Annotated in this window: 220 protein-coding genes, 1 tRNA gene and 1 pseudogene (2 of these 222 only partly in view); 103 read left to right on the top strand and 119 right to left on the bottom strand. The window is 64.6% G+C overall.

Annotated elements, in window-relative coordinates; all coding sequences use genetic code 11:
• Nucleotides 1-777: the 3' portion of an MFS transporter gene (locus PCE31106_RS02905; protein ID WP_150562317.1), read on the top strand. Its footprint begins 567 nt before the window's first position; 777 of the gene's 1,344 nt are visible here — the last part of the coding sequence; the start codon falls outside the window, past its left edge; its stop codon occupies nt 775-777.
• Between the two features lie 270 nt (nt 778-1,047).
• A complete protein-coding gene (locus PCE31106_RS02900; RefSeq protein WP_150562316.1) occupies nt 1,048-1,989 on the top strand; it encodes a 2-hydroxyacid dehydrogenase in 942 nt (313 codons plus the stop codon).
• A gap of 13 nt (nt 1,990-2,002) precedes the next feature.
• Here the strand turns inward: PCE31106_RS02900 and PCE31106_RS02895 are convergent, their stop codons facing one another.
• Nucleotides 2,003-2,254 (bottom strand): MJ0042-type zinc finger domain-containing protein, encoded by a 252-nt coding sequence (locus PCE31106_RS02895; protein WP_017232582.1) that lies wholly within the window; start codon nt 2,252-2,254, stop codon nt 2,003-2,005.
• 282 nt (nt 2,255-2,536) lie between these two features.
• Between PCE31106_RS02895 and PCE31106_RS02890 the strand changes: the two genes are divergently transcribed.
• Nucleotides 2,537-2,842, top strand: a complete 306-nt coding sequence (locus PCE31106_RS02890; protein WP_150562315.1) for a type II toxin-antitoxin system RelB/DinJ family antitoxin — start codon at nt 2,537-2,539, stop codon at nt 2,840-2,842.
• Here PCE31106_RS02890 and PCE31106_RS02885 read toward each other — a convergent pair.
• Nucleotides 2,839-3,810 (bottom strand): AraC family transcriptional regulator, encoded by a 972-nt coding sequence (locus PCE31106_RS02885; RefSeq protein ID WP_254440906.1) that lies wholly within the window; start codon nt 3,808-3,810, stop codon nt 2,839-2,841. The genes PCE31106_RS02890 and PCE31106_RS02885 overlap by 4 nt on opposite strands.
• Before the next feature lie 246 nt (nt 3,811-4,056).
• Between PCE31106_RS02885 and PCE31106_RS02880 the strand changes: the two genes are divergently transcribed.
• From PCE31106_RS02880 to PCE31106_RS02865, 4 genes are all read left to right on the top strand, one after another.
• Complete coding sequence (locus PCE31106_RS02880; RefSeq protein WP_150562314.1) at nt 4,057-5,106, top strand: aldo/keto reductase; 1,050 nt, start codon at nt 4,057-4,059, stop codon at nt 5,104-5,106.
• A 224-nt stretch (nt 5,107-5,330) separates the two neighbouring features.
• Nucleotides 5,331-6,005, top strand: a complete 675-nt coding sequence (gene yfcF, locus PCE31106_RS02875) for a glutathione transferase (protein WP_150562313.1) — start codon at nt 5,331-5,333, stop codon at nt 6,003-6,005.
• Between the two features lie 324 nt (nt 6,006-6,329).
• Entirely contained in the window at nt 6,330-7,427 is a 1,098-nt protein-coding gene (locus tag PCE31106_RS02870) for a branched-chain amino acid aminotransferase (RefSeq protein WP_017232587.1), read from the top strand.
• A gap of 134 nt (nt 7,428-7,561) precedes the next feature.
• Nucleotides 7,562-8,221, top strand: coding sequence for a YitT family protein (locus PCE31106_RS02865; RefSeq protein ID WP_254440889.1), 660 nt, complete (start codon nt 7,562-7,564; stop codon nt 8,219-8,221).
• A 6-nt stretch (nt 8,222-8,227) separates the two neighbouring features.
• Here the strand turns inward: PCE31106_RS02865 and PCE31106_RS02860 are convergent, their stop codons facing one another.
• Nucleotides 8,228-9,136 carry a LysR family transcriptional regulator gene (locus PCE31106_RS02860; protein WP_150562312.1) on the bottom strand — a complete coding sequence of 303 codons (909 nt, stop codon included), beginning with the start codon at nt 9,134-9,136 and terminating at the stop codon, nt 8,228-8,230.
• 166 nt (nt 9,137-9,302) lie between these two features.
• Between PCE31106_RS02860 and PCE31106_RS02855 the strand changes: the two genes are divergently transcribed.
• The 3 genes from PCE31106_RS02855 to PCE31106_RS02845 all read left to right on the top strand — a co-directional run bounded on the left by PCE31106_RS02855 (nt 9,303) and on the right by PCE31106_RS02845 (nt 13,309).
• Nucleotides 9,303-10,328, top strand: coding sequence for a DUF1338 domain-containing protein (locus tag PCE31106_RS02855; protein WP_150562311.1), 1,026 nt, complete (start codon nt 9,303-9,305; stop codon nt 10,326-10,328).
• Nucleotides 10,329-10,444: 116 nt separating this feature from the next.
• A complete protein-coding gene (amaB, locus tag PCE31106_RS02850; protein ID WP_150562310.1) occupies nt 10,445-11,944 on the top strand; it encodes an L-piperidine-6-carboxylate dehydrogenase in 1,500 nt (499 codons plus the stop codon).
• 162 nt (nt 11,945-12,106) lie between these two features.
• On the top strand, nt 12,107-13,309 hold the full coding sequence (locus tag PCE31106_RS02845; protein WP_150562309.1) for an aminotransferase-like domain-containing protein: 1,203 nt from the start codon (nt 12,107-12,109) through the stop codon (nt 13,307-13,309).
• Here PCE31106_RS02845 and PCE31106_RS02840 read toward each other — a convergent pair whose 3' ends face one another.
• The 3 genes from PCE31106_RS02840 to PCE31106_RS02830 are packed head-to-tail and all read right to left on the bottom strand — an operon-like array spanning nt 13,310 to nt 17,078.
• Nucleotides 13,310-14,476, bottom strand: a complete 1,167-nt coding sequence (locus tag PCE31106_RS02840; RefSeq protein WP_150562308.1) for a M20 aminoacylase family protein — start codon at nt 14,474-14,476, stop codon at nt 13,310-13,312.
• A 37-nt stretch (nt 14,477-14,513) separates the two neighbouring features.
• Nucleotides 14,514-15,746: a diaminopropionate ammonia-lyase gene (locus tag PCE31106_RS02835; protein ID WP_150562307.1), complete on the bottom strand. Its 1,233-nt coding sequence runs from the start codon at nt 15,744-15,746 to the stop codon at nt 14,514-14,516.
• Nucleotides 15,747-15,797: 51 nt separating this feature from the next.
• A complete protein-coding gene (locus PCE31106_RS02830; RefSeq protein WP_150562306.1) occupies nt 15,798-17,078 on the bottom strand; it encodes a Zn-dependent hydrolase in 1,281 nt (426 codons plus the stop codon).
• 180 nt (nt 17,079-17,258) lie between these two features.
• Between PCE31106_RS02830 and PCE31106_RS02825 the strand changes: the two genes are divergently transcribed.
• Entirely contained in the window at nt 17,259-17,732 is a 474-nt protein-coding gene (locus tag PCE31106_RS02825) for an Lrp/AsnC family transcriptional regulator (RefSeq protein WP_150562305.1), read from the top strand.
• Between the two features lie 78 nt (nt 17,733-17,810).
• Here PCE31106_RS02825 and PCE31106_RS02820 read toward each other — a convergent pair whose 3' ends face one another.
• Both PCE31106_RS02820 and PCE31106_RS02815 read right to left on the bottom strand, forming a co-directional pair.
• Nucleotides 17,811-18,395 carry a fasciclin domain-containing protein gene (locus PCE31106_RS02820; protein ID WP_150551731.1) on the bottom strand — a complete coding sequence of 195 codons (585 nt, stop codon included), beginning with the start codon at nt 18,393-18,395 and terminating at the stop codon, nt 17,811-17,813.
• Nucleotides 18,396-18,441: 46 nt separating this feature from the next.
• The gene (locus PCE31106_RS02815) at nt 18,442-19,335 is read right to left on the bottom strand and encodes an alpha/beta hydrolase (RefSeq protein WP_150562304.1); all 894 of its coding nucleotides are present in this window, start codon (nt 19,333-19,335) and stop codon (nt 18,442-18,444) included.
• Between the two features lie 197 nt (nt 19,336-19,532).
• Here PCE31106_RS02815 and PCE31106_RS02810 point away from each other — a divergent pair, with 197 nt between their 5' ends.
• Genes PCE31106_RS02810 through PCE31106_RS02800 form a run of 3 tightly spaced genes read left to right on the top strand, consistent with a single transcriptional unit; the run spans nt 19,533 to nt 21,349 of the window.
• Nucleotides 19,533-20,219 (top strand): lipocalin family protein, encoded by a 687-nt coding sequence (locus tag PCE31106_RS02810; protein ID WP_254440888.1) that lies wholly within the window; start codon nt 19,533-19,535, stop codon nt 20,217-20,219.
• On the top strand, nt 20,216-20,746 hold the full coding sequence (locus PCE31106_RS02805; RefSeq protein WP_150562303.1) for a chalcone isomerase family protein: 531 nt from the start codon (nt 20,216-20,218) through the stop codon (nt 20,744-20,746). Before PCE31106_RS02810 ends, PCE31106_RS02805 begins: the two co-directional genes overlap by 4 nt.
• Nucleotides 20,747-20,752: 6 nt before the next feature.
• Nucleotides 20,753-21,349 carry a DUF2878 domain-containing protein gene (locus tag PCE31106_RS02800; protein ID WP_083902212.1) on the top strand — a complete coding sequence of 199 codons (597 nt, stop codon included), beginning with the start codon at nt 20,753-20,755 and terminating at the stop codon, nt 21,347-21,349.
• A 20-nt stretch (nt 21,350-21,369) separates the two neighbouring features.
• On the opposite strand, the gene PCE31106_RS02795 is transcribed toward PCE31106_RS02800, so the two are convergent.
• The 6 genes from PCE31106_RS02795 to PCE31106_RS02770 form a co-directional block, all read right to left on the bottom strand.
• Nucleotides 21,370-22,761, bottom strand: coding sequence for an MFS transporter (locus PCE31106_RS02795; RefSeq protein ID WP_017232602.1), 1,392 nt, complete (start codon nt 22,759-22,761; stop codon nt 21,370-21,372).
• 109 nt (nt 22,762-22,870) lie between these two features.
• Nucleotides 22,871-24,439, bottom strand: a complete 1,569-nt coding sequence (locus PCE31106_RS02790; RefSeq protein ID WP_017232603.1) for a bifunctional 3-(3-hydroxy-phenyl)propionate/3-hydroxycinnamic acid hydroxylase — start codon at nt 24,437-24,439, stop codon at nt 22,871-22,873.
• Nucleotides 24,436-25,308: a fumarylacetoacetate hydrolase family protein gene (locus tag PCE31106_RS02785; RefSeq protein ID WP_017232604.1), complete on the bottom strand. Its 873-nt coding sequence runs from the start codon at nt 25,306-25,308 to the stop codon at nt 24,436-24,438. The genes PCE31106_RS02790 and PCE31106_RS02785 overlap by 4 nt, the downstream gene beginning before the upstream one ends.
• Before the next feature lie 42 nt (nt 25,309-25,350).
• Nucleotides 25,351-26,247, bottom strand: a complete 897-nt coding sequence (locus tag PCE31106_RS02780; RefSeq protein WP_150562302.1) for a VOC family protein — start codon at nt 26,245-26,247, stop codon at nt 25,351-25,353.
• The gene (locus PCE31106_RS02775) at nt 26,244-27,296 is read right to left on the bottom strand and encodes an amidohydrolase family protein (protein WP_017232606.1); all 1,053 of its coding nucleotides are present in this window, start codon (nt 27,294-27,296) and stop codon (nt 26,244-26,246) included. Before PCE31106_RS02775 ends, PCE31106_RS02780 begins: the two co-directional genes overlap by 4 nt.
• Complete coding sequence (locus PCE31106_RS02770) at nt 27,289-27,717, bottom strand: GlcG/HbpS family heme-binding protein (RefSeq protein ID WP_017232607.1); 429 nt, start codon at nt 27,715-27,717, stop codon at nt 27,289-27,291. The genes PCE31106_RS02775 and PCE31106_RS02770 overlap by 8 nt, the downstream gene beginning before the upstream one ends.
• Nucleotides 27,718-27,932: 215 nt before the next feature.
• Here PCE31106_RS02770 and PCE31106_RS02765 point away from each other — a divergent pair, with 215 nt between their 5' ends.
• Both PCE31106_RS02765 and PCE31106_RS02760 read left to right on the top strand, forming a co-directional pair.
• On the top strand, nt 27,933-28,655 hold the full coding sequence (locus PCE31106_RS02765) for a GntR family transcriptional regulator (RefSeq protein ID WP_039829971.1): 723 nt from the start codon (nt 27,933-27,935) through the stop codon (nt 28,653-28,655).
• A gap of 305 nt (nt 28,656-28,960) precedes the next feature.
• Complete coding sequence (locus PCE31106_RS02760; protein ID WP_017232609.1) at nt 28,961-30,049, top strand: porin; 1,089 nt, start codon at nt 28,961-28,963, stop codon at nt 30,047-30,049.
• Between the two features lie 108 nt (nt 30,050-30,157).
• Here PCE31106_RS02760 and PCE31106_RS02755 read toward each other — a convergent pair whose 3' ends face one another.
• The 5 genes from PCE31106_RS02755 to PCE31106_RS02735 form a co-directional block, all read right to left on the bottom strand.
• Nucleotides 30,158-31,513 (bottom strand): 2-hydroxycarboxylate transporter family protein, encoded by a 1,356-nt coding sequence (locus tag PCE31106_RS02755; protein WP_150562301.1) that lies wholly within the window; start codon nt 31,511-31,513, stop codon nt 30,158-30,160.
• A gap of 31 nt (nt 31,514-31,544) precedes the next feature.
• A complete protein-coding gene (locus tag PCE31106_RS02750) occupies nt 31,545-32,909 on the bottom strand; it encodes a short-chain fatty acid transporter (protein WP_150562300.1) in 1,365 nt (454 codons plus the stop codon).
• Nucleotides 32,910-33,012: 103 nt separating this feature from the next.
• A complete protein-coding gene (locus PCE31106_RS02745; RefSeq protein WP_150562299.1) occupies nt 33,013-33,846 on the bottom strand; it encodes an amidohydrolase family protein in 834 nt (277 codons plus the stop codon).
• A gap of 68 nt (nt 33,847-33,914) precedes the next feature.
• A complete protein-coding gene (locus PCE31106_RS02740) occupies nt 33,915-35,108 on the bottom strand; it encodes a CaiB/BaiF CoA transferase family protein (RefSeq protein ID WP_150562298.1) in 1,194 nt (397 codons plus the stop codon).
• Nucleotides 35,109-35,186: 78 nt separating this feature from the next.
• Nucleotides 35,187-36,086, bottom strand: coding sequence for an HpcH/HpaI aldolase/citrate lyase family protein (locus tag PCE31106_RS02735; RefSeq protein WP_150562297.1), 900 nt, complete (start codon nt 36,084-36,086; stop codon nt 35,187-35,189).
• Nucleotides 36,087-36,197: 111 nt separating this feature from the next.
• On the opposite strand from PCE31106_RS02735, the gene PCE31106_RS02730 reads away from it, so the two are divergent.
• Complete coding sequence (locus PCE31106_RS02730; RefSeq protein ID WP_150562296.1) at nt 36,198-37,097, top strand: LysR substrate-binding domain-containing protein; 900 nt, start codon at nt 36,198-36,200, stop codon at nt 37,095-37,097.
• 46 nt (nt 37,098-37,143) lie between these two features.
• Here PCE31106_RS02730 and PCE31106_RS02725 read toward each other — a convergent pair whose 3' ends face one another.
• From PCE31106_RS02725 to PCE31106_RS02715, 3 genes are all read right to left on the bottom strand, one after another.
• The gene (locus PCE31106_RS02725) at nt 37,144-38,004 is read right to left on the bottom strand and encodes a sulfurtransferase (protein WP_150562295.1); all 861 of its coding nucleotides are present in this window, start codon (nt 38,002-38,004) and stop codon (nt 37,144-37,146) included.
• Nucleotides 38,005-38,369: 365 nt separating this feature from the next.
• Complete coding sequence (locus PCE31106_RS02720) at nt 38,370-38,894, bottom strand: single-stranded DNA-binding protein (protein WP_150562294.1); 525 nt, start codon at nt 38,892-38,894, stop codon at nt 38,370-38,372.
• 30 nt (nt 38,895-38,924) lie between these two features.
• Nucleotides 38,925-40,088, bottom strand: coding sequence for an MFS transporter (locus PCE31106_RS02715; RefSeq protein WP_150562293.1), 1,164 nt, complete (start codon nt 40,086-40,088; stop codon nt 38,925-38,927).
• Between the two features lie 465 nt (nt 40,089-40,553).
• On the opposite strand from PCE31106_RS02715, the gene uvrA reads away from it, so the two are divergent.
• The 6 genes from uvrA (at nt 40,554) to PCE31106_RS02685 (ending at nt 47,937) form a co-directional block, all read left to right on the top strand.
• Nucleotides 40,554-43,418, top strand: coding sequence for an excinuclease ABC subunit UvrA (uvrA, locus tag PCE31106_RS02710; RefSeq protein ID WP_150562292.1), 2,865 nt, complete (start codon nt 40,554-40,556; stop codon nt 43,416-43,418).
• Nucleotides 43,419-43,521: 103 nt separating this feature from the next.
• Nucleotides 43,522-44,550, top strand: coding sequence for an AI-2E family transporter (locus tag PCE31106_RS02705; protein ID WP_150562291.1), 1,029 nt, complete (start codon nt 43,522-43,524; stop codon nt 44,548-44,550).
• A gap of 111 nt (nt 44,551-44,661) precedes the next feature.
• Nucleotides 44,662-45,336, top strand: coding sequence for a helix-turn-helix transcriptional regulator (locus PCE31106_RS02700; RefSeq protein WP_254440887.1), 675 nt, complete (start codon nt 44,662-44,664; stop codon nt 45,334-45,336).
• Complete coding sequence (locus PCE31106_RS02695; protein WP_017232622.1) at nt 45,333-46,313, top strand: threo-3-hydroxy-L-aspartate ammonia-lyase; 981 nt, start codon at nt 45,333-45,335, stop codon at nt 46,311-46,313. The genes PCE31106_RS02700 and PCE31106_RS02695 overlap by 4 nt, the downstream gene beginning before the upstream one ends.
• Nucleotides 46,310-46,708, top strand: coding sequence for a RidA family protein (locus tag PCE31106_RS02690; protein ID WP_150562290.1), 399 nt, complete (start codon nt 46,310-46,312; stop codon nt 46,706-46,708). The genes PCE31106_RS02695 and PCE31106_RS02690 overlap by 4 nt, the downstream gene beginning before the upstream one ends.
• Nucleotides 46,709-46,938: 230 nt before the next feature.
• On the top strand, nt 46,939-47,937 hold the full coding sequence (locus PCE31106_RS02685) for a hypothetical protein (protein ID WP_150562289.1): 999 nt from the start codon (nt 46,939-46,941) through the stop codon (nt 47,935-47,937).
• Here PCE31106_RS02685 and PCE31106_RS02680 read toward each other — a convergent pair.
• The 5 genes from PCE31106_RS02680 to PCE31106_RS02660 all read right to left on the bottom strand — a co-directional run bounded on the left by PCE31106_RS02680 (nt 47,931) and on the right by PCE31106_RS02660 (nt 54,226).
• Nucleotides 47,931-48,479 carry a phosphonate degradation HD-domain oxygenase gene (locus PCE31106_RS02680; protein WP_017232625.1) on the bottom strand — a complete coding sequence of 183 codons (549 nt, stop codon included), beginning with the start codon at nt 48,477-48,479 and terminating at the stop codon, nt 47,931-47,933. The two genes, PCE31106_RS02685 and PCE31106_RS02680, sit on opposite strands and share 7 nt — an antisense overlap.
• Nucleotides 48,439-50,256 (bottom strand): Na/Pi cotransporter family protein, encoded by a 1,818-nt coding sequence (locus tag PCE31106_RS02675; protein ID WP_083902213.1) that lies wholly within the window; start codon nt 50,254-50,256, stop codon nt 48,439-48,441. Before PCE31106_RS02675 ends, PCE31106_RS02680 begins: the two co-directional genes overlap by 41 nt.
• 338 nt (nt 50,257-50,594) lie before the next feature.
• Complete coding sequence (phnY, locus tag PCE31106_RS02670) at nt 50,595-52,049, bottom strand: phosphonoacetaldehyde dehydrogenase (RefSeq protein ID WP_017232627.1); 1,455 nt, start codon at nt 52,047-52,049, stop codon at nt 50,595-50,597.
• 100 nt (nt 52,050-52,149) lie between these two features.
• Nucleotides 52,150-53,403 carry a phosphonoacetate hydrolase gene (gene phnA / locus PCE31106_RS02665; protein WP_150562288.1) on the bottom strand — a complete coding sequence of 418 codons (1,254 nt, stop codon included), beginning with the start codon at nt 53,401-53,403 and terminating at the stop codon, nt 52,150-52,152.
• Nucleotides 53,404-53,509: 106 nt separating this feature from the next.
• Nucleotides 53,510-54,226 (bottom strand): phosphonate utilization associated transcriptional regulator, encoded by a 717-nt coding sequence (locus PCE31106_RS02660; protein WP_150562287.1) that lies wholly within the window; start codon nt 54,224-54,226, stop codon nt 53,510-53,512.
• A 392-nt stretch (nt 54,227-54,618) separates the two neighbouring features.
• Here PCE31106_RS02660 and PCE31106_RS02655 point away from each other — a divergent pair, with 392 nt between their 5' ends.
• The 3 genes from PCE31106_RS02655 to PCE31106_RS02645 all read left to right on the top strand — a co-directional run bounded on the left by PCE31106_RS02655 (nt 54,619) and on the right by PCE31106_RS02645 (nt 58,109).
• Nucleotides 54,619-55,752 carry a 2-aminoethylphosphonate--pyruvate transaminase gene (locus PCE31106_RS02655; protein ID WP_150562286.1) on the top strand — a complete coding sequence of 378 codons (1,134 nt, stop codon included), beginning with the start codon at nt 54,619-54,621 and terminating at the stop codon, nt 55,750-55,752.
• Between the two features lie 172 nt (nt 55,753-55,924).
• A complete protein-coding gene (locus tag PCE31106_RS02650) occupies nt 55,925-56,371 on the top strand; it encodes a DUF488 domain-containing protein (RefSeq protein WP_150562285.1) in 447 nt (148 codons plus the stop codon).
• Nucleotides 56,372-56,738: 367 nt separating this feature from the next.
• Entirely contained in the window at nt 56,739-58,109 is a 1,371-nt protein-coding gene (locus PCE31106_RS02645) for an MFS transporter (RefSeq protein WP_017232632.1), read from the top strand.
• A gap of 8 nt (nt 58,110-58,117) precedes the next feature.
• On the opposite strand, the gene purU is transcribed toward PCE31106_RS02645, so the two are convergent.
• From purU to PCE31106_RS02595, 10 genes are all read right to left on the bottom strand, one after another.
• Nucleotides 58,118-58,990 carry a formyltetrahydrofolate deformylase gene (purU, locus tag PCE31106_RS02640; protein ID WP_130024785.1) on the bottom strand — a complete coding sequence of 291 codons (873 nt, stop codon included), beginning with the start codon at nt 58,988-58,990 and terminating at the stop codon, nt 58,118-58,120.
• A gap of 79 nt (nt 58,991-59,069) precedes the next feature.
• A complete protein-coding gene (locus PCE31106_RS02635; RefSeq protein ID WP_150562284.1) occupies nt 59,070-59,921 on the bottom strand; it encodes an NUDIX hydrolase in 852 nt (283 codons plus the stop codon).
• Between the two features lie 146 nt (nt 59,922-60,067).
• A complete protein-coding gene (locus tag PCE31106_RS02630) occupies nt 60,068-62,557 on the bottom strand; it encodes a GcvT family protein (protein ID WP_150562283.1) in 2,490 nt (829 codons plus the stop codon).
• Between the two features lie 167 nt (nt 62,558-62,724).
• Complete coding sequence (gene phnE / locus PCE31106_RS02625; RefSeq protein ID WP_017232636.1) at nt 62,725-63,531, bottom strand: phosphonate ABC transporter, permease protein PhnE; 807 nt, start codon at nt 63,529-63,531, stop codon at nt 62,725-62,727.
• Between the two features lie 173 nt (nt 63,532-63,704).
• A complete protein-coding gene (gene phnD, locus PCE31106_RS02620; RefSeq protein WP_017232637.1) occupies nt 63,705-64,673 on the bottom strand; it encodes a phosphonate ABC transporter substrate-binding protein in 969 nt (322 codons plus the stop codon).
• 16 nt (nt 64,674-64,689) lie between these two features.
• Nucleotides 64,690-65,610 (bottom strand): phosphonate ABC transporter ATP-binding protein, encoded by a 921-nt coding sequence (gene phnC / locus PCE31106_RS02615; RefSeq protein ID WP_150562282.1) that lies wholly within the window; start codon nt 65,608-65,610, stop codon nt 64,690-64,692.
• 322 nt (nt 65,611-65,932) lie between these two features.
• Nucleotides 65,933-66,688, bottom strand: a complete 756-nt coding sequence (locus PCE31106_RS02610; protein ID WP_017232639.1) for a DeoR/GlpR family DNA-binding transcription regulator — start codon at nt 66,686-66,688, stop codon at nt 65,933-65,935.
• An 83-nt stretch (nt 66,689-66,771) separates the two neighbouring features.
• Nucleotides 66,772-67,386: a LysE family translocator gene (locus PCE31106_RS02605; RefSeq protein ID WP_150562281.1), complete on the bottom strand. Its 615-nt coding sequence runs from the start codon at nt 67,384-67,386 to the stop codon at nt 66,772-66,774.
• A 75-nt stretch (nt 67,387-67,461) separates the two neighbouring features.
• Entirely contained in the window at nt 67,462-68,013 is a 552-nt protein-coding gene (locus PCE31106_RS02600) for an adenine phosphoribosyltransferase (RefSeq protein ID WP_150562280.1), read from the bottom strand.
• Nucleotides 68,014-68,166: 153 nt separating this feature from the next.
• Nucleotides 68,167-70,149 (bottom strand): monovalent cation:proton antiporter family protein, encoded by a 1,983-nt coding sequence (locus PCE31106_RS02595; RefSeq protein ID WP_150562279.1) that lies wholly within the window; start codon nt 70,147-70,149, stop codon nt 68,167-68,169.
• A 205-nt stretch (nt 70,150-70,354) separates the two neighbouring features.
• Between PCE31106_RS02595 and PCE31106_RS02590 the strand changes: the two genes are divergently transcribed.
• The 11 genes from PCE31106_RS02590 to rapZ all read left to right on the top strand — a co-directional run bounded on the left by PCE31106_RS02590 (nt 70,355) and on the right by rapZ (nt 79,492).
• A complete protein-coding gene (locus PCE31106_RS02590) occupies nt 70,355-71,335 on the top strand; it encodes a KpsF/GutQ family sugar-phosphate isomerase (protein ID WP_017232643.1) in 981 nt (326 codons plus the stop codon).
• Nucleotides 71,336-71,442: 107 nt separating this feature from the next.
• Entirely contained in the window at nt 71,443-71,928 is a 486-nt protein-coding gene (locus tag PCE31106_RS02585) for a KdsC family phosphatase (protein WP_051060087.1), read from the top strand.
• Between the two features lie 23 nt (nt 71,929-71,951).
• The gene (lptC, locus tag PCE31106_RS02580) at nt 71,952-72,611 is read left to right on the top strand and encodes an LPS export ABC transporter periplasmic protein LptC (protein WP_017232645.1); all 660 of its coding nucleotides are present in this window, start codon (nt 71,952-71,954) and stop codon (nt 72,609-72,611) included.
• Nucleotides 72,608-73,306, top strand: coding sequence for a lipopolysaccharide transport periplasmic protein LptA (gene lptA, locus PCE31106_RS02575; RefSeq protein WP_150562278.1), 699 nt, complete (start codon nt 72,608-72,610; stop codon nt 73,304-73,306). The genes lptC and lptA overlap by 4 nt, the downstream gene beginning before the upstream one ends.
• A 25-nt stretch (nt 73,307-73,331) precedes the next feature.
• Nucleotides 73,332-74,102: an LPS export ABC transporter ATP-binding protein gene (gene lptB, locus PCE31106_RS02570; RefSeq protein WP_026131715.1), complete on the top strand. Its 771-nt coding sequence runs from the start codon at nt 73,332-73,334 to the stop codon at nt 74,100-74,102.
• Nucleotides 74,103-74,196: 94 nt separating this feature from the next.
• Nucleotides 74,197-75,684 (top strand): RNA polymerase factor sigma-54, encoded by a 1,488-nt coding sequence (locus PCE31106_RS02565; protein ID WP_150562277.1) that lies wholly within the window; start codon nt 74,197-74,199, stop codon nt 75,682-75,684.
• Nucleotides 75,685-75,826: 142 nt separating this feature from the next.
• Nucleotides 75,827-76,180: a ribosome hibernation-promoting factor, HPF/YfiA family gene (gene hpf / locus PCE31106_RS02560; protein ID WP_017232648.1), complete on the top strand. Its 354-nt coding sequence runs from the start codon at nt 75,827-75,829 to the stop codon at nt 76,178-76,180.
• A gap of 229 nt (nt 76,181-76,409) precedes the next feature.
• On the top strand, nt 76,410-76,865 hold the full coding sequence (gene ptsN, locus PCE31106_RS02555) for a PTS IIA-like nitrogen regulatory protein PtsN (protein WP_026131716.1): 456 nt from the start codon (nt 76,410-76,412) through the stop codon (nt 76,863-76,865).
• A gap of 97 nt (nt 76,866-76,962) precedes the next feature.
• Nucleotides 76,963-77,928: an HPr(Ser) kinase/phosphatase gene (gene hprK / locus PCE31106_RS02550; protein ID WP_017232650.1), complete on the top strand. Its 966-nt coding sequence runs from the start codon at nt 76,963-76,965 to the stop codon at nt 77,926-77,928.
• 146 nt (nt 77,929-78,074) lie between these two features.
• On the top strand, nt 78,075-78,386 hold the full coding sequence (locus PCE31106_RS02545; protein ID WP_150562276.1) for a PsiF family protein: 312 nt from the start codon (nt 78,075-78,077) through the stop codon (nt 78,384-78,386).
• Between the two features lie 230 nt (nt 78,387-78,616).
• Complete coding sequence (rapZ, locus tag PCE31106_RS02540) at nt 78,617-79,492, top strand: RNase adapter RapZ (protein WP_017232652.1); 876 nt, start codon at nt 78,617-78,619, stop codon at nt 79,490-79,492.
• Nucleotides 79,493-79,507: 15 nt separating this feature from the next.
• Here rapZ and mutY read toward each other — a convergent pair whose 3' ends face one another.
• Entirely contained in the window at nt 79,508-80,665 is a 1,158-nt protein-coding gene (gene mutY, locus PCE31106_RS02535) for an A/G-specific adenine glycosylase (RefSeq protein WP_150562275.1), read from the bottom strand.
• An 81-nt stretch (nt 80,666-80,746) separates the two neighbouring features.
• Nucleotides 80,747-81,577: a bifunctional DNA-formamidopyrimidine glycosylase/DNA-(apurinic or apyrimidinic site) lyase gene (mutM, locus tag PCE31106_RS02530; RefSeq protein ID WP_017232654.1), complete on the bottom strand. Its 831-nt coding sequence runs from the start codon at nt 81,575-81,577 to the stop codon at nt 80,747-80,749.
• A 79-nt stretch (nt 81,578-81,656) separates the two neighbouring features.
• Between mutM and PCE31106_RS02525 the strand changes: the two genes are divergently transcribed.
• Entirely contained in the window at nt 81,657-83,582 is a 1,926-nt protein-coding gene (locus tag PCE31106_RS02525) for a tetratricopeptide repeat protein (protein WP_150562274.1), read from the top strand.
• A gap of 5 nt (nt 83,583-83,587) precedes the next feature.
• Nucleotides 83,588-84,208, top strand: coding sequence for an outer membrane lipoprotein LolB (locus PCE31106_RS02520; RefSeq protein ID WP_150562273.1), 621 nt, complete (start codon nt 83,588-83,590; stop codon nt 84,206-84,208).
• A 92-nt stretch (nt 84,209-84,300) separates the two neighbouring features.
• Here PCE31106_RS02520 and PCE31106_RS24225 read toward each other — a convergent pair whose 3' ends face one another.
• Nucleotides 84,301-84,618, bottom strand: a complete 318-nt coding sequence (locus PCE31106_RS24225) for a hypothetical protein (protein WP_254440914.1) — start codon at nt 84,616-84,618, stop codon at nt 84,301-84,303.
• Between PCE31106_RS24225 and ispE the strand changes: the two genes are divergently transcribed.
• The 5 genes from ispE to pth all read left to right on the top strand — a co-directional run bounded on the left by ispE (nt 84,511) and on the right by pth (nt 87,942).
• Nucleotides 84,511-85,320 (top strand): 4-(cytidine 5'-diphospho)-2-C-methyl-D-erythritol kinase, encoded by an 810-nt coding sequence (gene ispE, locus PCE31106_RS02515; RefSeq protein ID WP_254440904.1) that lies wholly within the window; start codon nt 84,511-84,513, stop codon nt 85,318-85,320. The two genes, PCE31106_RS24225 and ispE, sit on opposite strands and share 108 nt — an antisense overlap.
• A 53-nt stretch (nt 85,321-85,373) precedes the next feature.
• Nucleotides 85,374-85,450: transfer RNA gene (locus PCE31106_RS02510), tRNA-Gln, on the top strand.
• Between the two features lie 49 nt (nt 85,451-85,499).
• Complete coding sequence (locus PCE31106_RS02505) at nt 85,500-86,447, top strand: ribose-phosphate pyrophosphokinase (protein ID WP_026131718.1); 948 nt, start codon at nt 85,500-85,502, stop codon at nt 86,445-86,447.
• A 154-nt stretch (nt 86,448-86,601) separates the two neighbouring features.
• Nucleotides 86,602-87,222, top strand: coding sequence for a 50S ribosomal protein L25/general stress protein Ctc (locus tag PCE31106_RS02500; protein ID WP_017232659.1), 621 nt, complete (start codon nt 86,602-86,604; stop codon nt 87,220-87,222).
• A 123-nt stretch (nt 87,223-87,345) separates the two neighbouring features.
• Nucleotides 87,346-87,942, top strand: coding sequence for an aminoacyl-tRNA hydrolase (gene pth, locus PCE31106_RS02490; RefSeq protein WP_130024767.1), 597 nt, complete (start codon nt 87,346-87,348; stop codon nt 87,940-87,942).
• 47 nt (nt 87,943-87,989) lie between these two features.
• On the opposite strand, the gene PCE31106_RS02485 is transcribed toward pth, so the two are convergent.
• The 3 genes from PCE31106_RS02485 to rsmD all read right to left on the bottom strand — a co-directional run bounded on the left by PCE31106_RS02485 (nt 87,990) and on the right by rsmD (nt 89,455).
• Nucleotides 87,990-88,247 carry a YfhL family 4Fe-4S dicluster ferredoxin gene (locus tag PCE31106_RS02485; RefSeq protein ID WP_017232661.1) on the bottom strand — a complete coding sequence of 86 codons (258 nt, stop codon included), beginning with the start codon at nt 88,245-88,247 and terminating at the stop codon, nt 87,990-87,992.
• Nucleotides 88,248-88,311: 64 nt separating this feature from the next.
• On the bottom strand, nt 88,312-88,806 hold the full coding sequence (gene coaD / locus PCE31106_RS02480) for a pantetheine-phosphate adenylyltransferase (protein ID WP_017232662.1): 495 nt from the start codon (nt 88,804-88,806) through the stop codon (nt 88,312-88,314).
• A gap of 55 nt (nt 88,807-88,861) precedes the next feature.
• Nucleotides 88,862-89,455, bottom strand: coding sequence for a 16S rRNA (guanine(966)-N(2))-methyltransferase RsmD (rsmD, locus tag PCE31106_RS02475; protein WP_017232663.1), 594 nt, complete (start codon nt 89,453-89,455; stop codon nt 88,862-88,864).
• Nucleotides 89,456-89,727: 272 nt separating this feature from the next.
• Between rsmD and nodI the strand changes: the two genes are divergently transcribed.
• Both nodI and PCE31106_RS02465 read left to right on the top strand, forming a co-directional pair.
• Nucleotides 89,728-90,645: a nodulation factor ABC transporter ATP-binding protein NodI gene (nodI, locus tag PCE31106_RS02470; RefSeq protein WP_150562525.1), complete on the top strand. Its 918-nt coding sequence runs from the start codon at nt 89,728-89,730 to the stop codon at nt 90,643-90,645.
• Between the two features lie 13 nt (nt 90,646-90,658).
• Complete coding sequence (locus tag PCE31106_RS02465) at nt 90,659-91,549, top strand: ABC transporter permease (RefSeq protein ID WP_437343788.1); 891 nt, start codon at nt 90,659-90,661, stop codon at nt 91,547-91,549.
• A 123-nt stretch (nt 91,550-91,672) separates the two neighbouring features.
• Here PCE31106_RS02465 and PCE31106_RS02460 read toward each other — a convergent pair whose 3' ends face one another.
• Both PCE31106_RS02460 and PCE31106_RS02455 read right to left on the bottom strand, forming a co-directional pair.
• On the bottom strand, nt 91,673-93,130 hold the full coding sequence (locus tag PCE31106_RS02460) for a M16 family metallopeptidase (protein ID WP_150562269.1): 1,458 nt from the start codon (nt 93,128-93,130) through the stop codon (nt 91,673-91,675).
• 12 nt (nt 93,131-93,142) lie between these two features.
• Nucleotides 93,143-94,561, bottom strand: coding sequence for a M16 family metallopeptidase (locus PCE31106_RS02455; protein ID WP_150562268.1), 1,419 nt, complete (start codon nt 94,559-94,561; stop codon nt 93,143-93,145).
• A gap of 171 nt (nt 94,562-94,732) precedes the next feature.
• Here PCE31106_RS02455 and ftsY point away from each other — a divergent pair, with 171 nt between their 5' ends.
• Complete coding sequence (gene ftsY, locus PCE31106_RS02450; protein ID WP_150562267.1) at nt 94,733-96,148, top strand: signal recognition particle-docking protein FtsY; 1,416 nt, start codon at nt 94,733-94,735, stop codon at nt 96,146-96,148.
• A 117-nt stretch (nt 96,149-96,265) separates the two neighbouring features.
• On the opposite strand, the gene PCE31106_RS02445 is transcribed toward ftsY, so the two are convergent.
• Nucleotides 96,266-96,892 (bottom strand): LysE/ArgO family amino acid transporter, encoded by a 627-nt coding sequence (locus tag PCE31106_RS02445; RefSeq protein ID WP_150562266.1) that lies wholly within the window; start codon nt 96,890-96,892, stop codon nt 96,266-96,268.
• Nucleotides 96,893-96,900: 8 nt separating this feature from the next.
• On the bottom strand, nt 96,901-97,548 hold the full coding sequence (maiA, locus tag PCE31106_RS02440) for a maleylacetoacetate isomerase (protein WP_150562265.1): 648 nt from the start codon (nt 97,546-97,548) through the stop codon (nt 96,901-96,903).
• Nucleotides 97,549-97,746: 198 nt separating this feature from the next.
• Here maiA and ybiB point away from each other — a divergent pair, with 198 nt between their 5' ends.
• The gene (gene ybiB / locus PCE31106_RS02435) at nt 97,747-98,703 is read left to right on the top strand and encodes a DNA-binding protein YbiB (protein WP_150562264.1); all 957 of its coding nucleotides are present in this window, start codon (nt 97,747-97,749) and stop codon (nt 98,701-98,703) included.
• 199 nt (nt 98,704-98,902) lie between these two features.
• Here the strand turns inward: ybiB and PCE31106_RS02430 are convergent, their stop codons facing one another.
• The gene (locus PCE31106_RS02430; protein WP_017232672.1) at nt 98,903-99,286 is read right to left on the bottom strand and encodes a nuclear transport factor 2 family protein; all 384 of its coding nucleotides are present in this window, start codon (nt 99,284-99,286) and stop codon (nt 98,903-98,905) included.
• 220 nt (nt 99,287-99,506) lie between these two features.
• On the opposite strand from PCE31106_RS02430, the gene rpoH reads away from it, so the two are divergent.
• The 5 genes from rpoH to cydX all read left to right on the top strand — a co-directional run bounded on the left by rpoH (nt 99,507) and on the right by cydX (nt 104,046).
• Nucleotides 99,507-100,445, top strand: a complete 939-nt coding sequence (gene rpoH, locus PCE31106_RS02425) for an RNA polymerase sigma factor RpoH (protein ID WP_026131720.1) — start codon at nt 99,507-99,509, stop codon at nt 100,443-100,445.
• Between the two features lie 384 nt (nt 100,446-100,829).
• Entirely contained in the window at nt 100,830-101,150 is a 321-nt protein-coding gene (cydP, locus tag PCE31106_RS02420; protein WP_017232674.1) for a cytochrome oxidase putative small subunit CydP, read from the top strand.
• Nucleotides 101,140-102,744, top strand: coding sequence for a cytochrome ubiquinol oxidase subunit I (locus tag PCE31106_RS02415; RefSeq protein ID WP_017232675.1), 1,605 nt, complete (start codon nt 101,140-101,142; stop codon nt 102,742-102,744). The genes cydP and PCE31106_RS02415 overlap by 11 nt, the downstream gene beginning before the upstream one ends.
• A gap of 27 nt (nt 102,745-102,771) precedes the next feature.
• Complete coding sequence (gene cydB, locus PCE31106_RS02410) at nt 102,772-103,908, top strand: cytochrome d ubiquinol oxidase subunit II (RefSeq protein WP_026131722.1); 1,137 nt, start codon at nt 102,772-102,774, stop codon at nt 103,906-103,908.
• A 15-nt stretch (nt 103,909-103,923) separates the two neighbouring features.
• Entirely contained in the window at nt 103,924-104,046 is a 123-nt protein-coding gene (gene cydX / locus PCE31106_RS02405) for a cytochrome bd-I oxidase subunit CydX (protein ID WP_017232677.1), read from the top strand.
• An 86-nt stretch (nt 104,047-104,132) separates the two neighbouring features.
• Here cydX and PCE31106_RS02400 read toward each other — a convergent pair whose 3' ends face one another.
• From PCE31106_RS02400 to PCE31106_RS02380, 5 genes are all read right to left on the bottom strand, one after another.
• Entirely contained in the window at nt 104,133-104,735 is a 603-nt protein-coding gene (locus PCE31106_RS02400) for an SCO family protein (protein WP_150562263.1), read from the bottom strand.
• A gap of 144 nt (nt 104,736-104,879) precedes the next feature.
• Nucleotides 104,880-105,785 (bottom strand): heme o synthase, encoded by a 906-nt coding sequence (cyoE, locus tag PCE31106_RS02395; protein ID WP_017232679.1) that lies wholly within the window; start codon nt 105,783-105,785, stop codon nt 104,880-104,882.
• 18 nt (nt 105,786-105,803) lie between these two features.
• A complete protein-coding gene (locus PCE31106_RS02390) occupies nt 105,804-106,991 on the bottom strand; it encodes a COX15/CtaA family protein (RefSeq protein WP_150562262.1) in 1,188 nt (395 codons plus the stop codon).
• A gap of 76 nt (nt 106,992-107,067) precedes the next feature.
• On the bottom strand, nt 107,068-107,700 hold the full coding sequence (locus PCE31106_RS02385) for an SCO family protein (RefSeq protein WP_174974929.1): 633 nt from the start codon (nt 107,698-107,700) through the stop codon (nt 107,068-107,070).
• Between the two features lie 7 nt (nt 107,701-107,707).
• Nucleotides 107,708-108,436, bottom strand: coding sequence for an SURF1 family protein (locus PCE31106_RS02380; protein ID WP_017232682.1), 729 nt, complete (start codon nt 108,434-108,436; stop codon nt 107,708-107,710).
• Between the two features lie 137 nt (nt 108,437-108,573).
• On the opposite strand from PCE31106_RS02380, the gene PCE31106_RS02375 reads away from it, so the two are divergent.
• A complete protein-coding gene (locus PCE31106_RS02375; RefSeq protein WP_026131724.1) occupies nt 108,574-108,777 on the top strand; it encodes a twin transmembrane helix small protein in 204 nt (67 codons plus the stop codon).
• A gap of 321 nt (nt 108,778-109,098) precedes the next feature.
• Here PCE31106_RS02375 and PCE31106_RS02370 read toward each other — a convergent pair whose 3' ends face one another.
• From PCE31106_RS02370 to PCE31106_RS02345, 7 genes and pseudogenes are all read right to left on the bottom strand, one after another.
• Entirely contained in the window at nt 109,099-109,959 is an 861-nt protein-coding gene (locus PCE31106_RS02370; protein WP_150562260.1) for a cytochrome c oxidase subunit 3, read from the bottom strand.
• A 39-nt stretch (nt 109,960-109,998) separates the two neighbouring features.
• Nucleotides 109,999-110,220 (bottom strand): DUF2970 domain-containing protein, encoded by a 222-nt coding sequence (locus tag PCE31106_RS02365; RefSeq protein ID WP_017232685.1) that lies wholly within the window; start codon nt 110,218-110,220, stop codon nt 109,999-110,001.
• A complete protein-coding gene (locus PCE31106_RS02360) occupies nt 110,213-110,830 on the bottom strand; it encodes a cytochrome c oxidase assembly protein (RefSeq protein WP_017232686.1) in 618 nt (205 codons plus the stop codon). Before PCE31106_RS02360 ends, PCE31106_RS02365 begins: the two co-directional genes overlap by 8 nt.
• Nucleotides 110,831-110,960: 130 nt before the next feature.
• Entirely contained in the window at nt 110,961-111,080 is a 120-nt protein-coding gene (locus PCE31106_RS24140; RefSeq protein WP_017232687.1) for a cytochrome oxidase small assembly protein, read from the bottom strand.
• A gap of 2 nt (nt 111,081-111,082) precedes the next feature.
• On the bottom strand, nt 111,083-112,675 hold the full coding sequence (ctaD, locus tag PCE31106_RS02355) for a cytochrome c oxidase subunit I (protein ID WP_150562259.1): 1,593 nt from the start codon (nt 112,673-112,675) through the stop codon (nt 111,083-111,085).
• A gap of 47 nt (nt 112,676-112,722) precedes the next feature.
• Nucleotides 112,723-113,940: pseudogene (gene coxB, locus PCE31106_RS02350) on the bottom strand (cytochrome c oxidase subunit II); the annotation flags it as partial.
• Between the two features lie 40 nt (nt 113,941-113,980).
• Nucleotides 113,981-114,454, bottom strand: a complete 474-nt coding sequence (locus tag PCE31106_RS02345; protein WP_017232690.1) for a DUF2244 domain-containing protein — start codon at nt 114,452-114,454, stop codon at nt 113,981-113,983.
• A gap of 579 nt (nt 114,455-115,033) precedes the next feature.
• On the opposite strand from PCE31106_RS02345, the gene PCE31106_RS02340 reads away from it, so the two are divergent.
• A complete protein-coding gene (locus PCE31106_RS02340) occupies nt 115,034-115,861 on the top strand; it encodes a helix-turn-helix transcriptional regulator (RefSeq protein ID WP_017232691.1) in 828 nt (275 codons plus the stop codon).
• On the opposite strand, the gene PCE31106_RS02335 is transcribed toward PCE31106_RS02340, so the two are convergent.
• From PCE31106_RS02335 to PCE31106_RS02295, 9 genes are all read right to left on the bottom strand, one after another.
• Nucleotides 115,809-116,477 (bottom strand): flavin reductase family protein, encoded by a 669-nt coding sequence (locus PCE31106_RS02335; protein WP_083902217.1) that lies wholly within the window; start codon nt 116,475-116,477, stop codon nt 115,809-115,811. The two genes, PCE31106_RS02340 and PCE31106_RS02335, sit on opposite strands and share 53 nt — an antisense overlap.
• Before the next feature lie 27 nt (nt 116,478-116,504).
• A complete protein-coding gene (locus PCE31106_RS02330; RefSeq protein WP_174974927.1) occupies nt 116,505-117,461 on the bottom strand; it encodes an FAD-dependent oxidoreductase in 957 nt (318 codons plus the stop codon).
• Nucleotides 117,458-118,570: a threonine synthase gene (locus PCE31106_RS02325; protein WP_150562256.1), complete on the bottom strand. Its 1,113-nt coding sequence runs from the start codon at nt 118,568-118,570 to the stop codon at nt 117,458-117,460. Before PCE31106_RS02325 ends, PCE31106_RS02330 begins: the two co-directional genes overlap by 4 nt.
• Before the next feature lie 146 nt (nt 118,571-118,716).
• Entirely contained in the window at nt 118,717-119,763 is a 1,047-nt protein-coding gene (locus PCE31106_RS02320) for an ornithine carbamoyltransferase (protein ID WP_150562255.1), read from the bottom strand.
• Nucleotides 119,764-119,884: 121 nt separating this feature from the next.
• On the bottom strand, nt 119,885-120,850 hold the full coding sequence (locus PCE31106_RS02315; protein ID WP_150562254.1) for a diiron oxygenase: 966 nt from the start codon (nt 120,848-120,850) through the stop codon (nt 119,885-119,887).
• Complete coding sequence (locus tag PCE31106_RS02310; protein WP_150562253.1) at nt 120,843-122,312, bottom strand: adenylosuccinate synthetase; 1,470 nt, start codon at nt 122,310-122,312, stop codon at nt 120,843-120,845. Before PCE31106_RS02310 ends, PCE31106_RS02315 begins: the two co-directional genes overlap by 8 nt.
• Nucleotides 122,309-123,364, bottom strand: a complete 1,056-nt coding sequence (sbnB, locus tag PCE31106_RS02305; protein WP_150562252.1) for a 2,3-diaminopropionate biosynthesis protein SbnB — start codon at nt 123,362-123,364, stop codon at nt 122,309-122,311. The genes PCE31106_RS02310 and sbnB overlap by 4 nt, the downstream gene beginning before the upstream one ends.
• Entirely contained in the window at nt 123,361-124,446 is a 1,086-nt protein-coding gene (sbnA, locus tag PCE31106_RS02300) for a 2,3-diaminopropionate biosynthesis protein SbnA (RefSeq protein ID WP_254440886.1), read from the bottom strand. The genes sbnB and sbnA overlap by 4 nt, the downstream gene beginning before the upstream one ends.
• 209 nt (nt 124,447-124,655) lie before the next feature.
• A complete protein-coding gene (locus PCE31106_RS02295; protein WP_150562251.1) occupies nt 124,656-125,576 on the bottom strand; it encodes a methyltransferase domain-containing protein in 921 nt (306 codons plus the stop codon).
• Nucleotides 125,577-125,679: 103 nt separating this feature from the next.
• Here PCE31106_RS02295 and PCE31106_RS02290 point away from each other — a divergent pair, with 103 nt between their 5' ends.
• Both PCE31106_RS02290 and trmL read left to right on the top strand, forming a co-directional pair.
• Nucleotides 125,680-126,528, top strand: coding sequence for a ComF family protein (locus tag PCE31106_RS02290; protein ID WP_174974925.1), 849 nt, complete (start codon nt 125,680-125,682; stop codon nt 126,526-126,528).
• A 16-nt stretch (nt 126,529-126,544) separates the two neighbouring features.
• Nucleotides 126,545-127,015: a tRNA (uridine(34)/cytosine(34)/5-carboxymethylaminomethyluridine(34)-2'-O)-methyltransferase TrmL gene (trmL, locus tag PCE31106_RS02285; protein ID WP_150562249.1), complete on the top strand. Its 471-nt coding sequence runs from the start codon at nt 126,545-126,547 to the stop codon at nt 127,013-127,015.
• Here the strand turns inward: trmL and PCE31106_RS02280 are convergent.
• From PCE31106_RS02280 to PCE31106_RS02260, 5 genes are all read right to left on the bottom strand, one after another.
• The gene (locus PCE31106_RS02280; protein WP_150551805.1) at nt 126,997-127,527 is read right to left on the bottom strand and encodes an O-acetyl-ADP-ribose deacetylase; all 531 of its coding nucleotides are present in this window, start codon (nt 127,525-127,527) and stop codon (nt 126,997-126,999) included. The genes trmL and PCE31106_RS02280 overlap by 19 nt on opposite strands.
• Nucleotides 127,528-127,682: 155 nt before the next feature.
• Complete coding sequence (locus PCE31106_RS02275; protein WP_017232704.1) at nt 127,683-128,702, bottom strand: NAD(P)H-dependent glycerol-3-phosphate dehydrogenase; 1,020 nt, start codon at nt 128,700-128,702, stop codon at nt 127,683-127,685.
• Between the two features lie 63 nt (nt 128,703-128,765).
• The gene (gene secB / locus PCE31106_RS02270; RefSeq protein ID WP_017232705.1) at nt 128,766-129,272 is read right to left on the bottom strand and encodes a protein-export chaperone SecB; all 507 of its coding nucleotides are present in this window, start codon (nt 129,270-129,272) and stop codon (nt 128,766-128,768) included.
• 65 nt (nt 129,273-129,337) lie between these two features.
• Nucleotides 129,338-129,598: a glutaredoxin 3 gene (gene grxC, locus PCE31106_RS02265; RefSeq protein ID WP_150562248.1), complete on the bottom strand. Its 261-nt coding sequence runs from the start codon at nt 129,596-129,598 to the stop codon at nt 129,338-129,340.
• A gap of 17 nt (nt 129,599-129,615) precedes the next feature.
• On the bottom strand, nt 129,616-130,023 hold the full coding sequence (locus tag PCE31106_RS02260) for a rhodanese-like domain-containing protein (RefSeq protein WP_017232707.1): 408 nt from the start codon (nt 130,021-130,023) through the stop codon (nt 129,616-129,618).
• Nucleotides 130,024-130,257: 234 nt separating this feature from the next.
• On the opposite strand from PCE31106_RS02260, the gene gpmA reads away from it, so the two are divergent.
• The 3 genes from gpmA (at nt 130,258) to PCE31106_RS02245 (ending at nt 133,780) form a co-directional block, all read left to right on the top strand.
• Nucleotides 130,258-131,004: a 2,3-diphosphoglycerate-dependent phosphoglycerate mutase gene (gpmA, locus tag PCE31106_RS02255; protein WP_130024740.1), complete on the top strand. Its 747-nt coding sequence runs from the start codon at nt 130,258-130,260 to the stop codon at nt 131,002-131,004.
• Between the two features lie 429 nt (nt 131,005-131,433).
• Nucleotides 131,434-132,957 carry a S41 family peptidase gene (locus PCE31106_RS02250; RefSeq protein ID WP_017232709.1) on the top strand — a complete coding sequence of 508 codons (1,524 nt, stop codon included), beginning with the start codon at nt 131,434-131,436 and terminating at the stop codon, nt 132,955-132,957.
• A gap of 70 nt (nt 132,958-133,027) precedes the next feature.
• Nucleotides 133,028-133,780, top strand: a complete 753-nt coding sequence (locus tag PCE31106_RS02245) for a HesA/MoeB/ThiF family protein (RefSeq protein ID WP_150562247.1) — start codon at nt 133,028-133,030, stop codon at nt 133,778-133,780.
• Between the two features lie 154 nt (nt 133,781-133,934).
• Here PCE31106_RS02245 and ptsP read toward each other — a convergent pair whose 3' ends face one another.
• The 9 genes from ptsP to PCE31106_RS02200 all read right to left on the bottom strand — a co-directional run bounded on the left by ptsP (nt 133,935) and on the right by PCE31106_RS02200 (nt 143,776).
• The gene (gene ptsP / locus PCE31106_RS02240) at nt 133,935-135,671 is read right to left on the bottom strand and encodes a phosphoenolpyruvate--protein phosphotransferase (protein WP_150562246.1); all 1,737 of its coding nucleotides are present in this window, start codon (nt 135,669-135,671) and stop codon (nt 133,935-133,937) included.
• 144 nt (nt 135,672-135,815) lie between these two features.
• Nucleotides 135,816-136,085: an HPr family phosphocarrier protein gene (locus tag PCE31106_RS02235; protein WP_017232712.1), complete on the bottom strand. Its 270-nt coding sequence runs from the start codon at nt 136,083-136,085 to the stop codon at nt 135,816-135,818.
• Nucleotides 136,086-136,088: 3 nt separating this feature from the next.
• Nucleotides 136,089-136,502 carry a PTS sugar transporter subunit IIA gene (locus tag PCE31106_RS02230; protein ID WP_017232713.1) on the bottom strand — a complete coding sequence of 138 codons (414 nt, stop codon included), beginning with the start codon at nt 136,500-136,502 and terminating at the stop codon, nt 136,089-136,091.
• A gap of 169 nt (nt 136,503-136,671) precedes the next feature.
• The gene (gshB, locus tag PCE31106_RS02225) at nt 136,672-137,610 is read right to left on the bottom strand and encodes a glutathione synthase (RefSeq protein WP_017232714.1); all 939 of its coding nucleotides are present in this window, start codon (nt 137,608-137,610) and stop codon (nt 136,672-136,674) included.
• A gap of 60 nt (nt 137,611-137,670) precedes the next feature.
• A complete protein-coding gene (locus PCE31106_RS02220) occupies nt 137,671-138,963 on the bottom strand; it encodes a helix-turn-helix transcriptional regulator (RefSeq protein WP_150562245.1) in 1,293 nt (430 codons plus the stop codon).
• Nucleotides 138,964-139,399: 436 nt separating this feature from the next.
• A complete protein-coding gene (gshA, locus tag PCE31106_RS02215; protein WP_017232716.1) occupies nt 139,400-140,689 on the bottom strand; it encodes a glutamate--cysteine ligase in 1,290 nt (429 codons plus the stop codon).
• 357 nt (nt 140,690-141,046) lie between these two features.
• Nucleotides 141,047-142,516, bottom strand: a complete 1,470-nt coding sequence (amt, locus tag PCE31106_RS02210; protein WP_246181717.1) for an ammonium transporter — start codon at nt 142,514-142,516, stop codon at nt 141,047-141,049.
• An 86-nt stretch (nt 142,517-142,602) separates the two neighbouring features.
• Nucleotides 142,603-142,941 carry a P-II family nitrogen regulator gene (locus PCE31106_RS02205; protein WP_010804740.1) on the bottom strand — a complete coding sequence of 113 codons (339 nt, stop codon included), beginning with the start codon at nt 142,939-142,941 and terminating at the stop codon, nt 142,603-142,605.
• A 13-nt stretch (nt 142,942-142,954) separates the two neighbouring features.
• On the bottom strand, nt 142,955-143,776 hold the full coding sequence (locus PCE31106_RS02200; protein ID WP_150562243.1) for a TorF family putative porin: 822 nt from the start codon (nt 143,774-143,776) through the stop codon (nt 142,955-142,957).
• A gap of 393 nt (nt 143,777-144,169) precedes the next feature.
• On the opposite strand from PCE31106_RS02200, the gene PCE31106_RS02195 reads away from it, so the two are divergent.
• The gene (locus PCE31106_RS02195) at nt 144,170-144,418 is read left to right on the top strand and encodes an accessory factor UbiK family protein (RefSeq protein WP_017235617.1); all 249 of its coding nucleotides are present in this window, start codon (nt 144,170-144,172) and stop codon (nt 144,416-144,418) included.
• A gap of 292 nt (nt 144,419-144,710) precedes the next feature.
• Nucleotides 144,711-146,249 (top strand): YifB family Mg chelatase-like AAA ATPase, encoded by a 1,539-nt coding sequence (locus PCE31106_RS02190; protein ID WP_150562242.1) that lies wholly within the window; start codon nt 144,711-144,713, stop codon nt 146,247-146,249.
• Nucleotides 146,250-146,271: 22 nt separating this feature from the next.
• Here the strand turns inward: PCE31106_RS02190 and PCE31106_RS02185 are convergent, their stop codons facing one another.
• Complete coding sequence (locus tag PCE31106_RS02185) at nt 146,272-146,811, bottom strand: hypothetical protein (RefSeq protein ID WP_150562241.1); 540 nt, start codon at nt 146,809-146,811, stop codon at nt 146,272-146,274.
• Nucleotides 146,812-146,910: 99 nt separating this feature from the next.
• On the opposite strand from PCE31106_RS02185, the gene PCE31106_RS24220 reads away from it, so the two are divergent.
• Together PCE31106_RS24220 and PCE31106_RS02175 are read left to right on the top strand one after the other, a co-directional pair.
• Nucleotides 146,911-147,657: a thioredoxin domain-containing protein gene (locus tag PCE31106_RS24220; RefSeq protein WP_254440885.1), complete on the top strand. Its 747-nt coding sequence runs from the start codon at nt 146,911-146,913 to the stop codon at nt 147,655-147,657.
• Nucleotides 147,658-147,811: 154 nt separating this feature from the next.
• Nucleotides 147,812-148,306, top strand: a complete 495-nt coding sequence (locus PCE31106_RS02175) for a TlpA disulfide reductase family protein (protein WP_437343781.1) — start codon at nt 147,812-147,814, stop codon at nt 148,304-148,306.
• 117 nt (nt 148,307-148,423) lie between these two features.
• Here the strand turns inward: PCE31106_RS02175 and PCE31106_RS02170 are convergent, their stop codons facing one another.
• The 11 genes from PCE31106_RS02170 to PCE31106_RS02120 all read right to left on the bottom strand — a co-directional run bounded on the left by PCE31106_RS02170 (nt 148,424) and on the right by PCE31106_RS02120 (nt 160,471).
• The gene (locus PCE31106_RS02170) at nt 148,424-149,779 is read right to left on the bottom strand and encodes a sigma-54-dependent transcriptional regulator (RefSeq protein ID WP_017235611.1); all 1,356 of its coding nucleotides are present in this window, start codon (nt 149,777-149,779) and stop codon (nt 148,424-148,426) included.
• Complete coding sequence (locus PCE31106_RS02165; protein WP_150562239.1) at nt 149,776-151,761, bottom strand: sensor histidine kinase; 1,986 nt, start codon at nt 151,759-151,761, stop codon at nt 149,776-149,778. The genes PCE31106_RS02170 and PCE31106_RS02165 overlap by 4 nt, the downstream gene beginning before the upstream one ends.
• Before the next feature lie 242 nt (nt 151,762-152,003).
• A complete protein-coding gene (locus tag PCE31106_RS02160) occupies nt 152,004-153,290 on the bottom strand; it encodes a dicarboxylate/amino acid:cation symporter (protein ID WP_150562238.1) in 1,287 nt (428 codons plus the stop codon).
• A 44-nt stretch (nt 153,291-153,334) separates the two neighbouring features.
• Nucleotides 153,335-154,129, bottom strand: a complete 795-nt coding sequence (locus tag PCE31106_RS02155) for an ABC transporter ATP-binding protein (protein ID WP_150550897.1) — start codon at nt 154,127-154,129, stop codon at nt 153,335-153,337.
• A gap of 10 nt (nt 154,130-154,139) precedes the next feature.
• The gene (locus PCE31106_RS02150) at nt 154,140-154,976 is read right to left on the bottom strand and encodes an ABC transporter permease (RefSeq protein ID WP_017235607.1); all 837 of its coding nucleotides are present in this window, start codon (nt 154,974-154,976) and stop codon (nt 154,140-154,142) included.
• Between the two features lie 14 nt (nt 154,977-154,990).
• Complete coding sequence (locus PCE31106_RS02145) at nt 154,991-155,959, bottom strand: ABC transporter substrate-binding protein (protein ID WP_017235606.1); 969 nt, start codon at nt 155,957-155,959, stop codon at nt 154,991-154,993.
• Between the two features lie 289 nt (nt 155,960-156,248).
• Nucleotides 156,249-157,028 carry an IclR family transcriptional regulator gene (locus PCE31106_RS02140; RefSeq protein WP_017235605.1) on the bottom strand — a complete coding sequence of 260 codons (780 nt, stop codon included), beginning with the start codon at nt 157,026-157,028 and terminating at the stop codon, nt 156,249-156,251.
• Nucleotides 157,028-157,912, bottom strand: coding sequence for an N-formylglutamate amidohydrolase (locus PCE31106_RS02135; RefSeq protein WP_017235604.1), 885 nt, complete (start codon nt 157,910-157,912; stop codon nt 157,028-157,030). Before PCE31106_RS02135 ends, PCE31106_RS02140 begins: the two co-directional genes overlap by 1 nt.
• Before the next feature lie 369 nt (nt 157,913-158,281).
• A complete protein-coding gene (lipA, locus tag PCE31106_RS02130; protein WP_240756149.1) occupies nt 158,282-159,292 on the bottom strand; it encodes a lipoyl synthase in 1,011 nt (336 codons plus the stop codon).
• Nucleotides 159,293-159,316: 24 nt separating this feature from the next.
• Nucleotides 159,317-160,024 (bottom strand): lipoyl(octanoyl) transferase LipB, encoded by a 708-nt coding sequence (lipB, locus tag PCE31106_RS02125; RefSeq protein ID WP_150562237.1) that lies wholly within the window; start codon nt 160,022-160,024, stop codon nt 159,317-159,319.
• A 114-nt stretch (nt 160,025-160,138) separates the two neighbouring features.
• Nucleotides 160,139-160,471 (bottom strand): DUF2917 domain-containing protein, encoded by a 333-nt coding sequence (locus tag PCE31106_RS02120; RefSeq protein WP_150562236.1) that lies wholly within the window; start codon nt 160,469-160,471, stop codon nt 160,139-160,141.
• A 100-nt stretch (nt 160,472-160,571) separates the two neighbouring features.
• On the opposite strand from PCE31106_RS02120, the gene PCE31106_RS02115 reads away from it, so the two are divergent.
• Entirely contained in the window at nt 160,572-161,612 is a 1,041-nt protein-coding gene (locus PCE31106_RS02115; protein ID WP_150562235.1) for a transcriptional regulator GcvA, read from the top strand.
• 68 nt (nt 161,613-161,680) lie between these two features.
• Here the strand turns inward: PCE31106_RS02115 and PCE31106_RS02110 are convergent, their stop codons facing one another.
• From PCE31106_RS02110 to PCE31106_RS02060, 11 genes are all read right to left on the bottom strand, one after another.
• Nucleotides 161,681-161,953, bottom strand: coding sequence for a DUF493 family protein (locus PCE31106_RS02110; protein ID WP_017235599.1), 273 nt, complete (start codon nt 161,951-161,953; stop codon nt 161,681-161,683).
• Nucleotides 161,950-162,798 (bottom strand): D-amino acid aminotransferase, encoded by an 849-nt coding sequence (locus tag PCE31106_RS02105; protein WP_150562234.1) that lies wholly within the window; start codon nt 162,796-162,798, stop codon nt 161,950-161,952. The genes PCE31106_RS02110 and PCE31106_RS02105 overlap by 4 nt, the downstream gene beginning before the upstream one ends.
• Nucleotides 162,799-162,800: 2 nt before the next feature.
• Nucleotides 162,801-163,988, bottom strand: a complete 1,188-nt coding sequence (locus PCE31106_RS02100; RefSeq protein ID WP_150562233.1) for a D-alanyl-D-alanine carboxypeptidase family protein — start codon at nt 163,986-163,988, stop codon at nt 162,801-162,803.
• Between the two features lie 252 nt (nt 163,989-164,240).
• Nucleotides 164,241-164,870, bottom strand: a complete 630-nt coding sequence (locus tag PCE31106_RS02095; RefSeq protein ID WP_150562232.1) for an alpha/beta hydrolase — start codon at nt 164,868-164,870, stop codon at nt 164,241-164,243.
• Between the two features lie 69 nt (nt 164,871-164,939).
• Nucleotides 164,940-165,269, bottom strand: coding sequence for a (2Fe-2S) ferredoxin domain-containing protein (locus PCE31106_RS02090; protein ID WP_017235595.1), 330 nt, complete (start codon nt 165,267-165,269; stop codon nt 164,940-164,942).
• 166 nt (nt 165,270-165,435) lie between these two features.
• Nucleotides 165,436-166,977: an MFS transporter gene (locus tag PCE31106_RS02085; RefSeq protein ID WP_150562231.1), complete on the bottom strand. Its 1,542-nt coding sequence runs from the start codon at nt 166,975-166,977 to the stop codon at nt 165,436-165,438.
• Between the two features lie 197 nt (nt 166,978-167,174).
• On the bottom strand, nt 167,175-168,347 hold the full coding sequence (locus PCE31106_RS02080; RefSeq protein ID WP_017235593.1) for a VanZ family protein: 1,173 nt from the start codon (nt 168,345-168,347) through the stop codon (nt 167,175-167,177).
• A 13-nt stretch (nt 168,348-168,360) separates the two neighbouring features.
• Nucleotides 168,361-169,203: an ABC-type transport auxiliary lipoprotein family protein gene (locus PCE31106_RS24215; RefSeq protein ID WP_254440884.1), complete on the bottom strand. Its 843-nt coding sequence runs from the start codon at nt 169,201-169,203 to the stop codon at nt 168,361-168,363.
• 32 nt (nt 169,204-169,235) lie between these two features.
• The gene (locus tag PCE31106_RS02070; RefSeq protein WP_026131916.1) at nt 169,236-170,195 is read right to left on the bottom strand and encodes an MlaD family protein; all 960 of its coding nucleotides are present in this window, start codon (nt 170,193-170,195) and stop codon (nt 169,236-169,238) included.
• The gene (locus tag PCE31106_RS02065) at nt 170,185-171,141 is read right to left on the bottom strand and encodes an ABC transporter ATP-binding protein (protein WP_254440883.1); all 957 of its coding nucleotides are present in this window, start codon (nt 171,139-171,141) and stop codon (nt 170,185-170,187) included. Before PCE31106_RS02065 ends, PCE31106_RS02070 begins: the two co-directional genes overlap by 11 nt.
• A complete protein-coding gene (locus PCE31106_RS02060) occupies nt 171,141-172,262 on the bottom strand; it encodes an MlaE family ABC transporter permease (protein ID WP_150562228.1) in 1,122 nt (373 codons plus the stop codon). The genes PCE31106_RS02065 and PCE31106_RS02060 overlap by 1 nt, the downstream gene beginning before the upstream one ends.
• A 205-nt stretch (nt 172,263-172,467) precedes the next feature.
• Here PCE31106_RS02060 and PCE31106_RS02055 point away from each other — a divergent pair, with 205 nt between their 5' ends.
• Genes PCE31106_RS02055 through PCE31106_RS02045 form a run of 3 tightly spaced genes read left to right on the top strand, consistent with a single transcriptional unit; the run spans nt 172,468 to nt 175,491 of the window.
• Nucleotides 172,468-173,466 carry a biotin--[acetyl-CoA-carboxylase] ligase gene (locus PCE31106_RS02055; RefSeq protein WP_083902290.1) on the top strand — a complete coding sequence of 333 codons (999 nt, stop codon included), beginning with the start codon at nt 172,468-172,470 and terminating at the stop codon, nt 173,464-173,466.
• Nucleotides 173,463-174,584: a type III pantothenate kinase gene (locus PCE31106_RS02050; protein WP_150562227.1), complete on the top strand. Its 1,122-nt coding sequence runs from the start codon at nt 173,463-173,465 to the stop codon at nt 174,582-174,584. The genes PCE31106_RS02055 and PCE31106_RS02050 overlap by 4 nt, the downstream gene beginning before the upstream one ends.
• The gene (locus PCE31106_RS02045; RefSeq protein ID WP_150562226.1) at nt 174,556-175,491 is read left to right on the top strand and encodes an SPOR domain-containing protein; all 936 of its coding nucleotides are present in this window, start codon (nt 174,556-174,558) and stop codon (nt 175,489-175,491) included. Before PCE31106_RS02050 ends, PCE31106_RS02045 begins: the two co-directional genes overlap by 29 nt.
• A gap of 21 nt (nt 175,492-175,512) precedes the next feature.
• Here the strand turns inward: PCE31106_RS02045 and PCE31106_RS02040 are convergent, their stop codons facing one another.
• The 3 genes from PCE31106_RS02040 to PCE31106_RS02030 all read right to left on the bottom strand — a co-directional run bounded on the left by PCE31106_RS02040 (nt 175,513) and on the right by PCE31106_RS02030 (nt 177,993).
• Nucleotides 175,513-176,520 carry an asparaginase gene (locus PCE31106_RS02040; protein ID WP_017233761.1) on the bottom strand — a complete coding sequence of 336 codons (1,008 nt, stop codon included), beginning with the start codon at nt 176,518-176,520 and terminating at the stop codon, nt 175,513-175,515.
• Nucleotides 176,517-177,020, bottom strand: coding sequence for a D-glycero-beta-D-manno-heptose 1-phosphate adenylyltransferase (rfaE2, locus tag PCE31106_RS02035; protein ID WP_017233762.1), 504 nt, complete (start codon nt 177,018-177,020; stop codon nt 176,517-176,519). Before rfaE2 ends, PCE31106_RS02040 begins: the two co-directional genes overlap by 4 nt.
• Nucleotides 177,021-177,126: 106 nt before the next feature.
• Nucleotides 177,127-177,993 carry a ferritin family protein gene (locus PCE31106_RS02030; protein ID WP_026131919.1) on the bottom strand — a complete coding sequence of 289 codons (867 nt, stop codon included), beginning with the start codon at nt 177,991-177,993 and terminating at the stop codon, nt 177,127-177,129.
• Between the two features lie 723 nt (nt 177,994-178,716).
• Here PCE31106_RS02030 and PCE31106_RS02025 point away from each other — a divergent pair.
• The 3 genes from PCE31106_RS02025 (at nt 178,717) to PCE31106_RS02015 (ending at nt 180,618) form a co-directional block, all read left to right on the top strand.
• Complete coding sequence (locus PCE31106_RS02025; protein ID WP_150562225.1) at nt 178,717-179,277, top strand: chalcone isomerase family protein; 561 nt, start codon at nt 178,717-178,719, stop codon at nt 179,275-179,277.
• 202 nt (nt 179,278-179,479) lie between these two features.
• A complete protein-coding gene (locus PCE31106_RS02020; protein WP_017233765.1) occupies nt 179,480-179,917 on the top strand; it encodes a nuclear transport factor 2 family protein in 438 nt (145 codons plus the stop codon).
• Nucleotides 179,918-180,030: 113 nt separating this feature from the next.
• The gene (locus PCE31106_RS02015) at nt 180,031-180,618 is read left to right on the top strand and encodes a LysE family translocator (protein ID WP_150562224.1); all 588 of its coding nucleotides are present in this window, start codon (nt 180,031-180,033) and stop codon (nt 180,616-180,618) included.
• 27 nt (nt 180,619-180,645) lie between these two features.
• Here the strand turns inward: PCE31106_RS02015 and PCE31106_RS02010 are convergent, their stop codons facing one another.
• The 6 genes from PCE31106_RS02010 to PCE31106_RS01985 all read right to left on the bottom strand — a co-directional run bounded on the left by PCE31106_RS02010 (nt 180,646) and on the right by PCE31106_RS01985 (nt 187,374).
• Nucleotides 180,646-181,488 carry an AraC family transcriptional regulator gene (locus PCE31106_RS02010; protein WP_150562223.1) on the bottom strand — a complete coding sequence of 281 codons (843 nt, stop codon included), beginning with the start codon at nt 181,486-181,488 and terminating at the stop codon, nt 180,646-180,648.
• A gap of 27 nt (nt 181,489-181,515) precedes the next feature.
• Nucleotides 181,516-182,805 (bottom strand): patatin-like phospholipase family protein, encoded by a 1,290-nt coding sequence (locus PCE31106_RS02005; protein ID WP_017233768.1) that lies wholly within the window; start codon nt 182,803-182,805, stop codon nt 181,516-181,518.
• Nucleotides 182,806-182,909: 104 nt separating this feature from the next.
• Nucleotides 182,910-183,830 (bottom strand): PhaM family polyhydroxyalkanoate granule multifunctional regulatory protein, encoded by a 921-nt coding sequence (locus PCE31106_RS02000; protein WP_150562222.1) that lies wholly within the window; start codon nt 183,828-183,830, stop codon nt 182,910-182,912.
• Between the two features lie 144 nt (nt 183,831-183,974).
• A complete protein-coding gene (locus PCE31106_RS01995; RefSeq protein WP_150562221.1) occupies nt 183,975-184,796 on the bottom strand; it encodes an enoyl-CoA hydratase/isomerase family protein in 822 nt (273 codons plus the stop codon).
• Nucleotides 184,797-184,959: 163 nt separating this feature from the next.
• Entirely contained in the window at nt 184,960-186,111 is a 1,152-nt protein-coding gene (locus tag PCE31106_RS01990) for an ABC transporter substrate-binding protein (protein WP_150562220.1), read from the bottom strand.
• 276 nt (nt 186,112-186,387) lie between these two features.
• A complete protein-coding gene (locus PCE31106_RS01985; protein ID WP_017233772.1) occupies nt 186,388-187,374 on the bottom strand; it encodes a fumarylacetoacetate hydrolase family protein in 987 nt (328 codons plus the stop codon).
• A gap of 249 nt (nt 187,375-187,623) precedes the next feature.
• Here PCE31106_RS01985 and PCE31106_RS01980 point away from each other — a divergent pair, with 249 nt between their 5' ends.
• The 3 genes from PCE31106_RS01980 (at nt 187,624) to PCE31106_RS01970 (ending at nt 190,224) form a co-directional block, all read left to right on the top strand.
• Nucleotides 187,624-188,781 (top strand): DUF3108 domain-containing protein, encoded by a 1,158-nt coding sequence (locus PCE31106_RS01980; protein ID WP_150562219.1) that lies wholly within the window; start codon nt 187,624-187,626, stop codon nt 188,779-188,781.
• Between the two features lie 218 nt (nt 188,782-188,999).
• On the top strand, nt 189,000-189,794 hold the full coding sequence (gene pcaD / locus PCE31106_RS01975) for a 3-oxoadipate enol-lactonase (RefSeq protein ID WP_174974923.1): 795 nt from the start codon (nt 189,000-189,002) through the stop codon (nt 189,792-189,794).
• Between the two features lie 172 nt (nt 189,795-189,966).
• On the top strand, nt 189,967-190,224 hold the full coding sequence (locus tag PCE31106_RS01970) for a BTH_I0359 family protein (protein WP_017232000.1): 258 nt from the start codon (nt 189,967-189,969) through the stop codon (nt 190,222-190,224).
• A 134-nt stretch (nt 190,225-190,358) separates the two neighbouring features.
• Here the strand turns inward: PCE31106_RS01970 and PCE31106_RS01965 are convergent, their stop codons facing one another.
• Nucleotides 190,359-190,751 carry a rhodanese-like domain-containing protein gene (locus tag PCE31106_RS01965; RefSeq protein WP_150562217.1) on the bottom strand — a complete coding sequence of 131 codons (393 nt, stop codon included), beginning with the start codon at nt 190,749-190,751 and terminating at the stop codon, nt 190,359-190,361.
• A gap of 146 nt (nt 190,752-190,897) precedes the next feature.
• Between PCE31106_RS01965 and PCE31106_RS01960 the strand changes: the two genes are divergently transcribed.
• From PCE31106_RS01960 to PCE31106_RS01950, 3 genes are all read left to right on the top strand, one after another.
• Entirely contained in the window at nt 190,898-192,040 is a 1,143-nt protein-coding gene (locus PCE31106_RS01960; protein ID WP_017231998.1) for a homocysteine S-methyltransferase family protein, read from the top strand.
• Between the two features lie 116 nt (nt 192,041-192,156).
• Nucleotides 192,157-194,916, top strand: a complete 2,760-nt coding sequence (metH, locus tag PCE31106_RS01955) for a methionine synthase (RefSeq protein ID WP_017231997.1) — start codon at nt 192,157-192,159, stop codon at nt 194,914-194,916.
• Nucleotides 194,917-195,099: 183 nt separating this feature from the next.
• Complete coding sequence (locus PCE31106_RS01950) at nt 195,100-195,810, top strand: MgtC/SapB family protein (protein WP_150562519.1); 711 nt, start codon at nt 195,100-195,102, stop codon at nt 195,808-195,810.
• Between the two features lie 214 nt (nt 195,811-196,024).
• Here PCE31106_RS01950 and PCE31106_RS01945 read toward each other — a convergent pair whose 3' ends face one another.
• Nucleotides 196,025-196,351 carry a DUF1840 domain-containing protein gene (locus tag PCE31106_RS01945; protein ID WP_017231995.1) on the bottom strand — a complete coding sequence of 109 codons (327 nt, stop codon included), beginning with the start codon at nt 196,349-196,351 and terminating at the stop codon, nt 196,025-196,027.
• A 227-nt stretch (nt 196,352-196,578) separates the two neighbouring features.
• Between PCE31106_RS01945 and argS the strand changes: the two genes are divergently transcribed.
• The 6 genes from argS (at nt 196,579) to PCE31106_RS01915 (ending at nt 203,030) form a co-directional block, all read left to right on the top strand.
• On the top strand, nt 196,579-198,300 hold the full coding sequence (argS, locus tag PCE31106_RS01940; RefSeq protein ID WP_437343787.1) for an arginine--tRNA ligase: 1,722 nt from the start codon (nt 196,579-196,581) through the stop codon (nt 198,298-198,300).
• Nucleotides 198,301-198,366: 66 nt separating this feature from the next.
• Entirely contained in the window at nt 198,367-199,038 is a 672-nt protein-coding gene (locus tag PCE31106_RS01935) for an SPOR domain-containing protein (RefSeq protein ID WP_150550932.1), read from the top strand.
• Between the two features lie 249 nt (nt 199,039-199,287).
• Nucleotides 199,288-199,971 carry a thiol:disulfide interchange protein DsbA/DsbL gene (locus PCE31106_RS01930; protein ID WP_150562215.1) on the top strand — a complete coding sequence of 228 codons (684 nt, stop codon included), beginning with the start codon at nt 199,288-199,290 and terminating at the stop codon, nt 199,969-199,971.
• A 46-nt stretch (nt 199,972-200,017) separates the two neighbouring features.
• Nucleotides 200,018-200,872 carry an SDR family oxidoreductase gene (locus tag PCE31106_RS01925; RefSeq protein ID WP_150562214.1) on the top strand — a complete coding sequence of 285 codons (855 nt, stop codon included), beginning with the start codon at nt 200,018-200,020 and terminating at the stop codon, nt 200,870-200,872.
• Nucleotides 200,873-200,971: 99 nt separating this feature from the next.
• Nucleotides 200,972-201,484 carry a hypothetical protein gene (locus PCE31106_RS23930; protein ID WP_174974919.1) on the top strand — a complete coding sequence of 171 codons (513 nt, stop codon included), beginning with the start codon at nt 200,972-200,974 and terminating at the stop codon, nt 201,482-201,484.
• Between the two features lie 226 nt (nt 201,485-201,710).
• Entirely contained in the window at nt 201,711-203,030 is a 1,320-nt protein-coding gene (locus PCE31106_RS01915) for an MFS transporter (protein WP_150562212.1), read from the top strand.
• A 180-nt stretch (nt 203,031-203,210) separates the two neighbouring features.
• Here the strand turns inward: PCE31106_RS01915 and PCE31106_RS01910 are convergent, their stop codons facing one another.
• Nucleotides 203,211-204,293, bottom strand: coding sequence for an MBL fold metallo-hydrolase (locus tag PCE31106_RS01910; protein ID WP_017231725.1), 1,083 nt, complete (start codon nt 204,291-204,293; stop codon nt 203,211-203,213).
• 128 nt (nt 204,294-204,421) lie between these two features.
• On the opposite strand from PCE31106_RS01910, the gene PCE31106_RS01905 reads away from it, so the two are divergent.
• From PCE31106_RS01905 to PCE31106_RS01810, 20 genes are all read left to right on the top strand, one after another.
• Nucleotides 204,422-204,859: a MerR family transcriptional regulator gene (locus PCE31106_RS01905; protein WP_150562211.1), complete on the top strand. Its 438-nt coding sequence runs from the start codon at nt 204,422-204,424 to the stop codon at nt 204,857-204,859.
• Between the two features lie 242 nt (nt 204,860-205,101).
• A complete protein-coding gene (locus tag PCE31106_RS01900) occupies nt 205,102-205,587 on the top strand; it encodes a PaaI family thioesterase (RefSeq protein ID WP_150562210.1) in 486 nt (161 codons plus the stop codon).
• A 98-nt stretch (nt 205,588-205,685) separates the two neighbouring features.
• Nucleotides 205,686-206,867 (top strand): isovaleryl-CoA dehydrogenase, encoded by a 1,182-nt coding sequence (locus tag PCE31106_RS01895; protein WP_150562209.1) that lies wholly within the window; start codon nt 205,686-205,688, stop codon nt 206,865-206,867.
• Nucleotides 206,868-206,951: 84 nt separating this feature from the next.
• Nucleotides 206,952-208,757 (top strand): bifunctional isocitrate dehydrogenase kinase/phosphatase, encoded by a 1,806-nt coding sequence (gene aceK, locus PCE31106_RS01890; protein WP_150562208.1) that lies wholly within the window; start codon nt 206,952-206,954, stop codon nt 208,755-208,757.
• A 48-nt stretch (nt 208,758-208,805) separates the two neighbouring features.
• A complete protein-coding gene (gene can / locus PCE31106_RS01885; RefSeq protein ID WP_017231720.1) occupies nt 208,806-209,486 on the top strand; it encodes a carbonate dehydratase in 681 nt (226 codons plus the stop codon).
• 144 nt (nt 209,487-209,630) lie between these two features.
• The gene (locus PCE31106_RS01880; protein ID WP_150562207.1) at nt 209,631-210,815 is read left to right on the top strand and encodes an acetyl-CoA C-acetyltransferase; all 1,185 of its coding nucleotides are present in this window, start codon (nt 209,631-209,633) and stop codon (nt 210,813-210,815) included.
• A 40-nt stretch (nt 210,816-210,855) separates the two neighbouring features.
• Entirely contained in the window at nt 210,856-211,533 is a 678-nt protein-coding gene (locus PCE31106_RS01875; RefSeq protein WP_150562206.1) for an SDR family oxidoreductase, read from the top strand.
• A gap of 127 nt (nt 211,534-211,660) precedes the next feature.
• Nucleotides 211,661-212,266 carry a 2-hydroxychromene-2-carboxylate isomerase gene (locus PCE31106_RS01870; protein ID WP_130024683.1) on the top strand — a complete coding sequence of 202 codons (606 nt, stop codon included), beginning with the start codon at nt 211,661-211,663 and terminating at the stop codon, nt 212,264-212,266.
• 19 nt (nt 212,267-212,285) lie between these two features.
• Nucleotides 212,286-212,708 (top strand): YchJ family protein, encoded by a 423-nt coding sequence (locus PCE31106_RS01865; protein ID WP_150562205.1) that lies wholly within the window; start codon nt 212,286-212,288, stop codon nt 212,706-212,708.
• Nucleotides 212,709-212,775: 67 nt separating this feature from the next.
• Nucleotides 212,776-214,383: a carboxyl transferase domain-containing protein gene (locus tag PCE31106_RS01860; protein WP_017231715.1), complete on the top strand. Its 1,608-nt coding sequence runs from the start codon at nt 212,776-212,778 to the stop codon at nt 214,381-214,383.
• 34 nt (nt 214,384-214,417) lie between these two features.
• Complete coding sequence (locus PCE31106_RS01855; RefSeq protein ID WP_150562204.1) at nt 214,418-215,209, top strand: enoyl-CoA hydratase/isomerase family protein; 792 nt, start codon at nt 214,418-214,420, stop codon at nt 215,207-215,209.
• A gap of 313 nt (nt 215,210-215,522) precedes the next feature.
• A complete protein-coding gene (gene bioA, locus PCE31106_RS01850) occupies nt 215,523-216,899 on the top strand; it encodes an adenosylmethionine--8-amino-7-oxononanoate transaminase (protein ID WP_017231713.1) in 1,377 nt (458 codons plus the stop codon).
• Nucleotides 216,896-218,104: an 8-amino-7-oxononanoate synthase gene (gene bioF, locus PCE31106_RS01845; protein WP_150562203.1), complete on the top strand. Its 1,209-nt coding sequence runs from the start codon at nt 216,896-216,898 to the stop codon at nt 218,102-218,104. Before bioA ends, bioF begins: the two co-directional genes overlap by 4 nt.
• Nucleotides 218,097-218,867: a dethiobiotin synthase gene (gene bioD, locus PCE31106_RS01840; RefSeq protein ID WP_174974917.1), complete on the top strand. Its 771-nt coding sequence runs from the start codon at nt 218,097-218,099 to the stop codon at nt 218,865-218,867. The genes bioF and bioD overlap by 8 nt, the downstream gene beginning before the upstream one ends.
• Before the next feature lie 59 nt (nt 218,868-218,926).
• The gene (gene bioB / locus PCE31106_RS01835) at nt 218,927-219,985 is read left to right on the top strand and encodes a biotin synthase BioB (RefSeq protein WP_150562202.1); all 1,059 of its coding nucleotides are present in this window, start codon (nt 218,927-218,929) and stop codon (nt 219,983-219,985) included.
• A gap of 204 nt (nt 219,986-220,189) precedes the next feature.
• On the top strand, nt 220,190-222,211 hold the full coding sequence (locus PCE31106_RS01830; RefSeq protein WP_150562201.1) for an acetyl/propionyl/methylcrotonyl-CoA carboxylase subunit alpha: 2,022 nt from the start codon (nt 220,190-220,192) through the stop codon (nt 222,209-222,211).
• A gap of 278 nt (nt 222,212-222,489) precedes the next feature.
• Nucleotides 222,490-223,686, top strand: coding sequence for a porin (locus PCE31106_RS01825; RefSeq protein WP_150562200.1), 1,197 nt, complete (start codon nt 222,490-222,492; stop codon nt 223,684-223,686).
• 974 nt (nt 223,687-224,660) lie between these two features.
• Nucleotides 224,661-224,906, top strand: a complete 246-nt coding sequence (locus tag PCE31106_RS01820) for a hypothetical protein (RefSeq protein ID WP_150562199.1) — start codon at nt 224,661-224,663, stop codon at nt 224,904-224,906.
• Between the two features lie 262 nt (nt 224,907-225,168).
• On the top strand, nt 225,169-225,981 hold the full coding sequence (locus tag PCE31106_RS24210) for a helix-turn-helix domain-containing protein (RefSeq protein ID WP_254440882.1): 813 nt from the start codon (nt 225,169-225,171) through the stop codon (nt 225,979-225,981).
• 578 nt (nt 225,982-226,559) lie between these two features.
• Nucleotides 226,560-226,937 (top strand): helix-turn-helix domain-containing protein, encoded by a 378-nt coding sequence (locus PCE31106_RS01810; protein ID WP_150562198.1) that lies wholly within the window; start codon nt 226,560-226,562, stop codon nt 226,935-226,937.
• 97 nt (nt 226,938-227,034) lie between these two features.
• Here the strand turns inward: PCE31106_RS01810 and PCE31106_RS01805 are convergent, their stop codons facing one another.
• Nucleotides 227,035-227,179, bottom strand: partial view of an alpha/beta fold hydrolase gene (locus PCE31106_RS01805; RefSeq protein WP_017233236.1) — the end only. Its footprint extends 692 nt past the window's final position; the window shows 145 of its 837 coding nt (coding positions 693-837); the start codon falls outside the window, past its right edge; the stop codon is at nt 227,035-227,037.

The following is a 227,179-nucleotide window of genomic DNA, read 5'->3' as shown; positions in this document are numbered from 1 at the left end:
CTCGGCGTGGTCCTGATGCGCGCGCTGCCCGAATCGGTGCGCTATCTCGTGATGGCGGGCAAGTCGCCGGAGCGCATCGCGGCATCGCTACAACGCATTGCGCCGAATGAGGACCTGCGTGGTGCGACGTTCAACGTCGCGACGAAGCCGTCGACCACGTCGCCGGTGAAGCATCTGTTCAAACCCGAATTGCTGCGGGGCACGCTGCTTTTCTGGATCACGTTCTTCATGAGCCTGCTCGTGATCTATCTGCTCTCGAGCTGGTTGCCCACGCTGCTTCGCACCAACGGCCTGACGCTGCGCGACGCCGCCATCGTCACCTCGATGTTCCAGGTCGGCGGCACGCTCGGCGCCATCGTGCTCGGCGGGTTGATGGACCGCTTCAACCCACACTACGTGCTTGCTGCGGCTTACGTGCTTGCGGGCGTGTGTGTCGCCGCTGTCGGTCCTGTCGCCAGTTCTCCCGTGCTCGCCTCGGTGGCCGTGTTCTGGGCCGGGTTCTGCGTGTCGGGCGGTCAGGTCGGCGCGAACGCGCTGTCCGCTGGCTTCTATCCCACGGATTGCCGCGCCACGGGCGTGAGCTGGGCCAATGGCGTCGGGAGACTGGGGTCGGTGGTCGGCTCGGTTGGCGGGGCGTCGATGCTCGCCATGGGCTGGTCGATGCCGGCCCTTTTCGCCGCCATCGGCGTGCCCGCCGTGCTCGCCGGTCTGACGATGCTCACGCTGGGTCGCCTGCGTCACCATCAGGCCAAGCACCCGGTGCAAGCCACGGCCTAAGCGTTTCGGCCCACGCAACAAGGCATATGTAACGCACACTGCCGCGGGTCTCGGGCTTGAGCGGGCGCCATTCGCATTGTGCGATGGCGCCCGCGTGCGTTTCGGGCCGGGAAATCCCGACAGCAAGGAGGTCGCGTGGCGTGTTGCATCGCGCAAATCGTTGCGGATAGGCATACAGTGTCGACTGGCGGCGAATTCGAGGTGTCCATTCGGCACCCGCGTCATTGCGACGCTGCGCCGCGAGCCCCCATTCCCCTGTGGAGATTGAAGGTGTCGTTGCCCTCATTGCTGGTCCTGATCCCGATGCACCCCGAGCAGTTGTCCGCACTGCAAACCCATTTCGATGTGGCTTACCACCCGAGCTATCACCCCGCGCCGCAAGGCTGGGGGCCCGACGGCGAGCAGGCGCGCTTCGTGCTGACTCACGGCGCGCGTGGTCTGAGCGCCGCCGAGCTGTCGCATCTGCCGAACGTGGCGTTGGTCAGCGCGCTGGGCGCCGGCTACGAGAATCTGGATATCGCCGCGCTGCGGTCGCGCAATGTCGTAGCCGTAAACGGCGCCGGTGCCAACGCGCCGACCGTGGCGGATCAGGGCTTCGCCCTGCTGCTGGCTGCCGTGCGTCGCATTCCCGAGTACGACGCAGCCTGCCGCCGCGGCGTGTGGCGCGACGCGCTGCCGATGCAGCCGAGCGTGTCGGGCAAGAAGCTGGGAATCGTGGGGCTGGGGGCGGTCGGCCGTCAGTTCGCCAAACGCGGTGAGGGCTTCGATATGCAGATCGGTTACCGGAATCGGAACCGTCGCGACGATGCGCCCGCGCACTATCAATATTTCGACAGCGTGCTGGCGCTGGCCGAATGGGCGGACTATCTCGTCGTAACCGCTCCGGGCGGCGCGCAGTCCCATCACCTCGTGAATGCCGAGGTGTTGCGCGCGCTGGGCAAGCACGGCTTCCTCGTCAACCTGGGGCGTGGCAGCGTCGTTGACACGGCCGCTCTGGCGGACGCATTGCGCGACGGCGTCATCGCCGGTGCCGGGCTGGACGTCTACGAAGGCGAGCCGTCACCGCCTGCGGCACTGATCGATTTGCAGAATGTGGTGCTCAGTCCGCACGTCGCTGGCCGCTCGCCCGAAGCGGAAGCCGCCACGCTCGCCCTGTTTCTCGAAAATACGCGTCGCTTCCAGGCGGGGGAGCCGGTGTTGACGCCGCTGTGAGTGGCGAATGGCGTCAGTGATTGTCGAGCCCGTCGATGCTTCGCACGGGCGACGGCGAGAGCGTGACGCCGTCGTTGACCGGCTCGAACTCGATGCTGCTGTTGGCGCTGCCCGTGGTGAAGGCGGTCTCGCACGTCGGACACTTCACTTCGGCATCCGAATGGAGATAGTCGTACATCGCCTGGACGGTCGGCTCGCTCGCCGCGACGGGGAAGCGGGCTTTACAGGTGGGACAAACGACGAAACCGGTGTGGATCGACAGCATGACGGGCCTCCTTCAGGCAAGTCGGCAACGTCACCGATTTTACAACCAGCCGGGTCGTCGTGCGACGCGGGTCGCGGGGATTGGCGACGGCATCGATCCCGGTTTGCGTGGAGGATTCGTCCGATTTGACGCGCGCCGACGCGGTAGGCGCAGCGCCGTGAAACGGCGGCCCGCTTGACGATACGCCCCCTGGGCTGAGGGCGAAAGTGTGCCGCAGGGCGGTGCACCCGTCATTCAATTGAATTACAATGAATGCCATTCCAATCGCCAACGAGTCCGACCATGGCCACCAGCGCCCTTGTACAAGCCCGCATCGATCCCGAACTGAAGGAACGCGCCACTGCCGTACTCGACAAGATGGGGTTGACCGTTTCCGATGTAGTTCGGATTTTACTCACGCGCATTGCCAACGAAGGTGCGCTACCTTTTGGTTTCGTCACGGATCCCGACGCTCACGATGCATGGTTCAAGCGAAAGGTGTTGGAAGCGCTGGAAGACACACGTCCAGCCATTCCCGACGAAGACGTCGAATCCCATTTCGCCGCACGCCGTGCCGCCGCACGCAAACGCAGTTCCCCAAAAGGTTAGTTTCGCGGCGCCCCGGCCTCGCCCTCCTGCAACCAACGGCGTTTGTCGCGCAGCGGCGCTTCGCCAAACACGCGCGCATATTCACGGCTGAACTGCGATGCACTTTCATACCCCACCGTCTGCGCTGCCGCCGCCACGGTGACGTCCGCCGCAAAGATCAATCGCCGCGCCTCCTGCAAGCGCAACTGTTTCTGGTACTGCACCGGACTCATGGCCGTCACCAGCTTGAAGTGGTGATGCAGCGACGACACGCTCATGTGCACCTCCTGCGCCAATGCCTCCACGCGCAACGGTTGTGCGTAATGCTCACGCAACCATCGCACCGCGCGTGCAATGCGGTTCATCTGGCTGTCCTGCAACGCCATCTGCCGCAGCAACACCCCCTGACCGTTCATCAGCAATCGATAGACGATCTCGCGCTTGATCATCGGCGCCAGGATCGGAATGTCGCGCGGCGTGTCCAGCAAGCGCAACAATCGCAACACCGCGTCGAGCAACGCCGCGTCCAGCCGATTGACGTACATGCCACGCCCACTCGCTGAAGGCGCCGGCGGCGGCAAATGCTCGTCGCCGATGAGCGACGTGACATCCTCGGCCACCAGGTCGAGGCGCATCCCCAGATACGGCGATTGCTCGCTCGCCCCCGACACCTGCGCCACCACCGGCAAATGCACCGACGACACCAGGTAGTGCATCGGGTCATACGCGTAATCCTCGTCGCCGATCCGCAAGCGCTTCTCGCCCTGGGCGATGACGGCGAACGCCGGTTGCTGAAGCGCCGGCTTCGGGCCGCCCGGATGCAGGATCCGATGCACGAACAGGCCTTCCACCGCCGTCGGTGTCGTGCCCTCCAGGCCGTGCGTCGCGCGCTCCAGCCGATGCACCAGTTCGGTACGCGCGGCGCGCGACGGATCCCCCTCGAACCCGCGCGGCGAGGCCTCGCGCGGCTCAGTCTTGACCAAATGCATGACCATGCCTTCACTCCAGAGGCGGCCGATCCCCACGTCACGGCCGCAATGCTGCACAGCATACCCTCGTCACATTCGCTTGCCCGATCCTCCGGCCGGGGATTCACACGATCAGGCAGGAAATGTGCAGGAACGGGTACTGCTCGCCCGATGCGCCTCGACGCATAATTTCTCCCATCCCGTGCAAGCCGTCGCCCCTCCCAGACGGCCGCCTGCGACGGGCAGCCACTTCAACGGAGCAATGCAATGCGACAAAGAAAACTCGGCAATACCGGCCTCTTCGTCTCGGAACTGTGCCTCGGCACGATGACCTTCGGCGGACAGGGCGAACTGTGGAGCAAGATCGGCCATTTGCAGCAACATGATGTCGACTCACTCGTGGGCCGCGCGCTCGATGCCGGCATCAACTTCATCGACACCGCCGATGTCTATTCGGAAGGGCAATCGGAAATCCTCACCGGCCAGGCCCTGCGCAACCTCAAGGTACCGCGCGATAATGTCGTGGTCGCCACCAAGGTCTTCGGTGCCACGGGCGCACAAGGGGCCAATTCTCGTGGCCTTTCGCGCTATCACATCATGGACGGCATCAAGGCCAGTCTCAAACGCCTGCAACTTGATCACATCGACCTGTACCAGGTGCACGGCTTCGATCCGGCCACGCCCATCGACGAGACCCTCGGCGCGCTCGACACACTGGTGCGCCAAGGGCACGTCCGCTATATCGGCGTCTCGAACTGGGCGGCCTGGCAGATCACCAAGGCGCTGGGCATTTCGGCGCGGCTGAACCTCGCGAGCTTCGCGTCGCTGCAGGCGTACTACACGGTCGCCGGACGCGATCTCGAACGTGAAATCGTGCCGATGCTGCGCAGCGAAAACGTGGGCCTGATGGTTTGGAGTCCGCTTGCCGGCGGCCTGCTCTCGGGCAAGTACACGCGCGACGGCCAGACCGAAGCGGGCAGTCGCCGCCAAACCTTCGACTTCCCGCCGGTCAACGTGGAGCGTGCCTACGACGTCATTGACGTCATGCGTGGCATCGCCGCCGAGAAGGGCGTGTCGGTCGCGCAGATCGCGCTCGCCTGGCTGCTCGCTCAGCCGGTCGTCTCAACGGTCATCATCGGCGCCAAGCGGACCGATCAGCTCGACGACAACATTGCGGCAACGCGTGTCACGCTGAGCGCGCGCGAACTGTCGGCTATCGATGGGGCCAGCGCACTGCCAAGCGAGTATCCCGGCTGGATGCTCTCGCGCCAGGGCGATCCGCGCCGCGCCCAGCTCGCCGAAGCCGGTCTGCTGTAAACGTCGGGAAGCAGTCAATGCGCGCAGAACTGTAGTGAGCGAGACACAGTGCACCGCGCGAGCGGTGCACTGTGCTCACGGCACGGGGGAAAATTCTCGCGACCTGGTGGCGGCAAGGTGTGAACATAGATCGCGCCTTATTGGCGATTTTTGCGGTAGCTTATTGTCTCGTGCGTTGGACAATCCAGGCCATCGCCCGCACATCCCTTTCACAGGAGTCCATCTTGTCAGCTGCTGCCCCCGCCTCGCTCACGCTCTATGTCGACGCTCGATTCACAAGCCCCTACGCACTGTCGGTCTTCGTCACGCTACGTGAGAAAGGTCTGCCGTTTGATCTGCAAACCGTGGATCTCGTGCAGGGCGCGCATTATGAGACCCGCTTTGCGAACCTATCGCTCACGCGTCGCGTGCCCACGCTCGTGCACGGCGATTTCACGCTGTCCGAATCGTCGGCCATCACCGAATACATCGAGACCATTTTCCCCGAGGTGCCCGTGTATCCGTCAGATGTATGCGAGCGGGCTCGCGCGCGTCAGGTGCAGGCGTGGCTGCGCAGCGATCTGGGCGCCTTGCGAGAAGAGCGTTCGACCGAAGTGATCTTCTACCGTCCAGTGGACGAACCCCTCTCCGACGCAGGTCACGCGGCCGCGAGCAAGCTGATCGCCATTGCCCAGGACCTGCTGGCCGATGGCCGCATGTCGCTGTTCGACAAGGCGGGCATCGCAGACGTCGATCTCGCATTGATGATCAACCGTCTCGTGTACAACGACGACGTGGTGCCTGCGGCACTGGTCGAGTATGCCCGCCGCCAATTTGCGCGACCGGCCGTGCAGGAGTGGCTGGCGATGACGCGCCCGCCGCGTCCGGGCGACAGCATCGACGGCAGGGCCGCGGCCTGACGGGGCCGTCGCCCTGGACGAATAACCCAGTCGCTCCCTCCTGATAAACGAAAACGCCCGTTTGACACGTTGCTGTCCTTCGTGGAGACGAACGGCGGCAGCCGTCATTTCGCGGGAATATCGACAAATCTCGCACTTTTCTTCTAATAATCGGCCAATTTCCGATTTTTATCGGCGTCATCGCCCTCTGAATGATGTTGTGACGGCGCGGGTGGTGAATTCAGTCGACAGGCAGGGGGCTAAAGGAGGAAAATATGGCGACCTTGCCGTTTACGTTAACGGCACTGACGACTGAAGCCCCCTCTGCCGAGACATTCAAGAAACATGAGCGCCGATAATCAATTGCGTTTTGTCGTGGAGCCGCACGCCAACCCCACCCCTGCCGACCAGATCGCCGCCAAGCTGGCGAACCCGGTGTTTGGCCGCGTATTCACGGATCACATGGTCACGATTCGCTGGACCGAGGGCACGGGCTGGCATGACGCGAAGGTAGAGGCCCGCCGTCCGTTCGAGATCGATCCGGCCTGCGCCGTGCTGCACTACGCGCAGGAAATCTTCGAAGGAATGAAGGCCTATCGCAGCGAAGACGGCAAGATCTCGCTGTTCCGCCCGCAAGCCAATGCCAAGCGTTTCCGTGAATCGGCCCAGCGCATGTCGATGGCCGAGTTGCCGGAAGCCGTGTTCCTCGAAGCCGTGGAAAAGCTGGTCGACATCGATCGCGCATGGATCCCGGGCACGGAAGGCAGCAGCCTCTATATCCGCCCGTTCATGTTCGCCTCGGAGAGCTTCCTCGGCGTGCGCGCCGCGCATGAATACATTTTCTGCGTGATCGCCTGCCCGGTCGGCCCCTACTTCAAGCCCGGCAAGTCGGCCGTGACCGTGTGGGTGTCCGACCAATACACGCGTGCCGCCCCGGGCGGCACGGGCGCCGCCAAGTGCGGCGGCAACTACGCGGCGAGCCTGATCGCGCAGACCGAAGCCAGCGGCAAGGGCTGCGATCAGGTCGTGTTCCTCGATGCCGCGCAACATCGCTGGATCGAAGAGCTGGGCGGCATGAACGTCTTCTTCGTCATGGACGACGGCTCGCTCCAGACCCCGCCGCTCGCCGGCACGATTCTGCCGGGCATCACGCGCGCGTCGATCATCGAAATGGCCAAGCGCGACGGCCTGACGGTCAACGAAACGCCGTACGAGTTTGCCCAGTGGCAAGCCGACGCAGCCAGCGGTCGTGTGAAGGAAACGTTCGCGTGCGGCACGGCGGCGGTGGTCACGGCCATCGGTCAGGTGCGTCACGCCAAGGGCGAGTTCAATATTGGCGACGGCGGCGAAGGCCCGGTCACCAAGCGTATTCGCGATCAGCTCACGGGCATTCAACGCGGCAAGGTCGCCGATCCGTTCGGCTGGGTGCACCACGTCGCCTGATCGACGGACGTTGTCCACATAACAAGTTGTGAAGTTGCGCATCGCCCGAGACAGCGATGCGGGAAATCATCGGCGGCGTGCCACGACACCAGGAGAGTCGGGCGCGCCGTCTTGTTGTATTTGACTTGCAGATCATGGAACAGAATCCAGGCGCCATGGCGGGCAGCCCCCGCAGCGCCCTCGCGGCAGCCGACACAATCGGCGTTCCGCACTCCGTGCTCGAAGACATCTATGCGATGGTCATCGGCATGGCATTCGTGGTGGTCGGGCTCGTGCTGCTCAAGGCAGCCGGGTTGGTCACCGGCGGCGTGGCCGGCATTGCACTGCTCGCGTCCTACGTCTTTCCCCTCCCGGTGGGCACCATCTTCACGCTGGTGAACATTCCGTTCTTCCTTTTTGCGTACGTCACGATGGGCCCGCGCTTCGCGCTCAAGTCCACCGTCGCGAGCGTCGGCATCACCTTTGCCCTCGCGGCCATGCCACAGACCTTCGACGTCGCCTTCGTCAATCCGCTGTTCGCCGCATTCGTCGGCGGCACGCTGTGCGGCATGGGGATTCTGGCGCTCGCGCGTCACGGGGCCGGCGTGGGCGGCACAGGCATCGTCACGCTGTGGCTGCAACGCGAGCGCGGCATCAACGCGGGCATTACCCAGGCGTGCATCGACACGACGATTCTGCTCGCCTCGCTCACCACGATCCCCGCGGGACGCGTTGCCTGGTCGGCACTGTCGGCGCTCGCCATGAGCGCCATGGTGGTCGCCTGGCACCGGCCAGGCCGTTACACCGGACGCTGAACCGCGTCAGACGGGCGCGTCCGGGCGATAGGCACTGGCCTGTGTCAACAGCCACTCCCGGAACACGCTGAGTGGTTGCCCATGCGTGAGTTCCGTCGGATAGACGAGGTAGTAGGCCGACTCGGCCACGCTCTTCACGTCGACCGGAATCGTCAGGCCAAAGTTGGCCAATTGTCCCTCGACGAAGAATTTCGGCACCAGCGCGACGCCGAGCCCGGCGGCCGCGCCCGCGATGAGCATCGTGTGCAGCTCATAGCGCACCCCCTGGAGCGCCCGATGGTCCTCGATGCGTTGCTCCGCAAACCATTGGGTCCAGGCACTGGGGCGTGTCGTCGAGTGCAGCAGCGGATACTCGAGCAGATCGGCAGCCGTGCGAACCGGCCCTTTGAGCAACGACGGTCGGCACACCGGCACAACTTCCTCACCGAACAGATAATCCGACGAGGTGCCCGGCCAGGTTGGCTGCCCGAAATGGATGGCCGCTTCGAAGTGCGTCTCGTCGAACGTGAACAGGTCGGTGTGCACCCCCATGTTCACCCGAACCTCCGGGTGGCGGGCGTCAAAATCCTTCATTCTCGGAATCAACCACTCGGACGCGAACGTCGGCAGCACCGCCAGTTCCAAATACCCGCCCCCGCTGCCGTGCGCCATGATCGAGAGCGTGTCTCGATCAAGTTGTTCCAACGTGCGGCGCACTTGCATGCCGTACAGGCGTCCGGCGCGGGTGAGCACCACGCGCTGCTTGGCGCGAACGAACAGACGCACCCCCAGTTGCGCCTCCAGCGTGGCGATCTGACGTGACACGGCACTTTCCGTCAGAAACAGCTCGCGCGCCGCGTGCGTAAAGCTTTCGTGTCGGGCCGCGGCCTCGAATGCCAGCAGCGCCGCCGTGCCGGGGGTCTTGAATTTGCGCATATTGATTCCAAAAACGCATCAAGTGGCAATTTTATCTCGCTTTACGAGTGAGGCATCCATTCCAATAATGCTGTCAATGCAAGATGGCATGGGGTGAGGCGTTCCCTGCCATGCCCTGACACCCTGCGATGCCGCCTGAGACGGCGTTCCCCCTTGAGATAATCCGATGCGCAATGCCAATGTGCAGTCCCTGCTGGTTTCCCTGATCGGGCAAGCGCGTACCGACGCGCTCTTCGCGACACTCAATTCGCCGTCGATCCTGGCGGATGCCGAGCCGGGATGCGTGACGAGAGCCGAACTCGCGCAGGCCATGAACATGGCCCTGTTCGAAGGGCTGCTGGCGCGTTCGCCGAATGGACGCACCTACACTGAAGAAGCGATTGCGGGCGGTGGCAGCGTCTACTTCGATCACGGCGCGCTGCGCACCGTACGCTGGGCCGGTAACGGCGCGCTGCCGCCGGGCGAAGCGGCCTTCACGCGCATTTTGCGCCCGCTGGGCTTCCGTCTGAACGGTCGCTATCCGCTCGACCGTCTCGGCATGACCGGCCGCGCCTATGCGCACGCCGACGCCCCCGAAGAGATTTCGCAGTTCTTCGTGAGCGAGCTGCATCCCGAGCGTTTCTCCGAGACGTTCCAGCAAGCCGTGTCGCGTGTGGTCGGCACGTCGAAGGATCCGCTCACGCCTGCGGCCGCCGGTCAGCTTTGGGAACTGGAGCGCGACGGCACCCTGCCGCTCGAAAGCGCACAAGCGCTGCTGCCGGTGATCGTTGGCGCGTTTGCCCGTCAGCACGATGTTCCGAGCGAAGCCGATTACGAACTGCTGTTGGCGGAATCCGCCGAAATGGCCTGGATCGCGACCGAAGGCAATGCGTTCAATCATGCGACCGACCGTGTCGACGACGTGTTCGCGTTGTCCGACGCCGAGAAGGCCAAGGGCCGCCCGATGAAGCCCGACGTCGAGCGGTCGCGCTCGGGTCGCGTGTTCCAGACGGCCTATCGTGCCGACACCGTGCGTCGCGAGTTCCGCGGCAAGGACGGCGAAATCGTGACGCGCGACGTGCCGGGGTCGTTCTACGAATTCATCACGCGGCATCGCGAGTACGACACCGAGAAGCGTTGCTGGAAGATCGACCTGCGCTTCGACGCGGGCAATGCGCAGGGTATTTTCAAGATGACGGCCAACGCCAAGTAATGGAGGGCTCGAGGTGTCGGGCGCACAATATGTCCGTGCCTCGATGCTGCGCCTCAATCTGCCGACACCGGTGAACAGCACCGTCGGCCAACACTGAATTCCATAGGGGTATCCACGTGAACGCAACTTCCATCCTCAACGAACTGGGCATTGCCAAACTGGCCGAAGCGGGCGACATCGCTGTGCATTCACCCATCGACGGCACATTGATCGGTCGCGTGGCCAGCGCCTCGGTCGCCGACGCCCAAGCCACCCTCGCCCGCGCGCAGACCGCGTTCACCGCATGGCGCAACGTGCCCGCACCGCGTCGCGGCGAACTGGTGCGTCTGCTCGGCGAAAAGCTGCGCGAGCGCAAGCAGGCGCTGGGCGCGCTCGTCACGCTCGAAGCCGGCAAGATCCTGCAAGAAGGGTTGGGCGAAGTGCAGGAAATGATCGACATCTGCGATTTCGCCGTCGGCCTGTCGCGTCAGTTGTACGGCCTGACCATCGCGTCGGAGCGTCCGGGCCACCGCATGGCCGAGACGTGGCACCCGATGGGCGTGTGCACGGTCATCTCCGCCTTCAATTTCCCGGTGGCCGTGTGGGCCTGGAACGCGGCGCTCGCGCTCGTGTGCGGGAACGCCGTGGTGTGGAAGCCCTCTGAGAAGACGCCGCTGACCGCACTGGCCGTCAACCGTTTGATGGAAGAAGTCATCGCCGAATTCGGCGACGCGCCGGAAGGCCTGACCGCGCTCATCGTCGGCGGTCGCGACGTGGGCGAGGCACTCGTCGCCGATCCGCGCTCGGCCATCGTGAGTGCGACGGGCAGCACGGAAATGGGCCGCAAGGTCGGCGTGGAAGTCGCGCGCCGCTTTGGCCGCTCGATCCTGGAACTCGGTGGCAACAACGCGGGCATCGTGACCGGCAGCGCCGACATGGAACTCGCCCCGCGCGGCATCCTGTTCTCGGCGGTGGGCACGGCCGGTCAGCGTTGCACTACGCTGCGCCGCCTGTTCGTGCACGAGAGCGTGTACGACAAGACCGTCGAGCGTCTGAAGACGCTGTACGGCAAGGTTGCCATCGGCAACCCACTGGAGCGCGGCACGCTCATGGGCCCGCTGATCGACGAAGGTGCCTTCAAGCGCATGCAAGACGCCCTGGACAAGGCACGCGCGCAAGGTGGCAAGGTCACGGGCGGCGAGCGTTACGCGGTCGCGGGCGCGGAGAACGCGTTCTATGTGAAGCCGGCCATCGTCGAGATGCCGTCGCAGACGGAAATCGTGCTCACCGAAACGTTCGCACCGATCCTGTATGTGCTCAAGTACAGCGACTTCTCGCAAGCGATCGACGCCAACAACGCCGCCTCGCACGGCCTGTCGTCGTGCGTGTTCACGACCGATCTGCGCGAAGCCGAGCGCTTCACGTCGTCGGCGGGTAGCGACTGCGGCATTGCCAACGTCAACATCGGCCCGAGCGGCGCGGAGATCGGCGGCGCCTTCGGCGGCGAGAAGGAAACGGGCGGCGGACGCGAGTCGGGTTCGGACGCGTGGAAGGGCTATATGCGCCGTGCCACCAACACCGTCAACTACTCGTCCGCTCTGCCGCTCGCGCAAGGCATCGACTTCTCGATCGAGTGAAGTCTCGATAACCCGCCCCGACGTCGCCCATGCCCATGCGCGACGTCACGCAACGGGTTACGCATCTGGCCAACGCCGGACGTGCCCTGCCCCCTCGGCAGGTACGCCCGGCGCCCCTCCCCGATAGCCGAATTCCGTCACGCTTTGTTTAGCGAGGCCCCCATGTACGCCTTCACTTCTGTGTTCGCCAACCCGGCCGGTTCGCCGATTCGCGAATTGTTCAAATACTTGTCCGAGCCGGGCATGATTTCGTTCGCGGGCGGCTATCCCGCAAGCGACCTGTTCGATGTGGACGGTCTCGCCGCAGCGCAGGCCCGCGCCTTCGCGCAACCGACGCGCTGCCTGCAGTACGGGCCGACCGACGGCCTGGCCGAACTCAAGACGCAGCTTCTCGCGCTGATGGCCTCGCGCGGCGCGTCCTGCGCCGCCGATGAGCTGCTGGTGACGACCGGCTCGCAACAAGGGCTGGACCTGCTGCTGCGCGTGATGATCGCGCCGGGCGATGTCGTGGTGACCGAGCAGCCCGCGTATCCGGCGACGCTGCAGGCATTGCGACTGCAGCAAGCGACGATCGTGACGGTGCCCGTCGACGCACACGGTCTCGACGTCGCGCACCTGAGCACGCTGCTGCACGAGGGCAAGATCGCCGTGCCGAAGCTGCTGTACACCGTGCCGACCTTCGCCAATCCGACCGGCGCAACGCTCTCGCGCGAGCGTCGTATCGCGCTGCTGAAGCTGGCGGTCGAGTACCGGTTCATCATCGTCGAGGACGATCCGTACGGCGACTTGCGATTCGCGGGCGACGCGGTGCCGACCTTGCTCGGCCTGACGGCGGAAGTGCCGGGATCGCGCGACTGGGTGGTGCACTTCTCGAGCCTGTCGAAGATCGTCGCCCCGGGGTTGCGCGTGGGTTGGACGGTCGCGCCGCCGGAGATTGCGCGCCGATGCGTCGTCGCGAAGCAGACGGTCGATCTATGCAGCGTGCCGTGGACGCAAGCGGTCGCGGCGGAATATCTGGCAGACGGCGCGTTGGCACGCCATCTGCCGAGGATCACGGAAGCCTATCGCCGCAAATGCGACGCGATGTGCGACGCGTTGCGCGCGACGCTGGGCGATGCCATCGCGTTCCACGCGCCGCAGGGCGGCATGTTCGTGTGGGCGCGTCTCGCCGCAGTGAAGACGAGCGATCTGCTGCCGCACGCGATCGCCGAGAAGGTGTTGTTCGTGCCGGGAACGGCGTTCTTCGCAGAACAGGCCGACGAGGCTTCGCTGCGGTTGTCGTTCGCGGCGCCGGCCGTATCAGCGATCGAGGAAGGCGTGGCACGACTCGCGCGTGCAATGCACGCGACCGGCGCCACGCGATGATCAACGCGGCAGGCTGTCGCGCACAATCTGCGCGAAGTAGCGCGCGCCAAGCGGCAGAATCGCGTCGTTGAAGTCGTAGCAGGCATTGTGCAGCGGGATGGCGCCTGGCGCATCGCCGCTGCCGTTGCCGATGAACGCGAAGTTGCCCGGCACGTGCTGGAGGAACACCCCGAAGTCCTCCGAAGCCATCATCGGCGCAACGTCCGCGTCGACGCGGGTTTCGCCCACCACCGCCTGCGCCGCGCGAACGGCGAGCGCCGTATTGTCAGCCCAGTTCATCGTCGGCGCGAACTCGTGCGTGTACTCGAACTCGCCATGCGCGCCGTGCATCGCACAAACGCCCAGACTGATCTCACGCATGCGTGTCTCGAGCAGTAGCTGCACGTCCGGCGAATAGCTTCGCGTGTCGCCTTTGATGACGACATTCGTCGGAATGGCGTTGCGAATGCCGTCCGTAATGAATTCCGTGCAAGACACCACCGCCGACCGCCCCGGATCGACACTGCGCGACACCACGGTCTGAAGCCCCACGACGATCTGCGCGCCGATCACGAGCGGATCGATGCCCATGTGCGGGCGCGCCGCGTGGGTTCCCTTGCCGCGAATGCGGATGACGAAGTTGTCTTCGCTCGCCATGATGCCGCCGACGCGCGTGGCGAAGTGACCTGCCGCGATGCCCGGCATGTTGTGAACTCCGTAAATCGCATCGATCGGGAAGCGGTCCAGCAACCCATCCGCAATCATCGCCTTCGCGCCGCGGCCATGCTCCTCGGCGGGCTGGAAGATGAAGCGCACCGTGCCGTTGAAATCGCGCGACGCCGCCAGCAGCTTCGCCGCGCCGAGCACCATCGACATATGACCGTCGTGCCCGCAGGCGTGCATCTTGCCCGGCACTTGCGACGCGTGGTCACGCCCCACCGCCTGCTCGGCGATCTGCAGGGCGTCCATGTCGGCCCGAATGCCGATCGCGCCGCGCCCGTCGCCCACCCGCAGATTCGCGACAATCCCCGTACCGCCGATGCCGCGATGCACCTCCAGCTCGAGACTCGCCAGAATCGTCGCCACCGTTTGCGACGTGGCGACTTCCTCGAAACCGGTCTCCGGTTGACGGTGGAACGCGTGTCGCCACCCCGTCAGCGCCTTGGCAAAATAGAGGTCCTGCGTCATGACTGACTCCTGTGAATGCTGTTGATCGGAGACGACATCAGCGTGCCAGCCACGCCTGCTGGCGCCGCGTCACCGACGTCGCCGGTTCGCCCACAAGGTCCGCATAAACGCGCGGCGCTGTCGCGCCTTCCGTGTTGATCAGCAGCACGCGTGAGTTCGCGTTCAGACCGATGGCCGTTGCCAGCGCAGGCGTAGCGGCCGCCTGCATCAAACCCGCCAGACCTGCTACCCCCGACTCTCCCGCGACAAAGGGCACGTCGTTGTCGCTGCCGCGCGCCAGGCGCCGCATGGCTTCGACGGCCTCGGCATCGGTGACGGTCATGAACGCATCGACCGACGATTGCAGGAATCGCCACGCGAGCGGCGACGTCTCGCCGCAGGCCAGCCCGGCCATTACGGAATCGACCGACCCCGACGCCGAGGCTGCCTTGCCCGCAATGGCGCTCTGATGGAGGCAATCGGCCTGCATCGGCTCCACGACAACGAATGTTGGACGCCACACGCCCCAGCGCTCCCAAAGATAGCTCACGATACCCGCCGCCAGTCCACCCACGCCCCCTTGCAGGAAGACATGCGTGAGCGGGCAGGCGGCGTCCGTGCGAGCGTCTACGCTGCAGAGCGCTTCATCGACTTCGGCCGCCACCGTCCCGTAGCCCTGCATGACGTCGCGTGGAATGGCCTCGTAACCCTCGTACGACGTGTCCGAAACCACATGCCAGCCGTGACGCGCGGCAAGCGCCGCCGCCGCGTCCACCGACGCATCGTAATTGCCCTCGCCGCGCACGATCTCGGCACCGTACGCGGCGATCGCCTGTTCGCGCTCCTCGCTCACCTGCGCGTGCAGCACGATGACGCAGCGGCAGCCAATGCTCTGCGCTGCCGCTGCGAGCGCGCGACCGTGGTTGCCGTCCGTCGCGCTGATGACCGTGACACCGGCCAGCGCGTCGCGATGCTCACCTCGCAGAAGCGTTCGCGCGGTGAAGCCGAGTGTTTCGCATTCGCGCAACAGAAGGCGCACGAGCGCGATCGGCGCGCCCAGGGCCTTGAAACTGCCCAGCGCCGAGCGCAGCGCTTCGTCTTTCACGAGCACGCTGCAAACGCCCAGCGATGCGGCCAGATCGGGCAGCGCGCGCAGCGGTGTGCTCCCGCGCGTCAGCCCATCCCAATGGGCCAGCCACTCGCGGCTCTCTTGCGCACGAGCGATGCTCATGATGTCCTGGAGGTCGGCCGGGTATGGCGCGCGAGCGGCGTGCGGATTGACGTACAGCATGGGGGGCTCCGGTATTGCGGTATTTCGGGATGTCGGGATGTCCGAACGGTTCTATCGATGTACGCCGAGGCGCCTTGCAACGACATCGAGCAGCACTTTCGCGCCGTTCACCAATTGCTCGTCGTCGGTGTGCTCGCGCGGGTTGTGGCTGATGCCGCCCCGGCTCGGCACGAAGATCATCGCCGCCGGCGCGATGCGCGCGATCATCTGTGCGTCGTGGCCCGCGCCCGACGTCATGCGCTTGGACGACAGGCCCAGCCCGCTGGCGCTCGCTTCAATGACGTCGGCCAACTCGGCGTCGAAGACAACCGGCGAGAAGCGCGCCAGGCGCTCGGCCGAAATGCGCACGCCTTCGTCTTGTGCGAGCTTCGTCAGGAATGCCGAAAAATGCGCTTCGCTCGCTGCCAGACGTTGTTCGTTCGGGTCGCGCATATCGACCGTGAATACCGCCTTGCGGGGAATCACGTTGATGACGCCCGGCTCGAACCGCAGCGTGCCAACGGTCGCGAGCGTCGTGCCGGCGTCGACGGCGATGCGCCGCAGCTCGGTGACCGCGGCGGCCGCGGCATAGCCGGCATCGTGGCGCAGACGCGTCGGCGTGGTGCCGGCATGATTGGCGTTGCCCTGCACGGTGATCTGCTGCCACGAAATGCCCTGTAGATTCTCGACGACGCCGATCTGCCGCCCTTCCGCCTCGAGAATCGGGCCTTGTTCGATGTGCAGCTCAAGATACTCGTGGGGCACGAGGGTGCCCGGCATCATCTCGCCCGCGTATCCGATACGCACGAGTTCATCGCCCAGACGCGCGCCATCGGTGCCGATGGCATCGAGCGCCTCGGCCAGCGGCAAACCCCCCGCGTGAACCAGCGAGCCCATCATGTCCGGATGAAAACGCGCGCCTTCCTCGTTGGTGAATGCCGCGACCGTGATCGGACGCGACGGCACGACGCCCGCTTCGCGAAATGCCCGCACGATCGCCAGGCCACCGAGCACGCCATAGCATCCGTCGAGCGCGCCCGCGTTGACGACGGTGTCGATGTGCGACCCCATCATGAGCGGGCGCAGCACCTCACCCGCCTCTCCCGCCGCGTCCTTCGTGGCCGACGCCAGCGTGCCGAAGATATTGCCGATGCGATCGATCCGCACGTCGAGATCGAGTTCGCGCATCCACGCGACGACCTGATCTCGCCCGGCTTTCTCGGCATCGGTGAGCGCGACGCGAGTGCGGCCGCCCGCCACGGGATCGGCACCGATCTCGCCCAGCTCATGCAACTGTTGCAACAGCACGGCGCCGTTCAGGCGAAGGACGGTGGGGGCGTTCGTAGCGGACATAGGGGAATGCGGTCGTTTCGTTGGAGATGTCGATGGGACAGCCGCTCGCGCAAGCGCTTTCAGCGATGGGTTTTGCGCGTCACCGCTGGCGGAGTATCATCGATCTGCCTGAATAATATTCCGGGGCGCGTGTACGATTAACCCGTTTTTAGCCGAAAAATCGAATTTTTATTGCGTCACATGACCCTGGACAGTTACGACATCGCCCTGCTCGCCGCGATCCAGCAAGACGCGACGACGCCTCAGCATGCGCTTGGCGCGCAAATCAATCTGTCATCGGCCGCGGTGAATCGGCGGCTCAGAAAGCTGGCCGACGAGGGCGTGACACGCAAGACCGTCTCGCTGGTGGATCCGGCCAGCGTGGGCTACACGCTGACGATCATTACCGAGGTCGAAGTCGAGAACGAGCGGCTCGACCTGCTCGATGCGATGAGGCGCAGCTTTCTCGCCTGCCCGCAAGTGCAGCAATGCTATTACGTGGCGGGCGAATGCGACTTCGTGGTGATCATGGTCGTGCAGAACATGGCGCAGTACACCGAACTCACCCGCGCCCTGTTCTTCGAGAGCAACAATGTCAAACGCTTCAAAACGCTCGTGTCGATGAGCAACGTCAAGGTCGGGTTGGAAGTGCCGCTGGACGCGCTCGGCAGTTGAACGCAACGACACCCGGTCATTCTCCTGGGCACCACGCCCTGACGAACGACCGGGGAAACATCACAGGGCATCAGGACATCAGGGCATCAGTACTTTGTCCACGACGTGAATCACCCCATTCGATTGCATGACGTTGCTGATGGCGATGTTAGCCACACCGCCCTTGTCATCCGTCACCATCAGGTGTCCGCCCATCTGCGTCACGGTCAGTGAATCGCCTTCGACCGTTTTCAACATCGCCTTGCCGCCTGCGTCTTTGACGGCCTTCATCAGATCCTGCGCGGAGAGTCGGCCCGGCACCACGTGATACGTGAGCACCTTGTCGAGGGTTGCCTTGTTCTCGGGCTTGAGCAGCGTATCGACAGTCCCCGCCGGCAGTGCCGCGAACGCTTCGTTGGTCGGCGCGAAGACCGTGAAGGGCCCGGGGCCGGAGAGGGTGTCGACCAATCCGCCGGCCTTCACCGCGGCGACGAGTGTCGTATGGTCTTTTGAGTTCACCGCGTTTTCGATGATGTTCTTCGAGGGGTACATCGCCGCCCCGCCGACCATGACCGTCTTCTCACCGCTGTCCATCGGCGCCGCGCAAGCGCTGAGCGCCGATCCGAAAACACAGCAGGTTGCCACAAGCACCGGCAGAAATCCGGTCGAGTAACGAGTCTTCATTTTCTCACCCCATTGATGGCGCTTCGCAAATCGGAAGCCCTCTTACTTACGAACAAGCCGGGTGAGCGGATGCACGCTCCGGAAATGAATTCACGAAGGTGGCAATGTCGTCCAGCACTGGCGCATACCCTCGCAGCGGTGCGCTAAGCGTTCCCAGAAGCATCGCGTGTCCGAGGTCGTAGTGCCGCACTTGCACCGCATCGTTCATCCCATGCAAGCGCTGGGCAAACCGCGTCGTATTGCCCGGATCGACGACCGTGTCCGCGTCGCCCACGGCCAACCACATGGGCGGTTCCCTACCCGTCACGAAATGAATCGGCTGACTGGCGAGTCGCACCGGCTCGGGAAATATACGGCGAAGCACATCGCTCTTGAGCGGCAGGAAATCGTAGGGGCCGGCCAGACCGATGACGCCCGCGATATCGCACTCGCGCATGCCATTGGCGTGCAGGTAGCGGGCATCGGTTGCCAGTAACGCGACCATTTGCGCGCCCGCCGAATGACCCATGAGAAACAGGCGGTCGGGGTCGCCGCCATACGCTCGCGCACGCTCGCTCGCCCAGCGCACCGCGATCGCGGCGTCGTCCATGAAGCCCGGGAAGGTCACCTCGGGATAGGTTCGATAGTCGGGCACGACCACCAGGAAGCCGCGCGAGGCGAGCGCCTCGCCCACAAAGCGGTAGTCTTCACGTTGGCCGTTCTGCCAACTCCCGCCGTAGAAGAACACGACCACCGGCATGCCGCTCGCCCCCGCGTCGGGGTGTGTTGGCACATAGACGTCGAGTCGCTGTCGCTCCGACGTGCCATAAGCGACGTTCGTGACGTCACGATACGTGGTCCGCGGCGTGAGCGCATTCACTAGCCCGACGGGACTGCACGCACACAGTGCGACGCTGGTAAGCACCACGGCCAGCATGCCGCCGAGCGAGACATTCGTCATGTTCCCTTCCTGTCGAATAGAGGCCGGGGAAGGCCAATGCCCCCCCCGGGCTTGCCTTCGTCAGTACGGGAATGGCGATCGCCCGGATGCACGTCCGAGCGGAAATCGGCGGATTTTTTTGTTTCCGCTGCATCCAAGGGATCGCGACGTCCGTATACCCGTGACACGCGTCTTGAACCCGCTACGGAGCTTGCATCATGCCTGCCGCCGCCATTGCATTCGTCGGACTGAATCTCGCGCTGTATGCCGCGTGGCTTTCTCGATGGCGCAGCCACGAAGGCGTCAAACGAACGCGCCACGTTGCGGTGGCCGTGTTCGCCGGTGCGAGCGTGCTGCTGGCGGGTTGTACGGGCGCGCCGCCCAACCCCAACCCTCGCGCGGACGTTCCGCTTCACACGGTGCCGGTCGACCTGCCGCGATACATGGGCAAGTGGTATGTGATCGCCAACATCCCCTATTTCGCCGAACGCGACTTCGTCGGCAGCCGCGCCGAGTGGAAGTTGCGCGACGACGGCAAGATCGACGATCACTTCTATGGCCGCAAGGATGGGTTCGACCAACCCGAGCGTCATTACCAGTTCCTCGATAGTGTGGTCCCGGGCAGCGGTGGCGGGGAGTGGCGTGTTCGCCTGTTCTGGCCCATCTATGTCTCGCAGCTTACTGTGTATGTCGATCCGGATTATCGGTACACGCTGCTGGCCTATCCCGACAAATCGTTGGGCTGGATCTTTTCGCGCGAGCCGACGATGGACGACGCGACCTACCGCGCACTGCTGTCTCGCTTCGACGCCATGGGTTACGACACCACGCGCTTCCGGCGCGTCCCCCAGTTTCCCGAGCAACTCGGTCAGCCGGGCTTCGCCACCCCGGGGAAAAGCGAATGAAAGCGAGTCGTCTGACAAGCGTGATCGTGTGTTTGGTCGGCACGCTGGCAACGTCACCCGCCTGGTCGGGATGTCGCGATGCATTGACAACAGCCCACCGCGTTGGCGCAGGTGAGTTTTGCGTGCTGGGCTTCTGTCTCTACAAGGCCGAGCTTTGGTCGCCGCACACGCCCGTCTCGGACGACACGCCCTTCGCACTCGTCCTCAAGTACGAACGCAGCGTCAGCGGGGAGCGCATGGTCTCGACCGGCATCGACGAGATGCAGCGACTGGCCCCGCGTCCGATCGCGAACGACACGCTCAATGCGTGGCGCGAGGACATGCAGCGTGCGTTCGGCGACGTGTCACGCGGAGACGAGCTATGTGGCGTCTATCTGCCTGGGCGTGGCGCACGGTTCTATACGAACGGGACACTGAAGGCCGACGTTCCCGACATGGCGTTCGCGCGGGCATTCTTCGGCATCTGGCTCGACCCGAACACGCGGGCGCCTTCGCTTCGCAGACACCTGTTGGGCGAAAGCCCATGACCGGCCGTGGTATCGCGACGGTGTAACCCACCGCACCCGGGAGGTTGCCTCGGCCTGGTCTACGTCGTACTCGGCCAGGTTGGGTGGTTCACGTGCGTGCTCAGCGCCGCCAAGGGAGACGGATGGATAGGCGTCGCGCTCGTGGCCGCCATGGCGGCGGGTCATCTGTGTCTGGACCGGCGACCGCTTCGCGAAGCGGGGTTTCTCGTCGTCGTCACAGTGCTGGGTTTCGGATGGGAGTCCTGCGTTTATCGCACCGGCTGGATCGCCTACCCGAACGGCGTGCTTGTCCCCGGATTCGCGCCGTATTGGATGGCCGGGCTATGGGCCCTCTTCGCGTTGCAGATCAATCCCGTCTTCGCGTCGCTGCGCCGTCGCCGGCTTCTGTGCGCCATGCTTGGCGCGGTGGGCGGTCCACTGTCGTTTCGCGCGGGCGCGGCTTTGGGGGCCGTGCAGTTCATCGACATCTGGCGAGCGCTCGCCTTGATTGGCGCGGGATGGGCGGTCATGCTGCCCGGACTGATCACGCTGGGGGAGGCGATCGGTTCGGGGCCGATCGCCTCCCGTAAGGCTACCGACGCCATGCAACATGACGATCGGTAGTCACCCGGCAGTCATACCCCTCAACGTTGCCCGGCCGGCACGCTGGCCGCGCCACTGACCTCATTGCTGCGCGCTTCCGGCGCCGGCACCAGCCCGACCGATGCGATCTCCTGGCGTCCCAGCGAGATGATCGCGGCGGCGAGCGCCAATGCCACGGCGAAGATACCGAACGTGTAGCTCGGCGACGGGTTGAACGTTGCGACGATGCCAATGATCATCGGTCCCATGATGCCGCCCACGCGGTTCAGCCCCACGGCCACACCCATCCCCGTGCCACGCACTTCCGTGCGATAGCACATCACCTGATAGTTGTTGAGCACGGCCTGCGCACCGAAGATGAAGAAACCCAGCGCCGCGACGAACGGCGGTGCCCACAGATTGCCCAGCGCAATGCCGACCGAGATCATCGAGATCGATGCCAACGTGTAGCCAATGATCATCGCCTTGATGCGGCTGCGCAGCTTGTCCGCCAGCCATCCCATGCCGATTCCGCCAAACACCGACGCCAGCATCACCAGCGTGCCGTAGGCGAACGCCGATGACACACCGCCGCCGCTCGCGACGACCAGCGTCGGCAGCCAGCCCGTCAGACCGTGGATGCAGAACAGACTGAGGAAGCCAACGATCCAGTGAACGATCGTGTTGCGGCGATACATCGGCGAGAGCAGTGCCGCGATCGAGCCAATCGTCTCGGGCTTGTGCATCGGCGCAAACGTCGCCGTGCGATACACCGCCTCACGCTCAGGACGCAGCTTGGCGAGCAGTACGCGCACTTCCGACTCCCGTCCGCGCAGCATCAGATATTGAATCGATTCAGGCAACCACAGTGTCGCGGCAATCACCACCAACAGCGATGCGGCACCGATGTAGTACAGCGACTCCCAACCGAAGTGCGCCGTCATCGAGAGCCCGGCGATGCCTGCGAAGATCCCGCCTGCGGAGAAGCCCAGTTGGAACACCCACGTCGCAAACGTGTTCGCGTTCTTCGCCGGCGCCCACTCGTTGATGCAGGTCAGCGCCAGTGGCGTCACCATGCCCAGCGCCGTGCCCATGATGAGGCGGAAGATCGCAAACCCCAGCGGCCCATGCACGACGGTGGCGAGCAGGCCGCTCGAGATCGTCAGCATCCACAGCGCCAGCAGCATGACGCGGCGGCGTCCGAACCGGTCCGACAGCAGGCCTTGCAGCACCGAGCCGATCGACAGGCCGATGATGCCACTCGAGAGCATGAAGCCGATCATGCCGGGCGAAGGCTGCCAGGTCTTGCGCACCAGCGGGATGACGTAAGCGGCATTGAACAGATCGTAGCCATCGAAGAACATGATGGCGGTGAGCAGCACGGCAAACTTGAAATGAAACCCGCCGAATTTCGCCTGCGCGATTTCTTCGCGCGCGGTAATGGTTGTCGTCACGATTGTCTCCAGACCGTGTCAGTCGCGGCCGCGCCGGTCTGGTGCCGGCGTGTTCCGCATATTTAATGGCGGCTTGCCACACCCGCGCCAGCGGGCGTGGCACCGGCCGTCAACTCAGCGCGCCGATCAGCGCGTCGAGTTGTGATGCAAGCGCACTCGCGTGTCCCGCGACACCCCAAACGTAGTGGTCCGGTCGCACGATTGCCGCGTGGCAATCGTGCTTCTCGAACCATCTCGCGAGGACACCTTCCTTCTCCTGCACTGCCACACTGCCGGCCGGCAACGATGCTGCCGAGCCAAGCACCACGACCCTTGCGCCGATATCGCGTGCCGCGGCGACCCAACCGCTGTCCAGCAACGCAACATCGTCGACCACCACGCGCCAGCCGCCCCCGACCACGTCGTCGAGCAACGCGGAGGCGTTCGCGTCCGTCGCAACGAGCGGTTGCGGGAACAGCGTGCCGTTCACGGCGTTACCGTCAGCGGCAAGCAATCCGGACTGCAACGGCGGCACGATTTCCTGACGCGTAACGGTCTTCACCACACCGCCGCACTCGGCCAGCAGTCGTGCGTCGCGCGCGGCGGCCGCCGCTTCGTCACGCTCGCAGATCACGCGACCGATCTCCTTGATGCGGGTGGTCAGTGTCGTCACGTGCTGCTTGCGTTCGACCTGATACGTGTCGAGCAGCGCGTCCGACGCCGTGCCGCGAAGCACCCGTTCGAGCTTCCAGACCAGGTTGACGATGTCGCGCACGCCCTGACACATCCCCTGACCGATGAACGGCGGTTGCTGATGCGCGGCATCACCCGCGATGAACACGCGGCCACGGCGCCATTCGCTCGCCACCAGCGCGTGGAAGCGATAGCTCGCCGCGCGCCACAAGGTGCCATCTTCCGGCGTGAGCCAGCGCGAGAGCAGTTGCCACACGCTTTCGTCTTCGCGCATTTGCGCGGGATCTTCCCCGGGCGAGAGCATGATTTCCCAGCGGCGATGCCGTCCGGGACCCACGATGTACGTGCACGGGCGCTTCGGCTCGCAATACTGGATCGCCACCTTCGGCAACTTGGCCAGACCGCTGTCGTTGACCATCACGTCGACCACGACCCACGGTTCGTCGAACACGAGGTCTTCGAGCGCGATGCCCAGCGTGGTGCGCACGAAGCTCGACGCCCCGTCAGCGGCAATCAGATACTTGGCCGTGACGGTGCGCGTCTGGCCGGCGTCGTCGCGCAGGCGTGCGGTGACCGCCTCCCCCGTGTCTTCGAATCCGATCAGCTCGGTGCCCAGCGCGAGGCTCACGCAGTCGTAGCTCGCGGCCTGATCGCGCAGCGCTTGCTCGACCGGCGGCTGCGTGAAGGTCATCGTCGGCGTATAGCCCATCGGATAGGGCTTCTCGACGGTGGCGATGCGCTTGATCAACTGCCCTTGCGTGCCGTAGTACTCCGACGGCGGAAACACATCGACGAACGGGGCGATGCGCTCGGCTAGCCCGAGATCCTGGAAGATGCGCATGATCTCGTGATCGAGCGCGATCGCACGCGGCTTGTCGTAGACCTCGCGCGCCTTGTCGACGCACAGTGTGCGCACACCGAGCTTGCCGAGCAGGTTTGCGGCGACGGCCCCCGATGGGCCGAAGCCGGAGATGAGAACGTCGTAGGACTCGTTCATGACGCTCATTTCGCCTCGACTTCGTCCTGCACGAGGTTGGACAGCACGCCCACACGCTCGATGTCCACTTCCACGCGATCGCCGGCCTTCATCCACACGGGCGGCGTGCGGGCGAACCCGACACCGGCCGGCGTGCCCATGGCGATCACGTCGCCCGGTTCCAGCGTCATGCATTCAGACAGCAGTTCGATGGTTTCGGCCACGCCCCAGATCATGTCGGAGGTGTTGGTCTTCTGCATCACCTGGCCATTCAGGCGCAGTTCCATCTTCAGCTCGGTGGCGCCGGCCGGCAGGTCCTCCGGCGTGACGATCCACGGGCCGAACGCGCCGGTACCGTCGAAGTTCTTGCCGATGGTCCACTGCGACGTGCGCTTCTGAAAGTCGCGCACCGAGGCGTCGTTGAAGCAGGCGTAGCCGAAGACGTGCTCGAGCGCGTCGCTGCGCTTGATATGTCGACCGCCTTTACCGATCACCACGGCCAGCTCGGCTTCGTAGTCGAACTTCTCCGACACGTACGGACGAATCACGGGATCGTCATGGGCGATCAGCGAGGTCGCGCCGCGGAAGAAGATCAGCGGGTACACCGGCTTCAGGTTGCCGCCTTCCTTGGCGTGATCATAGAAGTTGTGGCCGAGACAGACGATCTTGCCCGGACGCGGTAACGCCGGGGCGAGCTTGACATCCGATAGGCGCACGCGCTGACCGGCATGATTGGCTACCGCACGCTTGGCGGCGCCGAGCACATCGACATCCTGCTCCAGCGCGACGCGCAGATCGGACGGCACGCCGGGTTCGGCCGCTGCCAGGTCGATGACGTCATCGCCGTCGACCACCCCCAGGCGCGTGCCTGCTTCATGCTTGTATGTGACGAATTTCACCGAAAGACTCCGTGGACTTGATTGAAGATTGACGCGACGGCTTCAGCCGTGGCGAAAGCGAATGGTTTTCTGGGCTTCCTTGAGGCGCGGCGACGGCGACTTGCCGACACCCCACTGATCGATGCGTCCGGGCGGCCACTTCCAGTCATCCGGCCCGCCGGTGCGGTAGGTGTCGTCGACCTGTTGCACTTCGGCCGTGTATTCGATGACGAAGTCGAACGGCCCGAGGAAATACGCGAACACGTTGTTGCCCGGACCGTGACGCCCGACGCCCCACTCGATCGGATAACCGGCATCGTTCATGCGGCCGCCACCGCGCATCACCGAATCGAGGTCCGGCATCACGAAGGCGATGTGGTTCAGGCTGGTCTCGGTGGCATCGGCCAGCGCGATGCTGTGGTGATCGGTGCCACACCGCAAAAAGGCCATGATGCGGGTGCGATCCGAAAGCTTGAAACCCAGCGCGTCTTCGAAGAAGGTCTGCGCGACGGCCACGTTCTCGCTGTTCATCACGACGTGCGTGATCTTGATCGGCGCGTCGGCGCGCTCTGCCGTGTCGGTCCAGCGCATGTCGCCAAAAATGAAGCGCAGCACGCGGCCTTGCGGGTCCTGTACGACCAACTGTGTGCCGCCACCGGGTTCGGTCACCGGTGCCGGGCCGTCGATCACCGTTCCGCCGTTGGCCGGAATCGTCTCGGCCAGCATCGACAGCGCGTCGAGCGAAGGCACGTTGAAATCGACGCTGCGTACGTCGGCGCGGTCGCTGCGATGCAGCGCGAGAATGTGATGCGCCGCGCCCGTACCGCGCAGATAGACCGCGTCATCGGTGCGCGCCACGACGCTCAGATGCCAGGTCTCGGTATAGAAGGTTTCCGCGAGCGCGAGATCCGGCACGCCGATGGCAATGCCGCGCAGTGCGCTGACGAGGGACGACGTCATGAGTGACTCCTTGCAGACATGCCGAGAAAGCGTTCGGCATTGAGATGAATCAGGGATTCGCGCAGCGTCGCATCGGCGAACGCGCGCTCGATGCTGGCGACCGGCGTGGTCTCTCGAAACGCGAACGGATAGTCGGTGCCGAGCATCAGTTGTGTGTGGCCGAAGGTCCTGACCAGGTGCGCGAGTGTGTCGTCGTCGAACACCAGGGCGTCGTAGTACAGGCGTCGCGCTTGGGCGCTCGGCGATTCGAGTAGCGTGTCGTCGAGCGGCTTGAACACCTTGTGCGCGCGTTCGAGTCGTGGCAACAGCGACGCAAGCGTACCGCCGCCGTGACTGAACGCGATGCGCAGCGTCGGGCGACGCACGATCAGATTTGTCGTGAGTACCGACGCGGCGGCCAAGCCAACGTCGGTGGGGTAGCCGAGGGCTTGCAACAGAGGCTTCGGCCCGACCAGTCGCGCCTCGCCGGCCGGGCGCAGTGCATGCACGAAGATCGCCGCGCCGAGCGCTTCGGCCGCTTCGAAAAAGGGATCGAAGCATGCTGCGCCGATCGGCACACCGTTGATATTGCTGCCGAGTTCCACGCCCGCGAAGGCGCCCGAGGCCATCATTCGGGTCAGTTCGGCAATGGCGAGATCCATGTCCTGCAACGGCACCGCCCCGAGACCGACGAAGCGCGTCGGCGCGGACGCGACCATCTTGGCGATCTCGTCGTTGACGTAGCGATTCAGATGCGCGGCCTCCTGCGCCGGCAGCCAGTAGCCGAGCAACTCTGGCATGGGCGAGAGCGCTTGCACGCCGACCCGCTGCTCGGTCATGTCGTCGAGCCGCTTGCCGGCATCCCAGCAGCGGTCCGAGACCGTGCGATAGAGACCGCCGTCGATCATCACGTGCCGATGGCACTCGTGCGCCGGCGCCATCGACGGCCAGCCGGCCGGCGTGACGCCCAGCGACTTCGGAAACTCGGCGGGAATCACATGGCAGTGCACGTCGATACCGGGCAGCGCAGCACAGCCGCAACCGTGGCCGTGTACGACAGGCTCACTCATGACGCAGCCCCGCGGCCATCACGCCGGCGATGCAGATCGCTTCGTCCTCGTCGCCTGTGCCGCCCGATGCACCCACGGCGCCGATGACGCGGCCGTCGGCATCGCGAATCGGAACGGCGCCGGTCTGGGGAATGAACTTGCCGCCGTGCGTAACCGCGAGTGCATTGAAGAAGGCGGGATTGTCCTTGGCACGGGCGAGCAGCGCGCGGCTGCTGGCGCCCATGCTCACACAGGCCCACGCCTTGCCGGTTGCGATGTCCACTCGCGACATCGACGCGCCGTCTTCGCGCTGCACGGCCTTGATGTGGCCAGCATCGTCGAGCACGACGACCGCCATCGCCTTGTACTGATGTTGGTGGCTCGCAGCGAGTGCCGCCGCGATGATTTCGTTGGCCTGCGCCAACGTCAGGGGGGATGCCATACGACTGATCTCCGAACGCGTCCAGGCGTTGCGATCTCGATCAAGCGATCGCACCGGACCTTTGTTGCGAGCAATTATATATACAAAAACACTGATTTGTTATTTTCGTACACAAATAATCGTAAACACCTAGGTTTCCGACGTTGGCATTGGACTGACCCGTTTCAGATATACTTGCACGTAACTTCCCGCTCCCATCTGATCGAGGTAACGTTTTGTCCCGCATATCCGCGCTGTCCTCTGCCAGCCAGACCGCTAGCCAGGCCGGGTCGAACGTCACGCTGGCGACCAATCTGTACGACCGGATGCGGGCCGATCTTCTGGCCGGCAAGCTCGAGCCAGGTCGCAAGTTGCAGATCGAATTCCTCTGCGATCAATATCAGGCAGGCCAGACGCCGGTACGCGAAGCGCTCAACCGGTTGACCTCCGATGGCCTGGTGGAGCGGCGGGATCAGCGGGGATTTGCCGTCACCGGCATCAGCGCCGCCGACCTTCGCGAGATCACCAGGACGCGCGTCTGGCTCGAAGAAGTCGCCCTGCGCGAGGCGTTTGCGGCCGACCAACCGGAGTGGGAAGAGGCGCTGGTGCTGGCCTATCACCGCCTCTCCAAGGTGCCGCGCTCGCTCAGCGAAACTCAATACCTCGAAAATCCCGAGTGGGAGCGGCTGCATCGGGCTTTCCATCGCACGCTCATCAGCGGCTGCCAGTCACGCTGGCTGCTCAACTTCTGCGAGCAACTCTCGGATCAGTTGTACCGCTATCGCCAGTTGTCGGTGAAGCGTATCTACCCGAACCGCCACGAGCGCGAAGAGCACAAAGCGATGCTCGACGCCGTCATCGAGCGCGATGCGCCGCGTGCGATCCAACTCATGCGCAAGCACTACGAAACCACGGCCGACATCATCCTCGCCGACGCCAATCTCTTCCCGGTGGAATAAGCCGTCTCGTTCGGCCGGCCCGATCGCTTGGGCTGGCAACGCTGCCCCCTCCCTTCCCTCGCCTTCACGTTCCGCTGTGCTGGTGCCTGCCGCGCCTGCGCAGGCGTGGGGGTATTGCGCTGCGTCTCCCTCTCATCTCGGCCTGTCGTCGTGCTACGTGTTGCAGACACACATCACGAAGTCTCCCGGTTTACCCGAGTTTCGACATTAAAATTTGATTTGCTTAAAAATATATACAAAAATTGCCATCAGCCATTTTTGTGCAAATGAATGGTCTATGACGACAGAGGAATGGAGACATGGCAATGATTCGACGTTTTGGCGCCGCTGCGGCGCTTTCGCTGTGCGCGAGCGTGGGCGCGCATGCGCAATCCGTGACGCTGTACGGCATCATCGACACGGGCGTGCAATATGCGCACACAGGCGGCACCAGCGTGTCGCGGGTGGAATCGAGTTCGGTGGCGCCGTCGCGATGGGGGATGATTGGCACCGAAGACCTGGGGGGCGGCCTGGCTGCGGTGTTCAAGCTTGAAGACGGATTCAACGTGAACAACGGCACGATTGCCGGCAATGGTGCGCTGTTCAATCGCGAGGCGTGGGTCGGATTGCGCAGTAATCAGTGGGGGCAGGTGCAGGTCGGCAACAACTACACGCCGCTGTTCACGACCTATGTGACGTATTCGCAGGGCGACCTCAACACACTCGGCTGGGGCAATGCGACGAACAACTTCGTCTTCGTGCCGGTGGCCCGCACCGCCAATTCGATTCGCTACGTGTCACCGGCCTTCGCGGGCCTGACCGTACGCGCGTTGTATGCGCGCGGCGCCAATGGCGCGACGGGACAGCCGCGTACGCTGGGCGATACGGCGTCGGTGGGATTCAACTTCAAGGCGGGGCAATTCTCGGCCGATGCGGATTACCTGCAGCAGCGCTTCAGCACGACGTCGGCTGTCACCACGGCGTCGCCGACGGGTACCGGACGCTACTACCTGTTTGGCGCGTCGTACGACTTCGGCTTCGTCAAGCCGGCGTTCCTGTATCAGATCCACCGCAACACCGATAGCGTAACGACGGCGAGCAACGCGACCTACGCGAACCCGGACAACGACTTCTATGAAGTCAATGCGCTGGTGCCGAACCTGGCGAGAGGCACGCTGTTGCTGAGCTTCGGTCAATACCGCCTGCGCGGCAATTCGTCGGGCAATGCGCTGTCGTATGGCGTGCGCTACGACTACTTCCTCTCGAAGCGCACCGGCTTGTACGCGGGGGCCAGCTACGTAAAGAACAACGCCAACGCGGCCTTCACGATCAGCAATGCGGGCGGCGCAGGCATTCCCGTGACCGCCGGCAACAATATCGTGAGCTTCATCGCCGGTATCGTGCATCGCTTCTGATGCCCGCAACGACGTGACACGGGATCTGACGCGGTATCCGAAGAGGCTCGGTACCGCGTCAGGTTCGCTTGAGACGTCACGCGACATGTGTCAACGGCGCCGCCGCAATCAGTGGAATTGCGCCAACGCCGCCAGACCGACGATGACCGTGACAGCGCCCCCGATGCGCGTGGCGATTTGCGCGAACGGCATCAGCGACATCCGGTCGGCTGCGGTCAGGATCGCGACGTCACCCGTGCCGCCCAGGCCGCTGTGCGTCGCGTTCACGATGGCCGCTTCGATCGGGTACATACCGACCAGGCGGCCGACAAAGAAGCCGGTCACGGTCAGCGTCAACACTGTCGCGACGGCCGTCACGATATTGATCCAGTGGAAGGCGCCGACGATCTCGCCCCACGGCGTCATCGCCACGCTGATCGCGAACATCAGCGGATAGGTCACCGCCGTCGAGAAGAAACGGTACATGAACCTCGCGCCACCGTTGACCTGCGGCGAGACAATCTGGAACAACTGCGCGGCGATCACCAGCACCAACATGATCACGGGTGCGGGCCAACCGAACAGCTTATTTGTCAGCACACCGACCAGATACAGCGCAATCGCGGTGCCACCTGCAGCCGCCACCGAACTGACGTCGGCGTCCGGCTTGGTCGACGCCTGCAACGGCGGTTGCGCTTCACCGACGAGATCCTCATTACCCACCGTCAGCCGGCCGTTACCGGTCCAGGCCGGCCTGCGGCTGCCTAGATAGCTCAGGAACCCCGCCGAGCAGATCGCGACAATATTGCCGAGCATCACGGCCGAGAGCAATTGCGCGAAGATCGGCCCTTGCTCGACGCCGAGAATCTGCGCATACCCGGCCGACAACGGCAGCGCGCCTTCGCCGACGCCGCCTGCCATGATTGGCATCACGATGAAGAATAGCGCCTGACGCGCCGGCAAGCCCAACGCCGTGCCGACCGCAACGCCCACCACGCCGGCGGCGATCGAGCCGATGGCCACCGGGATGAAGATGCGTACGAAGCCCTTGATAAGCGCCTGACGATCCATCGACAGCACGCTGCCGACGATGATCGCCGCGATGAAGAGATACAGGAAGTTCGATTGCTTGGTGAACAGCTTGACGGCCGACGTCACCGGTGTTGGCATCCACCCGTAGAACACCAGCATCGACGGCACGAAGGCCGCGAAGATCGAGGTGCCGCCGATATGCTTGGCGAACGGAATCCGCTTGGCCAGTTCAGCGCACGTATAACCGCCGACGGCGACCAACGCGATGCCCGTGGGCAGATCGGCCGCCAGCTTTCCGGCGTGCGCCATCGCCGCGAGTACCGCGACCAGCACGATATAGACCGGCAACGGCAGCGCGCCGATGGACGTGTCGAAGACGGCCCACCAGCGCTGCTTGAGCGATTTGGGCTGTGCTGCACTCGCCTGGCCTTGACCCGCTGCGGTGGTTTCCATGGGGGAGTCTCCGTTCATATTGTTATGTGGTTTACACCAGGAACAGCATGGCGGCGCCGTAAATCACGAGGCCGACGAGGAAGGTCACGACCGTAAATCCGAGCACGCGTTGCACGCCGATGCCGGCCATCGCCACGACGGGGGCGGCCCAGAACGGTTGCATCATGTTGGAGACCTGCTCGCCCATCGCGACCGCCATGGTCGTGGCCGGCACCGAGGCATGCAGCGCCACGGCGGCCGGCACCACGAACGGGCCTTGCACGGCCCAGTGACCGCCCCCGCTCGGGATGAAGAACGTCACGATCAACGAGCAGATGTAGCTCCAGAACGGCAGCGTGTGCGCGTTCGAGATCGCGATGAAGAAATGCGAGATCACATCCGGCAGGCCGGTCGCGTCCATCATGCCCATGATGCCGCCGTACAGCGGATACTGCAGCATCATCGAGCCGGTCTGCTTGGCGGCGTTCTTGACCGCGTCGGCGTAGGCCAGCGGGTAGCCGTGCAGCACGATGCCGGCGATGAACATCACGAAGATCACCGCATTGACGCCCGAGAATGCCACGTGTTCATAGCGCGTGTAGACGAGCAGCGCCACGCCGAGCACGCCGATGAAGGCGCTGCCGATCCACGAGTGTTCGAGCCACTTGGCGAAGCTCAACGGGCCTTGCGGCTTCTGGCGCACGGGCGGGTCCGGATGCAGTGTCGTGTCGAGCACGACCGCGTTCTCGTCGCTGGGTTTGAGCCAGGCCAGCACGAACGGCATCACGATCATCATCGCAACGGTCGGCACAAGGTTGAATCGGGTGAAGACGGTGTCGCCGAACGGCAGCACCGTGCCGGTGACCTTCTGCACCACATTCATGGCGCTGCCGGCGGTCGATTGCGCAAGGGCAATCGAGCTGGAAATGCCACTGGCCCACACCACCCAACCGGAGAAACCGGCCGCGACGATCCACGCGAAGTCGACCTTCATGCGCTTGGCGACTTCGCGGGCGAGCAGCGCGCTCACGACCAGTCCCAGGCCCCAGTTGAAGAACGATGCGATCGCCACCAGCAGGAACGTCAGTGCAGCGGCCTGCACGGGCGTGCGCGCGATCGAGATCAGTCCCTTGAACACGCGCTGCACGGGCGGCGCGTGTGCGAACGCATGACCGGTCACCAGCACCAGTGTGATCTGGAAAGCGAACGTCAGAATGCCGAAGAAGCCCTTGTACCAGCCGGTGACGAGACGGTCCACACTCGCGTGCGGGCCGAAGATCAGCGCGAGCGCGCCGACCACGGCCGTAATCAGGATGGCCAGGACAAACGGATCGGGAATGATCCGTTCAAACAGCTGGATGGTTGCCTCGGTGAAACCGACTTTCTTCGCCGGTGCGTGGGTGACGCTCGTTTTCATCTTTGTCTCCGTTTGCGCGAATGGTGTCGCGCGGGCTGGGCATGCTTGTCATCGCTGCATGTCTTGTTCTGTTGTTGCTGGGTTCCGGGAACGGCTTCTGCCGTTAGCGGGTGAAGCCGTAAAGCTGCGCCGGGTTGTCGACGAGGATGCGCTTGCGTGCCGCTTCGTCGGGCACCCATTCGGTTAGCAGTCGTAGCAGGTCGACATCGTCGGGCGTGTGCGTTTCAGTGACGTGCGGCCAATCGCCCCCCCACACGACGCGGTCGGGCAAGGTCCTGGCCCAGTGGCGTGCGACCGGGGCGACATCGGCATAACGCGCATCGAGGCCGTCGCGTGAATCGAGATACGGGCCCGAGAGCTTGACCCAGACGCGCCCCGTGGCGGCAGCCAGTTGCTCAACCACCTTGCGCGCGGGATGCGCCAAACCGGCCGGCTGCGGCAGGCGCGCCATATGGTCGAACACCATCGGGCACGGCAGACGGCCGAGCATCGCGCGGTGCTCGACGATCTGGTCGGCCGTCCAGTGCAGTTGCACGTGCCAGCCGTAGGCGTGAATGCGTTGCGCGAGGGGCTCGACCATCTCGAAGCCGACGACGGCGTTGGCCGGCGTGTAGAGCGTGAAACGGATGCCGCGGATGCCACCGTCGTGAAGCCGGCGGAGTTCGGCGTCGGAAATGTCGGGACGGATCACACCGACGCCGCGCGTGCGCTCGCGGCCGAGCTGCGCGATGGCGTCGAGCGTCACCGCGTTGTCGACGCCATGCGGGCGGGGCGTGACGACGACGGTGCGCGTGGTGCCGAGCTGTGCCTGCACGGCCGCGTAACGTTCGATATCGACGTGCGTGAAGATGTGCATGTGCGCGTCGCACGCATTGGCCGGCGGCGCCGCAGCATCGCTGCCGCGTTCGCGTTGCGGTGAAGCGTCGGTGAGTGCCATCGTCGTGTCTCCGTCTGGCGATTGTGTTTTTTTCGTACCTTGCCGCGCAGTGTCGTCTCGTCGCGTGCTCAGAGCAGCGCGTGGGTACTGCGCAGCGCCGCGATTTCCTCCGCGCTCCAGCCTTCGCCGAGCAGCACTTCGTCCGAATGCTGGCCGAAGGCGGGCGCGGCCATCGGTACCGGGCCCGGCGTATCGCCGAAGCGGATCGGTTGCTTGAAGCCGCGATATTGCCCGACGTTCGGATTCTCGAACGTGGCGATCATGTCTTCTGCGAGCACTTGCGGGTTGTCGAACATGTCTTCGACGTTGCGCGCGGCGGCGCACGGCACTTCCTCGCCGAACAGCGCTTCCCATTCGAGTGCCGAGTGCTGCGCAAGCGCGCTGCGCAGCCGTTGCACGATCTCGTCGCGGCGCTCGGCGCGCTTGCGCACGGTGTCGTAACGCTCGTCGGCAGCCAGTTCGGGCAGGCCGATCTTCTCGCACAGCGCACGCCAGAAATGCGGCGTGTTGGCGGAAATGTAGAGATAGCCATCGCGCGTCGGGTGGATGCCCGTAATGCCGCCGGAGCGCATGTCGCGGCCGATCTCGCGAGGCTCGCCGTCCGCCCAGATCAAGCGAGCCGATTGCATGGTCAGCGCGCTGCGCAACAACGATACGCCGACGTATTGCCCTTGGCCGCTACGCTCGCGCGCGAATAGCGCCGACGAAACGCCATTGGCGACCAGCGACGCGGCAAAGTAATCGACCACGGACCCGTACAGAATCTCGGGCGGGCCGCCGGCCTTGCCCTGCATCGCGCACATGCCCGACATGGTTTGCAGAACCTGGTCGTAGCCTGCCTTGTCCTTGTCCGGGCCAGTCTCGCCGTAACCGGTGACGTTGCAGTAGATCAGGCGGGGATTGATGTCGCGCAGTTGGTCGTAGGCGATGCCGAGTCGCGCGGGCACGCTCGGCCGGAAGTTGTGCACCAGCACGTCGGCACGCTCGACCAGACGCTTGAGCACGGCCAGCGCCGCCGGTTGCTTGAGATCGAGCGCGATGCCGCGCTTGCCGCGATTCACGCCAAGGAACGCACGGCTTTCGGCTTCGAGCGTCGACGGGTACTTGCGCAGATTGTCGCCGGTGGGCGGTTCGATCTTGATGACCTCGGCCCCCTGATCGGCAAGCAGCGCGCAGCCGTACGGACCGGCGATATACGCGCTCAGATCGAGCACGCGGATGCCCGACAGCGGGCCGGCCGGGTTGGCGGTGGAATCGTTCATCGTGCAGGTCTCACAAAATTCGGTCGAGCGGCGAGGTGCCCGGTTGGTGCGCGGTCAGTGGCGGTCAGTGGCGGAAGCTCAGACCGGCGCGTCGAGCGCAATCAACTGGTCGGCGCTCAGCAGCGCCATGCGGCGCGCGTCGTCGACAACGGCTTGCGCCCGCGCGGCGAACGGCGGATCGATCATCTTGCCGTCGACCACGTATGCACCGACGCTGTCGCGATTGGCCACGCGCGTAGCGATCACGACGCGCACCGCGTGGGCGATATCGTCGTCCGACGGGCGGAACACGTCGTTGCAGATCGCGATCTGGCTCGGGTGGATGCAGGTCTTGCCAAGGAAGCCCATCGCGCGGGCCAGCTCAGCCTCGGCACGAAAGCCCACTTCATCCTTGATATTCCCAAAGGCCGAGTCGTAGGCGTAGACGCCAGCGACACCGGCGGCCATCCGAACAGCGTACATCGCCTGCTCGATGGCGCGCGGCTCACGACGGGCGATGCCCAGCGGCTCGAACAGGTCGCCAAGGCCGAGTTGCAAGCCGGCGACGCGCGGATGCGCGCACGCCAGTTCAGCAGCGTTGAGCACGGCGGCCGGCGATTCGATATTGAGCAGCAGGCGGATCGGCGTGGTCACGCCGTTCTCGCGCTCGGCGGCTTCCAGCGCCGCAACGGCGGCGAGCACGTCGGCCTTCGTTTCTGGTTTGGGCAGGTTGATCAGGTCTAGGCCGGGCTGGGCCACGGCGCGAACGTCATGCGCGAAGTGCGGCGTGTCGAGCGCGTTGACGCGCACGATCAGCACCTTGCCGCATTGCCGGGTCGCCTCGTCGCGCAGCATCGCGCGCAGCGCATCGCGTGCGTCGCCCTTGCGCTCGGGCGCAACGGCATCTTCCAGATCGAACGAGAGGGCATCGGCCTGACCGGCCAACGCCTTGGCAAAAAGCGCCGGGCGGGATGCCGGAACGAACAACTTGCTGCGCACGATGTCTCCTGATTTTTCGTTTTGATAAAACGCTTGATCTGGAGTCTAGTCGCCCGACTTTTTTAGATAAACTATTCATATCTATCTTCAAACAGTAGAAATTCTTTCGATATGGATATCGAGTTCTTCAAGACGCTGCTGCATGTCGTCGATGGCGGGTCGATGGCGGAGGCGGCGCGGCGGGTGGGCGTGACGCCGGCGGCGGTGGCGCAGCAAATGCAGGCCATCGAGCGCGAATTGGGCACGGCGGTGTTTACGCGGGCGGGGCGCACGGTAATTCCTACCGAGGCCGGCCATCGGGTGATCGAGCGGGCGCGCAATCTGGTACGCGATTACGGCGAGCTGAAGGATTTCGCGTTGCAGGGCGAGCTTGTCGGCGAGTTGCGTATCGGCACGATCACGACGGCCTTACTGACCGTCATGCCGGACGTGCTCGCGCACTTCTCGAAACGCTTTCCCCAGGCCAAACTGTTGATCCGCGGCGGCCAGACGCCGGAGCTGTTCGAAACGCTCAAGGCCGGGGATATCGATGTGGCTGTATGCCTGCTGCCCCCGTTCGATCTGTCCAAGACCTTCGAGTGGCGGCTATTGCGCGAGGAACCGATCGTGGTGCTCGCACCGAGAGCACTGGCCGGGCGCGATCCCGACGACCTGCTGCGCACCGAGCCATTCATTCGCTACGACCGCACGTTAGGTGGCGGACGGAATGCCGAGGAATATTTGCGCTCGCGACGGATCGTGCCGCGCGAGCTTTTCGAGCTCAATTCGATCCTGACGATCGCGATGATGGTCGACCGGGGGCTGGGTGTGGCACTCGTGCCAGACATCGAATCGCCGCTGCTGGCATCGCTCGACATCGTCAAGCTGACGCCCCCCGGCCCTGTCGCGCCGCGGCGTTTCGGCCTGCTGTGGCGTCGCGCGTCACCGAAATCGCGCTTGATTCAGGGCTTGCTCGAGACAGCGCAGATGACGATGCGCAGCTTGCGCGGGGCGGGGGGTGCCGACGTGTAAATTGCGCCCGCACCGGCCGATGAGGCTGCGGCGCGTAGGGCATGGATCAGTACGGCAAGCCCTCATCAATGGGCAGCGAAGGATCTCGTGACCATTCATTCCACGAGCCGAGGTAAAGGCGCACGTCCCTGATGCCGGCCTCCTCCAGTGCTACAAATGTGTTGGAGGCGCGCGCCCCTTTGAAGCAAAACACAACAACAGGCGTATCGCGACGAATCCCCACGGTCGCACACTCGGCGAGAATTTCGGCGGGCGATTTGAACATCTGCCCAGTGGGGGTCGGCTTCATCATTCGATACCACTCTAGCCACACCGAGCCGGGAATTCGGCCCTTTCGGGGGCAAAAGTCCTTGCCATAAGGTGACGAGCTTTCGGCAATCCATTCATCGACGTCGCGCACATCGAGCTTCACGATACGCGGGTCTGCAACGGCGTCCTTCATCCCCGCCAGGTCGACGAGGATGCTGCTTCCGCCCGTATCTGGGGGAAACGCGACGGGAGTCGGCGAAGGGACTTCCGTTGTGCTTGGCAGCCCGGCGGCACGCCATGCACTGTAGCCGCCGTGAAGTACCTTGATTTTGTCGCGGGGATAGCCAAGATAGCGAAGCAGTACATAGCCCCGACAGGATTGGCCAAATCCAGTCGTCATCGACTGTTCGTAGATGACAGCCGTCTCCTTCCCAGACAATCCAGCCTTCGCGAATGCCTCGGTGAATGTTTCGCGCAAGACGGCAAGACCTTCTGGCGTTGAGGTAGCCAGATAGGTAAATATCTCATGGATATTCACCGCGCCTGGCAGATGCGCTTCGGCAAAACTTGCCGCGTCTCGTGTGTCGATGAGCACTACCGGCCCCGACTGAATCAACTGTGTCAATTCATCGGGTGAAACAAGAACTCTCTCGTGCATGGCAATCCCCCATCCAGCTTGACCTGACGGTGGCCCGAAAAGAGGACCACATCCCGATGCAGTGCATCGTGGCAAGCTCGGCGCCCACTTGTCGAAATAAATCTAGGTGACGACGGACGAACCACTTTGATGCTTATCAAAGGAAAACGCGAGAGGGAATCCCAAACGGGGCGGTCGTACCACCCGCCCCGGCGCCGAAGATGAAAACCGCGCCTGTGGCACGTGCTTTGGCTATCCGATATAGCCGATTCCGCAGAGTCATGACTGCAGCGCGAAAGTGCGCAACACACAAAAACAAATGGCCCGCACCAAGGGAGGTTGCGGGCCAGCGACTTACACTTTCCAGACTTGCTCAAGTGCAGGTCTTAGAACGGAATATCGTCATCCATGTCGTCAAAACCGCCGCCCGACTGCTTGGCCGGTGCTTGCTGACGGGCACCGCCGCCACCACCACCGCCACCACCGCGCGAATAGCCGCCACCGCCGCCTTCGTCGCCACCACCGCCGCCGCGCGAGTAGCCGCCACCGCCGCCGCCGCCACCACCTTCACCGCCGCTGCGGCCACCCAGCATCTGCATCTGGTCTGCCACGATTTCCGTGCTGTAACGCTCGGTGCCGTCCTGCGCCTGGTACTTGCGCGTGCGGATACGACCTTCGATATACACCGCCGAGCCCTTCTTCAGGTACTCGTTGACGATCTCGGCGAGACGGCCGAAGAACGACACCCGGTGCCATTCCGTCAGCTCCTTGAACTCGCCAGACTGCTTATCCTTGTAACGGTCGGTCGTCGCCAGACGAATGTTCGCGACCGCATCGCCGCTCGGCATGTAGCGGACTTCGGGATCGGCGCCAAGGTTGCCGACCAGGATCACTTTGTTGACTGATGCCATAAATCTTTCTCCGGTATTGCTGATATCCGATCAGGATTGATGAGGCGCTGGCGTCCTCATCGGTGCGGCGATTATAAGCCACACGACAGCCCCGACTGAGCAAGTGATGAAGATTGCGTTCTGACCGTAGTGGGTCATCAGAAAACCCCCTATCGCCCCGCCGCAAAACAACCCGAGGGCCTGCGTCGTGTTGTACACGCCCACCGCCGCGCCCTTGCGCTGCCCCGGCGCCAGCTTCGACACCAGCGACGGCTGCGATGCCTCCAACACGTTGAAACCCAGGAAGTACACGAACAGCAGGCAAGCAATCACCCCCACCGTCGGCGGCAATCCGCCCAGCGCCGCCTGCGCCACCGCCACCAGCGCAATCGCCGAGAGCAGCACTACCTTCATCTTGCCGCGCTTCTCGGCCGCAATGATCGCCGGCACCATCGCCACGAACGACAACCCCATCACCGGCAGATACACCTCCCAGTGCTGCGCCACCGGCAACCCCGCCGCCACCAGCATGCGCGGCATCGCCACGAACAGCGCCGTCTGCGTCGCATGCAGCACGAACACGCCGAAATTCAGACGCAACAACTCCGGGTTGTGCAGCACTTCCGAGAACGGCGCCGGGCCCACCTTGGGATGCGCGGGCGGCGTCGGCACGACCCACACCACCACGAAGATCGCCAGTACCGCCAGAATGCCGATGGCCGAGAACAGGCCACTCATGCCCAGCCAGTGATACAGGAACGGTGCACACACGATGGCCACCGCGAACGACAGGCCAATGCTGCCGCCGATCATCGCCATCGCCTTGGTGCGGTTGGCTTCGCTCGTCAGATCGGCCACGCACGCCATGACCGCCGAGGAAATCGCTCCAGCCCCCTGGATCGCCCGGCCGACGATAATCCATGCCAGATCATGCGCCAGCGCCGCCACGAGCGAGCCGATCGCGAACACGATCAGGCCGAACACGATGACAGGCTTGCGCCCCAGCCGGTCGGAAGCCCACCCGTACGGAATATAGAACAGGGACTGCGTCAGACCATAGATGCCGATGGCCAGTCCGACGAGAAAAGTGTTGTTGCCGCCAGGAATCGTCTGCGCGAACACAGAGAACACCGGCATGATCAGAAACAGACCGAGCATGCGCAGTGCAAAAATCCCCGCGAGCGAAGCACTCGCGCGCACTTCCAGCGGGGTCATGCGGCCACCTCGGCCGCGCGTTGTGGCAGGGGAAGCGGAAGTCACGGAATCGGTAGACATTACGTCCTGAGAGATGGAAATAGCGCGCGCAACATCGTGCAGCCTCGGAATCGTCTGATGATTGCTGCCCGGAGGCATGTCGATGGGCTTGGACGACGGTCCGGCGCCAGCCCCCTGGAAAGCGGGCGATTCGCCCCCACCTATGGCCCATGCCGGTATATCGCCCGAGACTACCCGTCAGCCGGTTCAGCCCCAGCAATCAAACTTAGGTATATTAGCAGGTTTAGCCGCCCTTATTTTCCCCCAGCGGCCCGCCCGACCGCTCCCGCCGCCCGCTGCGTCGACGCCCGGCCAACGCCGTGCCGATATCGCGCGACGTCCCGGGAAACTCGGACTCTTGGGGGCCGGAAACCGCCCCGCGACATTTCGCCGCGCGGACTCCTCGGCGACGACCCGGAACCGTGAATGGAAACCATCCGTATTCGTGGGGCTCGTACCCACAACCTCAAGAACGTCAATCTCGACTTGCCGCGTCACCAGCTCGTGGTGATCACCGGCCTGTCCGGTTCCGGTAAGTCGTCGCTGGCCTTCGATACGCTCTACGCGGAAGGTCAGCGTCGCTATGTCGAGAGCCTGTCGGCCTACGCCCGCCAGTTCCTGCAACTGATGGAAAAGCCCGATGTCGACCTGATCGAAGGCCTCTCGCCCGCGATCTCCATCGAACAGAAGGCCACGTCGCACAACCCGCGCTCGACGGTGGGCACGGTCACGGAAATCCACGACTACCTGCGTCTGCTCTACGCGCGCGTGGGCACGCCCTATTGTCCCGACCACGGCTTGCCGCTCGAATCGCAAAGCGTCTCGCAAATGGTCGACGCCGCGCTCGCGCTGCCGGAAGACACCAAGCTCATGATCCTCGCGCCCGTCGTGGTCGATCGCAAGGGCGAGCATGTCGACCTGTTCGAGACGATGCAGGCCCAGGGCTTCGTGCGCTTTCGCATCCGCTCGGGCGGCGGCGCGGCCAACGAAGGCACGGCGCGCGTCTACGACATCGAATCCCTGCCCAAGCTCAAAAAGACGGAAAAGCACTCGATCGACGTGGTCATCGACCGCGTGAAGGTACGCGCCGATCTGAAACAGCGTCTGGCGGAATCGTTCGAAACGGCACTGCGGCTGGCCGACGGCCGGGCCGTGGCGCTGGAAATGGACACCGACAAGGAACACGTTTTCAGCTCGAAGTTCGCATGCCCGGTGTGCTCGTATTCGCTTCAGGAACTCGAGCCGCGCCTGTTCTCGTTCAACAATCCCATGGGGGCATGCCCGAGCTGCGACGGTCTTGGCCACATGACGTTCTTCGATCCGAAGCGCGTCGTCGGCTTCCCGGCGCTCTCGCTCGCCTCGGGCGCGATCAAGGGCTGGGATCGCCGCAACCAGTTCTATTTCCAGATGCTGCAGAGCCTCGCGGCGTTCTACGACTTCGATGTCGACACGCCCTTCGAGGAGCTGCCGGAAGCCACCCAGAAGATCGTACTCTTCGGCTCCGGCGAGCAGACCATTCCCTTCACCTATGTGAATGAGAAGGGCCGCACATCGGTGCGCGAGCATGCCTTCGAAGGCATCATCCCGAATCTGGAACGACGCTATCGCGAAACCGATTCCGTCGCCGTGCGTGAAGAGCTGGCCAAGTACCAGAACAACCAGGCCTGCCCCGATTGCGAAGGCAGCCGCCTGCGTCGCGAAGCTCGTTTCGTCAAGGTCGGCGAAGGCCAGCAGGCGCGCGCGATCTACGAGATCGGCAACCTGCCGCTGCGCGAAACGCTGGGCCACTTCCACGAGCTGGTCCTGCACGGTGCGAAGCGCGAGATCGCCGACAAGATCGTCAAGGAAATCGTGGCCCGCCTCACGTTCCTGAACAACGTGGGCCTCGACTACCTTTCGCTCGAACGCAGCGCCGATACGCTCTCGGGCGGCGAAGCGCAGCGCATCCGCCTGGCGTCGCAAATCGGCTCGGGCCTCACCGGCGTGATGTACGTGCTCGACGAGCCGTCCATCGGCTTGCATCAGCGCGATAACGACCGCCTGATCGGCACGCTCAAGCATCTGCGCGATCTTGGCAACTCGGTCATCGTGGTCGAACACGACGAGGACATGATTCTCGCAAGCGATTATGTCGTCGACATGGGGCTGGGCGCGGGCATCCACGGCGGCAGGGTGATCGCACAAGGCCGCCCCGAGCAGATCGAAAACGCGCCGGAGTCGCTCACGGGGCAGTACCTGTCCGGCGCGCGGCGTATCGAAGTGCCTGCGCAGCGACGCGCGCCGAGCGACGATCGACTGCGAATTCTGGACGCATCGGGCAACAACCTCAAAAACGTCTCGCTGGATCTGCCGGTCGGGTTGCTGACCTGCGTGACCGGCGTGTCCGGTTCGGGCAAGTCGACGCTGATCAACGACACCCTGTATCACGCCGTCGCACGGCATCTCTACGGGTCGTCGGCCGAGCCGGCGCCGTATGACCAGATCGAAGGGCTGGAGCACTTCGACAAGGTCATCAACGTCGACCAATCGCCCATCGGACGCACGCCGCGCTCGAACCCGGCCACCTACACGGGGCTGTTCACCCCGATCCGCGAACTCTTCGCCGGCGTGCCCGCGGCCAAGGAGCGTGGCTACGATCCGGGCCGTTTCTCGTTCAACGTCAAGGGCGGACGCTGCGAAGCCTGTCAGGGTGATGGCGTCATCAAGGTCGAGATGCACTTCCTGCCCGATGTGTATGTGCCCTGCGATGTCTGCCACGGCAAACGCTACAACCGCGAAACGCTCGAAATGCAGTACAAGGGCCGTAATATCTCGGAGGTGCTCGACATGACGGTCGAGCAGGCGCACGAGTTCTTCAAGCCGGTGCCGGTGGTCGCGCGCAAGCTCAGGACATTGCTGGACGTGGGCCTGGGCTACATTCGCCTCGGCCAGTCGGCCACCACGCTCTCGGGCGGTGAGGCGCAGCGCGTGAAGCTCTCGCTCGAACTCTCGAAGCGCGACACGGGCCGAACGCTTTACATCCTTGACGAACCGACGACCGGGCTGCACTTTCACGATATCGAGCTGCTGCTCACGGTGATCCACCGGCTGCGCGATCAAGGCAATACCGTGGTCATCATCGAGCACAATCTCGACGTGATCAAAACGGCGGATTGGGTGATCGATCTCGGGCCGGAAGGCGGCGCGGGCGGTGGCCAGATCATTGCGCAAGGCACGCCCGAGCAAGTGGCGGCGAACAAGGCCAGCTTCACCGGCAAGTACCTCGCCCCATTGCTGACGCGCGCAAAGTAAGCGCATCGCCCGTTCGGGCTGTCTTACGTCACGACACGCGCGAGCGCCTTGCGAGGGTCGCCCGCGTCGTCGCCGCAGAGTCTTATTACAAGGACGTCATTGCATGGAACCGCGCTCTGGCTGGCATCCGGATCGGGATGCCTGGATCGAACTGGCGAGCTACGCGGCCGCCGCCCTCGCCCTTTGGCTGATTCTGAGCATCCACCTGCTCTCGGTGGTGCTCGCGGGGACGGTCGTCTATCAGCTCGTGCATGTGCTCGGGCCGCGCCTGCAACTGCGCATCTCCAGCGAGCGCGCCCGGCTGGTTGCCGTCGCCCTCCTGTCGGCGGTGATCGTCGCGCTGATGACCGCGATCATCTTCGGCATCATCACGTTCTTCCGCAGCGACGCCGGCCATCTGGAACACCTCAACGGCCGGATGATGGACGTGGTCGAGCAGGCGCGTGCGCAGTTGCCCGCCTGGATCACGGCACGCCTGCCGGCCGACAGCGACGACATCCACCAGTCGATCACTGGCTATCTGAAGGACCACACGCAGGAGATGTCGCTCGTCGGCAAGGAAGCGCTCAACGCGATGGTGCACATCATCGTGGGGCTCGTGCTCGGCGCACTCGTGGCCCTCTCGTCGATCCGGCCCGTGCACAGCATGCGCCCGCTCTCGGCCGCGCTCTCACGGCGCGTCACGCTGTTTGGCGACGCGTTTCGCCGCATCGTGTTCGCCCAGGTCAAAATCTCGGCAATCAACACGCTCTTCACCGCGATCTTCCTGCTCGGTGTGCTGCCGCTGTTCGACGTTCACTTGCCGCTGCGCAAGACGATGATCGTGGTGACGTTCGCCGTGGGCCTGCTGCCGGTCGTCGGCAATCTGATCTCGAACACGTTCATCGTGGTGCTGGGCCTGTCGGTCTCGTTGTACGTGGCCATCGCCGCCCTGACCTTCCTGATCGTGATTCACAAACTCGAGTACTTCCTGAACGCCCGCATCGTCGGCACACAAATCCAGTCGCGCTCCTGGGAGCTTCTGCTCGCCATGCTCGTCATGGAAGCCGCGTTCGGGCTGCCCGGACTGGTCGCCGCGCCGATCTATTACGGCTATCTCAAGAGCGAACTGGCGGAAAAGCAACTCGTCTGAGTAACGCCCGGCGCCCTGGCGCCCGCTGCCACCGTCGAATCATCGACAGGCACCGGGCGTTTTTCCGGACGCCATTTGACATTTCGTCACTGAATGACATAATGTCAAATCATGAAATCTGCCAAATCGCCTGCCCCCCGCATGCTCGACGAGAACGCCTTGCTGCTTCGTGAAGGTCGCAAGATTGTCGAGGCGCTCGGTCAGACCTTCGCGCCGCTTGTCGAAGTGGTGTTGCACGACCTGACCGATCCAGACCATGCCATCGTGGCGATCGCCAACAATTTGTCGGGGCGCGAACCCGGCGATGCCGTCACGGAGATGGGCCTCGCGCGCATCGCCGACCCGGCATTTCCCGAGGTCATCGCGAACTACGCGAATCGGTTTCCCGATGGGCGTCCGGCCAAGAGCACGTCCATCGGGCTGAAAAACGGTCGCGGCGAGTATGTCGCCGCCATTTGCCTGAACATGGACATCTCGATGCTCGCGGCGGCGGCGGCCAGCGTGCAGCAACTGGTGAGCGTGCCCAACCATGCGCCGACGCCCGTGCGCGAAACGCTCTCGACGCGCCGTCTCGACGACATCGTTCCACTGATCACCGACTTCGCCGCGCAGCGCAACACCACGCCGCAGGGCCTGACGCTCGCGCAGCGCCGCGAAGCCATCCGCCTCGTCGAGGCCCGCGGTCTGCTCGACCTGCGCCACGCGCACGCCGAAGTGGCACGCGCGCTGGGCGTCGCCCGCTCGACCGTCTACACCTATCTCTGCGACACGAAAGGCACATCATGACAACTTCTTCGCTGGCGATTACCTATGGCGACATCGCTGCCGCCCACGACCGGATTCGGGAGGCAGCGCATCGTACGCCCGTGCTGACCTCGCGTACCGCCGACGCCATGACCGGCGCCCGCCTGTTCTTCAAGGCGGAGAATTTCCAGCGTATGGGCGCGTTCAAGTTCCGCGGGGCCTACAACGCGATCTCGCAGTTCACGGCCGAGCAGAAGCGCGGCGGCGTGCTGGCCTTCTCGTCGGGCAATCACGCGCAGGCGATTGCGCTCTCCGCGCGCGAGCTTGGCGTGCCGGCCGTCATCCTGATGCCCCAGGACGCCCCGCAGATGAAGATTGACGCGACGCGCGGTTACGGGGCTGAAGTGATGCTGTTCGACCGTTACCAGGAGGATCGCGAAGCGCTTGCGAAGCGTCTCGCGCAGGAACGCGGCATGACGCTGATTCCGCCGTACGACCATCCGCACGTGATGGCCGGCCAGGGCACGGCAACCAAGGAATTGATCGAGGACGCGGGTGAGCTGGACACCCTCGTCGTTTGCCTAGGCGGTGGCGGGTTGCTCTCGGGCAGTGCCGTCGCGGCGCGCGCATTGAATCCCGACATCGAGATCTACGGGGTGGAACCGGCGGCCGGCAACGACGGCCAGCAGAGTTTTCGCACGGGCAAGATCGTGCACATCGAAACACCGCGCACGATTGCCGACGGCGCGCAGACCCAGCATCTCGGCGAATACACGTTCCCGGTGATTCGCGCGCTCGTCGACGACATCGTGACCGTGACCGACGAGGAACTCGTACAGACGATGCAGTTCTTCGCAAGCCGCATGAAATTCGTGGTCGAGCCGACCGGCTGCCTCGCCGCGGCGGCGGTGCTGCAAGGCAAACTGGATATCCGCGGCAAGCGCGTGGGCATCATCCTGTCGGGCGGTAACGTCGATATGGCGCGCTTCGCCAAACTCACGCTGGGAGAAACGGTATGAGCACCCAGGCCGATGGCATCGACGCCGTGAACGTGGCGGCGCTGCAGCCGCCGCGCGGTCACTATTCGCATGGTGTCCGCGCGGGCGGGTTCGTCTTCGTGTCGGGGCAGTTGCCGATCACGCCGGAAGGCGAGCGCCTCGCCGGCGCGCCGTTCGCCGTACAGGCGAAGCAGGCCTTGGATAACGTCGCGACGATTCTTGCCGCGTGCGGCACGCGCATCGACCGCTTGGTGCAGGTGCGCGTGTACATCACGAACGTCGACGATTGGGGGCCGTTCAATGAGGTCTACGCTGCCTGGGCCGGCGAGGCGAAGCCCGCCCGCGCGGTCGTGCCGGTGCCCGCACTCAGTCATGGCGTGGCGGTGGAGATCGAGGCCACGGCGTTGGCAGGCTGATTCGGCGGCACCCACGCGGTGACGGCATCGAGGTGGACGCGCGGCGGCGCCGCTGCCGACTGGCAGGAACGCGCGTCGTCAGGCTCGGCATTGCGCACTTTGCCCACCGGAGATGGTGCGTCCGTTTTCCAAAGCTTGGCAACGGTTTGCGAAATATCCCAGGATTTTTGCGCGTACAGATTCGTCCGACGGATACACTTTGGGCCACGAACGCCGACGACCACCACGCCATGACAACTCCTGATTCTTCGCCTCCGCCGCAGGCGGCCACCCCCGACGCAACGCCCCCGCAATCACAGCAACGCATCGACGACGAGCCGATGCGGCTCATTACCAGCTTCAACGACGTTTTCGTCGTCGTCGCGTCGGCGCTGCTCATGTTCGGCACGGCGTGGCTGACACGCACGCTGCCGCCATGGCTCACGGCGCTGGTCTGCGCGGCGCTCTTCTGGGGGCTGTCGGAGGTGTTCGTGCGGCGCCGTCGCATGGCACTCCCCGCCCTCTTCTATTGCTTCGGTTTCATCGCATCGTTTGCCAGTGTCGGCCTCATCGGCATACAAGCCGCTGCGCCGGGATTTGGCTCGGGCGAACCCATCCCGCCCGAGGCGGAAGGACTCGCGCTGGGCGCCCATGTCCTGCTGTCGCTGTTCGCAAGCTATGCCGGCATCGCCGTCGGCACGGGGTTGTACTGGCGACGCTTTCGGGTGCCGGTCACCCTCGCCATGGGCATCGGCGGGGTGGTTTTCCTGACCTGGCTCTTCGTCGTGATTCTTGGCGAGAACCTCATCGACGCCCTGCGCGCCGTGACCATCGTCGGCGGTCTCGCGATCTTCGTCTGGGCATTGCGATGGGACGCCCGCGACCCCAAGCGCACGACCTTTCGCTCGGACGTCGCGTTCTGGCTGCATCTGCTCGCCGCCTGCATGGTCACGCATCCAATCTTCTGGGCGCTCATGCCGGATCACGCCGTCGGCGCCATCGCATTCTTCGTCTTGCTCACGGGAATTTCGCTCGCGATCGACCGTCGCGCCCTGATGATGTCGTCGCTGTTGTATGTGATTACGGCAATGCTCAACCTTCTCGTGACCTCGGAGAACACGCATGCGTTGGCGGTTGTCGCCGTCGTGGTCGGCGGCGCCCTGTTGCTCCTGTCCGCCTTCTGGCACCCGTCGCGCGCGGCGGTCCTGAGGCTGCTGCCCGCAGGCTGGCGCGCACGCCTGCCTCATTGAAGCGTTACCCGCGCCAGCAATTTCATATAGTGATCGAGCGATGGCGTCGGCATGCCGGCGACCTTCGCGCGGTCGTCCCAGCGACGTAGCCGCAGCGCCGCCTCGGCATGCTCGCGAGCCAGGAACGTCTTCGCCTCGTCATCGCTGAACACCCCGCCCTGCAACGCCAGACTGCGCACCGAATCGACCGAGAGTTTGCTGAAGTAATCGGGATCGACCGCGCACAGACAGCGCTTGGCATCCACGTGCAGACGAATGGGATCGAGCACCGCGTTGCTGAACAGCGGGCGCAGGAAAGGCAGGGCGAAGTACTGATGCAGATCGTCGATGCCGCGCTCAGAGGGCGTTTCGCCCTGAAGGTTGAGCAGATGACCGAGATCGTGCAGGAAACTGGCGGCCACCAGCGCCTCGTCGGCGCCTTCGCTCTCGGCCAATGCCGCGCTTTGCAGCGCATGCTCCAATTGCGTGACCGGCTCGCCGCTGTAAGCAAGCGAACCGAAGTTATCGAACAGGGTGCGGATGTCCGGCAGGCTCAGGGCCATCGTGTGAACTCTCGTTGTCGTCGCGAACACCGGCGGCGGCAGCCGTCGCGACATCGGCCAGTACCGCCAGCGTCGACGCCTTCGATTCCTTGGGCGTCTTCGAATCCCTTGTATCCTTCGCGTCCTTGCCGTCCTTCGGCTTGTCCCGCATGCGGCTCTTGCGCAGCGCACCGGCATCGTCGAGCACCGGATACGCCGTCGAGCAGAACAGCGAGTTCAAACGCTTCATGTCGCTGATGATGTCCAGGTGCAGTGAACTCGTCTCGATGCTCTGCACCGACTGGCCCGCCAGACGGTTCAAGTGCGTGTACGAATAGGCGCGCTCCAGATCGCGGAAGCTCTCCTTCTCGGCCATGAGCCGCTGCGCACTCCGGAGGTCGGTGTTCAGGAACACCGAGAGCCCCAGTTGCAGGTTCGTCACCAGTCGCGCGTGCATGTCGCAGATTTCCTGCAACCCCGCTTCCGAGAACGACAGCTTGTGCGAGATCTTTTTCTCCTCGACCTCCGTCACCATGCGCTCGATGATGTCGCCCGCGTGCTCCAGATTGATCGTGAGCGAAATGATGTCCGTCCAGCGGCGACTGTCCTGCTCGCTCAGGTTCTCGCGCGACACGCGCGTCAGGTACATCTTCACCGCGGTATAGAGATGGTCGACGTCGTCGTCGAGCCGGCGTGTCTCTCTCGCGCGCGCCACGTCGTTGCTGCGAATGACTTCGAGCAACCCATTGAGCATCTGCTCGACGATGTCGCCCATGCGCAACGTCTCGCGTGTCGCGTTGGACAGCGCCACCGACGGCATCTCCAGCGCGCTCTCATCCAGGTGGCGAGGACGCATCACGCCGTCCACCTCCGGCCGTTCCGAGAGCAGACGCACACACAGGCGCGCCATCGGCTCGGTGAAGGCGAGGAACACCACGCATCGCACCAGGTTGTAGAGCACGTGGAAATTGACGACGGCTTGCGCGGGGGCATCCGAGAGCCAGCTCACCAGCGCCGGCGCATAGTCGACGAACGGCAGCACGATCAGGCAGCCGATCAGCTTGAACACAAGGCTGCCAAAGACCACGCGACGGCCCGCCGCATTCTGCCCGGCCGACGTGAGCATCGCGAGCATGCCGCTGCCCAGATTCGCGCCGATCACGAGGCACAAGGCCACCTTGAGCGAAATCACGCCCGACGACGCCAGCGTCGCCGTCAACAGCACCGCCGCCAGACTCGAATACGACACCATCGCGAAGAGCGCACCGATCAGCGTGTCGAGCATCACATCGCCGGTCAGCGACCCGAACAGCACCTTGACGCCCGCCGCTTCGGTCATCGGCGTGGTCGCGTTCACGATCAATTGCAATGCCAGCACGATCAACCCGAGCCCGATGGCCACGCGGCCGATCTGGCCAGCGCGCGTCTGCTTGCGCGACAGAAAGAAGACCACGCCGAAGAAGATCAGCAACGGTGAGAGCCAATGCAGATCGAACGTCAGGATTCGCGCCATCAGCGCCGTACCGACGTCCGCCCCCAACATGATCGACAGCGCGGGCGCGAGCGCGATCAGGCCCTGCGCACCGAACGACGAGACGATAAGCGCCGTCGCGTTGCTGCTCTGCACGAGTCCCGTGACGAGCAAGCCTGCCGCAAACGCGAGGAATCGATTCGAAATGCTGTGCGACAGAATGCGCCGCAGATCGGCGCCGTAGACGCGCAAGACCCCGGTACGCACGATGTGCGTCCCCCAGATCAGCATTGCAACGCCGGAGAGCAGGTTAAGGAGTGTCAGCATGCCAGTGTTCCGTGATCATTGTGTCGACGGGACCGGCAGCGCCCTGCGCCGCCAACATGACGCGCACACTGGTTTGCCAAACCGGCATCCCGCGTCAGTCCAACACTGGCGTCGGGATGCGTATGAAGTTCACGCGTCATGCGTATCCCCAATCGGAACACCGTACACCAAAATGACCAGCGCAACAATCGTGTCATCAATTTGTCACAATTTTCGCCCTGATTCCGCCAAGCCTTGTTGCGCAAGGGGAACAGCCTGAGCCGAAGCGCCGCGAAACGCGGCTTTTCGCCCCATTTGACGGTGTCGGCGGGCGCCCCTTGCGCGGTCGATCACCTGCCTCAGACACCCCACGGCAACGTGAACGTTTTGGTGTTGGTGAAGCTCTTCATCGCCTCCTGCACGCCTTCCTTGTAGCCGAGCCCGGAATCCTTGATGCCGCCAAACGGCGTCAACTCGATGCGATAGCCCGGCACTTCCCAGATATTGACCGTCCCCACCTGCAGTTCGTTGGTGAAGCGCGTCACATAATCGAGGCGGTTCGTGCACACGCCGGACGACAGACCGAATGCCGTGCCGTTGGAGATGGCGATGGCTTCGTCGATACTGCCGAACGTCAGGATCGGCGACACCGGCCCAAAGGTCTCTTCGCGCACGACCGTCATTTTCGGATCGACGCGATCGATGACAGTCGGCGAGTACAGCGCGCCCTCGCGCCGGTTGCCCACGAGCAAGCGTGCACCCTGCGACACCGCTTCGTTCACGCGTGCCTCGAACAGGCGGGCGGCCGCTTCGTCGATGACCGTGCCCATGTCGTTGGCGCCGTCGGCCGGGTCGCCGTACTTCCACGCGCGGGTCTTTTCCACCACGAGATCGGTGAACTGCGCCGCGATGTCGCGATGGACGAGCATCCGCTTGACGGCCGTGCAGCGCTGGCCTGAATTCTTGTACGACCCCTGCACCGCCAGATCGGACGCACGATCCAGATCGGCATCCTCCATCACGATCAACGGATCGTTGCCGCCGAGTTCGAGCACGATGCGACGATAGCCCGCCTTCGACGCAATGTACTTGCCGATCGACACGCCCCCGGTGAACGTGATCATGTCGATGTTCTCGTTCGTGATCAGCTCGTCGGCAATCTCCATCGGATCACCGGTCACGACTTGCAGCATCTCCGGCGGCAGACCCGCTTCATAAAGCGTGTCGGCCAGGTAGTAGGCCGAGAGCGGCACCTTTTCCGATGGCTTGAGCACCATGCGGTTGTTGGTCGCAATCGACGGCGCGACCTTGTGCGCCACCTGGTTCATGGGGTGGTTGAACGGCGTGATGGCCGAGATGGCCCCGAGCAGCGGCTCTCGCTGCGTCACAACGCGGCGCTTCTTGCCATGCGGCGTGAGATCGCACGAGAACGCCTGTCCGTCGTCCTTGAGCGCTTCGCCGGCGGCGAACCCGAGCACATCGGCCACGCGGCCGATTTCGTAGACGGCGTCTTTCTTGCACAACCCCGATTCCATCGTGATGATCGCCGCCGCCTCGACCGTGCGCTCACGCAGCAACGCCGCGGCCTTATCGAGAATGTTGGCGCGCTCGAAGCGTGTGAGCGTCGAGCGATACTGCTTCGCAATCGAGAACGCGCGGCGCACGTCGTCGAGCGAGGCTTTCGGCACCGTGCCCACCAGATCGCCCGAGTAGGGATTGAAGATTTCGATGATCCGATCGCGGGTCACCTTCTCGCCGCCGATGCGAAGCGCTTCGGCGCGGAACTGGGGATGCAGCTTGTGCGGCGCATTCATGGGGTTCTCCACAGCGTGTCCAACGGGTCGGGGCCCAGCGACGCAACCGTTCTGGGTTGCGTGCCGCGGGCTCACAGGGCAAAGGCGTTGCGGTACCGCATCAGACGTGATTGAGTGCCACGTCGAGAATGTCGAAGTTGCGCAACCGCGCCTTGCCCGGAATGCCGCCGGTCTTGCGGTTGAACAGCAACGGCACCGTCTGCTCCGAGATCCCGCCATGGGAGCGCAGCGGCACCGTGAGTCCGGTCAGATCGTGACGGCTGGCACTTGTGCCCAACACGACCGACTGGTCGCTCACAACGACCAGGTCGCCCACGCGGTCGGGCGGCAGTTCGAAGCGAGCGCATGCCTCGGCGTTGCTCAGCACGACCTCGATACCGGGCATCGCGGCGATGCGCCGACGCATGGCGTCGCGATCCACATCCTGCGGCAGATAGATCGTGGCAAACGAGCCGAGCGCGCCGTGATGCACCACGTAGGGATCGGTAATCGGCAGAATCACCCGCGCGCCGCCGGCTTCCACGCCCTTGCCGAGCCAGTCGTCGAGCAGATCCTGCAAATAGATGACATTGGGCCGGCCAGTCGCCGGATCGTGCTTGGCGTTCATGCCGTGGTCGGCCGTCAGTCCGATGACGGCGCCAAGCGCGTCCATGCGATGCAGATAGCCGTCCATCATCGCGTAGAAATCGTTCGCGCCCTGCGTGCCCGGCGCCCATTTGTGCTGAACGTAGTCGGTCGTCGAGAGATACATCAGGTCGATGTGACGCGTCTCCAGCAGGCGCACCCCGGCGGCGAACACGAACTCGGAAAGTGCCGCGCTGTAGACGTCCGGTACCGGCATGCCGACGAGTCCCAGCACGTCGTCGATACCGTTCTCGGCGAGCGTGACGCGGTCCGCCTTTTCCGACGAGAAGCAGATGCCCGTCATGCGATGGCCGAGCAGCTTGCGCAGCTTGTCCTTCGCGGTCACGACCGCCACGCTCGCCCCCGCATCGGCGGCGGCGGCAAGCACCGTGCCCGCGCGCAGGTAGGCAGGATCGTTCATCATGACTTCCGCGCCGCGACCGCCATCGGCCGACGGGTCGAAGAAGTAATTGCCGCAGATGCCATGCACGGCGGGGGGTACGCCGGTCACAATCGACAGGTTGTTCGGGTTGGTGAACGACGGCACGACGCAGTCGCCCTGGAATACCGCACCGTCCGCCAGCAGGTGCTTCAGGTACGGGGCGACACCGGCAGCAGCGGCGGCTTCGAGATACTCGAACTGGCAGCCATCGACGCAGACGATGACGGTCGGCTGTTGCGGCAACCGGTATTGGCGGCCGTTCACTTCGATCTGTACGGACGGGTTCACGTCGGGTCTCCTCAAGCGCAATTCGGTAAATGGCCGACGGTGTCGCCCTCGCGGCGGCACGCACCCGGCGGCCTGATGTTTAGCAATACAAACCGTTCACGGTCCTTCAGCCGGCCTTCGCCTGCGCGGCGGCACCGGGTGCCCGCGCAAGGGCCTCGCGAATGCGCGCGCGGCCTCGCGACAGATGCTCGCGCGTGACTTGCGCGGCATGCTCGGGGTCGCGCGACGCAATCGCGCTCACGATGTCGCGATGCTCACGCGCCGACTGCGGCGGCGCAGACGTATCGCCGGTCAGCGCTTCGTGACGGAACAGGCTCAGCTCCCTGACCAGGCGCCGGTAGGTTTCAATTAACTTGCGATTGCCGACCATCTCGACGAGCGCGTCGTGAAACGCCAGGTTCAGCCGGTAATACGCCTCGCTGTCGCCCGCCTCTACCGCAATGTGCATAGCCTCCACGGACTCGCGCAGACGGATGAGCTGCGCCGAGGTGATCGACTCGGCCAGCGTGCGCGCCACGAATTCGTCGAGCACGCCGCGCAGCGTGTAGATCTCCTCGGCCTCCTCCAGCGAGATAACGCGCACAAACACGCCCCGATTCTTCTCGGTGCGCAGCAGCCCCGCTTCTTCGAGCGCGCGAAACGCTTCGCGCACCGGACCGCGCGACACGCCCAGACGGCCGGCCACTTCGATCTCGTTGAGCTTGGTGCCGGGCGTAAGGGCGCCCGCCATGATGAGACGCTCGATTTCGTGCTGGACAAGCGTGGTCAGCGACTGGCTCTGTAACAACTCGATCGCCGAGGGCGACGTGGGATTTGGGTTCATACCGGTCTTCCTTCTCTCCGAACGCTGGCGTCATCCTGCGACGCGATCCCGCAACGGCACAAATCGCTTCCGCGCCGATCATTGGCAATTTGTGGCGTTACGCGACTATTTGTGTTGCTGGCTATTCAAGCACAACGATTTGTAGATTGTCAACAAATCGCACTCGCCATTTCCCGGAGATTGCGCAGAACCGTTGAACAATGTTGCGCACAGCGACGACAAAACCCTATCCCAATCAACGATTTCCATACTATTTGAGGTATTTGACGAACAGATGACAATATCTCGAGGGTTTCAATAAAACGACATAATTTGCCAATAATATGCAACACATCGCCTCGCCGAGGTGTTTACCGAACGCAGCTTGTTTTCCCGCATGATAGGAGGCGGTCATGATTCTTGGTCAGGAACCGATTCTGCTCACCCCCGGCCCGCTCACCACGTCGCCGGCGACGCGGCAGGCCATGTTGCGCGACTGGGGCTCGTGGGACGCGCAGTTCAACCGCGTCACCGCGTCGCTGTGCCGCGATCTCGTGGACATCGTGCAGGGCGGCGACACGCATGTCTGCGTCCCGCTCCAAGGCTCGGGCACGTTCTCGGTCGAAGCGGCCATCGGCACGCTCACGCCGCGCGACGCACGCATTCTCGTGCCGGACAACGGCGCGTACTGCCAGCGCCTGCTCAAGATCTGTCGCTATCTCGAGCGCGACGCCGTCGCCCTGCCCATTCCCGACGATCAGGCGGCCAGTGCCATCGCGATCGATGAAGCGCTCACGCTCGATCCGTCGATCACGCACGTTGCTCAGGTTCATCTGGAAACTGGCGCGGGGGTCCTCAATCCGCTCGCGGATATTGCACACGTCTGCCAGAGGCACGGTAAGGGGCTGATCGTCGATGCCATGAGTTCGTTCGGCGCGCTGGACATCGACGTGCGATCGATGCCGTTCGACGCGCTGGTCGCCGCGAGCGGCAAATGCCTGGAAGGGGTGCCGGGCATGGGCTTCGTGATCGCCAGGCGGTCAGTGCTCGAAGCGAGCGGCGGCAACAGCCATTCGCTGGCGATGGACCTGCACGACCAGTACGCATACATGCAGAAGACCACGCAATGGCGCTTCACCCCGCCGACGCACGTGGTCGCGGCCCTGCGCTCGGCCGTCGATCAGTTTCTCGCCGAGGGCGGCCAACCGGCTCGCGGCGAGCGCTACCGCAAGAACTGCCGGACATTGGTCGAGGGGATGGCGTCGCTGGGCTTCCGGCCGTTCCTCGCGCCGGAGATTCAGGCGCCCGTGATCGTGACGTTCCACGCGCCCGACGACAGCAAGTACGATTTCCAGACGTTCTATGCGGCGGTGCGCGAGCGGGGTTACATCCTCTACCCCGGCAAGCTCACGCAGATCGACACGTTTCGCGTGGGCTGCATTGGCGCCGTGGACGATAACGAAATGCGCAACGTCGTCACGGCGATCGGGCAGTCGCTGGCGTCGCTCGGCATTCGGCAAGTCGCGCCCCTCACGCGCGCAGCGTGATGGGGTGGCCGCCGACGCCGACGCATGCAGGGCGCGGCGTTCTCGACGGCCCTCACGTTCGGGGACGCAACTCGGCGTCGCCGAACGAGCACGGCACTCGCCGGCCTCGGGCGCCTCGGGTAAGCTTTCGGGTGTCGCGCGCTTGCGCTCCCACGCTCCGAGGTCGCCGCCTATGCCGTCGTCGAAGACATCTGACGCCGCCCCGCCGGTCAAAGCCAACCCCGCTCGCAAGCGCGGCGCCAAACTTCCCGAGATTCGCTTCAAGCGGGTATACGACGCCCCCGAAGCTACCGACGGCCAACGCGTGCTCGCCGATCGCCTCTGGCCCCGCGGTCTCGCCAAGGCCAAGGCGCAAATCGACTTCTGGGCCAAGGACGCCACCCCGAGCACGCCGCTGCGCCAGTGGTTTCACCAGCATCCCGAGCAGTTCGACGAATTCCGCCAACGCTATCTGGATGAACTCACCGCGCTCGACGCCGAGCGAAACGCCACGCTCGCGGACCTGCGCACGCGATTGACCGAAGGCCCCGTCACGTTGCTCACCGCAGCCCATCGACTGGAAGAGGAGGATGCGCACACGCACCTCGACGTGCTGCGCGACTTCCTGACATCGCGATAGGCTCGAACGCCTGCGAGAGCATCGACGCCGGTGTCGTTGCCGGCGTCGCTGCAACCGCCAGCATGCAACGATCAACCGCGTGTTTCGATGGATGGAACAACGTATTGTGGTGCAACACCGCATTCCACCCTCCAAAACGATGTTGCCCGGCGCGGGCTCCGTGAAAACCCGCATGACGCCTCGCGCTGCACGCGACCGGCACGGACCGCGGAGAAGTTTGCTATAACCCTCACTGCGCCGCCATCGAGCCTGCCATGACCGGCGCACCGCCGTGTTATCGATTGCCCCCCGCTGACGCACCGCCGCTCGTGTGTCGAGTCGTTCTTCGTTTGCTTACCCGGTTGCCGCGACGGCAACGTCATGCCTCATGCTTGTTCCACTGATCGTTGCCTGCGCGCTGTTCATGGAGAACATGGATTCCACCGTGTTGTCCACCTCGTTGCCGTTGATTGCGCAAGATCTCGGCGAGAGCCCGATCACGCTCAAGCTCGCGCTCACGACCTACCTCATCAGCCTCGCGGTCTTCATTCCGATCAGCGGATGGATTGCCGATCGTTTTGGCACGCGCAACGTCTTTCGCACCGCCATCGGCGTGTTCGTGCTTGGCTCGATCTGCTGCGGCATCTCGAGCACGCTGCCGGAACTGGTGATCGCGCGTTTCATCCAGGGCATGGGCGGTGCGATGATGGTACCGGTGGGACGCCTCGCCTTGCTCAAGTCCGTGGAAAAGCGCGACATGGTGCGCGCACTCAATTACCTCACGATCCCCGCGCTGGTCGGCCCGGTGCTCGGCCCGCCGCTTGGCGGCTTCATCACCACGTACTGGCATTGGCGCTGGATCTTCTACATCAACATCCCCATCGGCGTGCTCGGCTTCGTTCTTGCAACGAAGTACATTCCCGATCTTTATGAGGACGACGTGCCGCCGCTCGACATCCGGGGCTTCGTGCTGTCGGGCCTCGGACTCTCGATCCTGATGCTGGGGTTGTCCACCATCGGCCGCCATCTGATCCCCGTATCGCTCGCGCTGGGACTCGTCGCCATCGGTGCGGCGTTGCTCGTGGCCTACCTGCGTCATGCGAAGGGGCTCGCACATCCGCTACTGCGGCTCGACCTCTTTCGCATCCCCACGTTCCGCGCCGGTGTCGCGGGCGGCACGCTGTTTCGCATTGGCGTCGGCGCCACGCCATTCCTGCTGCCGCTGATGCTGCAACTGGGTTTCGGGATGACGCCGATGGAATCGGGCGCGCTCACGTTCATCTCGGCCGCGGGCGCGATGTTCATGAAGACGCTCTCGCTGCGCATTCTGCAACGCTGGGGGTTTCGCCGCGTGCTGATGACCAACGCGCTGATCGCGTCGGCGACGCTCGGCGGCTACGGGTTGTTCACCGCGCAGACGTCGCATCTGGTGATTCTCGGCACGCTGCTGTTTGGCGGATGCTTCCGCTCGTTGCAGTTCACGAGCCTGAACGCCATTTCATACGCGGACGTGCCGGCGCCGCGCATGAGTCAGGCAACCAGCCTGGCCAGCGTCGCCCAACAGGTGTCGCTCACGCTGGGCATCACCATCGGCGCCGCCGTGTTGCAGACGTCGTCGTGGCTGCACGGGCGCGATCATGTGATCGACGTCGACTTCCCGTGGGCGTTCCTGGTGGTCGGGCTGATTGCCGTGAGTTCGACAATTTCGATTGCGCGGCTTGCGCGCGATGCCGGCAGTGAGCTGGCGCGGCGCACATAGCGCGTCGCTTAGCGGAAGATCACCGTCTTGTGGCCGTTGAGCAGAATGCGATGCTCGGCGTGATAACGCACGGCGCGCGCCAGCGCCACACATTCCACGTCGCGCCCGATGGCGGTCAGTTGCTCCGGGTCCATCGTGTGGTCCACGCGCTCGACTTCCTGCTCGATGATCGGACCCTCGTCGAGATCGGACGTCACGTAGTGCGCCGTCGCCCCGATCAGCTTCACGCCACGGTCGAACGCCTGATAGTACGGCTTCGCGCCCTTGAAGCTCGGCAGGAATGAATGGTGAATGTTGATCGCGCGGCCTGCGAGCTTCTCGCACAGATCGCTGGACAACACCTGCATGTAGCGCGCGAGGACCACCAGATCGATGTCGTTGTCCTGCACCAGCTCATACACCTTCGCTTCCTGCGCCGCCTTCGATTCGGGCGTTGCGTTCATGAGCGGCAGGTAATGGAACGGAATGTTGTAGCTCGCGGCCAGTTGGTAGAAATCCTTGTGGTTCGAGACGATGGCCGGGATTTCGATGTTGAGCTGGCCCGTCTTGTAGCGGAACAACAGATCGTTCAGGCAGTGACCGATCTTCGAGACCATGAGCATCACGCGCGGCTTGATCGCGGCGTCGACCAACTCCCATTGCATCTCATACTGCACGGCGAGCGGGGCAAAGTCGCGCTGCAACGCGGCCAGATCGCTCTGGCCCGGCAGTTGCTGGAAATGCACGCGCATGAAGAAGCCGCCGGTGAAGCGATCGTTGAACTGGGCCGAGTCGAGAATGTTGCCGCCGCGCTCGACCAGGAAACCGGCCACCGCGTGGACGATGCCAGGACGGTCCGGGCAGGACAACTTCAGAATGTAGCTATTTTCGATCGGTGCCATGATTGCTCCTGGGCAAAGGCTTGCAATGTCGTTGCAGTGTTGAAATCGGTATCGATGGACGTGCGTCCGATGGCCTCGATCATTCGTCCGCCGGTTTGAACAACGCCTCGATTCCGGCGCAGTCCTTGGTGCGAATGGCGCCCTCGCGCAGCAGGAAGTCGAGACTGGCGAGGCTCGCGTCGACGGTCATCTTGCCGTCGGCGATCACCTCGCGCACGTCGCCGGCCGAGCACAGCCAGTGCGCGCTCGCCTCGCCGTCCTGATTCTCGGGCACGAAGCCGCGCGGCAGCGCGAGATCGTAGACGAAAATCTGCTCGGACTGCACGCCCTCCGGAATTTCCGCGAGGATATGCAGCGTGCGGCCAGGCCGCGCGTCGTTCGCCAGATGGGCCGGAATGCCGGCCTCTTCCCAGCACTCCTTGACGAGCGTGTCGCCCACGCCAATCCCATTGCCGATGCCCCCGGCGGCCGTATTGTCGAGACAACCGGGATCGGTCGCCTTGAGCACACTGCGCCGCGCAATCCAGAGCTTCGGTGCTTCGCCCACGAAGCGGGCCGGCACGTAGCCGTTCACATGCACGGCGAACGTGCGCGTGCCGAAAAAGCGCGAGGCCGCGCGTTCGATCCACGCGAGCGGCGCGTCATAGAGCCGTTGCCGGATGGCATAGCGCTCATTGCGCCAACCCGTGATGAGTCCCTCGGCCGCCAGCGCCTCGATCACCGGCGCCAGCGCCGCCGTGCGCGCTTCGCAGGTATCGTGGCGCGGATGAATCCGCACCGCGAGTGAACTGATCTCGAACACGTCGGGCCAACGGCACAGCGACTCGGCGTCGCGACGGCGAACCCACCCATAACGCTGCGAACCGATCACGAGCGGCAGATGCGCGGTGTCGTCGAAGCGGCGCGCCGCCGCAATACAAGCAAAAGGCATACGTCAGAGACCGGACGCGCCCCCGTCGGAGACGCGCGAAATCGAGGCAAAAGCGGCATTTTACAGAAGCGGCGGCGAGTCCGCCCGCCTCCGGTGTCGCGGCGGCCTGCATCGTCGTCGCGGCCCAGCGCGACAGGCCCGCCCGTTCAAGCGCTCACGCGCTCGCCCTTCGGGTCGTACAGCGCGCGCAGTTGCACTCGAGCGTCGAGCCGATCGCCCGCGAGATCGACCTGATAGCGGCCCGATTCCACGTATTCGGCGGACACGACGCCGTTGGGATTCGTCAGATAGGCGAGCCCGACGGGCGCATCGATCGTGTGCCCATACGCGGCCGACGACAGGAAGCCAACCGGCTCGCCGTTGCGAAGCAGCGCCTCACCGCCCCAGAGCATCCTGTCGCTCGCCCCGTCGAGCACAACGCTCACAAGCCTGCGGCGGACCCCCGTCGATTTGGCCAGCTCGACCGCCTTGCGGCCGACAAACGGGAGACCGCCGGCCAGCTTGCAGGCGAACGTCAGCCCCGCTTGCACCGGGTTCGTGTCAGGCGTCAGTTCTCGTCCCCAGGCACGATAGCCCTTCTCGATACGCAGCGAGTCGACGGCGTAGTAGCCCGCATCCTTCAACCCGAAGGCGGCGCCCGCCGCGTGCAGCGTTTCATAGACGCCCACCGCGAACTCGACGGGCACGTACAGCTCCCAACCGAGTTCGCCGACGTAGGTCAGGCGCGTGGCACGCACCGTGGCATAGCCGAGATCGATTTCCTGGCTCGTGCCGAACGCAAACGCCTCGTTGGAAAAATCCGCTCGCGACACCCGCTGCAACAGCGAGCGGGAATTCGGTCCCATGAGCGCCAGTACCGCGTATTGCCCGCTGACGTCGACGACCGTACAGCGCGGATCGTCGGGCTGCTGGGCAATGCGCCGTTCGAGGTAGTCCATGTCACGGGTCGTCTGCGCCGAACCGGTAACCATCAGGTATTGATCGGGCGCGAGTCGCGTGAGTGTGACGTCCGATTCGTAACCGCCGCGCTCGTTGAGCATCCCCGTGTAGACGGTACGCCCGGGCGGCACGGCCACGTCGTTGGTACACAACGCTTGCAGCACGCGCTCGGCATCGCGGCCCTTGATGAGCAGTTTCGCGAAAGAACTCATGTCGAACAGCGCGACGGCCTCACGGCACGCGCGATGCTCCGCGGCACTCCACGCGTGCCAGTTCTGCTGACCGAAGCGGTAATCGATCGTCGCCTGCTCCGGCGACGGCGCGAAAAAGTTCGGCCGCTCCCAGCCCATCTTGCTGCCGAAGCAGGCGCCTTTGGCGAGCAACGTCGCGTACAGTGGCGAGCGACGGAACGGCCGCGCCGTGTCCAGTTCGCGATTTGGCCACGGCATGGCGTAGTGCAGGCCGAGCGTTTCCTTCACGCGATCATGCAGCCAGGTATCGTTGCCGTTGAATCGAGCAAAGCGGCGGATGTCGACGGGCCAGAGGTCCATCGTCGGCTCGCCCGCGACGATCCACTCGGCCAGCGCCATGCCGGCCCCGCCGGCCGACGCAATGCCCATCGAATTGAAGCCCGCGCCAACGTAGAAATTGCGCAGCTCGGGCGCTTCGCCGAGCATGAAGTTGTTGTCCGGCGTGAACGACTCGGGGCCGTTGTAGAACTGCCGGATCTGCGCCGTCTCGAGCGCGGGCACACGCATCAATGCGTTCTCCATGAGGATCTCGAACTGGTCCCAGTCGTCGGGCAGCAGTTGAAATTCGAAATTCTCGGGAATGCCGTTCATGCCCCACGGCTTGGCGTTCGGCTCGAAGCCGCCCATCACCAGACCGCCGACTTCCTCCTTGAAGTAGATGTAGCCGTCCGGGTCGCGCATGACCGGCAGATCGGGATGCACGCCCGCGATCCGTTCCGTCACGATGTAGTAATGCTCGGCCGAATGCAGCGGCACGCTCACATCGCACAGACGACCCACGGCCTTGGCCCATTGCCCCGCGCAGTTCACGACGATCTCCGCGGCAATGCGTCCGCTTTCGCCGTCTTTATTGCACCAGGACACCCCCGTCGCCGTGCGAATCCCGCCAGGCGACGCCGTGTGAATCGCCGTGATGCGCGTGTTCTCCGCGATGCGCACGCCACGGCTGCGCGCGCCGCGCGCGAGCGCCTGCGTGAGATCGGTCGGGTTGGCCTTGCCGTCGCCCGGCAGCCACACCCCGCCGACGAGATCGTCAGTGCGCATCGCCGGCCAGAGGTCGCCGGCCTCGCGCGGCGAGACGACGTCGCACTGCACGCCATAGGCACGCGCCACCGCCGCCGTGCGCTTGAGTTGCGTCATGCGCGCCTGAGTGCGGGCCACCGATAACGACCCGCATGCCTTCCAGCCCGTGGCGAGCCCCGTCTCCGCTTCCAGTTCGCTGTAGAGCTTCGTCGAATAGCGGATGAGCTTCGTCATGCTCTCCTGCGAGCGCAACTGGCCGACCAGCCCCGCCGCGTGCCACGTCGTGCCGCACGACAACTGTCCCTGCTCCAGCAGGACGACGTCCGTCCATCCCAGTTTGGCGAGGTGATAGGCGACCGAACAGCCGACGATGCCGCCACCGACGATGACGACGCGAGCTTGAGTGGGCAAGGCTGAGGGCATGGGGAGGCTCCGGTTTGGCTGCGCGCCGGGAACGGCGTCACGGCCCGGGCGATCGACATTGGCCGCTGTGCGGGACTCGGCGCCGGCGCGAAGCGGCTGCCGTCAGGGAAAAGCAAAGGGCACCCAAGTGCCCTTTGCGGATTGACGCGATGGACGCGGCGGGACGATCAGATCACATGCTTGCGCACACGGGCCGAAAACACGTCGATGCATGTGACGACCACGATCATGATGAGCATCACGGCACAGGTCTGCGCGTACTCGAAGCTGCGGATCACTTCGTAGAGCACCACGCCGATGCCGCCCGCGCCCACCATGCCGACCACCGACGCCGAACGCACATTCGACTCGAAGCGGTACAACGTGTACGAGATCCACAGCGGCATGACCTGCGGCAGCACGCCGTAAAGAATTTCATCGATCGCGCGCGCCCCGGTGGCCCGCACGCCCTCGACCGGGCGCGGATCGATCGCTTCGACCGCTTCGGCGAACAGCTTCGAGAGCGTGCCCGTCGTATGCACCCACAGCGCCAACACCCCGGCGAACGGGCCAAGCCCTACCGCCACGATGAAGAGCATCGCGAAGACCATCTCATTGATCGCGCGGCAGGCGTCCATCACGCGACGCACCGGCTGGTACACCCACGCCGGCACCATGTTCGACGCCGAGAGCAACCCCATCGGAATCGAGCACACCACGGCGAGCACCGTGCCCCAGACAGCGATATGAATGGTCACGAGCATCTCGTGGACATACACGCGCCAGTCGTGAAAATCGGGCGGGAAGAAATCGTGCGCGAATTGGCTCATGTTGCCGGAATCGCGAATCAGATCGAGCGGACGCATATCGGCGCCGCCCCACGACCACACCAGGATCAGGAAGAATGCGCCCCAGCCGATCAACGTCAGCCATGAGCGCTTGGGCGGCTCGCCCGGCAGGCGGCCATTTGCAGTGAGGGATACGCTGGTGTTCATGTCGTGTACCACAAGGCAAGCCGGTGCAGCATCGACCGGAAAATCATCGGACCACAGAGGTCATCAGAGGTCACGGCAGGCCAGATGACCTGGCCCGCCGTCACCGATCACAGAGCAACGCCCGTGCGCCGCCCTGTGACATTGTGTCGTTCCACGCCCAGGCAATCAGGCGCTTACTTCGTTTTGCTCATTTCCTGATCGAGCGCGGCGAGCTTGCTGTCGATGTCGGTCAATTGCGATTGCTTCTTGGCGGCATCGAGGTTGGCATCCGACTGGATCTGTTGCTTCTGCTTGAACAGCTCGAGCTGGCGGATCGGCAGCAGTTGCGCGTTGCTCGACGCACGGAAGCCGCCGTAGTTGTAGATGTTCTTCAGCACTTCCTTCTCATGTGCGTCCTTGCCGTACGCCAGGAAGAAGTCGCGAATCTTCTTCTTCGTCGCGTCCGGCAGGTCCTTGCGCCACACCAGCGGATCCGACGGGATCAGCGGCGACTTCCAGATCACCTGCACCTGCTTGGCCTTCTCCGGCTGCGTTGCCTCGAGCTTGTCAATTTCTTCGGTGTTGTTGGTGGCCACGTCGACCTGGTTGTTGAGCACGGCCATCAGGTTCGCGCCGTGATTCGAGCTGCGCGCGGTTTTGAAGTACGTGCGCGGATCGATGTTGTGCTTCGCGAACACGTAGTAGCCCGGCACCAGCGTGCCCGACGTCGAGGTCGGATCGCCCAGGCCGAAGTTGATCTTCTTGCCGTTCTTGATCACGTCGTCGAGCGTCTTGTACGGGCTCGCCTTGTTCGCGATCAGCAGCGAGTAGTAGCCTTCGGTGCCGTCGGCGTACATGATCTTCGCGAAGACTTCACCTTGCGAGCGGTCCACGGCTTCCATCGCGGCCTTGTTGCCCAGCCAGGCGAGCTGCACCTTGTTGAAGCGCATGCCTTCGATCACGCCGGCGTAGTCGGTGGCGAAGAACGGCGTCACCTTGATGCCGGTTTGCTTCTCCATGTCGTCGATCAGCGGCTGCCAACGCTGGCGCAGTGCCGCGCTCGAGTCGGTCGAGATGATGCCGAAATTGATTTCCTGCGCGTGCACTGCCGCCACCGAGGCAAGCATGGCCGCGCCGGCCAGCAGGGTTTTCCAAAGTTTCATGAGAGCAAGCTCCTGGTCAGGTCAGACTGAGGGACATCGAGGTGAGGAATGGGGCTTGCGCATTGGCCGGCGCGGGGCCGGCTGCGCGCGGAGAGGCGTCGGCAGCGTCGCTGTCGTCGGCGCCTTCCACATGGTCAACGTGATCGACCGGGTCAACGCGGTCGTTAAGCAGTTCGCTTGCCTGCACGCCATAAAGACGGCGCAGCAGGTCGGGCGTGAGCGCCGCGGACGGGCCGTCATACACCACGCGTCCCTGATGCAGGGCGACGGTTCGCACGCAGTAACGCATGGCGACATCCACCTGATGCAGCGAGACAACGACCGTCAGTTTGTGATCGCGGTTCATGCGGGCCAGCATGTCCATCACCTTGCGGGCCGACTCCGGATCGAGCGAAGCAATCGGTTCGTCCGCAAGAATGATCTTCGCGCCCTGCACCAGCGTGCGCGCCAACGCCGCGCGCTGCTGCTGACCGCCCGAGAGCGTGCTTGCGCGCTGGAACGCCAGATCGGCGATGCCGACCTCCGCGAGCGCCGCCATCGCCGCCTGACGCTCGGCCGGCGTGAAGCGGAACAGCAGGCTGCGCCACAGCGGCACGCGCGCGAGCAGACCCGTCAGCACGTTGGTCATCACCGGCATGCGGCCCACCAGGTTGAACTGCTGGAAGACGAACCCGATGTCGCGACGAATCTGGCGCACTTCGCGCACGATGCGGCCGTCGCGCTGAATCGGACGACCGAGTATGTCGATACCGCCCGGTTGCAGATCGGCCGCCACGAAACCCGCCATGTGACGCATCAGCGTCGACTTGCCCGAGCCCGACGCCCCGATCAGGGCGACCATTTCGCCCGGCATCACGGTAAGCGCCACCTCGTCGAGCGCACGGCGGCCGCCCCCGAAAGTCTTGGTCAGTCGCTCGATTCGAATTGCTTCGTCCACGGGTCACCTGTCAATCGACTCGCCGGTCGGATCCGATGCATTCCCGCTAACCGCGCCCCAGGCTGGGAGCACGTCGCCCGCATCGCTCGACTAGCTGTTTTGTGGCAATTTGTGCCAAAAGTGACAGCAGTCTAAGAAGTGCCGATGACAAGACAGTGACAATCGATGAGCTTTTCGATGGGCGTTGAAAATCCTTATTGGGTCAAGGAGTTAACAACGTTTTCGGCGCCACGGCACGCAGGGATGCGCGCGCACCGACGTCACGCCGAACGGGGCGCGACGTCATCGGCCTCGGGGTCGAGCGCCGATGTTGTCTACACATTTACGCGATGAGGAGTTCCGGGCCGCGAGCGCGCAGTTGGGCCAGCATGCTCTTGTGCGGCGCGGCGTCGCTGATGAGGTAGCGGGCCGCCTCGAAATGGCGGATACGCACGGGCGTCACGCGCCCGAACTTGGTATGGTCCGCCACCACGGCCGAGATGTTCGCACACAGCAGCATGCGCGCGCGAAGCTCGGCGGCCGCGCGGTTGAAGTCGGTAATGCCACCGTCCTCAGTCACGCCGCCCACGCCGATGAATGCGAAGTCGGCATGGTATTGCGATATCTGGTTGATGGCATCCCAGCCCTGCACGGCATCTTCGTTGTCCTGCAGCTCGCCGCCGAGCAGTGTCACCTGATTGTCGTGATGACGGCCCAGCAATCGCGCGATCTGCCAGTCGTTCGTGTAGATGCGCAACCGGTGCTTTGCAAGCAGCGCCTGCGCCACCGCCCGTGTGGTCGTACCGTAGTCGATGATCACCGACGCCCCATCGGGTACGAGTTCCGCCGCGCGCATGCCGATGGCCCGCTTGCCCACGGCGTTGACGTTCTCGCGCAGCGTCCAGTCGGGTTCGCTGCGATCGGCGGCCAGCGCGCCGCCGTGCGTCATGAGCAGCAGCCCGCGCGCGGCGAGCGTGTTGAGGTCGCGGCGCACCGTCTCGCGCGACACCCCCAGCTCACGCACGAGATCGCTGATCGCGAGGGCCCCGGTCTTGGCAAGTTGTTCAAGCACGTACTGTTGGCGTTGTTCGGCAAGCATGATCTGGCAATGTCGGTGGGACTACGAATTCCTGGAAGGCATCGGCGCGGCCGCTGCCACTCATGCGAGGGCGCGCGTGCGTCCTATGCCTGTAGCGCAACGCGCAAGCCCAGGCCGATGAAGATGGCGCCGGCGACACGGTCGAGCCAGCGCCCTGCCCCGGGGCGTCGCTTGAGCCACGTGCCCAGCACGCCAGCGAACCATCCGTACGCGCTGAACACGACAATCGTCTGCGCCATGAACACCAGGCCGAGCAACAGCATCTGCGCGCCCGGATGGGCCGTGTCGGCACTCACGAACTGAGGCAGGAACACCAGGAAAAACAACGTGACCTTGGGGTTGAGCATATTCGCCAGCACGCTTTGACGAAAGACGGCCCCGAGCGGTTGCGGCGCGGCCTCGTTGGCCAGCGCCAGCGCGCCGCGCGCGCGTATCGCCTTGATGCCGATCCAGATCAGATAGGCGGCCCCCGCGAGCTTGATCCCCTCGAAGGCCCACGGCGACGAACGCAGCACGGCGGCCAGGCCGATGGCCGCGACGCTCGTGTGGAAGAGACATCCCGACGTGAAACCGGCGGCCGCAGCCAGCCCCGCCCGACGGCCCTGCGCAATGCCGCGCGCGATGACCTGCATGTTGTCCGGCCCCGGCGCAAGCGTGATCGCCACCGAGGTCAGCAAGAACAGCCAGAGATTGGGCATCGGCATGTCCGAAGTGGGGTAATGGGGATGATGAGGGGTGGGAACGCGGCAAAGCGTCCGCTCAGGCAACCGGGTTCAATGGCCTTCGAACGAGCACAGCAGGAACAGTGGCAATCCGGCCTCGCGAATCAGGCGCGAGCCCCCCAGTTCCGGCAGGTCGACGATGGCCGCCCCTTCGATGACCGTTGCCCCCAGGCGCTCCAGCAGCTTCTTGCCGGCGAGCATCGTGCCGCCCGTGGCGACCAGGTCGTCGATGAGCAGCACGCGGTCGCCGGGGCCGCAGGCATCGGCATGGATTTCGACCGTCGCACTGCCGTATTCCAGTTCGTACTCCTCCGCGACCGTCTGATACGGCAGCTTGCCCTTCTTGCGAATGGGGATGAAGCCGATGTTCAACTCGTAGGCCAGGATCGAACCGAGAATGAAGCCGCGCGCGTCGAGACCCGCGATGTAATCGGGACGCTGCGTCATGTAGCGGTGCACGAACACATCGATGAGCACCCGCAAGGTGCGCGGGTTCTTGAGCAACGGGGTGATGTCGCGAAACTGCACGCCCGGCGCGGGCCAGTCCGGCACGGTGCGAATCTGGCTCTTGATATAGGCGGCAGGGGACTCGTCGATCTGCACGGGGATCCTTCTTGGAATACTGAGGGGGAAACACGCCACATTATGCCAAAAATCGCCCGACGCCCCGCGAGGGCGCGGGCAGCGCCGCCCGGCGCATGGTGCGCGCCCCGGCAGCACGCCCTCTTCCCGGCCGGGTCGTCCATTCGTGGCCGTCTATTCGTGGCCGAGCAGACGCGCCTCCGCGGCGACCAGCTTGTCGGGCAATCCGCGCAGCACCACGATGTCCTCGGCCATCAGACGCGTCTCCGACACCGGCTCGACCCCGCGAATGCCATGCCGACGGATGGCCGTGACCGTCACGCCGAGCTTGTCGAGCCGGAGTTCGCCGAGCGTGCGCCCGACCGCGTCCGAGTGAAGCGTGAGCGGCACCGATTGCAGTCTGACCTGCTCGCGCTCGCCGCCCTCGTCCTCGTCGTCGAGGCCGTGAAAGTAACCCCGCAGCAGGCTGTAACGCTCGTTACGCGCCTGCGCCACCCGGCGCAGCACGCGGCGCATCGGCACGCCCAGGAGCACCAGCGCATGCGATGCCAGCATCAGGCTGCCCTCCACGATCTCGGGCACGACTTCGGTCGCGCCCGCCGCGATCAGTTCGTCCATGTGGGTGTCGTCGACCGTGCGCACGACCACCGGCAATGTCGGCTCCAGCGCCTGCACCTGCGAGAGCACCTTCAACGCGGCCGGGGTGCTGTCGTAGGTCACCACGATGCCGGCGGCGCGGTGAATCCCGGCCGCGACCAGCGCCTCGCGCCGGGCGGCGTCGCCGAAGACGACCGTCTCGCCGGAGCTGGCCGCCTCCATCACTCGATCGGGGTCGAGATCGAGTGCCACATAGCCGATGCCCTCCTGTTCGAGCATGCGCGCCAGATTCTGGCCGCACCGGCCGTAGCCGCAGATGATGACGTGGCCCGACGTCTTGATGCTCTGCGTGGCGATCTTGGTCATCTGCAACGACTGCATCATCCACTCATTGGCGACGAAGCGCAGCGCGATGCGGTCGGCGTTGATGATGAGAAACGGCGCACACAGCATCGAGAGCAGCATGCCCGCGAGCACGGCTTGCGAAAGCGACGGGTCGAGCAGGTGCCGGTCGATCACCAGATTGAGCAGCACGAAACCGAATTCGCCCGCCTGCGCCAGGCCCAGGCCGGTGCGGATCGCCGTGCCGGGCGGGCTGCCGAACAGGCGCGCAAGCCCCGCGATCAATGTGAATTTGACGACCAGCGGGCCAACGAAGAACAGCAGCACGAGCAGCGGCTGCTGCGCCACGATGGACGGATCGAGCAGCATGCCGGTCGTGATGAAGAACAGCCCCAGCAGCACGTCGCGAAATGGCTTGATGTCGTCTTCCACCTGATGGCGGAACGGCGTCTCGGCGATGAGCATGCCGGCAATGAACGCGCCAAGCGCCATCGACAGGCCAAGGTTCTCGGTGACGTAGGCCAATCCGAGCGTGAGCAGCAACAGATTGAGCATGAACAGCTCTTGCGAGCGCCTCGCTGCCACGATGTGGAACCAGCGTCCGACCAGTTTCTGGCCAATCCAGAGCAGCAGCGCGAGCGCCCCGGTGATCTTGAGCGCGGCCAGCGACAGTGCCAGGACCAGCGCCTTCGGGTTGCCGCCCAGTGCCGAGATCACGATCAGCAATGGCACGACTGCCAGATCCTGGAACAGCAGCACCCCCATGATGTTGCGGCCGTGCTCCGTCTCGAGTTCCAGGCGCTCCGCCAGCATCTTGGTGACGATGGCCGTCGAGGACATGGCCAACGCGCCGCCCAGCGCCACCGATGCCTGCCACGAGAACGACCAGAACAGGTTGACGAGCGCCCCCAGTCCCACCGCCACGAGCAGCGTTCCCATGACCTGGGATACGCCCAGCCCGAGCACGATCCGGCGCATCGTCCTGAGCTTCGGTAGCGAAAATTCGATGCCGATGGAGAACATCAGGAAGACAACGCCGAACTCCGCGAGGTATTGCACGCGCTGGGTGTCGGCGGCCAGCCCGACCGCGTGCGGGCCGATCACGATGCCCACGCTCAGGTAGCCGAGCATCGGCGGCAGATGAAGCATGCGGAACAACACCACCCCGACACAGGCGGCAAACAGCAGGACAAGAGTGAGTTCGAGCGGTGATGCCATCGGCTAAGGTGGGTTTCCTGAGTGAATCTGAATGCTGGCGGTCTGACCGAACGCGGTACTTGCTATGCAAGTGCCGTGCCAGATAGCGTTGGCGCAGTGGTCTCCGACGAGGCACCGGGCCGCTTCCTGGGTGGTCTCGAACGGTGCAGGTCCAAGCCTGGCGCGGCTGTCCTCGGCGCCGCGTGCGTTTTGATATACTCCGCGCATGATAGCGAAAATCAATCCAGGCCGGGCACTCGAGGTCGCCCGGGAGGTGTTGCGCACCGAAGCCGACGCCATCGAACGCGTCTCCGCGCACCTCGACGACAGCTTCTTCGAAGCGATCTCTCTGCTGCTCGCCTGCCGCGGGCGCGTGGTCGTCACCGGAATGGGCAAATCGGGCCACATCGGCCGCAAACTGGCCGCCACGTTCGCCAGCACCGGCACACCCGCCTTCTTCGTTCACCCCGCCGAAGCCAGCCACGGGGACCTGGGCATGATCACGACCGACGATGTCGTTGTCGCCCTGTCCAACTCCGGCGAGACGGGGGAACTGGTCAGCATTCTCCCGATGATAAAGCGCATCGGCGCGAAGCTCATCGCCATGACCGGCAACGCTGCCTCCAGCCTGGGGCGCCTGTCCGACGTGCACCTCGACGCGCACGTCGACAGAGAAGCCTGCCCGCTGGGCCTCGCACCGACCGCCAGCACCACGGCCGCTCTCGCCCTGGGCGATGCGCTTGCCGTCACGCTGCTCGACGCGCGCGGTTTCGGCGCCGAGGACTTCGCCCGATCGCATCCCGGCGGCGCGCTCGGTCGACGTCTGCTGACGTTCGTGCGCGATGTCATGCGCACCGGCGAGCGCGTTCCGCGCGTGCGCGCCGATGCCAGCCTGTCCGATGCCCTGCTGGAAATGACCGCCAAGGGTCTGGGCATGACGGCCATTGTCGATGCCGACGATCGCGTTGTGGGCATCTTCACGGACGGCGACCTGCGCCGCCTGTTCAAGCGTACGCTCGATTTCACCACGCTCACGCTGGCCGACGTCATGAAGGCCGGCCCGCGCAGCATCGGCCCCGATCAACTCGCCGCCGAAGCCGCCGAACTGATGGAACGTTTCGGCATCACGCAATTGCTCGTGACCGAGAACGACCGCCTCGTCGGTGCGCTCAACGTGCACGACCTGTTCGCCGCCAAGGTCGTGTGAGCCGCTTGCCCATGAATCAGCCCAGCATCGCCCAACCCACTCGTTCCGCCCCGCTTGATGCGACCGACGTGACCGACGCCGCTGCGCGCGCCGCTCGCCTGCGTGTCATGGTGTTCGACGTCGACGGTGTCCTCACCGACGGCGGCCTGCGCTACGGACCGGCCGGGGAAGTCATCAAGACCTTCGATTCGCTCGACGGCCACGGCCTGAAGCTGCTCGCAGAGGTCGGCATCGTCACGGCCATCATCACCGGACGCCAGTCCGAGATCGTCGCCAAACGCGCGGCCGATCTTCGTGTCGCGCACGTCTATCAAGGCGTGCAGGACAAACGCGCCGCATTCGAAGACCTGTGCGCCAAGGTGTCAGTGACGAGCGAGGTTTGCGGCCATATCGGCGACGACTGGCCCGATCTGCCGATCCTCAGCCGCGTGGGCTTCGCCGCCTGCCCGGCCAATGCCCATGCCGAAGTCAGGGCACGCTGCCACTGGGTTGCCGCCACGCGCGGCGGCGAAGGCGCCGTGCGCGAGCTGTGTGACTTCATCCTGCGTGCCCAGGGACGTTACGACGCCCTGCTCGCCGACGCGCTCGCCTGACGCGTCGAGGAAGCCGATCATCCATGGCCACTCAACGCCTCTCACCCGCTTCGCTGGTCGCCATCGTCGTGCTGGCCGGCCTGGCCGCCGGCACTTACTGGCTCGTGCAACGCACGCTGCCGTCTGACGCCGACCGCGCGCCGTATGTAAAGCAGCACATTCCGGATTACTTCGCCGACGACATGGTGATCTCCACCCTGTCGGCGACCGGCCTCACGCAATACCGCGTCAATGCCGTGCACATGACGCATTACGAGGACGACCAGACCACGGCCATGACCATGCCCGCCGTCCGCGCGTTCACGCCGAATCAACCGGAAGTGACCGCCACGAGCAAACGCGGCACGCTCAATGCCGACATGTCCGTCGTCGATCTGTACGACGACGCGGTCGTGGTACGTCAGGCCGGACCGCGCGATCCGCAAATGCGGGCGCTGTCCCAGCACTTCCAGGTGCTCGTCAACGACGACATCGTGCGCACGGAATTGCCAGTCCAGCTGTTCCGCGGTGCTTCCGTGATGTACGGCGATGGCATGATTTTCAATAACATCTCGCGCGCCGTACAATTGCTCGGCAATGTTCACGGCACGATCCAGCCGGCGGAACTGGGCGGCAATCGCCCGGCACCGGCCGCCGCGCCGAGCGCGCCACTCCAGACCAAACCGGGCCCCAAGACCCCATGACCGATCGCCGCCAACCGCGCCCCGTCTCCCTGTCGCTGCGTCGCCTGCGCGCACTGGCCGCCGCCTTCGCCATGCTCGGCGCCCTCGCGTCGCCGCTCGCCCATGCCGAACGCGCCGACCGCGACAAGCCGCTCAACATCGAGTCGGATCACATGAGCTACGACGACCTCAAGCAGGTCAACATCTTCACCGGCAACGTGACGATGACCAAGGGGACGATTCTCCTCAAGGCCGATCGCGTCGAAGTGACTCAGGATCCAGAGGGCTATCAGTACGCCACGGCCTATTACAAGCCGGGCGGCCCGCTCGCCTACATGCGCCAGAAGCGCGACGGCCTGGACGAATACATCGACGGCTGGGGCCAAACGATCTATTACAACGGCAAGACCGAAGTCGCCACGCTGACCACACAAGCCACGCTCAAGCGCCTGGCCGGCGGCACGAGGGTGCTCGACGAAATTCACGGTAGCGTGATCACGTACGACACGTACAACGAGGTCTATACCGCCAACAGCGGTGCCGATCAGGTCAACGCCAACAATCCGAACGGCCGCGTGCGCGCCACGCTCGCCCCGCGCAATGCCACTGGCGCGAACCAGCCAGGCGCCGGCGGCGCGAGCAAGCCGGCGGCCGCGCCCAAGGGCGATCTGCCGCCGCTGTCTCCCTCCAAAAGCATCGGGAATCCGCGTGAGTAATTCTGCCAATAGCAACGCCTCGACGATCCATCCGGGCGACGGTCAATCGGGCAAGCCGAGCGCGCTCGTGGTGCGCTCGCTCAAGAAACAATACGGTGCCCGTACTGTTGTCAAGGACGTCTCGCTCGATGTGAAGAGCGGCGAAGTCGTGGGACTGCTCGGCCCGAACGGCGCGGGCAAGACGACATCGTTCTACATGATCGTGGGCCTCGTGCCCGCCGACGACGGCGAAATCCAGCTCGACGGCAACGTGATCAGCGAGCTGCCGATTCACGAGCGCGCCCGCATGGGCGTCTCGTACCTGCCGCAGGAAGCGTCGGTGTTCCGCAAGCTCACGGTCGAAGACAACATCCGGGCGGTGCTCGAATTGCAGCTCGATGCGCACGGCAAGCCGCTCAAGCGCGACGAGATCGACCGACGCATCGAAGCGCTGCTCGACGAGTTGCAGGTGAGCCATTTGCGCGAAAATCCGGCGATGTCGCTCTCGGGCGGCGAACGCCGCCGCGTGGAAATCGCCCGCGCCCTGGCCACGCAACCGCGCTTCATTTTGCTTGACGAACCGTTCGCGGGCGTCGATCCGATCGCCGTGCTGGAAATCCAGCGAATCGTGCGTTTTCTGAAAGATCGTGGCATCGGTGTCCTGATTACCGACCACAACGTTCGCGAGACGCTCGGCATCTGCGATCACGCCTACATCATCAGCGAAGGCTCGGTGCTCGCCGCCGGCACGCCCGACCAGATCGTGGCCGACGAAAGCGTGCGGCGCGTATATCTGGGCGAAAACTTCCGGATGTAAAGCAAATTTTTCGCATGTAAACCCTGCCTCCGATAGGGGGCCGGGCCGGTTTCGCTGGCGTGACAAAGCCTCTACAATGAAGGCGAGAAATGCTATGAAACCGACCCTTCAACTCCGCACCTCCCAGCACCTGACCCTCACGCCTCAGTTGCAGCAATCCATCCGATTGTTGCAACTGTCGACGCTCGAACTTCAGCAGGAAGTCGAGCACGCCCTCACCCAGAACCCGATGCTCGAGCGCGAGGACGATTGGCTCGCCGGCACGGTCCGTGTGGGCACGGACGGATCGCTGCGCAATGAGCGGGGCTCGTCGAGCAGCAGCACCAACGACACGCCGGAATCGGCCAGCGGCCAGGACGACGCCCGCGAACTCGACGGCGAGACCCGCTTCGACGACAACGCGCGCGCCGGTGGCAACGACTGGAGCCTGAACGACTTTGCCCGCTCGGGCAGTGCGTCGGACGACGACGACAATGAGCGGCCGCAACTGCACGTCGATCATCCCAATCTTCGCGAACACCTGCTCGCCCAGTTGCGCCTGACGAAAGCCAGCCCGCGCGATCGCCTGCTGGTGGAATTCCTGATCGAATCGCTCGACGAAGACGGCTATCTCGGCACCCTGCTCGACGAAATGCAGGCGGAAATGTCCGAGGAACTTGGGCTCGAGACCGAAGAGATCAACGCCGCGCTCGCGCTGCTGCAGAGCTTCGACCCGGCAGGCGTGGGCGCCCGAACCCCGTCAGAATGCCTTCGCCTGCAACTCCAGCGGCTGCCGGCAAGCAGCGTGCGAACTCTGTCGCTGCGCATCGTTTCCGATCATCTGGAGCTGCTCGCCGCGCGCGACTACACACGGTTGCGTCGTCTGCTGGGCGTGAGCGAGGACAGCCTGCGCGCGGCGCATCAACTGATTCGCTCGCTCGACCCGTTCCCGGGCGCCGCCTACGGCTCGCCCCAGGCGGATTACGTCATCCCCGACGTGCTCGTGCGCAAGCAAGGCGGCGGCTGGATCGCCGAACTCAATCCCGAGGTCATGCCGCGCCTGCGCATCAATGAAATGTATGCGCGCATCCTTCGCAACAACCGCAATGCGCCGGGAACCGGCAACCTGCAGCAGCAACTTCAGGAAGCGCGCTGGCTCATCAAGAACATCCAACAGCGGTTCGACACGATCCTGCGCGTGTCGCAGGCGATCGTCGAGCGTCAGAAGAACTTCTTCACGCATGGCGAAATCGGCATGCGGCCCTTGGTTTTACGCGAAATTGCTGATACGCTGGGTTTACATGAATCCACGATTTCACGCGTGACAACCAGTAAGTACATGCTCACTCCATTCGGAACCTTCGAGCTTAAGTACTTCTTTGGTTCACACGTGGCCACGGAAGCCGGGGGCGCCGCCTCATCGACCGCCATCCGCGCACTCATCAAGCAACTCATAGGAGCAGAAGATCCGCAGACCCCCCTTTCCGACAGCCGTATCGCGGAGCTGCTGGCAGAGCAAGGGTTCGTGGTAGCGCGACGCACCGTCGCGAAATACCGCGAAGCCATGCGCATTCCCGCAGTGAACTTGCGCAAATCTTTGTAGGACGGTCCTGGTGTGCCATCTTGGCTCGCTGGGGCATCACGCCGCAGTGCGACATTGCGTCACGCCAATGGCTCGCACTCCCGCTAGCCAGCGTTGCTTGTGACGCGGCCTGCACTTCGGCATTTCAGCAAGGAGAGCAGCTATGAATCTGAAGATCAGTGGACATCATCTCGAACTCACGCCGTCGCTGCGCGAATTCGTGGTCAACAAGCTTGAACGCGTGTTGCGCCATTTCGACCAGCTCATCGGTGCCGAGGTGATCCTATCTGTCGACAAGACCAAGGAGAAGACCGGACGCCAGATCGCCAGCGTCACCGTGTATCTCAAGGGCAAGGAGATTTTCGTCGAGAAGTGTGACGAGAATATGTACGCCGCCATCGACAAGCTGATCGACATGCTCGACCGCAAGGTTATGCAATACAAGGACAAGGTTCAGGATCATGGCCGCGAGGCCCTCAAGCACCAGGAACCTCCCGAGGCGGAACCGCTGCAATGAGTCTGTCCGGGCAAGGTAGCCGCATTGACCGACACTGACGGCGATTCGCGAGGAAGCCCACGCGCACATCGACGTCTGTCGTAAGTCTCTGGCATCACCCACCGCGGGGCCGTTGAACGGCCCCTTTTGCATGCTCCCTCGCATCGCCGGGAGCGCGTCGACGGGTGGTCTATAATGCGAGGTCAACCGGGGGGCTGGAGGGCGACCATGCGTTCGCCCGCATTACAAGATGAACCGTTTAGTCAAACTCTTACCTGCGTCCAACATATTGCTTGGACTGTCTGTCACCAGCAAGAAGCGCGTCTTCGAGCAAGCCGGGCTTCTCTTCGAGAACAATGCCGGCCTGTCGCGCGCGCTTGTCACCGACAATCTGTTCGCCCGCGAGCGTCTCGGCTCGACCGGACTGGGAGAAGGTGTGGCCATTCCGCACGGGCGCATCAAGGGCCTCAAGCATCCGATGGCAGCCTTCGTGCGCCTGGACGATCCGATTCCCTTCGAGGCCCCCGACGCGCAACCCGTGTCCCTGCTGTTCTTCCTGTTGGTACCGGAGCAGGCAACGCAGCAGCATCTCGAGATATTGTCCGAAATTGCACAGTTACTCTCGGATCGCACGATGCGCGAGACCTTGACCTCCGCGCCGAGTGCCGACGATATCCATACCGCGCTCGCGAACTGGCAACCCTGAGCCGGCGCTGGTGCGGCTATCCCGGTGTTTCGGGGTATCGCGCCGCGACGCAGGACGAACTCCGTAGCACCCAACCCCAACCGAACGAGGCGACGCGGTGGAACTGACCGGCATCAACGCGCAAAGCATTTTCGACGACAACGCCGCCACGCTGCGTTTGTCGTGGCTGACCGGGCACGAGGGGTGGGAACGTGGCTTCACGCCCGAGAGCGTGTCGACGGCCACCTCCAGCGCCGACCTCGTGGGTCACCTGAACCTCATTCACCCGAACCGGATCCAGGTCCTTGGCGAGGCCGAGCTGCGCTACTACCAGCGCCTCACGGACGAAAACCGCAAGCGCCACATGGGCGAAGTCATCGCGCTCGAGCCGCCGTTCCTCGTGGTGGCCGACGGCCTCGAAGCCCCGCCCGATCTCGTACTGCGCTGTACCCGCTCCTCCACGCCACTGTTCACCACGCCGATGTCGACGGCGGCGGTCATCGACAGTCTGCGCATGTACATTTCGCGTGTGTTCGCCCCGCGATGCACGATGCACGGCGTATTTCTCGACATTCTGGGCATGGGGGTGCTGCTCACCGGCGATTCCGGCCTCGGCAAGAGTGAGCTCGGCCTGGAACTGATCAGCCGCGGTCACGGACTGGTGGCAGACGATGCGGTCGATTTCGTGCGCCTCGGGCCGGATTTCGTCGAAGGCCGTTGCCCGCCGCTGCTGCAAAACCTGCTGGAAGTGCGCGGCCTGGGTTTGCTCGACATCAAGACGATCTTCGGTGAGACGGCCGTGCGCCGGAAAATGAAGCTCAAGTTGATCGTTCAGTTGGTGCGCCGCCCCGATGGCGAATTCCAGCGGCTGCCGCTCGAAGCGCAAACCGTGGATGTGCTGGGCCTGCCCATCAACAAGGTGATTCTGCAAGTGGCGGCCGGGCGAAACCTCGCCGTGCTGGTCGAAGCCGCCGTGCGCAACACGATCCTGCAACTGCGTGGCATCGACACCCTCAAGGATTTCATGGAGCGCCAGCGTCAAGCCATGCAAGATCCGGACGGCATGCAGAATCGGCTGCTCTGAGCGATCTCGTGCCGGACGAATGCCCCGGGTTTACCGCAATTTCTGCGTCTTTCTGTCAACGCCGCGCGATTGCGGCGCGTTTTCTTTCATGTTGTAATCGCCACGCGGTCCAATCCCGTGCGTGTCGACCTTATGGAGAGACGATCATGAAAAAAGCATTCGCTGCATTGCTTCTGGTATCCCCGCTGCTCGCATCGCCCGTGTTTGCCCAGACGGCCGCCCCCGCACCTGCGCCCAAGGCTGCCAATGCCCAACAAAGCAAGATGGGCGTCTGCAATGCGCAAGCTGGCAGCAAGAAAGGCGACGATCGCAAGGCGTTCATGAAGGAATGCCTGTCGAACAAGCCCGCCGCCAAGCCGACCCAGCAGGAAAAGATGAAGACCTGCAATGCCCAGGCTGGCGACAAGAAGGGCGACGATCGCAAGGCGTTCATGAAGTCGTGCCTGTCGAACAAGTAAGCGCACCGGGGGCTTTCCCGCACCGACCTTCTGACGAATAGACGGAGGGGCGGATAAGCGGCGAGACCGCCCACAGGCTGACACAACGGCGCCCCTCGCGGGCGCCGTTGTCGTTTCTCGCGCGCCCTTCTCGCGAATGGAGCAAAAACGCATGGAACGTTCTTCTTTTTGGCCGCTCGACACCCATACGACACAATCGCTTACCATGATCGCTGTATCCGGGGAATCTCATGAAGATCGTACTGATTACCGGCGTTTCGGGTTCCGGCAAATCGCTCGCCCTGAACGTCCTCGAAGATGCGGGTTACTACTGCGTCGACAATCTACCGTCGCGCTTTCTCCCTGAACTCGCCGAGTATCTCGAAACGCAGAACTACACACGTCTCGCCGTTGCCATCGACGCGCGCAGCGGCGGCTCGCTTGCCGATCTGCCGCCGATCATTGGCGGCCTGCGCCGCTTCGGTCACGACGTGCGAGCCCTGTTCCTCAACGCCACCACGCAAACGCTGGTTCAGCGCTTCTCGGAGACACGCCGCCGTCACCCGCTCTCCGTGACGAGCGACGATACCGTCTCGGCCAATGGTTCGCTGGTCGAAGCGATCGAGACCGAGCGCGAAATGCTCAACAGCGTGGCCGAACTCGGTCACCAGATCGACACCAGCAATTTGCGCGCGAGCGCGTTGCGCCGTTGGATCCGCGAGTTCGTCCAGCACGATCACACCGGACTCACACTGATGTTCGAGTCCTTCGGATTCAAGCATGGCGTGCCGCTCGACGCCGATCTCGTCTTTGACGTGCGCTCGCTGCCCAATCCGTATTACGACACGCAGCTGCGTCCGCTGACCGGTCGCGATCAACCGGTGATCGACTTCCTGTCGGCCATCCCCGAAGTCGACGAGATGACCAACGATATCGGCGCCTATCTGCAGAAGTGGCTGCCGAGCTATATGCGCGACAACCGCAGTTACCTGACGGTGGCGATCGGCTGCACCGGCGGTCAACACCGCTCCGTGTTCATCGCCGAAACGCTGGGCAAGCGCTTTCGCTCCGAAGCCAGCGTGCTGGTACGCCATCGCGAACTCGCCCCGCTCGAGTCGACGACCTGAACCGGAACAGCCCGCTCAGGTCGGCAACGACAGTTGGCCGTCGCTCGGCGAACCGATCGACAAGGCATCGGCAATCTTGCGGATCGGCGAGGGTAGGCCGGCGGCGGCAACGCCTGCGGCGTCCAGCCACGCGTGACGTGAGCCGTTTGGCGGCACCGCGGCGCTCGCGCCCAGCGTCACCCGCCACGGCCGCAAGTGCAGCCGGAAATGTGTGAAAACGTGCGTGAGACCGTGCAGCGGTTCGAGCGACTGCACCTTCCCGTCACCCGCACCGAGCGCGGCGGCATGCGCGCTCAGACGCTCGCGCAGCAACGCATCGTCGCCGTCGCGCGCGTCGGTCGGCGGGGTCAGTTCCGGCAGGCTCCATAAACCGCCCCAGATACCGCTGTCCGGCCGTCGCTCGAACAACACGCGCTCGCCCGCGCAAATCACCAGCACATCGACATAACGCTCCGGCTGCGCCTTTTTGGGCTTGGACGTGGGCAACGTGCGCTCGCGTCCGGTCGCATGCGCGACGCAATCGCCGTCGAACGGGCACTCGCCGCAACGCGGCTTGCCGCGAGCGCACAGCGTCGCCCCGAGATCCATCATCCCCTGTGTATAGGCGGGCAAGTCGCGTTGCGGCAGCAGGGACTCAGCCAGCGTCCACATCGCCCGCTCGATCTTCGGCGTGCCCGGAAATCCCTCGATGCCGAACACCCGCGCGAGGACTCGTTTGACGTTGCCGTCGAGAATCGCGGCGTGCGCATCGTAGGCAAACGCGGCAATCGCCGCGGCCGTCGAACGGCCGATGCCCGGCAGCGAGGCGAGCATCTCGGGGTCGGACGGGAAACGACCGCCGTGCTCGGCCACCACGACCTGCGCGCAACGGTGCAGATTGCGCGCCCGCGAGTAGTAGCCCAGGCCGCTCCAGAGCGCCATCACGTCGTCCTGCGCGGCGCTCGCCAATGCCGCGACGTCGGGGAAGCGCTCGAGAAAACGCGTGTAGTAGGGGATCACCGTCGCGACCTGGGTCTGCTGCAACATGATCTCGGAGAGCCAGATGCGATAGGCGTCGCGCGTGTTCTGCCATGGCAGGTCGTGACGGCCGTGCTCGGCCTGCCAGGCAATCAGACGCTCGGCGAAATGGCTCGCCGGCGGGCCGGCGGTGGAGTCGTTGAGGGAGTCGGTCATATCATTTTGGGGGGCGTCGTGTACGGCAGCCGTCGCGGCCAAACCGCCGACCCGCTGCGCGATCTGCGATTGCCGCTTGCGTTATTTTTGACAATGCGGGCAGAAGAACGTGGAGCGCTGCCCTTGCACGATCTGCCGGATCGGGGTGCCACACACGCGACAGGGTTGCCCGGCACGATCGTAGACGAAATATTCCTGCTGGAAATAGCCGCGATTGCCGTCGCTGCCGACGAAGTCGCGCAACGTGCTGCCGCCCTTCTCGATCGCCGCGGCAAGCACGTCCTTGATGGCTTGGGCGAGCTTCTCGGCCCGGGGCCGCGAGAGTTTGCCCGCCGCCATGCGCGGCGCGATGCCCGCGCGGAAGAGGCTCTCCGACGCATAGATGTTGCCCACACCGACCACGATGCTGCCCGCGAGCAATGCCTGCTTGATGGCGACGGTCCTGCCGCGCGTACCTGCGTAAAGCCATCGGCCGTCGAAAGCGTCCGTCAGCGGCTCGACACCGAGACCGGCCAGCAGGGGATGTGCCAGCACATCGCCCGCCGAGCGCGGATGGAACAACACCGCGCCGAAACGACGCGGATCGCGATAGCGCAGCGCGCATCGCTCGAAAACGAGATCGATATGGTCGTGCACCCCGGCCGCCGGCAGCGCCTGCGGCTCGGGCAGGACACGCAAAGTGCCGGTCATGCCCAGATGCACCAGCAGCCAGCCGGGCGCGTATTCCAGCAACAGGTACTTGCCGCGACGGGTCACGCCGACGAGCGTTTCGCCGCGCAGGAGCGTGTCGAGTCCGTCGGGCACCGGCCAGCGCAATGAGGCGTTGCGCACGTCGATGCGGGCAACGCGTGTGCCCGCCACGTGCGGCGCAATCCCGCGACGGGTGACTTCGACTTCTGGGAGTTCAGGCATGCCTGCGAACGTTTGCTGAGGATTTAGACTCTATTGTATCGGGCGCGCTACAATCGCTCGAAACCTGTCGTGGATCCCTATGCCGAACACCCGATTCCAGTCCATCCCCGCCGCGACCAGCACGGCGCTCACCGTGGCACCCGTGGTTTTGCGCCTGCGCGGCGCCCTGGCACGCGGGGCGTGGGCCGGCGCAACGGCGCTTGGCGTAACCTGCGCCAGCGCCATCATGGCATTCCTGCCTTCGTCGAACGCGTTTGCACAGTCCCGGCCGACGGCGCAAGCCGCGCCAGCGAGCGCGCCGGCAGGCGCGAGCGACGCCAGCGCAGACGTCGGCAGCGAAGCCGGGGCGTCCGCGGCGTCAGATGCGAGCGTCCCGCGCGAAAAGCTTCCGAACGTCGCGCTCTCCAGCGAGATCGTCTTCGAGGTGATGGCCGCCGAGTTGAGCCTGCAACAAGGCAGCCTGGCGCCCGCCTTCAACACCTATGTCGCACTGGCCAATCGCACGAAGGACCCGCGCATGGCCCGCCGCGCGGTCGAGATCGCGCTCGGCGCCCGCCAGCTCGGAGACGCGCTCATTGCCGCCCGACTCTGGCACGAACTCGATCCGACCTGGCGTCCTGCATCGCAGTTGCTCGCGAGCCTCGAGGTCGGCACCGGCCATCTGTCCGACGCCGAACCGCTGCTCGTCGACGAACTGAACAAGGTGCCGGAAGCACGCCGCGGCCAGGCCATTCTCGAACTGCAGCAGATGATTGCGCGCAGTCCGGAGCGCGCCACGGGGATCGCGTCGCTCAAGCGGATGCTGGCGAACGACATGCAACGCCCCGAGGCGCAACTGGCCATCGCCCGCTCGCAACTCGATGCCGGCGACACCGCCGGCGCACGCGCGTCGCTGGAAAAGGCCCTCAGTCTCAAGCCCGATTACGAGGCCGCCGCACTGCTTTACGGTCAGATGGGGCCGGAAGAGCGCAGCAGCGCCATTGCCGGATTGAAGACGTTCCTCGATCGCAATCCGAACGCCAAGGAAGCGCGCTTCGCCTACGCCAAGCTCCTGCTGGCCGACAACCAGCTCGACGCGGCACAGAAGCAGTTCGAAACGCTGGAAAAGCGTTACCCGCACGAACTCTCGACGCTCATGGCGCTCGCGCTGCTCAACCTGCACGCCAAACATCCTGAGCAGGCCGAACAATATCTGCAGAAGTACGCGTCGGAAGCCGAACAGCAGAACACCGACGGCGCGCAAGCCTATGTCTATCTCGCGCAGATCGCCCAGGACCGCAAGGATTACCCGGCCGCCGACAAGTGGCTTTCGAAGATTCGCGAAGACAGCAACGCGTATCTGCCCGCGCAGATCGGGCGCGCGCAGCTGCTCGCCGATCAGGGCAAGGTCGACGAAGGCCGTGCGCTGCTGCACAGCATCAGCATCAAGACGAGCGATCCGCGTGAGCAACTCGCGCTCAAGCGCGCCGAGTCGGATCTGCTCGTCAAGGCAAAACGCTACGACGAGGCGGAAAAGCTGCTCGCGGTCGAGGTAAAGAACCATCCCGACGATCCGGACCTGCTGTATCAGTACGGCATGGTGGCCGAGTTGAACAAACACTACGACGTCATGGAAAAGACGATGCGTCGTGTGATGGCGTCACAGCCGGAAAACGCACAAGCCTACAACGCGCTCGGCTACTCGCTGACCGTGCGAAATACCCGTCTGCCGGAAGCGCTCAAACTACTGCAAAAGGCGTCGGCGCTCGCGCCGGACGATCCGTACATTCTGGACAGCCTGGGCTGGGTGAAGTATCGCCTCGGCGACAAACCGCAGGCGCTCGAACTGCTGCGCCGCGCGTATGGCATTCAGGCGCAGGCCGAGATCGGCGCTCACTTGGGCGAGGTGCTGTGGGAATCGGGCCAGCAGGACGAGGCACGCAAGACCTGGCGTGAAGCCCTCAAGCTCGACGGCGACGACGACACGCTGCGCGCGACGATGAAACGCTACAATGTGACGCCGTAATGCATATGAGGTCGCCGTTTTCGCTCGTGGCGTCGCGTTCGGCTCGCGCCACGACCCTGGTGCTGGCCTGTGCGCTCGCCGGGCTCGTCGCCGGCTGTGCGAGCCTCGCGCCGCCCACCGCAGTGACGTCGGCGGCGGGCGCCAGCGTCGAACACTACCGTGGCCGCTTCTCCGTGCGTTACGAGCAGAATGGCGAGACGCGCAACACCTACGGCAATTTCGACTGGCAGCAGAATGGCGACAACGCGATCGTCCAGTTGCTCGACCCGCTCGGACAAACCCAGGCGATCGTGCGCGAGAATCCGCGTCGTGCGTCGCTCGAATTACCCGGCAAGGCACCGTTGAGTGGCCCGCGCCTCGAAGATGTCATGCACGACGCCCTGGGCTTCGCGCTGCCGGTGGGCGGCCTGCGCTACTGGTTGCAGATGCAGGGCGCTCCGGGATCGCAGGCGAGCATCGAGCGCGATCCCCAGACACAACGGCCGACGCATTTGAAGCAGGACGGGTGGACGATCGACTATCAGGCCTTTTTCGACGGCGCGCCGCCACTACGCGTCAAGCGCATCGACCTGTCTCGCGATCTCGACGGGTCGCCGCTCGCTGTGCGGCTCGTGATCGACGAGTAAGGTCGAGCGACGCCGATTGGGCCGGGTACCGCCATCGCTTCGGCGACATCGGCGGCATCGACGGCCACTTGGGCGCGCTTGTTGCGACGGTGCTATGCTTGGCGCCGCCCGGTCCAGCGCACGTCGAGTGCCACGCGCGCCTTGAGCAAAGGGATCGAATTGCGCGGGGAAGTCCCCGTCTCCAGACACCGACGTTGCGACATTGCGGCGTCGACGCTCGTTAGCCATCGTTTTGCATCGCCATGTACGAAATCCTGCGTGACTGCCCGGCTCCGGCCAAGCTGAACCTGTTCCTGCACATCGTGGGACGCCGGCCGAACGGCTATCACGAGCTGCAGACTGTCTTCCAGCTGATCGACTGGGCCGATACGCTGCATTTCGCGCGTCGCGACGATGGACGGATCGTTCACACGAACCCGCTGCCGGGGGTGCCCGCTGAGACGGATCTGACGGTGCGCGCCGCCCGCCTTCTGCAGCACCATTGCGGCGTGCGCTTCGGGGTGGAGATTGCCATCGAGAAGCGGCTGCCGGCCGGTGGCGGCATCGGCGGCGGCAGCTCCGACGCCGCGACGACGCTGCTCGCACTCAATCGCATGTGGCAACTCGATCTGCCGCGCGCGGAACTTCAGGCGCTCGCCCTGCAACTCGGGGCCGACGTGCCGTTTTTCGTCTTCGGCCGCAATGCGTTCGCCGAAGGGCTGGGCGAGGAATTGCACGCCGTGGATTTGCCGCACCGGTACTTCCTCGTGGTCAACCCGCGCGTCCACGTCGCGACCGACAAAATATTTCGCGATCCACTGTTGACAAGGGATTCGAAGATCGTCACAATGGCGTTCTTTCTCGAACACACCAGCAAAAACGTGTTAGGAACGGATGAAATTTTCCGTAACGACATGCAAGCGGCAGTGATTCGAGAATACGCGGAAGTCGCTGCGGTGATTGACTGGTTCAGCACCTTCACCACCGCACGTATGACGGGATCCGGCGCCAGTGTGTTTGCAGCATTCGACACGAAGGCAGAGGCGGAAGCGGCATACCAGCGATTGCCAGAGCGCTGGCTGGGTCAAGTGACCGCCAGTCTGGCCGAACACCCGCTGTTCGCCTTCGCGTGAAGGGTTTTACTTTGTTGCGTTTCCTACGACGCGGCAAGGGCAACGGTTAGTGTAGGGGAGTCGCCAAGTTGGTTAAGGCACCGGATTTTGATTCCGGCATACGAGGGTTCGAGTCCTTCCTCCCCTGCCAATTTCTCTGTCGTGCAGTCTCAGCATCCCAACGTTCCGCAGGTAGCCAGATGAGTAGTGATAACCTAATGGTATTCACCGGGAACGCCAATCCCGCCCTGGCCCAAGCGGTCGTCGACACTCTCGGCATTCCCCTCGGCAAGGCCATGGCGAGCCGGTTCTCGGACGGTGAGATCCAGGTCGAAATCCAGGAAAACGTGCGCGGCAAGGACGTCTTCGTCCTCCAGTCGACGTGCGCGCCGACCAACGACAACCTGATGGAACTGATGATCATGGTCGATGCGCTCAAGCGCGCGTCTGCCGGCCGGATCACCGCTGCCATCCCGTATTTCGGCTATGCCCGTCAAGATCGCCGCCCCCGTTCGGCGCGTGTGGCGATCTCGGCGAAGGTCGTCGCCAACATGCTGCAAATCGCGGGCGTCGAGCGCATCATCACGATGGACCTGCACGCGGACCAGATTCAGGGTTTCTTCGATATCCCGGTCGACAACATCTACGCCTCGCCGCTGCTGCTGGCCGATGTGCGCGCGCAGAACCACGAAAACCTGCTGGTGGTCTCGCCGGACGTTGGCGGTGTGGTGCGTGCGCGTGCGCTCGCCAAGCAACTGCATTGCGATCTGGCGATCATCGACAAGCGTCGTCCGAAGGCCAACGTCGCCGAAGTGATGAACATCATCGGTGAAGTCGAAGGCCGCACCTGCGTCATCATGGACGATATGGTCGACACGGCCGGCACGCTGTGCAAAGCCGCGCAGGTGCTGAAGGAACGTGGCGCACAGAAGGTCTATGCGTACTGCACGCACCCGGTGCTTTCCGGCGGTGCGGCGGCGCGCATCAACGCGTCGGAACTCGACGAAGTGGTCGTGACGGACACGATCGCGCTGCGCGACGACTCGAAGGGTGGCAAGATCCGCCAGTTGAGCTGCGCCAATTTGCTCGCCGAGACGTTCTCGCGTATCCGTCGTGGCGACTCGGTCATGTCGCTGTTCGCGGAATAAGCGTTCGGTAAATTTTTGCGACGGCGCCTGTGTGGCGCCGTTGTTGTGTCGGCGGGGAGCGTCTCCCCGCCTTTGTCATTCCTGAAGCCGATGTTTTTTGCACGGCATTTGGGAAGCTATCGCTGCCTGGTCGCGGGCAGTCCAAGGAGTTGTTATGAAAGTCGTCGCTTTTGAGCGTAATCTGCAAGGTACGGGTGCGAGCCGCCGCCTGCGCAATGCCGGTAAGACCACGGGCATCGTGTACGGTGGAAACGTTGATCCGAAGATGATCGAACTCGATCACAATGCGCTGTGGCATGCCCTGCGCAAGGAAGCGTTCCACTCGTCGATTCTCGAGCTGGAAGTTGCCGGCCAGACCGAACAAGTGCTGCTGCGCGATGTGCAGTACCACCCGTTCAAGCAATTGGTTCTGCACGTGGATTTCCAACGTGTCGATCCGAACAAGTCGATTCACGTGAAGGTGCCCCTGCACTTCCTGGGTGCTGAGAACGCCCCGGCCGTGAAGCTGGCGTCGAACGTGATCAGCCACACCGTGAACGAACTCGACGTGAACTGCCTGCCGGGCAAGCTGCCGGAATTCCTGGAAGTCGACCTGTCGACCCTGGAAGCGGGCAAGACGGTGCACGCCAAGGACGTCAAGCTGCCCGCCGGCGTGACGCTCACGCTGCACGTCGAGCAAGAAAACCCGGTGGTCGCGCAAGCCGTCCAACCGGCAGGTGCTGCTGCTGACGAAGCGGCTGCTCCGGCTGCCGAAGGTGCAGCGCCGGCCGCCTAAGGCCCGCGCGTTAGCCTTCAGCGGCGACGCTGGACGCAAGACCCGCCGCGACGTCATGTCCGGCGGGTTTTTTTATGGCGGTGCGCATGCCGATTCGGCGCGCGCCAAGATCGTGATACCGAAATGATCAAGCTGATCGTAGGGCTCGGCAATCCGGGCGCCGAATACACAGCAACGCGTCACAACGCCGGCTTCTGGTTCGTCGACGCGTTGGCGCAGCAATGCGGTGCGTCGCTCACGAACCAGAAGAACTTCCACGGCTTTGCAGCGCGCACACGCATCGCCGGCCAGGAAGTCTGGTTGCTCGAGCCGCAGACCTTCATGAACCGCTCGGGGCAGTCGGTTGTGGCGCTCGCACGCTTCTACAAGATCCTGCCGGATGAAATCCTCGTCGTGCACGACGAACTCGATCTGCTGCCCGGCACGGTGAAACTCAAGCGTGGTGGGGGCAGCGGTGGTCACAACGGACTGAAGGACATCGCCGCGCATCTGACGACGCCCGAGTTCTGGCGTCTGCGTCTGGGCATCGGCCATCCGCGCACGCTTCAGCCGACGGGCAGCCAACAGCAGGTCGTGGACTTCGTGCTCAAGCCGCCGCGCAAGGAAGAGCAGGCGCAGATCGACGACGCGATGTCGCGCTCGCTCGACATCGTCGATCAGGTCGTCAAAGGCGAGATGGAAAAGGCAATGATGCGCCTGCACGCCGCACCGGGGAAGTAAGCGGCCCTGCCGCGCGCAGTGCGCGGCTGGCTTGGCCGGCACGCCGCTCAGGCCGTCTTGGCCGCTTGCAGATGGGTGTACTTCTCGAGCAATTGCTCGGGCGTCTCGACGTGTTCGGGGTTGATGGGAATGCACTCCACCGGACACACCTGCACGCACTGCGGTTCATCGAAGTGCCCCACACACTCGGTGCACTTGTTCGGATCGATCTCGTAAATCTCGACCCCCATCGAAATCGCGTCGTTCGGGCACTCCGGCTCGCACACGTCGCAATTGATGCATTCATCGGTAATCATCAAGGCCATACGGCACCTCCAGCCGTATCGCAACGCCGGTCAGCCGCAAGGGCCGGGCCGGCGTACGCGATACTCATCCGTTCGTCGGCAGGCTGCCGACTTTCGTCATCAGCCATTTTTCGACGGAAGGAAACACGAACTTGCTGACGTCGCCGCCCAGTTGCGCGATCTCGCGCACGATCGTGCCCGAGATGAACTGGTACTGGTCAGACGGCGTCATGAACATCGTTTCCACATCGGGCAACAGATAGCGGTTCATCCCGGCCATCTGGAACTCGTACTCGAAGTCGGACACGGCGCGCAGGCCGCGCACGATCACACGGGCCTGGTGCTTGCGCACGAAGTCCTTGAGCAGCCCGGAAAACCCTTCCACGCTGACGTTCGGATAGTGACCCAGCACTTCGCGCGCGATGTCGATGCGCTCTTCCAGTGAGAAGAACGGCTTCTTGTTTCGGCTATCCGCCACGCCGACGACGAGCTTGTCGAAAATCCCTGCCGCACGGCGGACCAGATCTTCATGTCCTCGGGTCAACGGGTCGAACGTCCCCGGATAAATCGCCACTACCATGCCAACGTCTCCTCGCGGCTGGGGACCTGTGCTGCGTACTTGTTCATTGTGGTCTCTAGGTTTTCGGTATCGATTCAAGCAAATGATAATGCACGGCCCCGGCTTTCGCCCGTCGCAGGCATGCGAGGTCGAGCACCGCCAGTGCGTCGTCCTCCAGCGCGATGTCCGATTCGGCGTAGATCACCCCGCCAGGGGCGAGCAGACGGGCCGCAGGCGCCAGCAGGTCGTTCATCCAGCCGCTCGCAAACGGCGGATCGAGAAACACCACGTCGAAAGCCCCGGGCGGGAGTGTGGTTATCAGGCGGCGGGCATCGGCCTGCACGATCTCGATCTGATCGGCCCCGAGTTTGTCCTGATTGGCACGCAGTTGCCGAACGGCCCGCGCGGCGTGCTCAACCATCAGCACGCGGGCGGCACCCCGCGAGGCGGCCTCGAATCCCAGCGCGCCGCTGCCCGCGAACGCGTCGAGGCACCGCATGCCGCCCAGATCCTGACCCAGCCAATTGAACAGGGTTTCCCGCACACGGTCAGGCGTGGGCCGCAGGCCTTCGCCCGACGGCACCGGCAGCGGCGTACGCTTCCACTGGCCGCCAATGATGCGCACCTGCTGCGGCGCGCCGCGTGCCACGTTTCCCGAACCGGACTTCATCGTGTTCCCCGCAGGACAGCCTTGCCGGAGACACCGTCACCCGTGCAAAAATGAGTTCGCGCGCGCGGCTGCGCACGCCAGGAATCCAAAATCATGACAATTCACGCTACATTGTTGAGGCGAAACATACCACATCGCCCGCAAGACCTGCCCCATCAAGGCATACGATGGCAGACGATGCGTCGATCCCGAGCGGCGAGCGTCTGCCTCGACGCCAGTGGCACAACGACGACGCGCCCGGCAGGGCATCACAGGAAACCACCCGATTCGCCATGACCGACGCCGCCATCGAGGTAATTGAGCTGTGCAAGGCCTATGACGGCCGTCCCGTGGTCGACCATCTTTCGCTGCGCGTCGCGCCGGGCGAGTGCTTCGGCTTGCTCGGGCCCAACGGGGCCGGCAAGACCACCACGTTGCGCATGCTGCTGGGCCTGGTCACGCCCGACAGCGGTGAAATCCGTCTCGGTGGCCTGTCCGTGCCGCGACAGGCGCCACAGGCGCGACGCCGCGTCGGTGTCGTGCCGCAATTCGACAACCTCGACCCCGACTTCACCGTGCGCGAGAACCTCGCGGTCTTCGGACGCTATTTCGGACTCTCCTCTGCCGAGCTTCGGGAACGCGTGCCCGCCCTGCTCGCGTTCGCGCGACTCGAGTCGAAGGCAGATGCCCGCGTCGGCCAACTCTCAGGCGGCATGAAACGACGTCTCACACTCGCCCGGGCGCTCATCAACAATCCCGATGTGCTTGTACTCGACGAGCCCACGACGGGCCTCGATCCGCAAGCTCGCCACCTGATCTGGGAACGGCTCAAGTCGCTGATGAACGAGGGCAAAACGATTCTGCTCACGACGCACTTCATGGAAGAAGCCGAGCGCCTGTGCCATCGTCTGTGCGTGATCGACGCCGGCCGCAAGATCGCCGAGGGCACGCCGCCCGAACTTGTTGCGCGCGAAATCGGCTGCGATGTCGTGGAGGTGTTCGGCGACGTGCCGCAAGCCCTGCTCGCGCGCCTGACGCCACTGGCCGACCGCATCGAGACAAGTGGCGAGACCCACTTCTGCTATGTGCGCGACGCGGTGCCGGTCGTTGCAGCGCTGCAAGAACAGCCCGGCGTTCGATATCTGCATCGGCGAGCCAATCTGGAAGACGTCTTTCTCAAACTCACCGGCCGGGAGATGCGCGATGACTGAGCGTGACCATCCCATGCTCGACACACCCGAAACACGCGACACCGGCGATACGGGTGATACCGGCGACAGCGCGGCAGTCTCGACGGCGGGCGCGCACCGCGCTGGCCCACCCCACGAACGCCCCCCGGAGACGCCTCGCTACCTGCCCGGCATCTCGCCGTGGATGGGCGTCTGGCGGCGCAACTTCCTTGTCTGGCGCAAGCTCGCCATCGCGTCGCTGTTCGGCAATCTGGCTGACCCGATGATCTACCTCTTCGGGCTGGGGTTCGGCCTCGGCATGATGGTCGGCGAGGTCGACGGCACCTCATACATTGCGTTTCTCGCCGCCGGGACCGTTGGCTCAAGCGTGATGTTCTCCGCCAGCTTCGAATCGATGTACTCGGGCTTCTCGCGCATGCATGTGCAGCGCACGTGGGAAGCGCTCATGCACACGCCGCTTACGCTGGGCGACGTAGTGCTCGGCGAAGTGGTGTGGGCTGCGAGCAAGGCCGTGCTCTCAGGTGTCGCGATCCTGCTGGTGGCCAGCGCACTCGGCTACGCGCGCATCGACAGCATGCCTGTCGTACTGCCGGCGATCCTGCTGGCGGGGCTCGCGTTCGCCAGTCTGGCGATGGTGATGACGGCGCTCGCGCCGAGCTATGACTTCTTCATGTTTTACCAGACGCTGGTCATGACACCGATGCTGCTGCTCTCGGGGGTGTTCTTCCCCTTGGCGCAACTGCCGGCGGCAGCCCGTCACGTCACTGAATGGCTGCCCCTGGCCCACGCGGTGGCGCTGATCCGCCCCGCCATGCTCGGACGCCCCATCGACCTGCCATGGCTGCATGCAAGCGCGCTCGCCATCTATGCGGTCGTCGGGTTCGCCGCGGCACTCGTACTGCTGCGCAGGCGCATTCTTCGGTAACGCCACGCCGTACCTTTCGGCCCGCTCACGCAAGCCAACGAAAAACGGCACCGAAAGCTGTCGGTGCCGTCTGTCGTATGTCGTATGTCAATACGTCGCGTCAATCCCACGACGATGCGACGATTATTTCGTTTGCGTGCGTACCGAAGATTTGCCGCTGGGCGCCGCCGCGCCTGCGCTTGCGCCGCCGAAGACGTCGCTCGGCCCCACGACGACCGTGACGAGCCGGTCCGGCGCCACGTGACGCGCGAAGGCGCTCTTTACCTGCGCGGCGGTCACGGCTTCAACGTTGCGGGTCCACGTATCGAGGTAGTCCAGCGGCAGGTGATAGAAGCCGATAGCGGCCACGTTCGCCAGCAGCTTTCGATTACTGTCGAGTCGCAGCGGGAAGCCGTTGGTCAGGTTGTCCCTGGCGGCCTGCATCTCCGCGTCGGTCGGCCCGTCCTGGACGAACTTGGCGAGCGTTTCACGCACGACCTTGAGCGCCTCCGGTGCCTGCTCGCGGCGCGTCTGCAAACTGATCTCGAACGGCCCCTCCTGCAACTGCGGCATGAAGCCACTCGACACGCCGTACGTCAGTCCGCGTTTTTCGCGCACCTCCGCCGTCAAGCGCGACACGAAGCCCCCGCCGCCCAGGACATAGTTACCCACGAGCAACGGGAAGTAGTCGGGATCACTGCGCGCCACCGACGCCTGCCCCGTCACAATGTGCGCCTGCTCGGCCGGGTGCGGCAGATCGATCTGCACGGCACGGCCCAACGACGCGACCGGCGGCATCGCCGGCGGCGTCACGCCCACGGGCATGGCGTCGGTCAGCGTGGCGACGAGCGCCTCCGCCTGCGCTCGATCGATGTCGCCGACTATCGTCACGACCGCCCGCTTCGGGCTGTACATGTCGCGGTAGAAACGCACCAGATCGTCGCGCTTCACGGCGTTCACACTCGCCACCGTCGGGCTGACACCATACGGATGGCTGCCGTAGATCGCGCGGCGAAATGCCTTCTCGGCAATCGCCTCGGGCTTCGTATCGGATTCCGCAATCGCCGCCGACAGACGCGCCGCTTCCCGCTTGAGCACCGCATCGGGGAACGTAGGATGTTGCAGAAACTGCGCCATCGCGCCGACCGCCGCATCGCGTTCGGTCGCTGACGACAGCGTGCGCAGGGTGACGGTCGCGGCATCGCGTCCGGCACTTGTCGCTTCCATCGCGCCCACGTCGGCAAAGCGATCGGCAATCTGCGCCTCGGTCAGCGCGGGGCGCCCGGCTGCGGCGGACGCGCCCGCGTCGAGCAAGCCCGCCGTGAGCATCGCCAGACCGGACTTCCCCGGCGGATCGTAGCGACTGCCGGCATCGAAATCGATGTTCAGGTCGATCATCGGGATCGAACGACTCTCGACGAACATCACCTTGGCGCCCGACGGCGCCACCCAGCTTTGAATCGGCAGCGCCGCGCGAGCACTCAGCGGCGTGACGGCAATAATCGCGCCCGCGGCGCCCGCGGCAACGGCAGCAACGCTCGCGGTAAAGCCCGTGCGCGCAGGCACAGAGAACGCACGCAACAGTGCGGAAATTTTCATCATCGTGTGGCCCTCTCAGCGCATGTTCTTCAAGTCTTCCGCCCCTTGGGCGCGGCGCTTTCGTGTCGCTTCGTCGATGGGCTGGGGAACCAGCGTCGCCACAGTCAGGGACGCATCGCCGAAGTACTTGCCGGCCACCGCCTGCACCTGTGCCGGCGTGACCGCCTTCACCTTGTCGAGCATGCGATCGATCTGCCGCCACGAGATACCCGACATTTCGTTCAGACCGATCTCCATCGCCTGGCCGAACACCGAGTCGCGTTTGTAGATTTGCGAGGCAACGACCTGCGCCTTCACGCGCCCAAGTTCCGCCGCGGTCACACCATGCGCCGCAATATCGGCCACCTGCGCGCGAAGCGCCTTCTCGAGCTGCTCAGGCGTCTTGTCCTTCGCGGGGGTGCCGTCGAGAAGGAAGAATTGCGGGCCACGGCCCACGCCATCGTAGTTGGCACCAACATCGTTCGCGATGCGTTGCTCGCGCACGAGACGGCTCGTCAGACGCGCATTGCCATAGCCGTCGAGCACGGCGGCGAGCACCTGCAACGCATAGACGTCGTCGTCCTTTTCGACGTCGGTCAGACGGGGCGCGCGCCACGCGAGCATCACGTGTGGATTCTCGGCCGGTGCTTTCACGAACACCCGGCGCACGCCGAGTTGTGCCGGCTCGTTCTGAGGACGCCGATCGGGCAACGCATGCGGCTTGAGCGGGCCGTAATAGGTCTCGGCGAGTTGCTTGACCTGCGCGGGATCGACATCGCCGCTCACGACCACCACCGCATTGTTCGGCGCGTACCAGCGCGCATACCAGTCGCGTGCATCCTGGACGGTCATGTGCTGAAGGTCGTCCATCCAGCCGACGATTGGGCGACGATAGGGATTGGCAACGAGCGCCGAGGCCATCAGTTGCTCGTAGAGCAACGCGCGCGGCTGATCGTCCGTGCGCAGCCGGCGCTCCTCCATGACCACCTGGATCTCTTTGGCGAACTCGTCGCCGGAGAGCGTGAGGTTGGCCATGCGGTCGGCCTCGAGACGCATCATCTCCGGCAGACGCGACTTCTCCGTCTGCTCGAAGTAGCCGGTGTAGTCCTTGCTGGTGAACGCATTTTCGCGGCCACCCAGCGCCGCCACCTGACGCGAAAACTGGCCCGGCCCGACAGCCTTGGTGCCCTTGAACATCATGTGTTCGAGCACGTGGGCCACACCCGTCGTGCCGTTGAATTCGTCGAGCGAGCCCGCGCGATACCAAACCACATGGGCCACCGTCGGTGCCCGGTGGTCTTCGCGCACGATCAGCCGCAGCCCGTTCGATAACGTGAATTCCGACGTGTTATCCGCCGTTTTGCTGCCGGCGGTGTCGGCCGCCTGGCTCAGGCATGCCACACTGGCCAGGATGAGTCCGGCCAAGGTATGTCGCCAGCGCATGGTTCCCGTCATGGATCCCCTTTCGCCCGTCACGGACGTTGATTCGCGTCTGATAAAATACGTCGCATTTCCCGCGTCGGAAATCACGACCCGCCCATTGTAGGGCGTTTTGTGCGGCGCGAATGGCAAGACAAATCACAGACGCACGCCGACCGCGTGCGCCCACGTCGAGTTCTTCACCCCATGTTCAGTTTCTTCAAGCGCTTCAAGTCGGGCGGTAACAAAGCCGCCGAGACGAGTCCCGCATCGACCGAATCCCTCGCGTCCGACGCGCTGGCGCCATCGCCGGAAATCCCGGAAACGCCCGCTTCGCCAAGCTTGCCGGTCGAAGACGCTGCGGCGAAGGCCGACATCGCACCGGCCGTCGTGCCCGCTAGCGTGCCGGCCGAAGCCGCGCAGGCACCCACCGCACCCATCGACGCCCCGCCCCCGCCCGTCACCCCGGTCCAAAATGCGGTGCCGTCCGAGCCGGCGCAGGCGAATGTCCCATCGCTCATCACGCCGGCGCAGTCCACACCCACGATTGCGCCGCAAATCGCGCCCGAACAGGCGGAACTGGCGGAACCCGTCGAGCCGATTGAGCCCATTGCGCCGATATCGTCGATCGAGCCGGCCGCACCGCCTCCGGCCGTCGTTGTCAAGGATGCCCACGGCGACGCCATCGGCGAGATCGTCGCGGCGCCTGCCCAAGCCCCGGCCGCCAAGCGCTCCTGGCTCACGCGCCTGAAGGCGGGACTGTCGAAGACGAGCGCCGGTCTCACGGGCATCTTCATCGGCGTGAAAGTCGACGAGAACCTGTTCGAGGAACTGGAAGACGCGCTGCTAATGAGCGACGCCGGCGTGGAAGCCACGGCTTTCCTGATCGGCGCCCTGCGCAAGAAGGTCAAGACTGACCGGCTGACCGAAGGCGAGCAGGTCAAGCGCGCGCTGCACGATCTGCTGGTCGAATTGCTGCAGCCGTTGGAACAGAGCCTGGTTCTCGGTCGCGAGTCGCCGATGGTCGTGATGATCGCGGGCGTGAACGGCGCAGGCAAGACGACAAGCATCGGCAAGCTCGCCAAACACTTCCAGCACTACGGCCAGTCCGTGCTGCTCGCCGCCGGCGACACCTTCCGCGCGGCGGCACGAGAACAACTGGCGATCTGGGGCGAGCGCAACAACGTCGCGGTCGTCTCACAGGAGAACGGCGACCCGGCCGCCGTCGTGTTCGACGCTGTGACTGCCGCACGCGCGCGCAAGATCGACATCGTGATGGCCGACACCGCCGGCCGACTGCCCACACAGTTGCATCTGATGGAAGAGTTGAAGAAGATCAGGCGCGTGTTGGGCAAAGCTGCCGAGGGCGCACCGCACGAGGTGCTGCTCGTGATCGACGCCAACACGGGACAAAACGCGCTCACGCAGGTCAAGGCGTTCGACGACGCGCTGCAACTCACCGGCCTCATCGTGACAAAGCTCGACGGCACGGCCAAGGGCGGCATTCTCGCCGCCATTGCGCGTCAGCGTCCGGTGCCGGTGTACTTCATCGGCGTGGGCGAAAAGGTCGAGGATCTGCAGCCGTTCTCGGCGCGCGAATTCGCCGACGCCTTGCTCGGCTAACTCAGCCAACTCAGTCAAGCGCATCCGCCGGCCACACTGCCAACGGCCCGCCCGCATCACGCGGCGGGCCGTTACCTTTTCCGGCGGCGCAAGACAGCGCCGCCCGATAACAACGCATTACCACTGCTGCGCGACGAGTCCTGCGCAGAGCCCCCACATCATCATGCCGACGATCCCATCGAGGATCTGCCATGCCCGCGCGCGCGCAAACAGCGGCGCAAGCAACCGGGCGCCATAGCCAAGCGCGGTGAACCAGAAAACGGAGGCGGTCATCGCGCCCACGGCAAACCACGCATTCCCGGGCGGCACCTCGCGCGCGCCGATGCCGCCCAGCAGAATCACCGTGTCGAGATAAACGTGCGGATTGAGTAACGAGAGCATCAACACGAGCACGAACGCTCGCTGCCAGGTCATGTCCTGCGTAGCCGCGCGGCTGCCGTCGGCCTGCAAGGCGCCCGCACCGCGCAACGCGGCACGCCACGCGCGCAGACCGTACCAGAACAGAAACGCGGCGCCGCCCCACGTCACGGCCGTCAGGAAGCGCGGATAGGCGGCGATCAAACCGCCCATGCCCGCGACCCCCGCCGCGATCAAGACCATGTCGCAAATTGCGCAGACAGCCACGACCACGCCGACATGGCGTCGAAGAATGCCCTGACGCAGCACGAACGCATTCTGCGCGCCAATGGCCATGATGAGGCTGGCGCCCAGCGCCATGCCCCGCCAGAACGCGGGATCGACCATCGTGCGGCTTACTCGGCGTCGGGTTGCGCTTCTGGCGTGGCCCGGCGGAAGGCGTCAAGTGTCAGGCAGTGCGCGTTGACGGCGGCAATTCGCGGGAAGCGCGTCATGTCTACCTTGAATCGGTTCGCGTTGTAGACCTGCGGCACGAGGCAGCAATCCGCGAGCGTCGGGGTGTCGCCAAAGGTGAACCTGCCTTGCGGCGACTGCGCCGCCAGGCGGGCTTCCAGCGCCGTGAAACCCTCCACGACCCAGTGGACATACCACGCATCCTTCTGCGCGTCGGTCACCCCCAGGTCGTGCTTGAGGTAACGCAGCACGCGCAGGTTGTCGATCGGGTGGATGTCCGCGGCGATGTCGAGCGCCAGTGCCCGCACCTGAGCGCGCGCCACCGGGTCGGCCGGCAGGAGCGCAGGCGTCGGATGCACGTCTTCGAGATACTCGATGATGGCCAGCGATTGATGAAGGTTCACACCCTCGTCGACGAACGTCGGCACCAATCCGTTGACGTTGAGCGCAAGGTACGCCGGTTTGCGCTGCTCGCCGCCTTCGCGCACCAGATGCACCGGCACGGTCTCGTAATCGAGGCCCTTCAAATTCAGGGCGATCCGCACGCGATACGCGGCGGAACTGCGGAAATAGCTATACAGCGTGGACATGGCTGACCTCGGAGGCGAAATTGGGGAAGGCGCGGCGCCGGCATCAAGCCTCAGGGGCCGCGTCTGAACACGAAATGGTACTTCAAGCGCTGGCCGCGATGACACTTGATTGCGTATGATGGATGGATATCCGGCGGCAGGATCACAGCGGCTCGCCCGTCCCCTGCACCGCCCCCGCGACCCCAACGCCGACGTGCCATGACCTCTGCCGCTCCTTTCGCCTGTGCACCGCTGCTCAAAATCATCGCTCGCGGGGCGAAAGGCGCACGGGCGCTCAACGCCGACGAGACGCGTACCCTGTTCGACGCCATCCTCGCCGGCCGCGTGGCCCCGGCGGAGCTGGGCGGGGTTCTGATCGCCTATCGCATCAAGGGGGAAACGCCGGTCGAACTGCGCGCGATGCTCGACGCCGCACACGCGACATTTACGCCGCTCACCGCCCCCACCGACGCCCCGCCACCGGTGCTGCTGCCCAGTTACAACGGCGCGCGCAAGCAACCGAACCTCACGCCGCTGCTTGCCTTGCTGCTCGCCCGCGAGGGGATTCCGGTACTCGTGCACGGTCAGCATCACAGCGGCGCGAATCGCGTGGGCTCCCAGGCGATCTTTACCGCACTGGGTCATGCCGCCTGTCAATCGGCGACCGAGGCCGAGGCGGCACTGCGAACGCGTCGTGTCGCCTATCTGCCGATCGCGGCGCTTTCCCCGGCGCTGGAGCGACTGCTGGAGATGCGTTCGGCGCTGGGTGTTCGCAACTCCGGCCACACCGTGGTGAAGTTGTTGCAGCCGTTTGCCGGCCCCGCGTTGCGGCTCGTGAATTACACGCACCCGGAATATCGCGAAACGCTCAGTGAGATGTTTGCCGACACGGCCAACAGTCCGGCGCCGGGCGTGCTGCTCGCGCGTGGCACGGAAGGCGAACCGGTCGCGGATGCCCGCCGTCAGGCCGCCATCGACGGCTTTTCGGATGGGGCTTACCAACTTTGGCAGGAAGCGGAAGACGGTGCGACGGGCACGCCGCCGATGCTCCCGGCGGCCGACGCACCGGCAACCGCGCAGTGGATTGAAGCGGTGCTGGCCGGCGCCGTTGCCGTGCCCGCGCCGATCGCCCGGCAAGTCGAGGTGATTCGTCAGGCACTGGGGCGCATCCAATAGAAAGCCGTCGCACGCGCGCCAGCGACGCTCGAGCGCAACGGCGAGCCACCCCCTGGACTTCGACGCCCGCACCCGAGCACAATCAATAATTTTCGGAACAATTCATTCCGAAATTAATCAAATATGCTGTTTTGGGGCACATATCCAGCGAGTGCCAGGGGAACGCGGGGCCTAATCGGCCTGACGAAATACTGGCGATTCAGTCGGTCGACGCCATACGAGTCGCCTGCCACGAAATGAGGTGCCATTCGTTGGCCTCAAGCACGTGCACCGCCGTATAAGCCATTTGCGACTCGAGCGAGCCGGTGGCGGTTTCCAGTTCGACCTTCAGCTTGCCCGTGACGACCACGGTGTCGCCGAACTGGCGCAGTTCCTGTGCGCGGATATCGATGTCGAGGTAACGACGGCGGCCCGAGGTGAGCGCGTCGAGAAATTCGCGTTTGCTTTCGCGTTTGCCATTCGAATGAACGTAGTGGAGACCGTCGGCCAAGAGGGCGTCGAGTTGTTCGACATCCCCTTCGACCATCGCGTCAAAGCGCGCCGACTCGCGTTCGCGTACCGCGTCAATTTGCTTCTCCGCCATGTCGACCTCCCGTCGTCTTCGCCCCAAACGCGCGCGGCTTGGGTTGCAATTTACACCATCCGCGTGACGTTTGCGCCAGTGACTTTCCCCGTTTGATGGGGGGTGCTGGAAAACCCCGACATTGCGGAAACTTCCCGCCCGGTAAGGGTTCTAACGTCTTTAGCACTCATTCGAAGAGAGTGCTAAAATGCTTTCCAGAGGCTAACCAGGAGTCTGCCACTTGAGTACTGCCGCCACTTTGCATCCGACGACGCCGGCCACCGGCACGGCGCCGACTTCGCGAGCCCTTGCGTTTGCCCCGTCTGCATTGATGCTGCCGGGCAGTCTGGGCAATATCGAAAGCTATATTCAAGCCGTTCATCGTATTCCGCTGCTTACCGCCGAGGAAGAGCAGTCGCTTGCCAAGCGTCTGCGCGAGAACGACGACCTCGAAGCCGCCCGTCAGCTCGTGCTCTCGCACCTGCGTCTGGTGGTGTCGATCGCGCGTAACTACCTCGGCTACGGTCTGCCGCACGCCGACCTGATCCAGGAAGGCAACATCGGCCTGATGAAAGCCGTCAAGCGCTTCGATCCGACCCAAGGGGTGCGACTCGTGTCGTACGCCATGCATTGGATCAAGGCCGAGATTCACGAGTATGTGCTGCGCAATTGGCGCACGGTCAAGGTTGCGACGACCAAGGCCCAGCGCAAGCTGTTCTTCAATCTGCGCAGCCAGAAGCAAGGCTTGCAGGCGTTCACGCCGGACGAGATCGATCAGGTCGCCCGCGATCTGAACGTCAAGCGCGAAGACGTCGTCGAGATGGAAACGCGCATGTCGGGCGGCGATATCGCCCTCGAAGGGCATAGCGACGACAGCGACAGCGCAAGCTTCGCCCCCATCGCGTATCTGGCCGACTCGCACCAGGAGCCGACCGCCGTGATCGCCGCACGCGAGCGCGACCGTCTGCAAAGCGATGGCCTGCAAACGGCCCTCGGCCGTCTCGACGCACGCAGCCGCCGCATCATCGAAGCGCGCTGGCTGTCGGTGGCCGACGACGGCAGCGGCGGCGCCACGCTGCACGAGCTGGCAGACGAATTCGGCGTGTCTGCCGAGCGCATCCGTCAGATCGAAGTTGCCGCAATGAAGAAGATGAAGGGCGCGCTGCAAGCCTCTGCGTAACACCTCGATCGGATTGTCGACGGCAATGCGACACGTTGCCACACGACATCGCCGGCACCGAAACCCCGTGAGATCCACGGGGTTTTTTTATTGGACTTCGAAAGTTCGCGCTTCATTTGCGTCGAATTTGATGCATCGCAATGTCGTCGGCGAGCGCGGTCGATAGAATCAATCTGTCTGTACGTGGCCGTGCTACGTGCGAAGGACGGCCCGGGGGCCGTTCGCTGCGCCGGACCCGTGTTTCGAATCCGCATCGAACTGGCGTCGTCGGCGTGTCATCCGCCCCCGCGCCGCGGTTTGACATTTTCAAGCGATGAGGCAAAATGCGGCGAAAGTCGACGCGGTTTCCGACACAACGACTTTCGACGCCAGGAGCCGTCACGGATGGACACCCACTCTCCTAGCAGTCTGAAGCCTCCCGCCACGGCCGCGCCCGTCGCGGCGTCGCGTCCTGCCATCGCCGCCCTGCGTGCCTGGGCGATGCAGCGCTGGCGCAACCGCCCGTCCCGCTTCATGTTCGAAATCCTGATCGTCCTCGCGATCAAGGTAGCACTCCTTTTCATCCTGAAGCACGCGTTCTTCGACGCCCCGATGGCCAAGCACATGCAATTGCCGCCGGATGTCGTGGCGCGCGCCCTGATCGGGCCGCAAGCCGTCGAAGCGCCATCCCCCACCCCAAGTCAAGGTGTCCGCCATGATCAGTAGCGAAGTCGTTGACCTCTCGCGCCTGCAGTTCGCCATAACGGCGTTGTATCACTTCCTGTTTGTCCCGCTCACCCTGGGCCTGTCGTGGCTGCTTGTCATCATGGAATCGGTCTACGTGATGACCGGCAAGCCGATCTACAAGGACATGACCCAGTTCTGGGGCAAGCTCTTTCTGATCAACTTCGCGATGGGCGTGACCACCGGCCTCACGCTCGAATTCCAGTTCGGCACCAACTGGGCGTACTACTCGCACTATGTGGGCGACATCTTCGGCGTGCCACTTGCGATTGAAGGCCTGATGGCGTTCTTCCTCGAAGCCACGTTCGTCGGCCTGTTCTTCTTCGGCTGGAACAAGCTCTCGCGCATCGGCCACCTAGCCACCACGTTCGCGGTGGCACTGGGCTCGAACCTCTCGGCGTTGTGGATTCTCGTGGCCAACGGCTGGATGAACAATCCGGTCGGCGCGCACTTCAACTACGAGACCATGCGCATGGAGTTGACCAGCATCTGGGACGTGATCTTCAACCCCGTGGCCCAGGTGAAGTTCGTGCACACGCTCTCGGCCGGCTACGTCACCGCCGCCATGTTCGTGCTCGGCATCTCGGCCTGGTACCTGCTCAAGCGCCGTGACGTGCCGTTCGCGCTGCGCTCCTTCGCCGTCGCGGCCGGCTTTGGTCTGGCCTCGACGCTGTCGGTCATCGTGCTGGGCGACGAATCGGGCTACACCACGGGCGAAGTGCAGAAGGTCAAGCTCGCCGCCATCGAAGCGGAATGGGAGACGGCCAAGCCGCCTGCATCGTTCACGCTGTTCGGCTTCCCGAACCAGAAGGAAGCGCGCACGGACTATGCGGTGAAGATTCCCTGGGCGATGGGCCTGATCGCCACGCGCTCGATCGACACGCCGGTGATCGGCCTCACGCAATTGCGCGACGAACACGAGGAGAACATCCGGCGCGGCATGCTCGCCTTCGCGGCCCTCGAGAAGCTGCGCGGCGGCGACACGTCGCCGGCCATGCACGCCGAGTTCGACAAATACAAGGACGATCTCGGCTACGGTCTGCTGCTCAAGAAATACACGCCGAACGTCGTCGACGCCACGCCTGAGCAGATCCGCCTGGCCGCCAACGATACGATTCCGGCCGTCGCGCCCGTGTTCTGGTCGTTCCGCGTCATGGTCGCGCTGGGCTTCCTGTTCCTGTTCACGTTCCTCTGGGCGTTCTGGCTGTGCGCACGTCGTCGTCTGCTCAAGCCTCGCTCGGCGTGGTTCCTGCGCTGGACGGTGTGGGCGATTCCGCTGCCGTGGATCGCCATCGAATTCGGGTGGATCGTCGCCGAGATGGGGCGTCAGCCGTGGACCATCGCCGGCGTGCTGCCGACCCACCTTTCGGTCTCGTCGCTCTCGGCAACCGACCTGTACCTGAGCCTCGCGGGCTTCATCATCTTCTACACCGCGTTGCTCATCGTCGAAATGTTCCTGATGGTGAAGTACGTCAAGCTCGGCCCGTCGTCGCTGCACACCGGCCGCTATCACTTCGAGACCGAAGGGACCGACGGCGCGGCCATGGTTGGCAAGCGTCCGACGGCTTCGGTCTGATCGTCAGGGAGACACCACATCATGATGATCGATTACACCGTACTCAAGCTGGTCTGGTGGGTGCTCATCGGCGTACTGCTGATCGGCTTCGCCTTCTTCGACGGGTTCGACATGGGCACGGCCACGCTGCTGCCCTTCCTGGGCAAGACCGACGCGGAGCGCCGCGTCATCATCAATACGGTCGCGCCCACCTGGGAAGGCAACCAGGTCTGGTTCGTGACGGCGGGCGGCGCCATGTTCGCCGCCTGGCCGCTCGTCTACGCGGCGGCGTTCTCGGGCTTGTACTGGGCGCTGCTGCTCGTGCTCTTCGCGTTGTTTCTGCGCCCGGTCGGCTTCGACTACCGCAACAAGCTGCCGAGCGCACGCTGGCGCAATTCGTGGGACTGGGCGCTGTTCGCCGGCAGCGTGGTGCCGTCGCTGGTGTTCGGCGTGGCCTTCGGTAACTTGCTGCTCGGCCTGCCGTTCTCGTTCGACGACACCATGCGCTCCACGTACACCGGCTCGTTCTGGGCGCTGCTCAATCCGTTCGCGCTGCTGTGCGGCCTCGTGAGCCTGCTGATGCTGCTCACGCACGGCGCGGCCCATCTGCGCATGAAGGCCGATCCGATCGTGGCCGAACGTGCCGGACGCATCATGCGCCTCACCGCGCTGGGCACGCTGCTGCTGTTCCTCGTGGCGGGCGTGCTCGTCGCCACGCATGTCGACGGTTTCGCCATCACGAAGATGGCCGCGACCGACTCGCCGGCCAACCCGCTCCTGAAGCAGGTCACGACGGGGCCCGGCCTTTGGCTCTCGAACTATCAGACGTACCCGTGGATGATGGCGGCACCGATCGTTGCCTGTTTGTGCGCCCTGCTCGCGGCCCTGCTGGCGACCAGCCGGGCCTACGCGTGGACGTTCGTCGTCACTGGCCTGATGATGGCTGGCATCATCCTCACCGCGGGCTTCTCGATGTTCCCGTTCGTGATGCCCTCGGCTACTGTGCCCGGCAACAGCCTGACGGTCTGGGACGCCACCTCGAGTCAGCTCACGCTGCAAATCATGCTCATTGCCGTCGTCGTCTTCCTGCCCATCGTCCTGCTCTACACCGGCTGGGTGTATCGCGTGATTCGTGGACGCGTGACGATCGAGACGGTCAACGACAACCCGCACACGATGTATTGATCAAGGAGTCGCGACATGTGGTACTTCTCTTGGATTCTCGGCCTCGGCCTCGCGCTCGCGTTCGGCATCATCAATGTGATGTGGTTCGAAGCGCATGACGACCTCGAACGCCGCAGTCAGGAAGGCAATGGCCCCTGAGCGCTCCCGCTCGGGGCCGGGTCGGCAGAAGTGAAAATCGCGCCCCGAGGGGCGCGATTTTTTTGTACGCCACGCGCGATGCCGACTCAGCTCAGCAACGTGTGCAGATCCTTGGCCATCGCATCGACCGATTCGTCGGGACGCATGAACAGGCGCAACTGACCGCTCGGGTCGAAGACATAGATGCCCGCGGTATGGTCGATGGTGTAGTTGGTCGGCGTGGAGCCTTCCACCTTGTTCACCACGACGCGGAACGACTGGGTAACGGCCTTGAGCGCCGCATCGTCGGCCGGACGAAGCCCCACGAACGTCGGGTTGAACGCAGGCGCATACTGCCCCATCAGTTCCGGCGTATCGCGCTGCGGATCGACGGTCACGAACACGACCTGCACGCGTTGCGCGTCCGGACCGAGCTTCTGCATGACCTGATTGAGCTGCGCCATCGTTGTCGGGCAAACGTCTGGGCAATGCGTGTAGCCGAAGAACATCACCACCGCCTTGCCCTTGTAGTCGGCGAGCGTACGCGTCTTGCCCTGCGGATCCTGCAGCGAGAAGTTTTGTGCAAACGCCTTGTTGCCGGTGATATCGAGACTCTGGAACGTCGGGCCGTCGTTGCCGCAGGCGGCGAGCAGCACGGTGAGTCCCATCAGCAACAGCGCGCGACGCAACCAGATGACAGCCAGATTCATGAACGAATGCCCCAAAAACGGATGAAAAAATGCGTCGCGCAAAGACAACAGGCGCGCCGGCCAGGAATACCGTAACGCGCCTGTCATCGTGACTCAAACGACTGTGGACCACGAACCCGTGACTGCAACGCCAACGGCAAGGGCTTAGCCGAGCAGGAAGATCTGAACGTAATGATCCACCAGCAGTGCGGCAAACAGCAGCGACAGGTAGATGATCGAGTAGCGGAACATCGATCGCGAGAGCGCATCGGAATAGTGGCGCCACAGTTTGATCGCGTAGCCGAGGAAGATGCCCGAGAGCACGACCGCCGAAATCAGGTACACGTAACCGCTCATGCGATGTGCGAACGGCAGCAGGGACACCGCGAACAGCACCACACTGTAGAGCAGGATTTGCAGACGCGTGTATTTCTCGCCGTGCGTGATCGGCAGCATGGGCAGCCCCGAATTCACATAATCCTGACGGCGATAGAGCGCGAGCGCCCAGAAATGCGGCGGCGTCCAGACGAAGATAATGAGCACCAGTATCCAGGCATCCGCCGGCACGGCACCGGTGGCCGCGGCCCAGCCGAGCGCCGGCGGCATGGCCCCCGACGCGCCGCCGATCACGATGTTCTGGGGCGTGGACGGCTTGAGGATGATGGTATAGATCAGCGCATAGCCGACGAACGTGGCCAATGTGAGCCACATCGTCAGCGCATTGGTAAACGTATAGAGCACCGCCATGCCGGCTGCGCCGAGGATCGTCGAGAAGACGATGATCTGCCACGGCGCGATCTCGCCACGAGCGGACGGCCGCCACGCCGTGCGGCGCATCAGCGCGTCGACGCGTTGCTCGATCAGGCAATTCACGGCGAAGGCGGATCCAGCCAGCAGCCAGATACCGAGGGTGCCGCCGATCAGCACCTGCAGCGGCACCATGCCCCGCGTGGACAGGAACATGCCGATCACGGCGCAGAACACGGCGAGCTGCGTCACACGGGGCTTGGTCAATGCCCAGTATTGTGCGATACGGCTCGCTGGCGGATGGGGAAGGGTCGTGCTTTTCATACACTCAGAGGCAATGCGCTACGCCGAGCCAGTCGGGGCGCCGGCGAGTGGAGCGGCAGCCGGCTGCGCTGCTGGGAGGGGCTTCTGGCGGGCCGGAAGGTCATCAGCCTGATCGCTCAGGCGGGCCGCCATTAACGCCGTTTTGGCGGCGCGGATGCGGAAGTTTAACATAACGAGCAATAGCAGCAGGATCGCCGCCCCGCCGTTGTGGGCGATGGCGTTGAGCAGCGGCCATTGGAAAACGATGTTCGACAAGCCAGTTGCGAATTGCGCGAACACCAGGATCAACACCAGGACCGATGGCTTTCTGAGCGCGGCAAAACGTCGCAACCGGCTCGCCAGCCAGGCCAGATACGCCACCACCACCACCGCGAACGTCCGGTGCACCCAATGGATCGCGACCAGCGCGTCCATGGGAATCACCTCACCACCGGCCGTTTTCCCCAGCGCGCGCCAGAGCCTGAAGCCGTTATGGAAGTCCATCGGCGGCACCCACTGGCCCTGACACGTCGGGAAATCGGTACAGGCAAGCACTGCGTAGTTGGTGCTCACCCACCCACCGAGCGCGATCTGGAACACCAGCAACACCAGTCCGAAGAGTGCGGCCCAGCGCCAGCGCAGCGCGTCGGGGTCGGCCGCCACGCTGGCGAGCGGCATCTGGCGCGATGCCAACCAAACGAGCGACGCCAATAAAGTGAGCGCCAACATCAAATGTGTCGAGACGATCACTGGCTGAAGCTTCATCGTGACGGTCCAGGCGCCGAACGCTCCCTGCACGCAAACGAGCACAAACAGCCAGGTGGCGAGCCAGGGCGACTGCTTCAGTTCGCGTCGCTTCACCCAGGCCGTCACCATCAGCGCAATGATGAGCACGCCCACGGCCATGGCAAAGTAGCGGTGAACCATCTCGATCCACGCCTTGACGAACGTCACCGGGCCGCTCGGCAGCAGCAACTGCGCGGCATGAATGTCCGCATGGGCGGCGAACGGCGACGACGTGCCGTAGCAGCCCGGCCAGTCAGGACACCCGAGCCCCGAATCCGTGAGCCGCGTGAAGCCGCCGAACATGATCAGGTCGAGCGTGAGGAAGGTCGTCACCCAGGCCAGTTTGCGGTATTTGTTCGCGTCGCGGCGCAGCAGCACCCAGCCCAGCGGCAGCACCGCGATACACAGGCCGATAAAGCCCAGTTCCAGAAGGTAAAGCATCGGTTTTACGTCAGGTCTTCGTCATGTCCGGTGCGCCATTGCACACGGTCTCGTTGCAGTTGTCGGGGCTCGCCCCTCAACCCGTTCCCGACCACTTGAGCAGGCGCGACAGATCGCGCTTGATCTTGCTCGGGTCGGCGTGCTTCGGGAACGCCATCATCAGGTTGCCCAGCGGATCGACCAGATAGATGTGGTCGCTCACCTGGGTGCCGTCCTGCGTTGGCAGCCAGGCGGCCAGTGCGGCAGGATCGACGCGCAGACGGCGCGTGTCCGGATACGCGCTGTCGATTTTCTGCGGCACGGAGGAGGCATCCGTCACCAGCCAGAGCGTTTCCACGCGCGTGCGCTCATTGCCCTGCAACACGCGAATCTGCCGCATGTAGAAGAGCTTGCTCACGCAATTCTCGTCGCAAGCGGCCGTGTCCGCGCTGATCATCAGCCACTTGCCTTTGAGCGACGACAGCGGCAGCGTCTGCCCCGTCTCGTCGTCGCGCGCCACCAGCGCGGGCAGCGGACGCTGCGGCTCGATCAGCTTGCCGTAGGCCGACGTGCCGCCCTGCGGCTTGAAGACGTAATACATCAGGTACGCGGCCACCGCCGGCGCCGCACACACGACGAACAGCATCACCAACATACGCCGCGCTCGGCGTCGCTGCGCCGGGTCGATGGCGGGGCCGTCGGCGTGCCCGGGATTCACCTCTGTACTCATGTTCGCCTCATGCCCGCTTGAAGTGGTTGTCGGGGGACGCCGCCAGCCGGCGTCCTCGCCGATACGCCAGACGCAAGCCCAGCAGCGCGAGCACCAGCGACATGCCGGCCCACTGCGCCATATACCCGTAGTTGCGATCCGCCCCGCTGGCCGGCGCAGGCCAGTCGCGCAACAGATGATCGCCCGTGTCGTTCGTTTGCATGATGACGAACGGCTGTAGCGGCAGCGCCGATTCGCGCGCGTAATCCGCCACGTCGAGGTTCTGGCGAATCGTCATCCCCGGCGCAGAACCGCCTTTGCCCAACTCGAACGCCCGCGACGGGTCCGGCTGCGCCAGGCCCTCGATGGTGACGTCACCGGCTGGGGTCGCGTACGGCATGATCGACGTGCGATCGCGCAAATCGCGGGGCAACCATCCCCGATTGACGAGCACCACGTGATCCGGTGCGATCTGCAGCGCCATCACCACATAGAAACCGGGCAGTTCGTTGCGGGGACGATTGTCCAGGTACACCACGCGGTTCTGCAGGAAGCGTCCCGTGACGCGCACGCGCCGGTTCGCCACGTCACCGAGCGTGTAAGCCTGTGCACCCAGCACGAGTACCGGCGCGTGTTCGGCCTGCTCGATCTGCGCCTGACGCGCCAGACGCATCTGGGCACGATCGTATTGCCACACACCAAGCGCCGCCGTCAGCATCACGGCCAACAGCACCAGCACCGCCGGCACCGGGCGCATACCGCGCAAAAGGGTTTTCAACACATCCATTCCTTGTCTGGCATCGCGACGCAGGCGGGCGATCAACACACCGCATTGCAGCGTGCCAGCGCGTGTTCGTTGCCCGATAATGTCGCATCATTGTGATCGGACACATCATGCGTATTATCGTTGCCATCGCCTTCGTCCTGATTCTCGGCAGTCTGGCGTCCGCATTGTTTTTCATGATGCGGGACAAGGGCGGATCGAATCGCACCGTGCATTCGCTCATGGTGCGCGTCGGCCTGTCGGTGACGCTGTTCCTGCTCATCCTGTTCGCCAACTGGATGGGGTGGATTCACAGCACGGGCATACGATACTGAGTCCCGCGCCGCTTCTCTGCGGCAAAACGCCGCACCCCATGCCCACCCTACGGGTTCGATCCACGTCATGCGACGGGCCATCGCGCGGCGTCATGGCTTGCCGGCCGGCGGCGGTCGTGCGACATAAAGCCGCATCGCGTCCGCATCCGCCTCTCGCCTCGCCCATCCCCGCCATTCCGTCCGGCCGGCCATCGAGCCGTGAAAGCGCGTGCCGGGCGCGGCCTCGCCTCGCTGCCCTCGCCTCAGCCCCCGCCATCACTGCAAAAGGAAACGCCGCCGGAATCCGGCGGCGTTCCCCCGATGCACAGACGGCTGTCGGCGTCAGAGCCAGTAGACCACCACGTACAGTCCCAGCCACACCACGTCGACGAAGTGCCAGTACCACGCGGCGCCCTCGAAGCCGAAGTGATGCTCCGGTGTGAAGTGCCCCTTCATCATGCGCACCATCATGACGGTCAGCATGATCGCGCCCAACATCACGTGAAAGCCGTGGAAGCCGGTGAGCAGGAAGAACGTCGAGCCATACACGCCCGAGGTCAGCTTCAGGTTCAGCTCGGTGTAGGCATGGTGATACTCGTACGCCTGGAAGCCCAGGAACGTGAAGCCCAACGCGACGGTGGCGAACAGCCAGAAAATCGCGCGGGCGCGATGGTTGGCGCGCAGCGCGTGGTGCGAGATCGTCAGCGTGACGCCCGAGGTCAAGAGCAGTGCCGTATTGAGCGTGGGGATCGGCCACGGGCCCATCGTCTCGAAGGCGTCCACCACGCCGGCCGGGCCGGCGTTCGGCCACACGGCGCTGAAGTCGGGCCAGAGCAGCTTGTTGTCGAGATCGCCGAGCCACGGCATCGCCAGGGTGCGGGCGTAGAACAGTGCGCCGAAAAACGCCGCGAAGAACATCACCTCGGAGAAGATGAACCAGCTCATGCCCCAGCGGTAGGACGCGTCGATGCGCTTGCCGTACAGGCCGCCCTCGGACTCGGCAATCGAGTCGCCGAACCAGCTACGCAGCACCCACAGTACCCACAGCAGGCCGACCAGCGCCGTCCACGGGGCCCACGGTTGTCCATTGACCCACGCGGCCGCCGAGCCGAGCACCACCAGCAGGCCGACACTGCAGCTCACAGGATGGCGCGACGGGGCCGGCACGTAGTAGTAAGGCGCCGTTTGGTGTTGACCACTCATTCTTATCTCTCCAGGCTTGGTTCTCTTTGTCGATGCCACTCACGTCGCGAGCCGAATGGCGAGCTTCGCCAGCAATACCAGCGCCACGACGAACAGGATGCCTCCGATCAGCCCCGCGACGATCAGATGCACAGGGTTGAGCTGCGCCATGTCGCGGTCATGATCACGCCCCTTGCGCACGCCGAAAAACGACCAGAACACGGCTTTGATGGTCTGGACGAATGACAGCTTGCGCTGGGTCGCCTCCTTCAAGTCATCCATTGCTGCCCTTGCCTCCCCCCGTCGGTCCTGCGTTCAACTCGCCAGCCTGGGCACCGGTTGCGGTATCCGCGCGCGGACTGACGTCGTTCTTGCCGAGATCGAAAAAAGTATAGGACAGCGTAATCGTATTCACATCCTTGGGCAGCTTCGTGTCCACCACGAAGACCACCGGGTATTCCTTGGCCTCTCCGGCCTTGAGTGTCTGCTGCGTAAAGCAGAAGCACTCGATCTTCTTGAAGTAGCTCGCGGCCAGCGCCGGCGCATAGCTGGGAATCGCCTGTGCACGCACCTCATGCGACTGCTGATTCGCCACTTCGTACTCGATGGTCGCGATCTGCCCCGGATGCACCGTCAGACTGCTCTTCGCCGGCTTGAAGCGCAACGGGCCCTGGGCATTGGCGTCGAACTCGACGGTGATCGTGCGGCTTTCGTCGACCTGCGAATTGCGAGCGGTGATCTCGGTCGCGCGATCGCCCAACTGGTTGATACCCACCAGATTGCAGAACGCCCGGTAGAACGGCACCATGGCGTAACCGAAGCCAAACATCACCACGACCATCAGCAGAAGCTTGCTGAAGGTGCGCACATTGATTCGTCGCAAACCGCTCATATTCGCCTTGCCGGTTCCCCGCTTGACGGCCGTCAGTCCTCCGATGCCGTCGGTTGCCGTGTGCTGCCGTGTGCCGTCGTGAACCGGCTTCTCGTACCGAGCGTCCCGTCGGTGCGACGGGACGTCCGGATCAGATGCCGCCCACCAGCTTAACCTTGATCATCACCCCGAAGAAGAACACCAGCACGACGGAGCCCAGGATCAGCCCCGTGCGCAGGTTCTTCGCGCGTTGCTCGCGAGTCGCAGCCATGATCAATGCACCTTCGGCGGCGTCTCGAACGTATGGAACGGCGCCGGGCTCGGCACCGTCCACTCGAGGCCCTCCGCACCATCCCACGGCTTCGCTTCGGCCGCCGGGCCGCTGCGCCACGTCGGCAGCGCCACGAAGAACAGGAAGTACACCTGCATCAGGCCGAAGGCGAACGCGCCGATCGTCGCCACCTGGTTGAAATCCGTGAATTGCGCCGGATAGTCCGCATAGCGACGCGGCATGCCGGCCAGCCCCAGGAAGTGCATCGGGAAGAACGTCACGTTGAACGAGATGAGCGTGCCCCAGAAGTGGAATTTGCCACGCCACTCGTTGTACATGTGGCCAGTCCACTTCGGCACCCAGTAATAGAACCCTGAGAAGAGCGCAAAGAGCGAACCGGCCACCAGCACGTAGTGGAAGTGCGCCACCACGTAGTAAGTACCGTGCATCTGGATGTCGAGCGGCGCCATGGCGAGCATGAGGCCGGTGAAGCCGCCCATCGTGAACACGAAGAGGAAGCCGATGGCGAAGAGCATCGGCGTCTCGAACGTGAGCGAGCCCTTCCACATCGTGGCAACCCAGTTGAACACCTTCACGCCCGTCGGCACCGAGATCAGCATCGTGGCGTACATGAAGAAGAGCTGGCCCGTGACCGGCATGCCCGTCACGAACATGTGGTGCGCCCACACCATGAACGACAGGATCGCGATCGACGCCGTGGCGTACACCATCGAGCTATAGCCGAACAGCCGCTTGCGCGAGAACGCCGGAATCACCTGCGAGACGATCCCGAACGCCGGCAGAATCATGATGTACACCTCCGGGTGTCCGAAGAACCAGAAGATGTGCTGATACATGACCGGATCGCCGCCGCCCGCCGCGTTGAAGAACGACGTGCCGAAGTGACGGTCCGTGAGCAGCATCGTGATCGCGCCGGCGAGCACCGGCATCACGGCGATGAGCAGATAGGCGGTAATCAGCCACGTCCACACGAACATCGGCATCTTCATCAGCGTCATGCCCGGCGCGCGCATGTTGAGGATGGTCACGATGATGTTGATCGCGCCCATGATCGACGACGCGCCGAGAATGTGCGCACCGAAGATCGCCAGATCCTGGCCCGGCCCCATCTGCACCGACAGCGGCGCGTACATCGTCCAGCCGGCTGCCGTGGCGCCGCCCGGTACGAGGAACGACGAGAGCAGCAGCAGGCCGCCGACCGGCAGCAGCCAGAAGCTGAAGTTGTTCATGCGCGCGAAGGCCATGTCCGACGCGCCGATCTGCAGCGGGATCATCCAGTTCGCAAACCCCACGAACGCCGGCATGATCGCGCCGAAAATCATCACCAGCCCGTGCATGGTGGTGAGCTGGTTGAAGAACTCCGGACGAATGAACTGCAGGCCCGGTTCGAACAACTCCGTACGGATCATCAACGCCATCACGCCGCCCGAGAGCAGCATGACAAACGAGAAGATCATGTACATCGTGCCGATGTCCTTGTGATTCGTCGCGAACAGCCAGCGACGCCACCCATGCGGATGGTCGTGCGCGTGATCGTCGTGACCCGCCACGTGATCGTGAGCGATGGAACTCATACCCAATCTCCTTCCTCGAACTGGTCGAACGGCACTTAACTGTTCTTCGCTGCGCCAGCGTCGGCAGCCCCTGCGGCCTTGGCCGACTTGTTGCCACGCGCTTCGCGCACCTGTGCCGGCTGAATCACGTCGCCGGTCTTGTTACCCCACGAGTTGCGCTCGAATGTGATCACCGACGCAAGCTCCACATCGTTCAGATGCGACCAGTTAGGCATCGCATTCTTGCCATGCAGCACGATGCTGATGTGATCGGCCACCGGTCCGTTCGCGATCTTCGAGCCGTCGAGCGCCGGGAAGGCGCCGCCGCCCTTGCCGTTCGGCTGGTGGCACACCGCGCAATTCGACGCGTAGACCTTCTGGCCACGCTCCATCAACTCCTGCACGGTGTAGGTCTTGTTCGGATCGTCGGCCGACGCGGCCATCAGCTTCTTCTGCGACTCGACCCACGTGTTGTAGTCCGCTTCCGAGACGACCTTCACCACGACCGGCATGAATGCGTGTTCCTTGCCGCACAGCTCGGTGCAGAAGCCGCGATACTCGCCGACCTTTTCAGCCTTGAACCATGTGTCGCGCACGAAGCCCGGAATCGCGTCCTGCTTGATGCCGAAGGCCGGTACGTAGAACGAATGAATGACGTCGTTGGCCGTGGTGATCAGACGCACCTTCTTGTTGACCGGCACGACCATCGGGTTGTCGACTTCCTGCAGATACGTGTTGCTCTTCGGCGACTCCCCGTCGATCTGGCTGCGCGGCGTGGTGAGCGTGGAGAGGAACTTGATGCCCTCGCCGTCGCCCTTGAGGTAGTCATAACCCCATTTCCACTGATAGCCGGTGACCTTGATCGTGAGATCGGCGTTGGTGGTGTCCTTCATGGCGACCACGGTCTTCGTGGCGGGCAGCGCCATCAGAATCACGATGATGAACGGCACAACGGTCCAGATGACTTCGACCGTGGTGCTTTCATGGAAATTCGCGGCTTGATGGCCCTTGGATTTGCGGTGCTTGAAGATCGAGTAGAACATCACGCCGAACACGCCGAGGAAGATCACCAGGCAGATGATCAACATCATGGTGTGCAGGCTGTGAAGCTCTTGCGCGAGTTTCGTGACCGGCGGCTGGAAGTTGAGTTCGTTGACGGCCGGCCCCCCGGGCATGTCCGTGACCGCCGCCAGGGCCGGAACGCAGGCGAGCAGCGAGGCGCCCGCAAGGAAGGCCGCCAAGGCGTGTTTCGTTTTTTTCATAGCTTCCTTACCCAAAATTACCATCCAAACCTCCCTGGCGGTCGCCCGAGATTGTCTCCATCTCTCAGGCCTGTTGGGCAAGACAACGGCGCAGCTCGCGCGCAAACGTTTCGCGGCGATGCGGCGCAAGGTAGGCACCGACAGTGACCGAGCGGCTACCCGAGCGCAAGACAATGCGCAAACGCGGCGGCTTCTCGATGTCGATGCGCACCCAGCGGGGATTGAACTCGTACTGCGTCAACCTCTGTGCTGAACGTTGCTCGACCACAAGGCTCACGGGCGACAACCGAATGACCTCGTAATCTGTGGCATGCCGGGCATGAATGACAAACGCAACGCCCACCACGAGCAAGTCCAGGCCTGTGAACGGCAAGACCAACCACCCACCGCGCCACGCCGCAATCAAGGCAACACCCAGCGACACGGCGGCCAACGACAGGTAGAACAGGACAAACTGGCGCGGCGATATCGCGCAGTTGCGCTTGTGCTTCCATTCCTTCGTCACCGAATCGGCATCGGAAGAAGAGGCTGCGAGCATCGCCGTCACCCGTGGGGCATTTTGGGTCTTTCATGTCCGACGGCCGGGAACTTGCTGCGTCCGGGCCGCGACAAACTGCCGCATTATAGAACGCGCCTTCTCCAAGCGACAACATTGATACCGAGTATTTGGCGCACCATAGCATTCTCCTGAACTCATTGATGCAAAAGGGAAATCCGTTTATTCCCCTAGTCTGAAATCGCGACGGCGAAGCGACTACGGGATACTCCCTATGCGTCATCGGTTTGACACATTGCAGCAACGCGACGACTCGTTGCGGTGTCCTGACTACCCGAAGCGCCCCTCGCCAACGACCGTCACCCCACTAGTCCAGCACCGCGTCACGCCAATCGCGCAACGCGGAGCACTCCGGCCGCCTTCGCTGCGATGCGGGATTCGTCCGATATCCGTCAACCGTCGATACGGCACCATGGGGCGCGTGCGACGTTATGTCGCGCCCTGAGGCGGCGCGCCGCGGCGGCTGCACGGCCGATGCGCGCCGGCCCCTTGGCGACCCTCGATGCGCGCGACGATACAACGCGTGCTAAAACCGAAACCTGTTCCCCACCTCGCCATGCCATGCGTGCCACGCGTTGCGTCACTCCCCGCTCGTTTGCCGACGGTCTGAGCGCCTTGCGCTCCGCCACCGACTTCGATGCCTTGTGCGCCCTGCTGCAAACGTTGTGCGGCTCGCTCAGCCACCGTTATTTCAGCTATCGCGGACATTTCCCTCTGCCAGGCGGGAAACGGGCAACGCCTCGACTCGGCAACTTGCCGCAGGCGTGGCAAGCGCACTACGACGCTCAGCGCTACGCGAACGTCGATCCGGTGCTGGCGCGCGCCAGCCGGCAACTCACCCCCGTCGAATGGACGCCAACGCTCTATACATCGCCCGATGCCCGGCGGCTGCTTCGCGAACAGCGCGCCGCGGGCATGCGCTACGGCGTGACGTATCCGGTATTCACCCCGTCGGGCGCGTCGGGCATGTTAAGCCTCTCATCGACCCGCCCGCCTCCCTGCTATGGGCGGGCACTCGGCGCGCCTGCCTGGAAGCCGCATGCCGGCGCGTTGTTGGCGATGCATGTGCATGAAGCCGTGTGGCGCATCGTGCAACGCGACGCCGTGCATCACGGCGCCCCTGTGCTGACACCGCGCGAGCGCGAGTGTCTGCGGTGGGTGGCGCGCGGCAAGACGTCGTGGGAAATCGGGCGCATTCTCACGCTCTCCGAGCATGGTGTGGTGTTTCATCTGCGCAGCGTCATGCGCAAGTTCGACGTCTCGAGCCGCCATCGGGCCGCGAAGCTGGCGAGCGATTACGGCCTGCTGGACGACTTCGCCGGCAGCGTGTCGCCCGTCATTGGCTCCGCGCCGCAAGATCGGCGAGCGTCTTGTATCGCGTCAACGTGAAGGTGTCGCTCGCGGCATTCACGAACGATCCGCCGCCCAATCGCCCCACGGGACGGAGCGTCTGCAAATCCACGTGATGCGTGACAGGGTCGAGCAACGCGTCGTCGACATGGACCGCGACGACGGTGCCGAGCACGACCCATCCCCCGCCCGGCGCGGCGCTGATCTCGATAATGTCGCGGACCTGGCATTCGTACGCGACCGCAGCCTCCTGAACCCGCGGCGGCCGCACGCGCGACGAGGCAACCGGGGTCATGCCGGTGAGCGCGAACTCAGACTCGCCGGGCGGCAACGGCGCCGCCGAGAGATTCACGGCCTCGATACACGACAGGCTCGCCACGTTCACGACGAACTCCGGCACCGACTCGACGTTGAGCAACGTGTCCTTCTTTCGCTTCGGTGCCGGCGGCACCACCGGGCAGAACAGTACCGTCATCGGCACACAGCACACGCCCATGAAGTACGCATAGGGCGCCAGATTCGGCCGGTCTTGCGCATCGACGGTACTGACCCATGCGATCGGCCGCGGCAGAATCGTACTCATCATGAAGTTGTAGCGACTTGCCTCGTCGAGCGTCGCCGGATCCAGTTCCATGTCGTCTCCCAGGGTTGTCATCCCTCGCCTGCTATCCGAAGGCGGGGGCTAGTTGTGTGATGCCACGCCCGTGAGCCGAAGCACCTCATTGGCGCATCCCCACGACAACGTGAAGCCCCCGCCCCCATGGCCGTAGTTGTGAAGCAGACGCGGGTGGTCCGCGTCGCACGCCACCCGTGTCACCCGTCGCATCGGCCGAAATCCGAGGCGGACTTCAACGACACGCAGCGCGGCGACGCCCTCACACAGCCCGGTGCATCGACGTACGATGTCCTCGACCTGCCGCTCGCCGATCACGGTCGACGTCAGGTCGGGATCGGCGGTGCCGCCCAGTACGATGTCCTCGTTCCGTTCGACCACGTATGTCGGCGCCTGCGGATCGGAATCGTCGATGAAGCAGCCGCGCACGGCGGCGTCGCGCTCTGCCCGAAGCACAATGGCGCGCGACAACGATAAATCGCTGTCGCCAAACGGCCGGCTTCCATAACCGCAGCAATTCACGACGTGCTCGGCGTCGCCGAGCAACGACGCCGGATCGCCGACGCGCTGCGCCACATACCGGCCGCCGAGTTCGAGGAACAGCGTCATCAGGTAGCGAAGATAGACCGCTGCGTCGGCCACGGGCACGTCCATGCGGTAAGCGCAGGCGAAGCGCGACGGCACGTCCGCCGGCGCCAGACGCTCAAGGCCGCTGGCACATTCCGTCCACCACGGCGGCCCGGCATCGCGTTGAAAATATTCGGTGAGCACGCGCATCCGCACGCCTGACGCCGCGTCGGCGGACAGGCGACGCATCGTCGCGTAGGTTTGCCGGGCGCGTTCGAGATAGACGAGGTCGGGCGCCTGATAAAACGGATGCCAGATGGCCGCCGCGAGCGCCGACGTCGTCTGCGCCGGCCCCTCTGCCGCGTAGATAACGACGTCGCACCCGGCCAACGCCATCGTCACGGCCGTCGTCAGGCCGCTGACCCCGGCACCGAGCACAATGATGCGCGGGCGGATCACGGCTGCGCCTCCGATTGCACGTATCCTGGGTCGTCAGGCATGCGGCGCGGCGCAGCTTCGACATAGTCCCGCAGTTGGCCGGGCGTCACAGCGTCAAAACACTGTGGAGATTTCAGGCCGCTTCCCGTCCCGAGCAGCACCACGCGCGACCGGGGCTCGATGCGCCCCGTCGCGAGACACTCGCCCAATGCGGCGTAGCCGGCGGCCGTCGACGGTTCGAACCACAGGCCGAAGCGCTGCGCGAGATTGCGCGCCGCCACCATGATCCGTGCGTCACTGAGTGCGACGCACGCGCCGCGCGTGGCGCGCAAGGCATGCAGGGCCGCGAAATGATCGCGCGGACGACCGACCGCCAGACTGTCGGCCACGGTGTCCGGGCTGACCTGCGTGGGCGACGCAGGCAAGGCCATGGCATCGTCGCAGGCGCGCCAATCGCGCGTGATGCTGCTTGCGCTGTCGGCCTGCGCCGCGAGCAATCGCGGCATGGCGGAGGTAATGCCGAGCGAATAGAGATCGAGAAACCCCGCCGCGATGCCTGACAGAATGTTGCCGTCCCCCGTGGGTACGATGACCCAATCGGGTACACGCCAATCGAGCGCCTCCGCCATCTCGAACGCGCACGTCTTCTTCCCTTCGCGCGTGAAGGGATTGATGCCCGTATTGCGACAGCACACGCTGGCGTCGTCGGCCATGCGCTCAGCGATGTCGAAGGCGTCGTCGTAGCTGCCCTCGACCTCGCAGACCTTCGCCCCATACGCGCGAATCTGCGCGAGCTTCACGCGAGGCGTGCTTGCCGGCACGACCACGGTGGCCGACATTCCCTGCGACGCCGCGAGGCACGCCAGCGACGCACCGGCATTGCCGGTCGATGCGGTCACCGCATGCTGGCACCCGGCGCGTTTGGCGACCGCCAGCACCACGTCGGTGGCGCGGTCCTTGAGCGATCCGCTTGGGTTCCGCGCCTCATCCTTCACCCAGAGACGGACGCCGCTGTCGTCGCCGCAATCGACCAACGGCGTGGCGCCCACGACCAACCGGCTCGCCCAGTGCGCTTCAACCGGAAGGAGTGCGCCATATCGCCACATTCCCCGTCCCTGAAACGTATTCACGATGTCCGCGGCGCATGGCGAATCCGCGTCCACCCGCCGTTGAATGCGAAGATTCTGTCCACACACGGGGCAGCGATAACGGATCGCGCCCCACGACTGCGGCGTTGCACACCTCACACACACGTAGTGGTACGAAAACGGCGGCCTCACGCGAGGCACCCCGGATTCAGCAGGTGCGCCATCACGGCATTCTGCGCATGAAGTCGATTCGCGGCCTGGTGGAAAACCCACGACGACGGGCCATCGATCACGTCGTCCGTCACCTCCTGCCCCCGGTCAGCGGGAAGGCAATGCAGGTAGCCTGCGTCGGGCGCTGCGCGTCGCATGACGTCGGCGTCGACGCACCAGTCCCGGTACCGCTCGAAGACGTTGTGCATGGCGGCCTCGTCGACCGAATCGCCGTGACATTGCGGAAGATGCGCGAGACTGCACCACGATTTGGCGTAAACGGCGTGCGCATCGGTCACGCCGTCGCGCAGATCGTGGGTCACGCGCAGACGCGCCCCGGTCTGCTCGGCGAACCGCGTGGCCGCGGTCATCACCTGCGGATCGAGGCCGAGCGATGGCGGATGCGCAAGCGTCACGTCCATCCCGGATTTCACTGCGGCGAGCAACAGACTCTGCGGCACGGCCACTGGCTTGTGCCAGCTACCGGAATACGCCCAACTGATGCACAGCCGCCGGCCGGCCAGTCCGCCCAATTGCTCACGCATCGTCATCACATCGGCAAGCGCCTGACATGGATGAAAGCGGTCGCACTCCATGTTGATGACGGGCACCCGACTCGACTGAGAAAAAGCTTCGAGATGACGATGCGCCGCACCGTACACCCACCCGGCCGGCGCGCCATACATGCGAATGGCAATCGCGTCGCCATAGGATGAGAGCACGCGCGCCACGTCAGCCACGCGCTCCGTTGAGTACGGAATCTCCGCCTCGGGTAGCGCGGGCGTATAGATCCCGTTCAGCGGATCGAGGACGATCGCATGGCCGCCCATTCGCGACAGTCCGGTCTGGAAGCTACTGCGAGTGCGTAACGACGCGTTGTAAAACAGAAAGTAGATCGTTCGGCCGCGCAGCGCAGATTCCGTGTGCTGCGGATAGCGGCGCTTGAAGGCGAGCGCCGCCTCGAGGAGTGCGCGATACTCCGCCGCACTCATGGTCAGATCGGGGGCTAGCCAGTGGCAATTCACAGATCTCTCCTGGTCGTGTATCGGCGAAGCGCGGGAACAGCACAACGTTGCCCGCCGGGTTGAACCGGTTCGGCCGCACGATCGCGTGCGTCGCCACGTCAGCGGCTCGACTGGCCGACGCTCAAGGCGGCCGCCAGCGACTCGCTTGTTGCGCGAAGCGTTCCGCACAGGCCATGCCCAATCGCTCGAACAAACGCCGTGGCACCCGCGCCGCTTCCATCATTTGCACGCCGACTTCGAGCGGGTCGATGCTCTCGCGGATCACACGATCGGCTTCAGTGGCATCCAGCCCGACGGCACACAGATGCGCTCGCCACACCGGTAATTCAGGTGCAAGAAACGCGGTCATCAGGTCAGGAAGCAGGGCGTCGAGAAAGGCGCGGTCCGCTGGAGATAACGACGGAATCCACTCGCTGGAAAAACGGACAAACGCCGCCTGATGACGTCGTTCGTCGGCGCCATGTTCGCTCAGCATTGCGCGCACGGGCGGGTAGATATCGTCACCGGCCCCCGCCTGCCGCAGCGTGCCTGTGATCAATGTCTCGGTCACCGTTGCCGCTGCGACGATGGCCATCTCGCGATGCGTTTCGGGCACCGCCTCACACAACGCCAGCACGCGTACGACACTCAGCGATGGCGTTCGCGCCAGCTCATACCCCGCCTGTTTCAACAGATGTCTGCGGAATCGCTCCATCATCCACGTGTGAAATCCCTCGTCCGTGTAGATGGCGAGCAGATCGTCACGGCTGACCGACGCGATGCCAGGCATGTCGAGCATTTGCTCGATGGCGCGATTCACGATGTGTAGTTCGACACGTTCCGTCTTGTTCAGGTAATCGGCCAGACGGCGCGCACTCAACTGCTGCCGAGCCGCCTGACCGCGTTCACAGACCAGCGGATGCGTGGCATACGGCATGAGCGACAGGTTGAAGAACAGGTGCTCGGGCCGCAGCGGCGGGAACGGTGCCTCCCCGCCGCCGCGGGTCACGGCGGCGACGTCTCGCCACGGCCGCTGCCCATGCTCAACCGACCCGCCATCGCCGGGCATGCACGTTGCAACGCTGCTCCCCGTATGCCGATCAGACATGCGGGGACGCCGCGACGACAAGCGCCGGTTGATGCGCGCTCAGCGATACCAGGCTGGCCCGTTCCGGCCCCAGTCCGATGCCGGCCAGCGGCGCGCCGATTTGCCGCTCGACGAAATCGACGAAGCCATGCATGGCGGCGTCGAGCTTGCCTTCGCGTCCGAGTGTGAGTGAGTGCTCGGACAGTCCGGGATAGATCAGCACGTCGGGCATAACGTCGCTGGACAGCACGTCGCGATTTACACGCATCGGCACGCCCTGATAAGTCGAATGGAAGTAGTGGGCGAGGCAGTCAACCTTGTTGAGGTAGACGCAGTCGACAGCGTGGGCCTTGACGACCTCTCGCAACTGCGCGAGGTCGAGCATGCCGATACGACGCGGGCGCCCCGTCCCCGTGCCGTACTCGCCGGTGAGCATGCGAAGCGCGGTGCCCACGTCGAACGGATCGTTGGAGCGCAGCAGTTGTTCCGGCGAAAAGCGTGCCTGCTCGTCGGTCACGCCGAGGTGAGACTGGGACGCGTCATCGCAATATTGCGCCGAGCGCTCTCCCCCCAACTCCGACGGAAACGGGCCACGCCCCACGCGCGACATGATGGCCTTCGCCACGCCGATGGTCCGACGGTGGTACTTCGGCGACAGATCGCCCCCCACATACGCATATGCCGGCACCGTGTGGCTCGACGTGACATACGGCTGACAGCCGTCAACGACATCAAGCAACACCGACTGCGCCCCTTCGAACAACACCCTGGCGCCTTGCTTCACGCGATTCGCAAGCCATCCTCGATCGGGTTCGATGTAGGCGCGCAAGGTGTCGGCGACTTTCGGCAGGCTCAACAACAGATCCGACATTTCGGCGACCCAGGGCGACGTTCCCCCGTCCGCGTTGATCATGCCCGTGAAGACATCGCGCATCGAAGCTACGGTGTCCGCCTCGCTATTGAGCAGATCGCCGAGCATCAGATTGACGCGTTTGTCGTTGCGCACACGCAAGGCGCGATCCGCGTAGCACGGCCCGATGCCGTTACCCGTGGTACCGATCGTGCCGCCGCCGCGTCGATCCAGCGCAATGTGGTGGGGCTGCACGAGCGCGGCTCGCGCACTGATGCGTAGCCGGCCCTCGAGCGGGACGCCCATCTCGCGGAGTTGTTCGATCTCGTCAGCCAGCTTCCACGGGTTGAGCGCGCACCCAGACCCGATGTACAGCGTGGCGTGGGGATGAAACACGCCTGAGGGCAGTTGCTTGAGCGCGATGCGGCCAAAGGGTGTGTCGATGGTGTGGCCGGCGTTGGCGCCGCCATTGAATCGGGCGATCACGTCGTACCCCGCAGCGAGGGCGTCGATGATCTTCGCTTTGCCTTCGTCGCCATATTGCAGACCGACAAGGACGTCGGCGAAGCCTTCGGCGGGAGGCGAAGCGAGGTGAGCGGCGGGGAAGGAGGCGCTACAGGTAACGGAGGTCATGCGCGTTGCATATCGTGGAAAAAATGGGGGATGGGCGCCTGCTGCGCAGCCAACTGTTCATAGACCCAACGCCCGACGGCAATGTCCAGGATGCCCAGACCGAACGGCGAAAACACAATCGGTCGATCACGCACCGGCGCCTGTCCGCCACAGAGCAAATGCGGCAGCGACGTTGTGACGAAGCGCCGATGACCGGTCTCGACTTCAGCGAGATGAAGCGAGGTCATCGCCCGCAGACAATGATCGATGTCGTCGACGACGTTGTGGGACGCAAGAACGACCGCTGGCGCAAGGTCGCGAAGCGAGAGGTGCAGCACGACCGGGCAGTGAGAGAACCAGTCCGGGTCGTTCACATAGGGCGAGGGCGCCGTCGTGGTGAATACGATCACGTCCGACGCACGAACGGTGCGTTCGAGCGAGGCTTCGGTACGCGCGTCGTAGCCGAGGCGCGTACCCATGCGGGTGGCAAGCGCCGTGGCGTAATCCGGGTTCAGGTCGTGCACCGTCACGTCACCAATGGGCAGTGCCGCGAGCGGCAGACACTCGGCCACATGGCGTGCGATCACGCCGGCGCCGACAAATGCCACGCGCAGGCTTCGCGCTGAGGTCTTGGCCGTCGCCTTCGTGGCAAGCGCATCGCTGGCGAGACACCTCAGCGCGCTGATCGCGCTCGCCGCCGTGCGCGCCGCGCTGATGAGGCTCGCTTCCATGCACGCCATCGGATAGCCCGTCGCCCCATCGTTCAGAATGAGGACGGCCGACGCGCGCGGCATGCCACGTTCGATGTTCGCGGGAAAGCTCGATATCCACTTGATGCCGGTCACCGCCTCGCCGCGGTCATCGCGAAGGTGCGCAGGCAACGCGATGATGCGGTTGCGTTGCGCGTCGGGAAAGCGGAGAAACTGACTCTCCGGATTGACGGTGCGCCCGGTGTGATGCGCGCGATACGCCGCTTCGACCGTTTCGAGAACGGCAGTCTTCCCCGTCCCGAGAGTCGAACTGACCTGCGCTCCGGTGAACACGCGAAATTGCGGTAGCGGTAGTGCGTTCATGGCAATGAAGGATCGACGGTATCGACGAGTGGCGACGGTCCGCATGGCGAACGCGGGCGGCCATCGATACAGGTGGCGGCCCAATCGGGGTCGTAGAGGGTGTCGAGATATTTGTCGCCCATATCGGGAGCGACGGCGACGACTGTGTCGCTGGCGGCGATCTCGACCGACGACAACTGCACGGCACGCAACACGCTGCCCGTGGACCCGCCCGCGAGCAAACCGCGCGCGGCCAGCGTGTGGCACATGCGGAGGGTTTCGGCCTCGTCAACGTAGACGATGGCGTCCGGCGGCTCGGCCTGCGACGCTTCAGACAACGCCGGGCGGCAACTCATGCCCAGTCCGGGGATGCGGCGAGGCCCGGGCGGGCCGCCAAACGTCACCGAACCGACGGCATCGACCGCAATGACACGGGTCGGCAGTCGATGGGCGCGCACGTAACGCAGGCAGCCCATCAATGTGCCGGTGGTGCCCGCGCCGACAAACAAGTGGTCGACGTTGCGATAGGCCGCGAAGATTTCCGGCGCCGTCCATCGATAGTGCGCACGCCAGTTGCCCGGGTTGGCGTACTGATTGACCCACACCCAACGCGGGTTACGCGCCACTTGCTCACGGATCCACGCGATGCGGGTGCCGAGATACCCCCCCTGCGCATCGCGACGTTCAACGCGCACGACCTGCGCGCCCGCCGCCTGCATGGCACGGATCGCATGACGCGACGTGTTGGGATCCGTGACGCAAGTGAACGGGTAGCCGCGATTTGCGCACACCATCGCCAGTGCCATCCCGAGGTTTCCCGAGGACGATTCGACGATCCGCGTATTCACGTCAACGCGGCCGGCCACCTCCAGATCCTCGATGAGTTGAAGCGCAGGCTTCAGCTTGATGGAGCCCGCCGGGTTCAGACCTTCGAGCTTGAGGTGAACCGTGGCGCGACACAGCCCGTCAATCGCCGTGAAAACGGGGGAGCTCGGTCGCAGAAAGGCGCCATCGACGCGCAGCCCCTGGCAACCGCGCGTTGTTTCGCGTTGCGCAGGTTCGACCTGCGGCGACGCCACCCACGTTTCGTGCTGGTTCCCCACCCCGACCTCCCAATGTCTCGCCCGAAGGCGATTCGATGGCGTGGCGTAGCGAAGGCAATCCGCAAGGCCCTGTGCTCATGCACGCCGTGAAGCGCCATTTAAGCGAATCGGGCGTGCGCAGAACACCTGCAAGGTCGTGTAGGACGCAGGATACGGTGGGTCGTCAGGGCGCCTGCGGGAGGGGTCGGGTCCGCGAGACTCAGCGAAACTCAGCGAGGTCGGCCACCGCGGCCGATGTCCTGAAGGCGAACGACGGCATTGCCGGCCGCATCGGTCTTCTCGGGAATTTTCCAGGCGTGCCCGTAGACGAGTTCGAACGTCAATGCGATCGTGCCGTCCGCACCGCGCTGACGTTCCAGCGCCGCACGCAAAGCCGCAAGACGTGCCCGACCGGTGAGGCCCCGACGACGCTCGGGTCGTGGATTCACGCCGAGCAACCGCACGTCGCGCAGCAACGTGTCAGGCGATTCGAACGTCAACGTGAGGCGCTCCATGTCCGTGACGGGGGTATCGAATCCACTCGCCACCATCATGTCGCCCAAGTCATGCATGTCCGTCGGCTCAAGGGCATGCGGCGCGTCATCGACTTCCGCCCACGCCGCTCGCAACTCCCGCAGGGTGTCGGGACCATAGGCCGAAAACATCAGCAAACCGTCGTTGCCAAGCACGCGATGCCATTCGGGAATGACGCGATGCGGCTCGCGATACCAATGGAGCGCGAGGTTCGACCAGACGAGATCGAAGGTGCGCGGCGCGAACGGCAGCGCGGAGAAATCGGCCTGCACGACGCCATAGGGCGGCGCACTGCGCAGCAGTCGGCGCCAACCGGTTGCTGCGCCTGCCGCCGCGGCGGCCTTGACCATCGCGAGCGACGCATCGAGCCCCACGCGATAGGCCTCGGGGTAACGCTCGCCGAAGCTCAGCAAATCGCCGCCCGTGCCGCATCCGGCATCGAGCACGCGGGTCGGCTTCAGCTTGATGTAATCGAGTCGGCTCGCGAGCCGCGATGCCACCTCCCGCATCAGGAAGTCGGCCTGCGGCCAGTTCGGCGCTCGGCGGTCGAACGCAGTGCGCAAAAAGCGAGCGGAGAACGCGGAGGACGGGGTCGGGGGAGCGGCGGAAGGCTTCATGGGACGGGCGAAAAGGCGAGTCGGCAGTATACTCGTTGCTGTCCGAATGCATCGTGCACCGCCACGCGCCCCGGCGCACGCCGTCCCATGCCGAGCATCGACGATGTCGACCGCCCCGCCTTCCCACCACTTCATCGCCGCTATCACCTTGCCCTTCCTCCCTGCCACCTTGCCAACGCTCGCCAAGCTTGCTGGCGGGTGGCTGCGCATGGCGTTGCCCGATCACTGCGCGCTTTGCCACCGGCGCGCACCGCGGCAGATCTGTGCCGATTGCGCACACGCCTTCGACGCCGACCGGCCTGATGCGCCGTTGCGCTGTCGCCAATGTGCGGTCGCATTGCCATCGCGGCCCACTTACGCGGACGAAACGGACTCGCAAGGCATCGGAGGTGCGACAATTTGCCGCACCCCACCCCCGCTCGTGTGCGGACAATGTCTGCGGTTGCAACCTGCGTTCGACACGACACTGACGCTCGCAGACTACGTGGCACCGCTCGATACGCTGATGATTCGTCTGAAATACCAAGGCGCCCTGCCATTCGCGCGCGAGTTCGGCGAACGCCTCGGCAACGCCCTCTCGAATTGCCGAGACGAGGCTGCGCTGCTGGTGCCCGTACCGCTGGCGCCCTCGCGACTCGCGACGCGGGGTTTCAACCAGGCGTGGGAAATCGCGCGGGTCGCGTCGCGGCGGGCGCATCTGCCCGCCAGCGCCCACGTGCTGCACCGTGCGCGAACGACCGCCGCGCAGCGACGCCTGTCGCGCGATGAACGCCGACGCAACCTGCGCGGCGCCTTCGTCGCGAGCGACCAGGTCCGTGGGCGTCGGATTGTGCTTATCGACGACGTGATGACGACGGGTGCGACGTGCGACGCCGCGGCCGCCGCCCTCAAATGCGCCGGCGCAACGCATGTGATTGCGGCAGTCGCATTGCGCACGCCGCTCACCTCATAACTCTGTCTCAACGCTCATGTTCAACGTCGTTCTCGTCAGCCCCGAAATTCCGCCGAATACCGGCAACGTCATTCGCCTGTGTGCCAATACGGGCGCGCGCCTGCACCTGATCGAACCGCTAGGCTTCCCGCTCGACGACGCGCGTATGCGCCGCGCCGGGCTCGACTATCACGAGTATGCCGAGATGAAGGTCCACCGGGATTGGGCCGCGTTTTTGAGCGCAGAAGCGCCGGATCCCACGCGCATGTTCGCGTTGACGACGCGCGGTTCGCGCCCCTTCGGCGAGTTGTCGTTCGCCGAGGGCGATTGGTTCGTGTTCGGATCGGAAACCCGCGGCCTCGCCCCGGAACTGCTCGATACATTCGCCGCGACGCAGCGCGTGCGACTGCCGATGCGCCCGGGCAATCGCAGCCTCAATCTTTCGAATACGGTTGCCGTCGTGGTCTTCGAGGCGTGGCGTCAACAGGGTTACGCCGGCGGGTCCTGACTCGCCAGTTCGGCGCGATAACGCGCCAGCATCGCACCGTCGAAACAAACGAACTCGACGTGCTCGATGCTCGGGAAATGCGGCAGCGCGTCGCGCACGGCGAAGACAGCCAGCGGCACCGCCAGCTCGGGGGGATAACCGTAGATGCCGCAACTGATGGCCGGAAACGCTACGCTGCGACAGCCGTGCGCCGCCGCCAGACGCAAGCTCTCGCGATAGCAGCTCGCGAGCAATGCAGGCTCATCGTTCGCGCCACCGTGCCAGACCGGCCCCACCGTATGAATCACGTATTTCGCCTTGAGTCGAAATCCCGGTGTGAGCTTGGCCTGTCCCGTCGCGCAACCCTGCAGTTTGCGACAGGCGTCCAGCAATTCCGGGCCGGCGGCACGATGGATCGCCCCGTCGACACTGCCGCCGCCCAACAGCGATTCGTTCGCGGCATTCACGATGGCATCGACCGACGATTGCGTAATATCGCCTTCGGAGGTGTGGAGATGGGCAACTGGCGACATGGGTTCGACTCCCTTGTGCGAGTGCCGACGACGGGATTCCGCCATCGGGGAAACGGCGCGCCGACCCTCCTGCGCAACATCGCAGGCCGGTCATGCCGCGCCGGGCAAGACCGGACAACCGTCGCAACTTGTCAGTGATGCGTCAGGGCGACGCCTCAGCCCGCAGGGGTGTCGTCCTCGCGTTCCGCCCGGGCATCGCGCCGCAGCAGGGATTCCACCGCCGCACGGGCCGGTAACCCCTCGAACAGCGTAGCGCATACCGCGTCGGTAATGGGCATTTCAACACCGTGCGCGCGGGCCAGATCGCGCACCGCACGTGCACATCGTACGCCTTCCGCGACGTGCCCCAACGATGCCAGCACGTCGTCGAGCGACTTGCCCGACGCCAGTTGCAGACCGACGGTTCGATTGCGCGACAGATCGCCCGTTGCGGTCAGGATCAGATCACCCATGCCGGCCAGCCCCATGAACGTCTCGGGCTTGCCGCCCAGCGCGACGCCCAGGCGGGTCATTTCGGCCAGACCCCGCGTGACGAGCGCCGCGCGGGCATTGAGTCCCAGACCGAGTCCGTCACTGACACCCGTGGCGATGGCAAGCACGTTCTTCACGGCGCCGCCGACCTCGACGCCGACCACGTCGTCACTCGAATAGATGCGCAGCGCGCCGAAGTGACACGCGGCGATCGTCAGTTCGCACAGCGACGGCACCGCGCTAGCAATGGTCAGCGCCGCAGGCAGTCCCTGGGCGACTTCGCGGGCGAAACTCGGCCCGGAGAGCGCGCCGCCCGCCACCTGAGGGAAGACCTCGGCAACGATCTGGTGCGGCAGCAGTCCGGTATCGGACTCGAAGCCCTTGCACAGCCAGATCAGGTTGTGCGGCGCATCGGCCGCAAGCGCCATATGGCCGGCCAGTGCCCGCAGGCCGGCCACGGGCACAGCCGCTACGCACAAGGCGCGTTCCCCCGTGCCATGCGTGAGCGCCGTTGCGAAGTCGGCTTCGAATCGCAGACGAGGCGACAGCGGCGAACCAGGGAGGTAGAGGGAATTTTCGTGCGAGGCGTTCAGTTGCTTCACGAGCGCCGCATCGCGCGCCCAAAGGACAACCTCATGGCGTGCCGCCATGTGACTCGCCATCGCGGTGCCCCAGGCACCTGCACCGAATACGGCAATCTTCATGAGAGAGGCCTCGACGCGAAGGCTGACGCCTGGCCGGCCGTCGCGTCGATCAAGCGCAAGCGCTTAGTGGGTCTGGGCGGCCGAGCCGTCGGGCATCACGATGCCCGGGGCCGGCGTTTCGCCGTTGGCCGCTTGTTGCTCGGCCAGTTGCGCCAGTCGCTGTTCGTACAGTGCCTGGAAATTCACTTCGGCCAGATGGATCGGCTGGAAACCGGCACGGCTGATGGCATCGGCCACGTTGGCGCGCAGATACGGGTAGACGATCGTCGGGCAAGCAATGCCAATGAGGGGGTCGAGCTGTTCGACCGGCACGTTGCGAATCTCGAAGATACCGGCTTGCTTACCTTCGACCAGGAACGCGACCTTGTCCTTGATCTTGGCCGTCACGGTGGCAATCACGGCGACTTCGAAGATCTCCTCGGCCAGGCGTTCGGCGGCGACGTCCAGTTGCACTTCCACGGTCGGCATCTCTTGCTCGAGGAAGATCGCGGGCGAATTCGGCTGCTCGAGCGACAAATCTTTCAAGTACGCGCGCTGGATGCTGAAAAACGGCTGATTCTGGTCGGACATTTTGTTTCCTTGGGATAAGACAGCCGCGCAGACACGCGGCTGGGCGCACTATTTTGCGGGCGGTATCAGGCGGCTTGCAAGAGCGGCGCGAGGCCGCCGGCACGGTCGAGTGCCGACAGATCGTCGTAACCGCCGATGTGGCGCTCGTCGATGTAGATCTGCGGCACGGTGCGGCGCCCTGTGCGCGTCATCATTTCCTCGCGGCGGGCGGGTTCCTTGTCGATCAGAACCTTCTCGATTTCCTGAACGCCACGCTGACGCAGCAGTCGCTCCGCCATCTGGCAATACGGGCACACTTGCGTGCTGTACATCACGATCTTCGGCATGACTGGCGATTCCTCGATTACTTCACGACCGGCAGGCCGGCTTCCTGCCAGGTGGCAATGCCGCCCTGGAGGCTGAACGCCTCGGCGTAGCCGAGACCGCGCAGCAACGTCTGGACGCGCGCGGCGCCCTGCCCGTTCTTGCACACGATCAGGACCGGTGCGGCCTTGTTCTTGATGACCTGCCCGACCTTTTGTTCGACGTCGTCGAGCGGCAGGTTGCGCGCGGAGGGCAAGTGGCCTGCGGCGAACTCTTCGCCAGAACGCACATCGAGCACCACGGCGCCTTTACGGTTGATGAGCTGGGTCGCTTCCACAGTCGACAGACCGCGCCCGCCACGCTTGAATACGGGCCATGCCAGCATGCCCCCCGAAACGAGGGCAATGGCGATCAGCGCGAGGTTGGTGTAATCAGTAAAGAACGTCACAAACCACCTGAAAAATATCAAAAGAATCCGATCATTATAAAATAATCCGTGATTGCGCCGACGGGTTGCGTTGCCAATCGCTGCGCCGGACGTCGGCGGCCCCCTCGCCGCGCCCCCGAACGTCTCTGAATTGTTGCCGCAAATCCCCTTGCCGGGCCTTGCTGCGCAAGGCGCGGCGTGTAGCAATGCGCTCGCCGGCTGCCCCCGCTTTCCAACTCTGACTGACGTTTTCTCATGTACAAGCTCGTTCTCATCCGCCACGGCGAATCGACGTGGAACAAGGAAAATCGCTTCACCGGCTGGGTCGACGTCGACCTGACCGAGAAGGGCGCCGCCGAAGCTATTCAGGCCGGCAAATTGCTCTCTGACGCCGGCTACACGTTCGATCTCGCCTATACGTCGGTCCTCAAGCGGGCGATCCGCACGCTCTGGCATGTGCAAGACGCCATGGACCAGATGTGGATTCCCGTCATCCATAGCTGGCGCCTGAACGAGCGTCACTACGGTGCGCTCGCCGGCCTGAACAAGGCCGAGACCGCCGCCAAGTACGGCGACGATCAGGTGCACGTCTGGCGGCGCAGCTACGACACGCCGCCGCCGCCGCTGGCCGCGGATGACGAGCGCAGTTCGTACCGCGACCCGCGTTACGCCAAGCTCAAGCGCGACGAGATTCCGCTCACGGAATGCCTGAAGGACACTGTGGCGCGCGTGCTGCCGTTGTGGAACGAGTCGATCGCCCCGGCCGTGCGCGCCGGCAAGCAGGTGCTCGTCGCCGCGCATGGCAATTCGCTGCGCGCCCTCATCAAGCATCTCGACAACATTTCGGACGACGATATCGCCGGTCTGAACATCCCGAACGGCACGCCGCTCGTGTACGAGCTGGACGCCGACCTCCAGCCCATCCGGCATTACTACCTGGGCGACGCGGAGAAGATCGCCGGCGCGTTGGCCGCCGTGGCCGCGCAAGGCAAGTCGAAGTAAGCGTCGATCCTCGCCTGCGCCAATTGACGACACCGAGCGCGCCGCCCCCTTGCGGCGCGCTCGCCCCCCGTTTGGCGTGCCGCTACGTTCCTCCCTTCCGCCGCTTTCGCGGCACTTCCCCCCAGCACGTCCCCCGCTGCCCCCTCCAGTAACGCGCCGTAACACGATTTCCATCGCTTTCGGGCATCCTGCCCCGCGAGGTCCAATCCTCGCCAATGCTCGCTCCGCCAGCGAAAGCCCGCCGTTATCGAGCCGCGTGCCGGAAACATCCCCCACAAAGTCGCCGCAACCGGAACTTTTCGTAGAACCACTCAGGAAAACTCCCTGTCGAATGGGCAATGCCCGCCCTGCGGGCAAACGGTTATACTTCGCCAAAGTGCGCGCGCCCCTTGGCGGGCGCCCCGAAAAATCCGGAATTTCCACGCCTATATGCGCCAAACCCTCAAACACATCGGCCTGATCGTGCTGGGCCTCGCAACCGGTGCGGCTGCCACCCTCGCGTTCTCGCAGGCTTCCGCACAAACCGCTACCACGCCGTTGCCGCTCGAACAGCTCCGGCTGCTGGCCGAAGTGTTCGGTCAAATCAAGCGCGAGTACGTGCAGCCGGTCGACGACAAGAAGCTGCTGACCGCAGCCATCAAGGGCATGGTGTCCAGCCTCGATCCGCATTCGTCCTATCTCGACAAGGACGAATACAAGGAGTTGCAGGAACAGACGCGTGGCCGCTTCGCCGGTCTTGGCATCGAGATCTCTCAGGAAGACGGCCTCGTGAAGGTCATCTCGCCGATCGAGGACAGCCCGGCCTTCAAGGCGGGCCTGAAGCCCGGCGACCTCATCACCCGCATCGATGACAAACCCGTGCGCGGCATGACCCTCGATCAGGCGGTCAAGCGCATGCGTGGCGCACCCGGCAGCAAGGTCACGCTGACCATCTACCGCAAGTCGGACGAGCGCACGTTCCCGGTGTCCATCGTGCGTGCGGAAATTCGCGTCCAGAGCATCAAGGGCAAGATGCTCGAGCCGGGCATCGCTTACGTGCGCATCACGAGCTTCCAGGAACGCACGGTGCCGGATCTGGCCAAGAAGCTGCAGGAGCTGGCCAAGGATCAACCGATCAAGGGTCTCGTGCTCGACCTGCGCAACAACGGTGGCGGCATTCTGCAGTCGGCCGTCGGCGTGTCGGCAGCCTTCATGAAGGAAGGCGCCACGGTCGTGACGACCAACGGCCAGATCGAAGACGCCAAGCAGAAGTACACGGCCACCTTCGACAACTACCGCCTGTCGGCGAGCCCGGACGATCCGCTCAAGGGCGAAGCCGCCTTCTGGAAGACGGTGCCGATGGTCGTGCTGGTGAATGCCTACTCGGCCTCGGCCTCGGAGATCGTGTCCGGTGCGCTGCAGGATTCGAAGCGCGCGCTGATCATGGGCAAGACGACCTTCGGCAAGGGCTCCGTGCAGACCGTGCGTCAACTGTCGCCGGACACAGCGCTGCGTCTGACCACGGCCTACTACTACACGCCGAGCGGCCGCTCGATCCAATCCATCGGCATCACGCCGGACGTGCCGGTCGACCAGAATCCGAAGGGCGATCCGGAAGACGTGCTGGTTACGCGTGAAATCGACTACCAGAACCATCTGCACAACACGCAGAAGCCCGACGAGCAGAAGGCCATCGACGCCCGCGAAGCCCGTCGCCTGGAAGAATTGCGCCGCCTCGAGGAAGAAAACGCCAAGAAGACGCCGGAAGAGCGCAAGAAGGAGCGAGACGCGCGCCTGCCGGATCTGGGCAGCGCCGACGACTTCATGCTCCAGCAGGCCGTTCATCAGCTCAAGGGCGAGCCGGTCCAACGCACGAAGTCCCGTCTGGAAGCCAACGCCGGCCCGATGCCGAAGGACGCGTCCAAGGCTGCCAGCCCCGCCGCGACGCCGGCCAAACCGTCGGACAAGAAGTAAGCATCGGCTTTACACTACAAACCGTGCCCGCGAAAGCCGGCACGGTTTTTTTATTCTTTTCCGTTTTGCGATGAACGACGACCAGTTGCTGCGTTACTCCCGCCACATCCTGCTCGACGAACTCGGTATCGAGGGTCAGGAGCGTCTGCTCGCGGCCCACGCCGTGATCGTGGGCGCAGGCGGTCTCGGCTCGCCCGCCGCGCTTTACCTCGCGGCCTCCGGCATCGGACGCATCACGCTGATCGACGACGACGACGTCGATCTCACCAACCTGCAACGCCAGATTCTTCACGACACCGACAGCGTCGGTCGGCCCAAGGTGGTCTCCGGACGCGACCGCATTGCGCAGATCAACCCCGGCGTGGTCGTCGACGTCGTCACCGCACGGGTGGACGAAGCGCAGCTCACAGCGCTCGCCCGCGGCGCCACCGTGGTGCTCGATGGGTCGGACAACTTCGCGACACGTCACGCCGTCAATCGGGCTTGTGTCACGGCGAGGGTGCCGCTCGTGTCCGGCGCGGCCCTGCGCTTCGACGGGCAGATCAGCGTATTCGACGTGCGCGACGACGCGTCGCCGTGCTACGAATGTATCTTTCCCGCCGACGAACCTTTCCCCGAGCAGGCCTGCGCCACGATGGGGGTTCTCGCCCCGCTCGTAGGCATTATCGGCAGCATGCAGGCGGCCGAGGCGATCAAGCTCATCACGGGCATCGGGAAGCCGCTCGTTGGGCGCCTACAGATGCTCGATGCCCTCAGAATGAGCTGGCACACCATGCACTGCACCCGCAATCCAGAGTGCAAGGTCTGCGGCCAGCGCCACTGAAGGCATAGGGTCCGGCCGACGTTGACCGGGCGTCGCACGAACCCTCAAATCGCGCTCAATGCCCGCTGAGCGCGGGCGAAAAAAACGGGCCCCCTGTGACAGGACGCCCGCTTTTTCGTACTTGTGGGGGATGCGCGACGCCCCGGCCTGCCCGTCAGGCCGCCGTCAGGCGCGCCAGCGCCGCCTGCATCTCCTCGGGTTCAGTGGCGGCGAGCAGCTCCTGGACCGGCCGTTCCAGATCCGGCAGATGCGCCCGCAGGATTTCCTGCTTGACCTGCAGCAGTTGGCTCGGATGCATTGAAAACTCGCGCAGGCCCATGCCGAGCAGCAGACGGGTCGCCGTCGGATCGCCCGCCATCTCCCCGCATACGGCCACCGGCACGCCGAACGCATGCGCTTCGCGAATGGTCATGGCGATGAGTCGCAGCACCGCCGGATGCAGCGGGTCGTACAGATGGGCGACGGCGTTGTCCGCGCGATCGATCGCAAGCGTGTATTGAATCAGGTCGTTCGTGCCAATGGACAGGAAGTCGAGCCGCTTCAGGAACATCGACACCGTGAGCGCCGCCGCCGGCACTTCGATCATCGCGCCCAGCTTCACGCCCGGGTCGTAGAGCAGGCCCGCCGCGTCGAGCTGCGCCTTCGCTTCGCGAACGAGTTCGAGTGTCTGGTCGATTTCCTGCGCATGCGCGAGCATCGGGAACAAAACCTGCACCTTGCCGAAAGCCGACGCGCGCAAAATGGCGCGCAACTGCGTGAGGAACATGCGCGGCTCGGAGAGGCTCCAGCGAATGGCCCGCAGCCCCAGAGCGGGGTTCGGCGCCGTCTCGTACGACTCATGACTGTCGAGTGGCTTGTCGGCGCCAACGTCGATGGTCCGGATCGTCAGCGGCAGACCTCGCATCGATTCGACGGCGCGCTTGTACGCCTCGAACTGCGCCTCTTCCGCCGGCGCCTCCTTTTCGTTCATGAAGAGGAATTCCGTGCGAAACAGCCCCACGCCCACCGCGCCGGCGGCGACCGCCGTCGCCGCGTCCTCCGGCAATTCGATGTTGGCCAGCAACTCGATGTGGGTGCCGTCGATCGTCTGCGCGGGCGAATGCTTCAGACGCTGCAGACGGCGCTCCTCGAGCGCACGCTCGCTTTGGCGGTAGCTGTACTCCTCGAGCACGATCGGCGCCGGGTCGACGATGACGATACCGTGATCGCCGTCGATGATGATGACGTCGTCCTGCTTGATGAGCAGGCTGGCCTGCGCGACGCCGACCGCCGCCGGGATGCCCAGGCTGCGCGCGACGATGGCTGTATGCGACGTCTTGCCGCCAAGATCCGTGACGAAGCCTTTGAACGTCTGCGACTTGAATTGAAGCATGTCGGCCGGCGCGATGTCGCGGGCCACGACGATCATGTCGTCGCGTGGCGTCTCAGCCACCACATGGCGAATGCCGGGCGCACCGGCGAGCGCCTTGAGTACGCGCTCGGTCACCTGTTCGATGTCGGCGCGGCGCTCTCGCAGATACTCGTCGTCGATCTCCTCGAAACGGGCGACGAGCACCTCGAGCTGTGTGGTCAGCGCCCATTCCGCGTTGTAGCGGCGCTCGCGAATCAGCTTGATGACGGCGTCGGCGAGCAACGTGTCGTTGAGGATCAGCGAGTGAACATCCAGGAATGCGCCCATCTCGCCCGGCGCATCGTGGGGCAGTTCAACCTTGAGGGTATCGAGTTCGTGCTGGACAGTCGCCTGCGCGCCGTGAAAGCGCGCGATTTCGTCATCGACCTGGGTGGCGTCAAGCAGATAGTGCGGGACATCGAGCGTGGCGGGCGCGAGCAAGTAGGCGCGTCCGATTGCGATGCCGCGGGAAACGGGAATGCCGTGCAGGGTGAAAGACAAGGAAGTCTCCCGGTTCAGAGGCGGATGATTCGACCGAAGTCCGTGTATTTTGCCGCGTACGGGCGGCGCTCGGCACGGTGAGTCGCCATTGGGCACAGGCGCGATCGACGCTCGCGGCGCACCGCGACTCACCGCAACGGCGTGTTACTCCCCTTCGCCGAACTTGCTCGCGATGAGCGCCAGGATTTCATCCATGGCTTGTTGCTCGTCAGCGCCTTCGGTCTCCACTTCGACCGTCGCGCCAATCCCGGCAGCCAGCATCATGACGCCCATGATGCTCTTCGCGTTGATGCGCCGACCATTCCGGGTCAGCCAGACCTCACTCTGAAATTTCGCCGCCAATTGCGTCAGCTTTGCCGATGCCCGGGCATGCAAGCCCAATTTATTTACGATCGTCGTTTCTTGTCGAAGCATGTTTCAGTGTGACGTAGTGTGTGTGGCCGGCGCACCCGCGCCGACTTCCAGAATACCTTTAGATCCGCCCGAAAGCACCTTCTCCACCAACGTGTCGAGCGGCACCGAGCGATAGCACACCGCTTTGATGAGCATCGACAGGTTCACCCCCGAGAGCACACGCACCTTCGGATCGACAAGTTGCGCAGCAACATTCGACGGCGTGGCCCCGAACAGATCGGTGAGGACCAGCACGCCGTTGTCTTCGTGCAGCTGCGCGAGGCGTTCGCGCGCGGTGACGACGAGTGCCGCCGTGTCCTGGTCGGGCACAACGTCGATCGCGCCGATGTGCGCCGGACAACCGCCGTAGATATGCGAAACACACTCGCGAAGTGCCGAGGCGAGCGGTGCGTGAGCAATAATCAGAATTCCAGCCATGATGCTAGGTACGCCAAGCGCCGCGCGCGTTTGGAAGACAAACACAACGGCGAACGCGAACCTGTCGTTTTTGGGACTGTTATTTTAGCAGGCGCGCAAAAAACCCGAATTTTCATCAAGTTAGGGGCTGTCTGAAACGACTCGTCGCCCGACCGGCCCCGGATGTGCCTTACACCGCCCGTTCCAGCGCGTCGATGAACATCTTCGGCACGTCGAAGCCGGTTTGCTCCGTAATTTCCTGGAAACACGTCGGACTCGTGACGTTCACTTCCGTGAGGCAATCACCGATGACGTCGAGCCCTACGAGCAGCAGGCCACGTTGCCAGAGGATCGGCGCCAGTGTTTCGGCAATCTGACGATCGCGCGCCGTCAGGTCGCGCGCCTCGCCCACGCCGCCGGCAGCAAGGTTGCCACGCACTTCATTGCCCTGCGGGATGCGCGCCAGCGAGTGCGGCACGACCTGGCCGCCGATGACGAGAATCCGCTTGTCGCCCAGCACGATCTCGGGAATGAAGCGCTGCGCCATCACCGAGCTGGCCCCGTATTCACCGAGCATTTCGATGACCGACCCAAGGTTGCGGCCATCCGGCCCGATGCGGAACACCCCCGTGCCGCCCATGCCGTCGAGCGGCTTGTAGATCACGTCGCCATGTTCGTCGTGAAAGGCGCGCAGGCGGTTCGCGTCGCGCGTGACCAAGGTCGGCGTCACGAACTGCGGAAACTCGGCGATCGCCATCTTTTCGGAGTGATCACGAATCGAACTCGGCTTGTTGAACACCCGGGCACCGGCGCGCTCGGCGACTTCCAGCAGCCACGTGGCGTTGATGTACTCCATGTCGAACGGCGGGTCCTTGCGCATGAGCACGGCGTCGAACTCGGTGAGCGCGCTCACCCGCGTTTGCACCACGTCGTACCAGGCTATCGCATCGCCCGTCAGGCGAATTTCCCTGACGCGCGCATCGACCGCCGCGTTTTGCCATGCCATCTCGTGCGTCTCGCACGCAAAGATGCGGTGCCCTCGACGCGCAGCCTCGCGCATCATCGAGAACGTGGTGTCCTTGTAGATCTTGAACTGGTCGAGCGGGTCGGCGATAAAGAGAATCTGCATCGATCGGCGGGAGTCTTTGGGGGTTCGGATGCACACACCGCGGGCAGCGGCGACAGGCGTCTATTCTAGCCGAGGCGCCATTTTGCCGCTGTGCGTCGCCTCGACGAGCGGCGCGCCGCGCCCCCCCAGCGCACGTGCGCCGCTTCCGAGCGTCGCCGTCCCGCCCAGCCCGAGCAGCAGCGATGCGTCGCGCACGGGGTCCAGACGGGCGCGCATGAGCGACAAATGCGTCTTGAGCGTTTGCACGCCAATCGCGCAAGCCTCGCGCGTCTGGGCGCGCGACTGCCCAGCCAGCAACCGCATCGCGATCTCGCGCTGCACCGGGGTCAGTCCCGTCTCCCAGAGACGCAGCAGCAGCCGGATGGCGGGCGGCACGGCCAGGTGCAGGGCAATGCGCACGCGCTCGGTCGCTCGCCCCCCCATCCCGCACAAGTGCGTGGCGTGCAGATGCAGCGTGCCGCCCGGCACCTCGACCGCCGTGCAGACCGGCACGCCCGGCGACGCGGCATCCGATGGGTGGAGTCTGAGTTCGTCGACCAGCGTCTGACACGCCTGCACCACGACGCACGCGTCGGGCCAAGCCCGCCCCGGCATGCGTTGCCAGACCCGTCGCATGAGCGTAAGCGCCGCGGGGTCGGCCCACTCCGGCTGACGCCGATGCCAGACAAGCGTACCCGCCACGTCATCGCCAATCGCGCCCGACGGCTCGGGCCGAAGGGACTGCGCAGGCGATGTCATCGCGGTCATCGGCGGAAAACCGGGGCGCTTGGGTGGCGTGGCGAATTCGGCGGCGGCTGTCTCGAACGCCATCACTTCGCGCGCAGTGAAACGCGGCTGCGACCTGCGGCGCGAAACAAACAATCGCAACACGCCGGGGGGTGCGATGGCCAACAGATCGGCGCCGTCGCTGCGCGCCGCTTCCTCGTCGCACGCCCGGGGCGCCGGCAACAGACAAACGTCGAGCAAGTCCCCGTCGGCGAGGCATCCCGCCAGTTCCGGCGGACGACGCAACGACGAGGGCGCCGCGCTCAGACCGCCCCGCGAGCGCCGCGCATGACCGCATAACAGCTCGCCGTGCGCGAGCGAGCGCTGTAACTCCGCCACCGGCGGCATCGCCCAATCGCTGGCGGCAAACCGCTCGCAGGCCGACAGCGGTGCCTGCGGTGCGTACCAGCAGGTGGCCTCGGCCGTCACGGCCGGGTCGTCCGACGCATGACACCAGAGCGCGGCGACGCCGTCCGCCGCCAGACGTCGGCGCAGCGTCTCCAGCCACAGCGGCAGATAGCCCAGCGTCGGTACCGGCAGTTGATGGATTTGACGAAGGCCCGTGCGTAAATCCCCGTGCATTTCCATGTGCCTCCCAGACACCCCCATTCCGAGGAAATTTCCTATTCCGCATCGAGACGGACGCGCATCCCCCGTTCGGGGGATGTGGTGCACGTCAAACGGTCGCATCATCGCTTCAATGCTGACGCGAACGAGACGGCGGATCGGCACAGTACACCGATCCAACCGTCGAAGGGGGAGCGCAGGAAACCAGTTTGCGGGGGGGAACCGCCCAGGGAAGCCCCGATTTCCGGTCGTTGCATGAGGCGACCGGTAAATGTGACGCCCGGCTAGTCGGGGGGCCAGCCGGGCGTCTTTTTCTTTTCGCCCCACGGAACTTAAAGCGTTCAAGGCCGCCGCCGCACAGGCAGGGCCTCACCTCAAATTCGGAAACATCTCAAACCAACGCGTGACCGAAAAGGCGTGAACGGATGCCACTGGTCGCCGCGCCGATCGTGCCGCGTCAATACGTTTCCGGATCCGGATCGGTGCGCTCAAGTTCGACCGACGCCGCGAGCAGCGCCAGACGCGCCACCACACCGTACATATAGAACCGGTTGGGCGGTGCCGCCCCCGGCTTGGCGTGGACATCGGGCAGTGCCGTATGCTCGAAGGCGAGCGGCACGAAGTGCATGCCCGGCGCGTTGAGGTTCTCGTCGGTCCCGCGTCCGGTGTGCACCCGGTAGAAACCGCCGACCACGTACCGATCGATCATGTAGACGACCGGTTCGGCCACGGCTTCGTTGATGCGCTCGAACGTGTAGACCCCTTCCTGCACGATCACGTCGTGCACTTCGAGGCCTTCCTTGACCACACTCATCTTGGTGCGCTCGCGCCGGTTCAGGTTTTTGATCTCGGCGGCGTCGTGCACCATCATCACGCCCATGCCGTAAGTACCGGCATCGGCCTTGATCACGACGAACGGCTTCTCGCTGATGCCGTACTCGCGATACTTCTTGTTGATCTTCTTGAGCACGGCATCGACCGTATCGGCGAGCTTTTCTTCGCCCACGCGCTCGTCGAAATCGATGCCCTCGCACTTGGCGAAGTACGGGTTGAGCATCCAGGGATCGACGTCGATCATCTTGGCGAACTTCTTGACGATGTCGTCATATGCCGAGAAATGCTGGCTCTTGCGGCGCACCGCCCACCCCGCATGCAGCGGCGGCAGGAGGTACTGTTCGTGCAGACCTTCGAGAATCGGCGGAATGCCGGCGGACAGGTCGTTATTGAGCAGGATCGAACACGGATCGAAATTCTTGAGGCCCAGCCGGCGCGGTGTACGCTCGAGCGGCTCGATCACAACGTGCTGACCGTCGGGCAACTCGATGGTGGTCGGCTCGGTGATGTCGTCCGAGAGACTGCCCAGACGCACATGGAGCCCTGCGTGACGCATGATCGTCGACAGCCGCGCAAGATTCTGCAGGTAGAAGGTATTGCGCGTATGCCGTTCGGGAATGAGCAGCAGGTTCTTGGCGTCGGGGCAGATCTTCTCGATGGCGGCCATCGCCGCCTGCACCGCAAGCGGCAGCACCTCCGGCGCCAGATTGTTGAAACCGCCGGGGAAGAGATTGGTGTCGACCGGAGCAAGCTTGAAGCCGGCATTACGCAGGTCGACCGAACAATAGAACGGCGGCGTATGTTCCTGCCACTCGAGCCGGAACCAGCGCTCGATGGCGGGCGTCGCATCGAGGATCTTTTTTTCCAGGTCGAGCAAAGGGCCTTTCAGAGCCGTGACGAGATGCGGAACCATGCTTCTCTCATATCCAGATGGAATATCGATTGTAGAGCATACGCTCGGCGCCCCCCACCCTTGGGCGGGATCGGAGGACGTAGAGTGCGCACGCCGCGGTGAGAGAAGATGGGGACGAAGCGGGGAATCGCAAGCGAAAAAAACGGGCACCCGCCGGGTACCCGTCCAATGCCGGGGGCGGCTGTCCGACCAGCCACCGGCAACCTCTCTTGCTCGCCCTGGGCCGAGGTTGGCAGCGCATCGTCGCCGATTCGCGGGCGCTTGTTGGAAGTCACGCCCGGCCGAAGCCGGGCCCAAACCATGCGATGTCACAGCGTCGAGCGGTGAGGCAAACGCCCACCACCGACGTCTGCGTCATCAGTTGTGATAAGCGGATTCGCCGTGCGAGGTGATGTCCAGCCCCTCGCGCTCTTCGTCTTCCGGCACACGCAGACCCAGCACGATGTCGGCGATCTTGAAGGCGATGAAGGCGACCACGCCCGACCAGACGACCGTGGTGAGCACGGCCTGCAGCTGGATCCAGACTTGACCGGCGATCGAGTAGTCCGGCGCCACCTTGTTGGCCACGTAGTCGTAGATGCCCGTGCCGCCAAGCGACGGGGCCGCGAACACGCCCGTCAGAATCGCGCCGAGCATACCGCCCACGCCATGCACGCCAAACACATCGAGCGCGTCGTCGGCCTTGAGCAGGCGCTTCAGGCCATTCACCCCCCACAGGCAGATCAGACCGGCAAGCAGGCCGAGCACGATCGAGCCCATCGGGCCGACGAAGCCGGCGGCCGGCGTCACCGCCACCAGACCGGCGACAGCCCCCGAGGCACCACCGAGCATTGACGGCTTGCCCTTGCCGATCCACTCACCCGCCGTCCACGACAGCGTGGCAGCTGCGGTGGCGAGCAGCGTGTTCACGAAGGCGAGCGCGGCACCGCCGTTGGCCTCCAGCCCCGAGCCGGCGTTGAAGCCGAACCAGCCGAACCAGAGCAGCGAGGCACCGATCATCGTCATCGTGAGCGAATGCGGCTTGAACGCTTCCTTGCCGAAGCCAACACGCTTGCCGACCATGTACGAGCCGACCAGACCGGCGATAGCGGCATTGATGTGCACCACCGTACCGCCTGCGTAATCGAGCGCGCCCTTCTGGAAGAGCCAGCCGGCATGTGCCGTGGCGGCGTCGGCGGCGGCAGGGTCAGTGTAAGCGTCCGGACCCGACCAGAACCACACCATATGGGCGATCGGCAGGTACGAGAACGTGAACCAGATCACGGTGAAGAGCAACACGGCCGAGAACTTGGTACGTTCGGCAAACGCCCCGACGATCAGCGCACAGGTAATGGCGGCGAACGCGGCCTGGAACGCCATGTACGCGTATTCCGGCACATTCACGCCCTTGCTGAAGGTCGCGGCGATCGAGTCCGGCGTCATGCCCTTCAGGAACAGACGATCGAAGCCCCCGAAGAACGCCCCGCCCTCGGTGAACGCGATGCTGTAGCCGTAGATCGACCAGAGCACGACCACGAGCGAGAAGATGATGAAGCACTGCATCAGCACCGAGAGCATGTTCTTCGAGCGGACGAGACCGCCGTAGAACAGGCCCAGGCCGGGCAGCGTCATCAAAATCACCAGCGCGGTACAGGTCAGCAGCCAGGCCGTATCGCCTTTGTTCGGCGGCACGGGCGTTGCGGCGGCGGGTGCCGGCGCAGCGGCCTGAGCCGACGGTGCAGGCGCAGCCGCCGGCGTCGCAGCCGTCGCTGCGGGTGACGCCGTCTCCGACGCGGCGGCAGGCGCCGAAGCGTCCTGCGCGAGCGCGGCGGTCGAGCCGAGGCCCATCGTGCCCGCGACGCCTGCGAAGGCGGCGACGAGCAACAGTTTGGCAAGCAGTTTTTTCATGATTTGTTGTCTCTTTTGTAGGACCTTCACAGCGCGTCTTCGCCGGTCTCTCCCGTACGGATTCGGACGACGTGTTCGACGTTGGACACGAAAATCTTGCCGTCGCCGATCTTGCCGGTGCGGGCCGCCTGCTCGATGGCGTCGATCGCCTGATCGAGCAGGGCGTCGCCGATGACCGCCTCGATCTTCACCTTCGGCAGAAAGTCGACGACATATTCTGCACCCCGATACAGCTCGGTATGGCCCTTCTGGCGGCCGAAGCCCTTGACTTCGGTCACCGTAATCCCCGCCACGCCAATGTTCGAGAGGGCTTCGCGCACCTCGTCGAGCTTGAAGGGTTTCACAATTGCGGTTATCAGCTTCATATTGAGTCGCTCCTTAGAATGTCTTCGACAACCCCACGACGACCGTCGCCTTGGAGAGTACCTTGCCGGAATTCGCGGCGGTGTAGTACTTCTCATCGGCGTTCGTATCGACGTAGGCGACCGACACGGAGAAGTTCTTGCCCAGGTCTTTCGACAGGCCGATCTTCCAGTCGGTGTAGCCAGCCGCGCTGAAGTTGTGCACCCACTGATGCCCCACGTGACCCACCGCCGAGAGGCCCCAGACGCCGATGTCATAGGTCGCCGTGAGGTCGAGGTAGCCGCTGTTCGACGTATCCTGGCCGTCCGGACTCACGAGGCCGAACAAACGGGTCATGGAGTGCGAGTACTTCAGCGTTACGGTTTTCCAGCCCAGGGCGGCATACAGTTCGAACGTATGCGGACGCGGGAAGAAGGCCCCGGACGGATAGGTGCCCGGGTAGTAGTACTGCAGGCCCCCGACATCGATGGTCCAGTCCGGGATGATTTCCTTCTTCCAGCCGCCGTAGAAGTCCATTTCGATCGGCGCGCTCACCGCCGAATTGCCATCCGAAATCCAGCTGATGTTCGACGCCCATACGCCCGCATACAGTCCGGATTCGTGTGCGATATCGAAACCGCCCTGCACCGCCGGGCGCTTGCCCGTTTGCGAGATCCCGCGGAAGCGGTAGTCGGAGAACAGACCGATGTTGGCGGTCACGGTCAGCGGTTCGGCCGCGGCACTCGCCGCTGTGGCGGGCGCCGCGCCATCGGCGCTCGTCTGCGCAAAAGCGCCGGCAGACATCGCCATCGCACTGGAGAACACAACGCCAGCCATCGCAGTTGACACTTTCTTCATCACTTTCCCCTGAGTTGTTATCTAACGTCTTGGTGCAGCGTGCGGCAGTTTCTGACCTGAGTAGAGCAACTCTCGTGCCAGGTCTCGCATCCCCATGCGCTGCGACGCGCAAGATACAAATTCCGGGATAAAAAATTGGCAAAATTGCGGGGACAACGTGGCGCGCGGGTGCCGGCACCGGCGACAACCCAGCGTGTCGAACGAGGGCAAATCCTTGCCGGGTAACGGTTGCGCCGTTGTGTGCGCTGGCTGGGCGCAGGAAACGGTGTTAGAGTTGCGCCAACGTTGGCGGCCGCCCTGATGCACCACCATGCACCGGTCAGACCGGCGCGCCGAAGCACACTGACGGTGCAAGCACCACATTGGTGCGAAGAATCGAAGAGAGGAAGGCTTATGAAACCGAACGAGATCCTGCAAGACATGCAAGCCAAGGTGAGTGAGTTGCTCAAGCAATCACCCGCCAAGGATATCGAGCGCAACGTCAAAAGCCTGCTCAACCAGGGCTTTAACCGGCTCGATCTGGTGACCCGCGAGGAATTCGACGTGCAGGCGCAGGTGCTCGCGCGCACGCGCGAAAAACTCGAGGCGCTCGAAAAGCGCGTGGCCGAACTCGAAGGCCTGCGCAACGAAGCGCAAGACTGACGAAATACAAGGGGCGCGTGGGCGCCCTTTGTCATTTTCGGCGGCCGAAGGCCAACGCCATGCCCCGCTGCGGCGCACCCCGCTGCCGTGTGTCGTCACTTCCCGATTCTCAGTCTAAGATCAGAATCCTCCTAAATCGCAGCGGACCTTGCCGAACCGTCGGTGCCGTCGCTCCGAAAACACCCTCCACGCCCCCGATTTCCTCCGATTGAACATTGTGCGCCGCGGCGTTCTGCGACGACTATCGACATCGATGCGATGTGATGCGTCGCAATAGTTCGAAGGAGGAGAGATGTCATTGGCAGTTGTCAGCAGCCGTGCGATCACGGGGATGGCGGCCCGCGCGGTCACCGTCGAAGTGCACTTGGCGAACGGGCTGCCCGGCCTGTCGCTGGTCGGCCTGCCCGATACCGAGGTCAAGGAAAGCCGGGAGCGCGTGCGCTCGGCGTTGCAGAACGGCCGGTTCGAATTTCCCGCCCGGCGCATCACGGTCAATCTGGCGCCGGCCGATTTACCCAAAGCGTCTGGCTGCTTCGATCTGCCGATCGCGCTTGGCATCCTCGCGGCCAGCGGTCAGCTCCCCGACGCCGGATTGCGCTCGCACGAGTTTGCGGGAGAGTTGTCGCTCACCGGCGAGTTGCGTCCGGTTCGCGGGGCATTGGCGATGGCGAGCGCCATGCTGGCCGAACCGTCGGCGCGTGCGCTCGTGCTGCCCGCGGCAAGCGCGCAGGAAGCCGCATTGGTGGAGGGCGCCACGGTCTATGGCGCGCGCACCTTGCTCGATGTCTGCGCGCATCTCGCCGAGCCCGACGTGGCGACGCCGCTGCCGCGCGCCGTTGTCCCACTGGCGCTGGCGGCGTCGGCCGACAGCGGCGTCGCGCAAGCAAGCGACCTCCCCGACCTGGGAGATATCAAGGGTCAAGAGCACGCCAAGCGTGCCCTGGAAGTTGCGGCGGCAGGCGGACATCACATCCTGTTCTACGGCCCACCGGGTACCGGCAAGTCGATGCTGGCGACGCGGCTCGCGGGATTGCTCCCGGCGCTGAGCAAGGCGCAGGCCGTGGAGGCCGCCACGCTGGCCAGCCTGAGCGCACAGGGATTCGATATGCGCCACTGGGGCCGGCGACCGTTTCGTGCGCCGCATCATACGGCGTCGGCCGCGGCGCTGGTGGGCGGAGGTAGCGCGCCGCGGCCCGGTGAAATCAGTCTGGCCCATCGCGGGGTGCTCTTTCTCGACGAACTCCCTGAATTTCAGCGCCGCGTGCTCGAAGTCCTGCGCGAACCGCTGGAGTTGGGCCATGTCACGATCTCCCGCGCGGGCGGACACGCCACGTTCCCCGCCGCGTTTCAACTCGTGGCCGCGATGAACCCGTGCCCGTGCGGCGACCTGGGACATCCGTCGCGCAATTGCCGCTGTACGAGCGAGGCCGTGGCGCGATATCGCAATCGTCTCTCGGGCCCGCTGCTCGATCGCATCGACCTGCACGTCGAAGTGCCGGCGCTGAGCGCCGAGACGTTCGCCGCGCCGGCCAGCGGCGAGCGCAGCGAAGTCGTGGCGACACGCGTCAGACAGGCGCGGGAGCGCCAGCTATCTCGCCAGGGCCAATTGAACTGCGGCCTGTCGAGCCGTGCGCTGGAGGCGCAATGCGCCCTGCAGCCGAACGCGCAGGACGTTCTGCACCGCGCGGTGACGCAACACCATTGGTCGGCACGCACCTATCATCGCGTGCTGCGCGTGGCGCGCACGGTAGCCGATCTCGCAGGCATTGGCGATATCGATGCCCATCACGTCGCAGAGGCCGTGCAATACCGCGAAGCCCCGTCATCGTAACGGGCGCGAGGCGCAGCGGCGATCACTCCAGCGTGAACGAATCGAGAAATTGGTCGACCTGGTCCTTCGCGGGAGCCTTCGTCGCCAGCACGACCACTTGATAGACGTGATTGCCGCGACCGACGAAACGGGCGGCAACGTAACGCTCCGTCTTGTCGCTGGCCTTGCCTTGCGCGGATACGCCCAGTCCGGGAATCGCAGGCGCGTCGCCCGCCTGACGCACCATGACCTGCACCGGCGCGGCGGCCCCGTCGTTCACGTTCGCGAGCAAGCCATGCTGCAACTCGGCGAGGACTGCTTGACGTAGCGTTGCGTCGTCCTTGGGCAGCGTCACCACGCCCACGGCGAAGAGTGCCGCATCGACGCGGGCAGCTTGCATGCGCATAGGCAGTGGGCCGGAGGCGAACTTCACTTCGCGCGCGTCCTGCGTCGGTTTGGCGGGATAGGTTGCGGCATACCCGCCGTCTTTGTCGTGCACCTCGCGCCAATCGTAGCGAGGGGAACAGGCGGCGAGCACCATGGCCGCGACAAGCATGACGTAGACACGGATAACGCGATTCATAGACAGGAGGATGAGCCTGAAGGGAAGGAGATTGCCATTATCCGCCATGTGTTGCGACACGAAAAACGCGCCGTTGCAGATCCCGGTATCATCGGCGGCATGAAACCCACCACGGCCGACTCATCCCGCCCATTGCCTACCGGCGTCTGCGACAGACGCGGGGCGATTGCATCCGCGCTGGCGCTCAAGCCCGGGTGCCACGCCCCTGCGCCCCCGCAAAGGGCCGGTCGCCTGATGCGGGGGCTGGCGGTGCTGACGACGGGCTTCGCCATTGGCGCGGCTGTCGCGGCGCCGGCGTCGGATGGTAGCCCGCGCCCTGCCGCGGGGCATTTCGCGTCGGCGCAAACCGCGGGCGTCACGTTACCGCGTGACGGCGGCGGCGGGTCGGCAACGCCCGCGCAGAACGACGGGGCGCGTGCGGTGCAAGCACAGGCCAGCGTGCCGCTGGCGACGGACTTCGCCGCTCACGCCCGCCGTGCCGCTTCGCTCGACACCCCGCTGATCGTGCTGGTATCGCTGCGCGACTGCGTCTATTGTGGCCCGATCCGCCAGCGCGAACTTGCGCCGCTCGTGCGCGGTGGCAAATACGAGGTGCGCGAGATCGGCATGGACAGCACAGCGCCGGTGCGCGAGTTCGACGGCTCGACGACGACGGGCGTTGCCTGGGCGCGCGCTCACGGCGTGAAGGTGTCGCCGACGGTTTTGTTCCTCGATACGAGCGGACACCCCGTCGCCGACCCGCTGATCGGCGCAGGACTCCCCGACTTCTATGGCGCCTATCTCGACAACGCCATCGCGCAGGGCCGCACCCAGCTACGCGCCGGCCGCGCCGCCGCAACGCGCTGAGAATCGGGGCTGCGGAATCGGGGCCGTGGAATCGAAGCAGCAGAATCGGGGCGGCAGAAACCCGGTTGGAAATCAGAGTAGAATCGTCGTCACCCATTGAACAATCCGCCCACACGGCTGTGTCATGAGCGCTACGATCCCCCGCAAGTCTCCCATGAGCAAGATCCTCGCCATTGCGATCGTCGCAATCGTGGCGATCGCTGGGTATTTCACGTTTGCCGGACAGAAGCGCGCGCCCGACGCGACGTTCACGCTGCTCTCGGGACAAAAGCTCGGCACCGAGCAACTCAAGGGCAAGGTCTATCTCGTCAACTTCTGGGCGACGAGCTGCACAACGTGCATGAAGGAAATGCCGACGATGGTGCAGACGTACGAGAAGTACAAAGGCCGAGGGCTGGAATTCGTGGCGGTCGCCATGAGCTACGACCCGCCGATGTACGTGGTGAACTATGCGCAGTCGCGTCAACTGCCGTTCAAGGTGGCGATGGATTCCGACGGCAGCGTGGCCAAGCAGTACGGCAACGTCCAGCTCACGCCGACGACCTTCGTCGTGGATCGCAATGGCAAGGTGCTCAAGCAATACGTGGGCGAGCCGGAATATGCGGAACTCGACAAACTCATCGAGACGGCACTGGGCAAGCAGGCTTGACGTCGCGGCTCCGGGCCACGTCACCGAATCGCCTGGCCTCCCTCGCCTCAACGCAAGCGCCCTTCGGGGCGCTTTTGTTTTGTCGCCGAATTCGGCGTCCTGCATCACCGAGTCCCCTCAACGCCCGCTGTCGCCGCCCTCGCCCTGACTGCGCGTGTGAAGGCCGTAACGCTTGAGCTTTTCATACAGCGTCGCCTTGGGCACGTGCAGCGCCTCGGCCGTCGCCGCCACGTTGCCCTTGCTGTGCTCCAGCGCCTCTTGCAGTACGGCGCGCTCGAAGCGGTCCACCTGCTCCTTGAGCGGCAGCGGCGCGAGCGAGTCGCCCTCGGGCGCACTCGCCACACCGAGCACCAGCCGATCCGCCGCATTGCGAAGCTCGCGCACGTTGCCCGGCCAGTCTGCCTGCATCAGCTCCTGACGCATCCGATCCGAGACCACGGGCGCCGGACGTCCATAGCGCACGGCGGCGTCCAGCATGAAGTGCTCGAACAGCGGCAGGATATCCTCGCGACGCTCGCGCAGCGGCGGCAACGCCAGCGTCACCACATTCAGCCGGTAATACAGATCGCGACGGAATGTGCCCTCGCGCACCAGCGCTTCCATATCGCCCTTCGCAGCAGCGACCACGCGGCAGTCGACACGCACCGACTGATTCGAGCCCAACCGTTCCAGCACACCTTCCTGCAAAACGCGCAGCAGCTTGACCTGCAACGCAAGCGGCATGCTCTCGATCTCGTCGAGAAACAGCGTGCCGCCCGACGCATGTTCGAGCTTTCCGATGCGACGTTTGGCCGCGCCGGTAAACGCGCCCACCTCGTGACCGAACATCTCGCTCTCGAAAATCGCCTCGGGCAACGCACCGCAGTTCAGCGCGACGAACGGCGCATCGCGGCGGCGCGACAACTCATGCAGACTGCGCGCCACCAGCTCCTTGCCCGTCCCCGTGTCGCCGTTGATGAGCACCGGCGCATCGGTCATCGCCACGTTGGCGATGAGCGTGCGCAGCGTCTCCATTGCCGGACTGCGTCCGATGATGCGCGAGGCGCGGCCGCCCTGTTCCGCCAGTTCGCGCCGCAACGCCTGGTTCTCCAGCATGAGCTTGCGCGTTTCCAACGCACGCTTGGCCGATTCGATCAGACGGTCCGGCGCAAACGGCTTCTCGATGAAGTCGTAGGCACCGTCGCGAATCGCCTGAACGGCCATCGAAATATCGCCGTGACCGGTCACGAGGATCACGGGCACCTCGGGCGCGTGCTGACGCAGATGCGAAAGCAGCTCAAGCCCGCTCATGCCGATCAGGCGAATGTCCGACACGACGATGCCGGCGAAGTCCGGCGTGATGCGCTCGCGCGCGGCTTCGGCCGAGGCAAGCCCGAAGGCGTCGAGTCCGGCGAGTTGCAGGCTCTGCAGCGTGGCACGCCGCACGAGTTCGTCGTCTTCGACAAATAAGATCTGAAGGTTCTTGTACATCATGCGATTGTCGCGCCGGTGCGTTGCACGCGGCGCAGCGTCACGAGAAATTCTGCGCCACCGCCAGGAACGTTGCGGGCGACCAACTGGCCGCCGTTTTCCTGGGCGATGGATGACGAGATGGCGAGTCCGAGCCCCATGCCCTGCCCCCCCTCCTTGGTACTGAAAAACGGCTCGAACAGTCGCGGCATATGTGCCTCAGCAATGCCCGGCCCGTTGTCGCGCACGTAAATGCGCACCCACAGGTCGTCGGCCTCCACATCGATCCAGATCGACGGCGGTGCCTGCGGGCTGGAAACGCTTCCTACCGCGTCGATAGCGTTACCCACCAGATTGATCAGCACCTGCTCGAGACGCAGTCCTTCGCAGGCGACGTACACGTCGTCCAATCCGTCGGCAAACGTCGTCGTCAATGGAATGTCCGCCAGACGCCCGCGCAGCAGCGTCACCGTATTGTCGAGCGCGCGGCGCACCGACGCCTCCATGTCGCCACGGCGTGCGCGGCCTGCGAAGAGCCGCAGTTGTCCGGTGATCTTGCCCATGCGATCGGTGAGCGACGCGATGGCCTCCAGGTTCTCTTGCGCCGCCCCGTACTCGGCGCGTTCGAGCAACACGCGCGTGTTGTCGGAAAAGCTGCGCAGCGCCGAGAGCGGCTGATTGAGTTCGTGCGTGATACCGGCGGCCATCTGCCCCAGCGCCACGAGTTTGGACGCCTGCACGAGTTCACTCTGTGCCTCGCGCAGTTCGTGCTCGGTGCGCGAGCGCTCCTGCACCTCTGTCTGCAAGCGTTCATTGGCCGACTGCAGATCGGCGGTGCGCTCGGCCACGCGCTCGCCCAGTTCCGCGTACGCCGATTGCAACAGCTCACGGCTCTTGAGCATGTCGCGTACGCGCTGACGCCGCTGGTTCCATGCCACCCCCAGCAAGCAGGTAAACGCCGCGAGACAGCCCGCCGCCACTGCCGCGATCCGGGCGTTGGCGATCACCTGATCGAGCGGCGCGAAGTACATCAGCGTCCAATTCGGCTCGCCCAGCCTGCGCTGCACCGCAAGAAAGCGGCGCATCTTGCCGGCGCCGCGTCCGTCGCGCACGGTCACGACCTCGCCGTCGGCGTCGAGCCGCTCGTCCTCGCTCCAGGCGAGCGGCGTGATGTGCTGGTTGTAGTACTGACGCGAGCTGTCGAGCGCCGCCTTCACCGCGGGGGTGAGCGGTGCGAGCGCCCGATACTGCCAGCGCGGCTCGGACGACAGGAATATCACGCCGTGATCGTCGGCCACGACGACGGGCTCGGAGGCGTCGGCACCTGCACGCTGGAACCACTCCAGGTTGAGCTTGAGGACCACGACGCCGCGAATCTGGCCATCCACCACAATCGGCTGCGAGACGAAGTACCCTGGCTCGCCCGACGTCGTACCCACGCCATAGAAACGGCCCAGCGCGCCCCGGATCGCATCGATGAAGTACGGGCGAAAACGATATTGCTGCCCCACGAACGTGGCCTTCTCGCGCCAGTTGCTCGCGGCCAGTGCGATCCCGTTGGCGTCGATCACATAGGCGGCCGATGCCTTGGCGCGCTGGTTCACGTCGAACAGATAATCGTTGGCGCGCTGCACGACTGCGGGATCGTTCGGATGAAGCAACAGATCGCGCACATCCGGATGCAGCGAAAGCAAGTACGGCAGGAATTCGTAGCGATCGACGGTGCTGCGCAGACTGCCCGCGTAGCGCTCGACCCGCGCGCCGGCGTTCACGCGCAGGTCGGTCACGCCGCGCTGCCAGCTCAGGGCGTACGTCAACCAGCAGAACAGAACGCTCGCCAACAGCATGACGGCGATCCACGACCAACGGCGCATCGGCACGGTCCTCTCGAAATCGATGGGGACTTCGTCGCGCCGGGGGGGCGAAACGTCCGTACGTGAAGCGGAGGCACCTGCCGGTGCCTGGCGCTCGCGTGGGCGAATCGGGTTGTCGTGCTGAGTGGCCATTGGGTCGCAGCGTACGCCTTGTCGACGTCGATGACGGCCGGTTCTGGCGATGGCGGCAGGCGGCGCGGTCGTGCCGCCTGTCGTCATCGCAAAACCAGGAAAAACCAAAGGACCACCGGGCGGCGAAGCTCAGGCGCTATTGTGCCTGTGCCGCGCCGCCCGGTGGCAAATCTTGCGTTGGCGAGGGCCGGTGGCGTCACGCGAAACGACTCACGTGACACCCTCGCACCCGCCGCCGGCCGTCAGGCCAGCTCAGGTTCGCGGTCCTTGGACATGGCCTGCGCGAGCTTGTTGCGGTCCAGTTCCTTTTCCCAGGCCGACACGACGATGGTCGCCACGCCATTGCCGACGAGGTTCGTCAGCGCACGGCACTCGCTCATGAAGCGGTCGATACCGAGGATCAGTACCATCCCGGCCACCGGGATCGTCGGGATCACGGCGAGCGTGGCGGCCAGCGTGATGAAGCCGGCGCCGGTCACGCCCGAAGCGCCCTTCGAGGTCAGCATCGCCACGGCGAGCAGCGTGAGCTGCTGGCCCCAGGTCAGGTCGATATTGGTCGCCTGCGCAATGAACAGCACGGCCATCGTCATGTAGATGTTGGTGCCGTCGAGGTTGAACGAGTAACCGGTCGGAATCACCAGACCCACCACCGACTTCGAGCAACCGGCCTTCTCCATCTTCTCCATCAGGTGCGGCAGTGCCGCTTCCGACGAGCTGGTGCCCAGCACGATCAGCAGCTCTTCCTTGATGTAGGCGAGGAAACGGAAGATCGAGAAGCCCGTGAACTTGGCGATCAGACCCAGCACGACGATCACGAACAGGAACGACGTCAGGTAGAACGTGCCCATGAGCTTGGCGAGCGGCACCAGCGAGGCGATGCCGTACTTGCCGATCGTGAAGGCCATCGCACCGAAGGCGCCCAGCGGCGCAACCTTGGTGATGATGTGCACCACACGGAAGAGCACGCCCGAGACGCTGTCGATCCAGTTCGTCACCACGCGGCCACGCTCACCGATCATGCCCAGGGCGGCGCCAAACAGAATGGCAATCACGAGGATCTGCAGAATCTCGCCCCTGGCGAACGCGTCGGTGATCGTGCTCGGGATCAGGTGCATCAGGAAGTCGACGAACGTCTCGCCGTGGGCGGCCTTCGCGGCATAACCGGAAATCGCCTTCGGATCGAGTGCGTTGATGTCGACGTTGAACCCGGCACCCGGCTTCAGGATGTGGGTCGCGGCCAGACCGATGATCAGCGCGAGCGTCGAGACAATTTCGAAGTAGAGAATCGCCTTGCCGCCAACGCGGCCGACCTTCTTCATGTCTTCCATGCCGGCAATACCGGTCACGACGGTACAGAAGATCACCGGGCCGATGATCATCTTGATCAGCTTGATGAACGCATCGCCGAGCGGCTTCATCTGCACGGCCAGATCGGGCTTGAAGTGACCGAGCACGATGCCGATGACGATGGCGATCAGCACCTGTACGTACAGGATGCGGTAGAAGGGTTTTTTGGTCTGAGTTTGCATGTTGTTTCCTCTTCAGGCGGCGGGGCAAGCCACCGCCCTTGTTATCAATCCGCGGTGACGCCGCGAATTTCGCTTTGCGCAAAGCGCATTTGCTCCTCCATCACCATCTGGGCCAGCGTCTTCTTCAATTCATTGAATTCGCTGCCTGCCGTATCGCGCGGACGGGGTAGGTCGATGACCATGTCTCGCTTGACCGTGCCCGGCCGGTACGTCATGACGACGACCCGGTCGGCCAGATAGATCGACTCCTCGATGCTGTGTGTGACGAAAATGATCGTCTTCTTGAACTCCTCCCAGATGCGCAGCAGCTCGTCCTGCAACGTACGTCGTGTGAGCGCGTCGAGCGCGCCGAACGGCTCGTCCATGAGCAGGATCGGGCTGTCGAGCGCGAGCACGCGGGCAATCGCCACGCGCTGGCGCATGCCGCCCGACAGATCGCGCGGAAACCGGTCGCGAAACTCGCGCAGGTTAAGCTTGCCGAGCAGCAGGTCCACGCGCTCGTTGATCTCGGCGCGGCGCATCCCCTTGATTTCCAGCCCGAACGCAATGTTCTGCGCCACCGTCATCCACGGAAACAGCGCGTACTCCTGGAACACCATGCCGCGATCCGGGCCCGGCTCGGCCGCCGCATGCGCACGACCGTCGATACGGATGGCGCCCGAGGTCGGTTGCACGAATCCTGCCAGCGCGTTGAGCAGCGTCGACTTGCCGCAGCCCGACGGCCCCAGCAGGCAGACGAATTCCCCCGCGCCGATGGTCAGGTCGATGTCCTTGAGCGCATCGACGACACCGCCCGGAATCGGGAACTGCTTACCCACGTGTTCAATTTCGATCAGCATGTCGCTCGCCTCACTTGGTTTCGAGACCACGGTGCCACTTGAGCAGGTGGTTGTTGAGACGATCCATGCCGAGGTCGATCACCAGGCCGAGCAGACCGATGGTCAGCATGCCGGCGATGATCTTGTCGGACCACATGTACTCGCGCGCTTCCAGAATGCGGTAGCCGAGACCGTTGTTCACGGCAATCATCTCGGCCACGATCACGACGATGAACGCCGTGCCGATGCCGATGCGAATGCCCGACAGGATGTAGGGCGTCGCCGCCGGCATGATGACGCGACGAAAGATCGTGAACTGGCTCGCCCCGAGGTTGCGGGCCGCGCGCAGATAGATGCCGTCGACGTGACGTACGCCTGCGATGGTATTCATCAGCACAGGGAAAAACGCCCCGAGCGCGATCAGGAAGAACGCCGGCGGATTGCCCAGGCCGAACCAGAGAATGGCCAGCGGAATGTAGGCGATCGGGGGAATCGGGCGCACCACCTGCACCAGCGGATTGAACAGCCCGTAAATGCGGCTGCTGGTGCCCATGAGCAGGCCGAGCGGCAACGCGATCACCGCGCCCACGAGGAAGCCCATGACCACGCGATACAGGCTGTTGGCGGCGTCCATGAGCAATTCGCTCGAATTCAGCCACGCGCCGACGCCGTCGGCCATCGTCACAGTCGGTTTGAGGTATTGCCACCACTTGGCGACAACCGCCAGCGGCGACGGAAGAATGATCGGGTTGATCCACCCGAGGCCCGTGACGATCTGCCAGATCACCACGACCGCGAGCGGAATCAACACACCGCGCATCATGCGCGCGGTGCGCGTAGCGCCCGAAGAAGCAAGGACAGCGGCCATCCGTTCGCCTCGCTTTACTTGATGTTCAGCTGGGTCTTCGCCTTGGCGAGCAGGTCGAGCTTGACCCAGTCGTCCGCCTTCGGCACCGGATCCTGCAGCCGGCCCACGCCATACTGTTTCATCAGGTCGGTCGTGAGCTGTACGTGCGAGGTGCTCAGGTCGTAGCTATACGGCGAGTTGCCGATGGCATCCGAGAAGTCCTGCGGCGTGATCTGGTTCTTGAACATGTCCTCGCGCACGAACTTCTCGGCCGCTTGCGGATGCTGGATAAAGAAGTTGGTGGCTTCGACGAACGCATACATCAGGCGCTGCGCCACGTCCGGCTTTTCCTTGTAGAGCTTCTCGGTGATCACGAGAGCCCGCACCGGTTCGCCGAGCGGCGTGTCATACGGCTTGAGCACTTCCACGCCGAAGCCCTTGTTGATGGCCTGCGACGCCTGCGGCTCCGACTGGCACATCGCATCGATGCTGCCGGCGGCAAGCGCCTGGTTCAGATCGGCGTAGGCCATGAAGAGGATCTGCACGTCCTTGCCCGGCTTGTCCGACCACGTCAGGCCGGCCTTGGCCAACTCGGCGTACAGAATCAACTCCTGGGCACCGCCACGGGCCACGCCCACTTTCTTTCCCTTGAGGTCGGCCACCTTGGTGATCGGCAAGCCCTTCTTCGCCACGAGGCGCACACCGCCCTTCGCGAACCCGGCCACGGCGTAGATCGGCGCGCCCTGCGCACGCCCCGCAATTGCGGCATCCAGCGCGCTTGCCGACACGTCGACCTGCCCCGCCACAATCGCCGGCATGATGTCCACCCCCTTGGCGAACATCCGCTCCTCGATCTTCAGGCCGTATTTCGGCCCGATGACCTTCATGTACGACACTGCGCCGTAGTGGGCGAACTTCAGATTCCCCAGACGCACGACGTCGTCGGCAAACGCGTGTAGCGAAGCTGCGCACAGTGCCGCAGCGGCAAGACATTGCTTGAACATAAGGTCTCCTCTCTTATTAGGTCGGCTTGCCTGGCACGTCTGGATTCCCGTAGGGACGCCGGATCATGCGGCAGCACGTACTCTACAAAAGCAATACCCATGCCAAAAACGCAAGTCTTTGATTTTAATAATGGAAGCTGTGGAAAACCCGAAGATCGATAATATGGAAATCTGGAAAACGAGGTCATAAACTTTCTGGATTTCCAGAAAATCCACGACGCGTAGTGTGTCGCACAAGGCGCCTGGGCAAATCCCGAGGTCGCATCGACGACACGGTCCGACCACACGCTCAGGCGGACAGCGCTTCCGGCAGGGGCGTCTGATAGCCCAGTGCAGCCGAGATCTCGGTGGCACAGGCCGACAGGCGCGACGAGATGTCGGGCAGCAGCGCCCGCGTCATGCGCGACGACGGACCAGACGCCGACAGCGACGCGATCACTTCGCCGGAGGCATCGCGCACCGGCACCGCGACCGATACGGCCTCGGGCGCGAGTTCACCGAAGCTCACCGCGCAGTCCTGACGGCGCACGTTGAGTAGCTCGGCAGCCAGCTCGTCGCGCTCGATGAGCGTGCCTGCGGTGTAGCGCTTGCGCGGACGGCCCAGCACCTGCGCGCGAACATCGTCGGACGCGAATGCCAGCAGCACGCGGCCTGATGCGCCGACATACAGCGGACGACGATTGCCGACCACGCCGTGCACGCGCAACTCGTGGGTCGACTCGACGCGTGCCACGCACAGCGACTCAAGCCCGTCGCGTACGCGAAGCTGGATATTCTCGTTCAGCGCGCGATTGAGCACCTGAAGATGGCGATGGGCGACCTTCACGAGATTAACCTGCTCGTGCCCGGCCACGCCCAACACCAACGCCTGAGCGCCCAGCACATAGGTCACCGGGCTGCCTTCGCGCACCACCCAGCGGTGCTGCTCAAGCGTTGCCAGCAGACGAAAGGCGCGCGACTTGTTCAGGCCGGCGCGATGCGCCAGTTCCGTCACACCCAGGCCGGGACACTCCCCGACCAGCGACAGCAACGTAAGCGCCGTATCGACCGAAGCGACTGTGTAGTCCATCAAACATCCTCACTATGTTGTTCGGCATAGGCGGCGAGCGCCGCCGCGAATTGGCCAAGTTGCGATTGCAGCGTGGAGAAGCCGTCATGCTTCTCCACGCGCGATTCATTCAGATAAAGCGCCTGATTCAGCTCGATCTGCACACTGTGGCGCCGCGCCTCGGGACGTCCGAAGTGACGCACCAGATCGCCGCCGCCGTCCTCACCGCACGGGGTGTTGTACGCCACGCGATAGCCCAGTCGCGTGAACTCGGCGATGATCCAGCGTGAGAAGGCCGGATCGGCCGTGGTGCCACCGCCGTCGCTCACGAGCACGTCGGCACGCGACATGCCGGCATCGACATCGAGCGCCCCGCCGCGCGAACGCATCGAATGACAGTTCAGGTGCCAGACCGCACCGTGCCGCTGCCAGGCGGCATCGAGCACATCGCGCAGGGCGTGACGGTAGGGCAGGTAATAGTCATGAATACGCCGCTCGACTTCGGCCACCGACAGTCGCCGGTCGTAGAGCGGCACGTTCGGCGCGGCAAACCGATGCAGCAGGCCGACACCGCGCTCGCTATAGGCTTGCGGACGCGCGTCGTGCGGCCACAGGCTTGCGAGCAATTCGGGATCGATGTCGTGCTCGGCGCGGTTCGCGTCGATGTAGGCGCGCGGGAAAAGCGCGGCAACGAGCGTCGCGCCGTGATGCGTGGCCACGGACCACAGCTCGTCGACGTAAGCATCGCCGCACGCAAGAATCGCGGCCGTCGGCGCAATGGTGTCGAAATCGGGGGGAAACACATGCCCGCTGTGCGGTGCGTCGATCACCAGAGGCAAACGCCTCCCCAGGCCCCCTTGTGGCGCTTCCACAAAATATCGGCCCTCGGTGACCTGACGGGACATGCAGTCTCCTCGCGTGCGTCCGGAACGTCTGTTCGCGAATTCCCATGACAGCCGCCTTGTTTTGCCAAGCAAAACAAGGTTTCAATATTCTGAAACAATGCAGGAGAACCGACAAGGTGAGGGTTGTTACAGCATATTTCGTGGCGCGATGAGGCGCGACCGGCGGGTGAGGCGCCCGATTCGTCGACGTTCACCGCAGATAGCGACACATTTGGAGCGACTTAGTCGGCACGGGCCCACTTGTGCGCGCGTATTGCGTATTGAACCGAGCCCATCCTGTGACGCGTCGTAATCGAAAGGCAAACAAAAACGCGGACCGTCTTTCGACGGCCCGCGTTCTGTGTCTGACGACGACGTGACGCTGGCGAATCAGATGGCGTCGGCCACACCCGCTTCGTGCGCCTGCACGTCGGCATGATAGCTCGAGCGCACCATCGCGCCGACGGCCGCATGCGTGAAGCCCATCTTGTAGGCCTCCTCCTCGAACATCTTGAACGTATCCGGCGTGACGTAACGACGTACCGCCAGATGGTGCTCCGACGGCTGGAGATACTGGCCGATCGTGAGCATGTCGACGTTGTGGGCACGAAGATCGCGCATCACTTCCAGGATTTCTTCGTCCGTCTCGCCCAGGCCGACCATCAGGCCCGACTTCGTGGACACGTCCGGATGCTTCGCCTTGAATTCCTTCAGGAGCGTGAGCGAGTGCTGGTAGTCCGACCCCGGGCGCGCTTCCTTGTACAGGCGCGGCACCGTTTCGAGGTTGTGGTTCATCACGTCGGGCGGCGCCGCATTCAGAATGCCCAGCGCGCGATCGAGACGCGCACGGAAGTCGGGCGTGAGGATTTCGATGCGGGTTTGCGGCGACAGCTCGCGCACGTGGCGGATACAGTCGACGAAGTGCTGAGCGCCGCCGTCGCGCAGGTCGTCGCGATCCACACTCGTGATCACCACGTACTTCAGGCGCATCGCGGCGATGGTCTTCGCGAGGTTGAGCGGCTCGTCGACGTCGAGCGGATCCGGGCGGCCGTGGCCAACGTCACAGAACGGGCAGCGGCGCGTGCATTTGTCGCCCATGATCATGAACGTGGCCGTGCCCTTGCCGAAGCACTCGCCGATGTTCGGGCAACTCGCCTCTTCACACACCGTGTGCAGGTTGTGCTCGCGCAGGATCTGCTTGATCTCGTAGAAACGCGACGTATGGGTGGCCGCCTTCACGCGGATCCAGTCCGGCTTCTTCAAACGCTCGATCGGCACGACCTTGATCGGGATGCGGGCCGTCTTGGCTTGCGACTTTTGCTTGGCAGTGGCGTCGTAGTCGCCGTCGATCGTGCGAACTTCCTTGTTCGCGGTGTCGTTCTGAGTCACGGTGGTGGTCATGTTGGGGGCTTTCCAGACGTCCAATCAGGCGGCGGCGTTTGCGCTGGGGGCCGGATCGGCCTGCGGCGCGGCTTCGGCCGACGCGGTGTGCTGTTCGAGATGATGACCGAGTTGCTGCGCCAGTCGCGCGGCCACTTCGTCCCAGCGGGGGGCCACGCCGAGCGTGGCCATGTCTACGGTTTGCAGGCCGGCATAGCCGCACGGATTGATCCAGTCGAACGGCCGCAGATCCATCGCAACGTTCAACGACACGCCGTGATAACTGCATCCGTTGCGGATCTTCAACCCGAGCGCGGCGATTTTCGCACCGGCATGCGCTGTGGCACCGTCGCCTGGGCTCACATAGATTCCCGGTGCGCCGGCCCGGCGCTCAACGTCGAGATTATACGCGCCCAGGGTGTCGATCACCGCCTGCTCGATCAAACGCACCATTTCGCGCACGCCGAGCTTGCGCCGGCGCAGATCCACGAGCAGGTAAATCACCACCTGTCCCGGGCCGTGATACGTGATCTGGCCTCCACGGTCGACCTTGACGAGCGGAATACCGGTATTCGAAACGAGCAAGTGAGCGGGGTCGCCGGCCAGTCCAAGCGTGTAGACAGGCGGATGCTGAACGATCCAGAGCTGGTCGGGGCCGTACGCGCCACGCGTGTCGGTGTACGCGCGCATGGCGTCGAACGACGCGGCGTAGTCTTCGGTGCCGCGCCAGCACACTTCGATCGGGGAGGTCATGCCCGCAATTTTAACGAAACCGGCGCAGTCTTGCTCGAAGCCGCGCTCGCCCGGCGCGCGATGTCGATGACCCCGCGCGCCGAACCTGCGCGCCGGACCCGCGACCGTCGTACGTCAGGCGGCGGCCGCGCAGGCGTTCGCTGCGCGCGATGCCCGGCGCCCGGCGAGCCACCGGCGCAGCACGCGAGTCAGTGAGAAACGGTGCGCCACTTCGCGCTGCAGCTCGGCTTCCGCCACCCCGTCGGACGACATCCAGTAACGGCGCCCCGGTTCGACGGCGAGACGCTGACCGGGCATGAGCCAGTAATCGCGCGGATCGCCTGCACGCGTAACCCAAACCGCCGCGCCGCGTGCCACCAGCGTATGCTCGTGATGCAGGTCGAGGCTGATTACGTCCCCGGGGCGGATACCGTAGAAGTACTGCACCTTTGTTAAATTGTTTTGCATTTTACGACCCCCACTCAGTGCGAGACAATGACTGAATCATAGGGACTGGCGGGCGCTGCACCAAACGACATATTTTCACGGCGTTGCTAACAAAACTCACATGGATATTCGGAGACTTCCTAACCTGAGCGCCCTGCGCGCCTTCGAGGCGGCGGCCCGCCTGGAAAGCTTTTCGCGCGCGGCAGAAGAATTGTTCGTCACGCACGGCGCCATCAGCCATCAGATTCGCGCGCTGGAGCAGGAGTTGGGGACGACGCTTTTCGCGCGCAACGGCAAACGCATCAGCATCACGCCGGCGGGACGCCAGTACGCCGCGTCGATCCGTACCGCGCTCGGCGACATTGCCCAGGCGACGCGCAAGTTGCAAGCGGGCACGCGCAGCGAGCGGCGGCTGGTACTGACCACCATGCCGTCGTTTGCGAGCCGGTGGCTCACACCACGCATCGGGCGCTTCATTGACCGGCATCCGGAGCTGGAAGTGGAGTTGCGGTGCAGTGCCCAGTTGATCGACTTCGAGCGCGACGATGTAGACGTCGCCCTGCGCATGGGCAAGGGCAACTGGCCCGGGCTGCACATTGAGAAAGTGCTCGACGATGTGTTTTTCCCGGCCTGTAGCCCGTCATACAACCAGGGGCATCTGCCGAAGACGGCGGAGGAATTCCGCCGCAGCACGTTGCTGCGCTCTGAAGGCGAGCCGTGGGCGCCGTGGTTCGCGGCGGCGGGCTTCGATCTGCCCGAGCCGACGCAGGGCATGATGTACGAAGATTCCGGCATGCTGTCGCAAGCAGCCATCGTCGGCCAGGGGCTGGCGCTCGTACGCCGCTCGCTGGCCGTGGGCGACATCATGGCGGGACGCCTTGTCCGGCTGTCCGACGTCGATACGCCGTGTGACTGGGATTATTACTTCGTGTGTCCGCCCGCCGTGCTGGAAACGCAGCGTGTTCAGGCGTTCAGAACGTGGTTTTTGGAAGAGTTGAAGGCGTTCGAGTCGGTGAAGGACATGCAGCGCCGCCCGGCGCGCCCAACGTCGGTCGACTGGGAGGCCGACATGGTCACCACTGCGGGTGAGCCCGCACCGGGCATCCAACCGGGGCTCACGGCCTCATCGCCGCCCGACGACGGCGCACCGACGCACGCGTGATGCGCGTACCGCAAGCGCGTTCGTGAGGCGCCTGCGTGCGTCGCCTGCGCCTCACACGCGGTGCACGCTTACAGCACCACCTTGACCATCGGATGCCCAGTCAGCGCGCGATAGATATCGTCGAGATGGGCTTTCGAGTGGGCGCGCACCGTGACGGTCAGGCCGAGATATTTGCCCGTGCTGGACGGGCGCATCTCCACGGTCGCCGCGTCGAATTCGGCATCGAACTCTCGCAGCAATGCCACGATGGCGTCGGCGAAACCGTCCTGCGTCGTCCCCATTACCTTGATGGGAAAGTCGCACGGAAACGCTAGCAGGCTTTCCTTCTTGTCCAGGGTCACAATGCCTCCTTGGCGCGTTGATACGCGGCATACAGCGCCTGGAAGACGAGGCCCGGCCGGCCATCGCCCACGGGCTTGCCGTCAAGCGTGACGACCGCCAGCACTTCCTTGGTCGCGGACGTGATGAGCAGCTCGTCGGCGTTGCGCACGTCCGCTTCGCTGACCGGGCACTCATGGAACCGGATGCCGCATTCGCGTGCAAGTCCTTCGAGCACGCCGTAGCGAATCCCTTCCAGAATACGATTGTCGCGCGGCGGCGCAAACATTTCACCGCCCTTGACGACCCACACATTGCTCGACGACGCCTCGGTCAGATTCCCGTCACGGAACTGGATCGTTTCCTGAACGTCGTGATCGGCGGCGTACTGTGCCATCAGCACGTTGCCCAGCAGCGACGTCGACTTGATATGGCAATTCAACCAGCGTCGATCCTCATGCGTGACCGCGCCCACGCCGTGCGCCACTTTGTCGCGGCTGGGCAGCGTGAGCGGGGTTGCGATGCCGAACACCGTAGGCACGATGTCCTTCGGAAATGCGTGCTGACGCGGTGCCACGCCGCGCGTGACCTGCACATAGACGCTGTGCGGATCGGCCGAACATGTGGCCGACAGGCGCGCGAAGAGCGCCTCCCATTCGGCGCGTGTGTACGGGTTCGCGATGCGGATCTCGGCGAGGCTGCGCTCGAGCCGGTCCAGATGCTGCGCAAGCCGGAAAGGCTTGCCGCGATAGACCGGCACGACTTCATAGATGCCGTCGCCGAACAGGAAACCCCGATCGAGGACGGAGATTTTCGCGTCGCCGAGCGGGATCAGGTCGCCATTGAGCCAGACGGTGGGGTTATCCATGCTTACTTCTTCACGAACATCAGGCGCAGCGCGTCCCATGCGCGGCCGACGAAGCTGGCCTGCGCAACGTCGGCGAGGGCCACCACCGGGAATTCGGCCAGCGACTTGCCGTCGGCCATGACCTTGACGGTGCCGACCTGCGCCCCATTGGCGATCGGCGCGATCAGCGGCTCACGCAGTTCGAGTTGCGGCTTGATCTTGTCGGCGGTGCCCTTCGGCACGGTGATGAAGGTGTCCTTCTTCACGCCGATCTTCAGCTCGCTGTCTTTGCCCTTCCAGACCTTGGGCGTGGCCACGACCTGATTGGCGCCGTACACACGCAGCGTGTCGAAGTTCTGGTAGCCGTAGTTCAGGGCCGAGAGGCTGTCCTGCACGCGCGCGCGCTCGGTCGGCTCGCCCACGACCACGGACAACACGCGGCGGTTGACGCCCGCCGCCCCCGGCATCGGACGCGACGCCGTCGCCACGAGGCAGTAACCCGCCTCCTTCGTGTGGCCGGTCTTCAGGCCGTCGACCGTCGGATCGAGGTACAGCAGACGATTACGGTTCGGCTGGCGAATGTTGTTGTACGTAAAGCTCTTCTCCGCGTAAATCTTGTAGTACTCGGGGAAGTCCTGAATCAGGTGCGTCGACGCCGCCGCGATATCCGCCACGGTCGTGTAATGCTGCGGATCGGTCAGCCCGTCGACGTTCGCGTAATGGGTGTGCTTCAGCCCCATACGCTGTGCCGCGCGGTTCATCAGTTCGACGAAGCCCTGTTGCGAGCCGCCGACGAGTTCGGCCAGCGCAATCGACGCGTCGTTACCCGACTGGACGATCATGCCGTAGATCAGATCGTGCACCGACACCGGCTTGCCCGCCTCGATGAACGTGCGCGACTCGTCGCGACCCACCTTGCGAACCGAATCGCTCGGAATGACCGTCTGCTCCATCGAAATGCGCTTGTCGCGCAGGGCTTCGAAGATCACATAGGACGTCATGATCTTCGTGAGCGACGCGGGCTCCACGCGTGTATCCGCATTACCGGCGGCCAGCACCTGACCACTGTTGACGTCGACAATCGTCCACGCCGTGGCCGACATCGGCGGCGGCGGAATCTGTTGGGCACGAGCGGGAAGCGAGGCAAGCGAGCCGCAAGCGACGAGCGCCGCGGCAGCGGCGGCACGGGACAGCGAAGCGTTGAATTTCATGGGCGATGAGGAAAACGATGTGAGGCTCAGGGGCATCTGCGCTTGAAGAAACGCCGTGCCGCCGACACGTTGACGAGCGCGCGGCACAGCGAAGAAGACGGCGGCACCGGAGCGCCGGGGCCATGCCTGTCGGAACCATAGACCCGACGCGGCATGACAAGGTTCAGGGTCGAATTATACCCGTCGTGATTTCACGTCCCCAGCGGGGCGGGCCTCGACGGTCGAAATCGGCCGAAATTCGCCCCGGGTGTATCAATGACGCCACGCGTCGACCACGAGCTGTTTCAGCAGGGGTAACAGGCCGTGGAAAAAGTGTTCGCCGCCGGGTATGACCACTACGGGCAAGGTCTGGGGACGCGCCCAGTCCAGCACCGATTGCAGCGGCACCGTGTCGTCGAGTTCGCCGTGAATGACCAGCGTGTCGGCCGGTACGGTCGCCACCTCCCAATTGCTCGCTGCCGTGCCCACGAATACCAGACGCTGCGCGGCGGTCCCCGCCGCCTCCAGCGTCTTCGCGACATGCGAGAGCACGAAGGTGCCGAACGAGAAACCGGCGAGTGCGAGCGGCAATGTCTCCCAGCCCGGTTGCTGGCGCATCCAGTCGATCACGGCGAGCAAGTCGTCGCGCTCGCCGATGCCGTTGTCGTGCTCGCCCGCCGACTTGCCGACGCCACGAAAATTCGGGCGCACCACGGCGTAGCCGAGCTGGACGAACGCGCGGGCGAGCGTCTGGGCGACCTTGTTGTCGAGCGTGCCGCCGAACAGCGGGTGCGGATGGGCAACGAGCGTGATGCCTCGCGGCGCGCCGGCCGGACGGTCGATGGCGATTTCGATGGCGCCGACCGGGCCGTCGATAGTGAAGCGTTCAGTCTGGGCGTTCATGAGCGATGGTGGGCTGAAATGCGGCGAGGGCCGTGCGCCGTGCGCGGGGCCGTGCCTGTGTCGCCGGGATCAGTCGATCAGCAGACGCTCGACGATCTCGCCTTGCGCCAGATGCTTTTCAACGATCTCGTCGATATCGGTTTCGTCGATATACGTGTACCAGGTCCCTTCGGGATAGATCACCACGACAGGTCCTTGCTCGCAGCGATCGAGGCACCCGGCCTTGTTGATCCGCACCTTGCCGGGACCGGCCAGGCCGAGTTGTTTGACCTTTGCCTTGGCGTACTCCTGCATCGCCTGCGCGTTGCAGTTGGCGCAGGACGGGCGATCGGCGCCGGGTTCGCGCTGATTCAGGCAGAAAAACACGTGATGCTGGTAGTACTGCGGCTGGGTGGCCATGTCGGGGCTTTGGCGGAGTGGCAACGTATTGCGGGCCATTCTAACCGACCTGCCGGGGCACTGCGGCGTCGGCCCCCGTGCGCTCACGAAGCGCAGCGTGGCGGGAGATCAGGAAATGCGAAATCCGGGACGTCCGGCGCGGCGCAAGGCGGCGCGTGCCGTACGCCTAGCGCAGGCGTCGCTGCACAGCCATAAAGATAGCGCAGAGCGCCGCCAGGCACGCGAAGCCGAAGAACACGTTAACGCAGGCCAGCACGAGCGCCTGTTGCGACGCGAGGCCGCCCACCCAGGCCGACGCCATGTGCGCGGCGGTCGTCGCATCGACACTGGCGCCGAACGCCTGTTGCGCTTGTGAAACGGCCGCGTTGTACGCCGGGTTGAGCGGCGTCATCGACGGCGTGAGTTGATGCATGAAGACCGCCTGCCGGTCCTGCATCAGCACGGCCATCACCGACACCGACATCGAACTCACCAACTGACGCACGATGTTCTTCGTCTGATAGCCGTGCTGGAAGACGTACTCGTCCATGCCGCGAAACGTCAGCTCGGCGATGGGAATCATGGCGAACACGCCGCCCAGCCCGCTCAGCACCATCGGCAGGATCAGCCACTGACTCGACACACCCTGATAGCTTTGCGAGAGCAGGAAGGCATAGCCGAGGAGGCACAAGTAACCGAGCAGCACAAACGGCTTGAGTTGCACGAACTTCGGACGCGCGAGGGTGTATATCACGGCCACGACGAGGCTCGTCACCGACGCCACGGCCTGCAGATAGCCGGTGTGCTCCACGCTCCAGTTGAGCCCTTGCTGCATGTAGATCGGGAACAGATACGACGTCGAATACGAAAAGAAGTAGTACACGGCATAGCCGCCCAGCCCCAGCACATAGGCCGGATTGCGTACCAGCACGCGAAAGTCGATCAGCGGCTTGTGATGCGAATACTGATGCCACATGTATCCCATCGCGCAGATCGCCCCCACCAGGCAGAGTTCGAGCAGATGCAGCGGATCGGAGAAGAAGTCGAAGCGCGAGCGCTGCATCATGACTTCGACGAACAGCACGCCGGCGGCGAAGAAGACGATGCCACGCATTTCAAACTCGCCTTCGTCGCGCAGGCGCTCGCGAAAGTCCGGGATGACGAGCCACGACGCGATCGCCCCCGCAAGCGCGATCGGCACGACGGCGAAGAACACCGACGACCAGACGAAGTGATCGACGAGATAGCTCGCGAGCAGTGGCGCGGAGATTTGTCCGCCGAAGAATCCATAGGTAAAGAAGAGCAACGCCCTGAGCCGAAGCTCCGGCGCGAAACACAGGTTGATGAGAATCCGGCTGGCGGTAAACAGCGACCCCGCGCCCAACCCGAGCACAAAACGTGCGACGGCGAGCTGCGTCGACGTGTGCGCCATGCCGCACAGCCATGCCCCAAACGCCATGAGCGTGAGCGCGCCGGTGAGGAACGCGCGATACCCCAGGCGCGAGGCCAGCCAGCGCTGCTTGAGAATGACGAGGATCCCCGCCACCGCATAGAGCGTCGAGACAAACGCGTACTCTTCGGGGGCGGCACCGACGCCGCCCGCGATATGGGACGACGCGAACACGAACACGCCGTTCTCCAGCATTTCAATGCCTGTGGCGGCGGCAATCACGGCCATCAACACGCGCTGCCGTGTCGAGTGTGCCAACCGAAATCCCCAGGAATTCATCTTCGCCTCGCCAATGAAAACCGCCCGGGATCTGCCTGAAGATGCCGGGCGGTCATGACACACCGAGTGTCAGCGTGCCTTACATGGGAGTCTAGGCGTTGCCGGCTTGCGGACCAATGGGATGGCGGCCAATACGCTATTGCCGATTTGGCAACAATGCGCCGCTCAACAAGCCGTTCGGCCAGGCCGGGGGGACCTTAGCGCCGCACGCCAGCGGTGCGCGCGGGGCCGCGGTGGCTCGGATCGAACATCGCGAGCAGGTAGATCAGCACGAGGTACGGCCATGTCCAGGCGAGCCAGCGCGCCAGCACATTGAAGTGAACGTAGCGGCCTTGCCGCCAGGACTGGAGCGCCGCCTCGTAGTATGGATTCGCGGGCAGCAGATTGACGAACACCAGCAGCACGACGAGCGCGCCCAGCGCGACAGCCCCGCGCAGCGCACGCGGACCGCGGCCGGCGACGAGCAACACCAGCGCGCCGATGACCACGCCGTAAATGGCGCCCGCCGTCACCCAGTCGAATGCCTGCGCGGGCGAGAACTGCCACGCCGACGCGATGGCTTTGATCGCGAACGCGCTGGTAAACATGGCGCACAACAACGGCACACGCGGCGCCGTCCGGCGCATCGCGAGCGTGGCGAGCAGCCCGGCCAGCACGGTACCGCTGGCGCTCACCACCGTCTCCCACAGGGCATGACTGGCGACGGCATCGAGTTCGGAAAGATAGTCCTGCAACTGCCCCAAGCGCGGTACCCAGTCGATCACCCGACCGGTGACGTCGGGATCCTGCCAAAGCCATATTTGGCGCACCAGATCGCCATCGCCAAAGAGAAACTGCTGCGGGTAAGCCTGTGCCCACGGCCACAGGGCCAGCAACACAAGTAGCAGGCTCGCGTGGCGTTCGAACCATGCGAAGCGCAAATGCCGCAGCCATCCCCGATCGAGCAGCGGACTCGTGAGCGGCACCGCAATGGCGCCGCCGATAAGTGCACCGAGCGCGTTCGTGGCGAGATCGACGTTCGACGCCACCCGCGTCGGCAAGTACGTCTGCAACGCTTCGATGCCACCGGAAAGCCATGCGCCGAGCACGAAGGCGGCGACGACGGCCCGCACGCCACGCCAGGCCGGATGCAGGGCCAGTACGGTCAACATGCCCAGCGGCAGGTATCCGAGCACGTTGGTGATCACGTCGAACTGCGTGATCCAGCGAGGTAACGGCGCGAACAGGTAGTCGAACGGCCCCACCGCCGCACCCTGGAATTCAAACGGATACAGGCTCGCATAGGCGATCAGCAGTATCAGGCATAGCAGCGCCTGACGCGCAAGCGGCGAGGCGCGTCGTTGCCAGGGTTTGACGTCCTGCTCGGTCATTGGCGGCACGGCCCTATCGTGCTGTCGCGCCCGAGGCCGACGACGCGGCAGGCAACGTCCGCGACGGCAACGGCGACCGGGCACGTGCCGCTGTCCCGGCCGTAGCCGTTGGCGCCGGCACGCGCCCGGCGAGCCACTGTATGAGTTGCGTCTGCACCGCGTCGCTGGCCGCGGCAAGCGCGCGGGTGCCGCCGGCCGCGTCGGCACTCGCGGCAGGGGCCTGCGCACGTAACGTCGTCTGCGCGAGCAGCTTCGGCCCATCGAACAGCGTGGCGCGTATCTGGACAACGCCGTGGCTTGTCGACGCACTGTCGAAGTACTGCGCAAACTCCTCGAGCTCCACACGCAGCGCCGGCGCAGCGGTCGGGTCGCCTGCCGCGAGCACCGGGCGGTCGACCGACAATGCCGCGCGCAGACGATCCCCGAAGAGCCGCGCGGGCGACGCCAGCCATCGGCTGTTCGCATACCCGCGAGCCTGATCGCCATCGCTGGCGGGCAAGCGGTAGTAGATCGTGTCGACGTCGAGCCAACTCGGCGCGTTGACCACCACTTTCAGCGGCGACATTCGCAGGCCACCGGCTGCGGCCACGTCCGATGCCGGGGCGGCGGCGTTGGCGGCGGTGTTGGCGGTGGTGTCCCCGGCATTGGCAGCGACATCGGCCGACGCGGCAGGGATCGTCGGCGGGCCGAGATCGAAGCGCGTCAGCGAGGCCGACGGTGCCGGGGCGGCGCACCCCGCCACCAGCACCACCGCGGCGGCGCAAAGCCACCCGGCGGCGAGCGCACGCGCACGCTTGCCGCCGCGAGGCGCGACGGCCGCCTCGCTAACTTTGCCCGCGTCGATCGGCTCACTCATCTCGATATCCTCTTGCATGACGGTGTTGCGCATTATTGACGTTCTCCCCCGGGCCACGAAAAACCCGCTTCGCCCGGACCGGGCGGCGGCGGCGACGTGCCGAAGAGCAGCGCGCGCGGATTGCGATTGATCGTCTCGGCCGCTTGCCCGACCGCCTGCGTCGTGAAGCGCAGATCGTCCGAGAGCGTGTTCAGGCGCGGCAGCGCTTCCTGTTGCAGCGACCCTTCGAATGTTTCCATCGTTCCCTGGAACGCCGCCAGACTCGACGCCGCCTGATCGGCCGCGCGTCCCACGCTATCCAGGTTGCGCACGAGCGGCCCCTGAGGATCGGTCAATTGATCGGTCAGACGATGGGCCCCGGCAAGCGTGCCGGTGAGTTCGCGCACGGTGTCCGGCAACTGCGCCGTGACGGGCTCGAGCTGCTGCGCCACGCGATCCACGCTTTGCGCCGCGGCCTTCACGCTGTTGATCGAATCGAGCATGGCCTGCCGGTTGTCGGGCGACAACAGCGTATTGACCGAAGACGTTGCCTCTTCGAGCTGATGTACCAGGTTGTTGCCGCGCCGCTGCAGTTCGTCCACAAAACTCGGGCGCAGTCGCAATTGCGCAACGTGCTTCTCGGACGACGGCAGCAATGTTCGGTCATGCCCGTCGTCGTCCAGTTGTACGAAGGCCAGCCCCGTAACCCCTTGATAGCTCAACGTGGCGAACGTCGACCGGGTCATCGGCGTGCCTTCGTTCACGAGAATACGGATCAGAATCTGCCCAGGCGTGCGCGGGTCGAACTTGATCGACTCGACCTTCCCGACGGACAGACCGCGATACCGCACGGCGGATTCCGGATTGAGTCCGGTCACGTTGGTGTGCGAGACCAGGTCGTAGGGAAGGCGCACACGATTGTCGCGATTGAACCAGTACACCGACGCGGCGACGGCGGCAAGCAACACCAGCGTGAAGAGGCCCGCCATGAAAGCGTGCGATTTATTTTCCATCGTCGAGTAACTCCGAAATCTTGGCGCGCCGCGCCGCAGGCAACGCCAGCAACGCGCGTCTGCCGCGTTCACCGAGGAAGAAGCTGTGGATGAACGGGTGATCGACACGGACCACGTCTTCCACCGGCGCATTGACGAGCACCCGACGCTCGGCGAGCACCGCCACGCGCGTGGCGAGCATCATCACCGTGTCCAGATCATGCGTGACCATGACGACGGTCAGGCCCAGCGAGCGGTGCAGGCCGCGAATCATATCCACGAACTCGTCTGATGCCTGCGGATCGAGCCCAGCCGTGGGCTCGTCGAGAAAGAGCAGCTCCGGCTCCAGCGCAATGGCCCGCGCGATCCCAACGCGCTTGATCATCCCGCCCGACAGCTCCGACGGCATGCGGTTGGCCATGCGCCCCGACAGCCCCACCATCTCGAGCTTGTACATCACGACATCGCGAATCAGATCTTCCGAGAGCGTGTGCAGTTCGCGCAGCGGTTGCGCAATGTTGTCGAACACCGTCATCGCGGAGAACAGAGCACCGCGCTGAAACAACATGCCCGAGCGGCGGCGCAGCAGGTGCGCGCTGCGCCGATCGATCGTCGTGATGTCGTGACCGAAGACGCTGATGTGGCCAGTGGTCGGCGACTCCAGCCCGATGATCTGGCGAATCAGCGTGGTCTTGCCCGAGCCTGAGCCGCCGACAAGCGCAATGATCTCGCTTTGCCGTACGGTGAGATCCAGATGCTCATGAATCGTGTGCGTACCGTAGCGCTTCGTGAGATCGTGCACCTCGATCACCGGGTCGGCGTCGCCCGGCAGGCTTGACGACACAGGCGGACAACCCGCCGCGGCGCCGGATATCACATCGCTGGCGTAAGCCTGCGCGGCGGGAGCGGCCGCGACGGCCGTCGTGGCGAGCGCTGGAGCCCGATCGGGCACGGGGGATTGGGACATCAGCCGATCCCCGTGTTGCGAAACAGAATCGCGAAGATGGCATCGGCCAGAATCACGACGGTGATCGAGGTCACCACGGACTGAGTCGTGCCCTCCCCCAGGCTCTGCGTGTTCGGTTTGACCCGCATGCCGAAATGGCAGGCCACAAGTGCGATCAGCATGCCGAAGACGCCCCCTTTTCCCAGGCCGATCCAGAGATTGGCGATGGGCACGGCATTGGGCAACGTGGTGAAGAAGTAGCGCAGTCCGATACCGAGTTCGTACTTTGCCGCGAGCGCGCCGCCGAGCAGCGCGATGATGTTTGTCCACATGACCAGCAGCGGCATGGCAATGGCCAGCGCAATGACCTTCGGCAGAACGAGCCGCAACCCGTGCGGAATGTCCATTACGCGCATCGCGTCGAGTTCTTCGGTCACGCGCATCACGCCGAGCTGGGCGGTGATGGCCGACCCCGAGCGACCCGCCACGAGAATCGCGGAAAGCACCGGGCCGAGTTCGCGGATCACGGCGAGACCGAGGATGTTGACGATGAACGTGCTCGCCCCATACAACTTGAGTTGCTGGGCCGACAGATAGGACAACACGATGCCGATCAGAAACGCCACCAGCGCCGTGATGCCGAGTGCCTTGGCCCCCGCGCTGTAGATATTGGCGGACATCTCCAGCCATGGCGCGCGAATCGGATGACGAATGACGCGGCCGAGGTCGATCACGAAGCGTCCGAACATCGTGACGCCGTCGCGCAAATGCTCGCCCAGCGTGAAGAGCGACGCCCCCAGCCGGCTGATCGGGTCGAGGCGGCGGGTGGGCGCCGGACTCTGTCGCGAGCGATCGAATTCGGCGAGGTGATCGAAGAGCGCCCGCTGTGTCGGCGTAAGCGCGACGCGCTCGGGAAACCGACGTTGCCAATAGCGCCACAGCGCCTGCGCGCCGACGTGGTCGAGCCGTTCGACGCGGGTCAGGTCCCACGCCAGGTCGCCCTGCGGCAGCGAATCGACCAGGCGCAGCAGCGTCTTCTTGCGCTGCGAGAGGGCGAGCGCTGTCCACAGGCCGTGCAGCATGACCACCGGGCCTTGCGCCGTGGTGGTCAGCTCCAGAGTGGGCACGGCATCGAGGTTCAAAACAGACGATCTCCTGGCGACAAACTCGTCGAAATCCGGCAAAACGCGGTCATTGTACGGTACAGGGGCGACCGGTCGATGGCAACCCGGCGCAGGCTGAAAACGCGTCGGCGCTGGCCGATCGGGTCCTCGGACAATACCGAAAAACGGGGACGACGGCAGTGCAGACCGGCGCGGCGCCGGCCTCGCCGCTACAATAGCAACCATGAATAAAGCCGCGCCCTCCTCGCCGAACGCCCCCCTCGCCCCTATGGCGGCGGATTCGTCTGAACGCCCCGCCGACGCGGGTGGCGAGCCGTCGCGCGACACCGCATCCCGCCAGCTCGATGGCGACCGAATTCGCTCGGCGCTGGCCGCCACTTGCCGCGACTGGCAGATCGACGTGGTCGAGACCACGGGCTCCACGAACCTCGATCTGCTGACCCGCCTTCGCCGGGACGCGTCGTGCGCGCCCCTGCTGCGCGCCGCGATGCGCCAGACGGGCGGTCGCGGACAACGTGGCCGCGCATGGCAGAGCGTGCCGGGCGACAGCCTGACGTTTTCGCTCGCCTATACGATGCCTGGCGGACCGGCCGAACTGGCCGGGTTGTCGCTTGCGACGGGCGTCGCGGTGGTGGAAGGGCTTTCGGATCTGCCGCTGTCCGCGCCGCACGCGCTCGGCCTCAAATGGCCCAACGATGTGCTGCTGCGCGGCGGCAAGCTGGCGGGCATCCTGATCGAGACGCTCCCGGCCGGACCGGGCCGCATCGGCGTCGTGATCGGCATCGGGGTCAATCTTCGGCGGGCTGCGGACGTCGCCGCCCGCATCGACAACGCCGCGCCTTCCGACGACGGCACGACCTCATCTGCCGCCGTGCCGGTCACGCCGCCGGCGGCGCTCGAATCGGTGCTGGTCGATCCGGATATGTCGACGGTGTTGATCGCCTTGGTCCAGCGTCTCGCCACCATGCTGAATCGCTTCGCCGTGCATCGTTTCGGTGTCTTCCGTGACGACTGGGAAGCCATGCACGCCTATGGCGGAGCGTCGATTCGCGTCATCGAAAATGGTCGCGATCTGTTGCAGGGCGTGGCGCTCGGCGTCGACTCGCAAGGTCGGCTGCGCGTCGCGACCCCTGACGGCGAGCGCACGATTGCCAGCGGAGAAGTCTCCGTGCGATTGCTCGATGCGTCCGGCACGCGTGACGCCCAACGGGGCCGTGGATGAGCGCCGCCCGACAGACACCGCCCCCACGACCGGTGGACACCGCGAAGTCCGCAGCAACGGCGGCGGACACTCGCCTTGCGAAGACCTCGCGCGTCAGCCTCGACACACAGGGCGCAAGCAGCGCTGACGGTGCACCGTGGCTGCTCTTCGATGCCGGCAACAGCCGGATCAAATGGGCGCTTGCGCCGGCCGTGCGCCCAGAGGGTTGGAGCGCAGCGGCGCCGTCCTTTCTGGCCAGCGGTGCGGTCGATCACGCCGAATGGCGCACGCTCGCCACGCAAATTCGCGCGGGCTGGGCCGCGCTGGCCTCGGGCTCGGGAGAGGCTCACTTCGCGCCGAACATGGCACCGCTCGCCACCGGCCAGGGCGGACAGGACGAAGGCTTCGTCTGCCCTGCACCCGCAGGTGTCTGGCTTGCCAATGTGGCGGGCGAACCCGCGGAACAAGCCGTGCGCATGACACTGCAAACGCTGTGGGGCATGGCGTCGACCGATTGGCTGCAGGTCTTGCGCGCCAGCGAATCGCGAGCGGGGGTGCGCAATGGTTATCAAGTCCCCACGCAGCTCGGCAGCGACCGCTGGGCCAGCCTGATCGGCGCGCACGCCGCGTGGCCGGGCGAACATCTGCTGATCGTCACGTTGGGCACGGCCACCACCGTCGAAGCCTTGTGTGCCGACGGCGATTATCTCGGCGGGCTGATCGCCCCGGGGCCCGCACTGATGCTCCAGTCGCTGGCCCACGGTACCGCACAATTGCCGACGCTCGACGCCACCATGCCAACCGGCGGACAAGCATTCGCATGCAGCACGACCGATGCCATCCTGCGCGGATGCGCCGCGGCGCAAGCCGGCCTGGTCGAGCGCAGTCACGCACAACTGCAGGCACAACTCGGCGCACCCGTGCGTTGCGTGGTCTCGGGCGGCGCACGCCAGGCGCTCGCGCACACCCTGACCATGCCCGTTACCGAACACGATCAACTGGTACCGGCCGGCTTATACGAGGTGGCGCTTCGGGCTGCCGAGTGCGGCGCAGCGGCGAGCGCGACATCCGCCCCCCACATGACCGATATTTCGGTATCCCCATCGCAAGATGCCGATCCATCCCCCGGGGGTGCTTGAGATGTTGCGTGCGCTGTTGCTTGTCATGTTTCTCGCGGCGAATGCAGCACTCGCCGCTGTGCAGTTCGGCTGGCTGAAATGGCACGATGTGCTGCCTGCCACCGGCCGCGAACCGGCGCGGGTCGAAAGGCAACTCGAACCGGAGCGAATCCGCTTGACCGGAGCAGCGATCAGCGGTCAGTCGCCCGCCGCCTCCCTCCCTGTCGGTGCGTCGGGCGGGAGACACGAATCGCAAGCCTCACGAGCGGCGACGTCGGCCGGCGCTTCAGGCGCTTCAGGGGCAACCGCCGCATCGGCAGGGTCTTCCAGCCCCGGAACGTCCGAGTCGGCATTGACGACGATGGCCGCAAGCCGGGCCGTCGCCGCCGCGACAACGAACGCGGTATCGGGCGATGCGGCGGCTTCGCAGGCCGCCGCCGCGAAGGTCGCGCCCATCTGTCTGGAAGTCGGCCCGTTCGCCGCCAACGACGCGCAGCAAGCGCGCGGCCTTTTGCTCGCCGCGCTGCCTTCAGGGCAAGGTGACATTCAATCGGTGGCGCTCGACAAGCGGTACTGGGTACATCTCGATCCGGTGCCCAACAAACCCGCCGCCGATAAACAGGTTGCGCAATTGCGTGCAGCAGGGGTGACGGAGTATTTCCTGCTCAACGGCGAAGGCTCGACGCTCGTCGTCTCGCTCGGACTGTTCAACGACAAGGAGCGTGCGGTGCGCTTGATGACCGCCGCGCAGAAGCGAGGCATCACGCCGCAACTGAGCGAAAGGCCCAATGCCAAGAGCCGGATCGTCTACCGGATTGTCGGCATCAACGCGAACGCGGCCGCCCAGATTCGCGGCGTCGTGACACAACAGTGGACTGCGCAGTGGGTGCGGACATGCCCCGCCCCGGCCGGTAGCGCGCCGGGGTAATTGAACCGGCCTGCGCCTGGCTCAGCCGACGCGCTTCAACGACACGACCGGCCGCACAATCCCGGTCTGGATACCCCGCGCGTTCTTGACGATCGGCGACACCCACGGCGCCAGTCCGGTCGCCTCGGGCGACTCGACCAACCCGAGGGCCTTGAGTACGGCCACCGCCGCGGTATATAGCGCACGCATATTGCCGTCGACAACTTTGATGGCAATGCCCAGGCCCGCCGAGCGAACGCCGATCGTCTGCACGCCGTCGGCGCCGATCTTGGCCACCCAGTCCCCGGGCGCCATGCGCATGAACGCCAGATCGTTGCGCGCCGTGCCGGACACCATCTCCGGCTGCTGCGTCATGGCGGCGAACAAGGTCGAGAGTGCCGCGTCGTCGCTCGCGGCGAGTCGGGCGTACGCGGCAGCGAGCCTGTCGAGCGGCAACGCGTAGTTGGGCGCGGAGCATCCGTCGATGCCCAACGCCAGCGTCTCGCCCTTCACGCCGACGACATCGCCGACACGTGCGCGAATCGCCTGTTGCAGCGGATGCGCCGGATCCAGGTAGGTATCGAGCGGCAAGCCGTGCTGCGCGCAATACGCGAGAAAGCCCGCATGCTTGCCCGAACAGTTGTGATGCAGCGACGTCGGCTTCAGATCCGCCGGGGCACGTTTTCCGGTGGCGGAGTAAAACGTCGGCATGTGACAGCCGCACTGCAAATGATGCTCGTCGCAACCCGCCTTGCTCAGTAGGCTTTTCACACCGTCGACGTGAAACGCCTCACCGGAGTGGCTCGCGCACAGTAGCGCCAGCTCCGGCTGCGTCAGACCGAAATGCGCGACGCCGTCGCCCTCGACGAACGGCAGCGCCTGAAAGGGCTTGAGCGTGGAGCGCGAAAACGTCAGAAACGACGGGTCGCCTGCGGCGTATCGCAAGTGCCCTTGCGCGTCGACCACTGCTACGGCGCCGTAATGCACGCACTCGACGGTATCGACGCCCATCGCGCCGCGCGTGACTTCAACGAGCGGGGCCAGATTCATGATTGGGCGCGCACCTTCTTGAGCAGCGACGTCGTCGAGCGCTGATGTTCGAACGGAATGGCCAACGCCTTGCCGCCCCAGCCACGCACGAGCGCAGACTCCGGCAGCGTGTCCATCTCGTAGTCGCCGCCTTTGACGAGAATGTCGGGACGCACGGCGGCAATCAGCGCCTCGGGCGTCGATTCGCCGAACGTCACGACATAGTCGACGCTTTGCAACGCCGCCAGCAGTGCGGCGCGGTCGTTTTCGTTATTGATCGGCCGGTCGTCGCCTTTGCCGAGTGTGCGCACCGAGGCGTCGCTGTTCACCCCGACGATGAGGCACGCCCCCAACGCGCGCGCCTGCGCGAGATAGGTCACGTGACCGCGATGCAAGATGTCGAACACGCCGTTGGTGAACACCAGCGGTCGCGGCAGCGTCGGCGCCAATGCGGCGAGCGCCTCGCGCGGGAGAATCTTGGCCTCGAAATCGGCCGGAGGAATGACTTGGGAAGCGGACATGACGATCGTTCGAAATAGGTGCGCTATTGTCCCACGCCGCGTATGAGGCAACAAAAAAGGGGCCGAAGCCCCTTTCCTGTCGAAACCGTCGGCGCCGAACGCGCGATTACGATGCCGTGGCAACGGCCGGTGCGGCCACCGCCGCCAGACGGCTGGTGATTTCCTTGCGGTAACGGTTCAAGTCCTGCGCCGTCGCGAACGTGTGTTCGAACAGCAGCGACATGTTGTGCAGAATACGCTCGACGACCTTCTTCTCCCAACTGTCGTCGAACTTGATTTGCTCGTCGAGCCAGTGTTCGAGCCACTCCGGTTCCGGCAAACGCGACTGCACCGTGTCGTTCGGGAACAGGTCCTTGTTCACGTGCAGGTTGGTCGGGTGCAGCGGCTTTTCGGTGCGACGCGCCGACGCCATCAGCACGCCGATCTTCGCGAACGCGGCGCGCGCGTTATCGCCGAAGCTCGTCAGTGCCTTCTTCATGTAGCGCAGATAAGCGCCGCCATGACGCGCTTCGTCGCGCGAGATGATTTCGTAGATGGCCTTGATGACCGGCTCGGTGTGCCATTCGGCCGCACGGCGATACCAGTGATTCAGGCGAATTTCGCCGCAGAAGTGCAGCATCAGTGTCTCGAGCGGCGGGGCCGGGTCGAACGGGAAGCGCACGGCGTGCAGCTCGGCTTCGGTCGGCACGAGGTCCGGGCGGAAGCGGCGCAGGTATTCCATGAGCACCAGCGAGTGCTTCTGCTCTTCGAAGAACCAAACGCTCATGAACGCGGAGAAATCGCTGTCGTCACGGTTGTCGCGCAGAAACATCTCGGTGGCCGGCAGCGCCGCCCATTCCGTGATGGCATTCATCTTGATGGTGCGCGCCTGATCGTCGGAGAGTTGGCTTGCGTCGAACTTGTCCCACGGAATGTCCTTCTCCATGTTCCAACGCACTGCCTCCAACGACTTGTACAGTTCGGGATACAGCATTTCGTTCATTTCAATTACCCCCAAGGTCGCGAGACCTTACACCAGGACTCAAGATAGTATTGTGAAAGTTTACGCCGAATTTCGACAGACAAAACGGTGAGCGTGTCGTGGGCGGCCCCCGCCGTCCGACTTCACGTCTTGAACCCTGCCGTCGCTGAAGGACGACGAATTAACGCCTGTAACCTGGCCGCATCCTGGCGATATGGCTTAGAGCGAGCCTACTAAAATATGGCCAAACTCTTGAATCATAACATAAAAGCCGTTTAATCCCGCCAACGTCACCCCTCGCGTGACAGTAATGCGTCGTAATGTTGACGCCCGTCAAATTGTCACGCAAAGCGCCTATGCTCAATGGGCGACAGGCTTTCCGGCACAACCTTCGGCGGCCAGCCCGGCGCGCGGCCAGCCGCCTGGGCGTCTTGAGCATCAACGCCTGCGAATGCGGACATCACGGCAGCGCGTCAGGGTTTGCCCTTGTACCATGGGCCTGCGCGCGTGGCGTCCGATGGTCTACGCTGAAATCAATCGTTCCGTAAGTGCGACCGGGTGACAGCCCCATCCCTGCCGACGCCGACGTTTCCTTTTTCCGCGCCGCGCTTTGAGGAAAGTTCTCAGTCGCAAATACGCAACACGTTGTATCGGCCGGCGCACCGGCAGAACGAGCCATGCGCCGCCAACGGGCCTACCGACTCGACTGGATCCTTGACCGATAAGGAGCCGAGCATGCCCACTCGTCCCGCACTTGCCGCATGGCTACGCACCGTCTGCTTTCTGGCGACGGTGGCAACGGCCCCCGGCGCCCTGGCGTTCGACGCCGGGCAACTCGCGTCGCAAGAAATCCCCACCGCCCATCTGGTCGGCCACGGCTCCTTCACGCGCCTGGGTTTTCATCTCTACGACGCGGAACTCTTCTCAGGCGCCGAGCGCGTCAGCGCGAACTGGAGTGCGCATCCGCTGGTGCTCGATCTGCGCTACGCGCGCAGTTTCAAATCTCATACGCTCGTGCAGCGCAGTCTGATCGAAATGACCAAGCTGCAAGTGGCCACCGATACGCAACGGGAGCGCTGGGCCGAAGAACTGTCGCGCATCCTGCCCGACGTGACGCCCGGGCAGCACTTGACCGGCGTGTTCCTGCCCGGCGACGGCACGAGGTTCTTCTCGGACGGCAAATTGATCGGTCAAATCGCGGGCGACGCCTTCGGCCGTGCTTTTTTCGCCATATGGCTGGATCCGCGCACCAGTGCCCCCGACCTTCGCGCCGAATTGATCAGCGACGCGCGATAGGTTGCCGGGGCGGCCTGCGACGCCGGGTGTCTCATCCGCGCCACGCACGCTGCAACATCGCGGTGCAAACGTGCGTTGCCGTTGATAATTGACCGAAAGCCGATCCCGGCGCCGCGCGCCCGGGATGACGGAGACCGGCCCCGCCCCGGCCATGGACGGGTCCATCGAATCGCGCTGTCCAGGCGCCCACGCGAGCATGCCTATGGATATCGATCATGCGGCTGCGCTCACGCGCCTGACGCGCTACTTCGAGACTCTCACCCGCCAAAGCGTCGGGAATCTGGGCGAGTTCTACGCGCCCAACGTCTATCTCAAGACGCCGCTGCACGAGGTGCGCAGCGCCGCCGAAGTGGCGACGCTGCTCACGCACCTATTCGAGCGTGTCGACGTGCCGCGCATTGAATTTACCGCCACGCTGCTGCAACACAATCAGGCGCTGCTGGTGTGGAATCTGCATTTCCATACCAAACGGTGGCTTGACGACGAACAGGTCATTCATGGCGCATCGCACCTGCGTCTCGCTGTGGACGGACGCGTGGCCTATCAGCGCGACTATTGGGACGCCACTGAAGATATCTACGTCAAGCTCCCCATCTTTGGACGTTTATTGCGTTGGCTACGCCATCGACTGTTTCGTTGAGACGTCGGCACGCGGCCATTTGCCAGAGGGCAGTTTTCTTCAATACACGGCGTCCGTCGCCGCCTACATTCGGAACCTCGCTTCACCCGCATTCTTCAGTATCGAGGGATCCGATGACACTTTTCTATTCAATGGCCGCGTTCGCACTGGCCGCTTCGATCACGCCGGGTCCGGTCAATGTCGTGGCGCTGGGCGCGGGCGCGCGCTATGGCCTCGGACCGAGCCTGCGTCACGTGACCGGTGCGACGGTGGGCTTCGTCGCGTTGCTCGTTGCGGTCGGCTTCGGCGTGCACGAGTTACTGCACCGGATGCCCGTACTGATGCGCGCGATTCAGTGGTTCGGCGTGGCGTTCCTGCTTTATATGGCCTACAAACTGGCGATCGATAACGGCGTGTTGAACGACGCCGACACGCAGCGTGGCCCGACCCTATCGAAAGGCGCCGTCATGCAATGGCTCAATCCGAAAGCCTGGCTCGCGGCGCTGGCCGGAATGGGCGCGTACACGGCAGGTGATCCCGCGCGCATCTGGCAATTCGCGGCGATCTACTTTGTCGTTTGCTGGTGCTCGGTGGGATGCTGGGCCGCCGCGGGTGCGATGTTGCGTCATCGCATGCGCGACGCGCGGCGCATGCGGCGTCTGAACTGCGCGATGGCGGCGCTGTTGGCGGGAAGTGCCGTGTATCTTGTCGCGACCGGCTAAGGAAACATGCGCCTTCGCGGCGTCGAATCACGCGGCGTGCGGCTCCCGGTAATGCCCCGGCGTCGTGGCGAGGCGTTGTTTGAAGGCGCGTTGGAAATGCGCCTGATCCGCGAAGCCCGCATCGAGCGCCACCTCGGCAATGGCATGTCCACGACGCAGTCGGCGCCGTGCATATTGAATCCGCTGGTCCATGAGAAAGGCGTGCGGCGTGAGTCCGTATTGCTCTCGAAAGACGCGCGTCAGGTAAGACGCCGACAGGCCCGCCGCCGCGCAAATCTGCGCAAGCGTCAGCGCCTCTGTGCAGTGCGCACGGATGAAATCGGCGGCGCGGCGCAGCTTGTGCGAGTCGTCCCGCATCGGTTGCGGCGCAGGGTTCAACCGCTCATGCACGTCGATGAAAAACTGCTGCACCACGCTCTCGCGCTCAAGCCGGTCGCGCGTCGCGTCGGTGCAAACGTCATAGAGCCGGTTAAGCCCCCGGTACAACACCGGATCGTCAGCGGACATCGGGTCGAACAAATGCAGATCCTGTCCATGCCCGAAACCCAGTTCCCGCTGCGTTTCGCGCAACCACGCCGTGTCGACGAACAGCATCCGATAGGCCCACGCCTCGTCGTCAATGGGATTGCAAGCATGCACCGCGTCAGGGTTCATCACGACAACGCTGCCGCGGCCCACCGTCTCGTGTGCCCGGCCATTCCGATAGGTACTACGCCCTCCCGTCACGGCGCCGATGGAAAACGTCTCATGGCTGTGCAACGCGTAGCAGACGCGACGCCCATCGCGCACCTCTCGCGCTTCGAGAAACGGCAGCGCCGGATCGCGCCAGAACGTCGACGGGTACGGACACGCAACAGTGGATTTCGACATAGGGGCGGGATCAGTGAGGACAACAACTCATGCGGCCGGCTTGCCAGTATCCGCCACGGCGGCGGGCGACTCCGCCGATAGCGGTGAATTCGCCGGCAATCCGCCGCCCCCGACCGCGCCGGCCTCGACACGATGGAGCGGGCTCGTGCCATCCGCTTCCGCCACGAGCCATGCGGCAATCGCGTCGCGCTGCGCGTAGGCGTCGGCCTCGCCCAGCGCAATGAGTTCCTGCGTATAAGACGACTCGAACAGCAGGTAGCTGGCGAAGGCCGCGCCGCGCGCTTCGTCCGCCCCGATCGCGCCGAGGATCGTACGAACGGCCCGCGGCAACTGCTGCAGATGACGCGCTGCAATCGGCTCGATGCGCTGGCTTGGCGAGATCAAAAGTGTCTCGATGGGCCGCCAGCCGCTGGATTCGCGTTGCGCCTCGGGCACATGCCGCAGCACATTGTTGATGTGCTGGAGGCGTTCCAGATCCGCCGACAGGCCGTCGATGAACACGCTTGCGAGCGCCTGCCCGCCGATCTGCGCCAGACTGGGATAGCCGCCGATGCGCTCGCCGCTGCTGTCGAGTCCGTACTGTCCGTGCGCCGCGCCAATGATGAGGATGCGGGTGGCGCCCAGATGGATCGGTGGACTGAGCGGCGCAATCTGGCGCATCGATCCGTCGCCGAAATACTCGGGCTGCCCATCGAGATCGAGCTCGACGGCGGGGAAAAGAAACGGGATCGCACTCGATGCCAGCAAGTGCTGCACGCTCAGCGGCACCGCGCGCGCCAGGCGCAGCGAACGCTTCCAGGCCTGAATCGGCTCGGCGCTCTGGTAGAAGGTGACATGCTTGCCTGACGAGTACGAAAGCGCCGTCACCGACAAAGCCTCGAGCGCCCCCGACGCGAACACGTCGGGCAGTCGATCGAGACGGATCGCACTGCGCAACATGTCGCCGAGTGGCGACCAATCGAACAGCGAGCGCGGTGAGCGACGCAGCGCCCAACCGAGCGAAAGCGCCGCCAGCCAGCGTGCCCCGGTGCCCGCCATGCCCAGCGAGTCAGCGCGGAACACCTGACCGGCGTGAAATTGACGCCACACCGCGTCCAGCTTCATGACCCCATGCTGAAAATCGTCGGCGTGCGACGCGAGCGCGGCAGCATTGATCGCGCCGGCCGAGGTGCCACAGACAATGGGAAACGGAATCGCGCGACGCGACGGCAGAACCTCGCGTTGGATCGCGGCGATCGCGGCCAGCACGCCCACCTGATACCCCGCGCGTGCGCCACCGCCCATCAGGACGAGGCCGGTACGTTCGCCTGAAATCATGGGGGCCTCCTCCCGCCGTGGTCAACGTTGTGGTTGTCGTTGTCGCTATCGCCGTGACCGAAGCCGTCGTCGCGTCTACCGCATGTGCCGTTCGTGCGACCGCCCTACCATTTCCAGGCGGCCTGCTTACCCGGCGTCTTGCCTGCGGCGGGCGCGGCCTTCGCCGACGTCTTGGCAGACGTTTTTGCCGCGGCCGACTTCGCCGGCGGCGTCTTGCCGGCCGGCGCACGCTTGGCAGCGGTCTTGCCCGCCGCCTTGCTCGTACCCGCCGCCCGCTTGGCGGTGCCGGCCTTTGCCGTGGCCTGGCCAGACGCCTGCGTGGGCTTTGCGGGTTTTGCGGGTTTCGCCGGTGCGCTCTGCGTCGCCTTGGCAGCGGCATCCGACATTTGCGCCGCGGCGGCTTCCGTCATTTGTGCCGCAGATACACCGGCCGCCTGCGCAGCAGCGGCAATCTGGTCGAACTGCGTGCGCATGGCGTTGAACCAAAGCGACGGGTCCAACGCACCATAAGCGTTGCCCCCCTGCGCGAACGGCGACTGTGTGTCGCCGCCCGCCGGGGCTTCCTCGGCCGCGGCCGCCTTGGGTTCCGGTTGCGGTTCCGGTTCCGGCTCGGGTTCCGGTGCGCTCGCCTGCGGCTCGACGTCTTGCGCCGGCGCCTCGGCGGCAAACGGCGAGCGCCAGAAGTTCGCCGCGCCCGCCTGTCCGAACGGCGACGCACTCGCCTGCGCGTCGCTCGCGGCGCCGAAGGTGCCGGTGCCGAACGAGCGAAGCGTGGCATAGGTGGCCCGTTGCACTTCGAAGGCCTGGATCGTCGAGCGCAGCACATTCAGATTGAGCGTGAGCCACTGCTCCACCGCACGCATCTCGGCGATGCGATTCTCGATCTCGTCGGGATCGAGCAATGGCGCCGCGCTCTGCATCAACTGCGTGAGCGGCGAGGTGAATGTCGCGGGCGGGCTGAACGCTTCCCACATCTTCTTGAGAATGTCGAAGCCGTTGGGCATGGCACTCGTCGAATCGCTCATTACAGTCTCCAGTCACGGTCGGGGACGCACGGCCCGCGGGGCAATCCCGGCAAGTCGCGCACATCCTGAGCGCCTTCGCGCGCACGTCGGCGCGCGGAGGGCGTATGGATATGGATCATACGCCGAGCGTGCGCCAGTGGTGTGTCAGAACGGGGCGTCGCCGCTGTAATCCGGCGCGCGGCGCTCGCGCAGCGACGCAATGCCTTCGCGCACGTCCGGCCCCGCGAAGCCCATGAATTCGAGGGCGAGCGACGCATCGAACGAGGGCCCCGCGCTGCGCAACCAGTTGTTGAGCGCGTACTTGGTCCACCGAATGGCCGTGGTCGAGCCACGCGCCAGCTTGTCGGCCACTTCGAACGCGCGCGGCAGCAGGTCGGCCTCGTCGACGGTAAGCGACACGAGCCCGATGCGCTCGGCCTCTTCGCCCGTGACCGGCTCGCACAGCAGCAGGTAGTACTTCGCCTTCGCCATGCCGCAGAGCAGCGGCCAGACGATGGCGGCATGATCGCCCGCCGCAACCCCCAGCCGCGTATGGCCGTCGATGATGCGCGCCGTCTTCGCGGCAATCGAGATGTCCGCGAGCAGGCCCGCGACCAACCCGGCCCCCACGGCCGGGCCGTGCATGGCGGAGACGATCGGCTTGCTGCAATTGATCACGTTGTAGACGAGATCGCGCGCTTCGCGCCACACGCGGGCGCGCACGGCGAAATCGTCGGCCATGTCTTCCACGAGCGACAGGTCGCCGCCGCCGGAGAACCCCTTGCCTTCGCCTCGAATGACGACCGCGCGCGTCTCGGTGTCGCGATCGATGTCGCGCCACACATCGGCCAGTTCCTGGTGCATGCGATGGTCGGCCGTCGACAGGCCGCTCTTGTTCGCCCCGGCGCCCATGATGAGTTCGAGTACGCCATTGGGATGCCGCTTGAATTGCAGCGACTGGTAGTGTTGATAGGGGTCTTGCGACATGGCTTACCGCTCCAAAAAAATATCCCCGCGCAAGCGGGGATGGGGAGGCGGCGGCACCGGACAACGCCGATACCACCGACGGTCAATCTGTGGTGGATGCGCGCGGCGTCGGCCGCCTCACCGTCATGCGAGATCGGCAGGACTCACAACTTTCGCGCTGCACTCACGGCGCGAGTTGCCACTTGCCATTCTCGATTTCTACCATCACACGGGCCCGCTGGTCGAGGCCGAGGTGATCGGTCGGGCTCATGTTGATCACACCATTCGTGACGTGCATGTTCTTGCTCGTCTCGAGCGCGTCGCGCAACGCCTTGCGGAATTCCGGCGTGCCCGGCTTGGCCGTCTTCAGCGCGATCGGAATGGCGCGCTGGAGCAGAATGCCGGCATCCCATGCATACGAACCGAAGGCGGCCACCGTGCCGGCGCCGAACTTGGCTTCGTACTTCTTGATGTAGTCGAGCGCCACCGCCTTGGCCGGATGATCGTTCGGCAGTTGCGACGCCACGAGTACCGGGCTCGCCGGCAGGAACGTGTTGTTGCAATCCTTGCCGCACACGCGCAGGAAGTCGTTATTGCCCACGCCGTGGTTGTGATACACGAGCCCCTTGTAGCCGCGCTCGGCCAATGCCTTCGGCGGCAGCGCGGCCGGTGTGCCGGCGGCGCCCACGACGACGGCGTCCGGATGCGCGGCCATGATCTTCAGGATCTGCCCCGTCACGCTCGGATCGGTGCGGGCGAAGCGCTCGCTGGCGACCATCTTGATCTTGTGCAGAGCGGCGAACTTGGCGACTTCCTCGTAGAACGCTTCACCCAGCGCGTCCCCCTGACCGATGAACGCCATCGTCTTCACGCCATGACGGCTCGCATGCTCGGCGATGGCTGAAGCCATCTGCGCGTCGGTCTGCGGCGTCTTGAACATCCAATAACGCTTGGCGTCGACCGGTTCGATGATGCGGGCCGACGAGGCCAGCGAAATCGTGGGCGTCGTACCGCTCGCGATCACGTCGATCATCGCGAGCGTGTTCGGCGTGATCGACGAACCGATGATGGCGTCGACATGATTCTCCGAGATGAGCTTCTTGGTGTTCTGAACGGCGGTCGTGGTATCCGACGCGTCGTCGAGCATGATGTACTCGACCTTCTGGCCACCGATCTCGGTCGGAAGCATGGTGATCGTGTTGCGCTCGGGAATGCCAAGTGACGCGGCAGGCCCGGTGAGCGAGATATTCACGCCGATCTTGACCTGAGCGGCAGCACCGCCGGCCATCGCCAGCAACATCGCACCCAGCAGGGCAGTGCGCACGGGGTTTCGCATGGAGAGTCTCCTGATCTGGTCTGGCCCGCGCTCTGTTTTTCTCTTGCGCGGGCCCCCTGGAAAAGGGGCCTCGCGCCGCGCCGGCGAAAATTAGGGCCGGCTCGCCCACCCGATAGGGGTGCGAACCGACTCAAGGAGACAAAGCATAGCGGAGCCGGAATTCCCCGCCATATCCGGGTTCACCCTATTGACGCATCCGCGCGAACGCCGCAAAGGTCCGCGGGACGCCGATTTTCAAGGCCGACAGGCGTTTCCCGCAGCGTTGGCGACAAGAAGTCACTCATCCAGCGGCGAGACGGCCTGATCGATGGCGCCGAAGATCGACTTGCCCTGGGCGTCGAACATTTCGATGCGCACGCGATCGCCGTAGCGCATGAACGCGGTCTCCGGCGCGCCCTTGTCGATCGTCTCCAGCATGCGCTTCTCGGCAATGCATGCGCTGCCGCGACTGCGATCCTTATTGGAGATCGTGCCCGAGCCCACGATGGTGCCCGCGCGCACATTGCGCGTCTTGCACACGTGCGCCACGAGTTGGCCGAAGTCGAACACCATGTCTTCGCCGCATTCGGGCGCACCGAACTTCTTGTCGTTCCACTTCACGGTAAGCGGCCGGTGCACCCGGCCAGCGTGCCAGGCATCGCCCAGCTCGTCGGGCGTGACGGCCACCGGCGAGAAGCTGCTTGCCGGTTTGCTCTGGAAGAAGCCGAACCCCTTGGCCAGTTCGGCGGGAATCAGGTTGCGCAGGCTCACGTCGTTGACGAGCATCAACAGACGCACGCCTTCGAGCGCGCGCGCCGGGGTGGCGCCCATCGGCACATCCGACGTCACCACGGCAACCTCGCCTTCGAAGTCGATGCCGAAGTCTTCGGACGCGCAGACGATGTCGTCCGTCGGTCCAAGGAAGTCGTCGCTGCCGCCCTGGTACATGAGCGGATCGGTCCAGAATTCGGGCGGCATGTCGGCCCCGCGTGCGCGGCGCACCAGCTCGACGTGGTTCACATAGGCCGAGCCGTCGGCCCATTGGTACGCGCGCGGCAGCGGCGCCATGCATTCGGCCGGATCGAACGCGAAGGCGTTTCGCGCACGCTGGTGATTGAGTTCGGTGTAGAGCGTCTGGAGCTGAGGCGCGTAGAACGTCCAGTCGTCCAGCACGCGTTGCAATGTGGGCGCGATGGCGTCGGCAATGCAGGCGCTCGACAGGTCGCGCGACACGACGATCAGTTGGCCGTCGCGGGTGCCGTCCTTGCGGGTAGCGAGTTTCATGGGATGGAGTCTGCGGGCCCCCTGAGGCCCGATAGAATGGCGCGTGAAGCCGAAGATTCTACCTGAGGGCATCGCCCGCCCGTTGAACGGCCGCCGACACGATCTGTCGAACCGAGTGCATCGCAATGTGAGATCCTGAGCCCGTGACGTTCCGGTGGATTGTGGCTCGTGCCGTCGCTCGCTAAACGTCGGAATCGCCCGCATTGTCCGTCTCGCCCTTATTGCTCCTTTTGCCAAGCAGTGCCCAACGTGCCTCCGGCCCCCATCGATTCCCAGGACGCGGTCTTGCCGCCCGCTGGCCCGACACCGTCAGCGGCGGCTCGCCAGCGCGGGCTTTGGCGCACGCGTGGATTCGTCTGGGCGGGCGTGATGGCCGCCGTGCTCGCCGTCCATGGGCTCATCGCATTGTGGGTCGCGAGCGACCGGTCGTCGATGGAAGACACGCCGATTCCCGAGATTCCGGTCACGCTGATTCCGCTCAAACCTGTCGCGCCTCCCGCACCGCCGGCGCCGCCCGCACTCCCCGCGCCGTCAGCGCCCAAGCCGGCCGTCAAGCCGCACCCCCGCAAGCTCGCCCCCCCCGTGCCGCGGGCCGCCCCCAATACACTTGCCGCACCGGCCACGGCGAACACGCCCGGGCCGCAGGCGGCCTCGCAGACCGTCGCAAGCGAAGGCGACACGTCTGGAGCGCCCGCCAGCAGCGCGCAAGCCACCTCGCCGCCCGGCCCGCCGCTCACGGCAGCCGCCGCCAATGGCGACAGGTTCGATCCGCCGCCCTCCGCCACGATGGCGTACGACGCGTACATGAACGGCGTGCGCAATCAGACCGGCGAACTGCAATGGGTCAACGCGAACGGCCATTACCGCCTGCGCGTGGCGGTGCCGATCATCTTCTTCGGCACGTTCGAGTTCATCAGCGAGGGCGGTTTTGACGTGAACGGCATTGCACCATCTCGTTATGTGGAAAAACGCGGTCGTCGCGCCGAATACGTCAGTGACTTCCATCGCGATGGCACGCCGATGCTGCACTTCTCGCGCTCCGGCCAGTCCATGCCGCTCGCGCCCGGCGCCCAAGACCGATTCAGCGTGATGATGCAGCTGGCAAGCTATGCGAGAGGCAATCCGGAACGCTACGCGCAGGTCGGCGTGACGCACGAGTTCACGGTGGTCGACACGGACAGCAGCGAAGTCTGGCCAGTGCAGTACGTTGGCCAGGAAACCTTGCGCACGCCGCAGGGCTATGTCGAGACCCGGCACTTCACGCGGTTGCCGCGTAAGGCGGGTGACGAGCGACGCGTCGACATCTGGCTCGCGCCATCGCTCGACTGGATGCCGGTGCGCGTCAAGCAGACCGAGCCGTCGGGCAACGAGTTCGAACTGGTCTTCACACAGCAATCGTCGCCTTGAACCGGCCCGGCCCGGCTCGGACCTCCGGGGCGCTAAACCCCGCGCCCCATTCGTTAGAATTTCGAGCGATGTGCACGTCGCACCGCGGCGCGGCGCAGTGTTGTCCTGCTACTACGGTTCGCCAGCAGAAGTCCAAGGTTCCTGACATAATCAGAAACATCCCACTGCACCTACGCCACTTCGCCAACGCATCGACGAGATTTGGGGGGCCGCTCACCATGAAAGTCAGTGCCAACGGTGCATCGATTCATTACGCGGTGGAAGGCCACGGTCCGTGGGTGACGCTCGCGCATCCGCTGGGCGCGGATCTCACGATCTGGGACGATCTGGTGCCCGACCTCGCGGCCCATTTCCGGGTGCTCCGATACGACAGCCGCGGCCATGGCCGCAGCGACGTCCCCGCCGGCCCTTACACCATCGAACAACTGGCCGCCGACGCGACCGCATTGCTCAATTCGCTGGAAATCCCACAAACGCACTTCGTCGGCATTTCGATGGGCGGTGCCGTCGCGCAACAAGTCGCGCTCGATGCGCCGGAGCGCATCGCCAGCCTGACGTTGATCGACACCACGGCCGGTTACGACGACGCCGACGCGAAGGTGTTTCGCCAGCGCGCCACGCAGGCACGCGAACGGGGCATGAAGGCGCTTGCCGACGGCACGCTCGAGCGCTGGCTGGGCGAGCGCTTCCGCAAGCGCCACCCCGAGGCATCGGAACGCGTTCGCGCGCTGGTGGCCAAGGCGCATCCTGAGGGTTTCGCGGCCGCCTGCGAAGCGCTGGCCGCGTTCGACGTGCGAGCCAGACTGTCGGAAATCGACGCGCCGACCCTGGTGCTGGTCGGGGAAAACGATCCCTCCACGCCGCCGGCCGTCGCGCGACGCATCGCCAGCGGCATCGCCGGTGCCCGGCTGGAAATCGTGCCCGACGCCGCCCATCTGTCGATCGTCGAGCAGAAACAGTTCGTAACCAATGCCCTTGCAACGTTTTTGCTCGGGGCGTCCTCTAACGTGTGAACCAGCAAGCTGCGGGACCTGTAGCGGGATCTTAGACAAGGAGGGCCAAAACCATTGAATTCGTCAGCCGGTGTGCCGATAAGCGAATCATGGGGCACTGCCTCTTGAAATCGCGCCGCGTCGCCCCTATGTGGGTTACTGAGGACCATGCAGGAACACCAGGAGAGTTGCCATGCTCATGATTTACAACAGCCCGAACTACTATGTGGTCGAGTTTGCCGCGGATAACGGCGATCACGCGCTATCTGCCGGTGGCTATGAAATCGTGGACAAAACCGCTGGCCGTGAGATTTTTCTCGACGGCACGCTTGCCCGGCAATTCCGTGAAGAAGTGCAGAAGTTGATCGCCAGCGAGCCCTCCGAGGACGAAGTCGATGAATTCCTCGGCCAGTTCGATACCTTCATGACGAACCCGGTCGTGCTCCACTGACGCCAACACCGCACGCGGTGCCACCACCCACACCCAACCCTCGCCACGGCGAGGGTTTTTTCATGGCGCCGAAGCTTACCGTCATGTCATGCATCACCGCCGTATCCCGCACGGCAATGGCCTCGCGCAGGCCCTCAGCACTGTTCCCACGGGAGTCCTTCGAAGCGCCACCCGTTCACGGCGTTGCGGTGATGGGTGCCGTCCAGATCGCCCTCGAAGCCGTGCAGCACGGCATACACGTTGCGGAACCCGGCCGCCTCGAGCGCCTCGCCGGCCGCAGTGCTCCGGTTGCCGCTGCGACAGATCAGCAGCACGGGACGCTCGCCTCCGGCGCCGGCGAGCTTGCGCACGCTCTGGACGAAATGGGGGTTGATCTCCCAATCCGGGCCGTCGTTCCACGCCACGTGGATCGCCCCGGCCGGGTGTCCCACGAACAAGTATTCCATTTCGCTGCGGCAATCGACGAACAGGGCATTGGACTTGGCTTGCAGAAACTGGTGAGCGGCGCTCGGGAGCAGGAATTCCATATCGTTGGCGAAAGCGGGTCAGGACGGCGCGGCGCGCGCGTCACGAATCGCCGCCGGCGCCGCCCGGCAGGCGGCTGCGCGCGGGCGGCGGGCGCGAAAACCATTACAATTATAGGTTTTCCGGCCACTCCAAGGCGACGTCCGTCATGACCACCGCTAGCCCATCCGCCGCCAACGCCCATACGGGGACCGCATCGACCACGGCTCCGGCCCGCTCGCAGCCGCGCTACACGCGGGGTCAGGCACTGCCCGCGCTGCTCGAATCGCGCATCCTGATTCTGGACGGGGCCATGGGCACGATGATCCAGCAGTACAAGCTGAGCGAAGCCCAGTACCGTGGCGATCGCTTCGCCGACTTCGCGCACGACGTCAAGGGCAACAATGAGCTGCTCTCGCTCACGCGCCCCGACATCATCAGCGAGATTCATCGCAAATACCTTGCGGCAGGCGCCGATATCCTCGAGACGAATACGTTCGGGGCGACGACGATCGCCCAGAGCGACTATCACATGGAGGATCTGGCCGACGAGATGAACCGCGCGTCGGCACGTCTGGCGCGCGAGGCCTGCGATGCCTTCAGCACGCCCGACAAGCCGCGCTTCGCCGCCGGCGCCATCGGTCCGACGCCGAAGACCGCGAGCATCAGCCCGGACGTGAACGATCCGGGCGCGCGCAACGTCGACTTCGACCAACTGCGCGACGCCTACTACGCGCAAGCCAAGTCGTTGCTCGAAGGCGGCGTCGATCTGTTCCTCGTCGAGACGATCTTCGATACGCTCAACGCCAAGGCCGCGCTCTTTGCCATCGACGAGCTTTTCGAAGACACCGGCGAGGTATTGCCGATCATGATCTCGGGCACCGTCACCGATGCCTCCGGGCGCATTCTGTCGGGCCAGACGGTCGAAGCGTTCTGGAATTCGCTGCGTCACGCCCGCCCGCTCACGTTTGGCCTGAACTGCGCGCTCGGTGCGACGCTCATGCGTCCGTACATCGCGGAACTGGCCAAGCTGTGCAACACCTACGTGTCGGTCTACCCGAACGCCGGCCTGCCCAACCCGATGAGCGATACGGGCTTCGACGAGACGCCCGACGTGACGTCGAGCCTGCTCAAGGAATTCGCGCAGGCAGGCCTGGTGAATCTGGCGGGCGGCTGCTGCGGCACCACGCCGGAACACATCGCGGAGATCGCGAAGGCGCTGGCTGACGTGAAGCCGCGCCGCTGGCCGTCGCAATATCGCCCCACCGGCGGCGGCGACGGCACGGATGGCAACGACGGCGACGACGCCTGAGCGGCGCCAGCGTCCGCCCGACGAAGACAAGATTGATTGCAGCAAGTCCGGCGCGCCGCCGTCGCCTCTCACGCACGAGGCACGGCCAACGCGCCAACCACTGAACGGATTGCCCCATGAGCCAAACGCCCTTCCTGACGCCTGTCGAATCCGTCGAGCCAGTGCAGCCGATGCGCCTGTCCGGCCTCGAGCCCTTCAACATCGGCGCGGGCACGCTCTTCGTCAATGTCGGCGAGCGTACCAACGTCACGGGTTCGAAAGCGTTTGCGCGCATGATCCTGAACGGCCAGTTCGATGAAGCCCTCGCGGTCGCCCGCCAGCAGGTCGAGAACGGCGCCCAGGTCATCGACATCAACATGGACGAGGCGATGCTCGACTCCAAGGCCGCGATGGTGCGCTTTATGAACCTGATCGCCTCCGAGCCGGACATCGCGCGCGTGCCGATCATGATCGACTCGTCGAAGTGGGAGGTGATCGAGGCGGGACTGAAGTGCGTGCAGGGCAAGGCCATCGTCAACTCGATCTCGCTCAAGGAAGGCCGCGAAGCGTTCGTGCATCACGCCAAGCGGATTCGCCGTTACGGCGCCGCCGCCGTGGTCATGGCCTTCGACGAACACGGGCAGGCCGACACCTACGCGCGCAAGACGGAGATCTGTGCGCGCAGCTATCGCGTGCTCGTCGACGAAGCGGGTTTTCCGCCCGAGGACATCATCTTCGATCCGAACATCTTCGCGGTGGCCACCGGCATCGAAGAGCACAACAACTACGCTGTCGACTTCATCAACGCCACACGCTGGATCAAGGCGCACCTGCCCGGCGCGAAGATCAGCGGCGGGGTGTCGAACGTTTCGTTCTCGTTCCGCGGCAACGACCTCGTGCGCGAAGCCATTCACACCGTGTTCCTGTACCACGCGATTCAGGCGGGCATGGACATGGGCATCGTCAACGCCGGTCAGCTCGGCGTGTACGAGAACCTCGATCCGGAACTGCGCGAGCGCGTTGAAGACGTGGTGCTCAACCGCCGCGACGACAGCACCGAGCGTCTGCTGGAAATTGCCGAGCGCTTCAAGGGCGGCGCGCAGCGGCGCGAAGAGAACCTGGAGTGGCGCAACCAGCCGGTCGAAGCGCGTCTCGCGCATGCGCTGGTGCATGGCATCACCACGTTCATCGTCGACGACACCGAAGAAGTGCGCCAGAAGATCCACGCCGCGGGCGGCCGTCCGATCCAGGTGATCGAGGGCCCGCTCATGGACGGCATGAACGTCGTGGGCGATCTGTTCGGCGCGGGCAAGATGTTCCTGCCCCAGGTCGTCAAGAGCGCGCGCGTGATGAAGCAGGCCGTCGCGCATCTGGTACCGTTCATCGAAGAGGAAAAGGCGCGCATGGCCGCCGCCGGGGAAGACGTTCGCTCGAAGGGCAAGATCGTGATGGCCACGGTCAAGGGCGACGTGCACGACATCGGCAAGAACATCGTGACCGTGGTGCTCCAGTGCAACAACTTCGAGGTGGTGAACATGGGCGTGATGGTGCCCTGCGCCGACATCCTCGCCAAGGCGAAGGAGGAAGGCGCCGACATCATCGGGCTGTCGGGTCTCATCACGCCGAGTTTGGAAGAGATGGCCTACGTCGCCTCCGAAATGCAGCGCGACGATTACTTCCGCCTGCGCAACATTCCGCTGATGATTGGTGGCGCCACGACGTCGCGCGTGCACACGGCCGTGAAAATCGCGCCGCACTATGACGGCCCCGTGATTTACGTGCCCGACGCGTCGCGCTCGGTGTCGGTCGCCTCGAATCTGCTGTCGGACGAAGCCGCCGAGCGATACCTCGAAGAGGTCAAGACGGATTACGAGCGCGTGCGGGCACAGCATGCCAATCGCAGGGCCACGCCGATGGTCTCGCTCGCCACGGCGCGGGAAAACAAGTTCAAGATCGATTGGTCGACGTACGTCCCGCCCAAGCCGAAGTTCATTGGCCGGCGCGTGTTCAAGAACTACGACCTGGCCGAACTGGCGGACTACATCGACTGGGGCCCGTTCTTCCAGACGTGGGATCTGGCCGGCCCCTTCCCCGCGATTCTCAGCGACGCGATCGTCGGCGAGTCGGCCCAACGCGTCTTCGCGGACGGCAAGGAGATGCTGGATCGCATGATCAAGGGCCGCTGGCTGACGGCCAACGGCGTGATCGCGATGCTGCCCGCCAACGTGGTCGGCGACGACGACATCGAAATCTATACGGACGAGTCGCGCTCGGAAGTCGCTTTCACGTGGCATAACCTGCGACAGCAAAGCGAGCGGCCCGTGGTTGACGGCGTGCGTCGCCCGAACCGCTCACTGGCCGACTTCATCGCGCCCAAGGACAGCGGGGTGGCGGACTACATCGGCGTGTTCGCGGTCACGGCAGGTCTCGGTGTCGACGCCAAGGAAGCCGGCTTCCTCGCCACACACGACGACTACAGCGCGATCATGCTCAAGGCATTGGCCGACCGACTCGCCGAGGCGTTCGCCGAGTGCATGCACGCGCGCGTGCGTCGCGAGTTCTGGGGCTACGCCAGCGGCGAGCAGCTGGACAACAATGCCCTCATCAAGGAAGCGTACGTCGGCATTCGCCCGGCCCCGGGCTACCCGGCTTGCCCCGAGCACTCCGTCAAGGGACCGATGTTCCACTACCTGCAAGCCCATGAAGTCGGCATGAGTGTGACGGAATCGCTCGCCATGCTGCCCGCCGCGAGCGTCTCGGGCTTCTACCTGTCGCATCCGGACAGCACGTACTTCAGCGTCGGCAAGATCGGCCCCGATCAGGTCGAGGACTTCATGGAACGCGCCAACGTGGACGAGGCCACCGCCCGGCGCCTGCTGGCCCCGCAACTGTCGTAATCGCATGCCTTCGCGTGACCCGGTGGGCGGCATGACGACTGCACGCCGATGCCGGTGTCACGCCCCTGTCGCAACCGACGCGTAGTGTCCCGCCCGTTCGGGCTGAGCCGGCAGATCGGATCCTCGGCCACCGGCGCCTTGCCATCTGTCGACCGGCTCACTTCGAGAGGTTCCATGCACGCATTGCAAAGCATTCAGAATTTCCACCTCCTGCCGCTGCTCAACACAGCCATCTCGCTGCTCGTCGCATTCATCCTGGGCACGATCATCGGTGTGGAGCGTCAGGTCCGCCAGCGCACGGCCGGTCTTCGCACCAACGTGCTCGTGGCCGTGGGGGCCGCCGCCTTCGTCGACTTGTCGATGCGGCTCATGCCCGGCGATACGCGCGTGATTGCCTACGTCGTGTCGGGGGTCGGCTTCCTCGGGGCCGGCGCCATCATGAAAGACGGCGCCTCGGTGCGCGGCCTGAACACCGCCGCCACGTTATGGGGCTCGGCCGCCGTGGGCGCCGCCGCCGGGGCCAGTCTGATCGTCGAGGCGGTTGTCGTGGCGGGGTTCGTGCTGGCCGCCAATACGTTGCTGCGTCCCGTTGTGAACCGCATCAACCGCGCCCCGATCAACGAGGCGACGTCGGAGGCGACTTACGCGCTGTCCGTCATCTGCGCCCGCACGACGCAACGAGAAGTGCTCGACAAGGTGGAAGCCTGGCTCGAAGCGTCGAACTATCCCGTGCGCGCGCTCGATATTCACCCGTTCGGCGAAGCCGACGTCGAGATCGAAGCGCTGTTGCTGCCCACCGCCGTGCAGGCTGGCGAACTCGACGCTCTCACCGATCATTTGGAAACGCTGCCGGGGGTGAATCAGGTGTTCTGGTCGAGCCGTTCGGACGACTAGGGGAAACATGCCGAGTGATGCGCGATGACGGCCCATGTGAGGGCGTCGCCGCATCGATCGCTGGCACTGAAAGTTGCAGATTCCGGGACGGGGAACTCACGCGAAAGCGAGAGGGTTGGCGAGCGACGCGCTCGGACGAGGGGCGCGTCGTGCCGGACGAGGGGGGGCGCCTGCCCTGCGCTGTCTGCGAGGGCCTGCCGTTGCCTTCGACCGCTTAGCGGCGGCCAGTCTCCCACATCACGGCGACGTTTTCCTTGCGGGACTCGCGCAGCATATCGAGCAGCGGATACGCACGTTGCGCCAGGCGCAGACGATCCTCTTCCTCTCGTTCGCCGGACTTCTTGCCTTCGTTTTCCTTCTTCGCGGCGGCATTGTCTTCCGCGATGGCGGCTTCCAGCTTCGCAATGGCCTCGCCCATTTCGTCCTCGCCGATGGCACCGCGCTCGCCAAGCTTCTTGCCGACCAGCCCGAGCAGAAACTGCGCGAGATTTTCCAGCATGGTGATTGTGGGCGAAGCGTGCGACTTGAACGTTACCAGCATGGTTGTCTCCCTATTGGCGTTGTGACCCCCTCCGCCGCCCCGAGCGCATGTCACGCAACGCGTGGGATCAGCGGGTACCGTGACTTCATCATACACCTGTTAAAATCCGGTGCTGACGATTCAATTGCCTGTCCGGACGCGTCCGGACGCACCCGAAACACCCGCCAATGCTACCTGCACAAAAGAATGCTCTCGTCGCGCTGATCGGCGACCTCGTCGCCGGTCTGATGCCCGCAGACGGCACTGCGACCCCCGCGCAAAATGCGCCGGCCTTGCCGACTATCCTGCTCGAACGCCCGAAAGTCGCCGCGCATGGCGATCTGGCCTGCAACGTGGCAATGCAACTCGCGAAGCCGCTGCGCGCCAATCCGCGCGAGCTGGCCCAGAAGATTGCCGACGCCATCCTCGCCGACGCCCGCGCGAGCGGACTCGTCGACGCGGTTGAGATCGCCGGCCCCGGCTTCATCAACCTGCGTCTGGCCAACGCCGCGAAGCAGTCGGTGGCGCGCGCGATCCTGACCGAAGGCGCCGCCTTCGGCCACTGCGCTGTGCGCCACGACGACGCGCCGGTGCTCGTCGAGTTCGTCTCGGCCAACCCGACCGGCCCGCTGCACGTGGGTCACGGCCGTCAGGCCGCGCTCGGCGACACGATCTCGGCGCTGCTGGGCACGCAAGGCCATCCGGTCCATCGCGAGTTCTATTACAACGACGCCGGCGTGCAGATCCAGACGCTCGCCACCTCGGTGCAGGCGCGCGCACGCGGCCTCAAGCCGGGCGACGCCGAGTGGCCGGAATCGGCCTACAACGGCGACTACATCGGCGACATCGCACAAGACTTCCTCGCACGCAAGACCGTGCAGGCCTCCGACGGCGCCCCGGTCACCGGCAGCGGCGACATCGAGGACATCGATTCGATCCGCGCATTCGCCGTGGCCTATCTGCGCCGCGAGCAGGACATCGATCTGCAGACCTTCGGTGTGCGCTTCGATCAGTACTACCTCGAGTCGTCGCTCTATGCCGACGGCAGTGTCGAGCGCACGGTGCAGGCGCTCGTCGACGCGGGCGTGACGTACGAACAGGACGGCGCGCTGTGGCTGCGCACGACCGATTACGGCGACGACAAGGACCGCGTGATGCGCAAGTCCGACGGCACGTACACGTACTTCGTGCCGGACGTTGCCTATCACACCCGCAAGTGGGCGCGCGGCTTCCATCAAGTCATCAACGTGCAGGGGTCGGACCACCACGGCACTATCGCCCGCGTGCGCGCGGGGTTGCAGGCCCTGGGCATCGGCATTCCGACGGGCTACCCCGACTACGTGCTGCACAAGATGGTCACCGTCATGCGCCACGGCGAAGAGGTGAAGATCTCCAAGCGCGCGGGCAGCTATGTGACCGTGCGCGACCTGATCGAGTGGTCGGGCGGCATCACGGCCGAAACCCCGATTACGGATCCGGCCGAGCGTGAAGCCGCCCTGCGCCGTGGCCGCGACGCCGTGCGCTTCTTCCTAATTTCGCGCAAGGCAGACACCGAATTCGTGTTCGACGTGGATCTCGCGCTCAAGCAGAACGACGAGAACCCGGTGTACTACGTGCAGTATGCGCACGCCCGCATCTGCTCGATCCTCACGCAATGGGGCGGCGACGACGCCCGTTTGGCCCACACCGACCTCGCGCCGCTCGACAGCGAACGCGCGCTCGCGCTGCTGCAACTGCTCGCCGAATACCCGGACATGCTCACACGCGCGGCCGAGGAACTTGCGCCGCACGCCGTGGCCTTCTATCTGCGGGATCTGGCGGGGGCGTTCCACTCCTTCTACAACGCCGATCGCGTGCTGGTCGACGACGAGACCGTCAAGCACGCGCGTCTGGCGCTGCTGGCGGCCACGCGTCAGGTGCTGCGCAACGGTCTTGCCGTGCTGGGCGTGTCGACCCCGGCCAAGATGTAAGCCCCAGTTATCCAACCCTTCCGAACGGCAAACGCATCGGAACTCTGTAAGGACGGAATCGACTCGATGGCAAACACACGTCGGCCTCCCCGCCAGCGGGGCGGTACTTTTCTGGGCATCGTGCTCGGCCTTATCGTTGGGCTGGCCGTTGCCGTCGTCGTCGCGCTCTACATCACGAAGACGCCGACCCCATTCGTCGAAAAGACGCCGCCGCGCCCGGCCGATAACTCGCCGGCCGCGCAAGCGCCCGATCCGAACAAGTCGCTGCAGCCGCGCACGCCGCTGCCGGGCGCCGCGTCGGCCGTGGCCGGGCCGGAGTCGGCCTCGCAGGCCGTGACGTCGCCGCTCGTACCCGGCACACCGGTCACGTCGCCCACCGCGTCCGCGCCCACGGCACCGGCCCCGACAAAGCCGTCGCCCGCCGATATTCTCAGCGGCAAGTCGACGGTGCCGGTCGCGCCGCAGACCACGCCGCCCGCCAGCGCGACGGACACCGCCAACACGGGCTACTACCTGCAAGTCGGCGCATTCAAGTCGCAGAGCGACGCCGAGCAACTGCGCGCCAAGTTGGCGCTCTCGGGCTTCGAGGCGAAAGTCACGCAGCGCGATGCCAACGGTCTGACGCTCTACCGCGTGCGCCTCGGCCCGTACGGCAAGCTCGACGAGATGAACCATGTGCGTCAGCGCCTGCAGGATGGTGGCTACGATACGGCCGTGATCCGCTTCACGAAGCAATAAACGCAAGAGGCGTTGCTCGATAAGGACAACGCCTTTTGTTTCGTCGCCCGGCACCGCGTCGCGCCCGTGCGGAATGCATGCCTCACCGGCGGCATCGTTCGGGAAACGCCGGGGTTGCCGGGAGGTTGAACCCGGCAGCGCGGCGCTGGTCATACGCACTAGCTTATCTGTCTGAATCCGGGATATGGTTTCGCAGGAACGCCGGCCAACCGATGGCTGGCGCGTCTGCCTCACTCCTCAACAACGATCATGAAAAAACTTCTTGGTACCGTTCTGCTGTCTTTCGGTTTCCTTTGCGGCGCCGCCTCGGCCTCGCCCGAAGCCCCGGTCGCGGGAACCGATTACCTGGTGTTGCCGCAAGCACAGCCCACGTCGGCCGGCGCGGGCAAAATCGAAGTCACCGAATTCTTCTGGTATGGCTGCCCGCACTGCAATGCGCTCGAACCGTCGCTGGAAGCGTGGGTCAAGAAGCAAGGCAAGGATGTCGTGTTCAAGCGCGTGCCGGTCGCCTTCCAGGACCGCTTCGAGCCGCACACCCGTATGTTCTACGCACTCCGCGCGCTGGGCCGCGAAGGCGAACTCACGCCGAAGGTCTTCAACGAGATCCACGTCAAGCACAACTATCTGCTGACGGCGCAGACCCAGGCCGACTTCCTCACGCAGTTCGGCATCGACAAGCAGAAGTATCTCGACGCCTATAACGGCTTCTCGACCCAGGCCAGCGTGAAGACGGCCAACAAGACGTGGCAGGACTACAAGATCGACGGCGTGCCGACGATCGCGATCCAGGGCAAGTACCTGGTCTCGCCGGCCACCTCGGGCGACGCCCTGCAAAAGGCCGGCAAGCCGGCCACGACCGAGCAGCAGACGTTCGATGCGGCGCTCAAGACGGCCGACGCCATCATCAACCAGATCCGCGCGAAGAAGCTGTAAGCTTCGCCGCTCACCCAGCCCGGCCCCGGCCGGGCTTTTGCATTAGATGGCAACACACACGACATCACCGAAGGTCTTTATCACGGGCGCCTCGAGTGGATTGGGCGAAGCACTCGCACGCCACTACGCGGCGCAGGGCGCCATCCTCGGGCTGGTGGGCCGACGCGGCGACAGGCTCGCCGATCTGGCCGCCTCGCTCCCCCATCCGCATGCCGTACATAGCTACGCGCTCGACGTGCGTGACGCGCTCGCGTTGCGCGCGGCGGCCGACGACTTCATGGCGCGTCACGGCGTGCCGGACATCGTTATCGCGAATGCCGGCATCAGCCACGGCGTGACGACTGAAGACCCGGCCGATCTGCCGCACTTTGCGTCGGTCATGGCCACCAACTGGCTGGCGATGGTGGCCACGTTCAGCCCCTTCGTCGCGCCAATGCGCGAACGCAAGCACGGCACGCTCGTCGGTATCGGCAGCGTGGCCGGTGTGCGCGGTCTGCCCGGGCATGGCGCCTACAGCGCATCGAAGGCCGCCGCGATGACGTACCTCGAAAGCCTGCGAGTGGAATTACGCGCCGCCAAGGTCGCGGTCGTGACGATTGCGCCCGGCTACATTCGCACGCCAATGACGGATGGCAATCCGTTTCCGATGCCGTTCCTGATGCCCCCGGACACATTCGCGCGCAAGGCGGCCGCGGCGATTGCTCGACGCAAGCGCTTCGTGGTGCTGCCGTGGCCAATGGGCGTGGTGGCCTGCGTCATGCGATGCCTGCCGCGCTGGCTTTACGACATGCTCTTCGCCCGTGCGCCGCGAAAGCCACGGTTGTCCGAGCGCAACGTACAAAACGCCCCCTCGGCCCATGCCGACCCGCCGCCCGACGATCCTTCAACAGGCCCCAAATAGCGGCCAACGCAGGGATATTCCCCAAATCTAAGGGTGAAACCGGGGGAAGCTGAATGTCACGCGTTACATTGCTCCGAATCCCTAACGCGCGACGTCCCCATGAACGCCATGTCAACGCAAGCCGCGTCACGCGCTTGCCCCAATCGCGGCGTCGCGCTTCATCGACGCATCACCCTCATCCTTAGCCTGCCGCTTGCCCTGATGGTTTCCGGGTGCGCGGCGTTGGATCCCGGCAACTGGCAAATCGTCGGCCCGCCGGAATCGTACATCCGCCCCGCCCCGACCCTCGTCGCGCCCGCCCCCATGGTCGTCGCCCCTGCACCGGTGATCGTGACGCCGGCGCCCACCATCATCGCGCCCGCCCCCTTGATCATTGCACCGCGACCGCCCGTCGTCATCGCGCCCACGCAGCCATATATCGTCGTGCCGCAGGCGCGACCACGCACATCGCGCGATGCCGCTCACTTCCTGAGCGAGAAATGCTATCTGCAGAAGGGCGGCTGCTACACCAGCGAATACCGGGAAGGCTACGAGTTCAACCCCTACACCGGCACGTGGGAATGGGTCGGTCAACGAGACTACCGGTGGAAAGGTAGCCGCGGGAATCGATAGTCCGACAGGCCCACGTTTCTCCCTTGGAACACGCCGCCGGCCGCCGTGGCAGCGCGGATTATTGAACCGTTGTGGTGCATTGCGAACCTGCGCTAGAGTGCTTGTGTAACTTCGATAGAGGTACACACGACGTTAAACCGGTCTTGCCGTCAGCGAGCGGACGGATGTCGACGGACGTTAGCAGACCGATCCGACTGCGGCACGCCCAACCAAGCAGGAGAGGCATATGCAGGCAACCCCCACCGGCGCGCCGGTCATCGATCCGGCACTGCGACGCAAAGCGGTGATCGGTTCCACGCTGGGCAATGCATTCGAGTGGTTCGACTTTACGGTCTACGGTCTCTTCGCGGTCATCATCGCGAAACTCTTCTTCCCTGCGGAAAACGATACGAACTCGCTGCTCGCGAGTGTGGCGTCGCTTGGCGTAGCGTTCTTCTTCCGTCCCATCGGCGGGCTCGCATTCGGTTTGTACGCCGACCGGGCCGGGCGCAAGTCGGCGCTCTCGGTCATGGTGTTGCTCATGGCGCTGGGCACGGGCCTGATCGGCATCGCGCCGACGTATGCGGCGATCGGCTTCGCCGCGCCGCTGCTTATCCTGCTGGCACGCGTCATTCAGGGCTTCTCGGCGGGCGGTGAATTCGGCGGCTCGACGGCCATGCTCATCGAGTTTTCGCCGCCTCACCTGCGCGGCTTCTACGGCAGTTTTCAAATGTGCTCGCAGGCACTGGCCGTCGCGTTCGCCGGGCTGTGCGCGTATGTGCTCAACACGTCGCTCACCAAGGAAGCACTCGAATCGTGGGGCTGGCGTCTTCCGTTTCTGTTCGGGATTCTGATCGGTCCGGTGGGCTTTTATATTCGACGTCGCATGACCGAGTCGCCAGAGTTTCTGGCCTACGCGGCCGCGCGTGCACCGACCCGCCGCACACCGCTCGCCGACGTCTTCTCGCATCACTATCGCGCCCTCATCGCCGGCTTCGGCCTGACGGTTGCCGCAACAACGTCGTTCTACGTCACGCTGATCTATACACCGATCTACGCAGTCAAGCAGTTGGGATTGACGCAGGGCGCCGCGAGCCTGTCGACGTTCATCGCCGCCATGCTGATCGCCGCGCTGTGCCCGCTCACGGGCTGGATTTCGGATCGCGTGGGCCGCAAACCGCTGATTCTGCTGTTCGTGCTGCTCTATGGCCTGACGTCGTTCTGGATGTTCACGCGGCTGCACGGTGCGCCGTCGATGGGCAATCTGCTGCTCGCGCAGATTCTGCCGGCCGTCTGCATGGGCTTCGTGTGGGGCGCGTTCCCGACGGCGGTCACCGAGGTGTTCCCGGTCGGCGTGCGCTCGACGGGCGTCTCGATTCTCTACAACGTCTCGGTGATGTTGTTCGGCGGTCTCGCGCCGTTCTGGATCACCTACCTGATCAAGGCGACGCAGAACCCGCTGGCCCCCGCGTATTACATTCTGATGACGGTGACGATCAGCCTGGTGACGTACGGTTTGCTCGGTCGCGACGGCCGCAACACGGCGGCATCGACGCAGCACGCCTGACGTCGCACGCGACGCCGAAAACACGCGCGCAAAAGCAATGCCCCGGCGACCTGATTCGGTCACCGGGGCATTGTTTTGTGGCCAACCGATCCGGTCGGCCGCTCATACGCGACGCTCATGCCTGTCGCTCGCACCTGCCGCGAAGGCCGGTCGTCGTGCAGGTCGGTCACGCAGGTCCGATCAAACCGGGGAAAAGCGCCAGACGCCCTTCGCATCCTGCTCGCGCTTGAGTTCCCCCGAACGCCAGAGCATGTGCAGGTGCGCCAGCGCTTCGCCCATGGCGAAGGTGGTCTGGTGCGCATCGAGCTTGCGATGGAACATGATCGGCACGATATCGCCCGCGCTTTGCGGCGACCGGGCGCAGGCGTCGCGCACTTCCTGCAGCCGCGCGGTGTGGTGATCGCGCAGTTGGCCGATGCGGGTGTGCAGTCCGGTGAACGGCCGGCCATGCGAGGGCAGCACGAGACAATCGGCGGGCAGATCGAGATAGACGCCGAGCGAGTCGAGGAACAGTTGCAGCGAGTTGGCTTCGGGTTCGATGTCGAAGACGCTGACGTTGGTCGAGATGCGCGGCAGCACCATGTCGCCGGAGATGAGCACGTTGTGCTGTTCGGAGTACAGCGCCATGTGCTCCGGCGAGTGGCCGTAACCCGCGATCAAACGCCAGTCGCTGCCGCCGATGCGCAGGGCCTCGCCATCGCGCAAGCGGAAGAAGCGCGACGGCACCTCGGGCACGAGGTCGCTGAAGTAGGTCTTGCGGTGGCGGATCTGGTCGATCATGGCCTCATCGGCGAGACCATGCGAAATAAAGTGCGCCACGGCGAACTCTCCGCCGGCATTGGCGGCGTTGTTGTTGACGGCCTCCGACATGAGGCGGCCCCATGCGTAGTCGCCCTGCGACATGGCGAGCCGGGCCGACCAGCGGGGTTTGTCGCCGCCCTTGCAGATCCAGTGCGCGAGGCCGAGGTGATCGGGGTGGCAATGCGTGACGACGACACGCAGAACCGGCTCGCCGCCGAGCGCGTTCTCGAACACTTGTTCCCAATAGGCCTTGATCTGCGGATGGGTGATGCCGCAATCGACGACGGTCCAGCCTTTGACGCCGTCGATATCGTCGCGCAGCAACCACAGGTTGATGTGATCGAGCACGAACGGCAGCGGCATGCGCACCCAGAAGACGCCTGGCGCCACTTCGTGCACGGTGCCGCCTTCCGGCAAGAATTCTCCGAGGGGGTAATTCAGTTGTTGTTCAAGGGCATTCACGAGGACCACGCTCCAGATGGACTTGTTCTGTCGTTATCGGTTAACGCCGTCACCGATTGCATAGGAAGCAACTTGACGCTAACGTAAACGGCAATTCTATCTGCAATGGTAAGCACCTGCTTAACCCGATGCTCACATACACGATTACCGAGCTTGCCCGCGAGTTCGACATTACGCCCCGCGCGATCCGTTTCTACGAGGATCAGGGGCTGCTCACACCGGCCCGCGAAGGTCCTGGCGGGCGCCACCGCGTCTACACCGGGCAGGATCGCACGCGCCTGAAGCTGACGCTGCGCGGCAAACGTCTCGGACTCACGCTCTCGGAGATCAAGTCGATTCTCGATCTCTACGAGTCGCCCAAGGATACGGTGTCCCAGCTTCGCGTGTTCCTCGAAACGCTGTCCCAGCATCGGCAGGTGCTTGAGCAGCAACTCGAAGACCTTCACGCCACGCTCGACGAGGTCGCGCAACACGAAGCCCAATGTCTCGCGCTGCTCGAGGCTGCCGGCGAAGCCGCACCCGCCGACGTCGCTCAACGGTCGAAAACGACGGCCGTGTCGCACTGATTCGTCAGGTTTCGACTTCTGTTTCGGCCTTGGCGTCGGCCCCGGTTTCAACCACTTATTGCCCCAACCCACCCAAACCCGGCCCAACCCGCCTCAACCCGCCTCTCCCTGCATCCTGTCCGGGGTCGCCTCCCGCCCGGCCGACCTTCGCGCTTTCGATGCTGGAAAGCCCTTACTTTACGTTTACGTAAACGTAAAGTAATATCTGGGCACTCGGCTTTGTCCGTACTTTCGCTCCCACCATGGCCAACCTCCCTGTCTCTCACGCTGCACCGCTCGACGACGCCGTCGCCGCAAAAATCCGCGCCAGCTTCGACAAACAGGGCGTCATGACGCATTGGGGCGCGCTGCTCTCGCATCTTGCCGACGGCCACTGCGAAATCTCGCTGCCGTTCTCGGACAAGGTCAACCAGCAGCACGGCTTTTTCCATGGGGGAGTGATCGGCGCCATCGCAGACTCCGCCGGCGGCTACGCAGGCTACACCCGCATCTCGCCGGACCAGGAACTGGTCACCGCCGAATACAAACTGAACGTTCTCGCGCCCGGCAAGGGCGATACACTGATCGGACGCGGCCAGGTCGTGAAAGCCGGTCGCACGCTGATCGTCGCCACCGCCGAACTGTTCGTTGTCGACGACGACAAATGGACGCTTTGCGCACTGATGCAGCAAACGCTGTTCGTGTTGGCGGCAAGTCCCTCGGCAACGTCGTCTCCCAAGACTCGCTGAGCGCCCCCGCCACCGGATCACCGAATCAACCTCATTAGCCGCACCATCGAACCCATGCGCGGGCTAACGGCCACGCGCCACCCTCTGGAGACTGTGTCATGACCCTGTTGCCCGGACTCAATTTCATGCTCGGCGAAGACCTCGATATGCTGCGCGAATCGGTCGCGAACTTCGCGTCCAAGGAAATCGCCCCGCGCGCAGGCGAAGTGGACCGCACCGACCAGTTCCCGATGGACCTCTGGCGCAAGATGGGCGACCTCGGCGTGCTCGGCATGACGGTTTCGGAAGAGTACGGCGGCGCGAACATGGGCTATCTGGCCCACATGATCGCGATGGAGGAAATCTCGCGCGCCTCGGCGTCGATCGGCCTGTCGTATGGCGCGCACTCGAACCTCTGCGTCAACCAGATCCACCGCAATGGCACCGCCGCGCAAAAGGCGAAGTACTTGCCCAAGCTGGTGTCGGGGGAGCATATCGGCGCCCTTGCGATGAGCGAGCCGAACGCCGGCTCGGACGTGGTCAGCATGAAGCTGCGCGCCGAGAAGCGCGGCGACCGCTTCGTGCTCAACGGCACAAAGATGTGGATCACGAACGGCCCGGACTGCGACACGCTGGTCGTCTACGGCAAGACCGATCCGGAAGCGGGCGCCCGCGGCATGACGGCCTTCCTTGTCGAGAAGGGCATGAAGGGATTCTCGGTCGCTCAGAAGCTGGACAAGCTCGGCATGCGCGGCTCGCACACGGGTGAGCTGGTGTTCGAGAACGTGGAGGTGCCGGAGGAGAACGTGCTGGGCCAGGTCGGCGGCGGCACGAAGGTGCTCATGAGCGGCCTGGACTACGAGCGTGCGGTGCTCGCCGGCGGCCCGCTGGGCATCATGCAGGCGGCCATGGACGTGGTCGTGCCCTATATCCACGACCGCAAGCAGTTCGGCCAGTCGATCGGAGAGTTCCAGCTCATCCAGGGCAAGGTCGCGGACATGTACACGATTCTGCAGGCAAGCCGCGCGTATCTCTACGCGGTGGGCCGCCAGCTCGATTCGCTCGGTCGCGATCACGTGCGTCAGGTGCGCAAGGACTGCGCGGGGGTGATTCTGTACACGGCCGAAAAGGCGACGTGGATGGCCGGCGAGGCAATCCAGATTCTGGGCGGCAACGGCTATATCAACGAGTACCCGGTCGGCCGCCTGTGGCGCGACGCGAAGCTTTACGAAATCGGCGCGGGCACGTCGGAGATCCGCCGCATGCTGATCGGCCGCGAGTTGTTCGCGGAAACGATGTAAGCCCACGACACATCGACTGACATTCAGGCGCAGGCAGCGGCGCTACAATCCCTTGAGATCGCCCCTGCGCCTGTCCCGACCGGTATGAATCACTTCCCGAAACTCCTGTCGTCGCAGTTTGCTTACGATGTCGCCCGCACGATGCTGGACGGCTTCGACAAGCATTACCGCATTTTCCGCGATGTATGCATCGCGGCGCAGGCGTGTTTCGAGGCGGGCGATTTCATGGGTATCCAGAAGCTCCAGCGCGACCGCATCGCCTATTACGACGAACGCGTGCGCGAATGCGTCGTGACGCTCGAAGACGAGTTCGACGCCCAGTCGCTCGACGACGATGTCTGGCAGCAAGTGAAGCTGCATTACATCGGCTTGCTCACCGAGCACCGTCAGCCGGAGCTGGCCGAGACGTTTTTCAACTCGGTGTGCTGCAAGATCCTGCACCGTTCGTATTTCAACAACCGCTTCATCTTCGTGCGCCCCGCCGTGGCGACGGAGTACATCGAGAACGACGCGCCCGCCGCGAAGCCGACGTATCGCGTCTATTACCCGGCGCAAGACGGCATGGCCCCCACGATTGCGCGCATCGTCACGAATTTCCAGCTCAAACGCCCGTTTGCCGATCTGACGCGCGACGTCGGTTATGTGATGCGCGCCCTCGATGAGACGCTCGGCGACTTCGTGCCCGCGCCGAATTTCCAGATTCATGTGCTCGCGTCGCTGTTCTTCCGGAACAAGGCCGCCTATATCGTGGGACGTATCGTGAACGGCGATGTGACCACGCCCTTCGCCCTGTCGATCATGCACGACGCGAACGGCATGCTGGCGCTCGACGCCGCTCTGCTGCGCCGCGAGGAACTCCGCGTGGTGTTCGGCTTCACGCACGCCTATTTCATGGTCGATATGGAAGTGCCTTCGGCCTACGTGCAGTTCCTGCGCACGATCATGCCGGGCAAGCCGAAAGCGGAGATCTATACGTCGGTCGGTCTGCAGAAACACGGCAAGAACCTGTTCTATCGCGATTTTCTGCATCATCTGAAGCATTCGAGCGACCTGTTCGTGAGCGCGCCGGGCATTCGCGGGCTGGTCATGCTGGTTTTCACGCTGCCCTCGTATCCGTATGTCTTCAAAGTGATTCGCGAGCGCTTCGCGCCGCCCAAGGAAACCACGCGCGAGCAGGTGAAAGCGAAGTATCTGATGGTCAAGCAGCATGATCGCGTGGGCCGGATGGCCGATACGCTGGAGTTCTCGAGCGTGGCCTTCCCGCGCGCGCGTTTCGACGACGCCCTGCTCGCCGAACTCCAGCGCGAAGTGCCCTCGCAGCTCGAAATCGACGGCGACGCCCTCGTGATCCGCCACTGCTATATCGAGCGCCGCATGACGCCGCTCAATCTGTGGCTGCAAACGGCATCGGACGCCGACGTCGACCACGCCATGCGCGAGTACGGCAACGCGGTGAAGGAGCTGATGGCGGCGAACATTTTCCCCGGCGATCTGCTGTACAAGAATTTCGGTGTCACGCGCCACGGCCGGGTGGTCTTTTATGACTACGATGAACTGGAATATCTGACGGATTGCCACATCCGTCGAGTGCCGGAACCCCGTAACGAAGAAGAGGCGATGTCGGGGGAAGTCTGGTACCGTGTAGGCCCGCACGACGTGTTTCCGCAGACGTTCGAGACGTTCCTGACAGGAGACGCGCGCGTGCGGCACTCCCTGAGCCAGCATCATCCGGATTTTTTCGACCCCGGCCTGTGGCAGGACTACCAGGACCGGGTGCGAGCCGGACAGATGCACGACTTCTATCCGTACGATGTCTCGCTGCGTTTCGTCAATCGCTACGGCGCCGGCCACGGTGCCACCAGCGCCCCGCCCCGCGCGGCGGCCGCTTGAGCATGCAATGTCTCGCAGCACACGACACGTTCACCGGATGACACCATCATGACCGAAGACAAAGACCAACCTCTTCTCCATCTGCTCGATAACAACCGCGCCTGGGTCGCCAGCGTGAACGCGGAAGATCCCGCATTTTTCGAGCGGTTGTCAAAGCTGCAAACGCCGGAGTACCTCTGGATCGGCTGCTCGGACTCGCGCGTGCCGGCTAACCAGATCACGGGCCTCGCGCCGGGCGAAGTGTTCGTCCACCGCAATATCGCGAACGTCGTGGTGCACAGCGATCTGAACTGTCTGTCGGTATTGCAGTTCGCCGTCGAAGTGCTGAAGGTTCGCCACATCATGGTGGTCGGCCATTACGGTTGCGGCGGCGTAGGCGCGGCGCTCGACGGCGCGAAGATGGGCCTCGTCGACAACTGGCTGCGCCACGTGCGCGATGTGTACGAGCGCCACGTCGAGCAAATCGACGCGCTGCCGTCGCGCGACGCCCGTCACGACCGACTGTGCGAACTGAACGCCATCGAGCAGGTGGTCAATATCTGTCATACGACGGTATTGCGCGACGCCTGGGCTCGCAATCAGCCCGTAACGGTGCACGGCTGGGTGTACGGCCTGCGCGACGGGCTGGTGCGCGACCTGCGCATGTCGGTCAACAGCCTCGAAGCCCTGCCGCGCATTTACGACCGCTGCGTGGCCGCGATGGCCGAATTACGCAATCCGCGCGCCTGAGCGAGCCACCTTGCCCGGCCACGCCGGACACCCCTCGCCGGGCGCGCGGACGATGCAAGGACTGAAGCATTGGATATTCGGGGGCTGACGACCCGGTCTGCAAGGACGATCGTCGGCCCCCGCAAGCAATTACAGGAGACTGCCATGCAACACGACCCGATCGTTATCGTTTCCGCCGCACGCACGCCGATGGGCGGCCTGCAAGGGGTATTCGGCGATGTGACCGCACCGCAACTGGGTGCCGCTGCCATTCGCGCCGCCGTCGAACGCGCCGGAATCCAACCCGAGCAGGTCGACGAAGTGGTCATGGGCTGCGTGCTGCCCGCCGGCCAGGGTCAGGCGCCTGCGCGTCAGGCCACGCTCGGCGCCGGTCTGCCGCTCGCCGCCGGAGCGACCACCGTCAACAAGATGTGCGGTTCGGGCATGCGCGCCGCCATGTTTGCGCACGACATGCTCGTGGCCGGCAGCGCCGACGTGATCGTCGCCGGTGGCATGGAAAGCATGAGCAATGCCCCGTATCTGCTGCCGAAGGCACGCACCGGCATGCGCATGGGACACGGCCAGGTCATCGACCACATGTTTTACGACGGTCTGGAAGACGCCTACGACAAGGGTCGCCTGATGGGCACTTTCGCCGAGGAATGCGCCGACCGTTACGCCTTCACCCGCGAGGCCCAGGACGCCTTCGCCATCGCCTCGCTCGAACGCGCGCAAAAGGCCACGAAGGACGGCGCGTTCTCGTGGGAAATCGCGGCGGTGACGGTACCGGGTCGCAAGGGCGACACGGTGGTCGATCAGGACGAGCAGCCGTTCAAGGCCAACCCCGAAAAGATCCCGACGCTCAAGGCAGCCTTCCGCAAGGACGGCACGGTGACAGCGGCAAATTCGTCGTCGATCTCGGATGGTGCCGCCGCCTTGGTACTGATGCGCGAATCGACGGCCAAACGTCTCGGCCTCGCACCGCTCGCGCGCATCGCCGGACACACCACCTTCGCCCAACAGCCGGGCCTCTTCACCACGGCCCCGGTCGGCGCGATGCGCAAGCTCTTCGAGAAGACCGGCTGGTCGACGAACGACGTCGATCTGTATGAAATCAACGAAGCCTTCGCGGTCGTCACGATGGCCGCGATGCACGAGTTCAACCTGCCGCACGAGAAGGTCAATATTCATGGCGGCGCCTGTGCGCTCGGCCACCCGATCGGCGCCTCCGGCGCCCGCATCCTGGTCACGCTCATCGGTGCGTTGCGCCAGACCGGCGGCAAGCGCGGCGTAGCCAGCCTGTGTATCGGCGGCGGCGAAGCGACAGCGATGGCCATCGAACTCGTTTGACCCCGCAGGCTCACGCACTGGCCCACAGGAATCACAGGTCATGAAAACAGCGCTCATCATCGGTGCCTCGCGCGGCATCGGCATGGAATTCGTCAGGCAGTATCGCGACGACGGCTGGCGTGTCTTCGCTACAGCACGTCACGAGGACGGTCTGGCGGCCTTGCGCGAGTTGGACGCCGAGCCGTTGCAGCTCGACGTCACGCGTGTGGAGTCGCTCTCCGGCCTGTCGTGGCAACTCGATGGCGTGGCCCTGGACGTCGCGATCTACAACGCAGGCGTGAATTCGGAGCGCACCACGGGCCTCGCGCCGATCACCATGGCCGAGTTCAACCGCGTGTTCCACACGAATGTCCTCGGCGCCATGCAGGCCGCGCCGCTCGTGTTGCCGTTCGTCGAGGCCGCCGGCGGCGCGTTTGGCTTTCTTTCGAGTCGCATGGGCAGCATCGCCCTGATGGAGACGAATGGCAGCTGGCTTTATCGGGCAAGCAAGGCGGCCGTGAATTCGGTCGTCAAGGCCACGTCGCTCGAAGCGCGGCGCGCCACCTGCGTCGCAATGCATCCGGGCTGGGTGCGCACGGACATGGGCGGCGAGAACGCGGACATCGACGTGCAGACGAGCGTGGCCGGCATGCGGCGTGTGCTTGCCCGAGCACCGGGCGAGCGCGCCACGCACAACGGGGGTTTCTTCAATTACGACGGCAACGCACTTGCGTGGTAATCGCAGGAAAAAATAAATTCGCGACCGGGCAGACATCGCCCGGCGCGAAACGGAATAACAAGCTGTAGCCACACCGCCGCATCTTTTGATTCGCGGGCCAGACACGTCACTCGGAAACGGAGCCCACATGACGTCCGCCATCGACTTTTATTTCGACTTCGCATCCCCGTATGGGTATTTTGCGAGCACCTGCATCGACGACATCGCGACGAGACACGGGCGTGGCGTGGCGTGGCATCCGATCCTGCTCGACATCGTCTATAAGGTGAACGGCACGGGCGCACCGACGCAGCATCCGATCAAGACCGCGTATCTGCGGCATGACGTGGAGCGCACCGCGCGGTTTCATGGCATCGCGTACAAGCGGCCGACGCATTTCCCGATCCCGACGCAAGCCGCCGAGCGCGCCGTGCTCTGGGTGCAGGATCATCACGGCGGCGACCTGTCCGCCGAGTTCGCGAAGTCGATCTTCCACGCGCTTTACGTCGACGACGTGAACATCGGCGACCCAGCGGAACTCGTGCGTCTCGGCGAGGCCCTGGGCATCGACGGCACGAAGCTCGACACCGGCATGCACTCGCCCGCCGCCAAGGACCATCTCAAGGCCGAAATCGATCTGGCGATGGCGCGCGGGGTGTTCGGCTCGCCCTTCGTGATCGTGGACGGCGAACCGTTCTGGGGCTTCGACCACTTCCCACAGGTCGAGGCCTGTCTGAAGCAAGGCAAGATCTGACAACAAGGCAAGACTCACGATGGCAAGACCCCAAACGTCGCGCAGCGCGACGACGCCAGACCTCAAGCGCGACACCTGCCCTTGCGGCGGGCCCACGTTCGACGACTGCTGCGCGCGCTACCTGGAACACGGCGACATGGCGCCGAGCGCCGAAGCGCTGATGCGCTCGCGATACACGGCGTTCGTGCGTCACAACGCCGCGTACCTGCTCGACACCTGGGCGGCGCGCACGCGTCCCGCCACGCTTGACTTCGACGACGCACCGCAATGGCTTGGCCTGCAGATCAAGGCCCATCGCCAAAGCGATGCGTCGCATGCCGAAGTCGAATTCGTCGCCCGCTACAAGGTCGGCGGACGGGCGCACCAGCTGCACGAACGCAGCCGCTTCGAGCGCTCGGACGACGGCCGCTGGCGCTACATCGACGGCGACCTGTTCGACTGACCCCGCCGCGGTGCACGTCCACGAAACGCCTCCAACGACTCCCTCACTCTCCACCGGATTTCGTCACATGCCGATTCTTGAAAGCAAGCTCAACCCGCGCGGCGAAGACTTTGCACGCAACGCGGCCACGATGCAGACCCTGGTCGACGACCTGCGTGCCCGCATTGCACAACTGGCCGGTGGCGGCGGTGAGGCCGCGCGCAAGAAGCACATCGCGCGCGGCAAGCTGCTGCCGCGTGAGCGCGTACAACAGTTGCTCGATCCGGGCTCGCCGTTTCTCGAACTCTCGCAGCTCGCGGCCATCGGCATGTATCACGACGACGCCCCGGGCGCCGGCATCATCACCGGCATCGGCCGTGTATCAGGCCAGGAGTGCGTGATCGTCTGCAACGATGCCACGGTCAAGGGCGGCACCTATTACCCGATGACGGTCAAGAAGCACCTGCGCGCGCAGGAGATCGCCGAGCAGAACCATCTGCCGTGTATCTACCTGGTCGACTCGGGCGGCGCCAACCTGCCGAACCAGGACGATGTCTTCCCCGACCGCGATCACTTCGGGCGCATCTTCTACAACCAGGCGCAGATGTCCGCGCAGGGCATTCCGCAGATCGCCGTGGTGATGGGGTCGTGTACCGCCGGCGGCGCCTACGTGCCTGCGATGAGCGACGAGTCGATCATCGTCAAGGAACAGGGCACGATTTTCCTCGGCGGCCCGCCGCTCGTGAAAGCCGCCACCGGCGAGGAAGTGAGCGCCGAAGACCTCGGCGGCGCCGACGTCCACACGCGCCTGTCGGGCGTGGTCGATCACTTCGCGCAGAACGACGCGCACGCGCTGTCCATCGCGCGCAGCATCGCCGCGAATCTCAACCGTCGCAAGCCTGCCACCGTTGCGGTCAAGCCACCGGTCGAGCCGAAGTACGACGCCCGCGACCTGTACGGCGTGATTCCGTCCGACACGAAGAAGCCGTTCGACGTACGCGAAGTGATTGCGCGCCTGGTCGACGGCTCCGAGTTCGACGAATTCAAGGCGCGCTACGGCACCACGCTCGTGTGCGGCTTCGCGCATCTGTGGGGCTATCCGGTCGGCATCGTGGCGAACAACGGCATCCTGTTCTCCGAGTCGGCCCAGAAGGGCGCGCACTTCATCGAGTTGTGCTGCCAGCGCAAGATCCCGCTGATCTTCCTGCAGAACATCACCGGCTTCATGGTCGGGCGCAAGTACGAGAACGAGGGCATCGCCAAGCACGGCGCGAAGATGGTGACGGCGGTCGCCACCGCGAACGTGCCGAAGTTCACGGTCATCATCGGCGGCTCGTTCGGCGCGGGCAACTACGGCATGTGTGGTCGGGCCTACTCGCCGCGCTTCCTGTGGATGTGGCCGAACGCCCGTATCTCGGTGATGGGCGGCGAGCAGGCCGCGTCGGTGCTCGCCACGGTCAAGCGTGACGGCATCGAGGGCCGTGGCGGCCAGTGGAGCGCCGAGGAAGAGGATGCCTTCAAGCAGCCGATTCGCGATCAATACGAGCGCCAGGGCCATCCGTACTACGCCAGCGCCCGCCTGTGGGACGACGGCGTGATCGATCCGGCGGATACCCGCACCGTGCTCGGACTGGGGCTGTCGGCCACGCTCAACGCGCCCATTCCCGAAACGCGCTTCGGCCTGTTCCGCATGTAATCGCCCGCAACGGCCCATCGAGGAATTCCACGTCATGAATCTCGTCACGTTAAAAGTCAGCGTCGACGCCCACGTCGCCACCGTCACGCTCAATCGTCCGGACGTCCGCAACGCGTTCAACGAAACGGTCATCGAGGAACTGACGGGCGCGTTTCGCGCGCTCGCCACGAACGACGACGTGCGCGCCATCGTGCTCGCCGCAGAAGGCGTCGCCTTCTGCGCGGGCGCCGATCTGAACTGGATGCAGAAGATGGCCGGCTACTCGGACGCCGAGAACCGCGCCGACGCGATGACGCTGGCCGTCATGCTGAGCACGATCTATCGCTGCCCGAAGCCGGTGATCGCCCGCGTGCAGGGCGACACGTATGCGGGCGGCGTGGGTCTTGCCGCCGTGGCCGACATGGTCGTGGCGGTCGACACCGCGCACTTCTGCCTGTCGGAGGCAAAGCTGGGCCTGATGCCGGCAACGATCGGCCCCTACGTCATTCGCGCCCTCGGCGAGTCGGCTTCGCGCCGCTATTTCCTCACGGCGGAGCGCTTCACCGCCGCGACCGCCCACCGTCACGGTCTCGTGCACGAAGTCGTGAGCGCCGAGGCGCTCGACAGCACCGTGCAGGCACTGGCCAAGGCGCTCGTCGACAACAGCCCGAACGCAGTAAAAGAGTGCAAACGGCTCGTGCAGGACTTCGCGAGTCGAGAGATCGACGACGGCGCCATCGCCGACACGGCGGACCGCATCGCAAAGATCCGCGCGTCCGACGAAGGCCGCGAAGGGGTGCGCTCGTTCCTCGAGAAGCGCGCGCCAGCATGGCGCGAAGCGTCCTGAGCGACGCACGTGCGTCAGGCCACATCATCGGTTACAAATTTTTTGGGGGAGGGGTGACGGCGGAGATGCCGCAACGTTATCGGCGGGTTTTGCGAATTTATCGATAACGTCACGCTACGGCACACAAAACAGCGATTTTTCGCACCAATTCCGCCTATTGCCCTACTAAAACGCTTTGCCTACCATGCGTCCATCCCCCCACCTCCGGCCCCGTGCGGCAGCGCCCTGCGCAATGCCCGTCACCGGCCAGCCGAACGGACGGCACACATTGGCTTGTGAGCGTCGTCCGTCGCGGCCAACCAAGGAGTCACCGATGGACGCCTCTTCGCGCCCCCCCGCCGGTCCCGGCGATCTCGCCGCGCGCAGTCTGCGACAGGTCTGGCACCCCTGCACGCAGATGAAGCAACAGGCACAGCTACCGCTCGTCGCGTTGTCCCACGGCGAAGGTCCCTGGCTCGTCGATACCGACGGCGAGCGTTACCTCGACGCCATCAGCTCATGGTGGGTCAATCTGTTCGGCCACGCGAATCCGCGCATCAACGCGGCACTCGTCGATCAGCTTGGCCGCCTCGAACACGCGATGCTCGCAGGCTTCACCCACGAACCGGTCGTTGCCCTGGCCGAGCGTCTGTCGGCGCTGACCGGCGGCGTGCTCGGCCATGCGTTCTTCGCGTCCGATGGCGCGTCGGCCGTCGAGATCGCCCTGAAGATGAGCTTTCACGCGTGGCGCAATCAGGGCCACAGCGACAAGCGCGAATTCGTCTGCGTGCGCCACGGCTATCACGGTGAGACGCTCGGTGCGCTCGCCGTGACCGACGTTGCACTCTTCCGCGATGCCTACGACCCGCTGCTGCGCCACGCCCACGTGGTGGCCTCGCCCGATGCGCGCGACGCCCGCGACGGGGAGACGCCAGCCGACGTCGCGCGTCGCGCCGCGGCAGACCTCGAGACGTTGCTCACGCAGCGCGAGGGACGCATCGCCGCCGTCATCGTCGAACCGCTGGTGCAATGCGCGGCCGGGATGGCGATGCACGATCCCGAGTATCTGCGCCGCGTGCGCGCGCTGTGCGACCAGCACGGCGCGCATCTGATCGCCGACGAAATCGCCGTTGGGTGCGGACGCACCGGCACCTTCTTCGCGAGCGAGCAGGCCGGCATCTGGCCCGATCTGCTCACCCTGTCCAAGGGCATCAGCGGCGGCTATCTGCCCCTGTCGCTGGTGCTCTCGCGCGACGCGATCTACAACGCCTTCTACGACGACGAGACCGCACGCGGCTTCCTGCACTCGCACTCGTACACCGGCAATCCGCTGGCGTGCCGCGCCGCGCTCGCCACGCTCGACATCTTTGCCGACGACGACGTGCTCGCCAGCAACATACTTCGCGCACAACGCCTCACCCAGGCACTCGCGCCGTTGGCCGACGATCCGCGGGCCAGGCACTTGCGTCATCGCGGCATGATCTGGGCGTTCGATGCAGTGTTGCCGGACACCCCCGGCGCCGCCAGCGCCTTCGCGAAACGCTTTTACGCCGAAGCCCGGGCGCGCGGTGTGCTGCTGCGCCCCATCGGGGCCACGGTCTACCTGATGCCGCCGTACGTGCTCGACGACGACACCATCGACTGGCTCGCGGCGCAAACGCTTGCGGCCTTCGACGCCACGACGACGCACGGCACGGAGGTGCCCGCATGACAACCCATCCCCTGTTCGCCCGGCTCGACGCCGGCCTGGCCGACATCGACCGCGCGCATCTGCGACGCCGCCGCCGCGTGGTGTCCACGCCCTGCCAGCCCCATGTGCGCGCCGACGGCCGCGACGTGCTCGCATTCGCCAGCAACGACTATCTCGGTCTGGCAGCGCATCCGAAGATTGTCGAGGCGCTCATCGAGGGCGCGCGGCGCTACGGCGCAGGCAGCGGCGCATCGCACCTCATCAGCGGTCATTCGCAGGCCCACGCGGAACTCGAAGACGCGCTCGCCGACTTCATGTCGCCCCATCTCGTCGACGGCCGCGCGCTGTACTTCTGTACCGGTTACATGGCCAACCTGGCGACCCTCTCCGCGCTCGCCAACAAGGACGCCGAGATCTTCTCCGAAGCGCTCAATCACGCCTCGCTGATCGATGGCGCACGTCTGTCCCGGGCGCGCACGCACGTCTACCCGCACGGCGACGTCGACGCCCTGGCCGCGCTGCTCGACGCCAGCACCGCCGAGACGAAGCTGATCGTCACCGACGGCGTGTTCTCGATGGACGGCGATATCGCGCCGCTGCCACAACTGCTCGCACTGGCCGAACGACACAACGCGTGGCTGGTGGTGGACGATGCGCATGGCTTCGGCGTCGTCGGCGAGACGGGCCGGGGCGTGTTCGAGCATTTCGATCTGCGCTCGCCGAACCTTGTCATCATCGGCACGCTCGGCAAGGCCGCCGGTGTCGGCGGCGCATTCGTCGCCGCCAACGAGCGTGTCATCGAATGGCTCGTCAATCGTGCGCGGCCGTATATCTTCACCACGGCCGCCGCGCCGTCGCAGGCCCACGCACTGCTCACGAGCCTGGCGCTGATCGCCGGCGACGAAGGCCGCGAGCGCCGCGCCGCGCTGCAAGCGCGCATCGCCCAACTGCGCGACTCGCTCACGCTGCGGCATTGGCGGCACAGGGTCTCGCCCACGGGCGTGCAGCCGATCATCCTCGGCGAGAATGCCGCGGCACTGCATGCGCAGGCTGGGCTGGCCGAAGCGGGACTGTGGGTGCCCGCCATCCGCCCGCCGACCGTGGCACCCGGCACGTCGCGACTGCGCCTGACGCTCTGCGCAACGCACACGGCCGACGACGTCGACCGGCTCGCCACCGCCATCAACCAGTTGGATCGAGACTGGACGGAGCACGCGCATGGCTGATCCGCGTCTCGTCGCTCCCCTCGATATATCTATCGATACGCCCGCCGCCCGGGCCACGTCAGCGCGCCATGCGTTCTTCGTCACCGGCACCGACACGGAAATCGGCAAGACGCTCGTGTCGTCTGCGCTGCTGCATGCCGCGTCTCGGCGCGGGCTGGTGTGCGCGGGGCTCAAGTCGGTCGCGGCGGGCGCCTCGGAGCACAACGGGCGCTTCGTCAACGACGACGTCGAGCAGTTGCACCAGGCGAGCAACCTGAAGCTGCCCGACGACTGGTACTGCCCCTATGTGCTCAAGGACGCCACGGCGCCCCATATCGCCGCCGCCGCTGAAGGCATCGCGCTCGATTGCAGCGTGATCCGCGCGGGCTATGCGCGTGTCGCCGCGCGGGCCGATCTGGTGATCGTCGAGGGCGTGGGCGGCTTTCGTGTGCCGCTCGGCGCCGATGCCAACGCGCCGGATACCGCCGACCTCGCGCGCCAGCTCGGCCTGCCGGTGATCCTGGTCGTCGGTTTGCGGCTCGGCTGCATCAACCACGCCCTGCTCACCGCCGAAGCCATCACCGCCCGCGGGCTCACGCTCGCGGGCTGGGTCGCCAATCACGTCGATCCGGAGATGCGTCACGTGGCGGCAAACATCGACACCCTTGCCGCGCGCTTGCCCGCGCCGCTGCTCGGGCGCGTGCCGCATCTGGCGCACCCCGATGCGGCGACCGCCTCCGGCTATCTCGACATCGGGCCGCTCGTCGACATGACGCGGCCCTGAGCGCGCCACTGCCCTATCGCGCGACATCAACGAACTCACCGAATTCAAGGAATCACATCATGCAAGTTCACGCCCACACCGCCGCTCACGGCCACGACGAAGCCCTGCGCCGCAACGACACGCCCTGGAGCGTCGCCGACATCGAGGCGCTCTTTGCACTGCCGTTCAATGACCTGATCTTCCGCGCACAGCAAGTGCATCGCGAACACTTCGACGCCAATGCCGTGCAGCTCTCGACGCTGCTCTCGATCAAGACCGGCGGGTGCCCGGAGGACTGCGCCTATTGCCCGCAATCGGCGCGCTACGACACCGGCGTGGAAGCCGAGAAGCTCATGCCGGTGGAGGAAGTGGTCGCCGCGGCGCAACGCGCGAAAGATGCAGGAGCGACCCGCTTCTGCATGGGCGCCGCCTGGCGTAGCCCGAAGCCGCACCAGGTCGACGCGGTGGGCGAGATGGTGCGCAGCGTCAAGGCGCTGGGCCTGGAGACATGCGTCACGCTCGGCATGCTGCGTGACGGGCAAGCGCAGCAATTGCGCGACGCCGGCCTCGACTACTACAACCACAACCTCGACACGTCGCCCGAGTTCTATGGGCAGATCATCACCACGCGCACCTATCAGGATCGCCTGGACACGCTGGCCCGCGTGCGCGACGCGGGACTGAAGGTGTGCTGCGGCGGCATCGTCGGCCTGGGCGAGACAAGCCGCGAGCGCGCCGGCCTGATCGCACAGCTCGCCAACCTGTCGCCGTATCCCGAATCGGTGCCCATCAACAACCTGATGAAGGTCGAAGGCACGCCGCTGGAGAACAACGACGCCGTCGATCCGTTCGACTTCGTGCGCATGATCGCCGTGGCGCGTATCACAATGCCGCGCGCGATGGTGCGGCTGTCGGCCGGGCGCGAGATGATGGACGACGCCCTGCAATCGTTGTGCTTCCTCGCCGGCGCGAATTCGATGTTCTACGGCGAGAAACTGCTCGTCACCCAAAACCCGCAGGCCGAACACGACCGCGCGTTGCTCGCGCGTCTCGGCATGCACACGTCGACCGAGGAAAAGCTCGGCGCCGCCGAGCCCGCAGGCGAGTGCGATGGCCTGACGGCCTGCGCCACGCACTGAGCGTTATCGGCACGGCGAAGGGCTGGCGTTGAAGGATGTGTTGACAGGTTAAGCCGCCACGACGGCGACGAGATCGCAAAAAGACGATCCGCCGACGCGGCGAAGTTGGATAGCAACGAGAACGGCGCGAGTGCAGTGGCCCTTCGTCACAAGCGAAGTGCGATGCGCAGGCGCCGCCCCAATCGATCATTTTCCGGAGGCAGCATGTTCGACAAGATCCTCATCGCCAACCGCGGCGAAATCGCCTGCCGCGTGGCCGCCACGGCCGCACGGCTGGGCATCCGCACGGTGGCCGTCTATTCCGACGCCGACGCGCACGCCAAGCATGTCGCCGTGTGCGACGAAGCGGTGCACGTGGGTGGCGCCGCCGCGCGCGAGAGCTATCTGCGCATCGATGCCATCATCAACGCCGCCAAGGCCACCGGCGCCCAGGCCATCCACCCGGGCTACGGCTTCCTGTCCGAGAACGAAGCCTTCGCCGCCGCGTGTCACGAGGCCGGCATCGTCTTCATTGGCCCGCCGGTCGGCGCCATTCACGCGATGGGCAGCAAGAGCGCCGCGAAAACCCTGATGGAAGGCGCCGCAGTGCCGCTGGTGCCGGGCTACCACGGCGACAATCAAGACGCCGCGTTCCTGCACGAGCGCGCCGACGAGATCGGCTACCCCGTGCTGCTCAAGGCCAGCGCGGGCGGCGGCGGCAAGGGCATGCGCGTGGTTGAGCGCAGTTCGGCGTTTCGCGCCGCGCTCACGTCCTGCCAGCGCGAAGCCGCCAGCAGCTTCGGCGACGAGCGCGTGTTGGTCGAAAAGTATCTGACGCGTCCGCGCCATATCGAGATTCAGGTATTTGCCGACACGCACGGCAACTGCGTCTATCTGTTCGAGCGCGACTGCTCGGTGCAGCGCCGTCACCAGAAGGTCCTGGAAGAAGCCCCCGCCCCGGGCATGACCGACGAGCGTCGTCGCGCCATGGGCGAAGCCGCCTGTAATGCCGCGCGGGCCGTGGGCTATGTCGGCGCGGGCACGGTCGAGTTCATCGCCAATCAGGACGGCTCGTTCTACTTCATGGAGATGAACACGCGCCTGCAGGTCGAGCATCCGGTCACGGAGATGATCACCGGGCTCGATCTGGTGGAATGGCAATTGCGCGTGGCGGCGGGCGAACCGTTGCCGCGCAAGCAGGACGCGTTGCGCATTCACGGGCATGCGCTCGAGGCCCGTATCTACGCCGAGAATCCGGATAACAACTTCCTGCCATCGACGGGCACGCTCTGCACGTTGCGTCCGCCCGCAGCGGTCCAGTTCGAGATCGGCAGCGCCGACGCGCCGGCCGCGGTGCGCATCGACTCGGGCGTGCGCGAGGGAGACACCATCTCGCCCTTCTACGATCCGATGATCGCCAAACTGATCGTGTGGGGCCGCGACCGCGACGAGGCGCTCGCCCGCATGCGCCGCGCACTGGGCCAGTACCGCGTGGTGGGCGTGCAGACGAACATCGCGTTCCTCGGACGCCTGGTCGCCAGCGAGCCGTTCGCCGCAGCCGATCTCGACACCGGACTGATCGAGCGCCATCGCGACACGCTGTTCCCGGCCGCCGCCCCGGTACCGGCGACCACGCTGGCACTGGCCGTCGCGGCGCAGCTGGCCCGCGAAACCGTGATCGGCCGCCGCAAGTATCAGGACAGCATCGATCACCACTCGCCCTGGCAGCTCGCCACCGGCTGGCGCCTGAACGGCGACTACCAGCGCACCCTCGCCTTCGATCACGGCGAGACGCGGCTGTCGGTTCTCCTCACGAGCGGACCGCAGGCGAGCACGCTCACCGTGGACGGGCAGACGTATCCGTATCGCTACGCCCACGACACCGGGGTGTATCGCGTGACGCTCGGCGATCGCCGCGTTCAAGGGCATGTCGACTTCGAACACGACGCCGCGCACGTCTTCGCCGACGGTCAGTCCTGGACGTTGCGCTGGCACGATCCGCTGGCACAGGCCGGGGCGCAGGAAGGGGGCGAGGGGCGGCTGACGGCGCCGATGCCGGGCAAGGTCATTGCCGTGCTCGCGCCAGCCGGTACGAAGGTCGAGAAGGGCGCGCCGCTGCTCGTGATGGAAGCGATGAAGATGGAGCACACCATCAGCGCACCCGCGGACGGTGAAATCGAAGAGGTGCTGTTCGCCGTCGGCGACCAGGTGCCGGAAGGCGCCCAGTTGCTGGCGTTCAAGCGATAGCGATCGTCCTGGCGCGGTGCTCCGGCATCACGCCGCAGCGCACGCTGGCGCGGGTCCACATTGACGCGCGCAGGACGGTGCTTTTCGCGCTACCGCTTACTGCGGTAGCGCGCGATGAAATTTGAGGACACTTCCTAGAAACTTCGGCAGCGCCCCCGACAGGGGGTCGCTGCCATGGGGATTTCAGTGCATTCGGAATTTTCATAAGGAATCCGAATGGCTGTTCGGAAATATTCTCGGTGTCGATTTCCACCATGCGCGGTTAAGCGCTCGACACCATGACTCAACGTCCTCACTCGTTCATCGGCCCGCGCGCCATTGCGCTCGCCGCCACGCTCACCCTCCTGACTTTGCCTGCCAGCGCCAATGCGCAAAGCAACGTCACCCTCTACGGCACGATCGATTCCGGCTTCGTCCACGCCAATCACACTGACGGCGTCAACGGCCCGCAATCGCGATCGATGATCGCGAGCAACATCATCTCCGGCAGCCGCTGGGGCCTGCGTGGCACCGAGCCGCTGGGCCGCGGACTGTCGGCGATGTTCCAGATCGAAAGCGGCTTCAATGCGGTCAACGGCGAGATGGGTAACGGCGGCCGGGCGTTCGGCCGCAAATCCATCGTCGGCCTGACGAGCACCGAATGGGGCGAAGTGACCATCGGCCGTCAGTACGACCCGGTCGTCAATCTCGTGCAGGGCATGACCGCAGACGGTTACTTCGGTGGGTTCTTTGCCACGCCGGGCGACGTCGACAACTACGACAACGGCGCACGCATCAACAACTCGATCCGCTACGCCACGCCGAACTTCGGCGGCCTGCAGTTCGAAGGCATGTACGCATCGGGCAACGTGGCCGGAGAAACCGGGGCCGGCCGATCGTACGGCGTCGCCGGTGCCTACAACAACGGTCCGCTCGCGCTCGGCGCCGGTTTTTTCTTCGCGGACGGTGGCAACACGCGGGCGGCCTACGGCTATCGCGAGTGGACCAGCAGCGCGGGCTCGCTGTTCAACTCGACGATCAACAGTGGCTTCCGTACGGCGAGCAAGGTACGCATCGCGCGCGTGGCCGGCAAGTACGCCGTTGGCCCGGCGATCCTTGGGCTGTCGTATTCGAATGCCCAGTACGCGAGCGATGGTCTGTCGGAATTCACCGGCACGGCGACATTCGACACCGTGAACGCCTTCGCCACGTATGCCCTGACGCCCGCGATCAACACGGGCATCGGCTATAGCTACACGCGAATGCGCGGTGCGCGCAACCTCGGCGCTCACTACAACCAGTTCAATGCCGGCGTCACCTATGCGCTGTCCAAGCGCACGTCGACCTACGTCATCGGTGGCTATCAACAGGCCATCGGCAAGACCCTGGATAGCGGTCAAACGGTGGAAGCCACCGCGTCCGTCGGTTCGTACGGCTTCAACGCCGGCGCACGAACGCAATTGCTGGTCGGCATGGGCCTGAAGCACAGCTTCTGACCCCCTTCGTCCTGATCGGCCCGAACACGTGGAAGCCCGCGGGTTCGGGCCGATTTTTCCAATGAATTTAAGCACCTGGAATTCAAACGATCGTTTGGACGATTCCGATTCCTCTGTCTTAAAAAATACACAATTTGCTTAATTAGTATTTACCCTATCCGGGAATCTATTTAGAATTCGCTCCTGTTGAAGTTTGTTGCGGTAGCAACCGACTTGCGACGACTGGCGTCCCCGCTTTCTGAATTTCGCCTTGCGGTCGACGCGGGCCGATGTCTCTCGTGCCGATGTCTCTCGCGCTGCTGCCACTCGGGCCGGTCGTCATTGGACACAGTCATTGCTTACGTCTGTTGTTACGCCGCGCTGTCGCCGCATAGGGAGAGGGTTTGTGATTTTCGTCATTTGGCTAGGGGTCGCGACGCTCGCCGTCACGGCGACGGTGGCACGTGTCATGCAACTGCAACGCGCTGCGGCACGCACCGCAGCGGCGACCCACGTCTCACGTGTCCTGCGATATCGCCGTAGTCATCGTCGTACCCCTTGCTCGCGCATTCGCTTGAAGGACGCCGCGTAATTTGACGTTGGCCAGCCACCGCTGGGGCCGACGCTGCCGGAACCGAAGCGGTCAGTCGCCGTTCAACGAGTCGCACCGAGTTGTCGTCGTACTTGAAATCGTAGTCCGTAGTCCGCAGTACTCATGCTGTATTCCGGCACCGATGTCCTGGCCGGATAGAGAGTCATCCCTCCCCGCCGTTACGAGGCATCGCTCTCACGCGTTAGCGCCGTACCGCCGCCCACGGCTCGGGCGGCCAATTTCGCGCCCACAGCCTCGTATTGCCCACGCATTGCATTAGCCCCCGACGCCCTCCATCGCGCGCCGTCGGATCACGCTCGCTCGCGTTATTGCGTGGGCGCTTCGGCATGCGCTTCACCCGCGCGGCATGCCCAATGTTTTGAACCAGAGAAAATTGGCAGACATGAACACCGCCTCAGAGCGCATTACCGTCACCCTTGAGCTGCATCCGAACGATTTGAAACAGCTCGATATCGCCTGCGAGCGCGTCGGTATGAATCGAGAAGATTTCTGCCGGCTGGCCACTCACCTGGAGGGCGCTCGCGTGCTCAATGGCGAGGGCCTGGCCACGCTGTCGCGCCCGTTCGGTTTCGCCGCCGCGCTGCCCGCCGTCCTGCGCGGCGCGCTAGCCCGCTTCTGCCTGCGCTGATCGACATCATCGGCCTACGCCACGGCCAGCACCATCCGATGCACTGGCGCCGTTCCATGTCAGCGTGTCGCCCCATCGGCTGACACCGTCTCGTGGGATGGCGCGGCCCCATGAATTGGGAAGCGTCCGATAAGTTTTGCGCTATAGAGGTCGCCGACTCTGTATAGAGGCCCGCCTGTAACGCATGGGGAGGAGAGCGATATAACGTCGCAAGACGCGGGGGGATTGATTACGCTGTGTGACTCGTCAACGGAGTTCCGCCATGCAAACGAATCCACTCGCGCTGTTCGGAGACCATCTGGCCTGCTTGCGCAAGGCGCGCGGCTGGTCGCAGGAGAAACTGGCGCTCGAGAGCGGTCTGGCTCGCTCGTACGTCAGCGGCATCGAGCGCGGTCGACGCAACGTCGCCCTGGTCAATATCTGCGTACTGGCCGATACGCTCGGCGTGCCAACGTCCGAAATGCTGCGCTTTGCGCAGGCGGCCGGTGCCGCTGACACCGCAGCGCTACCCGATCGCACGCCATTGCCGCAGATCAGCCGTTCGCTGTGTCGCCTCGAAAACCGCGATCAGGTCTGGCTCGCCGAGATCATTCGAAGCCTCAGCTCCCGCCTGAGTCAGGCGGCGCCGCCGTCGGCGACCGACGCTTACGCAGACCGATGCGGCCCCTTGTCTGTCGCACACGGCGGTGCCTGTGGCGATGCGCGAGATAGGCGCAATCGGCACGAAGTGCGCGACGGCATCGACGATACCGAGGATCTCGACGATTTCGACGACCTCGATGACGCCGACGCCCCGCCCGCGGCTCTCCCCAACGCCGCTAGACGGACGCCCACCGCCCCAGCGTTCTCCGCAGGCTTTCCTGCCCATCTTCAACTCGCCGCGCCGAGGGAAGCTGGCTACCGCATTGCCGACGGCACCGGCACCGACGCCGCCCATCCCGTCGCGCGCATCTGTGACCCCGGGCGCACCCCATCCGAACGCCACGACACATCCGTCACGTCGGCCAATGCCGCCAGATCCGACGCCATCGCACGCGATGACTCGCGGCGTTTCCCCACCGGCGATGACGAGTGAGCGAAAGCGAGGCAATTGATTCTTAGGACATTGCGCAAAGTCCCCCCAGCATCGCGGGGACGTTGCGCGAGCGTTCGTCTTGTAAGCGTGACCTGGCCTTCCGTAAAAACGCTCGCTTCGTCGAGCGTCTTACATCCCCGCAATGGACGTATCAGCGCGCCGTGCCTATTTCATGCACGCCAAGCCTATCAAGCATGACAGCCGGCCGATGACTGCCGACCATTCGCGCCGCTCGACACAACGTCCGGTCCGCCCCGTCAACATCGAGTGACATCCCAAGGCGGAAACTTTCAGAATCGCGTGATGGCTTGCGCCGGCATGTCCGGTGTCACACTGCGCGGCTCCGGTTCACGGGAGTGCGACAAAGCGTATCGAAATGCCTGCAGAGCGGTACGCAAACTGGCGCCACCACTACCGTCTGAAAGCATGCACTCCTTGTGCCTTCTCCGAAAGTCCGCAAAAAATCCGCGTTGCGGACTCGGTAGTTCGTGCCTCGCAAACGGGGGATACCCGAGGCACCGTCCCCAATGCCGGTTTTTTGTTTCAATCTTCTTGTCCCTAACAAGGAAAACATTCTTATGGACACCAATTTATTCAGATTCGGCCGACACCTGGCCGGTTTGCGCAAGAAGTACAACTGGGCGCAAGACAAGCTTGCCCTGGAAAGCGGTCTGGCGCGCTCATACCTGAGCGGTGTCGAGCGAGGCAAGCGCAATATCTCGCTGCGCAACATCTGCATTCTCGCCGACACGTTGGGACTGCCACCGCATGAGTTGCTGGCGTTCGATTCGTCGAGTGGCATGGTGGCTGACGCGGGGGTGGCGGTGCCCTGCGATCCGTATCCCTCGCTCAACCGGGCAATGCAGAAATTGTCGGACCGCGATCAGGCGTGGATGGCCGATCTGGTCCGCACGCTGAGCTTGCGTCTGGGCCACGGCGTGTTGCGCGACGAATGAGAACGGGGCGCTTGATCGCGGGACGCGACGTCCGCGCAACGCGCGCGTGTCCGGCGCCGGGCGACGCCGGCCCGCGCGCCGGCGTCACTCCTCGGGTTCAGTCGTTCCCGAGGAAGGCGTCCACCGCGCGGTGAAACGCAATCGGATTGGCCAGATTCATGCCGTGCGATGCGTCCTGGATCACCATGCGACGGGCTTCCGGCATGGCGCACGCGAGCGCGTTCAGCACGTCGGGATAGGGT

It is taken from the genome of Pandoraea cepalis (assembly GCF_902459665.1).
In the GTDB taxonomy this organism is placed as follows: Bacteria; Pseudomonadota; Gammaproteobacteria; order Burkholderiales; family Burkholderiaceae; genus Pandoraea; species Pandoraea cepalis.
This window is presented reverse-complemented; position numbering and strand designations above follow the sequence as displayed.

Bases quoted from the DNA above. Each gene is read 5' to 3' on its own strand.
- PCE31106_RS02895 (WP_017232582.1), bottom strand. From the start codon at position 2,254: ATGCTGTCGATCCACACCGGTTTCGTCGTTTGTCCCACCTGTAAAGCC.
- PCE31106_RS02890 (WP_150562315.1), top strand. From the start codon at position 2,537: ATGGCCACCAGCGCCCTTGTACAAGCCCGCATCGATCCCGAACTGAAG.
- PCE31106_RS02885 (WP_254440906.1), bottom strand. From the start codon at position 3,810: ATGCATTTGGTCAAGACTGAGCCGCGCGAGGCCTCGCCGCGCGGGTTC.
- PCE31106_RS02880 (WP_150562314.1), top strand. From the start codon at position 4,057: ATGCGACAAAGAAAACTCGGCAATACCGGCCTCTTCGTCTCGGAACTG.
- PCE31106_RS02870 (WP_017232587.1), top strand. From the start codon at position 6,330: ATGAGCGCCGATAATCAATTGCGTTTTGTCGTGGAGCCGCACGCCAAC.
- PCE31106_RS02865 (WP_254440889.1), top strand. From the start codon at position 7,562: ATGGAACAGAATCCAGGCGCCATGGCGGGCAGCCCCCGCAGCGCCCTC.
- PCE31106_RS02860 (WP_150562312.1), bottom strand. From the start codon at position 9,136: ATGCGCAAATTCAAGACCCCCGGCACGGCGGCGCTGCTGGCATTCGAG.
- PCE31106_RS02855 (WP_150562311.1), top strand. From the start codon at position 9,303: ATGCGCAATGCCAATGTGCAGTCCCTGCTGGTTTCCCTGATCGGGCAA.
- PCE31106_RS02845 (WP_150562309.1), top strand. From the start codon at position 12,107: ATGTACGCCTTCACTTCTGTGTTCGCCAACCCGGCCGGTTCGCCGATT.
- PCE31106_RS02840 (WP_150562308.1), bottom strand. From the start codon at position 14,476: ATGACGCAGGACCTCTATTTTGCCAAGGCGCTGACGGGGTGGCGACAC.
- PCE31106_RS02835 (WP_150562307.1), bottom strand. From the start codon at position 15,746: ATGCTGTACGTCAATCCGCACGCCGCTCGCGCGCCATACCCGGCCGAC.
- PCE31106_RS02830 (WP_150562306.1), bottom strand. From the start codon at position 17,078: ATGTCCGCTACGAACGCCCCCACCGTCCTTCGCCTGAACGGCGCCGTG.
- PCE31106_RS02825 (WP_150562305.1), top strand. From the start codon at position 17,259: ATGACCCTGGACAGTTACGACATCGCCCTGCTCGCCGCGATCCAGCAA.
- PCE31106_RS02820 (WP_150551731.1), bottom strand. From the start codon at position 18,395: ATGAAGACTCGTTACTCGACCGGATTTCTGCCGGTGCTTGTGGCAACC.
- PCE31106_RS02815 (WP_150562304.1), bottom strand. From the start codon at position 19,335: ATGACGAATGTCTCGCTCGGCGGCATGCTGGCCGTGGTGCTTACCAGC.
- PCE31106_RS02810 (WP_254440888.1), top strand. From the start codon at position 19,533: ATGCCTGCCGCCGCCATTGCATTCGTCGGACTGAATCTCGCGCTGTAT.
- PCE31106_RS02805 (WP_150562303.1), top strand. From the start codon at position 20,216: ATGAAAGCGAGTCGTCTGACAAGCGTGATCGTGTGTTTGGTCGGCACG.
- PCE31106_RS02790 (WP_017232603.1), bottom strand. From the start codon at position 24,439: ATGAGCGTCATGAACGAGTCCTACGACGTTCTCATCTCCGGCTTCGGC.
- PCE31106_RS02780 (WP_150562302.1), bottom strand. From the start codon at position 26,247: ATGACGTCGTCCCTCGTCAGCGCACTGCGCGGCATTGCCATCGGCGTG.
- PCE31106_RS02775 (WP_017232606.1), bottom strand. From the start codon at position 27,296: ATGAGTGAGCCTGTCGTACACGGCCACGGTTGCGGCTGTGCTGCGCTG.
- PCE31106_RS02770 (WP_017232607.1), bottom strand. From the start codon at position 27,717: ATGGCATCCCCCCTGACGTTGGCGCAGGCCAACGAAATCATCGCGGCG.
- PCE31106_RS02760 (WP_017232609.1), top strand. From the start codon at position 28,961: ATGATTCGACGTTTTGGCGCCGCTGCGGCGCTTTCGCTGTGCGCGAGC.
- PCE31106_RS02755 (WP_150562301.1), bottom strand. From the start codon at position 31,513: ATGGAAACCACCGCAGCGGGTCAAGGCCAGGCGAGTGCAGCACAGCCC.
- PCE31106_RS02750 (WP_150562300.1), bottom strand. From the start codon at position 32,909: ATGAAAACGAGCGTCACCCACGCACCGGCGAAGAAAGTCGGTTTCACC.
- PCE31106_RS02745 (WP_150562299.1), bottom strand. From the start codon at position 33,846: ATGGCACTCACCGACGCTTCACCGCAACGCGAACGCGGCAGCGATGCT.
- PCE31106_RS02740 (WP_150562298.1), bottom strand. From the start codon at position 35,108: ATGAACGATTCCACCGCCAACCCGGCCGGCCCGCTGTCGGGCATCCGC.
- PCE31106_RS02730 (WP_150562296.1), top strand. From the start codon at position 36,198: ATGGATATCGAGTTCTTCAAGACGCTGCTGCATGTCGTCGATGGCGGG.
- PCE31106_RS02725 (WP_150562295.1), bottom strand. From the start codon at position 38,004: ATGCACGAGAGAGTTCTTGTTTCACCCGATGAATTGACACAGTTGATT.
- PCE31106_RS02720 (WP_150562294.1), bottom strand. From the start codon at position 38,894: ATGGCATCAGTCAACAAAGTGATCCTGGTCGGCAACCTTGGCGCCGAT.
- PCE31106_RS02715 (WP_150562293.1), bottom strand. From the start codon at position 40,088: ATGACCCCGCTGGAAGTGCGCGCGAGTGCTTCGCTCGCGGGGATTTTT.
- uvrA (WP_150562292.1), top strand. From the start codon at position 40,554: ATGGAAACCATCCGTATTCGTGGGGCTCGTACCCACAACCTCAAGAAC.
- PCE31106_RS02705 (WP_150562291.1), top strand. From the start codon at position 43,522: ATGGAACCGCGCTCTGGCTGGCATCCGGATCGGGATGCCTGGATCGAA.
- PCE31106_RS02700 (WP_254440887.1), top strand. From the start codon at position 44,662: ATGAAATCTGCCAAATCGCCTGCCCCCCGCATGCTCGACGAGAACGCC.
- PCE31106_RS02695 (WP_017232622.1), top strand. From the start codon at position 45,333: ATGACAACTTCTTCGCTGGCGATTACCTATGGCGACATCGCTGCCGCC.
- PCE31106_RS02690 (WP_150562290.1), top strand. From the start codon at position 46,310: ATGAGCACCCAGGCCGATGGCATCGACGCCGTGAACGTGGCGGCGCTG.
- PCE31106_RS02685 (WP_150562289.1), top strand. From the start codon at position 46,939: ATGACAACTCCTGATTCTTCGCCTCCGCCGCAGGCGGCCACCCCCGAC.
- PCE31106_RS02680 (WP_017232625.1), bottom strand. From the start codon at position 48,479: ATGGCCCTGAGCCTGCCGGACATCCGCACCCTGTTCGATAACTTCGGT.
- PCE31106_RS02675 (WP_083902213.1), bottom strand. From the start codon at position 50,256: ATGCTGACACTCCTTAACCTGCTCTCCGGCGTTGCAATGCTGATCTGG.
- phnY (WP_017232627.1), bottom strand. From the start codon at position 52,049: ATGAATGCGCCGCACAAGCTGCATCCCCAGTTCCGCGCCGAAGCGCTT.
- PCE31106_RS02660 (WP_150562287.1), bottom strand. From the start codon at position 54,226: ATGAACCCAAATCCCACGTCGCCCTCGGCGATCGAGTTGTTACAGAGC.
- PCE31106_RS02655 (WP_150562286.1), top strand. From the start codon at position 54,619: ATGATTCTTGGTCAGGAACCGATTCTGCTCACCCCCGGCCCGCTCACC.
- PCE31106_RS02650 (WP_150562285.1), top strand. From the start codon at position 55,925: ATGCCGTCGTCGAAGACATCTGACGCCGCCCCGCCGGTCAAAGCCAAC.
- PCE31106_RS02645 (WP_017232632.1), top strand. From the start codon at position 56,739: ATGCTTGTTCCACTGATCGTTGCCTGCGCGCTGTTCATGGAGAACATG.
- purU (WP_130024785.1), bottom strand. From the start codon at position 58,990: ATGGCACCGATCGAAAATAGCTACATTCTGAAGTTGTCCTGCCCGGAC.
- PCE31106_RS02635 (WP_150562284.1), bottom strand. From the start codon at position 59,921: ATGCCTTTTGCTTGTATTGCGGCGGCGCGCCGCTTCGACGACACCGCG.
- PCE31106_RS02630 (WP_150562283.1), bottom strand. From the start codon at position 62,557: ATGCCCTCAGCCTTGCCCACTCAAGCTCGCGTCGTCATCGTCGGTGGC.
- phnE (WP_017232636.1), bottom strand. From the start codon at position 63,531: ATGAACACCAGCGTATCCCTCACTGCAAATGGCCGCCTGCCGGGCGAG.
- phnD (WP_017232637.1), bottom strand. From the start codon at position 64,673: ATGAAACTTTGGAAAACCCTGCTGGCCGGCGCGGCCATGCTTGCCTCG.
- PCE31106_RS02610 (WP_017232639.1), bottom strand. From the start codon at position 66,688: ATGCTTGCCGAACAACGCCAACAGTACGTGCTTGAACAACTTGCCAAG.
- PCE31106_RS02605 (WP_150562281.1), bottom strand. From the start codon at position 67,386: ATGCCCAATCTCTGGCTGTTCTTGCTGACCTCGGTGGCGATCACGCTT.
- PCE31106_RS02595 (WP_150562279.1), bottom strand. From the start codon at position 70,149: ATGGCATCACCGCTCGAACTCACTCTTGTCCTGCTGTTTGCCGCCTGT.
- PCE31106_RS02590 (WP_017232643.1), top strand. From the start codon at position 70,355: ATGATAGCGAAAATCAATCCAGGCCGGGCACTCGAGGTCGCCCGGGAG.
- PCE31106_RS02585 (WP_051060087.1), top strand. From the start codon at position 71,443: ATGGTGTTCGACGTCGACGGTGTCCTCACCGACGGCGGCCTGCGCTAC.
- lptC (WP_017232645.1), top strand. From the start codon at position 71,952: ATGGCCACTCAACGCCTCTCACCCGCTTCGCTGGTCGCCATCGTCGTG.
- lptA (WP_150562278.1), top strand. From the start codon at position 72,608: ATGACCGATCGCCGCCAACCGCGCCCCGTCTCCCTGTCGCTGCGTCGC.
- PCE31106_RS02565 (WP_150562277.1), top strand. From the start codon at position 74,197: ATGAAACCGACCCTTCAACTCCGCACCTCCCAGCACCTGACCCTCACG.
- hpf (WP_017232648.1), top strand. From the start codon at position 75,827: ATGAATCTGAAGATCAGTGGACATCATCTCGAACTCACGCCGTCGCTG.
- ptsN (WP_026131716.1), top strand. From the start codon at position 76,410: ATGAACCGTTTAGTCAAACTCTTACCTGCGTCCAACATATTGCTTGGA.
- PCE31106_RS02545 (WP_150562276.1), top strand. From the start codon at position 78,075: ATGAAAAAAGCATTCGCTGCATTGCTTCTGGTATCCCCGCTGCTCGCA.
- rapZ (WP_017232652.1), top strand. From the start codon at position 78,617: ATGAAGATCGTACTGATTACCGGCGTTTCGGGTTCCGGCAAATCGCTC.
- mutY (WP_150562275.1), bottom strand. From the start codon at position 80,665: ATGACCGACTCCCTCAACGACTCCACCGCCGGCCCGCCGGCGAGCCAT.
- mutM (WP_017232654.1), bottom strand. From the start codon at position 81,577: ATGCCTGAACTCCCAGAAGTCGAAGTCACCCGTCGCGGGATTGCGCCG.
- PCE31106_RS02525 (WP_150562274.1), top strand. From the start codon at position 81,657: ATGCCGAACACCCGATTCCAGTCCATCCCCGCCGCGACCAGCACGGCG.
- PCE31106_RS02520 (WP_150562273.1), top strand. From the start codon at position 83,588: ATGAGGTCGCCGTTTTCGCTCGTGGCGTCGCGTTCGGCTCGCGCCACG.
- PCE31106_RS02505 (WP_026131718.1), top strand. From the start codon at position 85,500: ATGAGTAGTGATAACCTAATGGTATTCACCGGGAACGCCAATCCCGCC.
- PCE31106_RS02500 (WP_017232659.1), top strand. From the start codon at position 86,602: ATGAAAGTCGTCGCTTTTGAGCGTAATCTGCAAGGTACGGGTGCGAGC.
- pth (WP_130024767.1), top strand. From the start codon at position 87,346: ATGATCAAGCTGATCGTAGGGCTCGGCAATCCGGGCGCCGAATACACA.
- PCE31106_RS02485 (WP_017232661.1), bottom strand. From the start codon at position 88,247: ATGGCCTTGATGATTACCGATGAATGCATCAATTGCGACGTGTGCGAG.
- coaD (WP_017232662.1), bottom strand. From the start codon at position 88,806: ATGGTAGTGGCGATTTATCCGGGGACGTTCGACCCGTTGACCCGAGGA.
- rsmD (WP_017232663.1), bottom strand. From the start codon at position 89,455: ATGAAGTCCGGTTCGGGAAACGTGGCACGCGGCGCGCCGCAGCAGGTG.
- nodI (WP_150562525.1), top strand. From the start codon at position 89,728: ATGACCGACGCCGCCATCGAGGTAATTGAGCTGTGCAAGGCCTATGAC.
- PCE31106_RS02465 (WP_437343788.1), top strand. From the start codon at position 90,659: ATGCTCGACACACCCGAAACACGCGACACCGGCGATACGGGTGATACC.
- PCE31106_RS02460 (WP_150562269.1), bottom strand. From the start codon at position 93,130: ATGATGAAAATTTCCGCACTGTTGCGTGCGTTCTCTGTGCCTGCGCGC.
- PCE31106_RS02455 (WP_150562268.1), bottom strand. From the start codon at position 94,561: ATGACGGGAACCATGCGCTGGCGACATACCTTGGCCGGACTCATCCTG.
- ftsY (WP_150562267.1), top strand. From the start codon at position 94,733: ATGTTCAGTTTCTTCAAGCGCTTCAAGTCGGGCGGTAACAAAGCCGCC.
- PCE31106_RS02445 (WP_150562266.1), bottom strand. From the start codon at position 96,892: ATGGTCGATCCCGCGTTCTGGCGGGGCATGGCGCTGGGCGCCAGCCTC.
- maiA (WP_150562265.1), bottom strand. From the start codon at position 97,548: ATGTCCACGCTGTATAGCTATTTCCGCAGTTCCGCCGCGTATCGCGTG.
- ybiB (WP_150562264.1), top strand. From the start codon at position 97,747: ATGACCTCTGCCGCTCCTTTCGCCTGTGCACCGCTGCTCAAAATCATC.
- PCE31106_RS02430 (WP_017232672.1), bottom strand. From the start codon at position 99,286: ATGGCGGAGAAGCAAATTGACGCGGTACGCGAACGCGAGTCGGCGCGC.
- cydP (WP_017232674.1), top strand. From the start codon at position 100,830: ATGGACACCCACTCTCCTAGCAGTCTGAAGCCTCCCGCCACGGCCGCG.
- PCE31106_RS02415 (WP_017232675.1), top strand. From the start codon at position 101,140: ATGATCAGTAGCGAAGTCGTTGACCTCTCGCGCCTGCAGTTCGCCATA.
- cydX (WP_017232677.1), top strand. From the start codon at position 103,924: ATGTGGTACTTCTCTTGGATTCTCGGCCTCGGCCTCGCGCTCGCGTTC.
- PCE31106_RS02400 (WP_150562263.1), bottom strand. From the start codon at position 104,735: ATGAATCTGGCTGTCATCTGGTTGCGTCGCGCGCTGTTGCTGATGGGA.
- cyoE (WP_017232679.1), bottom strand. From the start codon at position 105,785: ATGAAAAGCACGACCCTTCCCCATCCGCCAGCGAGCCGTATCGCACAA.
- PCE31106_RS02390 (WP_150562262.1), bottom strand. From the start codon at position 106,991: ATGCTTTACCTTCTGGAACTGGGCTTTATCGGCCTGTGTATCGCGGTG.
- PCE31106_RS02385 (WP_174974929.1), bottom strand. From the start codon at position 107,700: ATGAGTACAGAGGTGAATCCCGGGCACGCCGACGGCCCCGCCATCGAC.
- PCE31106_RS02380 (WP_017232682.1), bottom strand. From the start codon at position 108,436: ATGCGCCCGGTGCCGGCGGTGCTGGTGCTGTTGGCCGTGATGCTGACG.
- PCE31106_RS02375 (WP_026131724.1), top strand. From the start codon at position 108,574: ATGCGTATTATCGTTGCCATCGCCTTCGTCCTGATTCTCGGCAGTCTG.
- PCE31106_RS02370 (WP_150562260.1), bottom strand. From the start codon at position 109,959: ATGAGTGGTCAACACCAAACGGCGCCTTACTACTACGTGCCGGCCCCG.
- PCE31106_RS02365 (WP_017232685.1), bottom strand. From the start codon at position 110,220: ATGGATGACTTGAAGGAGGCGACCCAGCGCAAGCTGTCATTCGTCCAG.
- PCE31106_RS02360 (WP_017232686.1), bottom strand. From the start codon at position 110,830: ATGAGCGGTTTGCGACGAATCAATGTGCGCACCTTCAGCAAGCTTCTG.
- PCE31106_RS24140 (WP_017232687.1), bottom strand. From the start codon at position 111,080: ATGGCTGCGACTCGCGAGCAACGCGCGAAGAACCTGCGCACGGGGCTG.
- ctaD (WP_150562259.1), bottom strand. From the start codon at position 112,675: ATGAGTTCCATCGCTCACGATCACGTGGCGGGTCACGACGATCACGCG.
- PCE31106_RS02345 (WP_017232690.1), bottom strand. From the start codon at position 114,454: ATGCTCGCAGCCTCTTCTTCCGATGCCGATTCGGTGACGAAGGAATGG.
- PCE31106_RS02340 (WP_017232691.1), top strand. From the start codon at position 115,034: ATGCGTGCCACGCGTTGCGTCACTCCCCGCTCGTTTGCCGACGGTCTG.
- PCE31106_RS02335 (WP_083902217.1), bottom strand. From the start codon at position 116,477: ATGACAACCCTGGGAGACGACATGGAACTGGATCCGGCGACGCTCGAC.
- PCE31106_RS02315 (WP_150562254.1), bottom strand. From the start codon at position 120,850: ATGTCTGATCGGCATACGGGGAGCAGCGTTGCAACGTGCATGCCCGGC.
- PCE31106_RS02310 (WP_150562253.1), bottom strand. From the start codon at position 122,312: ATGACCTCCGTTACCTGTAGCGCCTCCTTCCCCGCCGCTCACCTCGCT.
- sbnB (WP_150562252.1), bottom strand. From the start codon at position 123,364: ATGAACGCACTACCGCTACCGCAATTTCGCGTGTTCACCGGAGCGCAG.
- PCE31106_RS02295 (WP_150562251.1), bottom strand. From the start codon at position 125,576: ATGAAGCCTTCCGCCGCTCCCCCGACCCCGTCCTCCGCGTTCTCCGCT.
- PCE31106_RS02290 (WP_174974925.1), top strand. From the start codon at position 125,680: ATGTCGACCGCCCCGCCTTCCCACCACTTCATCGCCGCTATCACCTTG.
- trmL (WP_150562249.1), top strand. From the start codon at position 126,545: ATGTTCAACGTCGTTCTCGTCAGCCCCGAAATTCCGCCGAATACCGGC.
- PCE31106_RS02280 (WP_150551805.1), bottom strand. From the start codon at position 127,527: ATGTCGCCAGTTGCCCATCTCCACACCTCCGAAGGCGATATTACGCAA.
- PCE31106_RS02275 (WP_017232704.1), bottom strand. From the start codon at position 128,702: ATGAAGATTGCCGTATTCGGTGCAGGTGCCTGGGGCACCGCGATGGCG.
- secB (WP_017232705.1), bottom strand. From the start codon at position 129,272: ATGTCCGACCAGAATCAGCCGTTTTTCAGCATCCAGCGCGCGTACTTG.
- grxC (WP_150562248.1), bottom strand. From the start codon at position 129,598: ATGCCGAAGATCGTGATGTACAGCACGCAAGTGTGCCCGTATTGCCAG.
- gpmA (WP_130024740.1), top strand. From the start codon at position 130,258: ATGTACAAGCTCGTTCTCATCCGCCACGGCGAATCGACGTGGAACAAG.
- PCE31106_RS02250 (WP_017232709.1), top strand. From the start codon at position 131,434: ATGCGCCAAACCCTCAAACACATCGGCCTGATCGTGCTGGGCCTCGCA.
- PCE31106_RS02245 (WP_150562247.1), top strand. From the start codon at position 133,028: ATGAACGACGACCAGTTGCTGCGTTACTCCCGCCACATCCTGCTCGAC.
- PCE31106_RS02235 (WP_017232712.1), bottom strand. From the start codon at position 136,085: ATGCTTCGACAAGAAACGACGATCGTAAATAAATTGGGCTTGCATGCC.
- PCE31106_RS02230 (WP_017232713.1), bottom strand. From the start codon at position 136,502: ATGGCTGGAATTCTGATTATTGCTCACGCACCGCTCGCCTCGGCACTT.
- gshB (WP_017232714.1), bottom strand. From the start codon at position 137,610: ATGCAGATTCTCTTTATCGCCGACCCGCTCGACCAGTTCAAGATCTAC.
- PCE31106_RS02220 (WP_150562245.1), bottom strand. From the start codon at position 138,963: ATGGAAATGCACGGGGATTTACGCACGGGCCTTCGTCAAATCCATCAA.
- gshA (WP_017232716.1), bottom strand. From the start codon at position 140,689: ATGGTTCCGCATCTCGTCACGGCTCTGAAAGGCCCTTTGCTCGACCTG.
- amt (WP_246181717.1), bottom strand. From the start codon at position 142,516: ATGGGCCTCGGCTCGACCGCCGCGCTCGCGCAGGACGCTTCGGCGCCT.
- PCE31106_RS02205 (WP_010804740.1), bottom strand. From the start codon at position 142,941: ATGAAGCTGATAACCGCAATTGTGAAACCCTTCAAGCTCGACGAGGTG.
- PCE31106_RS02200 (WP_150562243.1), bottom strand. From the start codon at position 143,776: ATGAAGAAAGTGTCAACTGCGATGGCTGGCGTTGTGTTCTCCAGTGCG.
- PCE31106_RS02195 (WP_017235617.1), top strand. From the start codon at position 144,170: ATGAAACCGAACGAGATCCTGCAAGACATGCAAGCCAAGGTGAGTGAG.
- PCE31106_RS02190 (WP_150562242.1), top strand. From the start codon at position 144,711: ATGTCATTGGCAGTTGTCAGCAGCCGTGCGATCACGGGGATGGCGGCC.
- PCE31106_RS02185 (WP_150562241.1), bottom strand. From the start codon at position 146,811: ATGAATCGCGTTATCCGTGTCTACGTCATGCTTGTCGCGGCCATGGTG.
- PCE31106_RS24220 (WP_254440885.1), top strand. From the start codon at position 146,911: ATGAAACCCACCACGGCCGACTCATCCCGCCCATTGCCTACCGGCGTC.
- PCE31106_RS02175 (WP_437343781.1), top strand. From the start codon at position 147,812: ATGAGCAAGATCCTCGCCATTGCGATCGTCGCAATCGTGGCGATCGCT.
- PCE31106_RS02170 (WP_017235611.1), bottom strand. From the start codon at position 149,779: ATGATGTACAAGAACCTTCAGATCTTATTTGTCGAAGACGACGAACTC.
- PCE31106_RS02165 (WP_150562239.1), bottom strand. From the start codon at position 151,761: ATGGCCACTCAGCACGACAACCCGATTCGCCCACGCGAGCGCCAGGCA.
- PCE31106_RS02160 (WP_150562238.1), bottom strand. From the start codon at position 153,290: ATGCAAACTCAGACCAAAAAACCCTTCTACCGCATCCTGTACGTACAG.
- PCE31106_RS02155 (WP_150550897.1), bottom strand. From the start codon at position 154,129: ATGCTGATCGAAATTGAACACGTGGGTAAGCAGTTCCCGATTCCGGGC.
- PCE31106_RS02150 (WP_017235607.1), bottom strand. From the start codon at position 154,976: ATGGCCGCTGTCCTTGCTTCTTCGGGCGCTACGCGCACCGCGCGCATG.
- PCE31106_RS02145 (WP_017235606.1), bottom strand. From the start codon at position 155,959: ATGTTCAAGCAATGTCTTGCCGCTGCGGCACTGTGCGCAGCTTCGCTA.
- PCE31106_RS02140 (WP_017235605.1), bottom strand. From the start codon at position 157,028: ATGGACTACACAGTCGCTTCGGTCGATACGGCGCTTACGTTGCTGTCG.
- PCE31106_RS02135 (WP_017235604.1), bottom strand. From the start codon at position 157,912: ATGTCCCGTCAGGTCACCGAGGGCCGATATTTTGTGGAAGCGCCACAA.
- lipA (WP_240756149.1), bottom strand. From the start codon at position 159,292: ATGACCACCACCGTGACTCAGAACGACACCGCGAACAAGGAAGTTCGC.
- lipB (WP_150562237.1), bottom strand. From the start codon at position 160,024: ATGACCTCCCCGATCGAAGTGTGCTGGCGCGGCACCGAAGACTACGCC.
- PCE31106_RS02120 (WP_150562236.1), bottom strand. From the start codon at position 160,471: ATGCAAAACAATTTAACAAAGGTGCAGTACTTCTACGGTATCCGCCCC.
- PCE31106_RS02115 (WP_150562235.1), top strand. From the start codon at position 160,572: ATGGATATTCGGAGACTTCCTAACCTGAGCGCCCTGCGCGCCTTCGAG.
- PCE31106_RS02105 (WP_150562234.1), bottom strand. From the start codon at position 162,798: ATGGATAACCCCACCGTCTGGCTCAATGGCGACCTGATCCCGCTCGGC.
- PCE31106_RS02100 (WP_150562233.1), bottom strand. From the start codon at position 163,988: ATGAAATTCAACGCTTCGCTGTCCCGTGCCGCCGCTGCCGCGGCGCTC.
- PCE31106_RS02095 (WP_150562232.1), bottom strand. From the start codon at position 164,870: ATGAACGCCCAGACTGAACGCTTCACTATCGACGGCCCGGTCGGCGCC.
- PCE31106_RS02090 (WP_017235595.1), bottom strand. From the start codon at position 165,269: ATGGCCACCCAGCCGCAGTACTACCAGCATCACGTGTTTTTCTGCCTG.
- PCE31106_RS02085 (WP_150562231.1), bottom strand. From the start codon at position 166,977: ATGAATTCCTGGGGATTTCGGTTGGCACACTCGACACGGCAGCGCGTG.
- PCE31106_RS02080 (WP_017235593.1), bottom strand. From the start codon at position 168,347: ATGACCGAGCAGGACGTCAAACCCTGGCAACGACGCGCCTCGCCGCTT.
- PCE31106_RS24215 (WP_254440884.1), bottom strand. From the start codon at position 169,203: ATGAGTGAGCCGATCGACGCGGGCAAAGTTAGCGAGGCGGCCGTCGCG.
- PCE31106_RS02070 (WP_026131916.1), bottom strand. From the start codon at position 170,195: ATGGAAAATAAATCGCACGCTTTCATGGCGGGCCTCTTCACGCTGGTG.
- PCE31106_RS02065 (WP_254440883.1), bottom strand. From the start codon at position 171,141: ATGTCCCAATCCCCCGTGCCCGATCGGGCTCCAGCGCTCGCCACGACG.
- PCE31106_RS02055 (WP_083902290.1), top strand. From the start codon at position 172,468: ATGAATAAAGCCGCGCCCTCCTCGCCGAACGCCCCCCTCGCCCCTATG.
- PCE31106_RS02050 (WP_150562227.1), top strand. From the start codon at position 173,463: ATGAGCGCCGCCCGACAGACACCGCCCCCACGACCGGTGGACACCGCG.
- PCE31106_RS02045 (WP_150562226.1), top strand. From the start codon at position 174,556: ATGCCGATCCATCCCCCGGGGGTGCTTGAGATGTTGCGTGCGCTGTTG.
- PCE31106_RS02040 (WP_017233761.1), bottom strand. From the start codon at position 176,520: ATGAATCTGGCCCCGCTCGTTGAAGTCACGCGCGGCGCGATGGGCGTC.
- rfaE2 (WP_017233762.1), bottom strand. From the start codon at position 177,020: ATGTCCGCTTCCCAAGTCATTCCTCCGGCCGATTTCGAGGCCAAGATT.
- PCE31106_RS02030 (WP_026131919.1), bottom strand. From the start codon at position 177,993: ATGCTGTATCCCGAACTGTACAAGTCGTTGGAGGCAGTGCGTTGGAAC.
- PCE31106_RS02025 (WP_150562225.1), top strand. From the start codon at position 178,717: ATGCCCACTCGTCCCGCACTTGCCGCATGGCTACGCACCGTCTGCTTT.
- PCE31106_RS02020 (WP_017233765.1), top strand. From the start codon at position 179,480: ATGGATATCGATCATGCGGCTGCGCTCACGCGCCTGACGCGCTACTTC.
- PCE31106_RS02015 (WP_150562224.1), top strand. From the start codon at position 180,031: ATGACACTTTTCTATTCAATGGCCGCGTTCGCACTGGCCGCTTCGATC.
- PCE31106_RS02010 (WP_150562223.1), bottom strand. From the start codon at position 181,488: ATGTCGAAATCCACTGTTGCGTGTCCGTACCCGTCGACGTTCTGGCGC.
- PCE31106_RS02005 (WP_017233768.1), bottom strand. From the start codon at position 182,805: ATGATTTCAGGCGAACGTACCGGCCTCGTCCTGATGGGCGGTGGCGCA.
- PCE31106_RS02000 (WP_150562222.1), bottom strand. From the start codon at position 183,830: ATGAGCGATTCGACGAGTGCCATGCCCAACGGCTTCGACATTCTCAAG.
- PCE31106_RS01995 (WP_150562221.1), bottom strand. From the start codon at position 184,796: ATGTCGCAAGACCCCTATCAACACTACCAGTCGCTGCAATTCAAGCGG.
- PCE31106_RS01990 (WP_150562220.1), bottom strand. From the start codon at position 186,111: ATGCGAAACCCCGTGCGCACTGCCCTGCTGGGTGCGATGTTGCTGGCG.
- PCE31106_RS01985 (WP_017233772.1), bottom strand. From the start codon at position 187,374: ATGAAACTCGCTACCCGCAAGGACGGCACCCGCGACGGCCAACTGATC.
- pcaD (WP_174974923.1), top strand. From the start codon at position 189,000: ATGAAAGTCAGTGCCAACGGTGCATCGATTCATTACGCGGTGGAAGGC.
- PCE31106_RS01970 (WP_017232000.1), top strand. From the start codon at position 189,967: ATGCTCATGATTTACAACAGCCCGAACTACTATGTGGTCGAGTTTGCC.
- PCE31106_RS01965 (WP_150562217.1), bottom strand. From the start codon at position 190,751: ATGGAATTCCTGCTCCCGAGCGCCGCTCACCAGTTTCTGCAAGCCAAG.
- PCE31106_RS01960 (WP_017231998.1), top strand. From the start codon at position 190,898: ATGACCACCGCTAGCCCATCCGCCGCCAACGCCCATACGGGGACCGCA.
- metH (WP_017231997.1), top strand. From the start codon at position 192,157: ATGAGCCAAACGCCCTTCCTGACGCCTGTCGAATCCGTCGAGCCAGTG.
- PCE31106_RS01945 (WP_017231995.1), bottom strand. From the start codon at position 196,351: ATGCTGGTAACGTTCAAGTCGCACGCTTCGCCCACAATCACCATGCTG.
- argS (WP_437343787.1), top strand. From the start codon at position 196,579: ATGCCCGCAGACGGCACTGCGACCCCCGCGCAAAATGCGCCGGCCTTG.
- PCE31106_RS01935 (WP_150550932.1), top strand. From the start codon at position 198,367: ATGGCAAACACACGTCGGCCTCCCCGCCAGCGGGGCGGTACTTTTCTG.
- PCE31106_RS01930 (WP_150562215.1), top strand. From the start codon at position 199,288: ATGAAAAAACTTCTTGGTACCGTTCTGCTGTCTTTCGGTTTCCTTTGC.
- PCE31106_RS01925 (WP_150562214.1), top strand. From the start codon at position 200,018: ATGGCAACACACACGACATCACCGAAGGTCTTTATCACGGGCGCCTCG.
- PCE31106_RS23930 (WP_174974919.1), top strand. From the start codon at position 200,972: ATGAACGCCATGTCAACGCAAGCCGCGTCACGCGCTTGCCCCAATCGC.
- PCE31106_RS01915 (WP_150562212.1), top strand. From the start codon at position 201,711: ATGCAGGCAACCCCCACCGGCGCGCCGGTCATCGATCCGGCACTGCGA.
- PCE31106_RS01905 (WP_150562211.1), top strand. From the start codon at position 204,422: ATGCTCACATACACGATTACCGAGCTTGCCCGCGAGTTCGACATTACG.
- PCE31106_RS01900 (WP_150562210.1), top strand. From the start codon at position 205,102: ATGGCCAACCTCCCTGTCTCTCACGCTGCACCGCTCGACGACGCCGTC.
- PCE31106_RS01895 (WP_150562209.1), top strand. From the start codon at position 205,686: ATGACCCTGTTGCCCGGACTCAATTTCATGCTCGGCGAAGACCTCGAT.
- aceK (WP_150562208.1), top strand. From the start codon at position 206,952: ATGAATCACTTCCCGAAACTCCTGTCGTCGCAGTTTGCTTACGATGTC.
- can (WP_017231720.1), top strand. From the start codon at position 208,806: ATGACCGAAGACAAAGACCAACCTCTTCTCCATCTGCTCGATAACAAC.
- PCE31106_RS01880 (WP_150562207.1), top strand. From the start codon at position 209,631: ATGCAACACGACCCGATCGTTATCGTTTCCGCCGCACGCACGCCGATG.
- PCE31106_RS01875 (WP_150562206.1), top strand. From the start codon at position 210,856: ATGAAAACAGCGCTCATCATCGGTGCCTCGCGCGGCATCGGCATGGAA.
- PCE31106_RS01870 (WP_130024683.1), top strand. From the start codon at position 211,661: ATGACGTCCGCCATCGACTTTTATTTCGACTTCGCATCCCCGTATGGG.
- PCE31106_RS01865 (WP_150562205.1), top strand. From the start codon at position 212,286: ATGGCAAGACCCCAAACGTCGCGCAGCGCGACGACGCCAGACCTCAAG.
- PCE31106_RS01860 (WP_017231715.1), top strand. From the start codon at position 212,776: ATGCCGATTCTTGAAAGCAAGCTCAACCCGCGCGGCGAAGACTTTGCA.
- PCE31106_RS01855 (WP_150562204.1), top strand. From the start codon at position 214,418: ATGAATCTCGTCACGTTAAAAGTCAGCGTCGACGCCCACGTCGCCACC.
- bioA (WP_017231713.1), top strand. From the start codon at position 215,523: ATGGACGCCTCTTCGCGCCCCCCCGCCGGTCCCGGCGATCTCGCCGCG.
- bioF (WP_150562203.1), top strand. From the start codon at position 216,896: ATGACAACCCATCCCCTGTTCGCCCGGCTCGACGCCGGCCTGGCCGAC.
- bioD (WP_174974917.1), top strand. From the start codon at position 218,097: ATGGCTGATCCGCGTCTCGTCGCTCCCCTCGATATATCTATCGATACG.
- bioB (WP_150562202.1), top strand. From the start codon at position 218,927: ATGCAAGTTCACGCCCACACCGCCGCTCACGGCCACGACGAAGCCCTG.
- PCE31106_RS01830 (WP_150562201.1), top strand. From the start codon at position 220,190: ATGTTCGACAAGATCCTCATCGCCAACCGCGGCGAAATCGCCTGCCGC.
- PCE31106_RS01825 (WP_150562200.1), top strand. From the start codon at position 222,490: ATGACTCAACGTCCTCACTCGTTCATCGGCCCGCGCGCCATTGCGCTC.
- PCE31106_RS01820 (WP_150562199.1), top strand. From the start codon at position 224,661: ATGAACACCGCCTCAGAGCGCATTACCGTCACCCTTGAGCTGCATCCG.
- PCE31106_RS24210 (WP_254440882.1), top strand. From the start codon at position 225,169: ATGCAAACGAATCCACTCGCGCTGTTCGGAGACCATCTGGCCTGCTTG.
- PCE31106_RS01810 (WP_150562198.1), top strand. From the start codon at position 226,560: ATGGACACCAATTTATTCAGATTCGGCCGACACCTGGCCGGTTTGCGC.